A 230,686-nucleotide genomic window follows, 5' to 3' on the forward strand; every position below is an offset into this window, starting at 1 on the left:
CAAGTGGAATCGGATGGAACGATTCGTGTTGGACTTGCAAATAATGTGGATCTTGGTGCCAACGGAAGTGTGCAAGTTGGAACTACGAACGTAAGTAATGGTTCGGTAACAGGACTGTCGAATACCACTTGGACGGGAACCAATGTTCAAGCCGATCGAGCGGCAACTGAAGGTCAATTACAAAGTGCCATCAATCAAGTTAATAATGAAATTAATCAACTGACAGATGGCGTGGTTCAATATGATCGTAATCCAGATGGTAGTGTCAATAAAAATAGTATTACGCTTGGGAATGGTACAGATGCAACTACGATTACCAATGTCGCTCAGGGGAATGTGACTGAAACATCTAAAGATGCGGTTAATGGCAGTCAGCTTTGGGGTGTCCAGCAGCAAGTAAATCAAAACCGAACCGACATTGACAATATCCAACAAAGTATCAATAACGGCAGTATTGGTTTAGTGAATCAGGTGAATTCGACTTCAGATATTACAGTTGCGAAAAATACTGCGGGTAAAGTGGTCAATATTACGGGAACTGATGGTGAACGTATAATTACCGGGCTCGACAAAGGTGCAGTTAATGAAAGCTCAACACAGGCAGTGAATGGTTCACAATTAAATACAACCAATCAGGCGCTGGTTCAGTATTTGGGTGGAGGAGCATCTTATAGCAATGAAACCTTTGAAGCACCAAGCTATTATGTTGGTGGAAATGCTGATGCTTATCGTAATGTTGGTGATGCAATTAACGCACTTGATCAAGCTAATCAGAATACAAATAGTCGGATTGATAATATTGTCACCAATATTGAACAGTCCTTCTATAACACCAATAAACGCATTAATGATATTGAAAAGCGTGCAAATGCGGGGATTGCAGCGGCAATGGCAATGGAGTCTGCTCCTTATGTTGCAGGTAAATTAAGCTATTCTGCTGCTGGGGCATACCATGGTGGTGAAAATGCTGTAGGGGTGACTTTACGTAAGACTGCAGACAATGGACGTTGGTCAATGACAGGCGGTATTGCAGCTGCATCACAGGGTGATCCAAGTTTCCGAATTGGTATTAGTGGTGTCATTGATTAAGGTTTAAATTTAGGAGGATCTGTTGAGATCTTCCTTTCCTTTTTTAGTTTTCTGGGGATAAAAATGAAAATAACTAAAAATTTACTAAGAGTGATTTTACTTCCTAGCTTACTTATATCTATCTGTTCTATTGTAAATGCAACAGATGAAGACAAGAATATTATTTTCCCAAATCCACAAAAAAGTTATTTAAAACAGGTTCAGCGTTATCAATTGGATCAAGTACAACTTTTGGATTTAGGTTTAAATAAAGATCAAATCCGTTTTATTTTAGGAAATCCACATTTTTCAGAAGGATTATTTAATGTAAAAATTTGGAATTATGTATTAGATATTTGGCAACCTAGTCAACAAACTTATAAAAGATGTCAGCTAAGAATAGATTTCGATAATCGTTACTTAAGTAAACGTTTATCTTGGAAAGGAGAGTACTGTCAGGGACTTATTGATAGGATAGCAAACACTGCATCTTTATTTTTTTATTTTGATCAATCAGATCTAGAGAGTATTAAAAATTTTGAACAAATTAAAAAAATTGCTGAGAAAATCAATTCTAACAATAACATTGAAGCTGTAAATGTATCGGTATATTCAGATCCATTAGGTTCACACAGTTACAATCAGAAATTACTAAAAAAACGGGCTGAGACCGTAAAGACTGCATTAATTCAGCATGGTGTAAAGGAAAATCGAATTCAGTTGAATTCAATGGTGCAAACAGACCAATTTAGTCAGTGTAAATCTAATTATAAAAAACATGAACAAATTGAATGTTTTGCTCCCAATCGTAGAGTATATATCCAATGGTAATGAAAATTTTGAAGCAGATAAAAAGAATGATGCAACCTAAAAAAGTTTGGATTTATTTTCCATTTCTTTTGTTCTCAACGATAACTGTTGCAGAAACTTTAAGTATTGAAAAAAATTTATCGAGTACTCAGAAGTGGGGACTTGTTCAATCGGGGACAGCATGCATTGAACATTACAGATTTAAACCTACTACAAATGAAGTTTTTATTTCGAGTAATCAGGAAATAGTGACAGGCACATATCATTTTATTGAAGCAGGTAATCATTTTGAGTTACCTGCAATAGTAATTAGTTTTGAAACGGATAATCAAAAAGCTGATTGTGCTAATAATGCAACAAATCAGGCGGGTACATCCACAACAAATTTTTTGAAAAGAGTATCAGACAAAAAAATCTTTTTTTGTAATGATAGTTTGGGTAAGCAATGTTCAGTGTATTTAGTACCTGAAAAATAAAAGGAATGGGGTATATTATGTTTAAGCAAGTTGTATTAACTGGATTTATTTTAGGGTTAACATCAAATGTAATGGCATTAGATAAATCTAAAATAAGCTTAGATCAAGTATTTTGGGGAAATTGGTCAGTTTATAATGCGCAATCAAAATGCACAGAAACTTATACTTTTACTAAGCCAGGTAAATTTACTTATACAACTAAACAGAAAAGTATGAGTGGTGAGTTCGCTGTTTTACGTTCTAAGACAGCAACGGATTTAGATGTACTTGCAATGAAAGTAGTGAATGACAATAAAAAAGCAGGTTGTGGTGGTCAAGTGAATGACTATACAAATGCCGATATTCGTCTTTCTTTAAAATGGATTTCTCCTCGATCTGCTGAATTATGCACCGATATCGAAGGAAAAAAATGCACTGGATTATTCTTTAATAAAATGTAATACGGTTAAAAATAATGATTTAAATAATAAAGGACTCCAGATGAAGCCATTTTTAGTTTTGTATAATTTTTTTTTATGCAAAATTTAAAAAATATTCATGAAAGTTTTGTATTTAATTCATTTAGATCGGTTTATATTAGTCGCATAAGCAGTAGCCAAGATTCATAAAATAGGAATGAGCAAACATTTAGGTTTCTAATGCTCAGTGATGCAATGTTCATGACTGAGCTGTAGTAATATATGCCTAAATTTAAAATCATTTAAACCTATATTAGATTAGTACTATTTAGCCAGAATGGATGATAAAACATTCATTTCAAGCTCAACTTGTTGGAAATACACATGCCTGACTATCGTTCAAAAACATCGACACACGGAAGAAATATGGCTGGCGCACGCGGTTTATGGCGTGCTACAGGGATGAAAGATGAAGACTTTGGTAAGCCAATTATTGCTGTCGTCAACTCATTCACGCAGTTTGTACCGGGTCATGTGCATCTGAAAGATTTAGGTCAATTGGTAGCGCGTCAAATTGAACAAGCAGGTGGTGTAGCCAAAGAATTTAATACCATTGCTGTGGATGATGGTATTGCGATGGGTCATGATGGAATGCTGTATTCACTGCCTTCACGTGACTTGATTGCTGACTCAGTTGAATACATGGTCAATGCACATTGTGCAGATGCAATGGTGTGTATCTCAAACTGTGACAAAATCACCCCAGGGATGTTGATGGCATCTATGCGCTTGAACATTCCTGTAGTGTTTGTATCAGGCGGTCCAATGGAAGCGGGCAAAGTGAAAATCCGTGGCAATGAACACGCGATTGACCTTGTAGATGCGATGGTTGTTGCTGCAGATGATAACTTCACAGATGAAGAAGTGGCGGCTTATGAACGTTCTGCATGCCCAACATGTGGTTCATGTTCAGGGATGTTCACAGCGAATTCAATGAACTGTTTAACTGAAGCTTTAGGTTTATCTTTACCGGGTAATGGTTCTACGCTTGCGACACATGCAAACCGTAAAAAATTATTTGAGCGTGCAGGTCAACTTATTGTTGAAATTACCAAACGTCATTATGAGCAAAATGATTACAGCTTGTTGCCACGTTCAATTGCAACAAAAGCTGCTTTTGAAAATGCGATGACCCTTGATATTTCAATGGGTGGATCAACCAATACAGTCCTTCACTTGTTGGCAGCAGCACACGAAGCGGAAGTTGACTTCACCATGACAGACATCGATCGTTTGTCACGTAAAGTGCCTGTTCTTTGTAAAGTTGCACCTGCAAAACAAGATGTGCATATGGAAGACGTTCACCGTGCAGGCGGTATCATGTCAATCCTTGGCGAATTAGACCGTGCTGGTCTGCTTGATACTTCAGTGCCAACCGTTCATGAAAAAACATTAAAAGATGCTTTAGATAAATGGGACATTATCCGTACTGAAGATGAAGAAGTTTATCAATTCTTCCGTTCAGCACCAGGCGGTGTACCAACTCAAACAGCATTCTCTCAAGATCGTTATTATTCACGTCTAGATGGTGACCGTGACAATGGTGTGATCCGTAACGTGGCAAACGCTTTCTCTCAAGATGGTGGTTTGGCCGTGCTTTACGGCAATATCGCATTGGATGGTTGTATCGTTAAAACGGCAGGTGTTGATGATTCAATCCTAAAATTCAACGGTACAGCACGCGTATTTGAAAGCCAAGATGCCGCTGTAGAAGCAATTTTAGGTGGCAAAATTAGCGCAGGTGATGTGGTAGTGATTCGCTACGAAGGTCCACGCGGTGGTCCGGGTATGCAAGAAATGCTTTATCCAACCAGTTACCTTAAATCGAAAGGTTTAGGTAAAGAATGTGCGTTGTTAACCGATGGTCGTTTCTCTGGTGGTTCATCAGGTTTATCGATTGGTCACGTGTCTCCAGAAGCAGCTGAAGGTGGTGCAATTGGTTTGGTTGAAGATGGCGACCGTATCGAAATTGATATTCCAAACCGCAGCATTCACTTGGCTGTTGATGAAGCAACCATGGCAGCACGTCGTGAAGCACAAGAAGCCAAAGGTTGGAAGCCTGCTGAAGAGCGTCCTCGTAAAGTTTCAAAAGCATTAAAAGCTTATGCGATGCATACAACGAGTGCCTCAAAAGGTGCGGTACGTGAAATCTAAGGTATAAATTTAAAAAAGATTTAAAAAAACACTCCAAATGGGGTGTTTTTTTATATGTGAATGATTTGTTATGGGAATGTTATGAAAAAAATCACATTACATTTTAAAACCAGTGAATTTCACTTATAGCATTGTCGATGTTATGGATTTCTATACAATAAAATGAATAAAAATAGCGACGACAAAACACATTAATATTTGTCTTAGCCATGGAGAGCATCACAATGAGTAAAAGTAATATTCGCGAACATTCTGCTCCCGTTTACGAAGGCATAGAAAATGCACCTGCACGGTCAATGATGCGTGCAACAGGCTTTCAAGATGCAGATTTCGAACGTCCTTTCATTGGTATTGCATCGACATGGGCGAACGTTACACCATGCAATATGCATATTGATGGCTTAGCACGTGAAACTGAAAAAGGCGTCAATGCTGCAGGTGGCAAAGGTATTATTTTCAATACCATTACCATTTCAGATGGGATTTCAAACGGCACAGAAGGGATGAAATATTCCTTGGTTTCACGTGAAATCATTGCAGATTCAATTGAAGCTGTGGTCGGCTGTCAGGCCTATGATGGTGTGATTGCCATAGGTGGATGTGACAAAAATATGCCTGGTTGTGTCATGGGCTTGGCACGGTTAAATCGACCAGGGCTGTTTGTCTATGGTGGAACCATTCAACCGGGTGAAGGTCATACCGATATGATTTCAGTCTTTGAAGCCGTTGGTCAGCATGCTAAGGGTGAAATTAATGCCATTCAAGTTAAACATATTGAGGAAGTAGCACTTCCAGGCCCTGGCTCTTGTGGTGGCATGTATACCGCAAACTCGATGGCATCGGCAATTGAAGCTTTAGGTATGAGTTTACCAGGGTCTTCTGCACAAGAAGCAGTGTCACAAGACAAGATTTTGGACTGTCAACGTGCAGGTGAGGCAGTCATGAACTTACTGCGCTTAGACATCAAACCACGTGACATTATGACCAAGGCAGCTTTTGAAAATGCGGTTAAGGTTTTGATTGCTTTAGGGGGATCAACCAACGGTGTTTTACACATGTTAGCGATGGCACATACTGCTGGTGTGGATTTAACTTTGGATGATTTTGTGCGCATAGGTAAAGACATACCTGTGGTGGCAGATGTTCGTCCTTCGGGCAAATATTTAATGTCAGAACTGATTGCCATTGGTGGCATTCAACCTTTGATGAAACGTATGCTCAATGCAGGCATGCTCGATGGTTCTTGTTTAACAGTGACAGGTAAAACATTGGCAGAAAACTTAGCTGAAGTTGACGATTACCCTGAAGGTCAGCAAATTATTTTACCGTTCGATGCCCCGATAAAAAAAGATTCGCATTTGGTGATCCTCAAAGGCAATTTAGCACCAACAGGTGCGGTGGCTAAAATTACAGGAAAAGAAGGGCTGTATTTTGAAGGACCTGCACGTGTCTTTGAGGGTGAAATTGGTGCGATGCGTGGCATCTTAGATGGTGAAGTTCAAGAAGGCGAAGTGGTGGTGATTCGTGGTGAAGGTCCAAAAGGCGGACCAGGGATGCCGGAAATGCTGAAACCAACTTCAGCCATTATTGGTAAAGGCTTAGGGAAATCTGTTGCACTGTTGACTGATGGACGTTTTTCAGGTGGCAGTCATGGTTTTGTGATTGGGCATGTGACCCCAGAAGCCTATGAAGGTGGTCCAATTGGATTGGTCAAAAATGGTGATAAAATTTCAATCAATGCTGAAACGCAAGAAATCACCTTACATATCTCAGACCAAGAACTGGCAACACGAAAAGATCAATGGACTAAACCGCAGCCAAACTATCGCTATGGTGCTTTAGCCAAGTTTGCAAAATTGACTACAGGTGCAGAAAAAGGTGCAGTAACCGATTTAAATTTAGATGTTTAATTGATCATTGCGCAACAAATTGTTATAACCCTTGTAGTGCGATCGTGCACCGCAAGGGTATATTTTTCTTAGAGGCTTTATTCATGTCACTGTTACGCCGTTGGTTCGATCCTATTCGATCGAGTTGGTTTTATCAAAAACCAGTTCGCCAAGAGCTATTGTCGACAGAACACGGACTCAGTATTTATTTACGTTTAGATGATGTGTATAGCTATTTAGCGGTACAACAGCTGATTCAATTGAACGATATTTTAAATGATGAATTGAAACCTTTAAAAGTCATTATTTCAGATACTGCTGCCGAACCTCCCAATGAGATGACCGCCGAAGAATGGCGTGATTATAGTTTGAGAGATGCGCAAATTTTAGCGCATCAACATCGGTTTGGTTTTGACAATGAACAGCCTGAAATTCCAAATCCAGAAGCGATCTTACAAGCGCAAACCATTTTAAAAAACACCCCATTAAAAGATCAAAATTTTTTATATTTACTTGAAGATGTGTTTCATATGTTGTGGCAACAACAGTATGGAAAGCTGCGTACTTTATATGTGATGGCCAGTAAACACCAAAAAGAACAACATCTGCCTGAGCGCCAATTTGACCACACACCTGTTTTAGCCAGCTATTTTGAAATTGGTGGACGTAAGTATCACGCCGTGGATGATTTACTGCGTTTAACTCGTCGTTTGAAACAGCAAAAATTACTCACGGGTAATCCTATTTTTCTGATTAATCATATTGAGTGGCGTGAACACTTGATGAATGATGCAGAAGAACTCAGTGAAATTCAGGCCATGAGTCCTGAACTTGATTTGTATATTGCACTAGAAGATCCACTTAGCTGGTTGTTATTGGCTTATATTAAAGAAGAACTTGCCGATTATTATGATATTGATTTGACGATTTATCCGTTGAACTACCAAGGTCGAGATTTATTTGATTGGAGTCTTGCGACAAGGTTGTCTAAACGTGCAGGCGTGAAATTTACGCCGTTTTGTCGACCCACTGAAGAAAGCACCATCAATATGGCAAAACTCTTTTATAGCGTTCCAGAAGAGCAACGTATTGATGCGATATATGAGATTTTAGAAGCAGTATGGTCGAAAGGTAAAGACCTGTCATTTCCAACACATTTCAACCGTATTCGACGTGAATTGAACATCGATCATTTAACAAATTTGGATGTTGAAGAAAAATTAAAAGAAAATGAATTGTTATGCGAAATGAAGTTGCAACCCGATTTTCCTGTTTTGGAACTGCGTTTGGATGGGAAAAGTTATGTATTTAATAGTTTGTATCGTGTATGGATGATTGAAAGTATTTTCAGTAATGTGTTAGAACAGAAGTATAAAAGCGATAACGAACTAGAACAGAATCAGGAGGAAAAACTCGAAGATGAATAAAGAAAAATGTAGTTCATTGGAAGAAGTCAGAAATCACATTGATCGCATTGATCAATCCCTTATAGAGCTACTCGCTACGCGTCAATATTATGTCGATCAAGCGGTCCGTTTTAAACATAGTGTTCAAGATGTTCAGTCCCCACAACGAGTCGAGCAGGTGATCGCTAAAGTACGAGCACAAGCAACTGAAGCCCGAATCGATCCAGATCTCATTGAAAAGTTATATCGGGATATGCTCCAGCATTTTATTCAAAGAGAGCTGAAAGAAATTCGTCCATAAGATTCTAAATTTGACAACAGGCTATAACAATTTGGGAATCACAAAAGCATGTTGCCATGATTCAATTTTTATATTTCTAATTAAAAAAAACTATAAAATTATGATTTATAAGACAACTTTATAAGGTTCAAAGCCTTCACCCAATGGAAAACCTGCCTGTTGTCCTCTCAAAAGTGCGATTGATTTGATCAGATGTGGCGACATGTAGTGTTTATGAATTTGACTTGCATGATGTTGTAAGGAATCAATTTTTTTATTTAAATAAGCTTCATCTACATCTTCAAATACTTTGGGACTAAAATAAGCACCTGAACTTGGCGTCTCATAACAAAGAATTTGTTTTACATGTCTAAAGGCAACGATAGATGCTTCATAGGTCGCTCTATGATCTTGATGGCGATCATCTTTAAACATCGTATAAATACGCTCAATATTAGATTGAGTAGACAAATCTTCTAGAATTTTTTCTAAAGCTAAAATAATCTCATGTAAGTTCAAAGACAGTTTAGTGTCGGCAAAATTTAAGAAAAATGTCTTCGTCACACCAAGTAAATTTAACGCATCGCTGGTTTCTTGAATACGGTTTTGTTTTAGAGGATTTCCTTCAGAACCGTTCGATAAAACGATAGCAAAAATATCGCGACCTTGATTTGCCAATTTTGCTAAACTTGCACCACACCCCAATTCTATATCGTCGGGGTGTGCACCTATAGCAATGATTCCTGATTTCATAATTCTAAATCTTTCATTACTGTTAGAATATTTTTGTGAATCTTTTAATTCGACTTTTATAAATGACATCTCTTTGCTACTGAATAATTGTATTATTTAGAAAAACTTAAATTGGTGAATCTGATTTTATAATTAGGTTCATAACCTGTAAGAGTCATTCTAATAATTAAAAAACATAATGATAGAAACAAAATGTTATTATTGTTATCAGAGTTTTGATAAAAATATTCTACATTTCATTGATTTAATCGGCATATTTTTTGGAATTTATTTTATATTAATTAATCATATATAGAATTATTTTCTAGACTAAAATCTACAATATTTCGCTTAAAGCCAATACATAAATACGCATTGTTTAACAACAAATGAGTATATTTTTAGCAAAAATTAACAATATGCGACGTATGTCACACTATTAAAAAATGATTACTCTCTGAATTTATTTGTTATACATCTATGATAAATAGTATTTTTTATGTATATAGCCATTTAGGCATGATATTTTTAAACGATTAAACTTAAATTTTTTTATGCTGTATGAGATGGCTTATGAACGAGGCTCAAGAGAAAATAATTAAAACTGCAACAAAATTAGTCGATTTTTTTAGCTCAAGTTGGTTTTTTCAATTAAGTTTAACTTAAGTGAAGCGATTCAAAATTATCAGTAGAACTCGCATATTTATGAATCATCGAATTAATCAACATCTTTATGAATCATCGAATTGATCAACATCAGAGTAATTCACAGCAAAATTCTGTATAGATCAATAGATCTCTTTCATAAGTCAAAAAATGATCATTAATTTGTATTAGAATTAACAATGAAAGTTACTTTTCTTTCGCCATATATGGCTCAGGGAGAGGTTACGATTAAGGATTTTAAGCTAAAAATAACCTCTCCCTAGCCCTCTCCTACAAGGAGAGGGAACTTTATTATAAATTTTAATTGGTTGAAAAATGATTTATGAAAGAGGTTTAATAAATCCTACTCATATTTAATTTAGCCTCAATTTTTAATTGAGGCTTCCTTCTAAAAACAATGATATTCCCCCTCAAATAAAACAATTAGCATGAGCCAGTATTTTTATCTGAGGGATTGTTCATGCTTGCGATTGTTGTCGCTGTATTTTCTATTGCAGGTATGATCAAAGGCACGATTGGCTTAGGGCTTCCAGCGGTATCTATGGGATTACTTTCATTGGTTATGACACCTTTCCAAGCGGCAACACTTTTAATCATTCCTTCAATGATTACCAATTTTTGGCAACTTTTTGCTGAAGGACAGGTATTCAAACTGATTAAACGCTTTTGGCCTTTGCTCATCGGTATTATAGTCGGTTCAATTTGGAGTGTTTTTCCAACCTTGGGTCACGGCTCTTTTAAAAGTGAAGCACTATTAGGGGGAATGCTCGCCCTATATGGCGTATATGGTTTATGCGCCAAAAATATGCCAAATTTAGCTCCACAGGAAAAATGGCTTTCTCCATTCATGGGATATTTGGGTGGGGCTTTGACAGTGGCAACAGGCGTCGTCGTGATTCCAGTCGTTCCTTATTTACAGTCTTTGCATTTAAAACGTGATGATCTGGTTCAATCTTTAGGTTTAGCATTTACCGTTTCAACGATTTGCCTTGCTATATATTTGCATTTAAATCCTGTAAAAGACATTCCTATCGACTACAAACTATCTTTGATTGCGCTTATTCCATCACTCATTGGAATGTGGCTAGGGACCAAAATTCGTTATCGCATTCCTGAGCAAAAATTTCGTAAAGTCTTTTTCGCAGGATTGGTTATTTTTGGAGGCTATATGGTCAGTCATCAATTAGGATGGATTTAATCCTACACTCAAATTTTGAGAAAGTAAGAACTGACTAAAATGCTGATAGGAAATAGGCAAGGCATCAAAACTTTTCGCAGCCAACAATAACTTCCGATTTGCCCAATCACCGATGATTGGAATTTGATGAAATTGATAATGTTGACTAAGACGCTGTGCCGCACGTTGAGGAATAATCGCAATGCCAACGCCATTGGCAACTACTTGTGCGATGGCGGCGAAATTAGGTAAGCGAAGGCGATATTGTATGGCATAACCTAACTTTTTGGCTTGAGTTTCAATTGACTGTTGTAGTGAATGATATTGCATTAGTCCTACATATGGATAATGCAAAGTCTGCTTGAGATCTAAGGTTTTGTAAGTGTTAAGCTCATGTTGTAGTGGAGAAATTATCACGAGTGGATCTTCGGAAAATTCTAAGGTTTGTAATGTACTTGAGTCAAAAAAACTCGAAATCAGTCCTAATTTCGCCGTACCATTTTCTAATGCGACAATAATGTCATTGGTTTCTGCTTCTTTTAGATCAATTTGGATATTCGAGTTTTCAACTAAATATTTGGGAAGCAGAAAGGGAAGATATTCACTTTGCGCAGAGGAGTTGCACCATAAAGTCATTGAAGATTGAAGATCTTGAGAAAAAGGCAACATGGCTTGTTCTAAGTGATGGCTTTGTTGAATCAAGAGCTGAGCTTGTTCAGCAAACGTTTGACCTGCAAGGGTTAACTTGACCCCAGTTGCATGTCGGGTAAATAAGTTGGTTGCAAACTGTTGTTCAATTTTTTTTACACGCTCACTGGCAGCTTGCAATGAAATGGATGAACGGTGAGCACCTTTGGTCAGGCTACCTGTGTCGACGATATTTAAAAATAATTGTAGATCAAAAAAATCAAGGCGCATCCACTCAGCCCATCCGATTAATGAATGTTCATCATACTCAAATTTGCACAAAATAAGACAATAAAAAAGCAGCCAATTGGCTGCTTTAGTAAAATGCAAGGATTAGCTTTTATCTTTAAGACTAAAAAACCAGTTCAAAATAAGCGCTGCAAAAGTTGCAGTACCAATACCGCCTAAGTTGAAACTACCGAATTGAAGGGCAAAGTCACCTGTTCCCAAAATCACAGTAACAGCAGCAACCATGAGGTTTTTGTTCTTGGAAAAATCGACTTTATTTTCAATCCAGATTTTAGCACCGGCAATGGTAATCAAACCAAAAACGACAATAGATGCACCCGTTAAAATCGCGGTTGGAATGGTATGAATGATCGCACCAAATTTAGGCGAAAATCCGAGCAACACTGCAAATACACCTGCAATTGCAAATACGATAGTCGAGTACACACGAGTGACTGCCATCACACCAATATTTTCACCATATGTCGTCATTCCAGGCGCACCTACACCACCAGAGAGTGTTGTCGCGATTCCATCGGCAACAAACGCTTTACCAATGTGTGGATCTAGATTTTCACCTGTCATCGCACCAACAGCTTTAATATGACCTAAGTTTTCAGCCAGCAGAATCAATGCAACAGGTGCAATAATCAGCATTGCATTAAAGTCAAAAACAGGGGAGTGGAATTTAGGTAAACCAAACCATGCTGCTTGTTGAATAGGCGCAAAATCAATCGGTTTACCATAGCCCATGACATTGCTCACCAGGTAATAGAGCAAATAAGCAAACAATAAACCGACCAATAACAATAAGCGTTGTAATAAACCTTTAGCAAAAACTGATACACAGCCCATGCTCAGCACAGTCACCAATGACATCCACATATTGAAGTTGTCGCCAGTCACATTCCTTACGGTAGCCGGAGCGAGGTTTAGACCAATGATCATCACTACTGCACCAGTCACAACAGGTGGCATGAGTTTTTCAATCCAGCGCGTACCTGTCGCCATGACTAAAAAACCAAACAGTGCATAAATCACACCGCAGGCAATAATACCGCCTGCAGCAACTGGAAGGTTGAGGTTAGGTGCGCCAGAACCAGAGGCAGCATAGCCTGTGGCAGCGATCACGACTCCAATAAAGGCAAAGCTTGAACCTAAATAACTTGGAACTCGACCACCCGTGATTAGGAAAAATAGAATGGTACAAATACCAGACATGAAAATCGCAAGATTCGGATCAAAGCCCATGAGGAAGGGCGCAAGTACTGTCGCACCAAACATTGCAAACACATGCTGAATGCCAAGAACAGCACTTTGTGCAGCAGGTAAATACTCATTTGTACCGATTGGGCGTATATCAGCGCTGCCTTTGTAAGGGAGCCATTCTGGGAACCAATTGGACATAAAATGAGCACTCGATAGTTAAATTGTGCACATGATACGCCTGTTTTTGCCAGAAATATGCCCCTTATTTTAAAAATGTTAAAACTAATACTATGACTTTTATTATATTTTTTACCATGCGGTAAAAAATTAATCTTTAAAAACAACGTTAAAACAGTGAAATGACTGATTAGCTTATCATTAAATTTAATATTTACTAAAGTTCGTACAGTGATGGAAAATCATAATGTATTTGATTGATTGTTTAGATCATCGACATCATGGGCCGTTTTAAACCATACAAATGCAATTGCGTCCCGTACGTTTAGCTTCATATAAAGCATTGTCTGCATGTTTTAGCACACTCTGATAGTCTTGCTGATCTTGTGCCATACTTAAGCCGAAGCTGGCAGTAAACTGAATTTTTTTCTCTTCATATTCTAAAATATAAGTTTCAATCGAATTTCGGCAACGTTCTAAAATCTGATAGGCCAAATCGATTGGCGTTTCTTCAAAAATAATCAAAAACTCTTCTCCGCCCATACGGGCAATATAGTCTTTTTTGCGAATGTTGAGTTTTAAGATTTCTGTTAGACGGATAATGACTTGGTCGCCACAGTCATGGCCATATTCATCATTAATTTTCTTAAAATAATCGATATCCAATAAAGCTAGGCAGTATGTAGAGGGATGGCTGGAGGCCATCTGTTGAAAATAATGCTCAACGCCACGGCGATTAAAGGTCTGTGTTAAAGGATCCAAAAAAATCTGTCTTTTTTGGGTTTGCTCACGTGCTGTCCAACGTTGTAAAAAGGCTGAAAATAAGCTGACCAGAGCGACTCCAATTAGGGTAGTGAGGACTAAATTAAATAAAACAACGAATCCTTCCATATGCTGACTGACAAAGGTATATGGCTGATACGCTGCTGCATAAGGAATGATCTTCAACACAGTGAGAATACTGGTCAGATAAAACACGATCAAACAGGGAATGGAGCCATACCACATAATGCGTGGACTAAATAACAACATACCTGTGAAGATCGAACCAATGGTAAAAACGCCCGTTACAATCGTCATCATGCCAGCGAAATAGCCATTGATCATCAGTGAAGCGCTATAAAATCCTAAGCTGATGATCGGCATATAAAATTCTGTTTTACTGTTCACAGGCAGTTTAAGACAAATGTAAAACAGTACCAGAGAGATCAAGATGAAACTGATTAATAAGCCAATCATCAAAGGAATCCATGGCCTATTTAGCAGTTCGAAATCATGATGAATGGTTAAGAGCAATAAAAAGAATGCGTGGAAAAACATTAAAACAAGGCAAACCACTCCAGATTTTTTGACATTATTCAAATCGAGCAATCTTAAGTATTCGGTGTTAATTTTATCAATAAGTTGTTGGCATTTTCTTTTCAGGGACTCAATCAAGATCATGAGCTAAATCTAAGTTTTAATGTGCTGTTTTTAGCTTACTTTAAATAAATCAATAAGAAAACAGGATTTCATACGGTAGAAAAAAATAAAGCCAACAGGCACGTTGACTTTATTTATTCAAAATGAATGTTTTAACCCGTATTACGCAGACCAGCTGCAATCCCTGCAATACTCACCATCAATGCATGGTCAACAGCCGTCTGTTCTACATTACCTTGGCTCAGGTATTCACGACGACGTTTCATCAACTCTGCTTGCAATAAGTGGAGAGGCAGTAAATAAGGTTTACGTACTTTCATAGATTGATCAAGGACATCGTTAGAGCTTAAAAGTTTTGATTCGCCTTTCATTGCAAGTAATGTTTGCACAGCATCATGTAGACGCTGACGAAGTTCAGCACCCAGAACTTTTAAATCTTCATCATCAGTTAAATGCGATTCATAGTACAAAGCAATATTGCTGTCCGATTTCGAGAGCACCATTTCCAACATATCAATCAACGTTTGGAAATATGGCCATTGTTGTAGCATTTCATCTAACTGCGCTTTGTAACCTTCACCAATCACTTGATTGATCGCAGCACCGGTCCCTAACCATGCTGGCAACATTAAGCGGATTTGTGTCCATGCAAAAACCCAAGGAATGGCACGAAGGGACTCAATACCACCACTGACTTTACGTTTAGCAGGTCGTGAACCCAGCGGTAACATTTGTAATTCTAACTCTGGTGTGACCGTGCGTAGATATTTCACAAAGTGCGGATTTTCACGCACCGTTTTGCGATACACCTGAACCGATGAATCGGTCATCTTATGCATCAGATCACGCCATTCTTGTTTCGGTTCTGGTGGTGGAAGTAAGGTCGCTTCTAAAGTTGCAGCGGTATAGATCTCTAAATTTTGTAAGGCGATTTCTTCCAAACCGAACTTAAAGCGAATCATTTCACCTTGTTCAGTGACACGAATTGCACCTGAGATTGAACCGGGGGGTTGTGAAAACAGCGCTTGTTGGGTTGGCGCACCCCCACGACTGATGGAACCACCACGACCATGGAAAAGGGTCAGTTGGACAGCATGACGTTTGGCAACAGCGGTGAGTTCTTCCTGCGCACGATATTGCGCCCAGTTTGCAGACATAAATCCAGCATCTTTTGCCGAGTCTGAATAGCCAATCATCACTTCATGTTTGCCCTGAATATGCTGTTTGTACCAATGCATATTGAACAGGGTATTCATGGTGTCGGCAGCACCATCTAGGTCTTTCAGTGTTTCAAAGAGGGGAACGACACGCAAGGGATGTTGAATGCCTGCTTCTTTTTGTAAAAGTAGAACAGCCAACACATCACTTGGATATTCCGCCATCGAAATAATATAAGCGCCTAAACTTTCTTTGGGTTGTTCAGCCAACGTTCGCATGGTGGCAAAGACTTCTTGCACATCTGGGTGCTCAATCAGACTGCCAGTTGGTTCATGAAAATGCTTCGGTAGTAATGGGCGCTTACTTTGTAATTCTTGAATTAAGAAATTTTGACGAGCTTGCTCAGTCCACGTTTCAAAATTACCTAAACCTAAATATTCCGTAATCGCTGAAATTGCTTGACGATGGCGACCTGATTCTTGGCGAATATCCAGTTTCAGCAACTCAATGCCGAAGCAGTTAATACGGTAAATAAAATCGAGCAATTTACCATTGGCAATTTCAGGTAAATTCGAGTCAATCAGAGATCGATAACACAACAATAAAGGCTGTAATAATTCATCTTTATGATGAATGATCAGGCTACGATCGACATCGGAATGTTGACCTTGTAATTTTGCAGACAACCAAGCACGTGTGATTTTTAAACGTTCACGTGTTGTTCTTAAATATTCACGGTATGGTTCTGGGTGATCATAACCAATCGCTTCACTCAATTCTGGACTACAATGTTGGATTGAAAGCTCCCAACGCAGGTCTTCAATATCTCTTAAATACAGATCAGCGGCTTTCCAACGCGATAACCAAAGCACTTCTTGAGTGACATTGTGAGTGACATTTGGATTGCCATCACGGTCACCTCCCATCCATGACGCAAAGCGAATGGGCGCAATATTCAATGGTAAGGCTTTATCGCACTGACTTTCCACCAATTCACTCAATTCACGAATAAATTTAGGAATGGCATTCCACAAGGTTTGCTCGATGGTGGTAAAACCCCATTTTGCTTCATCAATAGGGGTTGGGCGATTATGTCGAATTTCGTCGGTTTGCCATGCTGAGCAAATCAATTCTTTTAAATGCGCTAAATTGTGTTCACGTTGTTTTGGTGTGAGTTTTTGCTGATCAAATTTTGACAAACAGTCATTGATGCCATCATATTTTTGGATCAGGGTACGGCGACTGACTTCGGTTGGATGCGCCGTAAGAACCAGTTCAATGCTGAGTTCACAAATTTGCTGATACAAGGTTTCAGCAGAAATATCGCGATCTTTAAATTTTTCAAATAAATGATCGAGAACATTGGGCGATGGTGCATCTAAGTCAAACTCGTTTTGGCGGCGACTACGAACCACATGGTATTGTTCAGCAATATTGGCAAAATTTAAAAAATGAGAAAAAGCACGGGTCAGGGGTAAAATTTCATTGTCTTCTAAACTTAAAAAAAGTTGCTCAAGTTCTTTTTCTGCTTCAACTTTTCCATCTCTAGCGCCTTTGGCTAAAGCACGAATTTGTTCTACTTGATTAAACAAATCTTGTCCAGCTTGTTCTTTTAGGGTGTCACCTAATAAATTACCCAGTAAGCGTACGTCTTCACGTAATGGAGCATCAATTTGTTGAATCATGGGTTTCTCCTGTTGTTCTTAATTTGAATATACGCCGTTTTTGTGACAAGCCAAGGGACTCCCTACAAAAGTTGATATCCAATTGGAGTAAAAAAAGGCAAATACCAATAAAATCACGGGCTATTTGCCAAAACATCGAGCTCATTCAGATTTTTGGTATTTCAAAAGAAATAATTCAATACTGTCTTGAATGATCTGTTTTCGTTCAGTTTGATCTGGGACTGCTCTGACGCCTAACAAAACTTCATGATGTCGATGTCCAAGCAGCAATGACAGCAACAACTGAGTTTGTTTGTCGACATCATCAGCCACAATGAAATTAAACTGGATGGCTTGTTGTAAAAATCCAGTCCATACAGCGCATAATCTTTCATGTGATGCTTCATAAAAAGGTTTTGCCAACGGATTTTGTTCCGCAGCCAATTCCAGCAATAAATGTTCCAATTTAATGGCTTCAGGCAAATTAACAATAGAAAGCGCCAATTCACACACTTGCCATAAAGCGGCCTTAAAGTCGGAATTTTGAGTCAGCACAATTGGCCATGCGTGAATTGATTCTTCACAAGCTTCTGCAATCGCGCAGCTAAAGAGGGTGACTTTATCTTGAAAATGATTATATACCGTCAGCTTGGTTACACCTGCCTCAGCGGCAATTTGATTCATGCTTGAACCATGGAAACCATGCTTTAAAAACAATGATTTCGCAGCCTTTAATATTTGTTTTTGTTTTTGTAAATCTTTAGGACGTCCAATATTCATTTGCAAAAAAATCCAATAAAAAAATCAAACAGGTCATTTACTTAGAATTATGTTTGTAATTAATGTACCACACAGTATATTAATTAAACATGTACAAAACGTAATCGCTTTATTTTGCCCAACAAAAATTGAAAAAGAGCATTGAGCATGAGCAGTTCTAAAATATTTATGACCAGTATCGTGATTGTACTGATAAGCACGTTATCAGCTTGTCATCAAAAACCAGCGACTGAAGAACAAGTTCCTTTTGTGATGGTCACTCAACCTCAAAGCAAGCAAAACCAGCTAAAAAGTTATGCAGGTGAAGTACAAGCCCGACAGCAAGCTACACTTGCTTTTCGCGTGACAGGACACATTACCAAACGTTATGTTGAGGTTGGAGATCGTGTTACAGAAGGACAACTATTGGCAGAACTGGATGTCAAAGATGCTCAGCTGCAACTCAATGTGTCAAAAGCGCAATTGGAAAATGCGCGTTCGGCCGCAAAAAATGCTGAACAAGAACTCAATCGTTATAAAGATTTATTGCCGATCAATGCCGTTAGCCGATCTCAATACGATGTGGTGGATAATCAATACAAAGCGGCAATTTCAGCACTCAAACAAGCTCAAGCCAACTATAACGTCAGTTTAAATCAAACACATTATAACCAGTTGCGTGCGACAAAAAATGGTGTGATTACCCAACGTGATATCGAAATTGGACAAGTGGTGGCTGCAGGGCAAGCAGCCTACCAATTGGCAATCGATGGTGATCGTGAAGTGGTGATTGGTGTACCTGAGCAAGCGGTTTCCAAGATGCAAGTAGGTCAAGCGGCATGGGTGACATTATGGTCAGCACCAGAACAACGTTTCGCAGCAACAGTACGAGAAATTTCACCTGCTACAGATCAGTCTCGTACTTTTCGTGTCAAAGTGGCTTTGAAAGAAGGGCAATCGCAAATTCAATTGGGGCAAAGTGCACGTGTCTATTTTTCAGAAAATCAAGACAATGTCATCAGCGTACCTTTAGCCAGTATTTCTGCAAAACAGAATCAGGCCTATGCATGGGTGGTTAAACCTGATCACACTTTACATAAAGTTGATGTAAAGCTCGGCGCATATGGGCGTGATTCGGTATCTGTCATCTCTGGATTAAATGCCTCGAATTGGGTCGTCGTGGGGGGCGTGCACTTACTTCGAGAAGGGCAGAAGATCAATCCTATTGATCGTGATAACCGTGCTGTGAATATTCAATCAGGAGCAAAATAATGGGCTCTAGAATGAATTTCAATTTGTCAGAATGGGCATTGAACAATAAAGGTCTAATCCTTTACTTCATGATTCTGATGGGCATCGTTGGGCTATATTCATACGCTAAACTTTCTCAAAGCGAAGACCCGCCATTTAGCTTTAAAGTGATGGTGGTACAAACCTACTGGCCGGGAGCAACGGCTGAAGAGGTCTCTCTACAAGTCACCGATCGCATCGAAAAAGAGCTCATGAGTACTGGCCTGTACGAGCGTGTAGTTGCTTATTCAAGACCTGGCGAATCGATGGTGACTTTTATTGCTAAAGATTCTTTAAAGTCGCATGACCTTCCCAATGTCTGGTATCAGGTTCGTAAAAAGGTCAATGATATCAAGCATAAATTACCCAGCGGTGTACAAGGTCCTTTTTTCAATGATGAGTTTGGCGACACCTTCGGTAATATTTATGTCCTCACGGGACAAGACTTTGACTATGGTATTTTAAAAGAATATGCAGATCGTTTGCAGTTACAACTGCAACGGGTCAAAGATGTCGGTAAGGTCGATTTAGTTGGACTGCAAGATCAAAAAATTTGGATTGAACTTTCAAATACCAAAGCTGCACAACTGGGTATTCCAATTTCATCTATACAAGACGCATTACACAAGCAAAATGCCATTGCCAGTGCGGGTTTTTTTGAAACACCGTCGGATCGAATTCAGATCCGTGTCAGTGGTGCGTTAAGCGATGTTGATGAACTAAAAAAAATGCCACTTTTGGTGGGCAATAAAACCATCCAATTGGGCGATGTGGCTGAAGTCTATCGTGGTTTTAGTGAACCTGCACAGCCGCGTATGCGCTTCATGGGTGAAAATGGCATTGGTATAGCAGTATCTATGCGTAAAGGCGGAGACATCATAGCTTTAGGGAAAAATCTAGAAACAGAATTTACACGGCTACAAAAAAGCTTGCCCGTTGGTATGTCGCTGAAAAAAGTATCTGATCAACCTGTTGCGGTACAACGCAGTATTCATGAGTTTATTAAAGTTTTAGCAGAAGCGGTCATTATTGTTCTATTGGTGAGTTTCTTCTCTTTAGGTTTTCGTACAGGACTCGTGGTTGCTTTCTCCATTCCTTTGGTTTTAGCCATGACTTTTGCTGGCATGAATTTATTTGACGTTGGCTTACATAAAATTTCTTTGGGTGCACTGATTTTAGCGCTCGGTCTGCTGGTCGATGATGCGATTATTGCCGTTGAAATGATGGCCATTAAGATGGAACAAGGCTATAGCAGATTAAAAGCAGCAGGCTATGCATGGACATCTACCGCTTTTCCCATGCTGACTGGTACCTTAATTACCGCAGCAGGGTTTTTACCGATTGCGACGGCTGCGTCAAGTACTGGAGAATATACCCGCTCGATTTTCCAAGTTGTGACTATTGCACTGGTGGTATCATGGTTTGCTGCTGTACTTTTTGTGCCTTATCTGGGCGATAAATTACTGCCAGATTTTAATCAAACCTTACAAAAAGCACCGTGGTATCAGCGTTTATGGGCAAGGTTAAGGAAGCAACCCGAACCAACACCTGTGCTACATCATCAAGACGGACATCATGATCCCTATCAAACCAAGACTTATCAAAAATTTAGATCGGTGGTGAATACCTGTTTGACTTATCGTAAAACGGTCATTGCTGCTACGGTAGGCATTTTTGTACTGTCGATTTTAATGTTTAAACTGGTTCCTCAGCAATTTTTCCCACCCTCAAACCGAGCCGAAATTCTGGTTGATTTAAAGTTAGAGGAAGGCGCGTCATTGACTGCTACGGAACAAGCCGTAAAACAAGTTGAGAAGTTTTTGTCGACGCAAAAAGGGATTGATAACTATGTGGTTTATGTGGGCACAGGTTCTCCACGATTTTATTTGCCACTGGATCAACAGCTTCCACAAGCAAGTTTTGCTCAGTTTGTGGTGCTGGCATCGTCATTGGATGATCGGGATCAAATTCGTAAAGAATTAGGTGAAAAAATTAAGCAGCTGTTGCCACATGTACGTACACGGGTGTCATTATTGGAAAATGGCCCACCAGTGGGATATCCAATTCAGTTCCGTGTTTCAGGTGAAGACTTACATACAGTACGTCAACGTGCAGAAGTGGTCGCTAAAGCGGTGAGTGAAAATCCAAATACCACCAATGTGCACTTAGATTGGGGTGAACCAAGTAAGATTATTTCCTTAGAGATTGATCAAGACCGTGCTCGCCAAATGGGTGTGACCAGTCAGGACTTAGCAAACTTCTTAGACAGTTCAGTCAGTGGTGCAGTGATTAATCAGTATCGTGAAAAACGAGAACTGATTGATATTCGTTTAAGAGGGAATCAGGCTGAACGCATAGATGTTGCTTCATTAGAAAGTTTAGCCGTGCCAACTGCAAAAGGGACGACGGTACCTTTGGCACAAATTGCTCAGATTCAATATCGTTTTGAAGATGGTTTGATTTGGCATCGTAACCGTTTACCGACGATTACCGTGCGTGCTGATATTCGTACGCAGTTACAACCTGCGACTGTGGTGGGAGAGTTATCTGAAAAAATCGAAAAAATTCGCGCTGAATTACCAAGTGGTTATTTGGTTGAAGTTGGTGGCACAGTAGAAGAATCTGCCCGAGGGCAAAAATCGGTGAATGCAGGTATGCCACTATTCTTGGCAGTGGTGTTTACTTTATTGATGATTCAACTCAAAAGTATTTCACGTTCTGTTATCGTTTTTCTAACAGCACCCTTAGGTTTAATTGGTGTGGTGTTATTTTTGTTGATATTCAATAAACCATTCGGCTTTGTGGCAATGTTAGGTACGATTGCATTATCTGGCATGATTATGCGTAATTCACTCATACTGATTGATCAGATTGAACAAGATATTCGTGCTGGACAGGCAACATGGGATGCAATTTTGGATGCAACGGTACGCCGTGCACGTCCAATTATCCTCACTGCAATGGCTGCTGTACTGGCAATGATTCCATTATCAAGGAGTATTTTCTTTGGACCAATGGCAGTTGCGATCATGGGTGGATTGATTATTGCCACGCTATTGACCCTATTTTTCTTACCAGCGCTCTATGCGGCATGGTTTAAGGTGCAAAAAGAAACAAAAAGGACCTAGATTTTGTGGATATTAGGTGCGAAAAATTGAAAAATTCAATATAGTAGTCCTAGTTTTTACACAAAATAACATGAGTGACGTATTGCATAAAAGAAGATGACCATGCAATACGTTGAGGTCGAAAGTATCCATGGGGAAAGATAATCTTTCTAGACAGCGACGTAATATTTCACTGTCCTATTTTTTCATGTTTTTGGGTTTGTTGACCATCGTGAGTGTGCTGATTTCTTATTGGTTAGCACGCAAAGTTGCGAAAATTGACAATTCTGAAGTATGGATTAAAACGCATAGTCTATGGATTATGCGTAATGTTGTTATTTTCCTAATTTTAGCTGTATTTGCTTCATTGTGGTTTATTCCAGCGCATTTTATATACTGGGATAGTGTGATTTGGGTAAAAAGCTGTACAGTCATTGGTGTATTTTTTAGTGGCATTGCATGGTTATATTTAATTAATCAGTGGTTGAAAGGCCTAATTAAATATATGCAAAAGAAAGCTGTTTTTTAACAGCAAAATTTGAGGAAAACGCAGCGCATTTAAAATAATTATGTACAGCGACTTGTAAAATTAAAATAATACCCCAACATACTTCGCAGTGAAGTAAAATCAAATTCTGTGGAGCATCGCCAGACATGGCTAAACGTGATTATTATGAGGTTTTAGGGGTATCTAAATCCGCTAGTGATGATGAAATTAAAAAAGCCTACCGTAAGTTGGCGATGAAATATCATCCAGATCGTAACCCTGACAACGCCGAAGCTGAAGAAAAATTCAAAGAGGCTTCTGAAGCTTATGAAGTACTTTCTGATGGCGAAAAACGCAGCATGTACGACCGTATGGGACATAGCGCTTTTGAAGGTGGTATGGGCGGTGGTGGTGGCTTCGGTGGTGGTTTTAGCGCAGAGGACATCTTTAGCCAGTTTGGTGATATTTTTGGTGGCGCATTTGGCGGTGGCGGTCGTAGCCAACAACGTCAAAGACGTGGCTCAGACTTACGCTATGTCATGGAATTGACCTTAGAAGAAGCAGTTAAAGGCGTTAAAAAAACCATTACCTTTACTGCACCAGCACCTTGCGAAACGTGTAATGGTAAAGGTTCTAAAAATCCAAATGATGTTGAAACCTGTAAAACCTGTCACGGTGCGGGTCAAGTCCGTATGCAACAAGGTTTCTTCTCAGTTCAACAAACCTGTAGCACTTGTCGTGGTCAAGGTAAAATCATTAAAAACCCTTGTAACACCTGTCATGGTACAGGTGTAAAAGATCGTCAACAAACGCTTGAAGTAACGATTCCTGCAGGTGTAGATAATGGCGATCGCGTGCGCTTAACAGGCAAAGGTGAAGCAATTCGTGATGGTCAATCTGGTGATTTATACGTTGAAGTGAATGTTCGCGAACATGAAATCTTCCAACGTGATGGTGCAGACTTGTATATGGATGTGCCAATCAGCATTGCTGATGCAGCTTTGGGTAAAGAGATTGAAATTCCAACACTGGATGGTCGTGTAAGCCTAAAAGTGCCAGAAGGTACTCAAACAGGCAAAATGTTCCGTTTACGTGGTAAGGGTGTAAAACCTGTACGTACCAGCATGCAAGGTGATTTACTTTGCCGTGTTGTTGTTGAAACACCAGTTCATTTAACTTCACGTCAGCGTGAGTTGTTGAAAGAATTACAAGACAGTCTTGATGGTGAAGACAGCAAATCTTCTCCAAAGAAAAAATCATTCTTTGATCGTTTATTTGACTGATTTTAAGACATTTGAAAAAGCCCGACCTTGAGTCGGGTTTTTTTATACTTAACTTTTATATTTCATTAAAAATCATAATCTCAACGATCAATATACAAATCCTGATCAATCTCTTTTAAGCCTTAACATGCTTTCAGCAAGATTTTTTTATCTCTGTTCTGCAGATTTTTGACGACAGAATCAAAATCTTTCTGCTCTCTATTTTGGCTTAGTTTTGACTGAGCTTGAATTTTGGAAATATTAATTTCGAAAACAATCAAGTGATTTAATTGCTCCATTAAATATTCTCTAGGGGCATCAGACATTTTCCATCCAGAATCGCCATTTACTTGTTGTTCACTTATTTTCGTTAACATGCCAATAGCGGCTAACTTACTTTTGGTATCTGTAAAATATGAAATATTTCCATATATGTGAACCACTTGATAATTCCAAGTAGGTACTTTTTTGTGATCCTCAAATTTACTTGGATAGTCATTTGCTGAAATATATGCATCTTCTCCTTTGAATATACAGAGAACTTCTTCAGCATCAGAAACAAGCGTTTTCATGTCATTAACCATTGCGATATGCCCGACTAGGACATGATTACTTTTCATTATTAAGGGCACATGTGTGGCGATAAGACCCTTTGCAGTATTTGCGACGATACAAGCTAAAGGGTAATTTTTAATTAGATTTGCTATTTCTTCTGTTCGTACTTCTTGGAAATCATGTGGAATATACATTTATGTTCAGGGCTCACCGTTTAATCAAAAGTAGAATTTTTGTGGGTTGGAATATCACTGGATTGTTTTGAATTTCATGCAATGAATATAATCAAAATTCTACGAAAAGTTCTATTTATTATAGATGGTGTTATAGATGAGGACTGCACAATAAAAAGGAGATCATTTCGATCTCCTTTTTGTATTAGGTTAAATGATTAACCTTGTGCATCAATGCTTTGACCATTCAGACCAATACTGTCTTCACCCATCAAATACAAATATGCAGGCATAATTTGTTCAGGAGTTGCCAAGGTTTTCGGATCTTCTTCAGGATAAGCCTTAGCACGCATGGCAGTACGGGTTGCACCAGGGTTAATACAGTTAAAGCGAATATTGGGATGTACATTTTCTTTGGCAAAAATCTGACTGACCGCTTCAATGGCAATTTTAGACACCGAATAAGCACCCCATTTCGCACGTGCTTCACGACCTACACCAGAGCTTGCAAATACCACCGAGGCATTATCAGATTTTTGCAATAACGGTAGAAGTTCTTGAGTTAAAACAAAGGGTGCACGAAGGTTGACTGCCATCACATCATCCCATTCTTCGATAGGATAGTGAGCAAGTTCAGTACGTTCACCTAAAATACCTGCATTATGCAAAATACCATCTAGACGACCAAATTGCTGTGCAAGGGTATCAAACAACAATTCATAGTCATGAGAAGTCGCTGTAGACAGTTGTAAGGGCAGGATAGCAGGTTGCGGTGCACCTAAACTTTCAATTTCATCATAAATGACTTCAAGTTTATTGATGGTGCGTCCATGAAGTACCACGGTTGCACCGTGTAAGGCATAGCTCATCGCTGCTGCACGACCAATACCATCACCAGCGCCTGTAATAAGAATGATCTTATCTTTCAGTAGGTCTGGGCGGGGTTGATATTCTGAATAATTCATGGCGCCTCCTATCATTATTTTTGAAAGTGAAAAATTTATTGTTTAAGTGATATTCACCAATTGCGAAACGACTTTATGTAATTCTTGTACAGTATTCACTATACAATCTGCATGCCAAGCTGTTAAGTCATCTTTGTGTTCTAATGGTAAATAACCATAGGCTGCAAGGATGGTATACATGTTGGCATTGCGTCCCGCATCGATATCACGTGGGTGATCACCCACATAAATACAGTCTTTCGCATTGACATGAATCTGTTGAGCGGCAAGGTACATTGGCTCAGGATCAGGTTTAGTTTTGCTGACATCTTCAGGGCAAACCAAAACAGCACAACGTTCTGTCAGATTCAATGCTTTAAGCAATGCTTCACTCAGCCAACGGGGTTTATTGGTAACAATTCCCCAAGGAATCTGATGAGACTCAAGCGCTTCAAGCAATGGATACATGCCGTCAAACAGATCTGTATCTACAGCAATATTTGCACCATAAATATCTAAAAAACGCTGACGATGAGCCAAAAACACAGGGTCATTGACATCCAATTCAGGATACACCAATTTGACCATTGCACGTGCGCCTTCAGACACTTGCGTGCGAATCAGAGCGGCATCGACCACGTCACGATTTTCTTCACGGCACATATTTTGAATGATGCGAATAAAATCTTGAGCGGTGTCGATTAAAGTGCCATCTAAGTCGAAGAGAACTGCTTTCATTCAGCAGTCTCTGGAGTTTCATTTTGAGTGTAAACCATATAGTTTACATCGACATTTGGCGCTAACCAGTAGTGTTTAGTCAGTGGGTTATAGTGTAGACCAGTCATGTCTTTGAGTTTTAAACCTGCACTGCGAATATCATGTGCCAATTCTGATGGCTTAATAAATTTGTGGTAATCGTGTGTGCCTTTTTTCAATAAACGAAGCACATATTCGGCACCAATAATCGCAAATAAATATGATTTTGGATTACGGTTAATGGTCGAGAAAAACACATGACCGTTCGGTTTAACCAATTTTTGGCAAGCTTGAATAATCGATGCAGGATCTGGCACGTGTTCAAGCATTTCCATACACGTCACGATGTCATACTGACCTGCTTGTTCTTCGGCAAGTTGTTCAACAGGAACTTGGCGATATTCAATATTGGTGACATTTTCTTGTTCTGCATGTAAACGTGCGACATTTAAAGGTGCTGCACCCATGTCAATGCCGAGTACTTCCGCGCCACGGCGTGCCATGCTTTCAGCTAAAATACCACCACCACAGCCCACATCTAGAATCTTTTTGCCTGTTAAGCCACCAGAATGCTCATCAATCCAGTTTAAACGTAAAGGATTGATTTGATGTAATGGTCGGAACTCAGAGTGCTGATCCCACCATATTGCAGCAAGCGCTTCAAATTTAGCAATTTCTTGTGGATCAACATTGAGTTGTGACATTAGAGTGACCTCAGAAAAATGTACGATGATGTACTGTGTTATAAATTAAAGATAAAGTATATCGCTCTTAGTGTAGCGTTTCTTCGAAAAAAAGCGATAAATCGTGTAAAAAAGTTCACAGAAGGAAAACGAATTTCTCATAATTGATTTATAGTGAACTCATAAGCTAAACAAAATGATTTAGAGGAAAAACAACTCAATGAAAAAATTGATATTAGGCAGTGTTGCCGCAGCGGTTATGGCATTTTCTGCAACGACAATGGCGGCAAATTTTACTGCAGGTAAAGACTATACAGTGGTGGAAAAACCAATCAAAGTGTCTAAACCAGGTAAAATTGAAGTCCGTGAGTTCTTCTGGTATGGCTGTCCGCACTGCTTTACATTAGAACCCCATATGCAGGCTTGGCTGAAGAAGATTCCGAAAGATGTGAATTTTCTTCGTACACCTGCTGCCATGAATCCTGTTTGGGAGCAGGGTGCTCGTGGTTATTATACCGCTGAAGCACTAGGAGTACGAGTCAAAACACATTTGCCATTATTCCATGCAATACATGATGGTAATCAGCAAATTTTTGACCAAAAATCTCAGGCAAAATTCTTTGCGAAGTATGGTATATCTGAAGCTAAGTTTAACACCACATTTAACTCTTTCCCGATTACTGCCAAAGTTGCCGAATCTAATAAACTTGCAGCACAGCTACAGTTAACGGGTGTGCCAGCAATTGTGGTCAATGGTAAATATATTGTTCAAGGTGAAGATGCTAAAGTGACGCAAGTGGTTGATTACTTAATTCAAAAAGAACGTAAAGCGAAATAAAAATATCTTGTAAAAAACCCGCTGATTTAGCGGGTTTTTTTATGTTTTAAATTTTAGTGTTGATCACAGCTTATGAGGCCTCATGTATAGAAGTTTTCCAATGCATAATGCCGCGAAGAATTAAATAAACTTGATTGACGGTTTGCTTTTTTAGCACCAGTTTTTGTAGCTCAAGTTCCATGCCTTCGTATTGGCGAGCCAAATTGATCCATGACATTGCCCAAGTAAAACACAAATTAATGATAATACTGGAGAGCATTTTTAAATCATTGTGTTCTTCAAAATTTTGCACGATTTCCAATTTTTTCAGTTCATCTGCAAAGTCGATATTTAGGCAATCAATTTCACGAGCAATGGAGCGTCTCACCATTTCTGATCCACCCCAACGTTCTGCAATCATAAACATCCATTGTTTTGGGTTTTGATCGATGGCATTGAAAAATGAATCAATACTATTTTCAGCTTTGATTTCAGGTTGAGCTAAACCTTGTGCCAATTGATGTAGGACTGCTTTTAAATAAAGTGCAACTTGGTCGACCAACTCTTTGCCTAATTCTTCCATGTCTTGGAAATGACGATAAAACGCCGTAGGGACTAATCCTACTTCTCTTGCAACTTCACGCAGGCTAATGCTACTGAAAGAACGGCCAGACGTGCTTAAATCGAGCGCAGCATCAAGTAAAGCCTGACGACTTTGTTGTTTACGTTCATCTCGAAGAGACATGGCGCTACCTATTTTTCATAATCTTAATGAGTCTATCAAAATTTTAAACATTAAACGACGAAAATCAGTGAACAGGTGTTGACTCAAATTGAAAATAGATATAGTGTACAACTGTTCACTATTAGAACATATGTTCACTCAAACAAAATGAAGCACAAAGAGGAACGATATGAGCAGTTATACAAGTTACAAACCTGAATGGATCAGAGAAGATTTTGTTGATTTTATTGCTGAAAAAATCAATCCGACTTGGGCATGGAAGAAAGTCAAAGCGTCTGTTGTTGAAGTAAAGGCATTGAGTGAAGATTTCTTTTACATTCGACTTAGACCAAATAGCAACTTTAAACATGATCAGCTTGAAGCAGGTCAGAATATTTTAGTGACCGTTTTGGTTGCAGGTGTGCATGAGCAAAGAGCCTATTCTATTTTAGAGTATTTGGAAAATGGTGATATCACCATTGCAGTGAAAGTGCAGGGTATTGTTTCAAAAGCATTATCTCAAATGCAAATGGGAGAAGTCCTAGAAATCTCTCAGCCGCAAGGAGACTTTACACTTGAGCCTGTAGATCAAGATCATCCATCCATTTTGTTGATTGCCTCTGGTAGTGGTATTACAGCTATTTATTCATTACTCAGGGCGGCTTTGCTCAAAGATTTTAAAAGTATTGATTTGATTTATTTTACCCGAGACGATGCGTTTCACGTGGAGCTTGAGCAGTTAGCACAGCAATATCCGCATTTAAACTACCATCATGTCAATACGGTTAAAACGCAACGACATTTTGATTTATCACTGCTGGAGCGATTTGTTCCAGAGTTTCAAAGCTACATGACTTATGCATGTGGTTCGGTCTCAATGATGAACAGCATTCAAGAGATTTACCAACAACGTGATTTATTGCCACGTTTGAAACAAGAATATTTTCAAATAATAGTGGATGAAAACTTAGCAAGCCAACCCGTCGAATTTGTACGGGCACAGCAATCCTTTCAAGCACATGGGAGCTTATTGGACAGTGCCGAACAAGCGGGTCTAAAACCTGCATCAGGTTGTCGTATGGGCGTATGTAATACCTGTACATGTACCAAAGTCAGTGGATCAACCAAAAACATGCTGACCGGTGAAATCAATCATGATGCCAATACTCAAATTAAGCTGTGTATTAGCCAAGCCATCAGTCCTGTCGTGATTAATTTATAAAACCGACACAGATCATTCGCAGCCAATACACATCGCTAAAATAGTCGAGAATAAAAAATGAACATGATCGTAAATTTTGCCAAAACCAGTAAGTCGAAAACATTAAGTCCTGAACAAATTGAAGCATTTGGTCGCCGTGTCGAAGAAATTCGCCGTGAAGTGATGGAAGATCTTGGTGAAAAGGATGCGAAATATATTTACAAGATTCGAAATTTTGTTCGCTATAGTGAAATTTCCTCACGAGCATTATTGATGTTTGGTGGTTGGTTGCCTCCTGTTTGGCTTGTAGGAACTGGCTTATTGGGGCTGTCTAAAATCGTCGAAAATATGGAACTTGGACACAATGTCATGCATGGTCAATTCGATTGGCTGAATGACCCAAGTTTAAATGGTGCAAACTACGATTGGGATACCATTTCAACGGGAGATGATTGGAAACATACCCATAATTATGTGCATCATACTTATACCAATATCGTCGGCAAAGACCATGATGTCGGTTATGGTTTGCTCCGTGTCAGTCCAGACCAAAAATGGGAACCACGGTTCTTGATGAATATCCCATTGGCGATTCAGTTGATGGTATTTTTTGAATGGTATGTGGGTGTACAAAATCTGCATTTGGAAGATGTGCTGGTGTATAAAACCAAAACTTGGAAACAAGTATGGAAAGATGCTGAGAAGTTTCGTAAAAAAGCCCGTCGTCAAGTGTTAAAGGACTATGTATTTTTTCCTTTAATTGCTGGTCCAAATGCTTTACCAGTATTTGCGGGTAATGTAGTGGCCAATATTATTCGTAATTTGTGGTCATCTGCAGTAATTTTTAATGGTCATTTCACAGAAGATGCAGAAACTTTTGAAGCGGACAATACGGAAAATGAAACGCGAGCTGAGTGGTATTTACGCCAAATTCGAGGTTCAAGTAATTTTACCGGTACAACAGGTTTGCATATTCTAAGTGGTAATTTGAGCCATCAAATTGAGCATCATTTATTTCCAGATATGCCTGCCAATCGTTATGCAGAAGTTGCCCCGAAAATTAAAGCCTTGTGTGAGGAATATGGTATTCATTACAACGAAGCGAGTTTTATGAAGCAATTTGGAACAGTTTGGGTGCGTTTAGCGAAATGCTCTTTGCCAAATAAGTGGACTGCGCGTATTGAACAGTCTGTGCAAAAAGTGAAGGGAATTTTTGCATAAATATGGATGTGGAACTAATTTAGTTTTCTTATTGAAGTGAATGAAAACTTATCCCAATAAGTTTCTGTTTAAATAAGCGTAAAAGAGTCTAGAAATGTCTAGACTCTTTTACTTTAAAGTATAACGATATTGTATATACAGTTGATGACGGGTGTTTTATTGCTATTACATAAGCATGAAATGTCAACAGAGCCTAGATAATTTTAAAAATCTTACCTGTCAATGTGCTTTGAAAAAGCATCTCAAAACTAGGTCGAATATCTTCGCCATCTACAGTGATGTGATTTACATTTGAACAAGATTGAGTGTTTGCAAAATTCACGTCCACTGTTGCATGAATGACGTGTTTAATTCCAAATTGGTCTTTAACATTAAGACTTTGTGTAAGCATGGTTATATCCCTAAAGTAAAAAAGTACATATGAATTGACATTTTTTAGGCAATTTCATTTTTATCAAATAACTTTTTGATTTAATTTAAATAAATGATTTAAAGAAGTGTAAAAAGTACGATTGTCTAAATTTAGTTGAACTTCGAGTCCTGAGGCAAGTAACACCTTTTTCCCTACCTCTACCGTTTTAAAGCCTTGGCGAGTTCTTTGCATTTTAGTTAGTGGGATCAAAGAAACGAGAATTTCAGTACCATTTTTTGATTTTGCAATTAAATCTTGTGTTTTTAACAAGTTACATCCTATTTCTATATTTTGAATGATAAAAAAGCACATGATTGTGCTTTTCTATAGATTTTTATTGTGACTTATACAGCAATAATGTTGATAGCATTCGGACCTTTTTGACCCTGAGCAATACTGAATTCAACCATTTGGCCTTCCATCAGTGTTTTAAAGCCTGAGCTTGAAATTTCGCTAAAATGAGCAAAAACATCTGGACCCGCTTCTTGTTGAATAAAACCAAAACCTTTAGTCTCGTTGAACCACTTTACAGTACCTTTAACAACATTTGAGTTTGACATCATATATCCTAATAATTGTAATAATTTCAGCCACTAAATGGACTGTTTTTAACTTGAAAAACAATGAAGAATGAAACTTAAAATTTAAAAAACGAAGGATTATGACTAAAACTGCGAGACTTAAAGAGGGTTTAAGAAAACAAAACTTTTTCTAGTTGACCTGATTGTAACTGAAAAAATAAAATAATCAAGTTTTCTTATATATATATTAAATTTATTTATAAATAATAAGGTGAATATTCTCAAATTTAATTCCTATTTTTTCGTATAGAATTTTATTTTAAGGATTTTATTCAGCATGGATAGCATCGTATAGTTACATTGGTTGTACAACTTTATTTCTATCAGATTGTTCAAAAACACTGACTTGTAACAAAACCATATCCCTTGGATCTGCTATAATCATTTGCAATATTTTTTATACCAGATAGGGCAAAACATGCGTATCGACCAACGAGCATTAGATCAATTACGTGAAGTCAAAATTACCCGCAACTACACACGTTATGCGGAAGGTTCAGTATTGGTTGAATTTGGTCATACAAAAGTGCTGTGTACTGCAAGTATCGACAACTCGGTGCCACGTTTTCTCAAAGGTAAAGGACAAGGTTGGGTAACAGCTGAATACGGCATGCTTCCACGTTCAACGCATACACGCAGTGATCGTGAAGCAGCACGTGGTAAACAAAGTGGTCGTACTCAAGAAATTCAACGTCTGATTGGTCGTACCTTACGTGCCATGGTTGATCTTAAAAAGCTCGGTGAAAACACCATTACCATTGACTGTGATGTGATCCAAGCTGATGGCGGTACACGTACAGCATCTATTACTGGTGCAGCTGTAGCACTCATTGATGCAATGAATGTTTTGCTTGAAACTAAAAAAATTAAACAAGATCCGCTTAAAGGTTTAGTTGCGGCAATTTCTGTCGGTATTTTCAATGACGAAGTGCTTTTAGACCTTTGTTATGAAGAAGATTCAAACTGCCAAACCGACTTAAACGTGGTGATGACACAAGCAGGTGAATTTATTGAAATTCAGGGTACTGCTGAAGAAAAACCATTTACCCGTGCTCAGTCGAATGCCATGTTAGAAATGGCAGAAAAAGGCATAAAAGAGCTAGTGAAGAAACAACAAGAAGTTTTAGGTTGGTAATTTAATCTTTTTGATTAAACGCATTTAAACGAAAAAACGCATCTTTGGATGCGTTTTTTATTGGCTACAGTTTCATAAAATTGCCATCAAAGCATCATTTTTCTGTCATCAGAGTTCGTTTGACTAATGGCAACACTCATAAGGACTGAATCATGCGATCACTTGTGCATATTTTATTGCTCAGTACGAGCTTGCTTTTAATGGCATGTAATGATGATGACGGTGAAAATAACAATACTGCTCAGCCACCAGCATCTAAATGCAATATTCATTGTGCCCCATAATAAAAATAAAGGATTTATTAAAGATGAACCGTCGTGATTTTTTACTCAATACAACAAAAACGTTTTTTGGAACAGCAGCATTGGCTAGCTTCCCAGCCAGCATTCAAAAAGCGCTCGCAATTGATGCCAAAGTAGAAAAAGGCACGATTGAGGATGTAAAGTATGTGGTTATTTTGACCCAAGAAAATCGTTCATTTGACAATTATTTTGGCACGCTCAAAGGTGTTCGAGGGTTTGGAGATCGTTTTACCATTCCATTATCAGATGGGCGGAAAATTTGGGAACAGTATGATGCGAAGAAAAATAAAGTCTTACCTTATCATTTAGACAGTACATTAGGTAATGCTCAGCGTGTAAGTGGAACCCCGCACTCATGGACGGATGGTCAATATGCATGGAACCATGGACGAATGGGAAATTGGGTGCAATTTAAACAACCTCAATCAATGGGATATTACAAAAAACAAGAAGTTGAATTTCAATTCGCTTTAGCCAATGCTTTTACGCTCTGTGATGCTTACCACTGTGCAATGCATACAGGAACTAACTCAAATCGAATGTTCATTTGGACAGGTTCTAATGGTCCTAAAGCAGCAGGAGTTGCCAGTGTCGTAAATGATTTAGATGCAATAGGACCTTCGACGCAAGGGTATGAATGGACGACCTATCCAGAACGATTACAACAAGCAGGTATCACGTGGAAGGTATACCAAAATCTACCAGATAATTTTACTGACAATCCTTTGGCTGGTTTTAAACAATATCGACTTGCCAATGAGCGCTCAGGTCAACCAGTAAAAAGTAGTGGTGAAAGTCCAGCCTATGATCCTAAGATTGATGCTTTAGAACCCTTATATAAGGGCATTGCCAATACGATGCCTGATGGTGGTTTTTTAGGTACATTGAAAGAGGATATTGCCCAAGGTACATTGCCTCAAGTGAGTTGGTTGGTTGCACCTGCAACCTATAGTGAGCATCCAGGACCGTCGAGTCCTATTCAAGGCGCTTGGTATATTCAAGAAGTTCTCAATGCTTTAACTGCAAATCCAGACGTATGGAGCCAGACGGTTTTATTGGTCAATTTTGATGAAAATGATGGTTTCTTTGATCATGTACCGTCACCAAGTGCACCTTCAAAAGACAGTAGTGGAAAAGTATATGGGAAATCGACTTTGTCGGATCAAGATATGTCTTATGAATATGCTACACATGCAAAAGCTTCTTTAGGACAACCAAATTTTACTGATCCAAAAGTCAGTAATGGGATTGGTGTATATGGGCCAGGCATTCGTGTGCCCATGTATATTATTTCTCCTTGGAGCCGTGGAGGTTGGGTCAATTCACAGGTATTTGATCATTCATCAATTATTCAGTTTTTAGAAAAGCGCTTCGGAGTTGAAGAGCCAAATATTAGCCCTTATCGTCGAGCAGTGTGTGGTGATTTAATATCTGCTTTTGATTTCGCCAAACCGAATAAACTTCCTTTAGATCCATTAGCAGGACAGCGTTCAAAATCAGAAGCAGATACAATCCGTTTAGCTCAATCGTTATTGCCACAAATCTCGCCACTGGAAAATCGTCAATTTCCAGTACAGGAGCAGGGTATTAGGCCATCTCGTGCCTTACCTTATATTTTGCATACAAGTGCCAAAGTTCAACCATCCATGCAACAAGTACAATTACTATTTTCTAATACGGGCACACAAGCTGCTGTTTTCCATGTTTATGACAAATTGAATTTAGAGGCGATCCCACGTCGTTATGTCATCGAAGCAGGTCAACAATTAGATGATGTGTGGGAGATGCAACAGGGGAAATACGATTTATGGGTACTAGGACCGAATGGATTTCATCGTGGTTTTGTAGGCAATCTCAATCAAATGGATCAACAAGCATTACCTGAAATACGAGTATGTGTTGAAGATTGTGATGGAAAACTCTACTTGAAATTAAGGCATGACGGAAATCGTTCAGTTAAATTAAATATCAAAGCCAATGCATATTTGCCTAATCAGATTTGGACCATGGAGACATTGTCCAATGAAAAAGAGTTGATCTGGGATATGAACGAATTTGGTGGATGGTATGATTTTACAGTCAGTATTGAAAGTGATCGCAGTTATCAACGACGTTTCGCAGGTCGAATAGAAACAGGAAAAGATTCAATTTCTGATCCCTACATGGGATTTATCGAATCTAAATAAAACACAAAGCAGATTTTGATCTGCTTTTTTTCCTTATTTTCAAATGGGAATTAAGCCATTGGCTTAGCTTTTAAAAGTTCATAGCTAAAGTTCTTACCATTTAAGATATCAATATTAAGCTGCTTATAAGACTCAAGAATGCTATTTGACTTCGAGTCACATTTTGGATTTGTTTCAATACCTGTTTTATGAATTTTTTTGTAGCACTGACTCAAGTCGGACATGAACTGATAATAAGGGGATAAGGGTAATTTCGCAGCTTTAAGCGTATCCACTGCAAGGAAATGCGCAGTCGTATCCTTCGTCTTAAACTGTTTACGATCAATATCAAAATTACTCCAGACGGCCAGTGGTGTTTGATAAAACTTCACATCATTTTTAGTCGACTTTTGTTCAGCATTGGCATAGAAATGATAGTCATCAAACACATCTCCTAGATTTGGCAAATGGTCACCAAAGAAAATGATCATGGTTGGACGTTCAATGTGTTTGGCATCTTCAATGAGTTTTTTAAAGTGCTGATCGGCACGCTGCAAACCAGAAAGATAAGTATTTAAACGACGTTTATTTAGATCACTCAGACCGTCTTTTGTGATATTGAAATTGTTTTTACCGAAACGGTCATCGTTATAGTTGAAATGATTTTCTACCGTAATGGCATAAATAAACTGAGCTTGGTCTTTTGATTTTTGCAATTGAGCGACGATGTTCTGATAAAGCAAGTCATCGGTTGCCCAACCTGCGGTATTGGTAAATTTCTTTCGCTCGCTGGCACTGACCATATTTTCAATCGAAGTAAAACGATTGAACCCAAAATTTTGATATACCGTATTACGGTTATAGAAAAACTTACCATTGTTGTGCATGGCAGTCGTGTCATAACCTAGATCATTCATATAACTTGCGAGCGAATAGGTCGGACGTTTCAGTTTCGCCACATAAGCCAATTCATCATGATTTAAAAATACATTTAAACCTGTTAACACTTCAAACTCGACATTGGCTGTCCCGCCACCAAAGGTTGGCGATAGCATATGACCAACCTTGTATTTATCAATGGTTGGAGTGATGTTTTTGGGAATACTTTTATCTAGTTTTGATGCATCCCAATGTGCTTCGCTCATGACAAAGACAATATTCGGCAATTGTGATGTATCAGGCTCAGTCGATTTTTGTGATTGCTTCGATACATCCGCTTTTGCCACAGATTCTGGTGATTTTGGCAATAAAATCTTCTGAATTTGATCTTCAGGAATGACCTGTGTCTGAAACACTTTCTGATTAATGCTATCCAGAGATTTCGACACGAAAAATGTAGTAATTCCACTATTTCGTATAATTAAACTGTCGCCAATCCAATCTCCCCGCGTATTAGGCAAAGCTTGAGTTAAGGTACAGGTGCCTGATTTACTTGCTCCTGAACAATATTTCTGGAAGTTATTACTAAAATTGGCAGCAACAAAAAAGCCAAAAAAGGTGATGGTAATGAGTGCATTAGATGCAATCAGAGTATTAGGCTCTTTGGCTTCTTTACGGTAAATAAAAATCGCAAAAACCAGAAAAAGCGCGAGACCAACTAAAGCTGCTATTTTTAAAAACCACGGTGCTGCAATGAGTGTTTCTTTGACCAGTAAAAAATCACTGGGAACTAAACTAGCCGATAAATATTGTTCTTTTTTGATATTAATAAAATTGAGTGCAAAAAACAGAAATTGACTAAAAAATAGCGTGACCCATGTTTTTCTGAGCATTAAATAGATCAATGAAATCAATGCATAATTGACCAGCACTGCAAACCCGTACTTATACAATCGAGTCATCATATAAGCATGAGGAAGCTTGAAGAAATTCGTTATGTTTTCTTGATAGAGAAAAAAAATGAACATCGATAAAAGCGCGACAAAAAAGAATAATGCCTGCTGTTTGGTTGTATGCATTTTATCCAAGAAGATCACGAAGGGGTGAATAATTATAGACCTATCATATTTTTAATCAATGTTGGGGATGAAAAGGATGTGAGTGTTGGAGTATAAAAAATAAGCAAAATTGTTTTTTATGTAAATGTATTTTACTGAAAAAATGAATCGTTACGGGACGTATAAGTAAATGCTCACTCGTACGCCCATGCAGATTTTCGAAATTGTATTTCAGCAAAAGGTAAAATTAAGCAGGGTTAAAGCGCATTGATAAATCAATTGCTTTCACATCTTTGGTCAAGACACCCATAGAAATATAGTCTACGCCCGTAGTTGCAACTTCACGTAAATTTTCAATGGTGATATTGCCAGAAGCTTCGAGTTTACAACGACCAGCGACATGATTAACTGCATCAATCATTTGCTGTTGGCTAAAATTGTCCAGCATGACAATATCTGCTTTGGCATCAATGGCTTGGTTGAGTTCATCCCAAGTTTCCACTTCCACTTCAACGGGTTTATTGGGCGCAATCTGATGTGCCTGAGCAATGGCTTGTACAATGCCACCTGCAGCCATAATATGATTTTCTTTAATTAAAAATGCATCAAATAAACCCAAGCGATGGTTTTTACCACCACCTACAGCCACGGCATATTTTTGAGCAATACGTAGACCAGGCAGTGTCTTACGGGTATCTAAAAGCGCAGTATTGAGACCCTCGAGTTGTTTGACATACTCGGCCGTTTTGGTGGCTACTGCAGATAGCGTTTGAATAAAGTTTAAGGCTGGACGTTCCACCGTTAAAAGGCTACGCGCTGAACCTTTAAGTTTTAAAAAAGCATTATTGGCTTTTACTCGATCACCATCTTGGAATAACCATTCCACTTCAACTGAAGCATCAAAAGTTTGAATGAGAGCATTGACCCAAGGTTGACCTGCAAGCACCATATCTTCACGTGTAATAATGGTCGCCGTCGCTTGTTCATCTTCAGGTGTCAGCATTGCAGTAATGTCACCATCACCAATGTCTTCACTTAAGGCGTGTTGGATATTGATTTGAATTGCGTGTTCAAGTAAAGATTGGGGTATGCTCATCATTTCCCTACGGTTAATACCTAAAATTTAGGCGTTATCTTAACATTAGCCTCTTCAAAAATAATGTATTTTTATTTGCGATGAGAGCAGTTGCTTTGTAAATCAAAAATACATGATTCTGTCATTATGATTTTCTTTTCTCTTTCAATCTACTTGCGCCGATTTTATTCACTTATTCATCACGACGTTGATTCATATTTGAGGAGGAAAGGTCAAAATATAAAGCGATCATTCCATATTTTGTGATGTGCTGAAGATCTGGTAGTTGTAGATTTACTCGAACAAAACCATAATAAGCAAAATGCTGAATCTTAAAGGAGCTTACATGTCGCACACTTCAACATTTGAAGTCCTAGATGGACAGTTACAAGGTGCACGACAAATTGCTACTCCCAATTTTAATCAGCGACCAGAACACACCGATATTCAATTGGTTGTGATTCATAATATTAGTTTGCCGCCATCTCAATTTGGCGGGGGCTATATTGAACAATTTTTTCAAAATCAATTGGATTGGTCAGCACATCCTTATTTTCAAACCATTGAAGGCATGCAAGTCTCAGCGCATTTACTGATCTTGCGTACAGGTGAAGTGCTCCAATTTGTGAACTTCAATGATCGTGCATGGCATGCTGGTCGCTCAAGTTATTTGGCGCATAAAGAATGTAATGATTATTCGATTGGTATTGAACTCGAAGGCAGTGATGATACTGATTTTGAAGAGATTCAATATCAAGTGCTTGCCAATGTGGTCGCAACCCTGCAAGCCGTATATCCAAAAATTGGACCTCATATTGCAGGGCATTCAGATATTGCTTCGGGACGCAAAACCGATCCAGGCCCACATTTTCAATGGGTACATTTTAGAGAATTATTATCTAAGGCGAAGCAGCATAAAAAAACAGCATAACTTTTATCATTAAACAACGAAATTTGATCGAAGTTTCATTACAATAGCTTCATTCTTTTAGTTTGGTGAATAACGATGGCGCTTTGGCGATCCACCTTTATTGTCAGTGCAATGACGATGTTATCGCGATTTTTAGGGCTTGCGCGTGATGTTGTTTTGATGAATGTTTTTGGTGCTGGAAAAGAGTTAGATACTTTTTTAGTGGCCTTTCGTATTCCCAATTTTTTCCGAAGGTTATTTGCCGAAGGGGCTTTTTCTCAAGCTTTTATTCCAGTTTTAACTGAATATAAAACCACAAAATTACATGCTGAAGTGCAGATTCTCATTAGTCGAGTTTTTGGCTGTCTATTGACGGTTATGAGCTTGCTTACTTTGGTCTGTATGGTCATCGCCCCCGTGATTTTATATATGTATGCACCAGGTTTTCATGGTGATCCTGTTAAATTTGATTTGGCTGTAGATTTATTTCGGTTAACCATTCCTTATCTTTTATTTATGTCACTGACGGCTTTTGCCAGCAGTATCTTAAATAGTTATGGGTCATTCACCACACCTGCATTTGCACCTGTTTTACTCAATATCGCGATGATCGCAGGGGCGTGGTGGCTGACTCCGTATATGGCAGAACCGATTATGGCTCTCGGTTGGGCTGTGGTGGTTGCAGGGATATTGCAATTGGCACTGCAAATTCCTGAGCTATGGAAGAAAAAATTACTGATACCACCAAAGGTCGATTTTAAACATGAGGGTGTTGATCGAATCTTAAAATTGATGCTACCAGCATTATTTGGTGTCTCAGTGACACAGATTAATTTATTGCTTAACACCATTTGGGCTTCATTTATGCAGACGGGCTCGGTGTCATGGCTGTATACCGCTGAACGGATGACTGAACTGCCTTTAGGGCTGATTGGCGTGGCAATTGGTACGGTGATTTTACCAGCCTTGTCTTCGCGTCAAGCAGAGCAAGATGTGAATAAATTTAAGCAAATGCTCGACTGGGCAGCTCGTGTGATTGTCTTTGCTGGTGTGCCTGCCAGTATTGCGCTGTTTATGTTGTCGACCCCTATTATTCAAGCATTGTTTCAACATGGTGAATTTGACCTGCGTGATACTCAAATGACGGCATTGGCTTTGCAATGTATGAGTGGCGGTGTCTTGGCCTTTATGTTGATTAAGGTTTTTGCCCCAGGTTTTTATGCGATTCAAGATACCAAAACCCCAGTTCGTGTTGGGTTGATGGCGGTCGCAGCCAATGCCATGATTAATGTGGCGTTATTGGGTGTTTTTCATCTAATTGGATGGCAAGAAAAGCACATGGCTTTGGCGATTGCATCCTCTGGTTCTGCATTGGTCAATGCAGGCATGTTGTATTATTACTTACATACACGCGATATCTTTAAGTTTGGCGCACATTGGAAAAAGTTAGCACTTCAATATGCGGTGGGTAATGTCGTGATGATCCTCGCATTGTGGTATGGCTTAACTTGGTACGATGGCACTGTTGCACCATGGATGCGAATTATTGAAGTGGTGGTTTTATGTGTTGTTGGTGTGATTGCTTATGCAATCGGTCTATTAGGCTCTGGATTTAGACCTCGACATCTTAAACATTGAATTGTTTATGAATAAATTTCTGCATAAAAAAACCGCATCATGGATGCGGTTTTTTCTTGAAATGGATTATTGAACTTTTAATAATTCAACATCAAAAATCAGCGTGCTGTTCGGTGCAATTGAGTCACCAGAACCCATTTCGCCATATGCCAATTTGGCAGGAATAAACAAACGATATTTTGAGCCTTCCTTCATGAGTTGTAAGCCTTCAGTCCAACCAGGAATCACTTGGCTGACTTGAAACTCTACAGGTTGGTTACGTGCAATTGAACTGTCAAAAACTGTACCGTCAAGTAAACGACCTTCATAATCTACTTTGACTTTTGATTTTGCAGATGGAGTTTTGCCATTACCTGCTTTCAACACTTGATACTGTAATCCACTTGGACGAGTCACGATGCCAGCTTGTTTAGCATTTTTCTCTAAGAATACTCGACCAGCTTCTAAATTTTCAGCAGCAACTTTTTTGAAGGCTTCAAGTTGTTTTGCATCATTTTGTTTTTTGTACTGAGACAGAGCTTTGGCCATGTCTTCATCACTTAAGTCGGATTTTTGGCCTGTGTAGCCTTGTTTCAATCCATTGATAAATGCATCTAAATTAATTTCTTTTAATGTTTCTGCATTTGTACGCCCCATCACATAGCCATAGCTATAGCCTAGCTGATCTTTTTGAGGGCTTTTGTTGCTTACTGTTGCTGCGAAACTGGTTGATGTTAAAGCAGCGATCGTTGTTGCGATTAATATTTTTTTCATCATCAGGATCCAAAAAGGAGAGCTAAAGCTCTCCTTATTTTATTTATTTCACTACTTTAATCAGTTCAACATCAAAAATTAAAGTACTGTTTGGTGGAATTGTGCCAGGAACACCTTGTTCACCATATGCTAAATTGGCAGGGATATAAAGCGTCGCTTTACCACCTTCCTTCATCAGCTGAAGACCTTCAGTCCAACCAGGAATCACCTGATTGAGTGGGAATTCGATAGGTTCACCACGTTCAACAGAGCTATCAAACACTTTGCCATCTAAAAGCTTTCCTGTGTAGTGAACTTTTACTACAGAATCTGCTTTAGGTTGTTGTCCCGTACCTGCTTGAGTCACTTTGTACTGTAAGCCAGATTTAGTCGTGGTAACACCAGCTTTTTTGGCATTTTCAGTTAAGAAAGTGTCGCTTGATGCTGTAATCGCTTTTGCATCAGTTTCTTGTTTTTTCTGCATTTCTTTTTGGAATTCTAGATATGCTGCTTGTAGCTCTTCATCAGTATAGGCACGTGGTTTCTTCGCATGTGCTTGACGAATACCAGTAATAAAAGCATTAACATCCACTTCTGGTGGTGTTTGGCTTGCAACTTCATAACCTAATGCATAACTAATTTTTTCAACAGGCTTTGCATCTTTTTTTAATTCGCTTTTGGATGCATCAGCAGGGTGTTGCGTCGCATAATAAATAGGTACAAGTGCAGCTCCGCCTAAAATAACGGCAATAGCGATGGGTAAGGCTTTACTCATGAGGATTCCCAATTTCTTAATCTAAAATAGAGCTAATTTTTTGTTTATAGCTTGACACCCTTAGCATATAACGTCTTCTTCAGAAACGATATAGCAATTAAATCAAATCAACGAAAAATAGACATCTGGAAAAAAAGCCAGACGATTGTCTGACTTTTTTTTGATTTTAAAAAATTAAATTTTAAGTCTAATCATCTTGTTTTGATGATTTGTAGGCATAACTGTATCCATAGCCATATCCACGATTTACACGTTGGATATCGTTGAGGATAAAGCCGTTGACTTTAACACTGGCTTGCTCAAAACGATTCAACACAAGCTCTAACTCTTTCATATGTGTTTTAGCATAACGAGCGATAACCAAATTTACTCCGGCGTGTTGCGCGATAATCACACCATCAGTCACAGCAAGGACAGGTGGAGTATCTATCAGGATGTGATCGTATATCTCAGAAAGTTTAGCTAACATATCTGTGAATTTTTGAGTACCCAGTAACTCTGATGGATTCGCAGGACTCTTACCACGTGTAATCACAGAAAGATTAGGGACTTCCGTCGATTGAATGATCGAGGTCAATTCTAATTGTCCATTTAAGTAATTCGATAAACCTTTTTGGTTATCTTTATTGAAATACTTATGTAGATAACCACGACGTAAGTCGGCATCGATCACCAAGACTTTTTTATCACTTTGAGACAGGATCACCGCAAGGTTGGTCGAGATAAATGATTTCCCTACCTCAGGTGCTGGGCCTGACACCATAATGATATTGTTTTTTGCTGTAGTGAGCGCAAATTGAATTGCGGTACGCATACTGCGCAAGCTCTCAATGGCAACATCATCTGAATTTTGTAGCGCTAAAATAGGAATATGTTTTTTCTTCTTAAAGGCTTTAATTCGACTTTCTTGCACAAGTGAACGCGGTACTGTTGAGTAAACAGGCAATGCAAATGTATTTTCAATTTGGCTAACGTCTTTAATCCCAGAACGTAAGATGTTACGCAGTAGTGCTGCAAGCACACCAATGAAACCGCCAATAAAGATCGAAAGCAATAGGATCATCAATTTTTGCGGTTTAATCGCATTTACAGGTTCAACAGCATTATCCACAATACGAACGTTACCAATCTCACCCGCTTTAGCAATACGAAGCTGTTGGTAAGAGTTAAGTAAGGCAGTATAAAGTTGTTGTTTCACTTCGACTTCACGAAACAGTTGTAAGTAACGACGTTGTAAATCAGGCAAACCTTTAAGAGTATCGTTCAAAGCAGCAATTTTGCCATTGATGACCGCCAATTGAGCCACCATTTGTTTCATAACAGGATGTTCATTGGTATATTTTTCTGACATCTCCGCAAGTTTTTGCTCAATTTCTACTTTTGAGGTTTCAAGCGTAATACTTTGCGATAAATACAGTTCGGATTCTTTGGTGACATCGACGGTATTAAATTCTTGACGGAACTTGTTAAATTCACGTTCTGCCAGATCCAGCTGTTGCTTGAGTTCTGGGAGTTGCTCATCAAGGAATTTTAAAGTTTGTGCCGTTTCAGCTGAACGACGTTCAATGTTTTGTTGACTATAAGCAATCAAAATCGCATTCAGTACTTTGGTGATATGTTCTTTATCTGTACCTTGATAAGTTAAACCTAAAACACCAGTCAATTTTCCTCGTTCAATCACTGAATAATTCATCAGCACAGATTTGATCGCTTCAGGCATGGATTGACTGGTAATTTGATATTCACCGTTTAATGGATTTGAGCTGAAAATGGCCATTTTCCAAGTGCCATATTCATTTACAGTTTGGAATTTATGGTTCAATTTACCCGAAACAATAACTTTATCAGTTTCTGGGTCAATTAAATTAAATTCAGTATCATTGAATTGTAAGGTTAAGGTTTGATCTAAATATTTTGAAGGTATTTCGAATTCGCGAATATCAAATGATTTTTGATCATCTGTAAAGACTACTGATTTAAACTGATATTCAGTTTCATATGGGTTTTTATCGATGAGACGATTAAAAAAAGAATTTTTATCACCAGTAATCACAATATTCAGATTGAGTGCTTTAATCACTTGGCCAAGGACTAAGCGAGATTTAAGAATCTCAATCTCGGCTTGAGACGGTTGTTTTTGCTCGATGACCGTAGACAGCTCGCCTAAAAGCGCAGCAGATGCCCCTTTATTTTCTTCAACCTGAACAAGTGCATCAACAGCGTAAATATTAGGTGTAGTTTTTAAATACAACAATGCGCAGATCATACTTAAAATGATGCACAAGGAAATCAGTTTCCATTGAGCAATTAATGAAAATAGTAGCTCTTTCAGGTCAACTGCATCTTCAGCATGAGTTTCGGTATTTTGGTTCATAATCGTTATATCTAAAGGTTAAATATAGGGTTGCCAATCTGCAATACAGCTTTGAATTAACGTACACGCTTCATCAAAGACCAATTGTTCATGTTGAAAAGGATCAGCGACATTTTTATTTTGCCAGTGGCCCAATCTAAAGGTTTTACCGGTAGAAAAAGACCATTTTTGTTCTATATGTTTTAGTTGATTTTGGCTCATGACTAAAACTAAATCTGCCTGACGTATTAAGTCAGCAGTTAGTTGCTTCGCCACGTGATTTTTTAGCTCAATGTTATAACGTGACATGGCTGTTATTGCTTTTTGGTCTGCTGGATGCCCCACTAAAGCGGATATACCCGCAGATTCAATATGCAAATGTGGGTATTTTTGCCTAAGAAAATATTCAGCCATAGGACTACGGCAAATATTTCCGACACATACCACTAAAATATTCCCAATCTTCATTACTGACCTAAACGATCAAAGTTGTAAAGGAAACTTGAGAATGGAATAACTTGGTTGACGACACGCTGCCAACGCGTTAAGCCTGTTGCATCCACATACACAATATCGTTACTTCGCATATTGAATTGGTTTGCAAGCCCAAAATCACCAATACTCTTCAGATTTAAGTGATAGATCTGGGTTGTCCGATCTACTGGATTGGTGCGTACGACATAGATTTTACTTTTGTTTGCTGAGTTAGGGTTGAGACCTAAGCTTTCACCCAAAACATCGCTCAAGGACATGCCTTGGTCACGTAGAGGGAAGGATTGGTTTTTGGTCGCTTCACCCATCACATAAATTTTCTGATTTTCACGATTATTGACGTAAATCGTGTCATTCGGTTGTATCAGTAAATTATGTAACGAGAAACCAAGCTTCTCCAACTCAATGTTATTCAGTTCATAAGATCTGCCTTGGCGAACAAGGGTAATGGAAGCACTATTTCCTAATTGGGTATTTACACCCCCTGCAAGACCTAAAGCGGTATAAACACTTGTCGGTTGATCGTTTAAAGTGTACTGACCGCCCTTCATCACATTACCTTGTACTGAGTAACGTTGCCCTTGGTATGAAAGCACACGAACAATCACATCAGGCGTTTTTAAATAACGTGCAAGTTGACTTTTTATATCTCGGTTTACTTGATGAACGGTTTTTCCTGAAACTTTAACTCGACCGATAATTGGAAAGTCGATATACCCATTTTGATCAATTTGATAACCGACCGATTGGGCTGTTTCAACATTATTAATCCCAATCGTATTGGTTGGTGGAGTGATTTCAGGGTATGCCCATAAGTATATTGATAAAATATCACCTGGCGTAAGTGTGTAGCTTTTATGCTTACTTTGGAAAAGGTGAGCGAAATCCTGCCGAGAATTCATATCAGCAACTTGAATAGAAGGCATAGTCTCTTGTGTCAGCTTGATTACACTAGCATTTGTACCTAGATCGGTTTGAAAATTACCTTCTTTAGGTAAATCATAAGTTTGTAACCCCGATGTAATAGCACAAGAAGAATTGAGTAAACTTATAATGATAAGTAATTGAAATTTATGCGATCTCACTAAAATTCCTATTTTTAATAATTCCAATATTTTAAATATGTTAAATCATAATTATTTAACAAGTATATAATAGTTTCAAAATAAAATATATAACGCTAAAATGTATTACATACAGTCAAGGGAAATAAACTAAACACATTACTTATAAAATAAATATGGGTGTTTGGTGATTTTAATATTAATTTTGTATAAAACTTGTAAATAAATATTGGTGTAACATTTATGCAATTTATATCTTTTTAAATAAGTGCTTTTATATTAAACCTACATAATTGGTCTGATTTTATTGGTTTAATTAAATTGTGAGTTCTGTGTAAAATTATTATATTCAAAGTAAAAAGTGTAGTTTTTGTGATTATGATTAAATAATTATTAATCAAAATATTAATACACTATTATGAAATATTGAACTGTTTTTTTGAAATAAAATTAATGAATTTTAAATATAAAATAAGATTTTCTGCTATATTATTAAATTGCTGACTTATTAGATCGCATTTATAAACTGTATAAGATAAGGCTTAGGTACGAATGTTACAGCTTAGTGAATTAAAAATTGGAATTATCGGGTTGGGTTACGTTGGATTACCTTTAGCAGTTGAGTTTGGAAAAAAATATCCAGTCATCGGCTTTGATATTCATCAAAGCCGTGTGGAAGAATTAAAGTCAGGACAAGATCGCACACTTGAGGTCTCTCCAGAAGAGTTAAAAAAAGCAATAAATTTACATTATTCATCAGATTTACAAGAATTAAAAAACTGTAATTTTTTTATTGTGACGGTTCCAACCCCTATTGATGAGGCAAACAGACCTGATTTAACACCACTTCGTAAAGCCAGTGAAACCATTGGTCAGGTTATTTCGCGAGGTGATGTTGTTGTTTATGAATCAACTGTTTATCCAGGCGCAACAGAAGAAGTTTGTATTCCGATCATCGAACAAAAATCGGGATTAACATTTAATACTGATTTTTTTGCAGGGTATAGTCCTGAGCGTATTAACCCAGGTGACAAGGTCAATACCTTGACAAAAATCAAAAAAATCACCAGTGGTAGTACACCTGAAATTGCTGATTTGGTCGATCAAGTCTATGGAAGCATCATTACTGCGGGTACGCATAAAGCGACAAGCATTAAAGTTGCTGAGGCAGCGAAAGTGATTGAAAACACGCAGCGTGATTTGAACATTGCTTTAGTGAACGAGCTTTCGGTGATTTTTGATCGCTTGGGTGTCGATACGCTTGATGTTTTAGAAGCTGCTGGAAGTAAATGGAACTTTTTACCATTCCGTCCTGGTTTAGTCGGTGGACACTGTATTGGTGTCGATCCGTATTACTTGACTCATAAAGCTGAAGAAGTGGGTTACAACCCACAAGTGATTTTGGCTGGACGACGTATCAATGACAATATGGCTCAATATGTAGCACAATCTACGATTAAACATATGGTCAAAAATGGTATTGATGTCACAACAGCAACAGTTGGTGTCTTGGGTGTGACCTTTAAAGAAAACTGTCCAGATATTCGTAACAGTAAAATTGCTGATGTCATTGCTGAGTTTAAGCAATGGGGCGTCAAGGTAGTGGTTTACGATCCTTGGGCAGACAAAGATGAAGTCAAACATGAATATGGCATTGAGCTAGGTTTAATTGATGCTTCAAATCAAGTAGACAGTATTGTCGTTGCAGTTGGTCACAATGAATTTCGTCGTCTTTCCGCAGCCGAATTGCGTGGTCTAGTGCGTGGTAATAAACCTGTACTTGCTGATGTGAAAAGTTTGTTTGATCGTCAAGAAATGATGGACAACGGATTCACAGTTTTTAGACTCTAATTAAATATTTGAAAGAAGTTTATAGAATGAAAAAATTTGCACTGATTGGCGCTGCTGGTTATATCGCACCTCGTCATCTAAAAGCGATCAAAGAAACAGGCAATACACTTGCTGTTGCAATGGATGTGAATGACTCAGTTGGGATTATGGATAGCCATTTCCCTGAAGCTGAGTTTTTCACTGAGTTTGAAGAGTTTGAAGCTTATGTCGAAGACCAAAAATTAAAAGGTGAAAAACTCGATTACGTAGCCATTTGTTCACCAAATTATTTGCATGCGCCACACATGAAATATGCGTTAAAAAATGGCATTGATGTGATTTGTGAAAAGCCATTGGTTTTAAGTTCAAAAGATTTAAATCTTTTGTCTGAGTATGAAAAGCAATATGGTGCAAAAGTAAACTCGATTCTTCAATTGCGTTTACATCCATCGATTATTGCATTGCGCGATAAAGTTCAAGCCGCACCTGCAGATAAAATTTTTGATGTGGATTTAACGTATCTAACGTCACGTGGTAAGTGGTACTTAAAATCATGGAAGGGTGTAGATAACAAATCTGGTGGTGTCGCAACCAATATTGGTGTGCATTTCTACGACATGCTGCATTTTATTTTCGGTAAAATTGTTAAAAATGAAGTGCATTACCGTGATGAAAAAACAGCTTCAGGCTATTTGGAATATGAGCGTGCACGTGTACGTTGGTTCTTGTCCATAGATGCAAATAATTTGCCATCGAATGCAGTAAAAGGTGAAAAACTGACTTACCGTAGCATTACCATTGAAAATGAAGAACTTGAATTTTCAGGTGGCTTTACCGATCTTCACACCCAAAGTTATCAACGTATTCTAGCGGGTAATGGTTATGGTGTAGAAGAAAACCGCGCGGCTATTGAAACGGTTGAAGTGATTCGTGTAGCTCCTTTAGTTGAGAATCCGACAAATCCGCATCCTTTATTGTCTAAAGTAAAATAATAAGGAAGTGCATGATGGGTTTTTATCAACATGAAAGTGCAATTGTCGATGAGGGTGCTCAAATTGGTGAGAACTCTCGTGTCTGGCATTTTGTCCACGTCTGTGGTGGAGCTAAGATTGGTCAGGGAGTCTCTTTAGGTCAAAACGTTTTTGTGGGTAATAAAGTTTTGATTGGAGACCATTGCAAGATCCAAAACAACGTCTCTGTCTATGACAATGTGACCTTGGAAGAGGGGGTATTTTGTGGACCAAGTATGGTGTTCACAAATGTATATAACCCTCGTTCTTTGATTGAGCGTAAAGATCAGTATCGCAACACTTTAGTCAAAAAAGGCGCAACGTTAGGTGCAAACTGTACCATTGTGTGTGGTGTGACGATTGGTGAATATGCCTTTGTGGGTGCGGGTGCTGTCATTAATAAAGATGTACCTGCGTATGCACTCATGGTGGGTGTGCCAGCAAAACAGATTGGTTGGATGAGTGATTTTGGCGAGCAATTGGATTTGCCACTTGTAGGTGATGCGGAAGCTGTATGTATTCATACGGGCGCCGTCTATCGATTGAATGGCAAACTTTTGACAAAGCAGGACTCATAATGATTGATTTTATTGATTTAAAGGCTCAACAAGCACGTCTTAAAGATAGAATTGATGCGGGCATACAAAAGGTGCTTACGCACGGGCAGTATATTCTTGGGCCTGAGGTACAAGAACTAGAAGAAAAACTTGCAGCTTATGTGGGTGCAAAATACTGTGTTACCTGTGCAAACGGTACAGATGCATTGCAAATTGCTCAAATGGCTTTCGGCATCGGTCCTGGTGATGAGGTGATTACCCCAGGTTTTACCTATATTGCGACTGCTGAAACTGTGGCGATTTTGGGTGCTAAACCTATTTATGTAGATGTTGATCCAAAAACCTATAATTTAGATGTTCAGCAATTGGAAGCCGCAATTACACCACGTACTAAGGCCATTATTCCTGTGAGTCTATATGGTCAATGTGCTGATTTTGATGCGATTAATGCCATTGCTGCAAAATATAATATTCCAGTGATTGAAGATGCTGCACAAAGTTTTGGGGCAACATATAAAGGTCGTAAAAGTTGTAATTTAACCACGGTTGCATGTACCAGCTTTTTTCCAAGCAAACCTTTAGGTTGTTATGGGGATGGCGGGGCAATTTTTACCAATGATGATGAGCTTGCAAAAGTAATTCGTCAAATTGCACGTCATGGACAAGACCGTCGCTATCATCATATTCGTGTGGGAATGAACAGCCGTTTAGATACGCTACAAGCGGCAATTTTATTGCCTAAACTTGAAATTCTTGATGAAGAAATTCAAGCACGTCAACGTGTTGCTGAAATCTACACATCATTATTTAATGATGCTGGAATTATAACTACACCGTTTATAGAACAATATAATCAAAGTGCTTGGGCACAGTACACGATTCAAGTTGACGGTCGTACTGAACTGCAGGAAAAGTTGAAAGCAGCAGGTATACCGACAGCAGTGCATTATCCAATTCCATTGAATAAACAGCCTGCTGTTGCAGATGTGAATGCAGTTTTACCAATCGGGGATGTGATTGCTGAACGTGTCATGAGTTTGCCAATGCATCCGTATTTAACTGAACAACAACAACAAGAAATTGTGGCTAATATTCGTAGATGAAAAATCTCGTCATATTAACGTATTGCTTTCCTTATTTGGGAGGAGAGCAATTTATTGAATCTGAAGAACGGTTTTGGGCTGAAACTGGGTTTGATCGTGTTTATATCATTCCAGAAATCAAGACCGAAGAAATTAGACATTATCCTGAACAAGTTCAACTTATTCAGCGACCACCTATTCCTTCCTCGGCAAAACAATACATGCTGTTTTTTGTGTTCTTTTATGCATTGTTTTGGCGTGAACTGGCTTATTTAATTAAAAACAAGAAGTTTAACCGCGAAAATCTGACTAATATGGTGAAGGCGGTCATCTATACGACACTTCGCATTAAACAATTAAAGAAGACCTTTAAACAAATTGATGGTGAGTTGTTCGTTTATACCTATTGGAATGACATCGATTTCTATGCATCTTGCGAGTTAAAACAGCAAGGCATTGTTCATCAGGTAATTTCGAGAACGCATGGTTTTGACTGCTATGAAGAGCGTCGGCCACAGTGTTATATGCCTTTAAAACGACAATATCATGCACATGCTAATCAGATCTTTGTCTTGTCCGAATCTGCACGTCAGTATTTTCATGAACGCTATCGTTATAGCATCGACAAGCTTGCGATTTCGAGGCTTGGTGTTCAAATTCCAGAACAGCAAAAATCATATCAACGTGACGACAATGTCATCCGTGTTTTGTCAATTTCTAGTTGCATTTTCGGTAAACGTATTGACCGGATTGTCGATGCTTTGCATCGTTATTCATTAAAACATCAAAAAAATATTGCGTGGACGCATGTTGGTAGTGGTGTATTATTGGATGAATTAAAAGCTAGATCTAAAAAGTATATGCTTGAAAATCCTTACTTTAAGGCGGATTTTTTAGGATTGCTTCCTAATGCCGAAGTCAAGCAGCATATGGCTGAACACGACTACGATCTGTTTATCAATTCCAGTTTGTCCGAAGGCGTTCCAGTGTCTATTATGGAAGCCATGAGTTTCGGCATTCCAGCGATTGCACCTGCAGTGGGTGGTATTCCAGATCTTGTGAAAACGAACGAAACAGGATTTTTACTGAGTGCAAGCCCGAATATTGACGATTTTGTATCGGCAATTGATGTCGTTTATAACGCTCCAAATTATGAGCAATATCGCTCGAATAGTTATGATTTAGTGTATCAACAATATAATTGTGTTCACAATTATCGAGGTTTTATCAAGCAATTAAACGAGATTGCTGATGAATAAAAGGATTATACTGAATTATGCCATTGGACCTGTAGGTTCAGGCTTATTAAGCTTAATCTCTTTACCCTTAATTACTTGGTTTTATTCGGCTGAAGATATTGGGCGTATCTCAATTTTTCAGATCTATATTAATTTTTGTATTTTGTTGTTTTGCATGGGGCTCGATCAAGCCTATGTTCGTGATTATCATGAAAGTCAAAATAAAGCAGAATTATTAAAAAACTTAAGCTTCCCGATTATTGTTTTGACCATCATCGTACTGTTGGGTGTATTGCTTATTTTCCCAAATTTTATTTCGTCACATTTATACGACATCAATAGCATCTATTTGTCTTCAATTACTGTTTTAGCATTTATTGCAGCTGTCATTTCAAGATATTTATCCTTGATTTTACGTATGCAAGAAAAAGCGTTGCAGTTTTCGATGAGCCAAATTTTGCCTAAAATTCTGTTTCTGATCTTTATTGTCAATGTTGTGGTGTTTCAAATTGCCAGAGACACCAATAGTTTGGTGACCGCTAACGCGCTTTCAGTGATTGCTGCATGTTTGGTTTATATTTGGAATACACGACATGAATTAAAAAGTGCATTGCAATCGCGTATCAATACTGAAGTGCTCCGTAAAGGCTTTATTTTTGGATTCCCTTTGTTATTTAGCTCTTTAGCAGGGTGGGGACTAGGTGTTGCGGATCGACTATTTTTAAAAAATTATTCTACATTGTCTGAACTCGGAATATATTCGGTCACCATGAGTGTGGCGACGGTCGCAACCTTATTTGCGGGGATCTTTAATACGATTTGGGCACCCTTAGTTTATAAATGGCAAAGTACCCAAGGTATTGAGTTTGATAAGCTCAATAGCATCGCAATCAACGTGGTGGCAATTGTTTACTTTATTGTGGTGTTGTCAGGGCTGTTTTCTTGGATTGTGACATTCTTTTTTCCGGCACAATATTCCAATATTCAATATCTGTTGCCTGCCTGTTTATTGGCACCGTTGCTATATACCGTTTCTGAAGTCACAGGCATTGGAATATCACTGAGTAGAAGAACCGTATTTACGATGTTTTCGTCATTAATCGCCATGACGGTCAGCATTGCCGTATGTTATTTCATGGTTCCGCTATTTGGCGCGAAAGGTGCAGCCTGTGCAACAGTTCTGGCATTTTTTGTTTTCTATATAGCACGATCAGAGTTTTCTAAACTGCTCATTCCTGAATTCAATTTTAGATCCATTTATATGGCGACATTACTCATTTTGATCGTGAGCATTGCCAATTTATTTTTAACAGATATTTTACGTTATGCCCTATGGATCATATTGTTGTTCATAGGCCTGGTTATTTTTAAAACACCGTTATCTCAAGTCCAAGACTATTGTTCAAATTATTTGAAGAGAAAATCATGAAATTTCTACATACGGCTATGATGAAATCAGAATCATCAGGCATCTTAAATCAAATGTATGGGGAATCTATTTCAGCGCGTGATATCGGTGCAGATTATAAAGTGAAGATCTTTACCGAAGATACTTCAATTGCATCTAAATATTCTGAAATTTTAGAAGTTTATCGCCCGAAGAAGAAAAACAAAATTTTGCGCTGGATTGAATTTCGCAAAGCCTATTTTAACTGGTTAGAGTCGCAGCAAGATGAAATAGACTGTTTCGTTTTAAGACATAGTCTTTACGATCCACTTCAACTTAGCTTTCTTAAAAGAATAAAGAAACCTGTTTATTTAGTGCATCACACCAAAGAGATTGAAGAACTCAGAACTTACGGTTTAAAAGGTAAAATACTGAGTATTGTTGAAACCGTAGCAGGTAATCAGTCACTTCAACATTGTACAGGTATAGTTGCAGTGACCAATGAGCTGATTGAATATGAAAAGCAACGCATTAATGATCCAGACAAGAAATCAATACTATATTCAAACGGTATTTTTTTCGAAAAAAAGGAAATAATAGATCATCGAAAGCCTGAAACATTAGAAATGCTTTTTGTTGCCAGTTATTTTTATGATTGGCACGGTTTAGATTTATTGATTGAGTCTGTACAAAAGAGTAGCCATCAAAATATCTTGGTACATTTGGTGGGAAAAATTACAGACACAGATCAACTTGCAATACAGAATGATCCACGATTTATTTGCCACGGTCATTTAAGTTCAGACGCGATTGCTCAAATTGGACAATCTTGTGTTATCGCACTGGGTTCTTTTGCATTGTACCGTAAGAATTTAAAAGAGGGTTCGACCTTAAAAGTGCGAGAATATTTGTCCCTTGGACTCCCTGTTTATTCGGGACATCTAGATATGTTTCCAGATGATTTTAAGTTTTATAAATTTGGAGAATTACGTATAGATGATATCATTGATTATGCGAATGAAATGATGTCATATCCTAAAGCGGTTATTCGGGATAGTTCAGAAAATTATATTTCAAAATTAATTTTACTTGAAAAATTTATTAAAGAACTAGAATATTTAAATGAATCAATAGATAAAAACACATAATTTCAATTTTAAGGTGTTTAACTCACCAGTAAATAGAAGTTTAACGAATACAAATATTGGTAAAAATTAGAGCTTTCTTATGTTTAAACCTGTTTTAATTTTTAAAAGTTATTTCATTTTTTTAATGTTATCACTTTTCTTAACGTATTTTACGAGTTCAGGAATTATTTCATATAGTCTCCCTATTTTATCATGTGTAATGGTTTTTCTATATTTTATTGTGAATAAATTTTATCTTAAAGATAATGAATGGTTAATTATTTTTGTTTATTTTAGTTTTACAGTTTTAGGGTTAATTTATTATTATATCAATCCTTATAAAGGTTATTTAATCTCACAGTATATGATCTTTATTTTAAGTTTTCCATTTTCTGTGGTTTGCTTAATTTGTTTGGAAAGATATCTGAATTATGAAGAATTTTGTGGTTTTATTAATAAATTGATTGCATTTTTTTCGATTGGTCAATTGTTAGTTACATTAGGTCAATTTGCGGCCTATTTATATGGTTTTAATTTTAAAGTCACTGAAGATTATGAAAATATTATGATGATCTCAGGGACCTTTTTTAATTCAAATGACCTCTCTGTGGTGGTCATTTTAATGGCATTTATTTATAAATTTACTTCAAAGTATCAACAAAAATGGATCAGTTATTCCATTTGGATCATTTTAGCTTATTTGCTTATCGTAACTGGTTCAAGGGTTTGCCTGTTTTTATTCGCATTAATACTATTGTCTATGGGACAATTTACCTATAAAAAAATCATAACGATTAGTTCCTTAGTTTTAAGTACATTTGTATTATTGGTATTTTTTGGAAATCTTGAAGTAGATGTAGATCATCCATTATATCGAATTGTTTATCGTATTAATTCAATTAATTCAATGATTGTCAATGGTATGAATTCTGATGAATCAGTTTCAGATCGAAGTTCATTTTATTTATATTTTATTCAACATATTGAAGATATTGGAATTGGAAGTGTTTCAATAGGAAATTATTTTAAGTTTGCGAATCATAGTTTTAATTTTTCGCCATTATTTTTTATCAATCCGCATTCATTTATTGTAGAAATTGCTTATTGGATGGGTTGGATTGGACTTATTATTTATCTTGTGCTGTATTCAATAATGGTGATGAAGTCTAGAGTTAATTTATTATTTATATTGGTGAGCTTTTCAACATTATTTGTGTCTTCATCACTGATGGGAAATATGGTTTACTTTTTATTGGTCGCTATGGCGAGTTGGATTTGTTATCTCAGTGTTAATCAGACTTCAAAGTTGGATTCTAAAATATGATGAGTAAGTATGTATCGATTGGGATACCATTTTATAATGCTGAAAAGTTTTTTTCTGATGCGATTCAGTCGGTACTTTATCAGACTTATCAAAATTGGGAACTTATTTTAATCGATGATGGTTCTACTGATAAATCATTAGAAATTGCCAATCGTTTTGCGGAAAAAGATTCAAGAATTCGCGTTATTAGTGATGGTCAGAATCGAAAGCTTCCTGCACGTTTGAACCAATTGATTGAGTTATCTCAATATGATTATATTGCTCGAATGGATGCAGATGACCTGATGCATCCAGAGCGCTTAGAGCAACAAATACGTTATATGTCTGAACATGATATCGATGTACTTGGCACATCATATTATACAATTGACAAAAACAATCAGGTTGTAGATAAGCGCATCTTTGATATTCAGTCATTTACTAAAAAAGATTTCTTTAATGGCAATTACTACATCTGTCATCCCTCTATTTTGGCAAAGAAAGCGTGGTATTTGAAAAACAAATACAATGAAAATGCAGATCGCGCAGAGGATTATGAGTTGTGGTTGAGATCGGTATTAAACAATGACTTTAATACTCATATTTTGCCGACGCCGCTGATGTTTTATCGTGAAGATGGTAGTATTAGTAAAACTAAGTTAGTCAATTCTTATAAAACAACTTTAGCTATATTTCATTTACATAAGAAGAAATTTACTGCTAGCGAATACTTTTATGTCTACTTACGTAATATGACTAAAATTTTTTTAGTGAGTCATTTGTATAGTGATGCTTTTGAAAAATATTTATTAAAAAGAAGATCAACAACCAATTCTTTAGATCAATCTGATAAAGAAGATTTAAATCAAAAAATTTCTAAATGGCTCTCTCATTAGGATCAAACATTTAGAAATTTTGGAACTTATTTTATGAAAAAAATCGTGCTGATTGGCACTACCGGTTCGAGTTTTTATGGCTTCCGTGCTGACCTCATCAAGTTGTTGGTCGCCGAAGGTCATGAAGTTTATGCTTTTACTTCCGAGTATACCGATACTTGTTTAACTAAAATTAAACAAGTAGGTGCTATACCTGTGACTTATGAATTGAGTCGCGGTGGATTGAATCCTCTTGCAGACTTAAAATCTCTTTACCAATTGATAAATAAAATCAAACAGATTCAACCCAATATTGTGTTTTCATATTTTGCAAAACCAGTAATCTATGGATCGATTGCCGCTAAAATGGCAAAAGTACCGCGAATTATTGGGATGTTGGAAGGTTTGGGTTATACATTTACAGATCAACCTGAAGGTCAAAATTCCAAAACAAAATTGGTAAAAAGCATACAAACTTTCCTCTATAAAATTGCTTTTCCGTGCTTAGATGAAATGATTTTTCTCAATCCTGATGATGCAAAAGATTTAATCGATGCTCATCATATCAAGGTCAAAAAAGTGCAAATTTTGGGTGGGATTGGTTTGAATTTGAATGAATATACATATTCAGAAGCACAAACTGATCCTGTTAAATTTATTTTTATTGGTCGCTTATTGAAAGAAAAAGGTATTTTTGAATTTGTCGAAGCTATTCGCATTGTTAAATCGAAATATCCTGAAGCAAAGTTTATCGTTTTAGGTGAAATCGATCATCAAAATATGGGGGCACTCAAACAAGAAACATTGGATCAATTCATTCAAGAAAAACTTTTTGAATATCCTGGATACGTCACTGATGTGAAAGGTTGGATTTCTAATGCAAGTGTTTTTGTTTTACCTTCTTATCGAGAGGGGGTGCCACGCAGTACACAAGAAGCGATGGCAATTGGACGTCCAGTGATTACCACGGATGTACCGGGTTGCCGTGAAACAGTGATAGATGGTGAAAATGGCTTCCTTGTTCCAAGATGGAACGCAACGGCCTTGGCAGAGAAAATGTGTTATTTTATAGAACACCCTGAAGCGATCAACATCATGGGTTTAAGAAGCTTGAACATAGCTCAAGAAAAATTCGATGCGATCAAAGTAAATACACGTTTAATGAAAATCATAGGGTTAGGTAATAATGAAACGTTTGTGTGATATTGTTATTGCAACGATAGCTTTAATTTTACTTTCACCTATATTTATTATTGTTGCTTATAAAGTCCGTAAAAATTTAGGATCTCCGATCTTCTTTTTGCAAGAGCGGCCAGGTAAAGACGGCAAACTTTTTAAAATGATCAAATTTAGATCAATGAAAGATGCTTTCGATAAACATGGCAATCACCTCCCAGATGAAGATCGCATTACGCCTTTTGGTCAGAAACTCCGCTCGACCAGTTTAGATGAAATGCCACAGCTGATTAATGTCTTGAAAGGCGATATGAGCGTGGTAGGCCCAAGACCAATGTTGAAAGAATTCGTTGAACTCTACTCTCCTGAACAAGCACGTCGTTTAGAAGTGCGCCCAGGAATGACAGGTCTGGCTCAGATTAGTGGACGTAATGAACTTGATTATGAAGAACGCTTTAAATGTGACGTTTGGTATGTTGATAATCATTCAGTTTGGGTGGACTTTAAAATCATGTTTAAAACCATTTCCGTGATGACCAATAAAGAAGGCATTAATGCGCCTGGACATGTTGGACCTTCATTATTCAAAGGCAACGATGATAAAGATGCTGAGAGTAGTGATACTAAAGAAATCGAAGGAAATGATGAAAAGAAAAAGTCAGATACGTTACACTCTTAACTTTCATCCACAGCCTTAAACTCCAGATTAAGACATTCAAATTATGATCAAAAAAGCTATTCTTCCAGTCGCAGGGTTGGGTACTCGTTTTTTACCAGCCAGCAAATCGATTCCAAAAGAAATGGTCACTGTGGTTGACCGTCCAGCGATTGAGTATGTCGTCAAAGAAGCAGTTGCTGCAGGCATTGAACAAATTATTTTGGTGACACATGCTTCAAAAGCATCCATTGAAAATTATTTTGATCGTAATTTTGAACTTGAAACGACTTTAGAAAGCAAAAAGAAGTTTGATCTGTTAAAAGAAATTACTGAAATTTTACCTTCTCATATTAGTGTGGTGAGTGTGCGTCAGCCTCAACCGCTAGGTTTAGGTCATGCAGTTCTTTGCGCCAAGGATATTGTTGGCGATGACGCTTTTGCAGTGCTATTACCTGACGTACTGGTGAAAGATGCTTCTGAAGAAAATGATTTAGCACGTATGATCCACCGTTTTGAAGCTTCAAATGCTGCACAGATTATGGTTGAAGCTGTACCTGATCATTTGGTCGATCAATATGGTATTGTTGATGTTGAAGCATCCCCTGTTGAAGGCGAAAGTATTGTGATGCAAGGGATTGTTGAAAAACCAGCTGTTGGTACTGCGCCATCAAATTTATCGGTCGTAGGTCGCTATATTTTGCCAGCCAAAATTATGCAATTATTGGAAAAGACACCACGTGGTGCGGGAAATGAAATTCAATTGACTGATGCAATTGCGATGTTGCAACACGCTGAGGCAGTTGAAGCGTATCGTATGAAAGGTCAAACTTTCGATTGTGGTAGTAAAATTGGATATTTAAAAGCTGTGCTACATTATGGTCTTGAGCATCCTAAACTAGGTGTAGCGTTTAAAGACTTGATTAAAGAATTAAATATTTAACAAAACTTTGGTATGCCATGAACATAAATGTTTTCGGAACAACGCTGCAAGCCGCAGTCTTTGCAGGGTTGTTTGCTGAGTATGGACATCAGGTATATTGGTGCTTGAATGAGTTGGAAACTGAAACTCAGTGTACAACTCAATATCAAGACAACAATGTCAATCAGCTGATTCAAAAGCAAATTCAAAAAGGCTTTTTAAAACTACAAAAGTTTTCTGAGCTTAATTTCGATCATCAAGTCTGTTTCATGAGTTTGGCTTCTTCTGAATATGAACGAGCAAAAAGCATTATTCAGAAAATTGTTCAAAAGCCCTATCAACGACCAAAGCTATTTATTAACGGTTCGACTTTTGGTCTAAATGGAACCAAGCAATTGTCTGAATTGAGTGATTCGACTGATTGTTGGGCATATCTTCCTGATAATATTCAAGAAGGGAATGCTTTAAATAGTGTTACCCAAATGCAAAAAATCATTTTTGGTATTGATCAACAGCGCACAGCAAAATTGATCCAAGAGCTATTTAGACCTTTGTTTCCAGCTAAACACCAATACCTTTTTATGCCATTATTGGATGCTGAATTTACCAAGCTCAGTATTTCAGGCATGTTGGCGACACGTATTAGCTATATGAATGACTTGGCTTTGGTGTCTGAAAAGTTAGGGATTGATATTTCAAATGTTCAGCAGGGTTTGGCGGCAGATAGCCGAATTGGATCTTCTTATTTATTACCTGGTGCAGGCTTTGGTGGTGAAAACTTCTCACATGATATTTTAACGTTATCCAATACGGTCTCTGGGACTGGAGCGAAAAGTCGTTTATTGGAACAGGTTTGGAATATTAACGAGCAGCAGAAAGAAATTTTGTTCCGTAAATTATGGAATTATTTTGAGGGTGATCTTAAAGGCAAAAAAATTGCGATATGGGGTGCATCCTTTAAAGAAAATACCTCCAGTATCCAAAATGCCTCGATTCATGCCATGCTCAATGCACTTTGGGCACAAGGCGTAATTGTACAATTGCATGATCCTGAAGCCTTGGAACAGATTGCAAAGCAATATGGCGGTCGTCCAGATTTAATTTTATTTGAGGACCAGTATCAGGCAACAGAAAATGCAGATGCATTATGCTTGATGACAGCGTGGAAGCAGTATTGGAGCCCCGATTTTGGCCGTCTAAAGCAATATATGCATCACCCACTTATTTTGGATGGTCGTAATATATTTGATCCTGAGTTTGTGAAGGCGCAAGGATTTGCATATCAAGGAGTGGGTCGCTCATGAACAATACAAAATCAGCGATCACTCACGATCTTCGTGACTTAGCATCGATTAAAAAAGATCAGCATCTGAATCAGTTATTTGCAGATGATTCGGAACGTTTTCATCGTTATACCTTGAATTTCGATCAATTGGTTTTCGATTTTAGTAAGCATCGCATCGATCAAGATGTGATTGACGGGTTGGTGAAACTGGCTGAATCCAAAGACTTGAATCAATGGATTAACAGATTTTTTTCAACTGAAAAAATTAACTATACCGAACAACGTGCAGCCATGCATTGGGCACTTCGTTTGCCTGAAGATCATCAATCTCATCATGAAATTCATGAGCAAGTTCATGTTCAGCTTGAGCGTATGTTTAAACTCGTCAATCAAATACATGCAGGCCAGTATCGTGGTTGTACAGGGGAAGTCATTCAAGATGTGGTGAATATTGGTGTAGGTGGGTCAGACTTAGGTCCACTGATGGTGAGCCATGCTTTATCAGACTATAAAGTCAAAACCACCAAACCATTGAACGTACACTTTGTGTCGACCATGGATGGCAGTCAGTTATCCGATCTACTGCATCAATTACGTCCAGAAACGACACTCTTTATTATTTCATCTAAGTCTTTTGGCACGATTGATACGCTTTCAAATGCACAAACCGTTCGTCAGTGGTTGGAAAAATCATTGGGTGATCAAGGTCATGTGGTGAAACATCATTTTGTTGGGGTGTCGACTAAGCCTGAAAAGATGACAGAGTGGGGTATTGCTCCTGAAAACCAATTCTTACTTTGGGATTGGGTTGGTGGACGTTATTCACTTTGGTCGTGTATTGGTTTGCCCATTGCACTGAATATAGGTGTAGAAGGGTTTAAACAGTTATTGGCTGGCGCACATGCGATTGATCAGCATTTTCAAACTGCACCTTTGGCACAAAACATCCCAGTGATGATGGGGCTTTTAGGTATTTGGAATAATAATTTTCTGAATATTCAAACGCATGCTGTGTTGCCTTATGATGGTCGATTAAAATATTTTGCATCGTATTTGCAACAATTGGAAATGGAGTCCAATGGTAAATCGATTGAGCGTGACAATCAAAAAGTGAATTTTGATACCTGTCCCATTATTTGGGGTGAGGTCGGGCCAAATGCCCAACACGCTTTTTATCAATTGCTCCATCAAGGAACACATTCGGTCAGTTGTGACTTTATTGCACCAGTGCATCGTTATAATGCCAATCAATTCACCTACGCAGAAAATGCAGAGGCTTTGGTCGAGCAACATCACTTGGCATTGTCGAATTGTTTAGCTCAGTCAAGATTGTTAGCTTTTGGTAATCAAGCGCTGAATCAATCTGAACTCTCAGATTTACCTTTATATAAACAGTATCAAGGAAATCAGCCAAGTACGACCATCTTGCTTAATGAGCTCAGTCCATTTAGTCTAGGTATGTTGGTTGCATTATATGAACATAAAGTTTTTGTCCAATCGGTAATCTGGAATATAAACCCATTTGACCAATGGGGCGTAGAAAAAGGCAAAGAAATTGCCAATCAAATTCTCCCAATTCTGAATGGAACACAACAAGATTTAAGTCAGCTCGACGAATCTACGCGTGGTTTGATTCAGATTTTATTAAATAACAAAATGTGAGGGTTAGTCATTGGCTAAGATCTTAGTAACAGGTGGCGCGGGTTATATTGGTTCGCATACATGTGTGGAATTATTATCTGCCGGTCATGACGTTGTTGTATATGACAACCTATCGAATAGTTCACAAGAGTCCTTGGTTCGAGTACAAGCACTCACGGGTAAAACCTTAAGCTTTGTTGAGGGTGATATTCGTGATGCAGAAGCTTTAGATCAGGTCTTTTCTCAGCATAAAATTGATGCTGTGATTCATTTTGCTGGTCTAAAGGCAGTTGGAGAAAGTCAGCAAATTCCACTGGCTTATTTTGATAATAATATTGCAGGTTCAATTAGCTTGGCAAAAGCGATGGAGCGTGCAGGGGTGTTTACCTTGGTATTTAGTTCATCTGCGACGGTTTATGATGAAGCCAATGTATCGCCTTTAAGTGAAGATATGCCAACAGGTATGCCAAGTAATAATTATGGCTATACCAAGTTAATCGTTGAACAATTATTAGAAAAGTTGGCTGTTGCCGATGAGCGATGGTCCATTGCATTACTGCGTTATTTCAATCCAGTGGGTGCACATAAGAGTGGGCAAATTGGCGAAGACCCTCAAGGGATTCCAAATAACCTAATGCCATTTGTTACTCAAGTAGCAGTCGGACGTCGTGAAAAATTATCGATTTTTGGTGATGACTACGACACTGTTGATGGTACAGGCGTACGTGATTATATTCATGTGGTCGATTTGGCCAATGCACATTTATGCGCCTTGAATAATCGTCTGAAAAATACGGGATGTCGTGCTTGGAATATTGGTACAGGCAATGGTTCTTCAGTACTCCAAGTGAAGAATGCTTTCGAAAAGGTCAATGGTGTACCTGTGGCTTTTGAGATTGCACCACGTCGCTCTGGCGATGTTGCAACGTCGTTTGCGGACAATGCACGAGCTGTTGCCGAGCTTGGTTGGACACCGAAATACCAACTTGAAGACATGTTGGCAGACAGCTGGAATTGGCAAAAGCAAAATCCAAAGGGTTATCAAAAATAATCGATACGAATTTGGGACATAGAAAAGGAGCGTAAACGCTCCTTTTTTTATTGAATGATGATTAACCTTGAATCAGTTGGGTTAATTCATCGACATAAACTTGCATTGGTTGTGGGTTTTTGTCTAAACGACTTTCAATATTTAAACGCAATAATGGCTCAGTATTAGAAGCACGTACGTTTAAACGCCATGCTCCAAAATCTAAACTTACGCCATCGGTTTGATCAATTGCAGGGTTTTGATCTGCAAAATGATCAAAGATTTTTTGAATGGTCTTTTGAGTGTCTTCGACTTTAAAGTTGATTTCACCACTACATGGGAATTTAGTGATCATGCCCTCAACCAAGCTTGAGAGTGACTGTTTTGTCTCAGATAACACAACAACAGCCAATAACCATGGGATCATGCCGCTATCACAGTATGCAAAATCACGGAAGTAATGGTGCGCGCTCATTTCACCACCGTATACGGCATTGTGCTCGCGCATGACATCTTTAATAAAAGCATGCCCAGATTTAGATTGAACCGCAACACCATTAAATTGTTCAACAATGTCTAAAGTGTTCCAAATTAGACGTGGGTCATGAACAATTTTTTCGTCAGACTGTTTTAGTAAAAATGCTTGAGCAAGTAGACCAACGATATAATAGCCCTCAATGAATTGACCTTTTTCGTCAAAGAGGAAACAACGGTCAAAGTCACCATCCCATGCAATTCCCATATCAGCGCCATGGATTAAAACTGCATCACGTGTACTACCACGGTTTTCAACCAAGATTGGATTGGGGATACCATTTGGAAAATGTCCATTTGGTTCATTATGCACTTTAATGAATTCGATCGGGACATTCAGTTCTTTAAATTTTGCTTCTATCGCATCAATGACATGACCTGCAGCACCATTACCTGCATTCATCACCAATCTTAATGGGCGAATTTTTGCAGGGTCGATATAAGTCATCAGGTAGTCGATAAACTCAGGCAAAATATTATATTTTTGTGTTTTACCTTTAATCTTTACTTCAGAAAAATTTTCAGTTTCAGCAAGGGTTTGAATTTCTTTTAAACCTGTATCTGCACTAATTGGACGAGCATTTTCACGCACCAATTTCATACCGTTATAATCCATCGGATTGTGACTTGCGGTGATTTCAATGCCACCCTGAACATCTAAATGAAATGCACCGAAATACACTTCTTCTGTTCCTGTTAAGCCTAAATCTAATACATCAACACCTGCATCATTGAGACCGCGAATGGTGGCTTGCTTAAGTTCTTCACTGGTTAAGCGAACATCACAGCCAACTACAATGGTTTTAGGTTGATATATTTGTCCATATGCACGCCCGATTTTGTAGGCGATCTCATTATTTAACTCTGTGCCGAGTTTTCCGCGAATGTCATAAGCCTTAAAACAAGTGAGTTTATTCATAATGCAGTCTTTAGTCTGATGTCTTTAAATTTATTTAAATTATAGCCTAGGTCACCGGTGCTTTGATGGAGAGAAATATTAAAATATGTGGCTCTCGACTAAGTTTTTGTTGTAATGCCGATAAATCACTTACAAGCATTTGATCTTGTTCAGTTATGTTTAGGAGCACTGAAATATTTTTTGATTTTAGGTATTTGATTTGAAAATTTTTAAGTGAAAATTTTGTTAATTGATATAAGTTTTCTTTTATTTTTTAGAGTCTTATTGGATTATTATCGTTATATTTACAACAAAAAATTTAATAAAATTTCTTTAAATTAAAGTATATTTTTTAGTAAAACAGAAAGGTTTAAATGGATAAAAATATTGTTCATATGCTCTATCATTTTTTAAAATTTAATTTTGAAGAAATAAACCCGAGTGAATTTCGAAGATCGGCAATATGATAAAAAATGAAAAATAACTGACAAACTATTGTGACATAAGCCTCCATGCTTCAAAAATTTATATTTAAAATATTATGAATCAGTCTGAAAATATGTAATTAAAATAGAATTTTTATTCATAACAACCAAAAGAATATTATATTTTGAAATCGATTGTTTATTTTTTTTGCATTTAAAATTTAGATTATAAAATAAATCTATCTATTGTTTAATTTTACTAATACACTAAAAATATTAATTATTTTCTTTGTAAATATTAATGATGCCAGTATGATATCTGTTACTTATACCTGAATATGATTCACTATAAAGTCTAAATTTATGGAATTTTCGTCACTAAAAAAAATGCCTCGAATTAAACCTCGTAGCGGTTTAAAAGTCATGTATATGGCAATTCGTGCACTATTATTACGAGAATTACAAACCCGTTTTGGGCAATTTCGATTAGGTTATGTTTGGGTATTTTTAGAGCCATTATTTTCAATTGGTATTATGCTCTTTTTGTTTGGTGCAATAATGCAAAGAACATTACCTGGAATAGATTATGAGATTTTTCTGATCAATGGGATTCTTCCATTTTTTATGTTTCGTTCAGGTGTGACTCAGGCATTAAACGCAATACAGTCCAATAAGGGATTGTTTAGCTACCGTCCTGTAAAGCCTATAGATGCATTATTGGCAAGAAATTTTTTAGAATTTTTACTTAATTTCATGACCTATATATTGTTTTCTTCTGCATTTTTGTGGTTTGGCTACAGTATTAGTTTTGAGCATATTCCTGAATTGATTTTCTATTGGTCGCTACTATTTATTTTTATGGTCGCGTTTAGTTTGATTTTTATGGTTATTGGCGACTTTTCAAAAGAGATAGGGAAGTTTCTTTCAGTAGCATTTTTAATCCTTTATTTTCTGTCGGGGATTCTATATTCAATTCATATTATTCCTGTTCAGTATAGAGAATATCTACTCTGGAATCCTTTGATTCATATTATTGAATTGATGCGGCATGCTGTTGCGCCAACCTACGAATTGGTTAGTGGAATTCGCTTAAGTTATTTTGTGATTTGGATCATTGCCTCTTTATTTATTGGTTTACTCCTATATAAGCGTTTCGAACGACAAATGGTGAAATCAAAATGATCGAATTAAAGGGGTTAACAAAATCATTTGTCACGCCTAAAGGACGTCATTACGTTTTCAAAGATCTCAATGTCGTTTTGCCAGAAAATAAAAGCGTGGCATTACTTGGGAAAAATGGTGCTGGTAAAAGTACGTTATTAAGAATTATTGGTGGAATTGATTTTGCTGATGCAGGCCAAGTCATTACTAAAAAATCAATTTCATGGCCAGTTGCATTATCTGGTGGTTTTCAAGGCAGTTTAACTGCGCGTCAAAACGTACGCTTTGTTGCACGTCTATATGTCGATAATGAAGAACAAATAGACTACGTCGTGCGCTTCGTCGAAGAATTCGCGGAGATTGGAAAATATTACGATATGCCGATTAAAAGCTATTCAAATGGTATGCGCAGTCGAATTGGTTTTGGGCTAAGTATGGCATTTAACTTTGATTATTATTTACTTGATGAAGTCGGGGCAGTGGGTGACGCATCATTTCGTAAAAAAAGTCAAAATCTCCTCAATGATTTAAAAGAAAGCTCCAACATTATTATGGTTTCACATGATTTAAGAGATTTAACTCAAAATTGTGACGTTGCTTTATTGGTTCGTGATGGCAAAGCAGAATATTTTGAAGATGTACTCGAAGCAGTAGAGGTATATAAAGCTTATGCAAACTAAAATAAATAAACGACTATTCATTGCATATAGCTGTTTTGTCTTCCTTCCATTGCTCGTGATTATACTCTATTTGACTATAGTCGCTCAGGATCGTTATAAGTCATCCTCAATAATTTTGGTGAAACAAGTCAGTGATTCAGTCGTACCTGATACCACGGGTTTAACGGCTTTGCTCGGTGTGCCAAATACAAGTGCGGAAGATTCTCAGATTCTAAAAAAATATATTGTTTCGCGCGATATGGTAGAAAAACTCGATCATCAATTGAATATTCGCAAAGAATTTAATGGTGTAAAAGATCCAATATTTGCTCTAAAGAAAGATGCAACCATTGAAGAGTTGGTCGAGTATTTTAACAAGGTCGTCCAAATTGATCTGGACGAGAAAACCATGATGTTAGAAGTTTCATCTCAAGGTTTTAGTCCAGAATTTTCGTTAAAGCTTAACCAAGAAATTTTAAAACAGAGTGATGCATTCATTAATGATATTTCTCTAAATATTGCGCTTGAGCAACAAACGTTTGCGGAAAAGCAACTGGTAGAATCAACTCTACAATTGAAACAAGCACGTGATACATTATTGGATTATCAAAATAAAAATGAAATTTTTGATCCTGAATTACAAGCTAAAGCCGTTGCAACCTTAATTGCTGGTTTACAGGCAAATATAGCGCAATTAAGAACGGAAGAAAGGACTTTACTGAGTTACTTAACATCTGAAGCCCCTCAAGTGGTTGCTATAAAAAGTCAGATTGAATCTGTTGAAAAGCAAATCGAAGCTGAAAGTGCCAAATTGACCTCGCCAAATAATGCCAAACTGAATAAAAACGTTGCTGATTTTGAGGAGCTTAAAGCCCAAGTTACTTTTGCAACAGATCTTTATAAATTGTCTTTAACTTCTCTTGAAAAGGCGAGACTTGAAGCATCACGCAAATTAAAAAAATTGGTCGTTATTTCAAAACCCCGCTTAGCGCAAGATGCATTATATCCACGCAAAATTTACCTGAGTATTACTTCATTTATTTTACTCAATATTTTATTTGGTATTGGGCTTTTAATTCATTCGATTGTTCGTGAGCACAGGGAATAAATAGTGAAAAAATATCTATTACTTTCAATTATACCTATGATGAGTGCTACGGTAAGTCATTCATTTGATAGCAATAATATGTTACCTCAAGAGTTGCTGGTGAATAGTTTATCACCAACTCAAAATATGCCACAAAGTGCGGATCAATCGATATTGTCAAGTCAGTCAGTGGTAGATTTATCACCAACTAGTTCATTGAAATATCAAACGAATAATAAAATGTTTGGTTCGCAACTCTTCAAAGGTGCATTTGCAACATCAACAGGAACTACTTTTAACAGCAGTTATAAAATTAACCCTGGCGATAATATTAATTTAAGGTTGTGGGGCGCATATCAGTTTGCAGGAACTCAGGCTGTTGACCCTCAGGGAAATATTTTTATTCCCAATATTGGACCAGTGAAAGTTTCAGGTGTAAGTAACGGACAGTTGCAGTCTTTAATTGAATCACAGGTACGCCGAATATATGTGGCGAATGTTGGAGTATATGCATCATTAGAACAAGCCCAACCCGTTAAAGTTTTAGTTACTGGCTTTGTAAATCAGCCGGGCAATTATGGTGGTTTAGCAAATGATACTGCACTCGCATATTTGGATCGGGCGGGAGGCGTAGATCCTGAACGTGGTAGTTACATTAATATTCGAATTTTACGTAATGGACAATTCATACAAAATGTAGATCTATATGAGTTTCTAGTAAAGGGGAAAATTCAAAACTTTTCATTTCGTGATGGTGACGTGATTGTTGTCGGTGCTCGCACGCATACCTTTAATATTTCAGGTGAAGTTTATAATGCTTATGATTTTGAGTTTGACCAACCTGTAGTTTCAGTAGCACAAGCTTTATCTGTAGCAAAACTTAAGCCTGGGGCGACCAATGTCAGCATCATGCGTCGCCAAGGCACGGAATATAGAAGTGAATACTACTCTTTAGCAGAAGCTCAGCATGTCTATATTCAAGATGGAGATGTCTTAACAGTTACAGCAGATCGTTATGCTGGAACCATTCAAGTGCGTGTAGAAGGTGCACATAATGGCGCACATGCGGTGGTTTTACCGTATGGGGCAAAATTGTCTGATGTGCTGAATCAATTGAAACCGAATAGTCTTGCAGAATTAGATTCTTTGCAATTATTTCGTCCGTCAGTGGCTGAACGTCAAAAGGAAATGCTGAATGTTTCTTTGGATAAGTTAGAAGAAGCAACGCTGTCTGTTCGTTCGAGTACTCAAGAAGAAGCAAATCTGCGTGTTAAAGATGCAGAACTTGTTAAACAGTTCATTGCAAAAGCACGTCAAGTTGAACCTAAAGGTCAAGTCGTTTTAGATCCACAGAATTTTGATGAAGTTATTTTGGAACAAGGGGATATTTTAAAAATTCCTGAGCGTACCTCTGTGATTATGGTGCATGGCGAAGTGACTTTCCCGAATGGTGTTGCTTGGCAAAAAGGCATGAAGGCAGAAGATTATATTGGTGAAGTGGGTGGCTTTACTCAAAAATCGAACCGTTCGAAGTTGGTGGTGATTCATCAAAATGGAGCAGCTGAATTGGTTAAATCTTCGTATGTGATTCAGCAAGGTGATGAGATTTTAGTGTTGCCACGTATGCAAACTAAAGCTGTAGAACTTGCGCGCGGTTTAACTCAAATTCTTTATCAAATCGCAGTTGCTGGGAAAATAGCTCTTAATTGGTAATCAGTATTTATAAGTATTTAGTGGAAATTTTATGAAAATATTCATTTGTTCAGATTTTTTAATGACTAAAGAGAAAGAACAATTTAGTAACTTAAAATGGGTTTATGACTTATTTAGAAGACCAATAGAGCAATCTACTGGTATAGAGCCACAAAAAATGATTAGCTCTTTAGTAAATACTAAATATTTTAGTAGAAAAAAATTCTTTAAATTATCTGATATAGATTTGAATATTGAGCATACGCAATTTTATTATAATGATGAATTAATTAATGATGCATCTTTAAGTTATTTGAAAGAATTTATACCACAAGATAATCTTATTGTTGGATATGAATTGTCACTACAAACTAGAAATTTACTAACCAGAGCTAATATTAACTATATTGATATTTGGTTACACCCAATAAGATTTTTAGATGATATTCTTTTTGGATTTTCAAGTAATAATACGAAAATTTTTGAAAAATTAAAAAAATTTAATTTTGATGAAAAAATCTATGAACTTTATGCAGATAAAATTAAAATTCAAAGTTACAAAGGCTTTAAAAGATCTAATTTTGAAATAAGTCCTAATTCAGCTTTATTTGTGGGTCAAACTTTAGAAGACAAAGCCATCTGTAGAGATGGGAAGATGCTAACTGTTTTAGATTTTAAAGAAAAGTTTGAAGCTGCTACTGCCTATTATAATAAAGTTTATTATTCTAGACACCCTTATGTAAAGTCCGGGGATGAAGAAGTTTTAAAGTATGTTAAAAAATTTAAAAATGTTGAAGTTGTAGATTGGCCTGTATATGCAATGCTTTCATCAGAAAAGTTAAAATATGTCTTTTCTGTTTCCAGCTCAGTGGTTCATGAAGCAAAACCATTTGGGAAAAAAACCGAGTTTTTATATAGACCAATCTTTAACTTAAAAAATGACTACGCTATCGATAATTATATATCAATATATCAAGAATTCGTTTCACCACATTTTTGGGCAACGATTCTGACTCCTTTATTACCCACTAAGAAAGTACAAAGAGTAGTATACTTAAATGAAAAAGATAAGCTAAGAGATATGCTGGCATTTTATTGGAGTTATGGGACTATTGATAAAACAGAAATGTTAAGAAAGCAATTAAATGCAGTGGATAATATAGTCCAGAAATTTAAACAAAAGCCAAAAAGTATAAATAAAAGTAAGCTTGCTTTGGATGATAAGAAGGTAAGTTTAATTAATAAACAAAAAATTTATGATGAAATGGAAAAAAAATTGAAAGCAAACAAAGTCGTAAGCTTTGATATATTTGATACCCTACTAGTTCGTCCATTCGCAAAACCAGATGATTTATTTAATTATATGCAGGATGATGTAATTAAGATTTCAGAAAAACTGACAAATTTTAGAGAAATTAGATTAAATGTAAGAAAAGATGTGCCTTTAGATAAAGTTAAGGGCGAGGAAGTACCCTTATTTGAGCGATATAAAGTTATAGGTGAAAAATATGATTTAAATGAGGAGCAAGTCAATAAGTTATATAATTTAGAATTAGATTATGAATTTAAGTTAATCAGAGCAAGAGAAATAGGGGTTCATCTATTCAATCTAGCATTGAAGTTGAAGAAAAAAGTTATAATAATTTCTGATACCTTTTTTGATAAGGCATTTATATTAAAGCTTTTAAATAAAAATGGAATAAAAGGTTATAGTGAAATATACCTATCCTCAGAGATTGGTCTTTTAAAAGCTACATCAAATATTTATCCATACGTTATAGATAAACTTAATATTTCAGCTTCAGATATCCTTCATATTGGTGATAATCATGTTGTGGATATAGTGAATAGTAAAAAGCATGGAATTAATAGTCTTTATTTGCAATCGACTATGAATGTATTAGATAAGAATACACTATTAGGCCGTGAAATTAAAAATTCTGATAATGTTTTTAACTCTATTGTTAAAGGGCTTATAGCTAATAAGATTTGTGATAATTCATTGATTGTTAATAATAGTTATGTCAATGGAAGTTTAGATAATTTTGGATATTCGATCTTTGGTCCTATACTATTAGGTTTTACACAATGGATTTTAAAAGAAGCAAAAAATGATCAAATTGACAAGCTGTTTTTCTTGGCTAGAGATGGTGAGATTATATATAAGGCATCAAAAATAGTTGGTAAGTTTATAGATATTAATTCTGATATGTCTTATTTATATGGTTCGAGAAGAGGGCTTAATGTACCGGCATTAAAAAATAAAGATGATCTAGTTAGAATGTTGAGTGTTAATTTTAATCCTATTAATTTAAATAAATTGATGGAACAAAGATTTGGAGTGCATATTGAAAATACTCCGCTTGAAGTTATTCAAAGATGTGGTCTAACTTCAGTCAATCAAGTTGTTAATTATAAGGAACATAGAGAAAATTTAATTAAGTTCATTCATCATATATCTGATGACATTCTTTTAAATGCAAAGAAAGAAAGAGAGAATATTCTTAAATATTATAAAAATGAAGGTGTTTATAATACAGATAAAAGGAATGCTATAGTCGATATTGGTCATAATGGTACTATGCAAAAGTCGATTATGGATTTGAGAAAAAATTCAAAGATTAATGGATATTACTTTGTAACTTATGAGGGTATTAGTAATATTATCTCTGACAAAATTTTTGGAAAAGGTTGTTGGTTTGATGCTGTATCTCCTAAAGATAAAGAACATCCTTATGTTAAAAATATTTTGATGTTTGAAATGCTATTTTTAAATGAAAGTGGTTCTTTTGTTAAAATGGATGAAAAAAATGGCTCCTTTACACCAATTAAGCTCTCTACGATTGGAGAGGAAAAACGTATTAATGCCATTAAAGAAATTCATAAAGGGGCATTAAATTTTATTGAAGATTTCATGACGATTTATAATAAAAATTTTTATGATCTTAATATAGTAATGGATGAAATTGTAAATCCGTATTTAAATTTTCTTAAATCACCATGCTATACCGATGTAAAAATTTTCGAAGGCGTAAACTTCGAAAACTACTATAGTGGCAGAAATCATAGATCATTACTTGAGTCTATGAACAATCAATCGCCAATATGGCCTGAAGGTGCTGAACTTTATGAAATGTATAAAGTAGATGATGATAAATCATCTTCTTTAATTAGGAATCCAATAACTTCATTTATTTTAAAAACAGTTTCTGACAAAGGGCTTATTAGTGATAAAAAAATCCAAAAATTGAATAGAGATCCAAAATCTTTTTTTGAAGATAGTTCTCTTATTTCAATAAGATTTGTAGGAAAAAAATTGAGTAAATGGTTGTAATATGGATATTTTTTTAAAATTTTCTCAAGAAAATAAAGTGTTTTTCTCTGAAAAAAATTTCAATGGTGAAGGTTTTATCGAAGAATTTGGCGTAGTAAGAGGAAAGCTAGATGGACGATTCTATTTGGGTGCTTATAGTCTTATTGAGCATGGGGTGATTTGTAAGAATACCTTTGTAGGGCGCTTCAGTATTATTGAGCGTAATTGTTACATAGGTCGAAAAATAGACAGATCTGCATTTAGTAATCATAATTTTGTTTATGGGGAATCAATAACCTCTAATTTTACTGATTCCTACTATTCAAAAATTAAATCAAAAAGATTTTATTATGAAAAAGATCAGATTTGTTTTATTGGTAATGATGTTAGGGTTGGTCAAAACTCAGTAATTAATGAAGGTGTTGAAATAGGTGATGGTGCTTTAATTTATCCGAATAGTTATGTTTTAGATAATATTCCTCCTTATGCAATTGTTTCAGGAAGCCCTGCTAAAGTTATTGGCTATAGATTTGATGAAGATTTGATTGCAAAGCACTTAGCCAGTAAGTGGTGGAAATATGATATAAGTCAATTTTTTGATGATAGAACTGATTTAGTTAATGATTTTAAATTTATAAAAGATTTAGATTTTAAAAAAATTACTAAACTTAATCTAAAAAAATATTATTTAAATACTCATAAGAGTATTTATAAAATAAATGTATATGAGACTGCTGTAATAGGGCCATCTCATATTCAGATATGGCAAAAAAAATGGTTCGATGGGAAAATAGCAGATCCTAGTTTTTATTTACTGCCTATCCCTGCAATGGCTTTAACTAGCGATCAATCTAAAAGAATGATTGAATGGTGGTTGGAAAACTTTAAAAAAATTATTTTATTTGTTCCTGATTTTAGGATAGGTAATACTACCATTGATAATGAAAGAAAGGATTCGAGATTCATTAATCATAAATTTGTTGGTCATGATAATGATCTAAAATGTTATAGTGAAGGTGTTAAAAGATTAAATTTTTACTCTCAAAAGAAAGGAATTTATTTCTTATTCTGGTGTTTATATGGGCGAGAAAGTCTTAACAGGGTTCGAGGAAAATTTATTAATAATAATGGCTCTTATAATCATCCTATCTGGAATTATTATTATCTAATTAATAAATTTAAAGATAATTCTATAGATGTTTCTACCTATTTTGAAGATATTGAAAGCCATATAGTTGATGATAGTATACACCCTAATGATAAATGTTATGCAATTTTAGATAGGATTATGATTAGTTATTTGGACACAATTAATCAATGAGTTTAGAAAAAATTGCCAATATTCATAAGTTTTTTACTGAATTTTATTTTTCTAAAAAAATACTAGGTTGGGGGCGTAAACCAAGCTACTACAAAGCAGAGGCTTATGCTCAAAAGCATGGGCTTCAGTGCTTGTGTTCAGAAGATGGTTTTATTCGCTCACTCGGTTTAGGTAAAGAAGGTTATCAGCCCTTATCTATAGTTGTGGATCAAACAGGGATTTATTTTGACAGTACTGTGACTTCAGATTTAGAAAAACTTATTTTACAAGAGGAACATATTGAATTAAACCAACGTGCAAAAAAAGCAATTCAGTTTATATTGGCACATCAAATTACCAAATATAATCAAAGCTTCAACGATCTAAATCCTGCTGTAATAACAGCACTTAAAAACACTGAAAATATTTTACTAATTGACCAAACCTTTGGTGATGAATCAATCAAATTTGCAGGGGCAAATGCAGGCACGTTTAAGCAAATGCTTAAACAAGCCCACCAAAATCATCCCAATGCAACTATTTGGATTAAAACCCATCCAGATGTATTAGCAGGAAAATCACAAGGACACTTTGCAACTGAAGACTTTAGATTGCCCTATGTAAAAGCTATAACTGACCATGTCAATCCATTTGCTTTATTTAGCTCTTTTTCTGAAGTTTATGTGGTCAGTTCACAAATGGGTTTTGAAGCACTATTGGCTGGGAAAAGAGTCCATTGCTTCGGCATACCTTGGTATGCAGGTTGGGGCATCACAAATGATCGATATGCTCCAATACAAATACTTCAAAACAGACGTGGAATCAATCGATCATTAGAACACTTGTTTGCATGTGCTTATTTAAAATATGCACGCTATGTCTCGCCAATAACTCAAGAAAGCTGTGAATTAGAAGACATTTTAAAAATGTTAATTCCAAATATTGAGTTCCAAAAAAAGCTCCCAGGTTCGGTCATTGCTTATGGATTTAGTCCATGGAAAAAACAATTTATTTGCGATTTCTTAAATTTTCCTAAAACCACAATCCAATTCAAAAAATTCTTTAAACCTGCAAAAAAAGAGCATGTTTTGGCTTGGGGGCAAAAAGCAAAATTATTAAAAGATCTAGGTTATAAAAATGTCATCACGGTAGAGGATGGATTTATCCGTTCTATAGGATTGGGTGCGAATTTGATTCGACCATGTTCACTGGTATTTGATGATATTGGAATTTACTACGACGCAACGAGCCCTTCACGTATTGAACAATTGTTTAATAATATTCAAAGCTTGGATACTGAGCAGCAGCTTAGAGTAGATCGGTTACTTAAGAATCTGCGACGCTTAGAAATATCAAAATATAATGTGGGTGTGAATCAAGATATAGAAAGACCGAGTAAAGATAAAAAAATTATTCTAGTTGTTGGGCAAGTTGAAGATGATATGTCCATTCAGTTGGGTGGTGTAGATATAAAAACAAATCTAAAGTTACTACAACAAGTCAGGTTAGATCATCCCCAAGCATATGTAATCTATAAACCACATCCAGATGTGGAAGCAGGATTACGTCTAGGCAAAATCTCAACAGAAACAACTTACTTATATGCTGATCAAATAGAGAAAAGTATATCAATTCAACGATTATTTGATGTTGTGGATGAATTGCATACTATATCGTCACTCAGTGGTTTTGAGGCATTGATTAGAGGTGTGAAGGTGTATTGTTATGGTTTACCATTCTATGCGGGGTGGGGATTAACAACAGATAGACATAAATGTATACGTCGTAATAACACATTGGATTTGCAGCGTTTAGTATATGTCACTTTAATCGAATATCCGACTTACAATTTAGCACATACAGCTAAAATGGATATTCCTTTGGTTAACCCTGAAGATGTAATTGATTATATTGAAGCGCATCGATTAACAACGATATATCAATCAAATACTTTAAAAAATCTATTCGCAAAATTATTGCGAAGAGTAAGCTTTTGGAAAAAGTAATATGTCTATTCATATAGACCAATTGTTGTTATCAAAAAAAGTACTCCTGTTACAGGGGCCAATGGGGTACTTTTTTAGGAAGTTTGCATTGTGGTTACAAGGGTATGGAGTAGAAACCTATAAAATTAATTTTAATGGTGGGGATCGATTCTATTTTGGCAATCAACAAAATGTTTTTGATTTTAAAGAGCCATTTGAAAACTTTAAAAGTTGGATAAGTCAATTTGTGAATCAGCATGAAATTGAAGCAATTGTATGTTTTGGAGATTGCCGCCCTTTACATCGAGTTGCTAAAGAGGTTTCAACGCTCTTTAATATTGATTTTTTTGCATTTGAAGAGGGTTATATACGCCCAAATTATATTACTTTTGAGCAAGGTGGAGTAAATTTCTTCTCCAATTTCGTTGATACTTTATCAGATCAGCAAATGATTGAACCCGTAAATATTAAACCCATCGAGGAAACTCAGAATTCTTATTGGTTTATGGTTTGTTGTGCGATTTTTTATTACGCTGCGATTTGGTATTTTTCAAAATGTTTTCCACATTATCAACACCATCGGAATCTAACAACTTCACAAGAGTCCTGGAGTTGGATTCTATCGTTGCTCAGACGTGCGCGAAATTTTTGTATAGAGCCATTCAAATTTAAGCGTTTTATTCAGCAGTATTCTAAGCAATATTATATGTTTGCTTTACAAGTGCATAATGATTCACAGATTTTAATTCATAGTGAATTAAAAAGCATGGAAGAATATATTGAACATGTAATTAAAAGCTTTGCTAGATTTTCTGAACCTGAACATCATTTGGTGTTAAAGCACCATCCTATGGATCGGGGTTATCGTAATTATACAAGTTTAATTAACGACTTATCTATTCGATATGGTGTGGTTGGGCGTACGCATTATTTTTGTGATATTCATTTACCAACATTATTAAAACATAGTTTGGGAATGGTTGCTGTCAATAGCACTACGGTATTACAAGCTTTGTACCATCATATTCCGGTCAAGGTGATTGGTTATGCCATGTATAATTTACCACGCTTAACAAATCAGTATTCATTGGATGAGTTTTGGAAGAAGCCTGGTGTGGTGGATCAAAAATACTTTAAACATTACCGGGCTGCGTTAATTGAATATTCACAGCTCAATGGTTCTTACTATGGTCATTCACCGTGGATGCAACGTTCTTATTTAATAGAGGGTAATAAGAATACGCATCCCAAAGAATTGAATAATGTGATTAAAGAAAGAGTTTAATTTCTACTGATGATTTGCCCTGCATTGTGAAAAATGTTGGGCTTTTATTTGATGGATATATAAAAAAAGCCCCCATCTTTCGATGAAGGCTTTTTAGAATCTGGAGCGGGAAAGGAGACTCGAACTCCCGACCCCAACCTTGGCAAGGTTATGCTCTACCAACTGAGCTATTCCCGCGGAGTCTATATCGTTTTTTAAATGAAAAAACCATACTAAAAAATTTTGAGCGGGAAAGGAGACTCGAACTCCCGACCCCAACCTTGGCAAGGTTATGCTCTACCAACTGAGCTATTCCCGCATGCCGTGTATAATACATTAAGCAAAAAATGGGTCAATAACTTTATGAAAAATCTTGTATCAATTGCATAAAATAAAACCATTTTGGATTAAATAGCTTATTGAATAAGCATATTGAGTCTTTTCATCAGGTTGAATTTTCAAATTTATTTTCAAAACATAGTCAGTCATAAATCATTTTTGCAGAACAAGGTATACTCTTGACCCATAAAGATTGAAATTTTGGAGTATGTCTGTGAGCTTAGAACAAGAGTTGATTGAACGTTTACAGCAATTGAACCCAACTCACTTAGCTGTGGTCAATGAATCCGCAGGGCATGGTGGGTATTTCCCTGGCAAAGAATCTCATTTTAAAGTGAGTATTGTCAGTGAAGATTTTGCTGGTTTGCGTTTAGTGCAACGCCATCAAAAGGTTTATGCGGCGGCAGGTGATCTTTTAAGTGCAGGTAAGATTCATGCATTGGCGATTCATGCTTATATTCCAACGGAATGGACAGGTCAGGCACCAGAAAGCCCTGAATGTGCACATGCCCCTAAAACATAAGGACTCAAGTTATGGATGCTCATTTGCTGGTTAAAATTGTACATATGTCCAGTGCAAGTTTACTGATTCTTGCCATTGTGATTGGTGTATATGCTTTATTTGTGGGAACACAAGGGGATCAACCTAACCCTAAGACACGTAAGTTCTTTGTCGGATTACAACATTTTTCATATTTATTGATTATTTTGACAGGCATTACATTGCTGTTCATGAATCATTTTGAAGTAAAACCATGGTTCTATGCCAAAGTGGTGTTATTTCTTGTAGTGATATCTTCTTTATTAAAAGCTTTTAAGAAAGATACAAACATCTTGCTGACACAGCGCCGGGCAGGTATGGTGATTGGTATTGTTGCTTTAGCAGCGCTTTTGAGTCTGGTCATGATCAAGCCTGTATTTGGATAATTCACGGGTAATTGTTTTATCTAAAGCGTTGAATTGTATAATTGTTAGACAGAATGATTTCTCTTGTATGTGGTGTAGGTTAAACTGCATACAAGATATAAAAATAATTTTTGAGGGACTTATGCGTATACGTGTGGTGTTTAATCAAAAAGGTGGTGTGGGAAAATCCAGTATTACCGTGAATTTAGCAGCAATAAGTGCGCATCAAGGTTTAAGAACATTGGTGATTGACTTAGATCCTCAAGCGAACTCAAGCCAATATTTGTTGGGAGATGATGCCACTTATTCAGCGATGAAAACGGCATTAGAACCCAATATTGAAAACTTTTTCGATGATGTGCTGGGCAATGGGCAATCGAAAAGTTTAATTGGCAATGCCATCGACTCACTGCTTAAAACACGCAATAAGGGATTTGATGCTTATATTCATCAATCGCCATTTCCAAATTTAGATGTGATTCCAGCCAGTCCAAATTTGGGCAACTTAGAACATGCACTAGAAGCGAAACATAAAATTTATAAATTACGCGATGCGATCAAAAGTCTTTCTTCTAAATATGATCGTATTTATATTGATACACCGCCTGCATTTAATTTTTTTACATTGTCAGCACTGATTGCATCGGATCGTGTTCTGATTCCATTTGACTGTGATGTGTTCTCTAAACGTGCTTTACAGACATTGATTGAAAATGTGATTGAAACACAGGATGACCATAATGATGCCTTACAAATCGAAGGTATTGTGGTGAATCAGTTCCAAGCTCAGGCTAAATTGCCCAACCAAGTTGTGCAACAACTCAAAGATGAAGGTTTACCTGTATTTAACAGTATGTTACCGCCGTCGGTCATCATGAAAGAATCTCATCATAAAAATCAACCGTTAATTTATTTAGCTACAGATCATAAATTGACTCAAGCTTATCAATCGTTGTTCAATGAGATTGAAAATAAATAAGATGAGATGAATAAAATGAAAGCTATTCACATTAAAAAAGCTTCTTTGGGACTGCTCGTCACAACTGTGGCTTTACTTTCAGGTTGTGCGACAACGGTTAAACCCACTTATGTTTCTCCAACACAATATCAAGCGATGAACTGTGCTCAAATTAGTGCTGAGTTTGAACGCATTCAGCAATACATCAACAGCGGTGTGCAACCGCCTAAGAGTAAAGGTGTTGGCGTGGGGCTGGGTCTTGGCGGTGGTTGGGGCAGTCGTGGTGGCTGGGGTATCGGTCCTTCAATTTCAGTCAATATGGGGCAGTCTTCTGAAACCAAAAATAGCGAATTATCACGTTTATATGGTGAACAAGATGCATTAAGCCAAGCTGCGCAATTTAAAAATTGTGGTTATGTACCTAAACGTGTTGTAGAACAAAAGAAAAAATAAACATTTAATATTGTTTGGATCTAGCAGAGTGTCTATTTGACTGTGAATGGACTTCTGCTATTTTTTTAATCAAAATGTTTCAATATAATTTTTTATAAATCAAATAAATGAACATATCTAGCGTGATCTTTAAACGCGATATTCATATTTTGTTCATATTTATGACTTGTAAGGTTTTGATGTTTTCGTTTAAGGTGTCTTTCTCTTAAGATTCAGTTAGAAACGTCTATGGTCGAAAACTGGCTTTTTATTTTTGCAATATTTGCAGTTCTTCTTATCCCAGGTCCAACCAATGCTTTGTTGGCAAGTTCAGCACACCACCAAGGAATTTTTAAAACTTTTTCATTAATTCCAATTCAATTATTAGGCTATGTCTACGGCATTAGTATTTGGTCTTTGATCATGCATTTAACGATGCCTGTATGGCCAATGCTTACGTCAATTTTACATGCCATCAGTGCGTTATATGTGCTTTGGCTCGCATTTCATTTGTGGAAGACTGTACATTTAGAACAGCATAGTCGCAAAAATACAACCTTAAACCGTAGTCAGTTATTTATATCGACCTTAAAAAACCCGAAATCCTTATTGTTTGCAGCGGGTATTTTCCCTCAATGGACATGGGATTCTTTTCAAAATTATGGTTTTGTGATTGGCGTATTCTGTTTAATTTTGATCCCATGTGCTTTGGCTTGGATTTATTTTGGTCGCAAAGTGCTAACAGGGGATGTGAAAGGTATGACAGCCGACCGCTTATATAAGGGATCGGCCATGTTTCTTATGCTCAGTATGTTGCCTGTATTTGTCGGATTCTTCGATTTTTAAGCTCAATCTTTGTTAAAGAATTTATGTCGGATAAAACCAATCACACCAGGCAAAATACTTAAGATAATGATACCGAATACCAAATGGGTGAAGTTGTCTTTGACCAATGGATGACTACCAAATAAGTAACCGAGTAAGACAAATGAGCCGACCCAACTGATACCACCAATGGCATTATAAGTCAGGAAGTATTTGTAATTCATGCTTCCAGCACCCGCAACAAAAGGTGCAAAGGTACGTGCAAAAGGAATAAAGCGGGCAAAAATAATGGTTTTCCCACCATGTTTTTCAAAAAAGGCTTGCGTGTAATTGAGATGCTTTTTATTGATAAAACGTGAGTCAATTTCAAATACACGTGGACCGATGTATTTACCAATATGATAGTTCAGTGTGTCACCGAGTACTGCGGCAATAAAAAGCAAGAGCACCAGTAACCAAGGATTCAATTCACCTGTAGACGCTGCAAGTGCGCCCGCTGCAAAAAGTAAACTGTCTCCAGGTAAAAATGGCATCACCACTAAGCCAGTTTCCACAAAGATAATAAGAAATAGAATACCGTAGACCCATACACCATAATTTTTTATAAATTCAAAGAGATGTTCGTCTACATGCAAAATAAAATCGATTAAATACATAAAGTGAAAACTGAGCAAAAGTGTTCTCAAATCCTAGCAGTCTAGGCAAGGAATGTCAGTATGAAATCCAGATAAAAATAGCCATCATTGTTTTAAATTTGCAACGATAAGTCTGGTTTTTGGTGTTTAAGAAGTAATCGTATCTGCATAACATAGCCCTATCTTAAAAATACAGACAGAAAAGAAGGCGTTTATTATGTTTAATCCAAATGTTGTTGTTAAAAATATTGTGAATCAACCTGCTGTAAATGATTTTGTTGCTTTGGCAGGACGTTTACTGGTGGCTTATATTTTCATTGTGGCAGGTTGGGGTAAAGTGACTGCTTATACTGCGACAGCGGGCTATATGGAAAGTATGGGTGTGCCGGGTGCTTTATTGCCTTTGACCATTTTTGTTGAATTAGGCGGTGGTTTAGCTTTACTGTTTGGTTTGCAAGCTCGTTTGGCTGCATTTGGCTTGGCTATTTTTAGCTTAATCACAGCATTTATTTTTCATGATGGTGCAGAAGACAGTATCAACTTTATGAAAAATTTAGCCATGGTGGGTGGATTATTATTTTTAATGCTTCATGGCGCAGGTCGTATTAGTGTTGATCATCATTTAGAAAAATAAGTGAGTGAAAAGGTGGATTAATGTTGATACAGAGCATTGATCCGCCTTTTCTCTTTTAAAATTCAAATTATCTGAATAAAACTTTTTGATTCAATAGTTTAAAGTTTTGATTTTCACATTGTTCGAATCATGTGCGTAGCGTGTATAAAAATGCTAGAATAGCGCGCTTATATTCGTTGCCTGCATAGTTGTTTGCCATGACTACCAATACCCAAATTACTGAAGATCGTATCCTTATTCTGGATTTCGGTTCTCAATATAGTCAGCTTATTGCACGTCGTGTACGTGAAGCTGGTGTTTATTCAGAAATGTACGCATTTGATATGTCTGAAGAAGACATTCGTGCATTTAACCCAAACGGGATCATTCTTTCAGGTGGTCCAGAAAGTGTTCATGAAGAAGGTAGTCCACGTGCACCACAAGTTGTATTTGAACTTGGTGTACCTGTTCTTGGTATTTGCTATGGTTTACAAACCATGTCAGAACAACTTGGCGGTAAAGTAGAGCCAGGTACTGTTCACGAATTTGGTTATGCAGAAGTAAATATTCAAGTACGTGACAAATTAATTGGTGATCTTGAAGATAACAAAGACCAATTAAAAGTTTGGATGAGCCACGGCGATAAAGTTACTCAAATTCCTGAAGGCTTCCAAATTACAGCAAGCACACCAAGTTGCCCAGTGGCAATGGTGTCAGATGAAACTCGTCGTTTCTATGGTATCCAATTCCACCCAGAAGTAACACATACTGCAAAAGGTAAAGAGTTACTCGACAACTTTGTTCATGGAATTTGCGGTTGCCGTAATCTTTGGAACTCAGAAAACATCATTGATTTACGTGTTGAACAACTTCGCGCGCAAATTGGTGATCAAAAAGTTCTACTCGGTCTTTCAGGTGGTGTGGATTCATCTGTGGTTGCAGCATTGCTTCATAAAGCAATTGGCGATCAATTGACATGTGTGTTCGTAGACAATGGCTTACTTCGTTTGAACGAAGGCGAGCAAGTGATGGACATGTTTGCGAAAAACATGGGTATTCGCGTGATTCGTGCCGATGCTGAAGAGCGTTTCTTAACGGCACTTAAAGGCGAAGTTGATCCTGAGAAAAAACGTAAAATTATTGGTCGTGAGTTTATTGAAGTATTCGCTGAAGAAGCACGTAAGCTTGATGGCGTAAACTTCCTTGCTCAAGGGACAATTTACCCAGACGTGATCGAATCTGCTGCAAGTAAGCAAGGTAAAGCGCACGTGATTAAATCACACCACAACGTGGGTGGTTTACCAGAAGATTTAGCATTTGAATTGGTTGAGCCAATCCGTGATTTGTTTAAAGATGAAGTTCGCCGTTTAGGTACAACTTTAGGTCTTCCATTTGAAATGCTTTACCGTCATCCATTCCCAGGTCCAGGTTTGGGCGTGCGTATTTTGGGTGAAGTGAAAAAAGAATATGCAGATATTCTTCGTATTGCTGATGACATCTTTATGCAAGAGCTTCGTGCAAGTGGTTGGTATGACAAAACTGCTCAAGCGTTCGCTGTATTCCAACCTGTGAAATCTGTGGGTGTAGTCGGTGATGGTCGTCGTTATGCATGGGTGATTGCACTTCGTGCGGTTGAAACTGTTGACTTTATGACTGCTCGTTTTGCGCATCTTCCTTATGAACTTGTTGATAAGATTTCGACTCGTATCATGAATGAAATTGCTGAAGTTTCTCGTGTGGTGTATGACGTTTCTTCTAAACCACCAGCTACGATTGAATGGGAGTAATTCAGGGATTTCGGACAGCACTGCTGTCCGCCTGAATTACGCCAAGAGCTATGCTCGCGGCAGTGAGGGCTTTCAAGAAGTGAAACTTCTTGCCTAAATTACGCCAAGAGCTATGCTTGCGGCAGTGAGGGCTTTCAAGAAGTAACGCTTCTTGCCTGAATTACGCTGAAAGCTGTGCTTGAAGCAGTTAATAAAATTTTTTAAAAAAGAGCACTTAGGTGCTCTTTTTTTGTTTTACAATAAATAAATTTTTAAAAATTAATTGCTTACTATGCTTACTCATTATGATCTTATGTTGCCTTTGCTGAGAATGATGCAAAATGAAAATAAAATATATAGTTTAAGTGATGCATATAGTGAACTACTTAAAGTTTTAGATTGTTCAGAAGAAGAAAAAAATGCAACTATGGATGATGGACGAAATATAATTTTTTATCGTCTACAGTGGGCTAAAACCTATTTAAAAAAAGCTGGAATTATTGATTATCCTAGAAAGGCTCATTTTCAGTTATCGAAAGTCGGTGAGAGTTTAGATTTAAGCAACCTTAAAAGTCTTACACCAAAATATTTATCTCAGTTTGAATCCTTTAATGATTTTAGAAAGCTGAACCAAAAAACTGATAGAGAAATGAAACTGGCAGAGCAAAAAATAGCTGTAAATAATGAAGAATTAACACCGCCAGAAATTATATCTGATCAATCGAAATTGTTAAAAGACGATTTAAAAAGTGAATTACTTGATTTGATTAAGACTAAGTCTCCTCAGTTTTTTGAAAAATTGGTTGTCGATCTTCTTGTAACAATGGGCTACGGAGGTTCACATCAGGATGCTGCACAAGCAATTGGCAAAACGAATGATGGCGGAATTGATGGGGTGATAAGTGAAGATCGATTAGGATTAGATAAGATTTACATTCAGGCAAAACGTTGGGAAAATACAGTAGGTCGCCCTGAAATTCAACAATTTAAAGGGGCTCTAGCAGACCAAGTAGCTAAAAAAGGTGTGTTTATAACAACATCGGGTTTTAGTAAAGAAGCTATAGAATCGGCTAAAAAATCAGGGATTGTTCTAATTGATGGAGATAAGCTCACATCTCTAATGATCGAATTTGGTTTAGGTGTGCAAATTGAACGAAGTTTTCATATTTATAAAATAGACCAAGATCGATTTGATGAAGATAACTTTTAATTCACGTCGGATTATGATGCATCACCACCCGATTCCGCCCTTGTTGCTTCGCCACATATAAGGCCAAATCGGCACACTTAATTAAAGAACGCAGATTATGACAATGCGGTAAATAACGTGCAAAACCAATCGAACTGGTCACTTTAAGTTGAGTCAAATCATCGACATGAAATGGACTTTGACTAATGTCATAACAAATTCGATCTGCAATCATTTCCGCTTGTTTTAAATCCGTATTCGGCAACAAAATAATAAACTCTTCACCACCAAAACGTGCCAAAAGATCAGTTTGACGAATATTTTGTTTGGCGATTTCACCAATGAATTTCAAAACATCATCGCCCACATCATGTCCATAACCATCATTAATCTTTTTAAAATGATCAATGTCGAGCAGTAACAAAAACACAGGAAACTGCTGAACCTTACTTCGATTTAACAACTGTTCTGCCAAAACCTCAAAATAACGACGATTGTGCAAAGAGGTCAAAACATCAGTATGCGCCATTTGATCCAACGCTTGACGGTTGCTTTCATCCAACATGGCATTAAGGAAAAACTGACGATTTTTATAAGTCGAATTCCAGCTAATGTATAAACTGAACATCGCAATTGGAAAATAAGCAAAACTAAAAATAAAGAGATCGTTATGGTTATGCCCAGAAACAATATAAACGCCTGTACAGGTCACAAAGGCAATAATCATTGAAGGCAAGATAGACGGTAAAAATCGAACTTGAACCCCTAAATTTGCAAGCACAATAAAAATGACAGATGCGTATTGGAACGTGAGCGCATTGGGATTATGAGATTGTGATAACAGCGCAAACCAAATGACTGTTGCGACAATGGTACAATAAGGTAAATACAAATCGAGCCATTCAATTCGTTTGCAATACTTAAAAACCAAGTAAAGCACAAAAGCAAAAAAAACCACGGAAATAAAACGAATCTTTAAAGACAAGAGTCCAATGTCAGGTAAAACAAAATAATCAGCAACACCAAAAAACAGATAAGCAACAAGTGCGATTGCATTGATATGAATCAAAAATTTGTAATGTTTATGTTTTTGATACTCCAGATATTTAGTCCATAGTTTTTTTGGAATCAGGCATAGAAATGTTTTCAATGAACGATGGATGACTTCACGATCACGATCGATAGAATCATGCAATTCAGTACGTGAAATAGGAATAAATTGTTCTGGGAAAGACTCGTGTTTCATTCTTATAAATATTGATTTTTGGATGTTATCGTTAAATATTAAACATAAATATTCTTAGAGTGTTGTAATATTTAAATTTAATAAATGATATGAGTCACATAAGTAAAAAATAATTTGATATATTTAACTAAAACATGCGGATCAAATCGTAAGAAAGTATTTTAAACAAAATCAATATTGTCCTACGCATAGAATTCAGCATATTAATATAAGACTAGGATGTAAAACGTATAGCCACTAAGATAAATCGTATGTGTTATTGATCAAGCCATTGAAGGTCAAAAATAAGACCTCTAGCCCAATAAAATGAAAGGATATTTACATGACCAATACCAATTACACCGAAATATCACATTCGGATGACTGCGAGAAATACGTCAATCAATTTGTTCAAGATTTTCCCATTCGATCGGCAGAAATTGGTCGAGGTACGGTCATTAAACGTGCTTTACCCAGCCGTCAAAAACGCTTAATTGGTGCATGGTGTTTCCTTGATCATGCAGGGCCAGTGGTGTTTCCTCAAGGTGACGGTTTAGATGTTGGTCCACATCCACACATTGGTCTGCAAACCTTTACATGGATGATCGAAGGTACCATGATGCACAATGACAGCTTGGGTTCGAAGCAACTGATTCGCCCTAGACAAGTCAACTTGATGACGGCAGGTCGTGGCATCTCACATACTGAAGTTGCACCAGATACTGAAACCCATATGCATGCAGCACAGCTTTGGATTGCATTACCTGATGATAAACTCAATATCGCCCCACGTTTTGATCATTATCCAGAGCTTCCAGTCGTTGGAAAAGATGGCATTGAATATACCGTGCTGGTCGGCGAGTTTTTAGGAAAAACATCGCCTGTTGAAGTCTACACACCATTGCTTGGCGTTGACTTAACTGCAAAAGAAAATGTGACGACACGTATAGCGTTAAATCCAAAATTTGAATATGGATTTATGGCGCTAGAAGGAACGGCTGTCATCAACGGTCATGAATTGAATCAAGATAATCTGGTGGTGCTTGAACCTGGTCTTGAACATATTGAAATTGAAATTCATCAAAATAGTCGTGTTTTACTCTTGGGGGGTGAGCCTTTTGAAAGCCCGATTCTATTGTGGTGGAATTTTGTAGGTCGTACACATGAAGAGTTAAGTATTGCCCGTGAGCAATGGGTCAATGGCGATGAACGTTTTGGCTCTATTCCAGAATATGAAGGTCCTCGCTTAGAAGCACCTGCATTACCAGACAGTATGCGAGCATCAAAATAAGTCATATACAAATCAGTATTGATAAAGACAAAATGATAAACACAGATATAAATAAGGAATAAAAATATGGCCATTATTGCAAAAGCAAGTGTGCAAACACGTCCAGAACATTGGTTGGGTGAAGTGACGAGTGGTAAACATCAACTGCTAACAGATAAACCAGAATCCTTTGGTGGGCAAGATCTTGGTCTAGCACCTTATGATTTTATTTGTTCAGGACTGATTTCCTGCACCATGATTACTTTGCGTATGTATGCACAACATAAAGGCATTGAGTTGGGAGAATTTCGCGTTGAAGCTGATTTCAATGCCAATAAAGAAGGTAAAGAATGGATTGATCGTCGAGTGTCTTTTAGCAATACATTATCTGATGAGCTACAAAAAAAAGTTCTTGATATCTGTAGTAAAACCCCTGTGACCAAAACCCTGTTAAGAAGTTTAGAGATTCAGACGACATTGGTTTAATTTATTGCTTATGGGTTTAATTCAAAGCCTGCTAAAGCAATCACTGAAAATCGATTTAAATTTTTTAAATAACACTTTAAGTCATTTAAGGTGTTATTTTTTTTTGATGATAGGTTATATTTTACTCACAATAATTCAGGTCGAATCATAATGATTACATTGCACCATTTAGAAAATTCACGTTCACTTCGCATCATTTGGGCACTGGAAGAATTAGGTGCCAATTATGAAATTAAACATTATAAGCGTCTGCCGACGATGGCAGCGCCACCTGAACTGAAACACATTCATCCTTTGGGAAAATCACCTGTGCTCACAGATGATGACCAAACGATTGCTGAATCAGCCGTCATTTTAGATTATTTACAAACCAAGCTAGATTCTTCCAATCTGTTCAAACCGACAGATCCAGATCATTTATGGCAGTATCAATATTGGATGCATTATGCTGAAGGGTCACTTATGCCATATTTGGTGATGACGTTGGTGATGAACACTGTACCCAGTCATGTGCCATTTTTGATTCGACCAATTGCCAATAAAATCGTGGGTGGGGTAAAGGGAGCATTTATCAAACCACGTTTAACTGAACATATTGCTTATTTGGAACAGCATTTAGCAAAAAATGAATTCTTTGCGGGTGAGTTTTCATTTGCAGATATTCAAATGAGTTTTCCCATTTTTGCCTTACAAGAGCGTCTACAAGCCAAGCATCCATTGATCGATGCCTATGCAGAACGATTAAGACAACGACCTGCTTATATACGTGCAAAAGCGCTCAGCCATGATTCTCAACTGGGTTAAGATGGGCTTAAATTATGCTGAGTAGAAAACATTTTCCAAGTACAGAATTGGGGCAACTGGTATTTTTGCCCGGTGCTTCAGGTGATCTCAGCTTTTGGCAACCTGTTTTGCAACAGTTGGTTTTGAGTTTAAATTTAAAACAAGATCAGGCTCAAATCGTGCCATATCCGGAATTTGGTGGTCATCCTGCGCATCCAAATGTACATCGTTTTGAAGATTTACAGCAGCTTGTTTTAGATCAGATTGAGCAACCGAGTATTCTCATCGCACAGTCAATGGGTGGGATTTTTGCTGTGCAAGCTGCTTTACACAAACCTCAACATGTTCAAGCTTTGGTACTGGTTGCGACATCTGGCGGTATTGATTTAACGCCTTATCAGGTGAAGGATTGGCGTGAGGAGTATCAACAGAATTTTACTGTTCCAGATTGGTTTGTAAAACATCACTCTGCTTTAGATGATCAACTTGATCAGATTCAATGCCCAGTTTTGCTGATTTGGGGAGATGCTGATCCCATTAGTCCTGTTGACGTTGGGCAATATTTACAGCAAAAAATCATGGATGCTGAGTTAAAGCTCATTGCTGGTGGACAGCATGATCTGGCTTATAAGCATGCAACACAAGTTGCGACATGGATACATGATTTTATTCAACAGCGTTTATAAAACTGAGTTTATAAAACCGATATTTAGCCATTCATTTTTGATATTCAAACGTCGTTCTCATTATAAAAATGATCATATACAACAGATGCTTAAATCGTGTTCTAAGACCCATTTTAATTATTTTGATAAATGTTCAATACACCTCACCCAGTCAAAAACATGAAAAACAAATATAAAAAGAAAAATAAAAGCTCAAAAAATCTTGAAGATCACATGCAATGCAGCAAGCAGATTAGAGTGCTGAAAATACGCTGAAAATACGCTGAAAATATGCTGGAAAAACGAAGCTTAAAAATATGAAAATGGATGGATTGCACAAATATTGTGCACTTTTGCTGGTGGTTTATGCACTGATTTTAAGCATCTTTACAGAAGTCGTAGTTTAAGTTTTTTCACTTCAAAGCACCCTTGAATGTTCAATTATATGAGGATTTTTAAAGTTCGTAATACGCAAAATATAAAAATTTAATTCAATATAAGTTATTAATTTTAAATAATAAATAAAAATATTAAAAAGTTATTTTCAATAGGTCTCTCTATTGTTGGCACAAAAATTGAATAGCAAGGTTCAGATAATAAACAATCACGCATTTCAATGTGCACTTAAAGGGTTTGGAGAATTTCACGATGTTTCAACAAAAAATATTTTCAAAAACATTACTTGCAGCTGCAATGATGGGGAGCCTTGTTTTAACAGGGTGTTCAAAACCAGCTGAAAAAACTGAAGAAGCAAAACCTGAAACCAAAGCTGCTGCAACCAGTGGAGAAACGATTAAAGTCGGTATTTTGCATTCATTGTCTGGAACAATGGCTATCTCTGAAACATCGTTAAAAGATACAGCCTTAATGGCCATTAACGAAATTAATGCCAATGGTGGGGTATTGGGTAAAAAATTAGAACCTGTGGTGGTTGACCCTGCATCGGATTGGCCTTTGTTTGCTGAAAAAGCACGTCAGCTGATTACACAAGAAAAAGTGGCGGTTATTTTTGGGGCGTGGACGTCAGTTTCGCGTAAATCTGTACTTCCAGTGGTCGAAGAATTGAATGGTTTATTGTTCTATCCAGTACAGTATGAAGGTCAGGAACAATCCAAAAATATTTTCTATACAGGCGCTGCGCCAAACCAACAAGCAATTCCAGCTGTTGAATACTTAATGAGCGAAGAAGGTGGAAAGGCTGAACGTTTTGTTCTTCTTGGAACTGACTATGTTTACCCACGTACCACCAACAAGATTCTTCGTGCTTTCTTAAAATCCAAAGGTGTGGCAGATGCTGACATTATGGAAGAGTACACACCATTTAGTCATAGCAATTATCAAACCATTGTTAGCAACATCAAAAAATTCTCTGCGGGTAAAAAGACTGCGGTGATTTCAACAATTAATGGTGATTCTAACGTTCCTTTCTATCGTGAACTGGGTAACCAAGGTATTAAAGCGTCTGACATTCCAGTTATGGCGTTCTCTGTCGGTGAAGAGGAACTCCGTGGTATCGACACCAAACCATTGGTCGGTCACTTAGCGGCATGGAACTACTTCATGTCTGTGAAGAATCCAACCAATGCTAAATTCACTGAAAAATACAAACAGTTTGCTGTGGAATACAAACTGCCAAATGCGGATAAAGTCGTAACCAATGACCCAATGGAAGCAACGTATGTCGGCATCAACATGTGGAAGCAAGCGGTTGAAAAAGCAGGCTCAACCGATGTCGATAAAGTCCGTGAAGCAATGGCTGGTCAAACATTTGCTGCGCCATCGGGTTATACCTTAAAAATGGATGAATCGAATCATCACTTACATAAACCTGTAATGATTGGTGAAATTCGTAGTGATGGTCAATTTGATGTTGTCTACAAAACACCAAACCCGATCAAGGCGGAACCATGGAGTCCGTACATTCCTAAATAAGTTGTTCAAACCTGCCACGGTTGTGGCAGGTCTTTTTATTTTTTTCCCTGCATGGGATGTTGCCCTCAATAGGGAGATTTCAAATGTTATTTCGAAAAAATTACGCTATTTTTTTATTGCTGATTAGTCAAATATTCCTATTTCAACAGCTTCAAGCTGAACCACAACCTTCTCCATCTATAGATTCTGCATCAGTCTCTGCAACAACGGCTACGACTGGAGATGCTATACAACAATTTGTTCGCGGTGACTTTGCAAAACGTCGCGATATGCTGAATAACTGGCCTGCAAGTATCGAAGAGTTAGACAAACTTGTGGCGTATATTGATCAAAATGAACTGTATACCGACAGTTCAGGACACACCTATATTTTAAAAGGTGAAGATCAGTTATTGAGCTATCCCGATGAAAAAGTCATTGAGACTTGGCCAGCAGATTTAAATCAAGTCACTTTGGTGAATACCCTTCGAAAAGCCTTAAGCTATGGTCAAGCAAAAGCCAAACTTGAGTCTGAAGATGTCAGCCAACGTTTAGATGCCATTGATATTATGGAAAATAATATCGGTGAACTTGATCTTAAACAGATCAATACGTTGTATCTAAATGAAAACAACAACAAGGTCAAAGCACGTCTAGCACAACTCAAAGCACGTATGGATTTTGAAAGCACTGATCCTTTAGTGAAAATTCAAGCAGCGAAAGTGCTGAAAGATTCAAACCGTCCAGATGTATTGGCATTGCTAGAACAGAGTTTAGAACAACCCAATTTAAATCCTGAGCTTAAAGCGACATTGCTAGATGCCAAAGGCAGTATCAAAACCCGTATTCAAGCCAGTGAATGGTCTGGGCATGTCTTTTCAGGTTTAAGTACAGCCAGCATTTTACTGCTCGCTGCTTTAGGTCTTGCCATTACTTATGGTTTGCTTGGTGTCATTAATATGGCACATGGTGAGCTGATCATGATTGGTGCTTACACCACTTATGTCATTCAAAGTTTATTCAAAACGCATTTGGCGGGCTATGTCGATTGGTACCTCATTGCAGCGATTCCAGCGGCATTTATTGTCAGTGCGCTTATTGGCATGCTGATCGAACGTACTGTGATTCGCCCGCTGTATGGCCGTCAACTCGAAACGTTGCTGGCAACTTTCGGGGTGAGTTTGATTCTGATGCAATTGGTACGAATGATTTTTGGCGCACAAAATGTCGAAGTGTCGAATATCTCTTGGCTATCTGGAGGTATCTCAGTCACACCAAGTTTAATCCTGCCGTATAACCGTATCGCGATTATTGCATTCACCATTGTGGTGCTGTTGCTACTCGTGTATCTCATCAATAAAACACGTTTTGGTTTATTTGTTCGTGCAGTCACGCAGAACCGCCAAATGGCACGTGCAGTCGGTATTCGCTCTAGCCGAATTGACATGATGGCATTTGGACTGGGTTCAGGTTTGGCAGGACTTGCGGGATGTGCTTTGGCACAAGTCGGCAACGTCGGACCAGATTTGGGTCAAAACTATATTATTGATGCCTTCTTGGTCGTGGTTGTAGGTGGTGTAGGGCAAGTTTGGGGTGCTGTACTGGCTGCATTGGGTCTGGGTATCAGTGGTACGGTGCTCGAAATAGGCATCGGTGCCGTGCTTGCCAAAATTGTACTGTTGGTTCTTGTGATTTTGTTTATTCAAAAACGTCCACAAGGTTTATTCGCCATTAAAGGTCGATTTGTGGAGTAATAACAATGAAAATCACATCATTACTATCCGATAAACCATGGAGCGCTGTTGCAATAGCTGTGTGTTTTGCTATCTTGCTCATATTGCCTTGGTTGCATTTACTTCCAGCAGAATCAGCATTTCATCTATCAGCCTATTGGATCACTTTGATTGGCAAAATCATGTGTATGGCTTTGGTGGCATTGGCACTGGATTTGGTTTGGGGTTATGCCGGCATTTTAAGTTTAGGCCATGGTTTATATTTCGCGCTTGGTGGTTATGCTTTTGGTATGTACTTAATGCGAGAGTCAGCAGGCGATGGGCTCCCTGATTTTATGCGCTTCCTGAGTTGGACGGAGTTACCGTGGTATTGGATCGGTACTCAGCATATTTGGTGGGCTTTAGCATTAGTGATTTTAGTTCCTGGAATTATTGCTTTTATCTTCGGCTTTTTTGCCTTCCGTTCCAAAATTAAAGGCGTGTATTTCTCCATTATTACTCAAGCGATGACCTTCGCTGCAGCACTGTTATTTTTCCGTAATGAAACAGGCTTTGGCGGTAACAACGGATTCACAGGTTTTAAAACCATTTTAGGCATGGATATTACTTCTGCATCTATGCGGGCAACGTTGTGCTTCGTTACAGCACTCACACTATTACTGTGTTTCATTGGTTTGCGTCATCTCATGAATAAGCCTTATGGGCGAGTGCTTGGGGCAATTCGTGATAGTGAAAACCGTTTGCAATATTTGGGTTATCGCACGCTTTGGTACAAGCTTTCTGCTTGGGTGCTGTCAGCGGTGATTGCAGGGATTGCAGGTGCGCTATATGTGCCACAGGCGGGGATTATTAACCCAAGTGAAATGAATCCTGTGAACTCGATTGAAATGGCGGTTTGGGTCGCGGCAGGCGGGCGAGGCACACTTATTGGACCAATTCTAGGTGCAGGGCTTATCAATGGCGTGAAGACCTATTTCACGGTGGCTTATCCAGAAGCTTGGTTACTGATTTTGGGTGCATTGTTTATTGTGGTGACCATTTTCCTTCCAAAAGGGGTGATTGGCTTATTCGACCGCTTTAAAAAGGAGAAAAACTAAATGTCAGATTTAGGCTTAAATGCACAACAACATGGCGGTCAACTGGGTGAAGGTTATGGTCGCTTAAAAGAAGCGGGTCCTGACTTTAGCCATGGTATTGCACTGTATTTAGAAAAAGTCAGTGTTTGGTTTGATTCTTTCCGTGCCTTAAATGATTTGTCGCTTTACATCAAAGAAGGTGAATTACGATGCATCATTGGACCCAATGGTGCAGGCAAAACCACCTTGATGGATGTGATTACAGGCAAGACACGTCCAACCGAAGGTACGGCATTTTTTGGTCAAAACTATGATCTTGCCAAAATGAGCACCGAAGAAATTGCCGAAGCAGGTATAGGCCGTAAATTCCAAAAACCGACCGTATTTGAAAACTTCACAGTGATGGAAAATCTACTGCTGGCAGCACCGAAAAATAAACAGGTACGTAAAAGCTTTTTTAGCAAACTCGATCCTGATGCGCAAAATGCACTGGATGAATCTTTGACGCAAATCCGTTTGCAGGAATTCGTCAATAAACCAGCAGGTTTGTTATCACACGGTCAAAAGCAGTGGCTAGAAATTGGCATGTTACTGATGCAACGTCCCAAGCTCATTCTGCTAGATGAACCCGTGGCAGGTATGACCGATGCTGAAACTGAACGTACCGCAGAATTGTGTTTAGAACTGAAGAAAAACCATACCTTGGTGGTGGTGGAGCATGACATGAGTTTTATTGACACCATTAGTGAAAAAGTCACGGTTTTGGCTCAGGGCGCAATTTTAGCTGAAGGTACATTGGCAGAAGTACAAGCCAATGAAGACGTGATTGAAAAATATTTAGGGCGTTAAGGAGTAAACCATGTTAGAAGTCAAAGACGTCAATCAGTTTTATGGTGGCAGTCATATTTTAAGAGATGTGTCTTTATCTGCGCCTGTGGGTGAATGCTCTGTTGTGCTTGGGCGCAATGGCGTGGGTAAAACCACCTTGTTAAAATGTCTGATGGGGATTTTACCGATTAAATCTGGACAAATTTTGCTCGATGGCAAAGACATTTCGAAAATGAGTCCTGAGCAACGTGTGCGTGCAGGTTTGGCTTATGTGCCACAAGGTCGCGATATTTTTTCGACTTTAACCGTTGAAGAAAATATTCTGATTGGCATGGCGAAATTTAAAGGCGCAAAAACCAAAAAAGTGCCTGAGCATTTGTATGAAATTTTTCCTGTGCTGGATGAAATGAAGCATCGCCGTGGGGGAGATTTGTCGGGTGGTCAGCAACAGCAACTGGCAATTGCAAGAGCTTTGGCATCGGAGCCTCGTGTACTGATTTTAGATGAACCGACAGAAGGCATTCAGCCGTCGATTATTAAAGACATTGGTAAAGTGATTCGTAAACTTGCCGATGGTGGGGAAATGGCGATTGTTCTGGTGGAGCAGTTTTATGACTTTGCCGAAGAACTTGCCGATGGTTATACGGTCATGGCACGTGGGCAGGTGATTGCACAAGGTGTTGGCAGTGAAATGCCAGAGAAGGGCATTAAGGATTTAGTGGCGATTTAGGTTTTAAAGCCTCCCTGAGCGAGATACAAGCACTGCTTTATATCAATGCGCAAGAAGGGAGGTTTGGAGGGATTAATTTTACCTCTCCTGAAAGGAGAGGGTTTTAAATTCTAAATTTCAGTGTTTTCATCCCAAAGGAAATAACCACCATATTGACTTGATCTAAACTCACCGCCGACAGATTTACCTAAGTCTGTAATAAAGTGTTTGCCATTTTCACTGAGTGTTAGAAAACCTTTTTGTACAAATTTATCTAATAAATCATTGGTTTTTAATTTGTATTTAGCAGCAAGTTTTGAAGTGGTTAATTTTGAGAAATTATTCGATTCACTCTCTTCATTCTGTGATGCTTCAGCAAGTTCCTGTTCCACTTTTACTTCATCTAAAGTTATTCGAACTTCATCGCTAATTCGGATAATGCGTTGAGCCTCTTCATAGGCATCTTTGAAAACATCGTCATCTTCATATTTACGAACTGAAATTCCCATTTCATTGTTATTCACTTGGCTGAATTCATAAAGATTCAAACTTGAAATGATGCATTCAGCTTCATTCATATAGCATTTGGCATGCAAATTTTTACAGAAACTTAAGCGAACATAGTCCAATTTTTGCATCCACTTAATCTCGTCTGGATGTAAATCACTTTTTCCATAAACAATACGAATATCGATTTTTAGACGGTTTTTATCTTCTAGAAGTTCTTTAATCCGATCATTTAATCGTAGATAAGGACTAATTAATATAAGTCTTTCTTTTGCGTTTTTAATAAGCTCTTCTAAATAAAAGTTTGTCGCACTGGTGTTTAAAAATTTAGCCATTTATCCCCCTGATTATGTTTAATAATTTTAAATGTATTAAAGCATAAAAGAGGGAAAATTTAAGAGGCTAGCTGATGATAAATAAGCTATTTCTCAACTTTTAAATATTGACCACTCGCCCAAACATTGTGTCCAAATCCACAGCCACTTTGAGATTCATTTTGCTTGACTGTAATCACATGACCTTCAGCGGGCTTAAATTTGAAATCTAAAGTGATTTTGCAATCTTCATACTGATATGTCGCATGCTTTTGCTTTAAAGACATCGATGTATCAAATTCACCTAAATTTGGACCAGAAATGAGTCCATAAGGTGGAAAATAAAGACCCTCGAAAGAAAGGTCATAACTTATTTTCTTTTTTGAGACTTTAATGGTATTCCATTGACCAAAACCTGCAGAATTGACATAGGTGCCAGATAAATCAGTGGATAATTTTGGTTGAGGTAATTGGCTTAAATTAAATTGGCTCGATTTAGCCTCTTTGTCTTTCAAATACCAAGCTCTAGCCCATTGCGGTTTATTTAGTTTTGCATAAGTTAAACCGACATTATTATTGGCAATCACCACATCGTTTTCAGTGAGTTTAGTGCCACTGATATCTTGATTATATAAACAAAATGAACTCCACGCCGCTTGATCTTTAAACTGTTCTAAAGCTTTCGAATATTGTTTTTGATCATAGAATTTTTTGCCAAGTTGAGCATATTGCTTCACTTGGGCACATTTCTGTTTTATGTCTTGTTCAGTCGTATTTGCATAAACACTCTGTATAGAAAATAGAAAGAAAGGTATGGAGAGTAGTGTTGTTTTCATTATTTACATATTTAAAGTGATAGATATCTTCTAAGTTAATCAAATTTCATCATTTTGACTATACATCCTGATAGTGATTCTTTCCCGTTGATCGTATTAAGCTCGATTTCAATATAAATCTTATTAAAAAATTGGAGTTTATTATGACAAACGACGTATTAGAACACACAATAGTCGACACAATGTTTGAAGCCTTTAAAAGTCAAAACCTTGAACAGGCTGTAGCAACTGTATCTGATGATACCGTCTGGATTCACCATGGTTCACAAAAATTACCTTCATTACGTTTTGAAGGAAAATCAGGTGTAACCCAATTTTTTGCGACTAATTTCAATACCATGCATGTTGAATATTTCGATATTCTCAAAACCACGCAACAAGGCGATACCATTGTGGTACAAGGTAAAGAAAAATTTACCATTGATGGTGAGGAAGGCTTTTTCGCACAAAAATGGGTGCAAATTTATACCGTGAAAAATGGACTCATTACACGTATGGAAGAATTTGCAACGTCTGTGGCAGACGAAGAATATATGGTCGTGGCTTAATACAACATTCAGTATTAAAGGCATATCCATTGTCAAATTTTGGGTATGCCTTTATTCATTTTTCAGTTTGCTATTGTTGAATCATCACGGGTTCACCAAACTGAAACACCTCACAATTATGTCCAGTACCAATACGATCCACCACCGCAAAATCACTCGGACTCTCTAATGTTAAAAGTGGATGATGCCAAGTGCCAGCACGATAATTCACCCCTTGCGAACCATCCGTGATAAAAGCTTTTAACTGACTTAAATCAGGCTTTTCAGCATCCAAACTGGGTGCAACGACCACTAAAAATGCTTGTTCTTTCATAGGAATGAACGCTTGTGATCCGTTGGGATGACGTTCTAACATTGAAATTTCGAACGGTATGGTCGTACTTTTAATGTTGCGGAAAATACTGATGCCTGCCTTCGCCTCACCCACAATTTCTGTTTCGACAATGGCATGATAGCGTTCGGTATGCGCATCATTAATATGAAAAAAATCATGACCAGTACAGCAAATGACTTCACCGAATGGAGCAAAGTTTTCAATCGTTAAAGTTTCAATTTGAATCGTTCTTTTCATATTAAATGGGCCATTTTTTTGCATAGGCATTTTCAAATTGAGTATAAATTGGAAAATGCCTTTGATTTAATCGGTCTTAATTTTCAGTCCAGTATTGTCAATAAAGATCAGATTCAAGCAATTTTACCCCATAGGCGAATACGGCTAATGCCACCATCTGGAATCATATTCACGCGGATATGTGAAATTTTTTCGTGTTTTAAAATCTCGGTAATAAAGGTATGGATATGATCCATTTGCATGGCTTGGGCTTCAAGTAGGAATGGCCAGAACATACTTTGCGGAATCAATTGCGGATCTGTGGCATTTTCAATATAGGTTGCCTGAATGGATACTTCCGCAGGGTAGTTGCCTTTAAAATGTGCGGTATCAATTTCAATTTTTTCAATATTACCTGCTTTGCCCAATGCCAAAATACACCAGTCAAAACCAGGTGCACGACGACGTTTGGTTTCCCAACCATCACCCATATTGATGCCACGTCCAGGGTTAATTAAATTGCGTGGATGGCCAAAATGCGCATCACTGTAAGCAATCACACGACCGCCGTTTTGTAGTGCCAGCAAATCTAAAGTTTCCGATACATTGCTGACTTGAATTTGCACTTCACCATAAACACGCAAGCGAGCCACACCGCCATCGGGGAAAATATTTAAACGAATATGGGTAAAGGTTTGCTCAGATTGAACGTCAAACAGATGATGCTGACTTGGACCTAATATACTATTTGGTAAAATTTGATGCCACTCTACGGTGCTTAAGTCACCATTTGGTGCATAACACGCTTCAACCAAGGCAGAAGCAGGATAGTTGCCACTAAAGAAAGTCGTATCAATATCTAAAGCTTTAATTTTGCCTGCAACGCCAAATTGTACAATTGCCCAATCATAACCAGCATGACGTTTACGACGTGTTTCCCATCCGTCCATCCATTTGCCATGATCATCGAATTTATCTTCAACAAAAATAGGGGCTTCGAATTGCAACATACGCTTTGCTTCAGCGAAAAAATCATCTGAACATTCAATTATTTTTGCACCAATTCGATCATCGGCTAAGTTGGTGAGTTGCTGTAATTGTGCAGGGATTTCAAAAGTTGGTGCAAATAGTGTTGCCATTTAAGTCTTCCATCTTAATTTTTTAAATCATCATTCATTTGTGTTCTAAAACAGGCTTTTTCCTGTTGATGCATTCACAAAAACAATGCATTGGGCGTAATTAAAATGCATAGCTTGTGCCAACTTTTAATAAAGTTCAGGCAATTTTTCTTAAATGGCACGTTTTTCGCTTTTTAACAGGGAGTATTTATTTAAAACAAGGAGAAAGTAGATGGAAATCGCCATTATTGGTGCAGGCATGGGTGGCTTAACAACGGGTATTGCACTCAAAAAGTTTGGGCATCAAGTGACCATCTATGAACAAGCAGAACAAATTTTACCTGTTGGTGCCGCAATCTCCTTATGGTCAAATGGTGTGAAATGCCTGAATTATTTAGGATTGACTGAAAAAATTGCCAAGTTAGGTGGGCAAATGGACAACCTTGCTTATGTGGATGGCCTGACTGGCGATGTTATGACGCAATTCAGTTTATCTCCATTGATTGAAGAAGTGGGACAAAGACCGTATCCCGTCTCACGTGCAGAACTACAAAATATGCTGATGGATGAATTTGGACGTGAAGACATCCATTTGGGCAAACGTATGGTATCTCTGCATGATGATGGACAAAAAGTCACTGTCAAATTTGCGGATAATTCAGAAATTCAGGCAGATTTGCTGATCGGTGCAGATGGAACACATTCCATTACCCGTGCTTATGTGCTGGGTGAACAGGTGGAACGCCGTTATGCAGGTTATGTAAACTGGAATGGTTTGGTCGATATAGCAGACGATCTTGCCCCTGCAGATCAATGGACGACATTTGTAGGTGAAGGTAAACGTGCATCACTCATGCCTGTAGCAGGCAATCGTTTCTATTTCTTTTTTGATGTGCCATTACCTGTTGGATTAGAGAACAATCGCTCAGAATACAAAATCTTATTGAAGGGTTATTTTCAAGGCTGGTGTTCACAGGTCCAAAACTTGATTGATCGGATTGATGAGCAACGGACCAATCGTGTCGAAATTCATGATATCGAACCTTTTGCTGATTTCTATAAAGGCAATGTGGTGATCGTTGGTGATGCAGCACACAGCACAACCCCAGACATTGGACAAGGCGGTTGCCAAGCGATGGAAGATGCAATCTATCTGGCACGCTCTTTGCAAATCAATACATTAGGAATCAAAGATGCGTTAAAACGTTATCAAGATAAACGTAATGAACGTACCCGTGAAATGGTGTTACGTGCACGTAAACGTTGTGATGTCACCCATATGAAAGATGAGCAGGTGACTAAAGAATGGTATGACGACCTACGTAAGGAACAAGGACCACATATTATGAAAGGGATTATTGGCAATATTATTGGCAATCCATTGGATTAATGAAAACGTATTGAAATCATAAAAATACGTATTGGAAAAATTAAAATAATAATGAATGCAACATGCAGCTTTTCAGCAGGGGGCGTAAGTCCCTTTTTTTTTAATTTGTTTTTAGGTCATTCCAATTTTGATGAATCAGATAAACAAAGTTGCATCAGCACCAAATCACGCCATTTCCCAAATTTTTGCCCTACTTCAGGCATATATCCAGTCTGTTTAAAGCCTAACTTTTCATGCAAACGTATCGAACCGATATTTTCATGATCGATGGCTGCGACCATGATATGAAGACCTTGAGCTTTGGCGTGTGCAATCAGATGTTTTAAAAGTTTTGTGCCTACACCTAAACCTGCATATTGTGGTGCAATAAATACAGAATGTTCTACAGTATTGCTAAAACCTGTAATAGCTCGAAATGTTGAATAGTCTGCAAACCCAATGATTTCATGGCTTTGCTCAGTTTCTATGACAAATAGTGGAAAGTGATTTTGACGTAATTGCTGGAACCATGCATTGAAATGCGCAAGGTCTTTTGCCTCACTATTCCAAGTCGCCATACCATTGAGCACTTCATGGTTATATAGGGTTTGGATCGATTGCAGATCTTGAAACTCTGCAGGGCGTATACAATAGGACATAAACTTTAAATTCGTTTTTTATCATATTTTATTTTTTTGCATAAAAAAGCAAGACCAGAGTCTTGCTTTTTTAAGGTATCAATCAAATTTTTTAAACTTAGAAATGATATTTGACTAAGGCGCTGACATCATTTTGTCGCACGCCTGGTACACCAAATTTGTTGTTCCAAACGGAGTGTTCTACACCCACATATAATTTAGTTTTAGGTGAGATATGTTTACCGACGTTCCATTTGTATTGGCTGGTCCAGTTCAGTTCGCTGGCATGATCTGGTCCTTCACCTGTAGACCAATCTAGGAACGCATCAGCCAAGAATTCTTCATTGCCAATTTTAAATGGAATACCGTAGACAAATGTCATTTGATAGTCATCTTTACCCAGTTCATTATTGGCTTTATAGAAATTTAATTGTGCGTATTGGAATTTAGGAATGGCTAAATCAAATCCAATACCGTATAAGAAATTGTCAAAATTCACACCTGAGTTATTTGATTCCCATGTGGTGGCAACAAGTACGTCTTTAATTGGGCCAAACTCTAATTTTTTCCCCGAAATTGCACCTAAACTAAAGCGTGGTGAAAATTCAAAATAGTTGGTCTGAGTATCATCTTCCCACTGATGATCATTAAAGAAGAATAAATCTGCGTATTTAAATTTTGCTGTGTATTCGAATGTTACTGTAGTGCGATCTTCAGAGCCCAACTCATAGTTTGAGCCATAAAGAGCACTTACACTGAAGTCTTGCCAAATCGGCGCGGCTTGAGAGAGAGAAGCCGCTGATGCCAGAGCACATGTTGCGATGATTTGATTGAATTTCATTCAATATTACCCCTGAGAAAGCGTTGGAAAGAATACCAACATTGATGCAAAAATAAAGCCAATTTATGTAAAATATTCAAATTAAGTGCATAATTAACTTAAAAATTTTACCGTTTGTTAAATTTTGTGATGGGAGTCAATAATTTGCTCTTTATTCACTATTTGCTTAGGTTTAATAAAATCAAGATGATAGAAGATAAAATTCAACAGAATCGCCATTAAACAGGTAGAACTAATGCCTGAGTGAAACAGCACTTGTACCCATTTTGGAAAGTCTGCATAAAATGAATGATCAATAATTGGGATCATGCCTGCAGCGATTGACGTCGCCACAATAATCAGGTTTCTTTGGTCGTTATAATCAATTTTTGCCAATGTTCGAATACCACTTGCGGCAACGGTTCCAAACAGAACTAGACCTGCTCCACCTAGTACTGGAACAGGAATGGCAGCAATAAAACGCCCCATAATAGGCAACAGTCCAAGTACAACTAAAATCATGCCGCCCGCGGCCACTACAAAACGACTTTTAATACCTGTAATGGCAACCAAACCAACATTTTGTGCAAAAGCACTTTGCATGAAAGAGCCAAAGATAGGCGCAACAGCACTCGACAACATATCGGCACGTAAGCCATTGGAAATACGATTTGAGTCGACATCTGTTTCAACGATTTCACCAACAGCAATAATGTCTGCTGTGGTTTCTGTCATTATCACCAGTGTTACAATCAGCATAGAAATGATGGCTGTGACTTCAAAGGTTGGCATGCCAAAAGCAAAAAAGTGTGGGACTTGGAACCAATTGCCTTGAGCCACTTTACTAAAATCACCAAAACCAGCAACGAATGCCAATATCGTTCCAATCACGATGGCCAATAGAATGGATAAGCGACGGATCGCTGCATGACGAGAAAGATTCAGCGCAATTACAATTGCCAAAGTGACTAAAGCCAGCCCAATATTTTCAATACTTCCCCAATCTGGTGCAGTTTTATTGCCACCCATCATCCAGCGTACAGCAACGGGTAAAAGTGATAAACCAATGATAGTAATCACACTGCCTGTAACAACGGGTGGGAAAAAGCGAATGATTTTTGAAAAATAAGGTGCCAAGAAAAAACCGATAAGTGACGCGACAATCACAGCGCCATAAACTGCTTGTAAGCCACCGCCAGTGGTAACAATGGCGACCATGGTCGCAACTCCAGCAAAGGAGACACCTTGAACAAGGGGCAATTGAGCACCAATATATTTCACGCCAATTGTTTGTAAGATTGTTGCTAAGCCACCCACAAACAGGGCCGCCGCGATGAGTAATCCTATTTCTACAGCATTTAAGCCTGCTGCTGTGCCGACAATAAGAGGGGGCGCAATGATGCCACCATACATGGTCAGTACATGCTGTAATCCATAGGCTGCACTTTTGCCTGCACCTAAATATTCATGTTCGGGAGAGATTGTTTTTTCATGTTCAGTCATGGTTTATTCCCTCAATCTTTTGTTTTAATTACTCTTGTAAATAACTTATCTATAAAAATGCCTGATTTAGCGTTTGCATCAACTGCCTCTATAGGTCGAATAGGCATAAGGGCTGATCAATAAAGGAATGTGATAATGCTGTTGGGCATCCTTAACGCTAAAATGAATGACTGCTTTAGGGAAAAAGGTCTGGGTATTTAAACGATGAAAATATTCAGCAATTTCAAATTCAAGACTGTAATCACCGACTACAAATTTAGATAAACCAAAGTCACTGATACGACCATCATCATTGGTTTGTGAGGTCGCCAGACATTGACCTTGAGCGTTGTATAAGCGAATGGTGACATTGGCTGCAGGTTTGCCTAAATGGGTATCTAAAATATGTGTACTGATCATGCTTGGACCTCCTGTGATAATCGCAGTAAGGCAATTTCTAAAAGTTGTTGATGAACGATTCTTTTTTCAATTTCTGGATCATTGGCTAAGCGGTATTTCAACGCCGTTAAAATCTCTTCACTGCTTAAACCTGATGCTTTGATCAGAAAGATGTAGCCATATTTTTTTTCATACGCGACATTGCCTTCATAAATCGCAACTAAAGTTTCTTCGTCTTGGCTCAAGGCACTTTGTTCACGATCTGAAAAAACTTGTTCTTTTTCACTCAATGCTACTTTTGCTTTTTTCTCACCAATGCGAGGGTGGGTATTTAATGCAGCTAAAATTTCATCCCAAGTCCAAGACTTGGTTTGTTCTGAAGCATAGGCAAGCAATTCTTCTTTAGAATCAAAAGGTCGACGTTGATCAATCTCAGTCGCCCAGCGCTCTATATGAACACATTGTTTGAGTAAGCTTTTGATTTCACTTTCATTGTTTTGATTAAATTCGGACAGCAACAAGGTAAACATCTCAAAATTGAATTTATGAGATAAATTTGCAAGATCAGTGCCAATTCAGCTTTATTTGAATATTTAGATGAAAATGCACAAAAAAAGAGAACAGTAAAATGTTCTCTTTATTGAAGATTTAGAGCGTCGTTTTAAGGAGGAAAATGTTCATACCAATGCTGTGCAATATCGCCACGACGACAAATCCAAACTTTTTCATGCGATTGAACATAGTCTAAAAACTTTTGTAGGGCTTTAAAGCGAGCTGGACGCCCTAAAAGACGGCAATGCATGCCGATAGACAGCATTTTCGGACTCGTATCACCTTCTGCATACAGCACATCAAAGGCATCTTTTAGATACTGATAAAACTGATCTGCATGATTAAAACCACCTGGTGAGCTGAACTTCATATCATTCGTGTCTAAGGTATAAGGAATAATCAAATGTGGACGTGATTCACCTTGTGTATTGGTCAGCGTTGTCCAAAAAGGCAGGTCATCGCCATAGTAATCTGAGTCATATTGAATTTGAGGAAATTCCGCCAAAAGTTGTCGCGTGTTTGGACTATCTCGCCCTGTGTACCAACCAATTGGAGCATGACCAAAGAGGGTTTCTAATACACTGATGGCTTGATCCATATGTTGGCGTTCTGTTTCTATGTCCATGTGTTGATAATGAAGCCAGCGCTGACCATGCGAGACCACATCATAATTTGCTTCTTGTATAGCTTCGACCACGTACGGGTTACGCACCAAAGCCATCCCGACACCAAAAATAGTCATGGGTAACTGACGCGATTTAAATTCATTGTGAATGCGCCAAAAACCTGCACGTGACCCATATTCGTACATCGAATCCATCGACATATGTTTGTCATTAAAACTGGCTGCACCAATGATTTCTGATAAAAATTGTTCAGAACTTGCATCGCCATGTTCGATGTGATTTTCTCCACCTTCTTCATAGTTCAGTACAAATTGAACGGCAATACGTGCACCATTTGGCCACTTTGGATGCACAGGTTGACCATGATAGCCAATTAAATCGCGTGAATATGGTGCATTTTGGATCGCGTCTATCAGTTCCTGACCACGTAAGTAAGTACTTGTCACAATGGGTATCCTTTTGATCACTTTTTAAAAATACTACTTGCAAATTTTCGAGTTAAGTCCGATATTCAAAGTATAAGAACACCATTCTGAAGACTCAAAAATAGTGTTCATCATTCAAAACGGAGGAATAAATTCCAAAAGAAATTGAAGATGTTCGAACCGAGATAAAAGCAAGCGACAAACGTGCCAAGATAGAAGTTTTGCACAAAAATGATTCAAATATAGAAAAGAGGATGATATTTATGAACATTGAAATCCGTACAGATAAAAATATTCAAAATAGTGAGCGTTTAATCGAGTATGTACGTGCAGAACTAAGTGCAGAATTTCAACGCCATACAGAGAAAATCACCCATTTTTCTGTGCATTTGAGCGATGAAAATGGTGAAAAGGGTGGTGCCGATGATATTCGTTGTATGATCGAGGCAAGACCTGCAGGACTTAAGCCTGTGGTGGTCAATCATAGAGGTCATAACCTAGACACAGCGATTCATGGTGCAATTGACCGTTTGAAACGAAGTTTAAAACATGCTTTTGAGAAAAAAGATAACCCGCGTGGTGGGCCATTAGAGCTGGCTGATGCTGATGTAGATGAAGCATGATTTAAAAAAAGCCCCTTGAGGGGCTTTTTTGTTTTGTATAGCATCAAACTTTTATTTACTTTTTTAGATTGGACAATATCTGACGCTTTTATAAATTAAAATTTATGTTTATGATCAATACAATAAAAAAAACTGATGAATTTTAGGCATAATATCAATCTAATATTTAGTGAGACAAAGACATGCTAACAGCTCAACAACAAGTGTTTTTACAGGCCTTAGAAGAACTTGATATTGCTCAGGTTCAACGCCTGTTGGCAGATGGTCTTGATCCAAATTTTATCGATCCTGAAAAAGGACCTGCGGTATCGGTATGGTCGGATACTTTGTTTCAATGGTGGGAAAAGATTTGTGAAGCGCATGAAGCAGAGCAACCACTCAGTGAAGAACAGAAACAAAAAGACTTACAAATCCATTTAGATATTTTAGACGCTTTGATTCAAGCTAAAGCCAATTTCCATTTATGGGATGCAGAAGAATGTTATGGACCTCTTTGGGATGCTGCAAGTGCTGCATGTGCACCCGCTGTAAAGCGCTTGCTTGATGAAAATGTTGATCCAAATACCAAAGATGAAGAGGGTAAAACTATCCTTACGTCTATAAGTGATTTATTTTTCGACTGTGATTTTGATAAGATTGATTGGTCACAGGCATTACCTGAAGAAAAAGATACGTTAGAACTATTACGTAGTCGTGGTGCTAAAATGACCAAAGAAATAACTTAAATTTGAGTGTTCTCATGACAATATTGAAAAAAACAACATTAGTATTCGCTGTCACTGCAAGCATGCATAGCATGTACAGTATGGCAGCAGATTTTGAGTTTGACCGCCCTGGGGATGGTTTTAGTACCACAACTACCCCTGTTGGGCGATTGGCATGGGAACAAGCTTTACCAACTGCACAGTATCAAGAGTTCAGAACTTTGACTGGAGATAAGGGCAATCAAACCAGCTTAAAAGCGGATATGCTTTTACGTACAGGCTTAATGGACGGTCTAGAATTACGTCTTGGTTGGGATGGGCCCGCATGGAGTAAAACTCGCTTCCAAGGACAGCATTTTGAAGATGATGGTCTTGGTGATGTCACGATTGGTCTAAAAAAATCGATTGACTTAAAAGACGATAAATTGACCATGGCTGTTTTAGCACAAGCTTTAATTGCTACAGGCAATGATGGTTTTACTGCCCATGATGATATTTATATGCTCGCTTCATCTGTGAACTACAAGTACAGCGAAGGCCTGACCACAGGCATCACCATGAAATACGAAGTTCAGAACAGTGATTGGGCTGTGACCGCAGTGCCAACCTTGGGTTATAAAATCGCAGGTCCATTATCAGGCTATTCACAACTTGTGTATCGTAAAGCTGAAAGTCAAGATTATGAATATGGTCTAGGTTCAGGTTTAATTTATGCATTGAGTGACCGTGCCCAACTTGATGCAAGTATTGGGGTCGATTTACAAGGTTCAAATAAGAGCTATAACGGCGGTCTTGGAATCTCTTATTTATTCTAAGTGTATAGAAAAAATAAAAAAGCGGTCATTTGACCGCTTTTTTATTGGGAATTTGGGGCTGATCATCACTTAAGTAAATATTGCAGTTTGATCACGCAATTGATTATAACCACTCGATTTTGCTAAAAATAAGGCTTGATCTGCTTGTTGAAGCACTTTATCGCTAACCAAGTCTTGTGCCGAAACAGATACGCCACCACTGGCTTGTAACGGAATTGATTTTACATTGAAATGAACGATGTCATTTTGAATCAGATCTAAGCAACGTTTAGCCACTTGATTTGCATGTTCTAAATCAATGTTATAGAGAATTAGAATAAATTCATGTTCTCCAAAACGTCCCACCAGATCAGTGTCACGAATATTTTTTGTCAAAATGGACGCTGTTTTAATCAAAGATTTCTGCGCTGCTTTAATTCCGTATTTTGATTGCACTTCTACGTAATTATCCAAATTTAAAAGCACGATCGCATAGTGACAACTCATATTTGGGGTGAGTTCTTTTAAGTATCTATTGATCGCAAATTGATTGTATAGACCTGTTAGAGGATCCATTTCGAGCAAATCTGCTTTGGGTTTTTTAAACAGAAATGGCGATAAGAAACTATGATGGATAATGTCTTTAAAGAAGGAGTAAATCTTACGTTTTCTTTCGGAGTAGATTTTGGTTCTCATTCGTACAACCGCCTATTTGATTCTTTTTTGTATCATTGTTTTTTTCAATTAAAAGCATAGCAATAATAAGCTTTAGATTCAATTTATAAATTGTATAAAATATTGAAATATAAAAATATTTTAATGTGATGCGTGGCGCATAATTGCTACTTAAATTTGAAATTAATCAAATTTTATACAAGCGTATTGAAATTTTTTCTATGATTTATTCTAGGGGCGAGAATAAAAAAATGAGGCATGAAAGGAGAACACTGACGATTTCCTATGTCAGTGTTGTCTGGTATTCAATCTTAAAAATGGGAACAATTGAAAAAAATTTTAGCGGTCATTTAAAACGCTTAGAGTTTTAAGTGACATCTAATTTATGTGCAAATTCAGCAATATCGGAGAGAGCTTGTTTGGCTTCATCAAACCAAGCGCTAAACATTTGAAAGTTATGCCACATGCCAGTGTATAACTTATAAGTCACATCAACATCGGCATCTTTGGCTTTATCTGCAAAACGAGTGGCATCATCCAATAAGATTTCTTTAGAGCCGACCTGTACAAGTGTTGGGGGTAATCCTTTAAAGTCCCCAAAGATTGGAGATATTGCTGGAATTGAAACATCAACATTTTTAGGAACATAGTAGCCAATGCCTGTCTCTAAAGCCTCGATAGATAACAGTGCATCATGCTTTTGGTTATAGCGTAATGATTCACTGGTGAGGGTTAAATCTAAAAAAGGTGACATTAGAATTAAACCACTTGGTAATTGCTTAGGGTCTTCATCTTTTAATCTTAATGCCAAAGCCAGTGCTAAATTCGCGCCACAAGAATCACCTGACAGGATGATATCTTTAGGTTGAATGCCTTGATCTAAAAGCATTTGATAAACGTCATAGATCGCATCACTTGCATCAGGATAACGGCTCTCAGGTGAAAGCGGATATTCAATGTGTAGGACTTGCATTTGTGTACGTACAGCAATTTGCGTCATAAATGCACGATGTGTTTTCAGCGAACCTAAGAAAAAAGCACCACCATGAATATGAAAAATCATCTGTGTTGTTTCAGGTTGAGGCTTAATTTCTTCAGCACGAATACCCGCTATGCGTAATGGCCGAATTTGGACATTTTTTGCCAAAGGCAAAATTTTGGTGAGCTGTTCAAGTGCGATGCGTACAGCAGTAGGTGGAAGATTCAGACGACTGGGAAAACGAAGGCTAGTTTTTAACAATGATTCTGTAATATATTGTTTAAATAGTGGATTTATCTTCATGGTTTTTCCGTATTGGGTAGGTTTTTTTGATTTTTTAATCAACTTACTCACATTATTTATGAGCTTACACTAAATAGTCATACTCATAGATTGCATATTTGTTGTGTATTTTTAATACTATAAATGAATTTTTATAAGGGATTTGAAAACAATGAAAAAATTAGCGCTGGCTCTAGGATTAGCAGTGACATCAATTTTAGCCAATGCAGCTGATCCATTGAATGGAACAGTATGGAAAACAATTGATGATAAGACAAAGCAACCGAAAGCTTTGGTTAAATTTACTGAGCAAAAAGATGGATCATTGAATGCAAGTATCCAGTCAGTTTTAACATCTGGTGAAGAAAATGCTTGTACCAAATGTGAAGGTTTTTATCAAAATAAACCGCTGAAAGGTGTAACAATTGTTAAAGGTCTAAAAAGCTCTGGTAATGGGAGTTATGCGGGTGGAACAATCCTAGACCCTAAAAACAATAAAACATATAAGTTAAAAGGGGCGATCTCAGCGGATGGCAAAAAATTAGAATTACGTGGCTACATTGGTGTTGCTGCAATAGGCCGTAACCAAACTTGGGTACGTGCGAACTAATCGAATTTGATAAGCCGATAAAAAAGCCTAGTGATTTCACTAGGCTTTTTCAATGGGGTCGCTACTGATTTAAACCAATGCCTTATATGCATTTTCATCAAAACCAACGATCAGTCCTTTTCCTGTGTCTAAAACAGGACGTTTGATCATGCTGGTATGTTGGATGAGTGCCTCAACGAGTTGCTCTTCATTGGATGTGGCTTGCATCTGTTCTTCAGGACTGAGTTTTTTCCACGTTGTTCCTTTCTTATTCAGAATAACTTCAGCTCCTGCTTGGTCAAGCCAGTTTTTTACTGTTGTTGCATCAATCGCTTGCTTTTTATAATCGTGGAATTCGTATTTCAAGCCGAGTTGATCCAGTAAATCAAAAGCTTTTTTCATTGAATTGCAATTTTTAATACCATAAATTTTGAGCATTTGTATTCCAAATAAATATCTTCTTCGTTCAACAGAGATTAACAAAAATTAATCAAGGCTCGAAGTCTTAATTTAGATGTAATAATAAAATGATGATTCGATAAATACTTTTCTGAAAAAATGATTAAGTAATGAGTGTCTTATATCTTATAGTTATCATTAATTAAGCGAATTTGATTGTTTCAATGAAGAGAGCATTGAGCATCATTGGATGAGTGTGAGTGGTTTTATTTGGATCAAAACAAGGAATGGCAGCGTATTGAGTCATACTGGCTTTGACAAAATAAAGTCTATAAAAGAGAAAACCCGCATTATATCATCCTGATTATGCGGGTCTCTGTGCAACGTCCAATGTCTGTCATCCATGCGAAAATAAAATCACTTTATTTTCTTTTCATCCTACGGCTTCCTGTCCCTATGTTGTCATCCTGACAATGTCCCTGTGCCGTGCCACAATAATGCACGCTTGTCTGTTAAATAAAAATCAGTAAACTCGACAAGTGCTGTGAGTAATTAGCGCACATTCAGTATACAGTTGTACACTGATTGAGCAATTATTTGCTTATAATTTATAGTCAATAATCACTGGTGCATGATCACTGTACCAATTGTCTTTATACACCCAAGCATTGACGGTACGGTCTTTCCAGTCGGGAGAGCAGGCATGATAATCAATCCGCCAACCTACGTTCTTCGCACGTGCCTGTCCTCGATTTGACCACCAAGAATAAACTTCAGCTTCTTTACGCACTTCACGGAAGGTATCGACATAACCTAAGTCATCATAAATATGATCAAGCCATGCACGTTCATGAGGTAAACAACCCGAAGATTTTTGGTTACCTGACCAGTTTTTAATATCAATGCGTTTATGTACGATGTTGTAATCACCGCAGACAATGACCGATTTATCTTCATCACGCCATTGTTTTAAAATTTTTGTATATTCTTCTAAGAAGTGGTCTTTGCGAGCTTGCGCTTCATCACCCGATGAACCTGAAGGTAAATACAGTGAACAAATATGTGCAGATTTTCCTAAACCTAAATCGAATTCTGCTGAAATAAAACGACCTTGGCTGTCTGCAAGTTCAAAACCTAAACCATCAGTCACCGATATAAAAGGTAGACGGCTATAAATGGCCGTGCCTGCATAGCCTGCACGTTCAGCAGGGAATAAGTGTGTATACCAACCTTCAGGTTTGAATTTATCGGTCCATTGCTCATGAGTAATGCGACTTTCCTGCATGCACACGACATCGGCCTCTGATTGTTCTAACCATTCAAGTAAGCCTTTTGTTACCGATGAACGTAGACCATTTACGTTAATTGATACGACTCTTAGAATTTTTTGATCACTTGGATAGCTACTCTTTGGTATCATGCGCAAGTCTTACCTCTCTCATAATGAATTTTGGAGCACCTTATGACATCGCCAGCTCAATTTAACCCTCAAGATTTTATCGAACTTGCATTATCACGCGGTGTGCTTAAATTTGGTGAGTTTACTTTAAAATCGGGTCGTGTGAGTCCTTATTTTTTTAATGCAGGTTTACTCAATGACGGTGAAGCCTTATCACTCTTGGCTTCAGGTTATGCAGATAAACTAACACAATGTGAAAATGTTGATGTGATTTTTGGACCTGCTTATAAAGGTATTCCATTTGTGGCGGCAACCGCTGTTGCTTTATCGCAAAATCATGGCGTGAGTGTGCCTTGGGGTTTTAACCGTAAAGAAGCGAAAGATCACGGCGAAGGTGGTGTTTTAGTCGGTGCTTCGGTTGAAGGTAAAAAAGTCTGGATTATTGATGATGTGATTACCGCGGGCACAGCGATTCGTGAAGTAGTCACTATCTTGAAAAATGCCGGTGCAAAAATTGCGGGTGTGTTGGTAGCGCTAGATCGTCAGGAAAAAGGTCAGGGCGAGTTGTCTGCGATTCAGGAAGTGCAAAAAGAACTAGAGATTCCTGTGCATGCCTTAATTACCATGAAAGATTTGATGAACTATTTAGAGGCTAAAGGTGAGAAAGACGCTTTAGCGAAAATGGAAGATTATCGTGTGAAGTATGGTATCTAAGATTATTTAAAGATCTAAAGAAGGAAGCGGAAGCTTCCTTTTTTGTTTAAAGATTATTTTCAGGTTTTGTGGAACATTAGAAATCACTAGGTTAGCTCTATTGGTGCAAATGTCTATAAATTTGTTGATAAGTTTTTGATTTAAAATAATAATTTATTTTTTTAATAAACTTTATTCTATAGTTTTTAGAACAACTAAATTTTTAAATGCAAAATTGGATAGGGTTTACCCTGACCATCTAATTCAGATCTCTTTGCAACGTTAAACCCTAGTTTTTTGTAAAATCCAAGTGCTTGAAGATTTTGCTCATTAACATCTACATGCTTAATGTTTAATTCCTTAATTGCAAAATGAGTAAGAACCCGTCCAATTCCTTGAGACCGAAAGTCAGGATCAATGAGCAACATTTCTATGTTATTACTACTTGTTCCTATAAAACCTACGATTTGTCCATCCTGAATGTATTTATGAAGTAATACATGAAGAAAATATTCATGAAGAATTAAAGGTTTTAAGTTGTCAATTTCCTCTTCAGGTAAGAAGTCATGGGTAGCTCTGACGGTTCTTTCCCAAATATCAATAAGGATAGGAAAATCAATTTTAGACGCTTTTTGAAGCATAGGATATCCTTAAATAATGAGCAAATTCTATATGGTAAAATCGCCTGCATTTAGCTAAATGTAAATTAGGCAGACTAGGTAAACATCGTTTAATCAAGCATATTTTTATATAATTTACAGTTCACCATCATAGTAGTTTTTGGTTAAGCATATTATTTCTTAATAGTTATGTTCATATTAAATCAATAATTTGATGAATTATTGACTTTTTTCGTAAATCAAAAAATAATCTCTCCCTAGCCCTCACTTGTGCTTCATTTTAAAGAAATACTTTAATACGTGGTACGAAATAACATTTTAAAAGCACGATGATCGAAGCATCGTGCCTTTTTGCAGTTGAGCTATATAAACCACTTGAGTTTCAATTATTGATAAAAATGAACCGCCTTCAATTGGTGGTCTAACCAAGGCGCTAAGGTCTTCGCATATTCCACAGTCAAATGATCTGCATCACGATAAATCATAATATTATCTTTCACCGCAAAACAATATTTTTCATCACAATAGTGTGGAGTTGGATCAGCAATATATAACCAATCTTCTACCGCTTTTTTCTGCTGAATAAATGCTTGATCATCCAAATTATCCTCCCTTAATTGAATGCAATCACTTTCTTGATAATTCAGCTGATGGACACAATCTGGAATATTTCGGCTCATATCTGGGTTATCCCGAATTGCTAACACCTCAATACCATGGTTTTTTAAAATTTTAAAGTTGCTCAGATAAGCAGGAGGTATCATTTCAATGATGGTAGAGTTCGTTTTAACCGCTGTTGTTGATTGAGCATTGAAGTTCGAAGGAGTTTCAGCATTTTTAAATATGCGTGTGCCAATTGCGATGACCAAATTAGGCTTGGTTTTTAGAATATCAGCCATGACTTGATTATTCCATTCAATACACGATTCATTGAAATTTCTCTCAACTAAAAAACGCTCTTGTGTATTGGCAAAAGTACATGAACCTTTTGTTGATGTATAAATTTTAAAGTCTTTCTCTTGCATAATTTCCTGTAAAGCCGGTAACCAATGATCGGCATGAGAACCTCCCACTAAATAAATCGAACCGTTTTTACCATCTTCATTAAAAATACATGTTTTTATATCGGCTTCATCTTTGCCAATAAAACAACCAAGAACACTACTTTCAGGTCTATTTAAAGATTTTGATAAGGGTCCAGGAATAATATTACTTGTATAAAAATGACTCATAACCTTATCTGCAAAGGCAGGAAATTTTGAAATTGTTTTTTCAGAAATTAAGCTACATAATGCGATCGTAAATAAGCCAAATACTAAAATTTGAGATTTCTTTTGGATATTTTGAGAATGAATTGAAAAAAGTAACGTGATCTTTGAAGACAACCAAGCCAAAATGAAGGACAAACAGATAATGATTATCCCTGAAAGAATGTCAGGATTCTTGTTGGTTACTCGCAGATATAATATATAAAGAGGCCAGTGCCAGAGATAAACGCCAAAGCCCAAAAAACCACCTTTTACAATCCAAGGGTGACTTAAAATTGTGATTAAATTGGATTGAAGACCTCGCGCAAAAACCAAAACTAAAATTGCACCAGCAACAGGCCATAGTGCAGCAAAACCGGGAAATTTAAATGCTGATCCAACTACAAATCCACAAGAGACAATCAGGGCAAATCCAATTGAAACCAAAACAGTGCTAGATTTTGCAATTTTAGCTGTAGCCAAAGCAGCGATTGCGCCAACAGCAAACTGCCAGTAACGAGAAAAGAGATCAAAGTAGGCGGCTTCTGGTTGAGTAAATGTAAAATAAATTCCCCAGCAAAATGAACATAAAGACAATATTGATAATAAAGCGACCATACAGAAGGTCAGGTTAAGCTTAAATAAATTGGCACCAAATTTGGACAGTTTAACGATGATAATCCAGCTGACATAGACCTGAGCAATGATTGAAATCGCCCAGAAATGTTGGACTAAGCTTACACTTTCATTTCGTGCTAAATAATCACTCGATCGGATAATCAGCCAGTAATTTTCTAAATAAATCGCACTAGCAACGATATGGCTGAAATTATTTTTCCAACTTACTGGAGAGAGAATAAAGATCGTTGTAATAAAACAAAATAAAAGAACAAGTATAACTTCAGGAATTGTTCTTTGAATAAAGCGTTGAATATGATTATGCGCACTAAATTTTTCTGATTGACGGATGCGATTCAGTTTACTATAACCAAGAAAATAGCCAGATATCACAAAGAAAACATCAACACCACCAGAAACGCCATTTCCCCAGATATGAAAACATGCAACCAACAGTGCGCCTAGCAATCTTATTCCTTGTATTTCAGGTCTAAAATACTGTGTGTTAGAAGGCTTATTTTTTAGCGTTGATAATCCCATATTGTCATATAATTAAAATTTAAGTATTTGAATCATATTGTATTTATAGGCATGGGTAAAAAATTATTTTATTTAAAAATAATGAAATTAATATCGAATTTATTCAAAAGTTTGAGAAAGAACTCCTTTTAACATAATTTTTGCCTCATCTTTTAATACATCTCCGTGAGCGGCAACTAAACTTGTGAAATCCAAGGCTAATAATTTTTGAAAATCATCTTTTAAACTATTTTGATGTGAAGAAACTCTTTTGAGCCATGGTTTTCCAATAAAAAATCCTAAGCGAAATCCCATAACAAATAAAATGATTTTGCTTAGAAAACTGGTATGCCCCCAATGATTCCAATATTGAATACTATCTGTCGTAATCAACAATTTATATTCTTTTAAAAGCAAAACAGATTCGGGAAACTTGGCCGATTTGAAAATAAAAAATTGACTATTTTTGATCGGAGGCATTACATCCGTATCTATAATTTTATTTGGAACTAATTCAGGATATGTTTGATGCTGTTCCTGACTCCAAAAATTGGCGCTAAAAGTGTCAAGGTAATATTGATCATCTAAGCCATGGAAATCACCCAATCGTATCACATGCTTGACCACGCCTAACTGGTTTAAGTATTGCAAATTTTCATCATTTAATCGTACTGCGTTAATGATGATTAAATCCTGTCCATCACGTACAACGACCATGTTTCGATTCATTTGTAACAATGGACTTAACCGTATGCTTGTTTTGAGTAGGTAAACATTTGGAAAAATTTCTATAAATGTATCTTGCTTGCTGACCTTGGCATCATTGTTTATGGATTATTCTATTTTTTTGTACAGATTAATAATAAGCGTATATTTTGAATAGTGTAAGACTTGTGAGGATATTATTTTCAATTAAATGAGTATAAAGCCAATGATGAACTTAAAAATTAAATGGAAAAATCCGCTAAAGATGCATATGTATTGAATGAGAAATAAACCTGTTTTAAGTTGCATTTTATCGCGCTGCACTCAACCGCAAAATTATGGTGTAAAATAAGATACTGGGACATATTAAGTTTTTAATAATAGGGAGCTTTTATGCTCCTTATTTCATTTCTATGCTGTTGTTTGGGTTTAGATCGTAATGTATATATTGGTGTTAATGGTGATCATAGCAGTGATATGCATTGTTACGATCAAGAACGTAGATCAACGCCGTTGGCAACGTTATCAAATTGAACGCGATTTACATTTTCGTGACCATCCTTACGTGCTTAAATCTGAACCTGCATTTAATGTTCGCGTCATCATGTCGAAATCGGCACATTTTAAATTGATCAACACTTTAATGCTGAAGCAATCCACACAACAGGTCTTTAAAAAGGCCATGCTACAGCGTGAAAAAGCTTCTGAGCAGGATGCATATCAATTTGTGGTTAAAGTCCTGATTGAAGATATCCACATTGGCTATTTGGAACAGCATTATGCAGAGACCTTCTGTGAGGTTTTGAAGGAGTCAGATTTTTATATTGGTCGACCTATTTCAATTTTGTCGGAAGTGACCTTTTGTAAAAATAATTTTAGTGATGCTGGCTGTAAAGTTGTGCTCGGATTACCTTTAGATCCAAATGAGATCAAAGATTTAATTGAAGATAGATTTGAGATTGAAGTAGAACAAAAGCCTGATGCATAAGTCTTCTTAAACATCCATTTGATCTTTGGCTATAACAATAGAACCTGCATAAGGAAGAGTGCAACTCACTTAGAATCGGATGTCATAAAACTTTATAAATACTGAGATTAATCTGATCTAAATCAGAATGGGTGATCACGTATTTAATTTGATCTCTGAGCTCCACAGAAAAATGAATATTTTTTTCTAATATTTTGTTCTGAAAAGAAAATTGAGCAATGAGGACATCGTGTTTACGTCGCAAATTAATTTGAATGGGAAAATCGAATATATTCTTAAACTGCAAATCTTTATAAGCGTATACGATCGTGGCATCACTCCCTAAGGGCGTAAACCGTTCATGCTCTTGATAAATGTCTACAGAGTGGGCATGCCGTTCGATGATCTTTAAGCCAGCTTTTAACGCTGTGATATATAAAATGCACGACACTTGGCAGATCCCACCGCCAATTTCTTCCCCAATCGCTCCATTGATAATATTTCGACCTTGCTTAAAACCATTTTGAATGGATGGCTCTGGAACTAAATGCCAAAAAGAGAAAATATGGTTTGGGGGGACGATTAAACCATCAATATATTGAATACACAGATCAATGTTGGCTGTTTTATTTTCAAAGAATGAACTGGCTTTAATTTGTTGTTCGGTTGAAATTTGAAAGGGAAATATCACATTAGAATGTGTATGTTTGACATATTGCTTTGATGCAAAGAGGTGATGATTTTGAATATGTTCCCGCCAATAACGTTTATAAAGTTGGTATTTGAGTTTGGCTCGCTGCGGTATGTATTTTTTCATTGTTTCTCCAAAATCACGACTAAATAAGAGGCGTATTCTTTTAAGGGAGAACGACACAACAGGGTATCGATATTTAAAAACAATGGACGAAAACGAGTGGGAATACGATGAATCGGAAAAAATAGAAAACCTTGATAAAACTTAAGCTTCCATTGAGCCGTGAGCATTTTTTCAATATCAGAGATGCTGATTTGATTGGCTGCATGCCAGTTGTGTTGTTGGTGCTTAACCTGCTTTCTACGTTTTTGAGATGGAAAATCAAAAATTAACTTGCCACCTTGTTTGAGTTTTTGGTGGGCATGTTCTACAAATTTTTTCGTTGTTTCCATGTCTTGATGCATGATGACGTGAAAAGAAAAAATAACCTCAAATTTTGAATCTTCAAAAGGAATTTGGGTTAACTCGCCTTGGAGCAGTGTTTTATGTGGGTATTTTTGTTGAGCAACTTTGAGCATCTCTTCACTAAAATCGACACCATAATCGGCATAATCCAGTAAACGCCCCGTACCACAACCTAAATCTAAGCATTGAGTAGGGGAGACACTTTTTAAAGTGCGATCTAGAAAATCACGTTCTTGCCGATCAATATATTGACCATAGGCATTTTGAAAACGATTTTCATCGTAGTGTGCTGCAAGTTCGTCGTAGTATTCTTTGATCTGTTCCGTGCTCATATGTCACTCATCTTTATTTTTATTTCATTTGAATTTTATAGATTTTATCTTAATTTATTCTTTTTCCTTTATCTATCATTTTGAATAATCTAGCAAATTTTTAGCAAAAGTGAGACAAATTTTCTTACCAAATCTCACCATAATCTCAGCTATAATTAGTTTTATTTAAAAGATTGAGAAAGGCATATGCGCGTACTTGTTGTGATGGATCCCATCGAAAATGTAAATCTCAAAAAAGACTCAACTATGGCAATGCTATGGGCTGCTTCACGTCGTGGTCATGAACTTGGATATGCATTACAACAAGATCTGTATATCGATCAAGGCAAAGCGTTTGGTTTGATTTCTCCGCTAAAAGTGTTTGAAGATTACAACTATTATTTTGAGTTGGGGGAAAAACGTAAAGAATTTATTGCTGCATATGACGTCGTGTTAATGCGTAAAGACCCGCCTTTCGATATGAACTTTGTCTACACCACCTATATTTTGGAGCAGGCAGAACGTGAAGGGGCTTGGATTATTAACAAACCGCAAAGCCTTCGTGACTGCAATGAAAAACTCTTTGCAACCCAGTTCCCAGAACTTCAAGTACCGACTTTAGTGACTTCACAACAAAGTCTGATTCGCGAATTTTTAAAAGAACATGGTGATGTGATTGTGAAACCACTTGATGGTATGGGTGGAATGGGAATCTTCCGTTTATACCAAGATGGTGTAAATATCGGGTCAACCATTGAAATTTTGACCAATAATGGTACACAACCGATTATGGCGCAGCGTTATATCCCAGAAATTGTCGATGGTGATAAACGCATTCTGATGATCAATGGAGAGCCAGTGCCTTATTGTTTAGCGCGGATTCCACAAAATGGTGAAGTGCGTGGGAATTTGGCTGCAGGTGGTTTAGGTGAAGCACGACCACTGACTGAAAATGACAAAGCCATTGCTGCTAAAGTCGGTCCAATTTTAAAAGAGAAAGGTTTGGTCTTTGTCGGACTCGATGTGATTGGAGATTATGTCACTGAAATTAATGTCACCAGTCCAACCTGTATTCGTGAAATTGATACTCAATTTGGAACTTCAATTGCGGATGACTTATTTGATGTTTTAGAGCAAGGTCTAGCTCAAAAATAACGCCGAAAACATCTCATATATAATTTTTGTCAGATGGCTATTTTGAATCAGGGCGTATTTATAAAGCCTAGTATTTTAAAAAGGGTGTTTATGAAAATAAGCACTCTTTTTTATTTGAATGTCACTGTAAAAATATCGATTGTATTATGATATTTTGTGCATTATTTTCCCGATTAATAACAAAAGTAGTTTAAACTTAAAAATCAGTGGAAAAAAACAATGAAACGTTTGGTGAAAAAAAGTAAATAAACTTTTCCCAGTAGGTGTTTGTGATTACAATTGCTCTTTGGAAAATACGTTAATATCTATTTGAATTGAAGAATTAGACAGTGACTCATACCCCACAAAAAACACCTAAACATGTCATGATGATGGCCGCTGGAACCGGTGGGCATGTTTTCCCAGCGTTAGCTGTAGCCAAACAATTGCAACAAGAAGGTTGCCAAGTGTCTTGGTTAGCAACGCCTACAGGAATGGAAAATCGATTATTACAACAACATGATATTCCAATCTATCAAATTGATATTCAGGGTGTCCGTGGTAATGGTTTAATCCGTAAACTTGCAGCACCATTTAAAATTTTAAAAGCAACATGGATTGCAATGCGTTACATGAAAGCATTGAAAGTAGATGCCGTTGCTGGCTTTGGTGGTTATGTTGCAGGCCCAGGTGGTCTGGCTGCCCGTGTGCTTGGTATTCCTATTATTGTTCATGAGCAAAATGCAGTTGCAGGTTTTACCAATACTCAGCTTTCACGTATTGCTAAAATTGTTTGTCAGGCTTTCCCAAATACTTTCCCAGCCAGTGGTAAAATTATCACCACAGGTAATCCTGTACGTGCAGAAATCACCGAAATTTTTAACCCTTCATTTCGATATCAAGAGCGTCAAGCAACAAATGCAACGCTCAATATCTTAATTGTCGGTGGGTCTTTAGGTGCGCAGGCTTTGAATACATGCGTACCAGAAGCATTAAAAAAACTGAATGTTGCGATGAACGTGTATCACCAATGTGGTCAAAATCATCAGGAAAAAACGCAAGCTTTATATGCTGATGCACCTGCCAATATGCATGTGAATGTGCAACCGTTTATTGAAAATATGGCTGAAGCCTATAGCAACGCGGATCTGATTATTTGTCGTGCAGGGGCATTAACGGTGACCGAAGTTGCGACAGCTGGTGTTGCTGCAGTTTTTATTCCACTTCCAACTGCGGTGGATGACCATCAAACAGCGAATGCGAAGTTTTTAGCTAATATCAATGCTGCAAAAATTTGTCCGCAACCAGGTATGACACCAGATTCGCTGAGTCAAATATTAGTTCCATTAATGAACAGACAGTTGTTAATGGAAATGGCAGTTAAAGCTCGTCAACACGCTCAACCGAATGCAACAAAGCAAGTGGTTGAGTTAATTAAAGATTTGTAAGTTTTTTAGAGTAAATTATGTCTCCATCAAGCCCAGCTGATAAAGCAAAAAACCTGATTAAGATCCCAGAAATGCGCCGTATTAAGCATATCCATTTTGTGGGTATTGGTGGTGCAGGGATGTGTGGTATTGCTGAAGTGCTCAAAAACCAAGGCTACAAAGTTTCAGGTTCAGACATTAAAGCCTCTAAAACCACACAACAGCTTGAAGAGAATGGTATTCAGGTTTATATCGGTCATGCTGCTGAAAATATTGTCAATGCCAATGTACTTGTGGTTTCAACAGCCATCGATACTGAAAACCTAGAAATCAAAGCAGCGATTGAAAACCGTATTCCTGTTGTACGTCGTGCAGAAATGCTCGGTGAGTTGATGCGTTACCGTCACGGTATTGCTGTAGCAGGTACGCATGGTAAAACCACAACGACAAGTTTAGTGACCTGTATGTTGGCAGAAGAAAACCTCGATCCTACCTATGTGATTGGTGGTTTGTTGAATCGTTCTGGTGTCAATGCTGCATTGGGTGCGAGTCGCTTTATTGTAGCAGAGGCAGATGAGTCGGATGCTTCATTCTTATATTTAGAGCCAATGGCAGCGATTGTCACCAATATTGATGCCGATCATATGGATACCTATGGCGGTAGCTTCGATACCTTAAAAGATACCTTTGTTCAATTTTTGCAAAAATTACCATTTTACGGTTTGGCTGTAGTGTGTGGGGATGATGCGAACATTCGTGAAATCATGCCACGTATTGGTCGTCCAGTTTTAACCTATGGTTTTAATGAAGATAATGACATTCGTGCGGTCGATGTAAAGCAAGAAGGCATGCAATCACACTTTACGGTATTGCGTAAAGGTCGTGAGCCTTTATCACTGACCATTAATATGCCAGGTCTACACAATATCTTAAATGCTTTGGCAGCAATTGGTGTGGCAACGGATGAGGGTGTTTCAGATGCTGCAATTGCCCGCGCATTAGAAAGCTTCAGTGGCGTTGGTCGTCGTTTCCAAATTCAAGGTGAGTTTGAATTGGGCGAGGGTACAGTGAAATTGGTGGATGATTATGGTCACCATCCGAAAGAAGTTGAAGCAACAATTAAAGCGGCACGTGCCAGCCATCCGGATCGTCGTTTAGTGATGATGTTCCAACCGCATCGTTATAGCCGTACTCGTGATTGTTTCGATGATTTCGTTGATGTATTGTCTCAAGTAGACCAACTGTTGCTTTTAGAAGTGTATTCAGCAGGTGAAAAACCGATTGTTGGTGCGGACAGTCGAACATTAGCGCGTAGTTTGCGTTTACGTGGGGAAATTGAACCGATTTTGATTGATCCAGTCGAAGGTAATCTGGAAGCTACGCTCCAAAAAGTGTTACAAGCAAACGACTTGTTATTAACGCAAGGTGCAGGTAACGTGGGAGCAATTTCAGTAGAATTGGCTCAGAATAAACTGTATATAAAATAATTGCTGTGTGTGATTATTCGTTCAAGTGACTAACTTTTATAAGTTTAAGGATATAAACGTGTCAAATGCTTCTAAATTCGGCAAAGTTGCTGTATTGCTTGGTGGTAAATCTGCAGAGCGTGAGGTGTCATTAGATAGTGGTAACGCTGTACTTGAAGCATTATTACGTGCAGGGGTTAATGCCGAAGGTTTTGACCCACAACAACGTAGCGTGACTGAACTTATAAGCTATGATCGTGCATTTATTGTATTGCATGGTCGTGGTGGAGAAGATGGACAAATCCAAGGTGCGCTTGAGTGGATGAATATTCCATACACAGGTACGGGTGTTCAGGGCTCAGCCATTGGTATGGACAAAGTTAAAACCAAGCAAATTTGGCAAGGTTCTGATTTACCGACTGCACCTTATCGTATCGTAAGCCAAGAGACCAATTTGGATGAGGTGGTTGCAAGCTTAGGTTTGCCATTGATCATCAAACCTGTTCATGAAGGTTCAAGCGTTGGTATGAGTAAGGTTGAAAAGGCTGAAGACTTGGCTCAGGCCATTGCCAAAGCAACTGAACATGATGCAGTGGTGATGGCGGAAAAATGGATTACAGGACGTGAATTCACCATTTCATTTTTAAATGGTCAACCATTGCCGGTGATTCGTCTACAGCCTCCAGCAGATGTCGCATTTTATGATTACGAAGCCAAATACAATCGTAATGATGTCGAATATGGCATCCCTTGTGGTTTAGATGAGGCGGAAGAAAAAAATCTACAACAATTATGCTTACGTGCCTTCCAAGCCGTAGGTGCAAGTGGTTGGGGTCGTATTGATGCGATGCAAGATGAACAAGGTCGTTTCTGGTTGCTTGAGGTCAATACTGTACCAGGGATGACCAGTCACTCGCTGGTACCAAAAGCAGCCAAAGCAGTCGGATATAGCTTTGATGAGCTTTGTGTGGCGATTTTAGAACAAACTTTAGCGAAAGAAACACACTAATCTATGGCTCAACTTCCAGCTTCAATGCGCCGTAAACGTGCAGCCATCACATCGATACATGATAAGCCGCCTTCTCGTAAAGAGAAACTCATCAATACGGGTGGGTGGTTTCTGCTTATCGTGGCTTTTTGTGTACTATTTGCGGGGGTTTATGGCCTGTATAAGGTCATTACAGATGCAAAAGTTGCAACGCTGGAAGTGGTGGGCATAGATTCAAGTCAAGAACGTGAGCAGCTTCAACGTCATTTATCCAGTGTCGTCAAAGATAATTACTTCACTTCAGATCTGGAAATGATCCGTGATCGCACTTTGGAAGTTTCATGGGTCGATCACGTGGTGGTTTCGCGTGCGTGGCCAAATGGAATTCGTGTAAGAGTAATCCCAAGGCAACCGATTGCACGCTGGGGTTCTGGACGACTTCTGAGTGATGAAGGTGATATTTTTACTGAAGCGACCCCTAAGAATCATGCTAACTTACCAATGTTACATGGTCCTGTCGATCAGTCTAAAATCATGATGCGCCGTTACAATGAAATTAATCAATTGTTTCACCCAGTCAACTTGCGTTTGAAAGAATTGTATTTAACAGAACGTCGAACATGGTTCATGCAGTTTGATTCAGGATTGCGTATTATTGTCGATCAAGATCAAACAATGCATAAGTTGCAGCGCTTAAGTCATTTAGCTCAAACAGATTTAAAATCGGTTTGGCCGAATGTTTCTGGCGTAGATTTGCGTTATCGTAATGGACTTGCGATACAATGGAAAAATTCTGCACCTTTAAAGATAATAAATGGTCAGTTTGTTGTAACCAAGGATAATATAAACATTGCAGATAATGCAGTTACAAAGCCATAATACGTGGCTTGATAAAGAGGCATTACGCCACATACAAACAATGAAGAAAATGGTAGTGAATGATGAGTGAGGCTGTTCCTTCAGTTGTTGCAATAGACATTGGGACGCATAAAGTTTCAGTTCTTATTGGTAAAGTACATGCACCTGACAATATTCAGGTCATTGGCATGGCTACCGCACGCAATCGAGGCATGAATAAAGGCAAAATTGTCAGTCTTGAAAAAGTCATCACTGCAATTAAAAATGCCGTTCAAGAAGCAGAAGATATGGCTGAATGCCGTGTACATTCTGCCTGGGTCTCTATTCCGAGTACAGAACTACAAAGCTACTATGCAACCGGACGAACACCTATCTCTAATCCAGAGCGAACCATTACAACCACTGAAGTTGTTCGTGCATTAGAATTGGCCAAAGCCAGTCATATGACATCAGATCATTATTTGGCAAGTGCAGTCCCATTGGGATTTGAACTCGATGATGCAACGGAATGGGTACATAACCCCATCAATTTGTCTGCCAACAGTATGACCGCACATTATCAATTGATGATGCTACCCATTAGCACCATGCAAAACCTTGATCGTGCCATGAAAGGTGCAAATATTTTTGTCGAAAAAATGGTGGTGTCATGTTTGGCGACAGCTGAAGGTGCATTATTGAAAGACGAAAAAGAATATGGCGTATGTTTACTTGATATTGGTGCAGGTACAACCAATATCGCAGTATATATAGAAGGGCATCTTGTTTTGGCACATACCATCCAACGTGGTGGTGAAAATGTCACTCGAGATATTGCTGCTGTATTGCAAACCACAACGGAAGAAGCTGAGCGTTTAAAACTGCTTTATGGTTGTGTCGATTTACATCAAGTGAAACCAGATCATATTATAGAGTTTGAAGCGATTGATGGACCACAATCCATTAGCCGTATCGAGTTGTCAGAAATCATTATTGCGCGTTATGAAGAAATTCTAGGCATGGTGAGAGATGAGCTCGAACAACGTGGAGCACTTCAAAGTTTGTATCACGGGGTAGTTTTGAGTGGCGATGTGTGTCAAATTGAAGGCATGGTCACTTTTGCACGTCGTATATTGGGTGTATCCGCTCATTTGGGCAACCCGCCTTTAAAAGTCTATGCAGATGACAAATATTTACCTGCATTACGCCGTTCAATGTATGCAACTGCTTCAGGGCTTCTTTTATTCAGCCAAAGCGATTTACAAGAGTCGGTAGAAGAACCAGAAGAACAAGGTAAGCGCCCAGTCTTAGAGCGTGTAATGAATGGTTGGAATGCTTTAAATAACAAGTTGAAAGGCATTTTTTAGGTATATTTTTTTGGGAATATTGTTAGCAACTTGTCAAGTGTTCTGCGATGCGCTTGACAAGAACTGTAATGCAAAGCATCCTTAAAACAATTTGAAGATCAAGGCAGTATACGGGCTTAAGTGACTGCCATATTTATTAGGAAATTTTAAGGTCATGGCTTCATTTGAATTTTTAGAAGATGAACAAACCGATAACAACGGTCAAGCCCGTTTTACTGTGTTTGGTGTTGGTGGCGGTGGTGGTAATGCCGTACAGCACATGGTTCAGTCAGATATCCAAGGTGTAAAATTTGTCTGTGCCAATACAGATAAACAAGCCTTAGATCGCATGAATGCACCATTTAAAATCCAATTAGGTCAGCAAAGTACGCGTGGTTTGGGTGCTGGTGCAAACCCCGATGTTGGACAAATTGCTGCAGAAGAAAGTCGTGAGCTTATTCGTCAACACCTTGAAGGTGCGGACATGGTCTTTGTGACTGCTGGTATGGGTGGTGGTACAGGTACAGGTGCTGCGCCAGTTGTTGCAGAAATTGCTCAAGAAATGGGTATTTTAACTGTCGGTGTAGTGACAACTCCATTTAACTTCGAAGGTCGTCGTCGCCAACGTTCGGCTGAAAAAGGGATTGAAGCTTTAGAGCAACATGTTGATTCATTGATTATTATTCCAAATCAACGCTTACTCAGCGTGTATGGCGATATTTCAATGCAAGATGCTTATCGTAAAGCGGATGATGTATTACTCAGCGCAGTTCGTAGTATCTTTGATCTTGTTGTTCGTCCAGGGCACATTAACCTTGACTTCGCCGATTTGAAAACTGCCATGAGTACGCGTGGTTATGCAATGATGGGTGAAGGTAAGAGCAGTGGTTCTGACCGTGCTGAAGAAGCTGCACGTCTTGCAATCCGTAGTCCATTACTCGATAACGTAAATATTATGAATGCCAAAGGTGTGTTGATTAACATCACTGGTGGCGCTGATATTACTTTACGTGAAACTGAAATTATTACTGATGTTGTCAATCAAATTGTGGATCTGGATGAAGGTGAAGTCTTCTTCGGAACTGTATTTGATCAAGATGCACGTGATGAAATCCGTGTCACTGTTATTGCGACAGGTTTGACACGTAATGCCAATGACGCTGCAGAAGTGAAACGTCGTGCACCAGTAAGTTCATCTTCAAACAGTTATCAGCAACCAGCAAACAATGCTGTGGTTGATGAAGACGATGTTCCTGCGATCAGCAAGCGACAAAACGTTGATGCGCCAGCATCTGCGCCGTCTTCAACACCACGTTCAGCACCGATGAGCATTCAAGAATACTTAAAAAATCAGCAACGTAAATAAAGCTTAATGTGCTGTTTTTTCAACGTAAATCAAAAAAGGTAGTGCAAAAGCGCTACCTTTTTCTTTTTTATCAATGGCTAAATGTGCTAACGTATAGCGGATTTTAAGATGAAGACCGAGTTAGCATGTTGAAACAACGGACCCTGAAACGAGTCGTGAAAGCGAGTGGTATCGGATTACATAGTGGCCAAAAAGTAATGATTAATTTTGTCCCACATGTTGCTGATGGGGGTATTGTATTTCGACGTATTGACTTAAATCCGCCCGTAAATATTCCAGCCAATGCCATGCTGATTCAAGAAGCATTTATGTGTTCGAATTTGGTACAAGAAAATGCCAAAGTAGGTACAGTTGAACATGTGATGAGTGCGATTGCAGGTTTAGGTATTGATAATTTAATTATTGAAGTATCGGCCTCAGAAGTACCCATTATGGACGGAAGTGCTGGTCCTTTCATCTACTTACTTATGCAAGGTGAGCTTGTCGAACAAGATGCACCAAAAAAATTCATCAAAATTTTAAAACCTGTGCAAGCGCTTATTGATGATAAACGCGCGATTTTTTCTCCGCACAATGGTTTTCAACTTAATTTCACCATTGATTTTGATCATCCTGCTTTTGCAAAAGAATACCAATCTGCAACCATTGATTTCTCAACAGAAACATTTGTGTACGAAGTGAGTGAAGCACGTACCTTTGGATTTATGAAAGATCTGGACTACTTAAAATCTAATAATTTGGCTTTAGGTGCGAGTTTAGATAATGCCATTGGTGTAGATGATACTGGTGTAGTCAATGAAGAAGGTCTACGTTTTGCAGATGAATTTGTTCGCCACAAAATTTTAGATGCTGTTGGAGATCTATTTTTATTGGGTCACCAGATTATTGCAAAATTTGATGGTTACAAATCTGGTCATGCTTTGAACAATCAACTGTTACGCAATGTTAAAAGCGATCCAACCTCTTATGAAATTGTAACATTTGATGACCAAAAATCTTGCCCAATTCAGTTTGTTAGTGTGACATAAGTCATTGTCGGATAAGATGAATGTTATAATGTATCGTTTATAGGTGTGACAAAAGTCACATTTTGATGTTTGTTTAACCGATATTTTGATTTTGAGATTACTTTTTATCTCTTGCCAAACGTGCCAAAGCTTGGCTAAGCTTGGGGTCATTCACGAAAGCAGCTGCGCTTTGTAACATCTCTTGTGTTGCTGGTGATAATTGTTTCGGAATGTTTGCAGTCTTTGGTTTGTTTTGGGGCTTTGTTCTTAATCTAAGTTGAAGTTTTTGCAGATCTTTCAATTCGTGAATTTGAGATAATTGAGAAATATACTGTTTTTGAAGATAACCGAGTTGACTAATCAAGGCTTGATTTTCACCGGTGATCGTCAAAATACCGTATTGATAACATACAACTTGCCACTCACCATTTGGTGGTAATAATGGTTGAATTAATTTAGTAAGTTTCTGCCATTCAGTCACTTGCTTTGTTAGAAACGATAAGTTTCCTGTTTTTATGTGTTGTCTTGTTTGTTGAAATACCTTTTTAGGTTCTGACATACATTGTTCCTTCATGGTTATGTCTTAATCTTAAGCTGTGCTTTCAGTGAATATCAAGGATGAGATCACACAAGAGACTCGATTAAGAACAGTTTAAAGAGGTTTTTTATGCATTCGCGAAGAATTTTATTAGCTTTTTCTATGGCCACTTCAGCCGCATCTGTAACTTTTGCAGATTTAGTTCAATTAGAACCCATAACGACAAATAATGCAGTATCCCAAGATCGTATTACAGAACTCAAACCTTCAATAAAAACGAATGTTTTAACGTCTGATTCTATTGAGCAAGAATTATTAAATCTAAGCAAGACGACAATCAATATTGAACGTCATGCTACGCCAAAAACAAATGCCACGGCAACTAAACTGTCTACAACGACAGATCTTCGCGAAGTTAAAACATCTTTAAATGCTAATGTAAATACCAACAAGCCAACCAATGCGACACTGAGTTCAAGTGATCGTCTTGAAGAATTAACCAAAACCTTGGCGAAAGGGACGTATACACATCCTGATGATATGGATATCCCAGCAGATACACAGATGAATGTGCGCCTTCGTGAATCTACACCCATTGAATTAAACAATGCATCTCTAGATAAAAAATATTTGACCAAAAATACCAAAAAAGAGGTATCGAATGATTCCTTTAAGGGTAACGGTGTTTATTCTTGGTTAGTGACACATCCATTACCAGATATGAAGCGTGTGAGTTCAAATTTTGGTGGTCGTAGTATGGGTGGTCGTGCCGAGCATCATTCGGGTCTAGATCTTTCTGCTGCTTCTGGTACACCTATCTATGCGACAGGCCCAGGCGTAGTGACAAAGTCTGGTTGGGGGCGTGGTTATGGTCAATATGTTGAAATCAACCATGGCAATGGTTACATCACTCGTTATGCACATGCATCGCGTTTAGTTGCACGAGTGGGTGACAAAGTCAGTGCGGGTGAACATATTGCCAACGTAGGCTGTACTGGTCGTTGTACTGGTCCACATTTACACTATGAAGTGGTTAAAGATGGTCAACGTAAGAATCCATCTACTTATTTAGCAATGTTACCTTAATAGAAAACTTATAATGGTTGAGTTAAACGTTTAGGTGAATATCAGTTAAATATTTTAAAGGTTTAAGCCTAATCGATATGATCTTTTAATTTATCACGGGTTTTAATGCTTATTGTATAAAAAACCGCCATTATTGGCGGTTTTTTGTTTATTTGTGTGAAGAATGGTCAATCATCATTTCCTGTCGAAATATCCATAAAATCCATATTCAAATGTAACCATAACTTAACACCCCCAAAACATGATACATATAAGATATAGAAATTATGTTTATGGAGTAGGGAAGTCATGGCGTATTACGGTGATACAGACGCGCAAGAAACACAAGAATGGCAAGAAGCTTTTGATTCAGTTTTGAAGCATATGGGAACAGAGCGTGCGGCTTTTTTGTTAGAAAAGTTATATCAGCAAGCAATTGCTAAACATGTGCCTTTGCAGCGTTTGAATACACCTTATCTGAACACGATTTCTGTAGATGAACAACCAGCAATGCCAGGCGATCCCGATATGGAGCGTCGTATTCGTGCATTGATTCGTTGGAATGCGTTGGCGATGGTACTTCGTGCCAATAAAACAGGGGATGACCTAGGTGGTCACTTAGCAAGTTTTGCTTCATCTGCAACATTATACGATGTCGGATTCAACCATTTCTTCCGTGCCAATAGTGACAATTTCGGCGGTGACATGATCTATTACCAAGGTCATTGTGCACCGGGTATTTATGCACGTTCATTTCTCGAAGGTCGATTGACCGAAGAACAACTCAATAACTTCCGCCGTGAAGTGGGTGGCAATGGTTTGCCGAGTTACCCTCATCCTTATTTAATGCCTGATTATTGGCAGTTCCCAACAGTATCGATGGGTTTGGGGCCTATCATGTCGATCTACCAAGCACACATTCAAAAATATTTAATGAACCGTGGTTTGATTAAAGAAGAAGATCGTAAAGTTTGGGCGTATCTCGGTGATGGTGAAATGGATGAGCCTGAAAGTACAGGTGCGATTTCACTCGCTGGTCGTGAAAAGTTAGATAACTTGATATGGGTGGTGAACTGTAACTTACAGCGTCTTGATGGCCCAGTTCGGGGTAATGGTAAAATTATCCAAGAACTTGAATCACAGTTCCGTGGTGCAGGCTGGCGTGTAATTAAAGTGGTTTGGGGTCGACATTGGGATCCACTACTTGCAAAAGATGAATCTGGTGCTTTAAAAGCGATAATGGATGAAGCAGTGGATGGTGATTATCAACGTTATCAAGTGAAAGGTGGAGCATATACCCGTGCACACTTCTTTGGTAAATACCCTGAAGCTGAAGAGCTGGTGAAAAATTTAAGCGATGAAGATATTGATAATCTCAACCGTGGTGGTCATGACCCATACAAAGTGTATGCAGCTTATGCAGAAGCGATGAAGTCGACAGGTCAGCCTACAGTGATCTTGGCAAAAACAGTCAAAGGTTACGGTCTGTCTGAAGAAATTGAAGCAGTCAACAAAACGCACCAAATTAAAAAAATGCAACTTGAGTCGCTCAAATACGTACGTAATCGTTTTAACTTGCCATTTACTGACGAGCAACTTGAAGAAGTTCCATTCTATCGCCCAAGTGAAAATTCACCTGAATTGAAATATATGAAGGCTCGTCGTGAGGCACTCGGTGGGTATTTACCTGCACGCCGTAAAGAAAGCGAACAATTACAAATTCCTGAGCTTTCGGTATTTGATGCGGTATTAAAAGGTTCAAATGGAAAAGAACAATCGACGACCATGGTAATGGTACGTTTGATTTCAGCACTTTTAAAAGAAAAGGCCATTAAAGACCGTGTGGTTCCAATTGTTCCAGATGAAGCACGTACCTTTGGTTTAGAAGGCATGTTCCGTCAGTTGGGTATTTATGCGGCTCATGGTCAGCATTACACGCCTGAAGACCAAGAACAGCTGATGCATTACCGTGAAGCCAAAGATGGTCATATGTTGCAAGAGGGAATTAATGAAGCGGGTGCAATGAGCGCATGGGCTGCATTAGGCACAAGTTACTCAACCAATAACTTGCCAATGATTCCAATGTACATGTACTACTCAATGTTTGGTTTCCAACGTATTGGGGATATTGCATGGGCAGCAGGTGATGCTCAGGCGCAAGGTTTCTTATTGGGTGCAACAGCAGGTCGTACCACATTAAACGGTGAAGGTTTACAGCACCAAGATGGTCATTCACATATTCTTGCCAACACGATTCCAAACTGTGTGTCATATGATCCTTGTTTTGGCTATGAGCTTGCTGTAATCGTACATGATGGTTTAAAACGCATGTATGTTGATCAAGAGCGTGTGTTCTACTACTTAACGGTGATGAACGAAAACTACGAGCATCCTGCAATTCCAGAAAATGCTGAAGAAGGCATTAAACGTGGTCTGTATTTACTTGAGAAAGATGACAAAGCCACTGTTCAATTGTTGGGCTCTGGTGTGATTTTGCGTGAAGTGATTAAAGCGGCGCAAATTCTACGTGATGAGTACCAAATTCATTCGAATGTTTGGAGCGCAACAAGCTTTAATGAGCTCGCTCGTGATGGTATGGCGGTAGAAGAATATAACCGTCTACATCCAATGGCTGAAGCGAAAGAATCTTGGGTATCGAAACAGTTGCGTCCTACGCAAGGGATTGTGGTTTCAGCAACTGATCATATGCGTGCCTACAGTGAACAAATTCGTGCATATTTGCCCGATAGTCGCCCATTTGTAGCTTTGGGTACAGATGGTTATGGTCGCTCAGATACCCGTGGAAATTTGCGTAGTTACTTTGGTGTAGATGCTGCTCATATCGTGGTGGCAACCTTGAAGAAACTTTCCGACGAAGGTGAAGTCGATGCGCGCCTAGTGAAAGATGCGATTTCTTCATTTGAATTGGACACAGACCGTCCAGTAGCATGGGCACCACAACAACATCCAGAAATTCAAGCAGTCGCTGACTACAAAGAGGAGAAATAATCATGCAAATTAAAACTCCTGATATTGGTGTAGATAAAGCGACTGTTGCTGAGATCTTAGTGAAAGTTGGCGACACGGTCGCGGTTGAGGATAGTCTGGTTTTATTGGAATCGGACAAAGCATCTGTTGAAGTGCCAAGCACTTCAGCAGGCGTGGTCAAAAGTATTGCTGTTGCTGTCGGTGATAGCGTTTCAGAAGGTGCTGTGCTGATTGAATTAGAAAGTTCAGAAGCTGAATCAAATGCAACGCCAGCTGCTGAAGCACCTAAGGAACAGATTGAACCTCAACCTGCACCAAAAGCAGAGGCAAAACCTGAAGTAACTGCAACTAGTTCGTCTAACTCGCAAGCTTCAAGCTCATCTGTTGTTGATGTTCAAGTGCCAGATATTGGCGTTGAAAAAGCGCTTGTGGGTGAAGTGCTCGTGAAAGTGGGCGATGAGATTGATGTAGATCAAAGCATCGTTGTGGTTGAATCAGATAAAGCGACAGTGGAAGTGCCAAGTACCGTTTCTGGAACGGTTGAAAGTATTGAGATTAAAGAAGGTGATACCGTCAAAGAAGGTGTAGTCATTCTGAAAGTCAAAACATCTTCTGCAAATAATGCTGAGCTACCTGAAAAAACCGCGACTGAATCATCAGCAAACACTGAAGCATCTGTCACAGCTGAAGTGAAAGAACAAGTTGCTGAATCTTCTCAAAGCGGTGAGATTGAAATCGCTGTTCCAGATTTAGGTGTCGATAAAGCGACGGTTGCTGAAATTTTAGTGAAAGTCGGTGACACGGTAGAAGCAGATCAAAGCTTGATTGTGGTGGAATCTGATAAAGCCACTGTTGAAGTACCAAGTACGACTGCTGGCGTGATTAAAGCCATTCATGTTGAAATGGGGCAAAAGGTTAGCCAAGGGCTTGCTTTGGTGACGATTGAAGGTCAAGTGTCTTCGCCTAAACAAGTCACCAAATCACAAACTGCAGATGAAGCAAAATCGAATACCTCAACACCTGCACCAGCTGAATCGACTAAAGAAGTGGCTGCAACAGTGGTATCTACTGAGCAAGGTGTAGACAAGCTGTCCAAAGAACAAAGTGCTGCAAATGCCAAAGTGTATGCAGGACCTGCAGTACGTAAATTGGCACGTGAGTTAGGTGTGGTCTTGGCTGAAGTCAAAGCATCGGGTCCAAATGATCGCCTGCTAAAAGATGATGTCTTCGCTTATGTGAAAACACGTTTAACTGCAGCACCACAAGCAACCCAACAAGTGGCAGCACAAGTGGCTTCAGGTTTGCCCCCATTACCAGATTTCTCTGCATTTGGTGGTAGCGAAGTCAAAGCGATGACACGCTTACAGCAAGTCTCTGTACCGCAGTTGTCATTGAATAACTTCATTCCTCAAGTGACTCAGTTTGATTTGGCCGATATCACTGAGTTAGAAGCTTGGCGTGGTGATCTTAAAGCGAACTTCAAAAAAGAAGGCATTAGTTTGACCATTTTGGCGTTCATTGCCAAAGCGGTTGCCCATCTTTTAAAAGAAGAGCCATATTTTGCTTCGCATTTGGCAGATGATCAAAAGTCTGTGGTACTGCGCAATGAAATTCATATGGGGATTGCAGTGGCAACGCCAGATGGTTTGACCGTACCTGTACTGCGTAATCCAGATCAAAAGTCAATTAAGCAAATTGCGATTGAACTCGGTGAATTGAGTCAAAAAGCGCGTGATAAGAAGCTGTCACCTAAAGACTTACAAGGTGCGAACTTTACCATTACCAGTCTTGGCTCAATTGGTGGAACAGCATTCACGCCATTAGTGAACTGGCCACAAGTGGCGATTTTGGGTATTTCACCTGCAACGATGCAACCTGTTTGGAACGGTTCTAGCTTTGATCCGCGCTTGATGTTGCCATTGTCATTGTCTTATGACCATCGTGTCATCAATGGTGCAGATGCAGCCCGTTTCACCAATAAATTGACCAAACTGTTGGCCGATATTCGTAACATCTTGCTCTAAATTTTGTTTGAATAAATTCAAGCGAATTTAAACCTATCTTCAATAAAAAACCTGCTTCGGCAGGTTTTTTATATTTCATATTTTAAAGTTCGAGCAACTCTTCTAGAGATTTACTTTTGTCATATAAATTTAAAGCTGAGTCTGGGTTGGTATTCCAAACTTTAGGTAAAGCTAAGTGGGGGTGAACTTTGTGCCATTGTAGCTGTCGAAAATGTTCAAATTCCTCAAAATTTTTCAAAAAACCAGCCCAGAAAATTTGTAGTCGTTTTAAGTCTTCTGTAGGCATATTTTTATAACTATGGGTTTGATGATTTTCAATTTTAAAATCAAAGCCGAGTAAAATAATGTGTTTAGGCCGCATTAAATGCGCTAAAGATAAGGCTTGTAGGCCACAATTATTACCATAGATATATTCTGGTGTACGAAATAGTAAATCTTGATTATTGGCTTTAACCATCGTCAAAGTTTCTATGCCGTTATCAGGATACGGCAAATTTGTACCTAATCCTGCACCGGTTTTAATTGAGCCTTTGAAAACAAAATTGAGTTGATTTTGGTGTTCTTGCCACCACGAATAATCTGCATGATGGCTAATCATTGCGTTTGGGAAAAATGTAAAAGCTTCATTGCAAGTAATAATGAAATGTTGTTTTTCGTCCAGTAAATGGATCGGTTGTTGAAGTAATGAAGCACCCCCCCCAATGACAAATATTTTCTGGATGGGTGGTTTATTTAATACAAGTTCTGATAGTTTTTTTTGCATATTTATATAACAGTCATTATTTTTATACGATAGGTAGAAGTTTACTCCAGCTATTAAGCATAGTAGAATATTTATACTTCATTGGGGAGTAGCCGCCTTTTACGCAAAGTGAAAGGGTGATGGTCAACATAATTGTTCCACAGAACATGGTCATCATAGCAAAGAACCAAATGAGCTTTTCACAAGCTTTCTTTTTGTTGGCAAGACCTTTGATTTACCACTCTGCAATTGGGTGCATGGAAACATGTGTCTGATTTTTGGCTAGCAGGAGCGGTGAATCATTGGCAAAATTTGCTAGCCAGAGAAATCCTTCATGTTGCAAGCCTTTCTTATTTCTATGTTTGTTGTTGCTCTTTCTGAAATGGGCGACAAAACTCAACTTCTTGCCTTATTACTTGCTGCACGTTTTCGTAAACCTGTTCCTATTTTAATTGCAATTTTTGCTGCAACTGTCATCAACCACGGCGTTTCTGCCATTTTAGGCCAGTGGATTACCACCATTTTGAGCCCGACCGTTCTATTGTGGATTGTCTCATTGGGCTTTATTGGTATGGCGGTTTGGATGTTGATTCCAGATGAACTGGATGATGAATCTGAAAGTATCAATAAATGGCAAAAATACGGCGTATTTGGTGCGACTTTTGTTTTGTTCTTCTTGGCCGAAATTGGTGACAAAACGCAAATTGCAACGGTTGCTTTAGCGGCTCGTTTTGACAGTATTGGTTGGGTCACTTTAGGTACGACACTGGGTATTATGCTGGTCAATGCACCTGCTGTTTTTATTGGCAATAAACTCGCTGAAAAACTGCCCATCTCTTTAATTCATAAAATTGGTGCATTGGTGTTTTTGGTGATTGGTGTGGCTGCTTTAGTTCAGCATTATTTTTTCTCAATCTAATAAAATCATATGACCTGATTGAGTCATATGAAGTTTTAATTGAAAAATAGATTAAATCCCAGCAATTTAGTTGGGATTTTTTATGAATACGAAGTCACAATTATATGATTATTATGAAAAATTTTTAATATAACTTTGTTGTAAATTTAGCTTAATCCATATATTTTGTAGCTATAAAAATACCGATTAAAACATCATGTTTGGGGAATGAGAATGGCTTTAGATCGTACAACATCACAAGTATTATTTGATAATGGCACACATAAGTGCATTAGTTTTACGAGCTTAGTCAAAGGTGAGGGGGTTCAAGCGAATCAGTTTTTGATCTTAAACAATGGTCGAGCTGCGGTTTTAGACCCAGGTGGCGATTTGACCTATGTTCCTTTGACCATGGAACTCAATAAATACACGCGATTATCAAATCTTGATTATGTGATGGCCTCTCACCAAGACCCTGACATCATTACCTCTATGCCACGTTGGTTAGTCTATACAGATGCAATGGTGGTCGCATCTAAACTTTGGGCACGTTTTTTACCACACTTGAATTCGGCATTTATGAGTGATCGCATGAAGGGCAATTGGTTAGATCGGTTGGTTGAGCTTCCAGACCAAGGTGCTTCAATTCCTTTAGGTGAAACCAGTATTAAAGCGATTCCAGCTCATTTTCTGCATTCGGTTGGTAATTTCCAATTTTATGATCCGATTTCAAAGATTTTGTTCTCTGGAGATATGGGGGCTTCAATGGTGGAAGATGCCGCTGAACCATTAACAGATTTTAACGCTCATATTCAAAAAATGAAGGGCTTCCATCAGCGCTATATGTGTTCCAACCGTGTAATTCGATTATGGGTGAAAATGGTGAGAACCATGGATATTGAAATGATTGTGCCACAGCATGGAACGCCATTTATTGGGAAAGAGATGATCAACCAATTTTTAGATTGGATTGAAAATTTACAGTGTGGAATTGATTTAATGGATGAACAAGTTTTCACCTGTCCAGCATAGATAGAAGATGTAATTGTTCTGTGAGGGATTGTATTTAGAGACGTTTTTTTTTAGGATTCTTAAAAATCAAATATGTTTAGATGACGAGAATTTTAAAAATGTTGTCTCAAATCTCTGCACAGGATGCGTGCTTAAGTTGCGGTGCTTGTTGTGCTTTTTTTAGGGTCTCTTTTTACTGGGCTGAAGGTGAACCCATGCCTCAAGATTGGGTTGAACCACTCACGCCCGTCTATTCATGTATGAAAGGCACTAATCAAGCTCAACCGCGTTGTATTGCTTTGCAAGGTGAAATTGGCAAAAGCGTCAGTTGTAGCATGTACCAGCATCGCAGTTCTTCTTGTAAAGAAGTGCATGCAGGAGATGAACAATGTGAAAAAGCCAGAGCAGCCCACAAACTTATTCCTTTAATCGATGTTGAAATTATTCATCCAAGTAATGATGAGGATTTTGAACAAGTTGTATGAGTACGCTGTATTTTAAAGTGCCATAGATAGAATTTTTTTGACTCAATAAGATGATCAGTAATTTTGCTATCTCGTTAAAAATTCAAATTAAATGTTTAAGTTAATTGATAATCTTGGTCTAAATTCATCAATAAATTACAGTGAAAATCAGAAAATCCGTGTAATTAAAATGAAATTTAAATAGAAATTTGTATATAATGGCTCACGGAAATTACCAGTGAGACTGTTATGTTGACCATCGTTCAAGAAGCCCTAACCTTTGATGATGTCTTATTACTCCCTGCCTATTCAACTGTCCTTCCAAAAGATGTCTCTTTAAAGACACGTTTTACTCGCGGCATTCAACTGAACATTCCTCTTGTTTCAGCAGCAATGGATACAGTGACTGAATCACGTATGGCGATTGCAATGGCGCAAAATGGCGGTATTGGTATTCTGCATAAAAACATGGATATCTCAGCACAAGCTGCTGAAGTACGTCGTGTAAAAAAATTCGAAGCAGGTATGGTGAAAGACCCAATTACGGTTACACCTGAAACCACAGTTCGTGAATTGATTGCCTTAACTCAAGCCAACAACATTAGCGGCGTGCCTGTTGTTAAAGATGGCAAAGTTGTGGGTATTGTGACAGGACGTGATACACGTTTTGAAACCAACCTTGAGCAACCTGTAAGCAACATCATGACAGGCCAAGATCGCTTGGTGACTGTGCGTGAAAATGAATCTAAAGAAAATATCCAAGCTTTACTCCAACAACATCGCATTGAAAAAGTGTTGGTTGTGGGTGAAAACAATGAGCTTAAAGGCTTAATCACAGTCACAGATTTCAACAAAGCTGAGCTTTATCCAAATAGTTGTAAAGATGATTTAGGTCGTTTACGCGTGGGTGCTGCAGTGGGTACAGGTGCGGAAACACCAAGCCGTGTAGAAGCTTTGGTAGAAGCAGGTGTAGATGCGATTGTGGTCGATACTGCGCATGGTCACTCTGCTGGCGTAATTGAACGTGTACGTTGGGTAAAAGCAAACTACCCACAAGTTCAAGTGATTGGCGGTAACATTGCAACAGGTGATGCTGCACTGGCATTGCTTGATGCAGGTGCAGATGCAGTTAAAGTGGGTATCGGTCCTGGTTCAATTTGTACAACGCGTATTGTGGCGGGTATTGGTATGCCGCAAATCTCAGCAGTCGACAGCGTTGCCAATGCATTGAAAGATCAAATTCCATTGATCGCAGATGGTGGTATTCGCTTCTCTGGTGATATGGCCAAAGCCATTGGTGCAGGCGCAAGCACGATTATGGTCGGTTCACTTATGGCAGGTACTGAAGAAGCACCTGGCGAAGTTGAGTTCTTCCAAGGTCGTTACTACAAAGCTTACCGTGGTATGGGTTCATTGGGTGCAATGGCTGGTTCTACAGGTTCAGCAGACCGTTACTTCCAAGACTCTAAAGCGGGTGCTGAGAAACTTGTACCAGAAGGGATTGAAGGTCGTGTACCGTACAAAGGTCCAATGGGCAACATCGTACATCAAATGATGGGCGGTTTACGTTCTTCAATGGGTTATACCGGTTCAGCAACCATTGAAGACCTACGCCAAAATGCAAAATTTGTGAAAATTACTGCAGCGGGTATGCAAGAATCTCACGTGCATGATGTAACGATTACTAAAGAAGCACCGAACTATCGCGTTGGGTAATCTTTCGTAAATCTTTATAGTAAAAAGCCGTCAGTTTATGACGGCTTTTTTAATTTGGTGTAAAGTACAATGATTGAAAATGAACAGCTTTGAAACACGATAATAAGTGGGATAAAAATGAGTTATTTTGGTACAGACGGTATTCGTGGCAAATTTGGTGAACTCCCAATTACACCAGAATTTGCATTGAAACTCGGTTTCGCAGCAGGGAAGGTATTAAAACAACTCAGCCCTAAAAACAAACCGATTGTGGTTTTAGGCAAAGACACGCGTCTATCAGGTTATATTCTTGAAGCTGCATTACAGGCTGGTCTAAATGCTGCTGGTGTGTATGTGCATTTGCTGGGCCCATTACCAACTCCAGCAATTGCGCATTTAACTCGTGCTTTACACGCTGACTTAGGTATTGTGATTTCAGCATCTCATAACCCATTCTTTGACAATGGGATTAAATTCTTTTCGGGTGAAGGGAAAAAATTGCCTGATAGTATTCAAGATGCAATCAATCAAGAATTAGAAAAAGAGATTGTGATTGAAGACAACTCAAACTTGGGTAAAAGCGTTCGTGTAAGAGATGCCAATGGTCGTTATATCGAATTTTGTAAATCGACATTCCCCTACCATTTTGATCTGCGCAATTTAAAAATTGTGGTGGACTGTGCCAATGGTGCAGCATATAGCGTTGGTCCTGCAGTGTTCAAAGAATTGGGTGCAAAAGTGATTGCACTGAATAATGAACCAGATGGGTTGAACATTAACCAAGATTGTGGTTCTACACACCCTGAAGCATTGCAAAAAGCAGTTGTTCAACATCAAGCGGATGTCGGTATTGCCTTTGATGGTGATGCTGACCGTGTGATTATGGTGGACAAGAATGGTGAGCAAATCACGGGTGACCATATCTTGTATATTTTGGCGACCAAAGCCAGCCAAAAACCAGCAGGGATTGTCGGTACAGTCATGAGTAATATGGCACTGGAGCTTGCTTTAGAAAAAGCAGAAGTTCCATTTGTACGTGCTAAAGTCGGTGACCGTTATGTACTGCAAAATCTAGAAGATAATAACTGGGTTATTGGTGGTGAACCTTCAGGTCATATTTTGACTTTAGACAAGAGCACCACGGGTGATGCGATCATTGCTGCATTGCAAGTCCTTACCGTGATGGTAGAGCAAGAAAAAGCGCTACATGAGTTGGTCGAAGACTTTAAGCTTTTGCCGAATGTCTTGGTCAATGTGCGTTTAGAGGAAATGTTTGACCCATTTGCAATTCCTGCATTGGTTCAACGTTTTGATGAAGCTGAAGAACAATTGAAAGGTCGTGGTCGTATCTTGATTCGTAAATCAGGCACTGAACCGATTATTCGCGTGATGGTTGAAGGCGATAATCATGACGAAGTGACTGAACTAGCCAATGCTTTGGCTGATGCAGTTCGAGCAAATGCAGCTTGATGACAGTGCCAAGGCTGATGTTAATCAGCCATTCAGTAAAGTTATTGAAATTGAAATAATGGTGGGGATTCAATGAGTGACTTGATTAAAGACTTGAGCGAGCTTCGTTTAAGTTATCAGAAAGGGGAATTGCATGAAGCTGAAGTGCTTGCAAATCCGCACGAGCAATTTTTGCAATGGTTTAATCAAGCACTCAATGCTCAATTGCATGAACCGTATGCCATGTCATTGGCAACGGCAAATGCACAAGGTCGCCCTCACGTACGTACGGTATTGCTTCGTGGTGCAACAGAACTCGGTTATGACTTTTATACCAATTACGACAGTCAAAAAGGCTTAGATTTAGCACAAAATCCTTATGCAGAATTGTTGTTTTATTGGCCTGAGTTAGAACGTCAAATACGGGTCGGTGGTCAAGTTGTCAAAATTTCTGAACAAGAATCGACAGATTATTACCATAAACGTCCACGTGATAGTCAAATTGCAGCGCATATCAGTACCCCGCAAAGTGGGATAATTGAAAGCCGTGAATTGCTTCAATCACGTTTTCAAAAACTCCATGATGATGTTGCAAACCAACCTGAGTTAAGTAAGCCTGAGTTTTGGGGGGGCTACCGTTTACAGCCTGAGCATTATGAATTTTGGCAAGGTCGTCCGAATCGTTTACATGATCGCCTGACTTATGAAAAAATGGATGATGTATGGACACTCAAAAGATTGATGCCTTAAATGCCTAAAATCACCATTCAACAAAGACCACTGATGACACGCCCTGAAAACTTTCAGGGCGTGTCTCCCTTGATTGCCCATATTTTGGCAAGGCGAGGTGTACAGTCAGAACAAGAACTTGAATTAAAGCTGAAACATTTGCTTGCGCCGAAAATGAAAGGTTTGGATCAAGCGATTCAAATCATAGATGAGGCGATCGATCAAAGAAAAAAAATCGTAATTGTCGGTGACTATGATGCCGATGGGGCAACCAGTACAGCCCTGATGATTTTGGCTTTAAGAGCAATGGATGCAGATGTTGAATATTTGGTGCCAGATCGATTTAAGTATGGGTATGGTCTAACACCTGCAATTGCCGATTTAGCATTTGTCACCTATACGCCCGATTTACTGATTACTGTAGATAATGGTATTTCAAGCCATGAGGGGGTTGCTCAAGCTCAAGCACATGGCATGCAAGTGATTGTGACAGATCATCATTTAACAACCAAACCTACACCGAATGCAGAAGCCGTGGTGAATCCCAATCAATTGGGTTGTGAGTTTCCAAGTAAGGCTTTAGCTGGGGTCGGTGTCGCCTTTTATGTGTTGGCAAATTTATCGAGTCATCGGGCAAAATTAGGTAAATCTTCAGCCAAAATGACCCAATATCTAGATTTGGTGGCATTAGGTACCTATGCTGATGTTGCAAGTTTAGATTATAACAACCGCATATTGGTCGATACTGGCGTCAAACGGATTCAACAAAGCCAATGTCGGGCTGGAATTATTGCATTATTAGATATTGCAGGGCGTGATCCATCGCAGCTCAAAGCACAAGATTTAGGTTTTGTCATTGGACCTCGTATCAATGCAGCAGGGCGTATGGAAACCATGGACATTGGCATAGAATGTCTATTGGCAGAGGATATGCAAACTGCCTATACCTTGGCTCGTCAGCTGAACGATTTAAATCTAGAACGTCGTCATGTTGAATCAGAAATGAAACAAGATGCGCTTAAAGCCATGGAGCATTTGCAACTGGATCAAAATCAGTTGCCTCCCGCACTCATTTTGTTTGAAGATCATTGGCATCAGGGTGTGATTGGCATTGTCGCTGGACGTTTAAAAGAACAGTTTCATCGTCCAAGTATTGTGTTTGCACTGGATAAAGATGGTGAGCATATCAAAGGTTCTGCACGTTCTATTGAAGGTATTCATATTCGAGATGCGATTGAAAAAGTCGCAGAGCAACATCCGCATTTGGTGAGTTTTTTTGGTGGGCATGCAGCTGCGGCAGGGTTAACCATTAAGAAAGACAATTTCCAAGCATTTAAACAGGCTTTTCAAGCATTGATTTCTGACATGGATGATGAGCTCTTTCAAGCGACTTTATGGACAGATGGTGAACTAGATGCATCCGATTTTAAAGTTCAAACCGTAGATGTGCTTCAAGCACTCGGACCTTGGGGACAAAAGTTTCCAGCGCCTATTTTTGATGGTGTTTTTAAAATTTTAGAATACCGATGGCTCAAAGACGTTCATTTAAAGTTAAAACTGGCTTTGTCGAATGGTCAAATGGTTGAAGCGATTGCTTTTAATGCAGCAGATAAATTTAATTTTGATGAGTCTCAACATTCAGTTCGTTTGGTCTATGAGTTGGATAAAAATGAATATAAAGGCAATGTCAGTTTGCAACTTCGGGTGCTACATCTAGAGCAATAAAAAAACCGCTCTTTTGAGCGGTGTTTTATTTTTAAATTGAATTAGAATCGATAACCAACACGTAGATTATATTGTTGAATATAATCACCAAAATCAGCTTTAGCTTCTAAACTAATGCTTGGTGTGAAGAATTTTTTAGCACGTAGGGTAAAAACGTCTATATCATTGATATTGTAAGGAAGTTCACCGCCATCATGGTATGCAGCACCAATACTTAAAGTCTTGTCGAGATAGACATCAGCGCCAACATTGAAAGAAGTGTCTTCTCCGCCAGTTACTTTGGCTTCGAAATTTACATCGTATTCTCCAGCTTGAGTTACGTATTTGATACGAAATGTTGGATCAAGCTCGTTGTAGCCATAGTCGCCATCATAACCTGATGCACCAACCGCAAGTAATAAGCCAGGAGTAGCTAAGTAACCAAATTCTGCTGAATAACGGGTTTCTGAGTAGTCATCATCTTCTTTGCTATAGCCTAGGTTGGCATTTACGTAGAAATTTGAATTTGGTATGAAATATTCAATACCGAGACTATAATCATTTGAATGCCACTCATACCAACTTGCTTCATGGTCACTGTGACTAATTTTGGCATTTAGATTACTTGCACGGTTTAAAAAAGCAGCTTCATTTAGAGGAGAATTTTTAACTTCGACTGGATTAAAATAATAAACTCCATCAATTTGATAAGTTGTTCCCTCAGCGTCTTCATTATAGTAACTATTGTCATAGTCGAGATGGTTGTATGAACCACCAATTTCTGCTTGATATGCATGTACTGAACTTATACTTGCTGCAATAGCAGAAAATAGTGCTAATTTTTTTAACATGTTCTTCCCCTGAATATAAACGTTTGGTTTTGTATAAATTTTACTCATTGTAAGGTTTTATTTTAGTCAGTCAATGCAGTTGTATAATTTAAATTGTTAAATCTTTCAGATACTTATTATTAAGCGATCTTTGTTAAATGTGGCTAATTAATGCTGTTAGATTAGCCTTTAGTTGGCCAATATTGAACCTAGTCGAATTTCATAAAAATCAAGAATTATAGAAAATACCTACAGAATTCTTCATAAAAAAACCGCTGTCTAAAGCGGTTTTTGAATTTAATGTTGATTAAAAACGGTAGCCGACACTTGCGCCGTATCCATCAACTTTATCTCCAAATTTAGCATTTGCTTCTACACTAATTTGAGGAGTAAAGAATTTCTTAGCTCGAATAGTAAAAAAGTCTTCATCATCATTAGACATATCACTTCCTGAATAAGCTACACCTATACTCAATGTTTTGTCTAAATATAGATCCGCAGCTAAGTCATAGAAGGTATTGTGGGAAAAAAGTAGATTGCCTTCAAAGTTGACATCAAATTTACCTGCTGTAGTCACGTATTTAGCACGTAGTGTTGGGTCTATAGCATTTGTATCATTACCATAATTGCTTGAACCATTATATCCTTCTAGGCCCGCAGCAATCAGTAGTCCAGTTACGGGCAAATAACCTACTTCTGCTATAAACACTGAGCCTGTATAAAGATAATTGTCACTATCAGCTTTAAAGCGTTGATAACCTACTTTACCATTAAGATAGAAATTAGAGTTTGGTACAAAGTATTCAACACCAACATCATATTCGGTAGTCTCACCATAGCCCAAATCACTATGAAAAATAGCTGCATTGAAATTAGAAGCTCGATCTAAGAATGATGCTTCATTTAAAGGGCTATTTTTAATATCTACTGATTTTAAATAGTAAGTTCCATCAATTGCTATGGCTTTGTCAGCATACCAATCATTGACTTCAAACTTATCATACGTTGCTGTAACTTCAGCTTGATAAGCATGTGTTGTTCCCATTATTGTTGCTAATGCTGATAAAAGTACAAATTTTTTTAACATATCCATCCCCCTATAACTATCTAAATTAAGCTAATTTTTGTTTTAAAAATAAACGTTATTTTAACCCGAATCCTGCTTAAGCCGATGACTCCATAATTTGAATCGTTGGCTTATTTCGATGGGTTAATTGATATGCACATAACGAAGCATAAATTCCGCTGAGAAATCCATAAGTACTACGTGCTTTACTCGTCACTAAATGATATTGCCCTTTCAATAAGCTGAATAATGTTTCTATCTTATTGCGTTGCCTTAGGTGATATTCATCTGATGCACTGAGTTGAACAGATTCCATGTTCCTCCGATGATAAGTAATTAAATCAATACCTTGAACTTGCAGCCTGCGCTTTAATTCTTGGCTGATGTAGCCTCGATCCCCGTAAATTTTTCCTTTTAGGCCATCAACTAATTGCTCAACCATTTTTATGTCAGCAACATGTCCATTCGATAAAGCAGAACAGGTAATTTCACCAAATTGATTCATCGCAATATGTAATTTACAGCCATAGAACCAACCCATTGAGCTTCTACCGCGTGATGCAATTTGGACTAATGATTTATGGCGTTGAATACGTTGATTTTTACAAACTGGCAGAGTTGTTGAATCAATCCATAAATATTGTGTTTCTTGACCTTTCATCAGCGCCACATGCAAAGCGTGTAGAGCCAATTGGTGCATATTGATCAGATGAATCATCCTTTGATAGCAAGGCAAGTACTTAAATAAATAGCTTTTATCTTCTTTTAACCAAGTGAAAAAGGCTTTGAAATTAGTGAAATGAGAGGATTTATACCAAATAGCAATAAAGATAATTTCTGAAAGACTGAGTTGAGCAACTCGGATTCTTGAAAGTTTGCCATCTTGCTTGAGAAATTTCCAATAAGTTGCTTCAAATTGTAGAAAAAAGTCATCAATTAAGCAGAATAATTCGGTACTATTGAACATTAGGACTAGGGTTGTGAGTTTGGTGTGGTAACTCAACTGATGGCTCTAGTCCTTCTATTTTTCAAGTCAATTTCTTATCCGCGATTCGGGTTATTTTAAGTGTATTTATTAATCAGTCAATTCAATTTAAATGTTAAAGTGACAATTGCATTATTTATACGATTGGAAAAATTTTGACTGATTAATATGACTAGTCATTATTTGTGTAGATGAGTGAAAGAACCTAATGATTGAATGTGTATTTAAAATAGTAGATTAAAAGTAGTAATACAAAACTCTTTAGGAATCTTGAGATGGTTTATGAAACTTAGATATTAAAAAACCGCCCTATAGAGCGGTTTTTTATATTTAAGCTGAATTAGAATCGGTAAGCAGCACGTAAGCCGTAACCGTCTACATCGCCACTAATATTCGCCCTTGCTTCTACACTAATTTGAGGTGTGAAGAATTTTTTAGCACGAATAGAGAATGCATCATCCTCATCGTAGCTATTGTCACTCGCTGAGTACGCTAGACCTACGCTTAAGGTTTTGTCGATATAAAGATCTGCTCCAAAACCGTAGTAAGTGTCTTCACCAAAGCGAGCATTACCTTCAAAGTTTGCATCGAATTTGCCTACAGTCGTCACGTATTTAGCACGTAGTGTTGGGTCGATTACAGTATCGTCATAGTCTTCAGTGTAGCCAGCTAAACCCGCAGCAATGAGTAAACCATTGATAGGGGAATAACCAACTTCTGCTGAGTAGAATGAGCTAGTATCTTTATTAGACGAAACATAGTCTAGGTCGCCATCATAATATTCTTTATAAGAATATTCATTTTTTGCTTGGCCAATATTCGCATTCACATAAAACTTAGAATTTGGAACAAAGTATTCAAGACCTAATTGAAAAGTTGTTACTTTATTTTCATCCTTATATGTCCAGTAACCACGCTCTCCCCAAGAAATTTCATTTTTAACACGACCAATTTGGGCATTAAAATTAGAGGCGCGGCTTAAAAAAGCAGCTTCATTCAGTGGATAATTTTTAACGTCGACTGGATTTAGATAATAAGTTGCATCAAGTTCAAATGATTTATTGTCATAACCACTATTAAAATAATAGCCATCATTATAACCATCAGTATCATATTTGCTATAAGACACTCCAACTTCAGCTTTGTAAGCGTAAGCTGTCCCCATCATTGCTGCTAAAGCAGAAAAAAGTGCGATTTTTTTTAACATGTCCATCCCCTAGAATTATCTCAAAAAAGATAATTTTTGTTTAAAAATTGTTCTTAATTGTAAGTGTATTTTTCAAACAGTCAATGAAACTATATTATTCAAATAAATAGTATATTAATGATATTTAATGAATTATCTTTTTATTGAGTTATGCTTATGAGTTTTGAAATACTTAATAGGTCATTTTATTTTCGTAATGTTTATGAAATTGCTGTGTTTAAATATTATGCAAAGTATCATGCAAAAAATCATAAATTGTATGATGAAATGAATAAGTAATCATACTTAATAATCGGTATCTAAGTTTTATGAATATTATTTATATTTCCAGTTTAACTGCTAAATCAATAACTTGAATCAAGCACGTGACTCTGTTGGTTTTATAATCAAATTTTACGTCTCTAAAACATGTGTCACCCATAAAAAAACCGCTCATTTGAGCGGTTTTTGGGTGTTCATATTGTATTAGAAACGATAGCCTGCACGTAATGCATAGCCATCAAAGTCTCCACCAAAATTCACATTTGCTTCTACGCTAATTTGTGGCGTAAAGAATTTTTTAGCACGAACTGTGAAGTAATCAAGATCTGGGAAATCGAAAATAGTATAAGTGATATCATGATTTTGGTTTTGATAACCAAGACCCACACTTAAAGTCTTGTCTAAATATAGATCTGCACCTACACCATAAGCGGTTTTGTCAGCAAACAGTGCCTTGGCTTCGACGTTGACATCATATTTTCCAGCTGTTGTGACATATTTAGCACGCAATGTCGGATCATTTTTACTGAGGCGAGGTCCGTTATTGACATTAAAGTTGACACCAGCTAAACCTGCTGCAACCAGTAAACCATTGATTGGTTGGTAGCCGACTTCGACTGCGTAGTTGTTAAATTTTACTTTATCAGATACAACATCAAGTTGAGCATGACCAAGATTTGCATTGATATAAAAATTAGAATTTGGTGCAAAGTATTCTAGACCTAAATTGAAACTGTCCGTTTCTAATTCCCCAAATAAATCAGAATGGCTGATTTTGGCATTGAAGTTTGAAGCACGTTCTAAAAATGCTGCTTCATTGAGTGGACTGTTTTTGAGTTCAACAGATTTTAGGTAGTAAGTCCCGTCAACCGCAATGGACTTACTATCGACTTCATCAAAAATTTCATTTTTTTCATAAGATATTCCAACTTCAGCTTTATACGCGTATGTTGTCCCCATGATTGCTGCTAATGCAGAAAAAAGTGCGATTTTTTTTAACATGTTTTCCCCCAGAAAATTGTCTTATAAAGAACAATTTTGTTTAAAAATTATTTCGAATTTTAAGTGTATTTTTTGATCAGTCAATGATAATTTTATCATTAAAGTGATTTTTATATTTATGATTTTACTCGATAAAATTTTCTGTTGAGATAAACTTATGAATAGATCATTCAAAAGAGATTCTTATTTTTTGAGTATTCGATTATAGATACTCAGTTTAAAAGAATGTGCAAAAGATCGCTGATATAAATGGCAATAAATGAGCTTGGGCTAATGTGTAATTCTGATTAATAATCGATCTTCATCATTGCTATATTTAACTTCTGCTATCGAAAGAACATTTTTTAAATTATTGATATTTAATTAAATTGTGATTTTGTTTTAAATAATTGGATTTCTTAAGAACCAAATCATGTGCGATAAAACCACCCGACAGGGGCGTTTTATCACGATGAAAAGAATTAGAAACTAGAAACGATAGCCCAGGCGTGCGCCATAGCGTTCATAATATTCATAGAAATCTGCTTTAAGTTCTAAGCTGATATTCGGGCTAAAGAATTTTTTGACATTTAGTTTCAGTTGTTGGTCATCATTCAATGTTGAATTACTATTTTGGTACGCCACACCGACACTGAAGGTCTTATTTAAATAAAGATCAGTGGCGAGACCGTAATAAATATCTTCCTCACCAAATTTTGCATTTGCTTCTAAATTCAAGTCCATGTTTGCAATAGGCATGATATATTTGGTACGTAATGTTGCCGCATGATCTTCTACAAAATCCCCATGCGTTGAGGTAAAACCAGCTGCAACCAGTAAACCATCAGTAGGTAAATAACCAATTTCAGCTGTATAGACTTTTTCAGAAGATTCGACATCCCATAAATCATCATCTTCCTTATAGTATTCAAATTGAGTATTTAAATAAAAATTTGAATTCGGAATAAAATATTCAATGCCTACGTTATATTGATTTGTACGTAAGTTTGGGGCTTCAAGGTAAACTATTTTTCCTGTGATATTGCTAGCACGATTTAAAAAAGCTGCTTCATTGAGTGGGGAATCTTTTTCTTCTACCGCCTGAAGATAAAATTTTCCATCCAAAGCATAAGCACGTGCATACGTCATATCTACATATTCAGCGTCGTAATAACTAAATTCAGCACCCACTTCTGCCTGATAGGCATATGTTGACCCCATACACATGGCAAGTGTAGAAAGTAGTGCAATTTTCTTTAACATGTTTATTCCCTGTGAAATTTTTTACTTTTAATTAGATGTAGGATTTTAATGGTATTTATAGATCCGTCCATCGAAAAAAATAACATAAGATATTGATATTTAATTAATAAATTTAAATAAGTGTTCTAAGTAAATCTACAATTTCGAATGTTTGATAGGGGGGGTAATTTATTTATTGCATGAAGACACAAATGTATAAAACGTATTGAAGCTATTTTCTACGGCGTTAATATCGTAAAAACCGCTTATTTAAGCGGTTTTTACACCATCAAATTGGCTTAGAAACGGTAACCAAGACGTATGCCATATTGAGTTACGTCATCACCAAAATCAGCTTTAGCTTCTAGGCTTACATTTGGAGTAAAGAATTTTTTAGCACGGATCGTAAATATATCATTTAGGCCTATCAATTCATCAGAATTATCAGTATAGGCAAAACCAATACTTAAGGTTTTATTGAGGTATAGATCAGCACCTAAATTATAGATTGTGTCATCACCAAACTGAGCATTCGCTTCGAGGTTTAAATCATATGAACCTATTGGTGTAACATATTTCGCACGTAAAGTCGGGTCAATGTCATCACCATTATCGCCATCAAAACCTGTGAAACCAGCAGCGATCAGTAAATTTGAAATAGGTAGATAACCTATTTCAGCAGAATAGGTTATAACATTACTTTTGACTGAATGAATATGTGTGTAGATTGGCTCATCATTTTCATCTTCAGGATATTCAATAAAATCTATATGTTGTTTATTTCTTATATTACCAATATGCGCATTTACATAAAAATTTGAATTAGGGATAAAGTACTCAATACCTACTTGATAAAGAGTTGAGCCATTTTCTAAATTTAAATCAAGTGATGAGTCTGAAATTTTTATATCAGTATCATTATGAATAATTTTTGCATTGATATTGCTAGCACGGTTTAAAAATGCAGCTTCATTGAATGGATTGTTTTTTACTTCTACACGATTGAAATAGTAAGTTCCATCAATTCCAAAATATTGATCATCTATACTTTCGCTTGGATCAGTATCGTAATCCACATAATTGTATGAACCACCAACTTCAGCTTGATAAGCGAATGAAGACCCCATGCACATGGTAAGTGCAGAAAGAAGCGCAATTTTCTTTAGCATGTTTATTCCCTATGAAATTTATACTTTTAATCTGGCTATGGATTGTAATGTTATTTTTTGATCAGTCAAATAAAATATAAATTTAAGTTATTGATATATATTAAAAAGTTATTTTAATTTTGCTTATCTTTATGGTGACCATATTTGTTTTTATCAGACTAACATTTTGTCTTTTTAATAGATTGATCAATAGAGCGTTCTTCAACACAAAGTGCAGTAGTATATTTAGACATTTAAATCGGATAGAAAATATTCAATTTTTAATACATCCATCCGCATTTGGGTAAACTTTTTGAGATAAAGCTTTTAAGTATATTTTGTTCATTCTTGGAACATTAAAAAACCGCTCATATGAGCGGTTTTTTCTAATATCGAATCGAATTAGAAACGGTAGCCAAGACGTACGCCATATTGATTAATGTCATCACCAAAATCAGCTTTAGCTTCTAAGCTTACATTTTGAGTAAAGAATTTTTTAGCACGAATAGTGAATTGATCATCTGTACCAAATGCTTCATTAGATTTATCACCATAAGCGATACCAACGCTTAGTGTTTTATCTAAATACAAATCTGCACCAATGCCATAAACATCTGCATCACCAAACTGAGCATTGGCTTCTACATTTAAATCATATGAACCGACTGAAGTCACATATTTTGCACGTAAAGTTGGATCAATGTCATCACCAGTATCGCCATCAACACCAGCTAAACCAGCAGCGATTAATAAGCCAGTTACAGGTAGGTAGCCAACTTCAGCTGCGTATGTTGTTTGATCAACTGAACCTACTCCATCAACATCAATTTCATCACTACCAATATTCGCACTTACGTAGAAGTTTGAGTTTGGAACGAAATACTCAGCACCAACGCCATAAGTTGTGAATGAAGCAACATCAAGATCAACATAATTGAAATTTGCATTTACATTGCTTGCGCGGTTTAAAAATGCAGCCTCGTTTAATGGATTGTTTTTGACTTCTACGGGGTTGAAATAGTAAGTGCCATCAACACCAAAGCCAGTTTCAGTGCTAAGACCATCAATATCTAAAACATTGATAGCGCCACCAACTTCTGCTTGGTAAGCATATGTAGTTCCCATGCACGCTGCTAAAGCAGTGAAAAGCGCGATTTTTTTTAACATGTTCATACCCTTTGTTATGAAATAAAGTGTTTATAATTAAAAATTGTTTCCAATTGTAAGTTTTAATTTTGAACAGTCAATTTATTTTTTGAATGTTTATTATAATTATTTTATTGAAATATAAAGAATATTTGTTTTTGTTTAGTGTCTTTAAACAATTGCAATATAACAATTGAATGTACTAAGTTGCGATTAATTTACTCAAAGCTTTATGAGGTCTATTTCATGAGAAAATTGCAGTAATTTTTTCAAAAAATGATTTGTGCAAATATTGGTCAGAATGACTTAACTATCTGCAGAGGGCTGTTTGCTTTAAAAATGAGCGATTCCGATCCATTGTGGTTCGTTTTTTGAACTCTTAATAAATGTCAGTATAAAAAACCACTCAAAGGAGTGGTTTTTTTATGTATTTCTTTCAAAAATTAATTTTTAGAAGAAGTAGGCAAGTCGTGCGCCATAGACATTAAAGTACTCAGAAAAGTTCGCTGAACCTTCCACACTTAGGTTTGGTGTGACATATTTTTTAGCACGGAGCGTGAACGTATCTTCTGTATCATCAAAGCGATTGGTATCTTGATAAGCAACGCCAACACTTAAGGTTTTATTTAAATATAAATCTGCACCAAGGCCAAAATAAGTATCATCCCCAAAATGAGCTTTAGCTTCAAAATTCATATCGAAGTTACCGACAGGGGTCACGTATTTTGCTCTTAATGTTGGATCGATATCATCATCATAATCGCCGCTATAACCCGCTAAACCAGCTGCAAGCAATAAACCATCAATTGGTAAATAACCGACTTCTGCTTGATATGTGGTTTCGTTATATTTTTCATCCCAGTATTCATCTTTTTCAATGAAGTGACCTAGTCCAGCACTGACATAGAAGTTCGAGTTTGGAACAAAGTATTCAACACCCACGTTGAATTCATGCACATTGTAGTAATCTGCATCAAAGTAAGAATATTTACCATTGATATTACTTGAGCGACCTAAAAAAGCAGCTTCATTGAGTGGATTATTTTTAGCTTCTACTGGATTAAAATGGTATTTGCCATCTATAGAATAGTTTTGTGCGCTATCGCCATAATCTGGATCATAATAATCAAATCCTACGCCAACTTCTGCTTGGTAAGCATATGTTGTCCCCATGCACGCTGCTAAAGCAGAGAAGAGTGCGACTTTTTTTATCATGTTAATCACCTTTGTTATAAATAACTTATCAATTGTTGGTCTTTATTGTTTGTTTTGTAATCAATTGGTTTTTAATTGTAAGTATATTTAAACAGCAGTCAATCTTTATCTTTGGACTTTAAAATCCTAAAAGACAAAAAACCTATCAATAGATAGGTTTTTTGAGGTTTTATTAGGAGAAATTAGAAGCGATATTTGCCTGCAATTCCAAAGGTGTTGTAGTCATTGTCAAATTGTTCACCAAAGCCTACACGACCTTCCAAACTGATTTGAGGAGTAAAGAATTTGCTTGCGCTAATTCCAAACTCAGAGACATCAGTCAGGTCATTTTTGTAGTAATCAGCACCGACGCTCACTGTTTTATCAATATAATAATCAGCGGCTAGATTGTATTCATCTAGATCGCCAAATGCAGCGCCTGCTTCTAAGTTAAGATCACGGCCACCGACTTGAGTGATGAACTTCGCACGTAGTGTTGGGTCAACACCATCATCGTTATCATTGTCATAGCCTTTCACACCAGCAGCAATAAGCAGGCCAGGAGCTGGTAAATAACCCACTTCAGCGTTGTAGTAAGTGGTGTCCCAATCAAGTTTTACACCGTTACGACGCCATTTTTGTTCGTTTTGATCAATCCCTGCACCCACGTAGAAGTCAGAATTTGGCACGAAGAATTCAACAGAAGCACCATAAGTATTGTCATCTGTGTCGCCACGATCTGCAAAGTTTGCATGCACGTTCACATTGCTTGCACGATCTAAAAATGCAGCTTCAGCTAAAGGCGAATTACGTGTTTGAACAGGATTGAAGTAATACGTACCATATACACCAAAGTCACTTCCTGAACTTCCATTGTCTGGATCTACATAGCCTGCAGAAGCACCGACTTCAGCTTGGTATGCATGTGCTGTAGCGCTAAGAGCAAGAGCTGAAAGTAGTGCAGAGGCGATTGCTATTTTTTTCATGGATGGCTTCCCCTTGGTTGTTAATATTGATTCACTAAAATTAGTACATTTTTTGTTACATATTCGAGTCTAAAGGTATTTGATCAATCGTCAATCAGAACATTGTTATTGGGATGTAAGCAAAGTAATTTTGTGTAAATATACAATATCAACTTATTGAAATTTAATATTATATATTTAACTTAAAAATAAATTTAATTCATGCTAAATAGTTTTTTGAATGCAAAAATATGCATATGAATTTACATTTGAATGTGATTAAACTTGATTTTGAGATATCTGATCATGACATTTTGATGCTGTCCCTTTGCATTTTTCAAATCAAGTATCAAGCTGTTTAGTGAGTTCAACTGATTGTCTAGTTCATACCCAAAGTGGTTTGCTATAGAAAGGGTTTTACGGGTATTGCACAGCCAGTGAATTGGGTGAAATGCAATGCCTAAGTTCAAAGATAATCATTTAGATTTTTATGGGGCTACGCGCCACTTTCATTTGCAACGCATTTGTAGCTTAGTGTTTGTTGTTTAAATTTAGCCATCTTACATAAAATGAAATCAGATTCGAGTCTGTTAGAAAACAATGAATCTTTCGGAAAGCAATGAATCCTTCGGAAAACAATCAGCCTTTCAAAAAACAAGATGTTGTATAGAGCCAAAATTTAAGCTGTATTTTAATTCAGCAAAGTCTTTCAAAGTGTATGAAATGACTGTGATATAATATGCGGCTATTTGAGCCGTATACTTTGATTGAGAGTAATTCACGTGGAAATTAATCCTTATCTAACCCAAATAAAAGACTTAACCGACCGTGGTCAAACTTTACGGGGGTATCTTTGACTACGATCTGAAAAAAGAGCGTTTAGAAGAAGTCCTACGTGAATTAGAAGACCCTGCCATTTGGAATGACCAAAGCCGTGCGCAAGCTATGGCAAAAGAAAAGGGCGAGCTTGAGAATGTATTGAACGTTCTTGATGGTTTGGCGACGCAAATTGAAGATGCTCAAGCAATGCTTGATCTGGCTGTTGAAGCCGATGACGAAAGTTTATTGACAGATGTTCAGTCAGAACTGAGTACTGCGGAAGAAGAACTGGCAAAACTTGAATTTCGTCGCATGTTTAGTAATCCGATGGATCCAAATCCTTGCTATGTCGAAATTCAAGCGGGTTCTGGGGGTACAGAAGCGCAAGATTGGGCATCTATGTTACTCCGTATGTACATGCGTTGGATTGAACGTCATGGCTTCAAAGCTGAATTGATGGAAGAATCTGACGGTGATGTCGCAGGGATTAAATCTGCAACGATTCGTGTGGAAGGTGAGTATGCCTATGGCTGGTTACGTACTGAATCTGGCGTACACCGTTTAGTACGTAAGTCACCTTTTGACTCAGGTAACCGTCGTCATACGTCATTCTCAGCTGTATTTGTCTCACCAGAAATTGACGATAATATCGAAATTGATATTAATCCTTCTGATGTTCGTACAGACACATATCGTGCATCGGGTGCGGGTGGTCAGCACATTAACAAAACGGATTCTGCGGTACGTTTAACGCATGCACCAACAGGTATTGTGGTGGCGTGTCAGAACCAACGTTCACAGCATGCCAACCGTGATCATGCTTGGAAACAATTACGTGCAAAATTGTACGAATTGGAAATGAGCAAACGTAATGAAGCAGCGCAAGCCCTTGAAGATTCGAAGTCTGATATTGGTTGGGGCAGTCAAATCCGTTCATATGTTTTAGATGACTCACGTATTAAAGACTTACGTACAGGCGTTGAAAACTCAAATACGGGTGCAGTGCTTGACGGTGACCTCGATAAATTTATCGAAGCGAGCTTAAAACAAGGACTTTAATTTAAGTCTTTAGTTTGAGTATGTTGATGTATTGATTGAGGAAAAGCAGAGATTAATTCTCTGCTTTTTTTATGGATATCTGCCTTTAATCATGGTGCATGACATATTCAAATGACAGAGCAGAATAATGTTAGAATAATTACACTTGTACGGTCAGTGTTTATTTTTTAGTTGAAAAATGACGATAAATTTAAATATCGTAAATTTTCGATATTAATATCTAAAAAAATCGATATAATGATTTTGTACAGTGCATATCATGAACTTGAGCGAAATGAGATGGACACAGAAGCAATTTATAAAGCCTTATCAAACCCGATTAGACGTCAAATATTGCAATGTCTAAAAGATCCTGAGCACACCATTCCACAGGATGAATGTGTTTATGATTTTAGTCGTGGTGTATGTGCAGGGCAGATTGAAAAGATTGCTGATGTTTCTCAATCCACCATGTCCAATCATTTGTCTGTGTTGCAACAGGCGGGTTTAGTCACCGTCACCAAACATGGTCAATGGTGTTATTTCTCTCGTAATGAAGCACTGATTCAGGATTTTTTATCGCATATACAACAATCACTCTAAGACATTTATCTAGGCGCTTCGCCTGTCATGTGGGTGATAAGGAATAAGCAATGACTGATTTTTCAAGCCCAATTCAATTTGGCGAGCTAAAACTTAAAAATCGTGTCGTGATGGCACCTTTAACGCGTAGTCGTGCGACACCAGATCGTGTGCCGACTCCGATGATGGCTGAGTATTACGCTCAGCGTGCATCAGCAGGTTTAATTATTTCTGAAGCAACGGTCATCTCTGAACAAGCCAATGGTTATGAAAATACGCCGGGGTTATTTAACGATGCACACGTACAAGGCTGGAAAGTGGTTACAGATGCCGTGCATGCCAAAGATGGTTTGATTGTTGCGCAAATTTGGCATGTGGGCCGTGTCTCTCATCCTGATTTGCTCAACGGCGAAACACCTGTTTCGGCGAGTGCAGTAAAACAGGCAGGCTTTGTCAGTTTGCTTCGTCCAAAACGTGAATTTGTGATACCTCGTCCGCTTGAAATTGCTGAAATTCATGCAATTACGGAGCAATATAAGCAAGCAGCGATTCGAGCTAAAGAAGCAGGCTTTGATGGTGTTGAACTTCATGCAGCCAATGGTTACTTGATCGATCAATTTCTTCAAAGTAAAACCAACCAACGTGATGATATTTATGGTGGATCTGTTGAAAATAGAGCACGATTCTTATTGGAAGTGGTTGATGCATTGATTGAAGTATGGGGTGCAGGTCGTGTCGGTGTGCATTTAGCACCACGTGGTGATGAGCACGATATGGGCGATGAAGATCCACGTGAAACTTTTGGTTATGCCTTAGAAGAACTGGGTAAACGCAAAATTGCCTTTTTCTTTACCCGTGAATATCTTGCAGAAGACAGTATTTCCCAAGATATGAAACAGCGCTCTGGTGGTGTGCCATATATTGCCAATATGAAACTCAGTCGTGAAGATGCTTTGGATTTATTGCAAAGTGGTCAAGCTGATGCAGTGTCTTTTGGTAAAGCCTATATTTCAAATCCAGATTTGTATGAGCGTTTAGTCCAAGATGCGCCATTGAATGAAATAAAGTTTGAAACCATGATTGGAACCAATGTGGCAGAAGGGTATATTGATTATCCTTATTTATCAGAAAGTTTAGCGCACGCTGAATAACTGAGATTAAAATGATGTGTAGGGCATCAGGATCTTTAGATTTTGAAAAGGGTTGTTTCACATATTGGGCTGTGAATATGCCGTTTTCAATGTATTGATGATGCCTGACACCAAGATTGATGAATACGAGTTCGAGGTATTTCTTGACGACGCCATTGTGGTATAACGCAGCACTTGCACTTTTAAAACCTTTGTATAAATGGCGTATTAAAAAACGTGCTGTCGATGAACAACAATTTCAACAAGAATGCCTCGAGCGTTTTGGTCCATTTCAACCTGTAAAAAATGTACAGGCTATTTGGTTTCATGTGGTGTCAGTGGGCGAGACCAATGCTGCTCAACCTCTGATAGAGCATTATTTGAAGTTGGGACATCCTGTACTCGTCACCAATACCACCAAAACCGGGCAAGCAAGAGCGAAATCCTTATTTTTAAAAGCGCCTTATGAAACCTTGTTTCAGGCAGTATATTTGCCTGCGGATCAGAAAAAACTGATTGCAGATTTTTTTAAAAAGTATCAGCCGAAAATGTTGGTTTTGGTTGAAACGGAGCTATGGCCAAACTTGATAGCACAAGCCAATCAAAGCCAAGTGCCCTGTGTTTTAGTCAATGCTCGGTTATCTGAGAAATCAGCCAAAGGCTATGGCAAAGTACCAAGTTTAACTGTGCCAATGTTAAAAGGCTTACAGCAACTATTGGCGCAAGATCAAGCTTCTTTAACTCGGTTTATCGAACTCGGTGCGAAACAACAAAATAGCCATGTAGTGGGTAGTATCAAGTTCGATATTCATGCACCGCAAATCTTTATAGATAAAGCGACACAATTAAAACGAGATTGGCATTTAGCAACGAGAAAAATCATTACCCTTGCTAGTACGCATGCACCAGAAGAGCAGAAATTATTACAAGGATTAAAATCATATTTAGCGCAAGATCCATCGTTATTGGTGATTGTGGTGCCTCGTCATCCAGAACGTTTTGATGAAGTCTTTAAAGTAGCGCAAGGTTTAGGCCTAAATACACAGCGCCGTAGTTTAAATGAGTCTATACAAGCAGATACTCACGTGTATTTAGCTGACTCGATGGGTGAAATGTGGCTTTGGTATGCCTTAACCAATGTTTGTTTTGTCGGTGGGTCGTTGAATGAACCCGGCGGTGGCCATAATATTTTAGAGCCAATCGCTTTAGAGGTACCGACGGTGATTGGTCCAAATTATTTTAATTTCCAAACCATTGTCGATGAGTTTCTAAATGCCAATGCTGTTGCAGTGGGACAAGATTCTGAGCTAGTTGCTCAATTGTTGATGCAATACTTACAGCAACCTGAGTCCGCAGCAGTGATTGCCAAAAATGCAAAAGTCATTATGCAAAAAAATTCAGGTTCTTTAGCAAAACATATTCAAGCGCTAGATCAGTATTTGAACGTATAATTGCCACAGTACAGCCTCTAAGTAAGGAATTTAAATGAATTTGCGTAGGCTTGTACTCACTTTTGATACGCCACGGCATATCCAATATTGTTTAGAGTCTCATGGGCTGTTATGAATATCGTTTTATTGGATCCGCGACAAACTGAATCAGAAATTTGGTCGATTACATCAGCACGCCAATTGGAACATCTACATACGCATCTTGACGTTAAAGCTGGTGATACGTTGAAAGTTGGCATCAAAAATGGAAAACGCTATCTCACTAAAATCGTGGAAATATCAGAAACGGCAATTTGCGTAAAGCCAATTCAGGAAGAGTCTGTACCTGCAAAATTACCCGTGACTTTAATCGTCGCAATGCCACGTCCAAAAGTGTTACGTCGTCTAATTATGGACAGTGTCACCTTAGGCGTGGAAAAAATCATTTTACTGCACAGTTATCGTGTTGATAAAAGTTATTGGCAAACCCCCTTTTTACAGCAACTGGATCAATATGTGACATTGGGCTTAGAACAAGCTGGCGATACCATTGCACCACAAATTGAAATTTATAAGCGCTTTAAACCTTTTGTTGAAGATGTTTTGCCTACCATGATTTCAGACAATAAACCTGCTTTTGTTGCCCATCCCTATGCTGAAAAAGTCATGCCATTTGCCATTGATCATGCATGTACACTTTTGATTGGGCCGGAAGGTGGCTACATTCCTTATGAAATTGATTTGCTCAGGAAAAACGGCTGCCAAGCAGTGAGCTTAGGCAGCCGAATTATTCGAACAGAAACCGTAATTCCTTACGTATTGGGACGCTTATTTAGCGTTAGCACGACCTGATTCAGACAGATCATCACCCTCATTTCCACGGTACACTTTTACTTCTTGTACAGGGTAAGGAATGGAAATATTGTGTTCTGCAAATGCTTGAATCACTTGTTCTTGAACAGAACTGATTGATGCTGCAGTTGTTGTTTCTGTGGTATCAACCCACCAACGGACATTCAAATTAATCGAAAAGTCTGCTAAAGCATTAACGTTCACCATAAAGCCAGGTTGGCTTAAAATAGTCGGATCGTTGTCCATGATTTTTAAAATAATGGATTTTGCTTCTTGGACGTTATCTTCATAACCAATACCCACTACAAACTCACAACGACGACGTTGATAAGCGGTATTGACCGTAATTGGGCTGGTATAAACCGTCGCATTTGGAATCACTAAACGGCGACCATCAGGCGAACGTAAAAATGTCGCACGGATTTGAATGTCTTCAACCGTTCCTTCCATGCCTGAGACAATAATATCATCACCAATTTTAAAGGGTTCACCCAGTAAAATTAGAATACCTGAGAGTAGGTTTTGAAAAATATCTTTAAATGCGAAACCAATGGCCACCGAGCCAATACCTAAAGCACTCATTAGCTGACCTGGTGTAAAGCCTGGAATGGCAATGACCATGGCAATGAGAAAGCCAATAAACATAATGGCTGAGCTTCCCACACGGTTTAAAACCAGAACTAAGTTTTGTCGAGTATAACTACGGTCTGCCAAAGCTTTTCGGACGAAAAACTTAAATAATTTTGAAAAAAGATAAAACAGGGTAAAAACAATCAGCGCGATACAAATATAAGGTAAGCGCTCCCAAAATCCTTCAACAAATTTATCGATGGTTGTGTATGCATCATTATATTTTGAGGTATGTGCAATCACTGTTTTTGCAGTCTTTTCACCCGCTTCATGTATGAGCTGAGTCGTCCCTTGGGCGACATCACTCAAGGTATTTTGTTGCTGTTCTGCCACGATATTTCCGTAGATAGGATTTTTGCCCTATTTTGCCTGAAATTATCACAAAATAAAAACTTAAAACGTAGCTCTAAGCGGTGTGAAACGTAACGCATGTATTGTTATTTTTAATCATGTAAGAATGTCTAAATCGTGATTTTATGATTTTTAATTGTGGTTTTAGATTGATGATTGGCGAGTTTATATCTCGCTTGATCATCAACTTGGAGCAAATTGGTAAGAAAATGTTGTTTTTAGATAACGACAAAATGCTTCAATTTATCCATCTTAAGCCAGTATTTAAAAAAATTTTATTGAAAAACATCATGATAAATGAATGCATATTTTTACATGGAAAAATGCATGCAAACGCAGTTGAACAATGAAGATTTTGATTAAATATTCGACCAAAGCATGATTGTCGAATTGATTAAAGTATAATCATACTCCAGATATATGATAAAAAATGATCAGTTGGATTATCAAACAATCTCGCGATGAGATTGATATAAATCAAGGATGTAAAATATGAATGAAATCTATCCAGTTCCAGAGCTATTTAAAAAAACTGCCAGAACCAATGAGGCGCAATATTTTGAGCGTTATCAGCAATCGATTGATCATCCAGATGAGTTTTGGGCCGAAGCTGCGAAAAAATTGGACTGGATTAAACCATTCACGCAAGTCAAAAATACCAACTTTGATAAAGACAACTATAAAGTCGAATGGTTTGCTGATGGTCAATTGAATGTCAGTGAAAACTGTTTAGATCGTCATTTAAAAGAACACCCACATAAGCCAGCGATTATTTGGGAAGGGGATCATCCTTCTCGTCATAAAATTATTTCATTTGAAGAACTGCATGATGAAGTCTGTCGTTTTGCCAATGTGTTGAAGAAAAATGGCATTACCAAAGGGGATCGTGTGGTGCTATATATGCCAATGGTGCCAGAAGCAGCCATTGCGATGCTCGCATGTACACGGATTGGCGCTGTGCATTGTGTGGTCTTTGGTGGCTTCTCGCCAGACTCTTTGGCAAGTCGTATTGATGATAGCCAAGCCAAAATTATCATCACCGCTGATTCTGGTATGCGTGGCGGAAAACCTATTCCACTTAAAGAAAATGTAGATGCTGCTTTAGAGCTAGAAGGAACCAGTTCAGTCACCAATGTGATTACCGTGCATCGTACAGGCAACCCAATCACCATGAAAGACGGGCGTGATTTGTGGTATCACATGGAGATCATGACGGTCAATGATATTTGCCCGCCTGAGCCGATGAATGCAGAAGACCCACTGTTCATATTGTATACCTCAGGTTCAACAGGAAAACCAAAAGGTGTGCTACATACTACAGGCGGTTATTTAACTTTTGCGAACACAACTTTCCGTGAAGTATTTGACTTAAAACAAGATGATATTTTCTGGTGTACAGCAGATGTGGGGTGGATTACAGGGCACTCTTATGTCCTTTATGGACCACTATCCAATGGAACCACGACATTGATGTTTGAAGGTGTGCCTCAGTATCCAACTTGGGCACGTACAGGACATATTGTCGATAAGCATAACGTGACGATTCTCTATACTGCACCAACAGCGATCCGTGCCATGATGCGAGAGGGAGATGCTTTTATTCGTGAAAGCGACCGCAGTAGTCTACGTTTGCTAGGCTCTGTGGGTGAACCGATTAACCCTGAAGCATGGAACTGGTATTACACAGTAGTCGGTGAAAGCCGTTGTCCGATTGTTGACACATGGTGGCAAACAGAAACAGGTGGCTTCATGATTACTCCTTTACCGGGAGCGACTGCCCTAAAACCAGGTTCAGCAACACGTCCATTCTTTGGTATTCAACCAGCTCTTGTCGATGCTGATGGCAAAGAAATTGAAGGTGAGGCTGAAGGGAATCTGGTCATTAAAGATTCTTGGCCGGGGCAAATGCGCACGATTTGGGGCGATCCTGAGCGTTTTATCGAAGCATATTTCTCGACTTATCCAGGCACCTATTTTACTGGAGATGGCGCACGTCGTGACAAAGATGGCTATTACTGGATTACTGGTCGTGTCGATGATGTCTTGAACGTGTCAGGTCACCGCTTAGGTACAGCAGAAATCGAAAGTGCATTGGTTGCACATGAACATGTCGCTGAAGCGGCTGTTGTAGGCATGCCACATGATATTAAAGGTCAAGGGATTGCAGCCTATGTCACTTTGCAAGCAGACACACCAGAATCTGAAGAGTTACGTAAAGAATTGGTGGTTTGGGTGCGTAAGGTACTCGGTCCTGTCGCAACACCAGATGCAATCTATTGGGCGCCGTCTTTACCAAAAACACGTTCGGGTAAAATTATGCGTCGTATTTTAAGAAAGATTGCAGCCAATGAAATTGATACATTAGGCGATACTTCAACATTGGCAGATCCGCAAGTCGTGAATCAGTTGATTTGTGAAGTGCGCACGCAGCATATATAGGCTTCGATTTTTAAGCAAAAACGAATACTTATCTGGAATACCGCTATTGAACATAGCGGTATTTTTATTTTTGGAATAAGGACTGCAAGCATTGATATAAGTCAAAAGGCTTGAATCTGCTAAGCTTGAGGACAACTGCTATATGGATAACAACGATGAATGCTCCACAAAATCCGAATGTGCAATCTCCAATTGAAATCGCACAACAGCTGGCAAAAACTTTCGCAGAAACCGCAGCTGAACGAGATAAGCGTGGAGGGAATCCTAAGACTGAACGTGATCTGATCCGTCAAAGTGGTTTGTTGAGTCTCTCCATCCCCAAGGAGTTTGGTGGTCAAGGAGCTGACTGGAAAACCATTTTTAAAACAGTACAGACCATTGCACAAGTGGACAGTTCTCTTGCACATGTCTATGGTTTCCACCATCTTCTTATTGCGACTGTGCAACTTTTTTCACAAAAGCAGCAATATCAACCTTGGTTTGAACAATCAGCCAAAGACAATTTGTTCTGGGGGAATACCCTAAATCCACTGGATAAACGCACTACAGCCAAACAAGTTGCTGAAAACGAATTTGTTTTTCATGGCGATAAAAGCTTTTGTTCAGGCTCTATGGATTCAGATATTTTGTTGTGTTCTGGTTTTAATGATGAAGGTAAATTATTGATTGGCGTGATTCCAACAGCACGTGAAGGGGTGAGCTTCCTTGGCGATTGGAACAATATGGGACAACGTCAAACCGACAGTGGCACGAGCCATTTTGAACAAGTTAAAATCCACAAAGATGAGTTGTTGTTGAACCCAGGGCCTCTGAGTACGCCGTATTCTAGTTTACGTCCGCTGATTGCACAGCTGATTTTTGTGCATCTGTTTTTAGGCGTCGCAGAAGGTGCTTTTGAAGTTGCAAAAGAAACCGTGCAAACCCAAAAAGCATGGTCAAAGTCATTGGCTGAAAATGCAGTTAATGATCCATTTACCCAGAAACATTTTGCAGAATTTTATGTGCAGTTGGAGTCTGTACGCTTGTTGGCCAATAAAGCGATTGAAACCTTACAATGGGCTTGGGATATTGGCGCAGACTTAACTGCAGAACAGCGTGGTCAGGTGTCTATTGCAATTGCGACAGCGAAAATTGCAGCCACCAATACTTCTTTATATGTGACGCAAAATATTTTCCAAGTCATGGGTGCACGTGCGACAACGGCTAAACTCAATATAGATCGATTCTGGCGTAATGTGCGAACTCAAACCTTGCATGATCCAATTGATTATAAATTTCAAGAAGTAGGCGAATGGGTACTGACAGGAAAAGTGCCAGATCCAAGCTTTTATTCCTAATCACTGGATTGCTGAATTGAATCAAAAGGTCTCATTTAAGAGACCTTTTTGATTTAAAAATGGATTTACTTAGATGGTAACATCGTTGAAAATGTTGATGTTATTAGAGGATTTTTTAAGAATACATATTTTGTTAAACAAATCATGATTTAGCATTCAATAGAAAGTTGATTATTTTGGTATAATTAAAGCAATCCCTATGAATGATCATGTATGAAAGCTTCACCTCTAAAAAATCAAAAACAAAATACATTACTCTATGTACTTCTTTCTGTACTTGTTGTTTCAATTATGTTGACCAATGTTTTACACAATAATTTCATTGATACGTTTTTAACGCTATTGAATACAGCCCTTATTGTTAAAATTATTCTGATTTTATCAAAATCTGTATTTAAATCTGTGAATTCAATTTGTAATCCTTGATAGATTTATCCTTATTTTTTTAGATTATTTATGAAAGTGCGAATTGATTTTGCGCTTTTTTTATATAATAAATTTCTAATAATTCACTTACTTATATTTATATAGATTAAAAAACAACACTCCCTTCATTTTCACTTAATTTTTCACATATGTATTTCTCGTAGACTTCACTTTATCAAGTACACGTACTTAAAACTGAGTGAATAGGGAAATTACTGCATGCAAAAAATTGCTTTTACATCATTATTACTTATGAGCGTTTTGGCGTCAGCAACGTCATATGCAAATACGTATCACGCTGAAGTAGAAGCAGCTGCAGGTTTCGTTGATCCTGATCATGGTGGTTCAGGTAGTGAGTATGTTCTCCATGGCAAATACTTTTTTAATCCTGTCGATGCAGGGCATTCGCCACTCGCTGAAAGTGCCTTTTTAGATCGTGCCAGTAATGTCAGTGTGCAGGGGCATTTTTCTGATCAGGGTAATACCCAAGAAAATGCATATGGCGCTGCATTAGAAATGTATGTACCGAATACTAATGTCTATGTAAATGCATCCTTAAAGCATAATCATGAGACTGAAAAAACCAAGAACAAACATCATCATATTGATACCACGTATTATGCAACTCAATTGGGTTATCTACCCGTTTCAGGCTTGCTTGTCACAGCAGGCTTAGAGGGATTTCATAATGATCAAGAAAGTGGTGTATCTCCAACTTTAGCGGCTAAATATGTCACTCAAATTGCTGGAAAAGACGTCAATCTAGAAGCGGGCGTAGCGTTCGGTGATTTGGATGAATATCGCTTGGCGGCAGATTATTATTTAAATAAGGAATTCAGTGTGGGGGCTGATTATTATCGTAATAATGTGGATCATGTTGAAGAATATGGCGTTAAAGCACGCAAATTTATGACGCACCAATTCAGTGTAGAAGGGCGTGTGGGATTTGGTCGTGAATTTGACAATGACTATAATTCAGTTGATTTAAGCATTAGATATCATTTCTAGGGTTTTTCAAGCGCTTAGACGTTAGCATATTTGCTGTGGCTCAATTCCAAGTGTGTTGCGATAAATTGCTATAGCAAAACATGAAACCAAATATAAATGTTTGGATATTACAGATATTATAATAACCCGAATCCTGCTTAAGCCGATGACTCCATAATTTGAATCGTTGGCTTATTTCGATGGGTTAATTGATATGCACATAACGAAGCATAAATTCCGCTGAGAAATCCATAAGTACTACGTGCTTTACTCGTCACTAAATGATATTGCCCTTTCAATAAGCTGAATAATGTTTCTATCTTATTGCGTTGCCTTAGGTGATATTCATCTGATGCACTGAGTTGAACAGATTCCATGTTCCTCCGATGATAAGTAATTAAATCAATACCTTGAACTTGCAGCCTGCGCTTTAATTCTTGGCTGATGTAGCCTCGATCCCCGTAAATTTTTCCTTTTAGGCCATCAACTAATTGCTCAACCATTTTTATGTCAGCAACATGTCCATTCGATAAAGCAGAACAGGTAATTTCACCAAATTGATTCATCGCAATATGTAATTTACAGCCATAGAACCAACCCATTGAGCTTCTACCGCGTGATGCAATTTGGACTAATGATTTATGGCGTTGAATACGTTGATTTTTACAAACTGGCAGAGTTGTTGAATCAATCCATAAATATTGTGTTTCTTGACCTTTCATCAGCGCCACATGCAAAGCGTGTAGAGCCAATTGGTGCATATTGATCAGATGAATCATCCTTTGATAGCAAGGCAAGTATTTAAATAAATAGCTTTTATCTTCTTTTAACCAAGTGAAAAAGGCTTTGAAATTAGTGAAATGAGAGGATTTATACCAAATAGCAATAAAGATAATTTCTGAAAGACTGAGTTGAGCAACTCGGATTCTTGAAAGTTTGCCATCTTGCTTGAGAAATTTCCAATAAGTTGCTTCAAATTGTAGAAAAAAGTCATCAATTAAGCAGAATAATTCGGTACTATTGAACATTAGGACTAGGGTTGTGAGTTTGGTGTGGTAACTCAACTGATGGCTCTAGTCCTTCTATTTTTCAAGTCAATTTCTTATCCGCGATTCGGGTTATAATAGACTGAAATGATTGAAAAAATATATCATGAACAATGATCTGTTATATCAATTAAAAAAATCAATTTTAGAGAATTATATGAGTTTTATTGAGATACAATAAAGCATCACCAATCAAGTCAAGAGTACTTTTGCCATGATGAAGTATCTAAAAAAGAAAAATAAAGCCAGCTTTGTATTTTTCATTATCACGCTTTATTCATTCATTGGCTTTTTTATTGGCTATGTGATTTGGGAGTTTATTCTTAAATAAACGAATCAATATGCCATAAAAAAATCCCTTAAGCCGAGCCTTAAGGGAAATGTGTTACCTGATTTACTTTTTGTTTTTATTACGCTGATTTTGCCGTTATCTGACTGTTTTGGGCTTCTTCAAGTTCACGCACTAAAGGCAACACTTTTTCACCAAAGTATTCCACTTCTTCAATAAAGTGTAAGAAACCTGAAAGAACCAAATCTACACCAACCGATTTTAATTCAACGATACGTTCAGCAATCTGTTGTGGCGTACCAATCAAGTTGGTGCGGAAGCCATCGTTGTATTGCACTAGGTCTTCAAATGTTGATTTTGCCCAGTTTCCTTCACCTTCAGTTGTTGCTGCACCTGCTTCACGTGTCGCATCACCAAAAGCTTTAACAGCTTCAACATTGGCACCATCAATGATGTCTTGAAGCACTTTTTTCGCTTCTTCTTCAGTATCACGTGCTATGACAAAAGCATTGACACCAATTTTAACGTCATGATTATTGGCTTTGGCTTTTTCACGAATGTCATCGATTTGCTTTTTCAGTTCAGCAGGGGTGTTGCCATTGGTAAAGTACCAATCAGAAACACGGGAAGCCATGTCACGTGCAGCACGTGAACTCCCACCTTGGAAAATTTCGATATGCGGTTTTTGCACAGGTTTTGGGCTGAGCGTGTAATCTTTAAATTGGTAAAACTTACCATCAAAACTGAAGTTATTCTCAGTCCAAACACCTTTGAGTGAGCGAATAAATTCTTCAGAGCGTGCATAGCGTTGATCATGCTCTGGCCATTCTTCGCCAATGGCATCAAACTCACCGCGGAACCAGCCACTCACCACATTAATTGCGATTCGACCATTGGTTAAATGATCAATCGTTGCTAACTGTTTAGCTGCGATTGCAGGTTTCCATGGGCCAGGTAAAATAGCGGCAATGACTTTCAGCGTTTCAGTTTTGGCTAAAATACCATGACTGAAACTTACTGACTCGTGTTGATGTTCTGCGTTATAACCCGCAGTAAAACGAATTTGAGTCAGCGCATATTCAAAACCACTTTTTTCAGCAGCTTGTGCAAGGCGTACATTGTAGTCATAACTCCAATCTGTACGCTGCTCAATATTACTGACCACTAAACCGCCACTGACATTGGGTACCCAATAAGCAAATTTAATCGGTTGTTTTGAAATCTGTGTCATGGTCTTCTCTCCAATTCAGTTAAAATTGTTTACGCCACTTGTGACTTATTTGCTGAATTTTTTTGATGTAAACGAGATTCCGCTGCATCTAAGCTTGGAACAGCTGCAGAAGGAAGGACTTCTTCTTGCTCAATTTGTTTATTGATACCAAGGCTTTGATTGGCAAGTTGAGTTTTTTCTTTTACGACTTCTGCACGAAGACCTTTCGCAGGTGCCCACTCTAAAATTGGTAATGCACGTGCAACAGCAAGCGTAATACGTGCACGTAAGAATTCACTGTGAATCGTATATTCTGGTGTGAAGTCACGATCAGTTGCATAAACCCCAATTGGAAGTGTTTGTGCTTGGAAGAAACTAAATAATGGACGTAATTGATGTTCAAGTACGAGCGCATGACGGTCACTACCACCTGATGCTGCAAGTAATACAGGTACATCAACAAGTGCAGTTTGTTCAACAAAGTCGAAGAAATGCTTAAATAGACCTGTGAAAGATGCACGATAAACAGGTGTGCCTACGATAAGCGCATCAGCAGCTTCTACAGCAGCAAGATCATCTTGAACACGTTGAGGCAGTTGATTACGGTAAATTGCACCACCTAAAAGATGCCCAATTTCACTGAACTTAATGAAATGTACATTAATAGCCGTTGCATCACCTAGCTCATCTAAAATCGCTTGAACTAAAGCTTCTGTTTTAGATGGGTGGTTTAAACCACCTGATACAGCAACGATATTTAATGGTTTTTGTTGTTCAGTAGACATGATGAAACCTAAATTTAAATGTATCTCGGATAGGTCTTATTAATCTACATTTCCTATATTCTGTAAAATAAGCAAATTAAAATTAATTATCTGTTTTTCATATAAAAGATTAAAATTTAACTTTCTTTTATAATCTTTATGATAACCAGATGAATATTAAAGATATATTTTCAAAGAATATGCTAAGCATGTTTTGTTATAAATTTTATATTTAAAATAGATGTACTTATCATAAAATGCGGTAATCACACACATAAATGATGATTTAACAGAGAAACTGATAAAATCTGCTAAAATTAACCAATATTTATGTATCCTTAACAGCAATTGCGCAGTTAAAATGCAGATTGTGCTAGAGATCTCTCACCTCGCTTATGAATATTTTAATCGTTGATGATCATCCACTGTTTCGTCATGCTTTAATCCAAGCCGTACGTTACAGCTTACCGCAAGCTCAAATTCATGAAACTGCTGCTGTAAATGAGTTTTATGAACGACTTGAAAAAGGTCCAGAACCCGATTTAGTTCTTCTTGATTTGAACTTACCTGGAGCTTCTGGTTTCTCTGCTTTGGTTCATGTGCGTGCACAATATCCGTTGCTACCTATTATCGTGGTGTCAGCACATGAAGAAGTGTCCATCATCCAACGTTCAATTGCGCATGGTGCAATGGGATATATTCCAAAATCTGCACACCCAAGCCATATTGGTGAAGCCATTCGACAAGTTTTAGAAGGGGATATTTGGTTACCACCAAACTTACCTGCAAATCTTAACTTTGATCCGCGTGCTGCAGATGAAACAGCTTTGGCTGAACGTATTCAGTCTTTAACCCCACAGCAATTCCGTGTCTTAATGATGGTTGCTGAAGGTTTATTGAATAAGCAAATTGCTTATGAATTAGAAGTGTCTGAAGCCACCATTAAAGCGCATGTCACTGCAATTTTCCGTAAACTTGGTGTGCAGAATCGTACTCAAGCCGTTTTAGCGATTAATGCACTGAATATTGAAGAAAAGCGTGTATAAGATTTCCTGTAATGAATAAGTAAAAAAGACCTCTATTGAGGTCTTTTTATCATCTAAATATTTGAATAATTACGAAATACTTCTTAAGCCAAGCAATCCTGTTTAGCCATTAAATCGGGGCATCCCAAAGGATTGAGTGCACATTTTAAATCATCGATTTGTTCTTGAGTGACATAACCTTTGATTTTTAGATAGTCTTCCACACGGTCATCACGCAAGCTTAAATAAGCAGCGTCATAAACGCCTAGATCGACGAATAGCGCTGCCGTTTCTAAACTATTAAAACGGTCAAGGAAGACTTCATTGCCATACATGAGGAAAATGTGATCAAAATCAGCATTTGGGTCTACATTCAAGTGCTGAGCTAATTGTTTAGGTGCTGTTTTAATAAAGAGTAAATCAGAAATTTCATCGAATTGGGTCATATCGAGAGCATCTTTACCCGTTTTAACTTTGCCTAGCCATGCTTTAAAGACAAGCACTGCACCACCACGCAATAACATACTCCAAATTTGATGGCGAATATGTTCATTTAAATTTTCACTTTCAGACTGTAATGCTGCGATCAATTTTCCTTCTTGTTGCGCCAATTTATCAAATAAGCCTAAACCTTGAGGCTGATAGGCTGCAGGTGAAAATACATCAAATTTTAAACTATCGAAGACCTGTAGGGCCAAAGGCACAGCACTTTGATAAAGTGTATCGAGTGCTTGAAGTTGCTCTTCTTTCAGCTTGCTATTTGGAAATAATGTCTGCCAATGAATTTCTGGCAAAATGGCATTTGCACTATAAAGTTTGTGAAATTGTTGTGTGCGATCTAAACCGTGTGGAACAGTTTGTGAAATATTCATGACGACTCCTTTTTCGAATCTTCGTAATATATGGTGTGGGGTGAGGCACGCATGCCTTCGAAAGTAAAATCAAATGTTTTAAAATCTACTCGCTTATTTTATGAGATATAAAGAATGCAATATGAATAAGACTAAAGTTTAAAAAATCATCAAAACAGAATAAAATAATTAAAAATCAATTTGTTGTAAAAATTGTAACTGACTATTTGATATGTTTTCTTACGTCTTGGACAACTTTGCCATAGAAAAGAGTTAAATGAACATTTTGGTCATTTGAGCGGGATTGAGAAATGCATTTTTTGATTACTTTTGCATATTGGCATTAAAAAACAGCAAAGCACTGTGTAATTGGGTCACATTTTGTATAAAAATAGCCTGTGGTGCGTAAAGCATCACAGGCTATAAATATTTCAAAATTGAATAGAAAATTATTCTATTTTGAGATTTTTAAACCCGACAACCATGCTCTTAACGATGCTGGTTTTAATGGTTTTTTCAGTAAAACAATATTTAACTCTTTTAAGCGTTCAGGCAGTTCAGGGTCAGAATCTGCTGTAATCAACGCAATAGGAACATTGTCCATACGATGTTGCAAGATAAAGTCCAATCCCAGTTTATTGTGATTCAAATGCTGATCGACTAACCAAACTTGAATATTTTCACGTTGTACAATTTCTAACGCTTGATCAGGTTCAGTGGCCTTAAAGACTTGATAACCCCATTTGCTCAGTAGGGTTGTCATACCTTCTAAAATGGTTTCATCATTATCTAGACAAAGCACTTTATAAGCCTTGGTTTTAAGCGGAACAGCTTGCACAGGCGCTGCCACAACTTTAGGGGCTTCAACGATAGGAACTTCAATCATAAAACACGAACCATGTCCGAGTTCTGAATATACATGCACTGGATAATCTAAAAGACTGGTCATTCGTTGTACAATTGCGAGACCTAAACCTAAACCTTGCTCACCCCAAGGAGACGTGTGTCCACAACGTTCAAACTCTTGGAAAAGTTTCATGCGTTGTTCTTCCGCAATGCCTGGACCTGTATCCCATACCCCAATACGAATGTAGTTTGGGCGACTTGCGCTACGTAAAACACCCACCAAGATACGACCTTTAGCCGTGTATCGTAATGCATTACTAACAAAGTTTTGAATAATACGACGTATCCACTGAGGATCGGTATCTAACCAAAACTTCACATCATGCACTTTAAACTGAATACCACGTTGTGCAGCAATGGATTTAAACTGCAATTCTAAATCACTGAGTAAGTCATGAAGTGGGTACGATTGGCGTTTTGGCTGAATCGTACCGCCCTCTAAACGGGCAATATCCAATAGCGCAGACAACATACTTTCAGCCCCATGCAATGCACGGTCAAGCTGTTGCAAGGTCAAACGGTCTTCATCACTTTGAATGCTTTGTTCCAATGCAGTACTAAATAATCGTGCTGCATGCATAGGTTGCAATAGATCGTGACTGGCAGCGGCAATAAATCGACTTTTTGACATATTGGCTTTGTCGGCTTGTTCACGTGCCAATTGTTGTTCAGTTAATGCATTGGCCAACTGTTGAGTACGGTCTTTAACACGCCCTTCAAGAATCGCTTCATTTTCACGGAATGCAGTAATGTCTGCAAATGTTGTAACAAAGCCACCACCTTCAATTGGATTGCCACGCATTTGAATCACGCGACCATCCTTACGAATGCGTTCAAATTCATGTGAGCTTCCGACTTTCATCCAGTGAATACGTTTGCGAACATGTTCTTCAACTGAACCAGGACCACATTCACCGCGCTCAGCGTTATAACGAATCAGATCTGCAATTGGGCAACCGACATAGACCAAATCTTTTGGATAATCGAACAGCACTAAATATTGATTATTCCAAGCGACCAGACACATATTTTCATCGACTACACTGACCCCTTGGGTCATATGGTCGATCATGGTCATAATCAGATTTTGATTAAAACGTTGCCATTGAGACGCTTGGTCGAGAATATTCGCGACTTGTCCTAAAGCCAAACCATTATTGACCATGGCTGTGGTTAACAGTGTACGTGCTGAAGCTGAACCAATGGTGCCTGCCAAATATTGTTCTGTAAATCGCCACCACATGCCGTTGGCACTGCTATTTTCATTGAGTTCAACATTGTTCAATGTGCAGAATTGTTGAAATGCATGATTTGCAGGGCCTTCACCTGTGATGCGTTTTGCTAAAGCAATTAAATCACCAACTTTAAGACGTGCAACATCATGTTGTAAATATTGGATTTCATTACTTGCACTTTGTGCAGGCAGGGGTTTGGTTTCATAGTAGAAGAAGCTTTCTGCTTGAATTTGTTCCGCAATACTTGGTCGGTAAATTCTTGAAATCCAAATATATAAAATAATATTCAGCCCCAATGACCATGTTACTCCATGCGTAAGTGGAGCAAATGATTCAAATCCAAATAACGCTTCTGGACGTAACCAGCTGAAACCAAAAGGACCATTCATCAGGAAAGAATGGACAAGGTCGGTGTATTGGTGAGGGAAACTACGCAGTATAGTCGGTAGAAGAAGCGTATAACTCCACATGCCAAAACCGACTAAAAGGCCAGCATAGACCCCTTGACGACTGCCGCCACGCCAGTACAACCCGCCAATCAAAGCAGGTGAAAACTGAGCAACCGCACTAAATGCCAGTAAACCAAATACTGAGAGTTGGTCAATGTCATTAAAGAAAGTAAAGAACAAATAACCCAGTAACATCACCACCAAGATACAAATTCGGCGTGTAAATTTAAGCAATTGAGGAAGACGTTTATCATGTCTTGAAATTAAGCCAAACCTCCACATTGCAGGCATAATTAAGTCATTACTGAGCATGATGGACAGAGCCACAGAAGACACTAATAGCATACCTGTAGATGCTGAAAATCCGCCTAAAAATGCGAGCAATGTCAACCAATCTTGGTTATAGCTTAAAGGTAATGACAACACTGCGACATCTGGGATGCTGACATATTGCGGTGCAGCATGAAGCGTCCAACTGGCAATAGGAATGATCGCAAAAACAGTCAAAATTAAGTAAGTCGCAAACCATCTGCGTGCACCACGAATATGTTTTTCATCGCGCAGTTCAACGACCGCCACATGAAATTGACGAGGTAAACAAATAATGGCTAAGCCTGCCAATAAGGTCTGAACCCAAAACGTTTCTGGAACCCCAAACAATTGCACTTCTTTAAAAGTATGTGCCATGTCACGTGATATTTGTGTGATATTTTCAGGGGCATCAAACATAAAGAACAGGGCTACACTTAATAGTGCAAAGAGTTTGACGAAGGATTCAAAGGCAACAGCCAACATCAAACCGCCATGTTGTTCAGTATTGGCAATTTGTCTGGTGCCGAATGTCATGGCTAAAATCGCCAGTAAACCTGTTAGAAATAACACCCCATTTGTGGTGCTTTCGACCCCGGATTGTTGATCGAGGATCACGGATGCACTCAGTGCAATGGCACGTAGTTGCAGCGCTAAATAAGGAATAATGGCAATAACGGCAAGAATCGTGACCAATGATGCTAAGGTCCCGCTTTTGCCGTAACGGGCTGCGACAAAGTCAGCAATAGATGAAATGGCATGATGCTGTCTTACCCGTCCAAGTCGGCGCCAAATATCATATCCAAACCAGACAAACAGCAAAGGACCCAAATAAATAGGCATAAAAATGATGCCTTCACGAACTGCAGCACCTGTTGCACCGTAAAAAGTCCAAGAGGAACAGTAAACACCTAAAGTCAAACTGAACAATAGCATGCGGCCACGCGTACTCAGACGACTGGCATGCTTTTCCCCAAAAAAAGCACAAATAAAGAGAATCAAGATGTAAAGGGCAAGTACCCCAATGACCAACCAACTATTCATAATGACTACGGCTTAAGAATCTAGAAATATGATAACGCATCCATGGACGCTGTCGTTCAAATTGATCATTTTTTAACGACCAAAGTCTAAGTTACGTGAAGCTAAGAATATTGTTAGTTTGTTAGCTGAAATAAAAAGATTAAAAAACAACCATATTGACTATGGAAAGGGAGTTAAGAAATGGATGAGAAAAAAGTAGAACAGATTCTACAAAATCCGAAATTCAAGGAAATGGTTGCAAAAAAAAGCCGATTAAGCTGGACATTGACCATCATCATGTTAGTGGTTTATGTCGGCTTTATGTTGTTGGTTGGCTATAACAAAGAATTTTTGATGAGCTCGTTTAGTGGTGGTGTGACGACTTGGGGAATTCCGCTCGGTCTTAGTATTATTGTTTTATCGTTTTTGCTGTGTGGTGTGTATTCATATATTGCCAACAATACGCTTGATCCTTTAACGCAGGATGCGATGAAGGAAGTTGAAGCGATCGCGAATCAAAAGGAATTAAATTAAAATGAAATGGAATTCTATTAAAAACCAATGCTTAGCGGCAATGGTCATGCTTTTTTCGGGTGTGGCTGTTGCAGGTCCAGATTTGGGTGCGGCTGAACAACAAGCAACGAATTGGCATGCCATTATCATGTTTGTGATTTTTGTGGCACTGACCTTATTTATTACCAAATGGGCGGCCAAACAAACCACGAATACCAAAGATTTCTATACTGCTGGTGGCGGGATTTCAGGTTTCCAAAATGGTCTAGCCATTGCGGGTGACTATATGTCTGCGGCTTCATTCCTCGGCATTTCAGCGATGGTGTTTATGTCTGGGTTTGACGGTTTGCTTTATTCACTCGGGTTTATGGTGGGTTGGCCAATCGTATTATTCTTGATTGCTGAACGTTTACGCAACTTAGGTAAATACAATTTATCGGATGTAGTGTCTTTTCGTTTGGCAGAAAAACCAGTGCGTACTTTGGCGGCGATCAGCTCTTTAGTAGTTGTTGCTTTCTATTTAATCGCACAAATGGTTGGTGCAGGTCAGCTCATCAAGTTATTGTTTGGTTTGAACTATAACATTGCCGTTGTGATTGTTGGTTTACTGATGATGGCTTATGTGATGTTCGGTGGCATGCTTGCAACCACATGGGTACAAATTATTAAGGCTGTCATGTTGTTGTCTGGTGCGACTTTTATGGCATTTATGGTCATGAAAGGTGTGGGCTTTAGTTTTACCAATATGTTTGAACAAGCTATTCAAGTGTATTCAAAAGTTCATGATCTAAGTTTAACGGATGCAACCAAGATAATGGGTCCAGGTAGCTTGGCTTCAAATCCAGTCGATGCTATTTCTTTAGGTCTTGCACTGATGTTTGGTACGGCAGGTCTTCCGCATATTTTAATGCGTTTCTTTACGGTAAAAGATGCCAAAGAAGCACGTAAATCTGTGGTTGTTGCAACAGGCTTTATTGGTTACTTCTACTTGCTGACATTCATTATTGGATTTGGTGCAATTCTTTATGTATCGAACAATCCACAATTTATTGATGTTGCAAAAATGGCGATCACAGGTAAGTTAGAACTTGTGGGTGGCAATAACATGGCAGCAGTTCATTTGAGTGATGCCATGGGTGGTGATTTGTTCATGGGCTTCATTTCAGCTGTGGCATTCGCAACAATCCTTGCTGTGGTTGCAGGCTTAACCTTATCGGGTGCATCAGCGATTTCACATGATTTATATGCCAATGTATTTAGAAAAGGTCAAACAACACCTGAATCTGAATTACGCATGTCTAAAATCGCAACTTTAGGTTTAGCAATCTTTGCCATGATTTTAGGTATTTTGTTTGAAAAGCAAAACGTTGCATTCATGGTGGGCTTAGCCTTCTCTGTGGCATGTTGTGCGAATTTCCCAATTTTAGTGTTGTCGATGTTCTGGAAAGGGTTGACGACACGTGGTGCAGTCATTGGCGGTGTTGTGGGTCTAGTCACAGCTGTAACGTTGATTGTACTCTCTAAAGCGGTATGGGTAGATACGCTTAAAATCTCGGATACACCAATCAATCCATTTAATGGTCCAGCAATTTTTGCAATGCCATTGTCGTTCTTCTGCTGTTGGTTGTTCTCTGTCACTGATAAATCTGCGCGAGCTGAACAAGAACGCCGTGCATTTGATGCTCAGTTTGTTCGTTCTCAAACAGGTATTGGTATTTCAGGCGCTTCAGAGCACTAATCTCAACATACAAAAAAAGCTCCATATGGGGCTTTTTTTTATTAGATCCTTCAGATGAATTTAGTGTTTGGTATAAAGCTGACCGTTTAAAATCACGTGCCATTTGCCATCTTGTTTAAATGGAGCGCGGTCGATCTTAAATCGCTTCGATAATGTGCCATCACCTATTGTGAAATGCTGGGCATCAAACTGCGTAATAGGTGCTTTAATATCTGAAATTGAAGACGTTTTAATTTCTTGCTCAGCAGATTTATCTTCAGTTCTCAGCTGTTCCGAAAATTTGGCATTGCCATCTTTTTCAATGTTTAATGTGCTGTGGTCATTTTTCCATTCACCGATAAAGTCTTGTTGCTTCTCCAGCAGTGGACTGGTTTTACCACATCCAAAGAGTGCAAGTGTACACAGTGTTGCACACATAAAATTTTTATAATTCATATGAAAGATCCTTTTCATTCATGTTGTCATTTATGAGTATTGAATGAAATTATGTGAATGTATTTATTGTTTCGATCAATTTTATGTAATATTCAAACGTATAAAATGAACAATAAAAATATAGGAACAACTCATGCAAGGTATGATCGATTTTTGGAAGGGTTTTCGTGCATTACCTTCGGCATGGCTACTATTACTACAACTGTTGGTTTTAATCTTATCTGTGATTTCAGGTGATAGCCTAACTTACCGTACATTCACCTGGATTTTGGGTGCATTGATCTTATTGATTATTGCCAAAGTTATTCGACAAACCCCGACCTATACCATCTTGGGTTTAAGTTTTGTGGGTGGAGCACTCATATTTTCCTTACTGATTCTGATTGGTGTGCGAGATCCGATGGTGCAAGTGATTGCACATGCTTTTGAATCTGCTGCGTACTTTATGGCGGCTTATGGTTTGGTGCGCTACATGTTTGCGGATCGTTACTTGACTAAAGATGAGCTTTTTGCTGCAGCCGCGGTATTTACCTTAATGGCATGGGGCTTTGCATTTTTATTTAATGCTTGCCAATTGCTTGAGTTGAATAGTTTTTATAAAGCAAATCATGAAGGTTTACAGTCTTGGTTGGATCTATTGTTCCTAAGCTTTAGCTTGCAATCTGCGACGGGGTTGTCGGAAGTGTTACCCATGACGCCATTTGCAAAAACCTTGGCAATGTTACAAATGTTTAGTGGAGTGATGTATATCGCCTTAATCGTATCTCGTTTAATCGCTTTGCAATATATTGCGCATTTACCGAAACACAGTAATTCAAAAGACCAGGAATGATACTTCTAGCACTACATACCCTATGTATTGATTAAAGAAATTAAAAGATAAACGCAATAGAGAAATAAATGTTTAACCTGATAATAAAGTGCTTGAATCACATGATATTTCTATAATATATTCAGTGTGGTTGATAATTCATCGAGTTATTGCTCTAAATGAGAAATAGATAAATCAAATGATTAAAAATGTTATTTCAATCAATTCCGAGTGAATTAATCAGCTTTACATTATTTAGAATTTTTCACATAATAGCTTTATCAAGATTATGTTCTAATCTTAAAAATTTTTTAAACTTATATTAAGTTTATATGCCCAACTTTCCCCAAGGTTGGGTTTTTTTTTGCTTTAAAAAAAATGAAAGAACTTTTAAGAATTTATAACTATATGTTTTTATGTAAATAAAAATAATTTTTATTTAATGTTTTATCCACTGGCTGTAATTTGGTCGATTGATTACTCTAAGTGTGAACCACTTAATTTTAATTGGAAAAAATGCTCGATAATTCAATTCTGACTAAAATTCTCGGCTTTACATTGTTAAGTTAATTTTACATAATGAGTCTATCGACATCGTATGATGATCTGATCTAACTTCTCCATTTTAGAATTTAGTTTCTATGCCCAACTTTCCCCAAGGTTGGGTTTTTTTTTGCTTAATAATTCCCTAATGTATTTGTAAAAATTAAATGAATAATATCGCAGATGGAAAACAGCTATTTTTATAAAAATGCTTTATATTGGTGCATAAATTGGAAAATTATCTTTATTTTAGGCAAAAAAAAACCTAATCTTCTGCAAAATTAGGTTTTTTTAGCCAAAACTTGAGGGAAATATAGAAAATCTGCTGAGGAATTATACTTTATCGCCCTAATGTGGTGCATTATGCACTGAAATATTGCTCATGTAAACGATATTTTCTAAAAAATAGTCAAATTTGATTAAGCTTTATACAATTAGAATAGTCAACTCGCCAATATGAATAAATTTTATGGATTCTAAAAAAAGTGAAGATATTTAAGTTTAGAGTTATTTCATTAGTGAGCACTGTGCTTTTATTAACGAGTGCTTGTGCCCAAATTCAACCCACCAGAATGCAACATTCTCCGTTGATGAACGCACAAGATGTTTCAAAGTCATTGGATGACATTCAAGTTAAATCTAACATTCAGCAACTGCTCAATGAAACACAGTCTGAAGGGGTATTTGTCATATTTGATGGTAAAGACTATTCATCATATGGAAATGCTTTAGATCGAGCCGAAACTGAATTTATTCCAGCATCGACATTTAAGATACTCAATGCCTTAATTGGTTTAGCGCATGGGAAAGTGACAACTGACGAGGTTTTTAAATGGAATGGTGAAAAACGAGCGCTGGCTATTTGGGAAAAAGATTTTACGTTAGGTCAGGCAATGGCTGCCTCAGCAGTACCCGTATATCAGGAAGTTGCTCGTCGTATTGGATTAACAACGATGCAAAAAGAGCTGTCACGTATTGGTTATGGTAATGGGAAAGTCGGAAAACAGGTCGACCGCTTTTGGTTAGATGGTCCTTTGAAAATTACACCAAAACAAGAAGCCTACTTTGTGTATCAATTGGCTCAAGACCATTTAGCGTTTGATCGATCTGTGCAAAAGCAAGTTAAACAGATGCTCTTTATAGAAAAGCGTGGTGAGAAAAAACTTTATGCAAAAAGTGGATGGGGGAATCAAAACGATGATCAAGTGGGTTGGTATGTCGGTTGGGTCGAACAACCCAATGGTAAAATTACAGCGTTTGCATTAAATATGAATATGCGTGATGGAATGGATGTGAGTCAACGTAAGGAATTGACTTTAGATATTTTAGATAAACTTGGTCTGTACTCATATTTAAAATAAAAGGGTATTTTGATTTAAATGGATTTATCTACAAAAAAAAGCCCAGCCGATTGGGGATGGCTGGGCATAAAAAATGGATGTTTTAAATGTGGGAGAAACATCCGAGGAATATCTGGATCGTTGAGAATAGATTCAAACTCGGGTCGTGAATTTGTGTCATTCTTTCGATGAGGTAATTATGTGAAATTCTAAACAGAATGTGAAATGGAGAAAAATTATCTAAATTATCAAGTTTTTCGATCAGTATTTTTTATTTAAATTAAATGATTGGTTTTAAAAATTAATTTAAATTTTTGCTGGATTTAAAATGATTACAAGAAAATCATTATTTTTAATTTAAAATTTAATCAATGTGATGCTCATCACGGTATATTTATTGAATATTATTTAGAATAGAAAAATAATTGAATTGAAGCATCAATATTTCAATTTGCTGGGATATATGTATATAGAACTCAATGGATTACATATCATTATAGAATAAAATACAAGAATGAAGGTTTTGGTTGGGGGACTGGTGGATGCTAAGGGTACATTCTGAGCGAATAAGTAGACGCTTATTTTTCTTGATGTTGATTATTGTTTTATCTTTATGTTGTATCTCAATTCCTTTGATTATCAGTAGTTATAACAATTATGGTAAAGCGGAACTTGCATCTGTTGAAATTGATAACTTAGCTATTATTGCAGATCTCGCCAATAAAATTTCACGTGAGCGTGGCCCCTCAAACTTGGCGATGTCGAGCACACCTGAAGAATTAGATAAAAACTTAAATGAATTATATGAATATCGAAAAACAGTTGATCAACATATAGCGCTGAGTTTTACTGCGATTGAAAATGCGGGACTGAAAAACTTTGATTCACTCAAAATTGAACTAGAAAAAAAATTAAGTATCGGTCGAAAAAATGTTGATGATTATATTCAAACTCCATTCGAGCAACGTAGCTCTACTCAACTGACAAAGACCATATATTCGATGTTTGATGCATGGGACGCGACCTACAATGTCTTAAAAAAGATGGTGATGTTGAGTGAAAATAAAGACAGTGCTGTGTCTGATTATTATACTTTAATCTTGATTTTATCGGACTTAAGAGATCAGGCAGGTCGTGTAGCATCCAATGTTATGGCAGATGTCACCTTCGCTGTTCCTATGAGTAATGAAAGTGTGGCAAGGGCATTGCAGTCGCAAAAGCAGGTCATTTATTTATGGGATTTGGTCAACACCATTCAGCCTGAAACTGATAAAACTTCAGAATTTATCGAAAGGCATAAAAAGGTTAAAACCGAATTTATTGATCAGGGGCTTCCTCTTGTTTTACGTTTAATTGATGAGAGTAATCAAGGTCAAGCTTATTCTTTAAAAGGCACAGAACTGACCCAAGAAATCTCAGGTAAATTTGCGACTGTTATTGATTTTCAAAAATATTTATTGGATTACAGCATTGAAATTGCACAAAAAGATAAACAGAAAGCACTTCGACAGCTGATGCTCAATGCCACTGTTACGCTTATTTCATTATTGGCTGCCATATTTACCATGATCTATGCACAGCGAAAGGTGTTTGCACCACTGATTGAAGCGCGCGACATGATTGTGGAACTCTCGTACGCATACTCCAGAGCAGGCAGTGATGTGGTCGAGCACGAGCATCTGAAAGTGTATTCACTTTATGATGCTTTGCAAAAACTTCAGCAAATGTTGAAACAACGTGATGCCTTTGAATTTGAACTCAAAAGTATTGCCAATACCGATAAACTCACGGGTGTATCCAATCGTTTGGCTTTGGAAGAATATATTAAGTTTAGCGACATGATTCCCAATCATTTTGACGATGTGGGATTGATCGTGATCGATATCGACAATTTTAAACACGTCAATGATCATCTTGGACATATCTTTGGTGATGAGGTGATTACAGCGGTAGCGAGTTGTCTAAAACGGTGTGTCAGAAGTACAGATTTGGTGGTGCGTTTTGGTGGCGATGAGTTTCTAATTGTTTTAGAAAGTATAGAAATGGATCGTGCTTTAACTACCGCTGAAAAGATTCGAAATGCGGTGAACAGTGTTGATCTATATGATCCAGATCGGAATGAGAATCTACATGTCTCTGTCAGTATAGGTGTGGCGGTCGGTGCGGAAGATTGGAAAACGCTACTCGATAAAGCCGATAAATCGTTGTTGCAAGCCAAAGCCAATGGTAAAAATACAGTCTCTGGAGCAAGTTGATTTCATTACTCCAGAACTGTATATAGCACCATCAATTTACTTTATTCTTCATCTTTATAGCTCGATAAACACTGCGCTTGGGTCTTGGCTTTTCCAGATTCATACCAGCACTGTGCTTCAGTGATTTTACCCATGTTGTATTGTAGAACAGCTTCGGGTTCACCATCGTTATACCAAACTTTGTAAGTACCATGACGCACACCATCTCGGTACTGTCCTAGGCGTTCGAGTTTGCCGTTTTTGTACCATTGTTTGAGTTCACCGACCATACGGTCATTTTCAAAACGGACATAAGTCCACGGTTCGCCTGTTTCGTACCATCGCTGACGCATGCCTTGTTGCACACCATTTTGATATTTCATGGAAAGGGCGAGTTGTCCGTTGGGATGCCAGATTTTGTAATCGCCATGACTTTGTCCATTTTCAAACCGACTTTCTTGTTGTTTTAGACCATTGGGAAACCAAAACTGGAGTTTGCCTTCATATTCACCATCTTGATATTCTATGCGACTGCGTTGTTTGCCATTTGGATAGTAGCTTTCAAATGTGCCTGAACCTTGAATTCCATCTGGAAAATGAATCAGAGATTCGCATTCACCTTTTTTGATTTTGTTGTTGCTTAAGAATACTGAGGTGAGGGGATTGCCATTCTGAAACATGTATTGGTTTTCATATAAGCCTTTGTCAATGCTTTTACTCACGGCTAAACATTGGGGATTGTTTTTCCAAGGACTGTCGTCTGGATCTTCTTCGGAAATAAACACCACCATGTTTTCGTTGAGGTAGCCTTCGGCGTAGGTATGGAATGACGTCATTAAAAGCAAAGAGCTGAGTATTATTTTATTCATTTTTTATAGTTCGAGCTTAGAATTATTTTTAGATTGTAATGCAGAATTAAATTTCTAACATCCTTATTTTAAATTGTTTTTATCTTTGTTTTAGCTTGAATTAGCTTTACTTTTGACTGGGCAAAAGTAACAAAACCCCTTAGTTTGACTGAGGGCACATCCGTGCTGCCCCAGTCAAACGTGCGACATCCATGTCGCTGGTCATACTATTGAATTTCAGATTTGATCTTTTGTTTTATCAATTAAATAATTAATAAAGTTGGTGCAGGCAACGAGCATAAATTTCGCATCGATATAAGTGAGATTAGATTCTTCTAACATAGCGTGTCGGATACCATCTGCATCAGAAGTATAGCCATAGAGTTGGCTTAAACTTTTCTTTAGTGCTTCGTGTAATCCATATTTAGTTTCAATAATTTTAAGTGCTTGCCCTAAGCTAGCTTTATCATCATTGGTCACAATTTTGCAAATAGATTCAACAGCACTAATCGAATCTTTAATTGAGTTTCTATAGTCAGGATTTTGACGATCTGACATCAATTGTAAAGCTTGATTTAGATGTTGTTGAACACCTGAATATGGATTTGAGTTTTGCAGTGCTTCTTCGATGGATTGGACTTCTTGTTCAGAAGTAATTTCTACTATTTCTTCATTAATTATTCTATATGCTGAATTTTCCGATTCTAAGGCTAAGTTTATTACTTTAGTAAATTGAGTTTGGCTATAGACTGTTTTTCCTCCAAAAGAGATATAACCTGATTTATTTTGGATAATGAATTCAATTAAGTCATAAAATGCGTACCATTCATTTTTATATAAGTAATCTTTGATAAAAGCAGTTAGTTTGTGGGGCGCAGGTTTTTCATCTAGGGGGAGTTTTAAATAGTCGCACCATATTTTTGAAATTAAAGGAGTGATTAATTTTCTAAAGCTTTCAAATCTTGAGTAATTATCAAAAATTTGTGAATAAAGGATAGACCATAGTTTATTCTTTAAGATGTCATCCATACTTTCTTTTTGAATAATTTCCCGAACAGCTTTATATCCATATCTTTCTGAAAAGCGCATTATTTCCCCAAACAAAAAACGGTGAATGAATCACCGTTTTAGCATATAAATTCTGTGTTTTAAATCTCCCCTAACCCCTCTTTGGAAAAGAGGGGAACACCTTCTATTTAATAATGGCATGCTCCCTCCTTTGATAAAGGAGGGCTGGGGAGGATTATCTTATTTAAGCATCGCTTTCAAGAACTTCGCTGTATGCGAAACTTTAGATTTAGCAACTTCTTCAGGCGTACCTTCAGCAATAATTTCACCGCCACCAGCACCGCCTTCAGGACCTAAATCAATAATCCAATCGGCTGTTTTAATCACATCCAAATTATGCTCAATCACCACAATAGTATTACCCTTATTACGAAGCTCATGCAGGATGTCGAGTAACTTCGCAATATCATGGAAATGTAGACCCGTGGTCGGTTCATCCAGTACATATAAGGTTTTACCAGTATCACGCTTCGCCAACTCACGTGCCAATTTCACACGCTGTGCTTCACCGCCTGAAAGTGTCGTTGCAGATTGGCCTAAACGGATATACCCCAAACCCACCTGATGCAAGGTTTCTAAACGACGATGAATCACAGGAATCGCATCAAAGAAATGCATGGCATCTTCAACTGTCATTTCTAAGACATCAGAAATGTTTTTGCCTTTATAGCCGACTTCTAAGGTTTCACGGTTATAACGCTTGCCATGACATGAATCGCAAGGCACATACATATCAGGTAAGAAATGCATAGCGACCTTGATCATACCGTCGCCTTCACAAGCCTCACAGCGACCACCTTTTACGTTAAACGAAAAACGACCTGCGGCATAACCACGTGCTTTCGCTTCAGGAGTCTGCGCAAAGAGTTCACGAATAGGCGTAAACAAACCTGTATAGGTTGCAGGGTTAGAACGAGGTGTACGACCAATTGGGCTTTGGTCAATGTCCACAACTTTATCGAGGAACTGTAAACCATCAATCGAATCAAATTTCTCAGCCGTGAGGGTGGTTGCACCATTCAACTGCGTTGCAGCAAGGGGCAACAAGGTACGGTTAATGAGGGTTGATTTACCAGAACCAGAAACGCCTGTTACGCACGTCATCACACCCAAAGGAATGGTTAAGTCGACATTCTTTAAGTTATGACCTGCTGCGCCCATGAGCTTAATTTGCTCTTCAGGTTTAGGTGGTTTTATCCGTTCCTTTGGCACTTCAATTTTCAACTTGCCTGATAAATATTGACCTGTTAGCGAATCTTTATTTGCCAAGATTTCATCATACGTACCTTCAGCAATCACATGGCCGCCATGCACACCTGCACCTGGACCAATATCAATAATATGATCCGCTGCACGAATCGCATCTTCATCATGCTCAACCACGAGTACAGTATTACCCAAGTCACGTAAACGAACTAAGGTTTCAAGTAAGCGGTCGTTATCACGCTGATGCAAACCAATAGAAGGTTCATCGAGAACGTACATCACACCCATTAAGCCTGCACCAATTTGTGAAGCCAAACGAATACGCTGCGCTTCACCACCAGACAAAGTTTCAGCAGAACGAGACAGACTTAAATAATTCAAACCGACCGATACCAAGAAGTGCAGACGCTCACGAATTTCTTTAAAAATCTTATCGGCAATTTCGCCTTTCGCACCTTCAAGATTCAAATCTTGATAGTAGTTTTCAGCATCACCAATCGACATCTTGGTAATTTGTGCGATGGTTTTATCTAAGATTTTCACGTTGCGTGAAATTTCATTGAGACGTGAACCGCCACAGGCATCACATGCCGCATTCGATAAATATTGCGCTAAATCATCACGCACATAGTTTGATTCAGTCTCACGATAACGACGTTCTAAATGGGGTAAAACACCTTCAAAGGGTTGTACTCGGTTATGACGACGACCACGTTCATCGATATAACTTAAATCAATTTTTTCTTTACCAGTACCGTATAAGAATTTCTTTTTAGTATCGGCATCTAACTCATTCCACGGTGTATCTAAAGAAAAGCCAAAATGCGCAGCCACTTTTTCAATCATGCTGTAGTAGTAAGGACGTTGTCTGTCCCAACCACGTATAGCCCCTTGGCTAACGCTGACTTCTGGGTTCGGAATCAATTTTTCCGCACTAAAATGACTGCGTGTACCTAAACCATCACAAACAGGGCAGGCACCAAAAGGGTTGTTAAACGAGAATAAACGGGGTTCAAGCTCCGCCACAGCACGGTCACATTCAGGACAAGAATGTTTTGCTGAAAATACACGGTCAGGCTGTTCGCCTTTCATCCATGACAAAATGGCAATATCGCCACCCAAACGCAGTGCGGTTTCAAAAGATTCTGCAATACGGTTGCCCAAGTCATCACGGACTTTAAAGCGATCGACCACCACTTCAATGGTATGTTTTTTCTTTTTATCCAGTTCAGGTGGGACATCAATTTCAACAATTTCACCATCTACACGAGCACGTACAAAACCTTGGCTTTGTAGCTGTTCAAATAGATTGGTGTACTCACCCTTACGCTCACGTACGACAGGGGCAAGCAACATGAGTGCTGTGCCTTCTTCAAGTGCATTAACCGCATCGACCATTTCTGAGACAGTTTGTGCCACCATAGGCAGGTCATGTTCAGGGCAGTATGGCGTACCGACACGTGCATAGAGCAGACGCAAGTAGTCGTAAATTTCAGTAATCGTCCCTACAGTTGAACGAGGGTTATGGCTTGTCGATTTTTGTTCAATAGCAATGGCTGGACTTAAACCCTCAATCGAGTCGACTTCTGGTTTTTCCATTTGCGATAAAAACTGTCGTGCATATGCAGATAGTGATTCAACATAACGACGTTGACCTTCGGCATATAAGGTATCAAAGGCTAGGGATGATTTACCTGAGCCTGAAAGTCCCGTAATGACCACGAATTTGTCACGTGGAATATCGAGTGACACATTCTTTAAGTTATGGGTTCGTGCGCCTCGAATACGGATGTGACTTTGACTCATAAAAACATCTCGATGTTGTGCTGTTGGAAAGGTGTATATGATAGCGCATGAAAATTGTTCAAGTGCAAAGAAAATAGATTTCTACGTCATTTTGTGTCGGGCAACTGAACAAATGAGGTCAAATATAAGAAAACACGAGCGCTGACTCGTGTTTAGGACGGATGTTTATGCTTTTATCATGATGTTCAGAACGGTATTTTTATGATTTTAAAAGTGAATCTATTTTCAAATCTTTTGATGTGTTGTTGTTCTTTTATTTTTCAATCTCATTTGATGTTTGAATCCGATGTTTTGTATTAACACGCCACGGCAAATGCACGTTCAAAAATCGACTCTACTTCTTCAAAACGTAAACTCAGTGGCGTCTGTGTTTGGCTAAAACTATAGTGAATGACTTTCTTCTCAAGTTGCGACAAAAAATGCTCATAGTGCTGATCAAAACCATCTATGTCTAAGTAATCAAAGTGATAGCGACTTTGACACGGATACTGTGCAATAAAATCCAGCATCAAATCTTGAATTTTTCGATCTGTGAAATAAATCAAATAGGTCGCTGCCGATCCACAATATAAACAACCTTGGTTCAGATAAATGTCTTCGTGTTGGAACCAACACTGTCGCAGTGTGATCATTGCTCGAATGGCTTCTGTGCCTTGAGTTTCATGGTTCATGAGGCATCTCTCTAGAGGTATAAGAAAAGGGTGAACGGATTATTTCAATAATTAATAATGAGAATCAATATCAATTAGAATAGCGAATTAAGCATAAAAATCAAGTTTTTTATCTGCTTGAAAATACTGATTTTGATTTATTTATTTGTTTATATCTTTGCTTTTTAAATGATTTTTTACTTATCTATGTTAAATTGCATGCTTATTGGAAAATTATATCAACAACATAATCAAAAAATTAGAGAATAAAAATGAAATTAAAAGCACTGACTTCTTATTCTGGCTTTGTTCGGGTTTGATAAAACGCCATCTTCTCCCAAATTTGATCGTGTATAAGATGCAGCGAAAGCCATAGAAAATGAAAATATAAATGCCTTACTCAATACCCTACAACAGAAAAACTTAAGTGCTGATGATAAAAAAGACATTATCTGCGCTTAAATTCAAGAATATTATGATCAAGTCGAACGTATCATAAATGCCAATAAGCACCTAGCCACTGAATCTGATCGATGTATTGAAGCTGACGTGAGGGCTTTGATGGCAAAATAACGCGATCAATTTAGAAACCATCCACGTTGTCAGTCACCCATATTCATACTCTAAATGCATTCGTAAATAATTTCTGGCGTTAGATGCTTATATCATGCATCTAGGGTTAACCACTGCTGTTGATGATAGGCACTTTCCCAAAATAACCATTCGAGTTCTGCACCACGGGTATAAGCTTGATGCATTTTAGCAATTGTGTCTGCATCACAGCGCTCAGCAACTTGATCTATGGTGGTAATTACACGATTCACTGCTAAATGAAATTCTTCACCTGCATAGGTATCAATCCAAGCTTGATAAGGATTATTTGGTTGGCTTAGATGGACAATATTTTTCCCCACCTCAGCATATATCCAGAAACAAGGCAGAAGTGCGGCTAACACTACAGGGTAACTTTCAGACCACGCTGTTGCTGTCAGAAATGAAGTGTAATGATGACAGGCTAGGCTGAGTGGCGTATTTTCAAATTGTGTTTTGCTGATGTGAAAATCATGCATGAAATCTTGATGTAAACTGCGCTCTACCACAATAGCCACTTTGGCTGCCTCTGAAAATTGGATGACATCATCTGCCGCAAAGGCCTTGGCAGCACACACAGCCAGTGCACGTCCATAGGCGAGTAAATAATGTGCATCTTGAATGACGTAATGACAAAAAGCAGCTCGATTTAACGTACCTTGTGCAAGCTGTTGATTAAAAGGATGCGTTAAGGTTTTTTGGTAAAGTTTGAAATTATGTTGCCATACATCTTTTGAAAAGCTCATCGTTTATCTCTTTGAGAGTGATCAGGTCAAATATTCAACACATACATTAGCGGCATTAAATTGGTTTGTATGTCCAATTCAAAAAAATCATACGAAGAACTTTGGATAAATGCTTAAAAGTCGTCATAATTGACGCACAAATTTTAATTCTTTTGTTTTACAGAATTCTCTATATCAATAATTGTTCATAGGTCGATTCGTTATGATGAAACATTTTGGTTTCTCAATCATCTTTACGATCGTGTGTCTAGGTATTTCTGCGTATTGGGGCTTTCATCATGGCCCAGAAGCAGGTTTAAAGACCATGTTTACAGCGCTCACCATTACTGCAATTCTGGCAGTCATGGAAGTGTCGCTTTCGTTTGATAATGCTGTGGTGAATGCATCCGTGCTTCGTGGTTGGGATCATTTTTGGAAAATGATTTTCTTAACCGTGGGCATCTTGGTTGCTGTATTTGGTATGCGTCTTGTTTTCCCAATCGTGATCGTTGCTGTAACCGCAGACATGGGCATGATGGAAGTGGTAAATATGGCATTGAATGATCCGAAAAATTATTCAGCACGTCTAATTGCCCATCATGCTGAAATTGCGGCTTTTGGTGGCTCATTCTTACTGCTTGTATTCCTCAATTTCTTTTTGGATGAAGGTAAGGATACGCACTGGTTTAAATGGTTGGAACGTCGTCTAGCGAATCTTGCCAATGTGCCTGCAATGTCTGTGTTCTTGGCATTGATTGCACTGTTAATTATGGCAGCCAATATTGATGAAGCTTCTCGTTTAGCGGTGACCATGGCAGGTATTTGGGGTATCGTGATTTATATTGGGGTTCAAGTGCTGAGTCATATGCTCGGTGGTGAACCTGAAGTAGATGAACAGGGTAATGCCATTGGTCATGATGCAAGCGGTGCGCCAACTGGTGCAATCAAAGCAGGTCTGGGCGGGTTTATCTATTTAGAAGTTTTAGATGCCTCATTTAGCTTTGATGGGGTGATTGGTGCCTTCGCTATTACTTCAGATGTAGTGATTATCATGCTCGGTCTGGCGATTGGTGCGATGTTTGTTCGTTCCATGACCATTTACTTGGTCGATAAAGGTACGCTTGATGCTTATATCTACCTTGAACATGGCGCGCATTATGCCATTGGCGCTCTAGCATTCATCATGCTTGCAAGTGGTACAGGTGTGCATGTTCCTGAAGTTGTTACAGGTTTGATTGGTGTAGCATTTATTGTTTGGGCGGTGATTGCATCCATCCAATACCGTAAACGACAAGAACGCCTCGGTTGATTGTTTTTATTAAAAAATAGATATAATAGAGGACGCATGAATTGCGTCCTTTTTTATACGCCGTATTTTCCACAAGCTGATCCTGATATGAGATGATGTGCATATCTCCAGATCGCCATTTTTGATAAAGCCATTGATATGATGAATGCCTTAGAACGTCGCTCAACTTTTGCGTTAAGCAGTATTTTTGCACTGCGAATGTTGGGACTGTTCATGATTGTGCCTGTATTTTCAGTTGCGGGACAATCGTATCAATATGCAACGCCTGCACTCATTGGTTTAGCTGTCGGGGTGTATGGTTTAAGCCAAGCCATTTTACAAATTCCATTTAGCTTGATCGCAGATCGTTTTAGTCGTAAACCCCTTATTGTACTTGGGTTGTTATTGTTCGCTTTAGGGGGTGCAGTGGCGGCCATGTCAGACAGTATTTATGGTGTGATTATCGGGCGGGCAATCGCAGGTGGTGGTGCTGTTTCTGCGGTGGTGATGGCGTTGCTTGCCGATGTCACTCGTGAAGAAAACCGAACCAAAGCCATGGCGATCATGGGCATGAGTATTGGTTTGTCTTTTGTGGTGGCATTTAGTTTAGGACCTTGGCTGACTAGCCTTGTCGGAATTTCAGGATTATTCTGGGTAACGACATGTATGGGGCTATTGGCAATCCTCATGTTGTTTTTAGTGCCATCCACTACACGTCATCATAAAAACTTCCAACAAGGCTATCTCACGCAGCTTAAACAAGTGCTGAAAATGCGTGATTTAAATCGTCTACACGTATCGGTATTTGCATTACATTTGCTACTGACTGCGATGTTTATTTATGTGCCATCTCAGTTGATTGACTTTGCCAAAATTCCACTGTCACAACATGGTTTAGTGTATTTGCCTTTGTTGGTAATTAGCTTATTTTTTGCTTTCCCAAGTATTATATTGGCTGAGAAATATCGCAAAATGCGTGGCATTTTCTTAACGGCCATTGGCGGAATCATTGCAGGTTTATTGATTTTAATTTTTGGTTACCAGTCCAAATATATTTTGCTACTGGGACTAGGATTATTTTTTATTGCTTTTAATGTGATGGAAGCACTTTTACCTTCTTGGTTGTCTAAGGCAGCACCAATTCAATCCAAAGCAACCGCAATGGGTGTCAATGCCAGTGGGCAATTTTTAGGGGCATTTTGTGGCGGTATTTTAGGTGGGCAGCTGATCATGCTCAACAATACTGCACTCGGGTGGGGAATTTTAACGGCAATTGCTATTGTTTGGTTATTGATAAGTTTTGGTCTATCTCAACCACGCTATTTATCGTCTTTAGTTTTCAAATTACCTGAATTAAAAGAAACAGATGAATGGACTTCTCAGTTGCTATCAATTCGTGGTATTGAAGAAGTCGTGGTGATGTCTGATCAACAAGTCGCCTATGTTAAGGTCGATAAGCAACAAATTGATGATGCAGCGCGACAACATTTATCGCACTTGTTAGGTAAAGAGGTAGCCATTTAATCATAACTCTTATAAAGTAAAACATAGATTGAATAGGAAGATTAAAGCACATGCGTGGCGTAAATAAAGTTATTTTAGTTGGTACTTTAGGTAAAGATCCGGAAACTAAAACATTTCCGAATGGTGGTTCTCTCACACAATTTTCTATTGCAACTAGTGAATCTTGGACTGATAAAAATTCGGGTGAACGAAAAGAACAAACAGAATGGCACCGAATTGTATTGCACAACCGTTTAGGCGAAATTGCTCAGCAATATTTGCGTAAAGGCTCTAAAGTTTATATTGAAGGTTCATTGCGTACGCGTCAATGGACAGATCAAAATGGTCAAGAGCGTTACACCACAGAAATCCGTGGTGAACAAATGCAAATGCTAGACTCAAACCGTCAGCAAAATGATGGTGCGGGTGAAGGTGGTTTCCAACAACCTCGTTTCAACAATAACAACCAAAATGGTGGTTATGGTCAACAAGGTGGTTATAACAACCAAGCAGCACCAGGTGGTTATGGCAACAACAATGTGAATCAAGGTTTCCAATCTCCTAAACCTCAGCAACAACCTGCTAAGCCTATGGCAACAGCACCTGCTGATTTGGATGATGATTTACCGTTCTAGATCATATATAAATATGATTTGTTAAGTTATTAATGATTCTTTGAGTTGAAAATAATTTCAATTCAAAGACTTAAGGTGTAAAAATAGCTTCTTTTATTTTGTTAATAAGAGAAGCTATTTTTTCAACTATAGAAAATGTTAAATTAAAAGTGCATATATAATTTATTTTGTTAAGATAGTGTGCTAAAAAGAATGTATCAAGGTTGGAAGTTTATGAGATGGGTGTAGAGGTAATCTTGCATGATTCTGGAGAATTGTTGCCTATACTTCTTGATGATGATGGTATGCCAATACCTTTACCAAATGAGTTTATTCTTTCCAAAAGGAAAGCAAGTGCTAATACATTGATCAGGAACTTAAGAGAAATAAAATTATTATATGAATGGTTCTACATTCAAAATATTGACTTATATGAAAGACTGATTCAGAAGAAACCTTTTACTGAAGCTGAAATTACAGGAAGTCTTGCAGAATTTCTAAGAAAGGATCATGAAAAAAGACATAAGAAGATCAAGATTGCAGTCAAACCAGATACGTTTAATCAAAGACTCATCACGATTAAACAATTTTTAAATTGGTATATTGAACTATATATTGGGACTCTACCTTTTACATCAAATAATTATCAATATTACATCACATATAAGACAAGGCTTAACTACTTGCTTGATAACTGCTTTATAAACTCCTCACCAACTAATAAAAGCCTTAGTAAAGGATTAAGTAGTAGTGAGCAATCTAATCTTATTAAGTTGGTTAAGCCCCAAAAGGAAAGTCAAAATCCCATTGAGTATAGAAATTATATTATGGTGATGTTGATGCTTTCTTTTGGATTGCGTCCAGGAGAGCTTTTAAGCTTAAGAGTGGAAGATATACAGCTTGGAGGAATATCTTCTATAAGAGTGCATCGTCGTCCACCAGATGCTAATGATAAGAGAAAGCAGAGACCTCAAATTAAGAGAAATGGACGAACATTATCAATTAATGATAAAGCTCTTGCGAAAGAGTTAGATATCTATATTACAAAGTGGAGAGAGATGTTAGATCAGAGAAATCAAACTTCTATTGAGTGGGATTACTTAATTCTTAATCAAGATGGACAACCTCTTTCACTAGCCTCAATTACTCAATACTTTCAAATTTTGAAAGGAAAATATGTTGAACTAGTGCCTCCTAATTTCAGTCCAAAGACTTTAAGGCATACTTTTTCATCTTCAATGGAGCGTTTACTAAGAGATGCTGGTGTTGAAGAAGACAATAGAAAAAAAGCATTAGCATATTTGAGGGGGGATAGTTCGTTGTCCTCACAAGATGTTTATACATTCAAAGAAACAGAATTAGAAGCTAATAAATATTTAGGACAATATCAGCGTGAGATTTTTGGAATCTAAAACTATGCAGCAGGCTTTATTTTCTAATGAGAATGGTTGGAGAGATATTCCTGATTTTATTATTAGTCGTGAAGGAAAAAAGGTAAATACAGTAAGTGACTTGTGGAACTTACCATATGCTATTGATATCTCTAGTTCTAAATTAGATTTTTCTAAAATTCCAAATGAAAATTTTAAGTGGGTATTAAAATCTTTCGTCATAGAAAAAATTGAAAAAGTATCTACTCATGCCGGTTTACAGCATTTTCAGGATATTTGGGCAAAATTTTTCCGAAACAATATTGAAGTTATAAATTCTGCTCAAGATATTGAAGAAACTCTAATTTCAGTAGTTGAAAGTGCGATTAATTTAGGTCGTGCAGAGCACAAACTCTGGACGTTATATAGACCGATACAATGGTATTTGTATGGAGCTGAGCATTATCCTGAGTTAGGTTTTTCAACAGCTTATGCCAGTATTTTAGAAACGATGTCTATTCCTGGGAATCCGAAAGGAGAAGCTGTAAGGATGGAGGATCCAGACTCAGGACCTTTAAATCATAGTTTGGAACTTCCTTTGCTAATTCAGGCCTTAAAAAAAGATCAGAGTCAAGAACTTATACATTTACAACAGAAAGCTGCTGTTGCTCTTTCAATTGCTTATGGTCGAAATCCAGCTAATCTAACTTATTTAAGACATTCTGATGTTGTTAATTTAACACCAGAATCAGATGATCCTGTTTATGTCTTAAAAATCCCTCGCATTAAAAAGAGGTTAGTAAATCCGCGCGATGATTACAAAGAAGAGTTTCTTGATCCAGCTTTCGCACAGCATGTTCATGATTTGATTAGAGCGAATAATGAGAAGAACTATGCTGTTCTTTATCATGGGGGTAAAAAGCTCCAAAATCCTCAGCCGCTCTTTTTTAATATAAATGGAAACGAGGCAGCGATATTATCTGGCGATTATGAGAATGCTTATAACTTTTCCTCTTCGATGATTACCTCTTTAATTAAAGGGTTTGTAAGAAGGCATAATATTATTTCTCCTCTGACAAAGGAGTTAATGTATGTTACAGCTAGAAGGCTTCGATATACCCTTGCAACAGGTTTAGCGGCTGAGGGCATTAGTAAGGCAGCTTTAGCTAGAATCTTGGACCATACAGATACTCAGCATGTTCACGTATATTTTGAGCTAGCAGGTAAAATTGTTATTCAGCTAGATAAAGCAATTGCAAAAGCCTTTTCTCAATATCTTAGCTATTTCTCTGGTCATATAATTGACTCTTTAGAAAATGCTATTAATGGTGATAATCCTGAAAAGCATTTGGTTTTTAAGGGGGATATGATTGAGGATGGCATTAAAGATATTGGAGTATGTGGTGAATCAAATATATGTCATCTAGATCCTCCCTTTTCATGTTACTTATGCCCAAAATTCCAGCCTTATATACATGCTGACCATGAATACGTACTTGAGAGTCTACTGAACAGTAGAAATGAGCGTTTAGAAAAATATGAAAATGCTCGTTTAGGAATCCAGTTAGATGAAGTTATTTTTGCTGTAGCACAGGTAGCAGAAGCTTGTAAGAAGGAATATGTATGAGAACTGGAAAAGTTTTAAGAAAATCAAAAGTTATTCCCTTCTTAACAAGCCTACAAATCGATAGACAAGTGAATTTTAATAATCTTGTTGCCAAAGCAAAATTATTAAAATTAGATGGTGTTGAGATTATTCAATGGGAGGAAGAGGTTTGGGAAATAACAAGTGGACGTTTATTACAACAAAGTGGAAGAAACAACTTTTTAATTAAAATGAGCTTTATTTATCCCCCGAAATTAGGTGGGGAACGCATTGGAGGAGATTGGGAGCAATTAGCAAAAGCATTATTTTTGTTAAGACTACATTCCAAGCAACAGAACTTATCAAATCAACGAGGTTTTATAGGAGTTGTAGGTTATATCGCTTATTTTGTTAATCAGCGTAAGGCCTCTATTTACAATCTTACGAGAGAGGATTTGGATCATGCTTGTGATGAAATTTCAAAAGATTATTCAGAAACATCAGCCTACAATTTTCACAAGTTAGTTGCGGAATTTGCAGGCCACCTTGATGCCAATGGTTTGTGTAAAAACTTACTTAATTACAAATATTCCAAACAAAAAAGACCAAAGTCAGTAAATGCTGTTGGTACTAAACGACTAGATGATCCAGCTACTTTAGTAACCAATGAAAAAGTATTAGCTCCAGTGGTGTTTAAAGTGCTAGGACAGCTATATCAAAATGTACCAAAAGATCATAAATATCGTTTTTATATACTGTTATTAACTTTCTTTGCTTGTACGGGGCGGAGATTTTCAGAGCTTTCTTTATTGCCAAATCAAGAAATTCAATTTGATGAAGATGGTGTACCCTATTTAGAGTATTTCCCTAGAAAAGCATCTAAAGGTAATACTTTTACTCCGAAAAGAAAATTGTGGCTTCCTTCGAAAACTTTAGAGTTACTAAGTGGCGTTATTTCAGAAATTCAAACTCTTACTGAAAAATGCAGAGAAAGTGCTCTTGAGATGCATAAATCTCAAACTGTAGATCTTAGATTTTTAAAAAATTGCCCAGATAAACTTTATAAGTCGGACTTAATAGAATTGGATATTAATCCAAAAATTTTAGATTGTACGAGTAGGTTGACTAAAGAAAGTTTGGTATTCCCTGATCATGAAAAGTTAACTACTGCGGGGCGCAAACCTACTTATCCAATATGCTATACAACTCGTGCAGGACTAAAAAAATATTGTGAATACAATTTTAATTCAAAGAGTCTTTCTCCATTCCATATTGATCAATTCGGTAAAGAGTATTTTTTGCACGATCTAATGTTTTTACGCTATTACACAATGTCTGGTGGCAAAAGTGAAGCTTACTGGTTAACAGTAGAGTGTTCTCATTCTATGCTTACGAATTTCTTAAGGTATATAGATGATTTAGTAGCTCAATATGTAGGTTTAGAAAATATTCCTGAATTCACTACCCATGATTTTAGGCATACTCTAAATACTATATTGGATGAAGGTGGTTTATCTGATCTTATACAAACTGAATGGTTTGGTCGCTCAGATCCTCAAGATACAAAAGCTTATCAACATACTAGTCCTGAAAAGAAAGCTCTCATCATAAGAGAACAATTAAAAAATGGTGAAGCTGGAGGCAGGTTAGCTGAGCAGATTTTTAATCTTCCAATCAATATCCAAGATGCTGTATTAGCGGCTAGGGTTCAAGCGGTACACGATGTTGGGACTGGATTATGTATTCATAATTTCTCACAATTGCCCTGTGAGCGCCATTTACAGTGTTCTGCTGACTGTAAGGATTATGTATGGGTTAAAGATGATAAGCGTCGTTTAGAGGAACAAAAGCGTATTCTTGCTATTACTGTACATGCTCAAGAAGCAGTCCAGCAACAAAAGCAATCCAATCGGGTGAAGAAAAGTCTAGATTGGGAGTTGCACAACAATAAAAAAATTAATGTTTTGTCAAAGCAGCTAGAAGATAATGGTGTAATTGAATTTGACCCAAAAGCTTATTTAGAGGAACTTTCAAATGTCTAGTAAGTTTCAGCGTATGACAGAAGTTGATGAGCAAAGAATTATTCGTGAGTTAAACAAATGGGCGTTGGGTCATTTTGGATCTAAATTAACTTGGGCTATTTTAGAGGATAGATTCAAATTCTCTCGTCAGTCCATGCAAGCTAAGCCTCAAATAAAAGCAGCTTACGATGTAGCTAAACAATCTTTATCAAATGGCGGAGTTACTTCAAAAGAAGATTTGGGTAAAACTGTCGAGGAATTAAAAACAGAAATAGAATCGTTAAAGATACAACTCAATTCTTTCCAAGAAAAAGAAATTAAATGGAAAAAGAGATGGCAACAAATAGCCTATCATATTCGTCAAAAAGGTATTCAAGTGAGTGATGTTGATAAGCCTGTTCATCCTAAAACAGCCTTACCAAGTCACACAACTACCGAAAAGACTCTGAAAGAATTTGATAAAGAAATCCCCTTGTCGGGACGGATTTGATCTTTATCTAAGATGCGATAACGCTCTGAAGAGCAGAGCGATACGCTTTTAACTCAAGAAGTTGGGATGAGCATACCGTTTTCGCATCATATATCTTGTTTGAGATATTCGGAAAACTTAGTTCTAGTTTTCTATATTTTTCAACTTGTTTTTCTAAAAAAATAATTTCAGAACTGACTTTTGCTTCCTCTAACTTGATTTTAGAAACATCAGATTCTTCTTTATTTAAGAATCTGATTTCATTGATTTTAGGTGTTTCTTTAAAAAGAGAAAATCTAGGATGGTGCTGGTTTAACTCTTTCTCTAAAAAACCTAATTCAACAAGTTTGCGTAATATCCGGTACATACGTTGACGATTAAAGCGATGACGTTCTTTTTTAGACAATTTCATTTGCTTCCAAAAATCATTAGCAGTCCAGTCATGAATTGAATTTGATTCGATGACAGGGAGAAGTACCTCGAATAAAGGCATTTTAAGAAGTTGCATGGTTAAATACGCTTCAAATTTACAATAAAAGAGGATTATAAGCCGTGGATATATAGTCCTCAAATAGTGATAGTTCTGTTTTTTGAGCAGTTGATTCAAAATATGTCAGAACTTACAGTTTCTTTTGGTTTGAAGGTTCGCGAACAAAGAAAACTAAAAAATCTATCTCAAGAAAGGCTTGCTTTGCTCTGTAATATAGATCGTAGTTATATGGGACGTATAGAGCGTGGTGAAGTAAATATTACTTTAGAGAAACTTTATGAATTGGCAAAAGTTTTAGAAACTTCACCTAAAAATTTACTTCCATAAACCATTGAAAAAATGATAAAAATCACAATATAAAATAGCTTATAAATTTATAATTGAGGGAAATCTAATGGAGCCATTTTCAATTACTGCAACTGTTTTATCAGGAGTGGTGTATGACATTATTAAAACATCTGCAAAACTGACATTAGATAACTTTAAGACAAAAGTTAAAGGATGGTTAATTGATGATGTTACTGCACAGAAAGTAGTAGATGAAATTAATCAAATCTCTGATCTTGAAGATTATAGTGAGAAAGGTCTCACCAAAAAGCTTGAACAGAATGAAAAATTAATAGAGATGCTAAAGACAATTAAACTTGATCAATCGGTGAGACAGGTCACACAGATCCATTCAGGATCAGGTGATAATGTAGCGGGCGATAAAAATGTGACATATAAATCAGATCTTTAAACTTTGGAAAGCACTATGACAGAATCGGTCAAGCAGGAACATTTTGGAACGGGTGATAATGTAGCTGGTGATAAGATTGTCCAATCAATACAGGCAATTGATTTTGTCAAAGTTGCTTATAATTTATATTATTTGATTAATATTGGATCATTTGATAAGGCAAAAAGCCAGCTAGAATCAAATATTCATATACCTTCGAAATCGGCACAAGTTGTTGAGCTTTTGGACGTATTTACTATATACCTAAATTCCAAAAGAAGTCTAAAAGTTGACGGTGATTTAAATACTATAAAAAGAGCAATACGTTTAGGTTCGCCAGAATTCTTAGATCTTTATAAATCGATTTTGGTAGAAATGACTTATTTAACTTCTGAGAGTGAAGCATTAGAGGTATATAATAATTTTTCAGAAGATCGATCTGATTATTTAGAGAACATTAAGCTTCGTTATTTCGCTGATGAAAATGAGTTAAACGAAACCTTTTCTAAAAAAATACTGGTTTTAGATGAACTAGGGTTATTATTTTTGGCTAGAGGATTAGCTAGAGTAGAAAAGAGAGAAGAGGCTCTAGTCGTATTAGAAAAAATTAAAGATGATGATAAAAATTTAAAAATTCTTAAGTTGGTAATTTCATATGACAAGCTATTGAATAAGCTGGATAGACCATTAGAGTATTTAGAAGAAAACATTGTTGAAGAATTTTTTTTAATAGCTTCTTCGTTTCTTGAATTAATTAAGGATGAGAGTGAGATTAGTCAGAATGCTCTGAGACTATTGATTAACCTTGTTATTAAATCAAATTTTTCAATCTGTAATATTTTGGATGTGGCTGTAAAATTCATTAATGTTATTAGACCAATAAGTAGTGAAGTTGCTGATGCTCTAGAAAACTACTCAGAAAAAAATGTAGAAATTAATCAGGATATATTGAGTAAAATAAATGATTTAAAACCCTTAAATTTGGAAGAAGCTACTCTTTGTCTAAATGCACTAACTTTAAATAAAATTAATTTTAGGGTCTTAATAAAATGGATTTCTCAATGTGGGGAAGTTGAAGATGAGAATAAATTTGATAAAGATTTATTAACTTTAGTTTTAAAATCTTTTGTTTTTAAAGATAAAAAAAATGTTAATGAGTTTGAAGAAGAATTTTCTAAGTTTTTAGATTATAAAGAAAGGAAATTTAGAAGCATACACCCATTCTATATAATTACCCTTTGTGATAATTTATTCGTATTTAAAAAACAGCAATTTTTGAATACGAATAAATTATTGGAAAAAATTATTTCCAAGAAACCTTCTCAATCAAGGATTTATTTATATTATCTTTATTCTTTAATGAATTTAGAAAAATATGACACTTTAAATTCTCATATAGAAAATATTGATTCTGATGGTATTAATCCTGACTTCTTAATATTGAGAGCGAGATATTATGATGTTGTAGGGGATTATGTAAATTCAAAAAAAGATTATATTAGAATTATTGATTATTATAAGGATAGTTTGAATATTTGGTTGGATTATTTACTTTTAAGCTTGAAACATGAAAGTGTTGATCAAACAAGAAAAATACTAGATGATATTCCTGAAAAGATTTTAACACCAAGAGCTAAAAATATTTTTAGATTTATCTATTTGGTTTACACAGAAATTGATTCTGTTTATGCAGAAAAGTTAATAACGAAATTGTTTTTGATGGAGCCTAATTTTGTTGCTCCTTATTTGTGTAATATGCATTTTTCCCTAATTGCTAATAAAAAAGAGCTTGTAAGTGATTTAGTATATGAAAATATTCATGCGGGTATAATTTATGAAGATGAAGGTGAACGAAAGCAAAAACTGATTGTTTCCGATGACTTTTTTGATTGCTCACATTTTGTTAATGCCAATTGTAATTTAGGTATTTCTTTGCTTGAAATGGATATTGATGAGGAACGTATTGTAAATTATCAAAAGATAAAATTAATTGAGAAACAACCAATTTATTTAACTATTTTCCAGATAGCATTACAAATAACGAATGATAATAGACATAATTCTTCAGATTTTACTTTTTATCCATTTAAGGTTAGGGATAGTTTTGTCGTAGAGGATATGAAAGAAATTTTAAAACGCTTTTCTGTAGATGATACTACAGAAGAGTTGATTTCTAATCCTGATCTATCAATGTATATAAAAGGTAGCTTATTTAAAAACAATGATGAGTTTGAGACTGTTTTAAAAATATTGCAGAATAAGAAAGCAAATTTCTGTTTATCTAATCCTATTGGTAATACGGTAGCTTGTGATGCACTTGTATTAGATGCCTATTCGTTCACTTATTTATGTTTCAATGATAACCATAAGGCACTAATCAAAGCAGGAATTAAAGTTTTTCTTACCAAGGAAACTTTTGATGTTATTTCTTCATGGATAAATAAGGTTACTGATGAGCAATTTTTATCTATAGCTTTTTCAGAAGGATCCTTAATAAAAACAGATGCGAATACTATTTCAACTAGTTACGCATCTTTTATTGATCAACTAAACGATCTACTTAGTCATTCTAGAGTAATTTCTCCAAATATTATTGATTTACCTGATTTTGCCAATGAAATAAGAGATATTTTGAGTCCTTCAGTTTTATCTACTTTAAGACTTTCAATTGCAAATGATATTCCTTGGTTATGCTTGGATTCAGCACTGAGGACAATATTTGTTAAGCAGGATGATGTTAAGGTTGTAAAATTACATGATTTCTTGAGCTTTATTGGAAATTATATGGACTTTGAGAGTCGTAAAATATCCATGATTCAATGGTCGAACTTTGGGCTTTTTACTGTTTATGGCTATCAAGACTTAATACAACTAGCAAAATCAACAGATTCAAATGATTGGATATTATTAACGAAGTTATTGAATGAAACCCCTTTGGGCTTTAATAATTACGAGCAAGCTTTGTTTGTGTTATCGGCTATTCTAAAACTAACACTTTGCAAATATTTGAAAAAAAATAACTTGATAGAAATAACGTCATTAGAAAACCTAATTTTTGCCTGTATCAATAAATGTATGCAAAGCATTTCAGGGACATCTAGAGAAGATCGTCTAGCGACAGTGATTATTGAAGTGATTGATTCGATAAGATTTTCAGAATATTTATTCAAAATATTCTGTAATTTTCTTGGTCAGTATGCTGTAGGGAACTTTTTAAATATAGCTTATATTAATGAAAGAATTGAGATTTTAATGAATGATGTATGAAAGTGAGTTGATCCAACTGGTAATCAATTACTTCTACAAAGCCGATGGCTGTTCACTTCGTTAAATAGAGAGTGTTTTTTAGATTGGAAATATCTTAAATTATCTTAACTCTATCACTTGTTTATAGTTACTTTTCACTTATATTTAACTTATTGATTAAATTAGATTCGGTTGTCACAATGAGTGAACAATTACAGCAAAAACCTAAAGCTCCTCGTAAAAAGTTCAAACTGACAAAGCAATTAATCAGAATTGCTTTGGATAATGGTCATACTCAAATCAGCATACAAAAGATGTGTAGATTGAGTAGCCAATCACAAGTAAGTGACTGGAAGAATGGGGTAAAATTAGCTTATGAAGATCAAATAAAGCCTCTTCTAGATTTATATGGTCATAAACTTAGGAAAGTTACCTCACAACTCTATCAGGTGCATAAGTCTGAAGAAGAAATTCAGTTGGAAGAAGAAAATGGTACTGAAGAGTCTTTTCCAATAAAGTTTATTTTGGTTGAAGGTAAAGTGATTTTACGTGAAAAATTTATAAATCCCCAACGAGACTATCAAGGACGTATAAAACGAAAAGATGCACAAGCTATCTTATCTATTCATGATCAAGGTGATAACAAATTTAGATGTGTAATTCAGAAATTAATCACATTTAAGCCTAATAACAATCATCCAGCCCATCATGAGGTGAGTGCAAATTTTTTAGCTGAGATTACAGAGCCTTTAGATATTAATGAGTTAATTCAATTTGTACGTAACTATCGTGAAGAGTCTTTAGTAAATGAAGAATACTTGATTAATTATTTTACTATCGATTACCTATTATTAAATTCGTTAGTCATGAATGGTTATCAAGTAAAAGAAGTTGAAGTGCTTCCTGCAACTTGGTAATTTAAAGTAAACCTCAAGGTCGTAGGCACCTAAAGCCTCACAATGAGTCGTAATCGACTTACTTGATTTTACCGCCTGAGCCTTACAGATCAGCCAATTCGCTCCTGTAACGCGAGGGTAAAATCCATTCTGGCATAGATTTAGATTCTGGAAACAGAATAGGAAACGAAAGTCCCGAAAACTAAGTCTATGAATTAAGGGTTAGGGGTGGGTAAGAAAGGGCAGTCAACGAAAGTTTTGCTGCCCTTTCGTCTATTAATAATTTAAAAAAAGAGAGTATTAACTCCCTTTTTTAAGCTTCTGAGTTTTATGTAACAGCTTATCCAAGAATGGATCATCACAGTATTGCTTCATAATTTACGATTCCTAGTTCTCTTAGAATGCGCTTAACAGTATTTTTAAATTCAATATAACTTCTCTGTTTACTCGGAGTGGAAGGTATCGCTAACTTACGCTGTCCGAATATACAAAGTTGATCGTGTTTTTTACCGCTAATAATACGAAAGCTCTTATGTTTCACTAGTCGCTTTACGTATGCATTGATGTCCTTATCTTTTGAGTAATACATTGCTGTCCCTAAAACAAATAGGAGATCGAAATCTCCTATTTGCATAATACTTTACCCTTGGTAGCGATCATTGTTTGGATTTAATTGATCTGAATGGTTATCAAGAGAATCCCAATAGGCATCATTATTAGGATTGATGCTATCAGAGCGATCATCGTTAGGTGTTCTAGACATTCTATTTCTCCTATCAAAGTGATTATCTAGTGATAAGAATCATAGAAGTTATAAAGAAAACATTTCTGGATATAAAAAAGATAAAGTTAGATAATTTTAGATATTTTTATTTAAGTTACTTTTGTAAAGATAGAAATTAGAAGACGCCAAGAAACTGGAATCAAGATTAATTAAATAGCGATTAACTTTACAAAAACATAAAAATAAATTATAAGTAATTGAATTTTATTGCTTATATTTAATTGTATATGCATTTCCATTTTAATTCAACGGTCATTCATATAAAAAAGCCTCCATACGGAGGCTTTTTTATGGCTTTTGATTAAAGCTCTTACTTAATTTCAGTAATAAACTCTTCACGAGGGCGACGAACTTTTTTCAAGTTCACCAACCAATCTTCATCGACTTTTCGACGACCCAATGCCATTAAGGCCACGGATTTCAAACCCTTCGACTTCAGTTGTAAGAATTCGTCCAAAGCATCTTTATCAAAACCTTCCATTGGCGTTGCATCAACACCCAGTTCAGCTGCCGCTGCTATCGCCATGGCAAAACCAATATGCGCTTGTTTTGCCGCATGATGATGTTGCTGTTCCTCAGTAAAGGTTGAAAAAAGCTGTTTTAGTCCATTCACGACATCTACTGTGGTATCCAAAGGAAGTTGACGTTGAGTATTGGTATAGTCGTAAATTTGCTGGATGCGCTCATCATCCATTTTGTCCCATGCAGTAAACACCAACAGATGTGAGGATTCAGTAATTTGAGGCTGATTCAGTGCTATTGGCGCAATTTTTTCTTTAATACTTGGGCTGGAAATGGCGAAAATATGAAAAGGCTGAATGCCTGCTGATGTCGGCGCCAAGCGAGCAGCTTCTAAAATTTGATCGACCAGATGTTGTTCTAGTTTTTCACCTGTCATACGTTTGGTGGCATAACGCCACTGTAATGCATCTAATAAAATCATGTATTTACCTGTAAATGTGAATGTGATCAATAAAGGAATTCAATTTTTAATTTTTTAATTTTTAAGGGTTAGATGGGGTAGAGCACTTTGAGCATGCCATGCAAATCTTTGGTTTTTCTGCCCAGTATTGTTTCTAAATCTTGGCTTTGAATTTCATACTGGTGATGCTTAATGTCGTATAAAGTGCCTTTGGTTAAATAGACTAAAAACTCAGGCATATTGATATCATTGAGAAGTTTTTCGAAAGTGTCATCTTCAATGTTTTGATAGTGCATATTTGCTTGAGTGAGTTCACTGAGTTCTCGTGCAATATCCTGATAAGAATAGGCTTTACTCCCTGTGAAATGATAGATCTTATTGTTGTGACCTTCTTGTACGAGTAAACGAGCCAATCCTTCACCCATTTCTTCACGAAGCGCATAAGGGACTTTGCCATCGCCACCAGGGAGTAAAATGCCATCTTTAAAAATGCTTTGTCCTAAAATCACGGGAATCGCATCGGCATACATGCTGTTACGTACAAGCGTGTAATCTAAGCCACTTTTTTGTAAGTAAGCTTCAGTCTGGAAGTGGCTGATCATTAAATCTTTTACTCCAGAACGTTCGATATCCTGAATTGCGAGTCCAGTATAGACCACATGTTTTACACCAGCGATTTTTGCAGCATCAATGACATTTTGATGCTGTTCAAAACGGTTCATTTCCATAGTCGAAATAAGTAATAACTTCTCAACGCCTTTAAATGCCTGAATAAGCGTTTCAATGTCATTAAAATCTCCCATTCTGACTTCGATACCTTGATCTATCAGCGATTGGGCTTTTTCTGGATTTCTAGCAAGGACACTAAACTCGTTTTTTTGCACTAAATGATGTAAATGGTGCACTACGCTCGATCCTAAATGACCTGTAGCACCTGTAACTAAAATCATGATGTTCTTCTCTATGTTCACTAGATCACGTGTTGTTTGGTATAACATTCAACAATCCAAACAAATGAATGACTTGATATATAAATATTGATTGTGATTTGATCTGTTATGGAATTCATAAAATCCTCATTTCAGATCAAGCTTTTATTTGTGATGTGAGTCTATGTTAATGCTAAATTTAGAGAGGGCAATCTTGATTTAGCTATACATTTTGATAGTTAAATACGGCTATACATGAGTATAGTAGTGTTCTTTTCTAGGGATTTTTAAAGCATGATCACTGAAGAACAAATAATAAATTTTGAGAAAGATGAATTTGAAAAAGACGCTTGTAGCATTGCTTTTGTAATGGCGCTGAAAGATGCGTTAAATGTGATTAATGGCAAATGGAAGCTCGCAATCGTCTGTACGCTTTTGGCTGAACAACGCCGTTTTAATGATATCGAACGTTTGATTAAAGGCATTACACCTCGAATGATTTCTAAGGAATTAAAAGAGTTAGAAATTAATGGTGTGGTTCGCAAGATTCAACTGACTGAAAATAACTTAAGTGTCACCAAATATGATTTGACTGAATCTGGGAAAAATTTATATGAAGTGATTGTAAAGATGGTGGAATGGGGTAAACAGCATCGGGTTTTAAGCTTAGAACAACATCAAGTAAATGAATAAAATAATAAATTCAAAAAATCGATTATTTTTATAAAAACATACTGTTTTACCGATTTTAAATTTTTTCGTATTCTAACTGCATAGACAAGCAATCCTATGAATGACACGAAGGAATTTAAAATGAGCTTAATCAACACTCAAGTCAAACCATTTACAGCAACAGCATACAAAAATGGTGAATTCATTGAAGTATCTGATCAAGATATGATGGGTAAATGGTCAGTGGTGTTCTTCTATCCTGCAGACTTTACCTTTGTATGTCCAACAGAATTAGGCGATCTTGCTGATAACTATGCTGAATTCCAAAAAATGGGTGTAGAAATTTATTCAGTTTCAACCGACACGCATTTCACACACAAAGCTTGGCACGATTCTTCTGAAGAAATTAAGAAAATCGAATATCCAATGGTTGGCGATCCAACTTGGACTTTAGCGAAAAACTTCGAAGTCTTGATTGAAGCAGATGGTCTTGCAGACCGTGGTACTTTCGTGATTGACCCTGAAGGTAAAATTCAGATCGTAGAAATCAATGCGGGTGGTATTGGTCGTGATGCTTCTGAATTACTTCGTAAATTAAAAGCAGCACAATACGTTCATGCTCACCCAGGTGAAGTATGCCCGGCTAAATGGAAAGAAGGTGATGCAACATTAGCACCATCTATTGATCTAGTAGGTAAGATCTAAGATCTGTAATGATCTGATGATATGAACAGTTAAAGATTGTTCCAGCTAGCCACGACCTAGCCAGCAAGATTGATCTTTAAATCCAAAAAATCCAGAACGATCTCGTTCTGGATTTTTTATATGGATTCAATTTGAAAATAATGACTGTTTTATATGAGATAACCCAGACTTTGCGGTGCATTGCTGCGTATGCCTTCGACCAGATGATCAACCAGTTTTTCCATCACCAAACGTTGTCCTTTACGGGATGCATAAACCAATTGCACCGTACCGATATTGGAGCACCAGTCAGGTAATAAGTGAATCAGACGACCTTCAGCAATATCTTTTTCAACCGTCAAATACGGTAAATCTGCAATGCCTAAACCATCGAGCACAGCATAATAAGCCCCTGCAATATCATTACTCTTCACACGGGGTTGTAAGTGAATATCAATTTCTTCTTGGCGCTCTAAATTATGCAAATGCCAGTGATATTGTTGTTTTTGCGTGCCCAAGACAATACTTGGAAATTCTGTAAGCTCAGTGACCAATTCAATTTGACGACCTTGCAGTAGTTCTGGGCTGGCAACCAGACAGTGCGTGGTTTTAATCACATCTCTGACAATAATGCTCGAGTCTTCATTGGCTTCAAAATTGGTACGAATAGCCAAATCAATATCATCATGTAACACATCTACGCGGCGACTGGTGAGTTCCATTTCAACGTCAACCTTGGGATGATCTTTTAAAAATTGCATCAATAAAGGACGAATTTGATATTCCATCATCACAGGTGGACAACTTAGCTTAATTAAACCTTGAGGCAGTACTTTTTGCTTCATCAGTACATTTTGCGCGGCATCGGCCTGTTCAATCACTTTTTGGCATTCTTCAAAAAATTCTTGACCCAAAGGCGTTACTTTAAAATGACGCGTAGAGCGTTGTATAAGCGTGACATTGAATTTTGCTTCTAAGTCTAAAATACGACGACTGAGTTTCGATTTGGTGATGTTGCTGACTTCACTTGCAGCACTAAAGCCACCATATTTCACAACAAGATAAAAATAATAGTAGTCGTCAAATGAATGCATTGATCACCTCTGGATTTAAATTTGTGCAAGCTGCTCATCCAAATTGTAAAAATTATTTATTTTAATCATGATTATTTTGGGGCGGAGATTGCTTCAAAATGTGAAGGTAGCATAATTTTCATCGATATGCTGTTTTTATGAAACAAGCGATCCTAAGATCGCTCATTCACATATAGCTAAGAACTGAAAAACATTAGCTCAAAGCATTATTTTTTTGTCGACGTGTTTTGCACATAGCTGTTGATCAAGTTGCTATAGTCAGGAATATGACTACCAAATAACGCACCTAGACCTTCAATATCGTTACGCCAGTCACGGTGTAATTCACATGAAGCGCCGAACCAAGTCAACAGTTGAGCACCTGCACTTGACATACGATCCCATGCGGAGTCACGTGTCAATGCATTGAACGTTCCTGAAGCATCAGTAATCACAAACACTTCAAAATCTTCTGCAAGTGCAGAAAGTGTCGGAAATGCGACACAGACTTCAGTCACAACACCTGCAATAATCAGTTGTTTTTTACCTGTTGCTTTGACTGCTTTGACAAAGTCTTCATTGTCCCATGCATTAATTTGACCTGGACGGGCAATATAAGGTGCATCTGGGAACATCTCTTTCAATTCTGGAACCAAAGGGCCATTTGGACCATCTTCAAAGCTGGTGGTCAAAATCGTTGGAAGGTTGAAATATTTTGCTGCAGCAGCTAAAGCCAACACATTATTTTTAAATTTATCAGGATCAATATCACGAACTAAAGAAAGCAAGCCGGTTTGATGATCGACCAATAAAACGGCTGCATTATTTTTATCTAACCGTACATAAGGTTTACCCATGATTGAATTCCTCTACTCTAAATTTGGGGAGTTTTATTTTTCAATTCAAATACATTTTATATTTGAGTGTTTCATCCTAGAAGGTTATGACTAAAGGGTTAAGCCCTAAACACGAGAAAGATAATCATATAAATAAGATAATTTTAAAAAGCCTTGAAATATAAAAGAATGCTTGAAAAAGACACTGAAAATATGATGATTGTCCTAGTGATGAGATGCAGTATGTCGGTTTAGCGCTAGGTACGAGTCTTTAAAAAAATTAAAATGAGCACATGTTAAGCCCTAGAGATAGGAGATGAAAATGAAAAGAATTATTGGCGTTTATCGTAATCAACATATGCATTGGGTCGGTGATGGATTCCCTGTTAAAAATCTATTTTCGTATGATCGTTTAGGTCAAGCCATTAGCCCATTTTTATTGTTGGATTATGCTGCACCCTATCATTTTGAGCCGACTACAGCCCAACATGGTGTCGGTTCTCATCCGCATCGTGGCTTTGAAACTGTTACCGTGGCTTACCAAGGTGAAGTTGAACATAAAGACTCAAGCGGTGGAGGTGGTGTGATCCGTTCGGGTGATGTGCAATGGATGACTGCGGGTGCAGGCTTGGTGCATGAAGAATTCCACGCCAAAAAATTTGCTGAACAAGGCGGATTTTTTGAAATGGTGCAATTGTGGGTCAACTTACCAGCTGCTGATAAAATGACACAGCCTAAATATCAAGCGATTGAGTCTCAAGATATTCCAAAAATTGATTTGGATGGAACAGGGCATATCCGCGTGATTGCAGGTTCATATCACGATCAGACTGGACCCGCATCTACTTTTAGCCCAATCAATGTATGGGATGGAGAATTACAGGTTGGTCATCGTCATACCATTCATGTGCCCGTCGATCACAATGCACTTGTGGTCGTATTGAAAGGTGAAATGCTGTTGAATGATAGTCAAAAAGTTCAAGATCATTCTATTGTGATGTTTGCCAATGATGGTGAAGCTGAAATCAGCATTGAAGCAACTCAAGATGCAAAATTTTTGGTACTTACAGGTAAACCGCTCAATGAACCGATTCAAGGTTATGGTCCATTTGTCATGAATACCAAAGACGAAATTATTCAAGCTTTTAATGATTTCAATTCGGGTAAATTTGGTGAAATACCTGTTTCAGCTTAGAGCATGAATTTTAGATTTGTATTCATGTATTGCAGGTTTCAATTTACAGTTCAATCTCATCACGAAAATGGCAGTTTAGACTGCCATTTTTATTGGTTTTTGAGTGTCTATATACTGCTTAAATGTGTATGAATTTGACCATTTGTTAAAAAATTTAAAAAACAAAACAATGATCGAATTTTAAATTCTGTTAACAACATCATTAAATTTTTAAGTTCAAACTATTTCTTACAAATCATTGGAAGGGCATCGAATATATCAATAAAAAAATAAATCCATTTGAAGTTTTATTTTGAAATATTTAGTCAGTCTTAATAATGCATGTGTGTTTTTAAAATTGGATGAAATGTGAGCTTATTTTCTACCGATTTTCTAGAGACAAAAAAAAAGAGCCTCTATCCCACACAACAGAGACTCTTTTACGCTGTAATTTCTATTTATATTTTTCCTCAATCACGTTAATTATCATTGTTTTATGTGATCTAGTTCTCGTTTTGTGCGGTTATAGTAATGCAAAATAATTGACTTGTAAATACTCATTTCAAATAAATGGTGAAAATATCTAGCTTGTTTTTAAAGATATTTTTAAAAAATTCAAAAATATCAATACCTTTAACTGGTTGGTACGTGTGCAATTGTTGGTTGTTTATCGGACAATTGAATTTTTGGTTAAAATTTGATCTGATAAAGTTGGAAATCTGGCAGTTTTTAATAACCGTTTTTTTAAGATTTTCGAGCATAATAAAAAAAATGGTTAACTCTTGGATAATAATTTTGAAAATTGCAGTGATTGGTAGTGGCATGGCTGGGCTTGCTACTGCAAGAATTCTTAAAGATGCAGGACATCAGATCACTATTTTTGAAGCGCTCCCTGGGCGAGGTATGGATAGCTATAGCCTAGAATATGAAGGCGGTATTATCGACTCGCCATTGCGTGTTATGAATCCGATGTTATGGAGCAATACGCTGAGTTTAGCGACTTATTTAGGTTTGAATACATTTCCTGTTCGTACCTATATGTCATGTAGTTGGTTATTTGAAGACAAAATAGAAACGTGGCTGACGACTTCTCGTACGCGTATTGGTAACTTCCCGATTATTAACAATCGCAAGGGGATTAAACAGTATGGATGGCGATTGGTGAAAGGTTTATTACAACTCAAAACTGCTTTAAATCAATTTTTTAAATCTAAACATCAAGATATTACTTTAGGTGAATTTGCGCAGAAAAATCAGATTGAAGAAGTGTTTTGGCATGGCGCAGTTATGCCAGTGCTTTATACCATTTGTACCTGTGAACCTGAAACGATAGCGCAGTGGCCTGCAAAGCCATTATTGGTATTTTTACGTCAATTGACTGATGGTGACGCATTATTGCGTATTCAAGGTGGGACACCTGCTTTGGTCAATAAATTGATCGATGGGATTGAAATTCATAGTGGTTCGCCTATCACCAAGGTTGAAGAACAGGGTGAGCAGGTCTATGTTGAAAATGATCAAGGTTTTAAAGATCTTTTCGACCGTGTTGTCGTAGCAACACCAACCACCAAAATTGAAGAGTTTTTAAACCAAGAACAATTTGCTGAAGATATTGAATTACTCAAACAATTTAGATTTGAACAAGGTGAGTTGGTGATTCACACCGATCCAATTGTGATGCCTGCCAAACGTAAAGACTGGTGCGTACTCAGTTATATGATGGATCGTAAATTTACCCATCAGCATTTTTCAGTATGGTTGAACTCCATTGAACCAAGTCTTGTGGGTAAATCACCTGTGTTCCAAACTTGGAAACCTGTTGTCGATATCGATCCGAAGAAAATTATCTCAAAAGTGAAATTGACACGTGCAGTGGTGGATTCCAATACGTTGAGTTTGCATGCTGAATTGAAAAAGCGCCATTTGGAAAATAACCGTAAAGTGTTCTTCTGTGGTTCATGGTCATGTGAAGGTTTACCCATCTTAGAATCTGCGGTGACTTCTGCAATGGATGTGGCTCGTATTTTTGGTGCGCCAATCCCATTTGTGGGTTTAAAACCGAAAGTTGAAGTTGCGCCTCAACTGGGGTATTAATGCCATTTGAAATCAAATTGCATTAGGCAACTGAAATGAAATGGCTCCAAGCATTTAAGTTCGTAACACCCAAGCATAAATATGCGATTGATGCGAAAGCATTAGGGGATGATGCTGAATGTGCTTGGAGCAATTTGGGATATTGGAATCATGCTGATGACTCCTATCCCGAAGCCTGTCGCCAATTGGCAGATCATTTAGCTGACATTATTCACTTAACATCAAATGATAAGCTACTGGATTTGGGGTGTGGGCAGGGTGCAAGTGTTTTGCACTGGAAAAATTATTATAAAATACAAAATATTACAGCAGTAGAGTTGCAAGTAGCGTGTGTCGCAAAAATTCAGCAAAAGCAAATAGATCACTTTAACATTTACTGTGGTTCATTTTTAAATCTTAAGCAAATCCAGCTAAATTCTCAGTTTGATGTAATTTTATGTATTGATGCTGCATATCATAGCCCTTTGCATTTATTTCTTGAATCAGTCAGCTTCGTTTTAAAGCCAGAAGGACGATTGGCATTTCACACTTTGATGCTCTCGGAAAAATTTAGCCAACTGAATGTGTTACAACAAGCCAAATATCGATTTTTACTGAAATGTGCAGATGTTCAACTTGCAGACTTAATGTCAAAACCAAAGTTAGCGCAGTGTTTGAGTCATCATGCTTATGATCATATTCAGATTGAAGATTTGAGTGAGCCTGTATTGAACGGATTTTCAAAATACATTCAGGCAAGAAAGCAACATACTGCTTTTAAAGGTTTGGATGGTGTGAAGATTGAGATGACAGCAAAACTCTGCAAAACCTTATATGAGGAAGGTATTGTGCGCTATGTGCAGGTGAGTGCTAAAAAACAGCTTTAAAATATGGGGCACTTACGTTGAGAAAAATAGAGCGATAAAAACAACAAAGCCTCACTAAAAAAGCGAGGCTAAGTAAAATGGTGCCGGCACACGGATTCGAACTGTGGACCTACTGATTACAAGTCAGTTGCTCTACCAACTGAGCTATGCCGGCAACGTGGAGAGAATAATAGCGAATTTTGATAAAAACGCAAGCCAAAAAACGTACAAACGATATAACTGTATGCTTTGAGGCTAAACCGAATGAATAAAATGAATCTCAGACAAGGGGTAAAACAAGTGTCACATCCATGTGATCGTTGATCTACACTATGTCGATCAATAACTCAAAATCATTATTGATCTTCTAACGCTGATTGTTCCTCTGTTATTCTTTTCTATTTTCTTTAAGTTATTATTATTAAGTTTTAAAATACATTTATTTTTATTATGACGTTGTTTTTATTATTATACGAAATCACTTCAATTAATCGTTTAAATTAAATAATAAAAACTTATTCTTTTCTATTTATACAGTCAAAAATGACTGAATAAATAAATTATGGTTCATTATAGATGCAACATCAAAATCATGAATGATTTTATCATTTGCATTTCAAAAACCATGACGTCAAATAAGTCTTTATTGCTAACTGGTTCGCATTATTAATAGCAAATTTGATTTGGTTTGTAAACAAAAAATGAACAAAAATATGTAATTTTTTAAAAAATAATAAATAAGTATTTATTTTTTAATGAAATATTTTTTTTACGCATCGTAAGTGTTGGTAAACCTTGATTTTTTATCAATTTATCATGATTAATATATTTTTCTTATCGTTGTTTTTAATTCATTTTTAAGAAAATGTTATTAATTCTTCTGCTTATATAATTTTAAAATAAATAATCTCATTTATTTATGTGTAATACAGAGTGTTTAAGTCAGATTTTATTTTGCTGAAACATATACGGTTTTATTATAGGACATTTGTATATTATTTTTATATGAGATTTTACATGTATTCAGTTGGTGCTTGAATCAAAGAATTATGTGAAAAACGATGTGCTAGGTCGAGAACGAGCTTGGGGGAGAGTAGAATTTGAGGAAAGATAAGATGGAGCTGAACAGAAAATTCACAAGATGAAAAATTATTTTTGAACCAAAAAAAAGCCTAAACCGATTAAGTATAGACTTTTTTGACGACAGATTTTTGTCGTGGAATTTGGCGGTGAGAGAGTCCGTCAGGTTTAGTATCTAAATACATGAAATAGTTAAATATAAAATTTCATGTAAGTAAATGTACCGACATTTATACCGACATGTTTAATTTAAGACCTCCGTTTCCTCTAAAGATCTTTTTTTAAAGTCTTTTATCCATTGGGCTAATTTTTGAGTATCTTCTTTGATTACTTCAAAATCTGGTGATTGAGAATGTAATTCAAAAGGCTGTGAGTGTTCAAAGACAGAATAACGAGTCATGAGATCATCAATTAGATCACAGTCTTCGATTCGAATTTTTGCAAGAGTTGGTAGTCTACCTTGTGTTTGTAGAGAACGTCTAAAACGCAAGACAACTTCATTTAGAAGTATATATTCTACACATTTTTCAACTTGAGCCCTGAATTCACTACAATAGTTATATGCTTCTCTCTCAAAGTTTTCCACGTCGCCTGCTTTCACATAATTTTCTAATTTAGGTATTAAAGTAGATAACATCTTATTAAGAGCTGTCGTGGGTTTTTCATTTCTAATCGAGGAATTTGAAACAATACCTGTTTCATGCCTAAAGCGAGTAATGTTTTCTATATGAATATTTACAGTTGGATTCGTATTTAGGCACTTAGCTTTCTCTGTGGCTTTTCTTCCCGCATCTTGTACTAATGCTATTAAAGATAATCGATGAGTAAAAATGATGACTTGTCGTTCTTTTGATAATTCAATTAGTCTCTCAACAACTCTTTCCTCAAATACATGATCTAATGAACAAATAGGATCATCAAAGATAAAAGGTGTATTTTGTCCTGAACCAGTGATATCAGCTAAAAAAGCAGCTAATGCAACCACTCGGGTTTCACCTTCACTTAGAACTTGATGAGTCTGAACATCTTTAACTTTGCCTTGAATAGCCAGGTCGAATAGAATTTTACCTTTCCCTTTGGCTACGCTTATAGGCTTAATTGGTATTCTAGTACCACCTAATTTTTTCAGTTCTTCTTCAAATCTTTGGATATATTTTAATTCGAGCTCATCCACTGCTAGTTCGGTTTTCTTTCGAGTTAAAGCAGTAGTACTGCAAAGTTTGAGTGCTTTATCAAATTCTGCAATAGTAATTAAACGGCTTCTTTCAGCTACTAAAGCACTTTTATTCTGGTATAACCATTGAGAGCTTTTAAGTTCTTTTAGTTTTTGTTCTAAAGCTTTTCTAGAATCATCTTCATTTACAGCAATTAAAGATTGTTCTTCTACTTCTATTGTACTTAATTTTCTTTCGTAAGCCTCAGAAATAACATCCCAGTTAAATACTGTTAATTCATTAATGGAATCTGTCTGAAGCACTGTTTCAATCAATACATTTAATTGTTCAAATAGTTCATCAACTAATTCTTTATTAAGTTTTAATTTTTCTAAATGTAATGTCCATTCACCTTGCGTCAAACATGTTTTTAAAGGTGCTAAGAGTTGATCTTTTGCTCGTTCTGCTAAGTTAGCATCATTTTCCAAACTACTTCGAATAAAATCTTCAAAACCATTAAGGCGAGCTTTGGCTATATCTGTTAAGGGTTGATGACAAAGTACACAATTTGCATGTTCACCTGTGAATGGGAAGTTATGATTAGGGTAGGCGATATGTTCCGAGTATTCTTTTGCTTTATTCCATAAAGAAATCCAAACTTCCTGACCTACTCCTTCTAACTCACTATTAGAAAACACACGGTTTGCTTCTACTACAGCTAATTTTCGCTTATATGTAGCCTGATGCTTAGCTTTCACTATGAATTCTAGCGACTTTATAGAAGTTAATTCCTTGAGCTTATCAATATATTGACCAGTTACTTTTAAGCTACTTTTAGTGGCTTCTATCTCCTTTAAAAGAGAGGGAATATCTTGCTTAGCTAGAGTTGCTTCAATCTGAACCCGTTCTTGGTCATCTGTATCAGTGTAAGTACACTTTGAGTCAATAAATTCAATTGTGGTCTTTGCACTCAGTGAATTGATTAAATCTGATGCACTAGAAGAATAAAGATGTACAGGGAGTTGAGGTAGATGTGAAGTTAAAAGATCTTTTTTACTTTGTAAAATTGAATATACTTTGTCGCATACTTTTATAAGCAAAGATATAAACCTCATTCTCATCGGCTCATAAGTTGCTTCACTCTTGTTCATATAAATTTGAGCAGTTTTATTATCAAAAATATGAACATGTTTTAGATTTTGATCTTCTGAACCGTTAGGAAGCCATGAATAGGTATAAGGGGGTTGATTATTCAGGCACACTTCAACATCTGCTGATATAGGGTGCTGGTTATCTGTAAAAATATTACCTAAAATTTCTTCTTGTGCTTTTGAACCACAAATTTTTTTCAATAATCGGGAATAACTAGATTTTCCTGAACCGTTTGAACCAAAAATTACAGTTAAATTACCTCCACCAAAATCTAATGTAGATCCCATTCTTATAGCATTAACACCTGATATATTGGTGATTTTATTGATTCGGGTTTGTGGTTTAATAGCAGCATTATTTAGTGAGCCCGCACTAATAGTTGTAAATTTTCCAGTTAACTCTTTTGCCTCTTGTTCACAAAGAGCGACGAAAGATTCTAATTCTGAATCATTAGGCATTCTTTTATTGGAAATTAAAAATTCAGCGACACTTTGTAACCATTCTGGTCTTTCACAAATCCATTGTTCAAAACTATCTAACTCTACAGTTGGTTGCCCCATCATGTTCATCTAGTTTCCCCTTCTAAAAATATTTGAATTAAAATAATTTTCATAAATATAGTTGATTTTAAATGTTTTTTATTAAAATTAAGAAGTTGTATTTTCGAAATTTTCATATTCTTTTCACTAGATAAGAATATGAAAAGAATAAAAATGGGGTCTGCTAAAGTTAATATTTTGATGCTAACTTAATTGTATTAATGAGCTGTATAAGTGACATAATAAAATCAAATGCAAAAAAAAGACCTAGAAGTTTAATCTAAGTCTTTTTTTGAATCTTGGCGGTGAGAGAGGGATTCGAACCCTCGATACGCGCAAACGTATACACACTTTCCAGGCGTGCTCCTTAAGCCACTCGGACACCTCACCATATAGGCGGTGGATGATAACGAAAAAACACCACTCTGCCAAGTTGAAACAATTGATTTAAAGAAAAAGTTTTTACTGAGTGCTATGATGGTCGAAAAATACTGTCGAAATTATTGAAGATGACCATATGCAAAGTCATGCAAAAAAAGCCGCCTTACCAGCGATCACTTTAGCGGCCCTAGGGGTTGTGTTTGGAGATATTGGAACAAGCCCTTTATATGCATTACGACAATGTTTTCTCACTGCACACATCGCAATTACAGAATCCACAGTATTGGGTATTTTATCCCTAATATTTTGGTGCATGATGCTCACCATTAGTTTTAAGTACGTTACCGTGATTATGCGTGCCGATAACAATGGCGAAGGCGGCATCATGTCGTTATTGGCACTCAACTTACGTTCAACACGGTTTGCCGATAACAAAAAGATTTACCTCATTGCCCTAGGGTTTATTGGTGCTTCACTCTTTTTTGGTGACGGCATTATTACACCTGCCATTTCTATTCTGTCTGCAATTGAAGGCTTGAGCGTTGCCACGCCCATGTTTAACCAATGGTTACTGCCACTAGCCATTGTGATTTTGACAGGGCTGTTTATCGTACAGCGGCATGGTACAGGGATAATGGGTAAATTCTTTGGTCCATTAACCCTCATTTGGTTTTTATCTATTGGTTTGCTCGGACTATGGAGTGTCATGCAAACGCCATTCGTTTTGGCGATGGTGAGTCCACACTGGGCAATCAGTTTCATCATCCATCAGCCTTATGTGGCGTTTTTAACCATGGGTGCCGTGATCCTGACCATTACAGGTGGTGAAGCGCTCTACGCAGACATGGGGCACTTTGGACGCTTACCGATTAAACTGGCATGGTTTACTGTGGTATTGCCGTGTTTATTACTGAATTATGCAGGGCAAGGTGCACTGTTACTTCGGGATCCAAACGCCTTAGAAAATCCATTTTATCTCCTTATCCCGGAATGGGCGCTTTACCCCATGATTGGATTGGCGACAGCTGCAGCGGTGATTGCATCTCAAGCGGTAATCACTGGGGTATTCTCCATGGTGAATCAAGCGATTCAATTGCGCTATTTGCCTCGATTAACTGTGTTGCACACTTCAGATGTGGAACAAGGTCAGATTTATGTACCGTTTATCAACTGGGTACTTTTTATCTCTGTCGTCATTCTCATCTTGCTGTTCGAAAATAGTGCCAACTTAGCCAGTGCTTATGGTGTCGCTGTGACCATGACCATGCTCTGCGGTACGATTCTTATCTCGATATTGGCTTATGGTGTTTGGCGCTGGCCAATGTGGAAGGTGGCGTTATTTGCCATACCATTACTGCTCATCGACCTTGTCTTTGTTGGTTCAACTTCACTCAAAATTATGGGGGGAGGATGGGTACCAATTCTCATTGGTGCAATGGTATACACCATTTTGATGACGTGGAAAGATGGACGTCAAATCGTACTCAATCGTATGAGTTCCGATGCACTTCCTATGGATTTGTTCATTAAAAGCATCAGTATGGGCGATGAAACTCTCATTGTTCCAGGCAATGCGGTCTTTTTAACAGGGACACCTGATTTAGTACCTCATGCGATGCTACATAATATCAAGCATAACAAGGTCTTACATGAGCGTAATATCATGATTACGGTGATTACCCGTGATGTGCCTTATGTGCCTGATATTGAACGTATTCGTGTGGAACAGTTGGATGAACGATTCTTCCGTATCTTTATGTATTATGGTTTTAAAGATCAGCCGAATGTCCCTGAAGCATTGAAACAAGCTTATGATCAGGCCAATGTAGAATTTGACATGATGCAGATCAGCTTCTTTATTTCTCGGGATCGCTTGGTTCATACCGTTGGCGATGGTATGGCGCCGTGGCGTGAAAAACTATTTATTTCCATGCAACGAAATACCAGCCCTGTGAGTGATTTTTATCAGATACCACCAAACCGTGTGGTGGAGATGGGAAGTCAAATCGAAATTTAGCTTAATTTAAGCGTTCAACATGCTCTAAGTTTACATTTTAAATGATTGATACTAGGGGCTGTTGTCATTTGACAGATGACTACAATGTCCACAGACCCTAGACCCTAAAAAGCCAAGTTATATAACTTGGCTTTTTTATGCATCATATTTTTAAATCAGGCACTTATTGCGCAGGAATTTGACCTGCATCAGGTGCTTCTGACTGAGCATTAGGCTGTTCAACAGGGCTCGAGTTTACATCAGCATTGGCAGCAGGAGCACTCGATGCTGGAGCATTGGTTTGCGGATCAATTGCAGTAGCATCAGCAGGTGCTGTAGTAGATGGTGCTGATGTCGCAACTTGTCCCTGATCAGAAATGACTTTGACCTTGCCGCTTTCAACAAGTTCTTTGATTGAACCCGGTTGACCATTTACGGTAGTGGTAATTTTAGCTTTAGATAGGCTTTCTAAAGTTTCCCCTGGTTGAATAGCAGGCTCTGCAAAAGCAAATACACTCGCTAAAGACAAACTCGTCATAAGCCCCATTTTTAAAATCTGAATATTCATAACAAACTCCTCTTGTTTTTTAAAAGCAAATATTCCAAAGAAAATTCGCAATGAGCAATGAATTGTTTTATACCTTGTCATAATTATTGTTTCAAATTCAATTAAATATACGTAATTTTACAAATTTCCTTTATAAACATTCGTATAAGAACAACAAATTGTTACTTATATTGTAGATAAAATAAGCAGTAATTGTAGAAGCTTTATTCACTTGAAAATTCACCAGATATACTTGCTATGGATAGCTTGTTAAGCTGTGCAAAAATCGGCTGTTCGTGGCTCTTCCGGCACCCCAACATAGTCGAATAAGCTTTAAAATCAGGTGTTATATAATTGAAAAATGTAGTCCTTAAAAGTGTATTGGGTGTGGTTGCTGCAGGTAGTTTTGCTTTTGCATTTGGTGAAGAAAAAATAACCCAATATATTCCTTTTACCAACACAACGATTGATACGACATGTTTAAAGCAATTTTATCGTGACGAACCTCCTGTTATTGTCAAAGAAAGCCTGAAAAAAAATACCTATCCGCTGTGTTTCAATGGTTTTAATGTCATGTATTCTGGCGTGTCCAAAACACCACTTTGGACTGCCGAATATTTGTCCGTGAGTCGGTTAAGCCAAAAAATTAAGCGTGAAGATAGTTTCCATGAGGAACTGCGTGTAGATGCAAGTGATCGAGCAACATTAGCTGACTATAAAGCATCAGGTTATGACCGAGGGCATATGTCCCCAAATGCTGACATGCCAACCAAAGAGTCACAGTTTGATAGTTTCTCTTTAGCCAATATGGTGCCGCAAGCGCCTAAAAATAATCAGCAGGTTTGGCGTGAATTAGAAGAAGCAGTAAGAGCCATCGTCACCAAGCAAAAACAAGACGTTTATGTGGTGACTGGTCCTATTTTTAGTGGAAAAAAACTAAAAACCATTGGTAAAGGAGTGATTGTTCCTACGGCAGTTTTTAAGGCCATCTATTTACCAAGTAAGGGAATTATTGGCGCATATTATGCGCCGAATGACAACTCACTACAGGTCAAAGTAATCAGTGTGTGCCAATTGGAAGAAGAAATTGGCATGAATATTTTTCCTCAGCTGACGACCGATCAAAAGCGAAATACCTATAAATTGCCGCTTAGTTCGACTCAAGTCAAAGCCAATAAAATGATTGAATATGCGCATTGGGATGGGGAAAGTCAGTGTGCTGTAGATGTGTCGGATGAGCAAATTCAAGTTTTACAAAAGCAATTCTCTCAATCAGGGGGAAGTCTGACAAAGGCGACTACAACCAAGACATCGATATCTAAAACCACAGAAAATACAGCGCAAAAGGACCCGCAATCCGATACAGCAGAGCAAATGGCGCAGGACATCCTAGAGAAAATCTTGTCAGCAATTTGGCAGTATTTTGTACAAATGTTGAAATAATGAAATGCTGATAGATGTGCAGTCACATCAAAAATATTATATGTTGTGGGAACAATAAGCAGAATGAATGAGAAATAAGCGATGTTTAAACCTTTTCAAGTGGGTACTGAATCCCATGCTATTCATGATCTGACCATTGAAAATGGCTTAGATCGTATTAATATTTATGGCAATTTACAAATCGGTAAAGATCAGCAAGGGCTCAATGCAGCAAAGACATTGCAAGCATTGCTTAATCAGGTGGTCAGTGCTTTAGAGCATGAGCAGAATTTACCTGAAAAAGTTCAAGTCCAAAATGAGAAAGAGATTGAAAATCCTTTTTTGTAAATTTTAGAGTATTCAGTTAAATGTTAAAAAAGCCTGCTTAAGCAGGCTTTTTTAAACGTTAATTTTTAAGATTTAATGCGGATCGCGTTCGCCTGCAAATCCTTTATAAATAAGTGCCCCAATAACACCACCAATAATTGGTGCAACCCAGAATACCCAAAGTTGGCTTAATGCTTGAGTTTCAGCAAAGAACGCCACCCCAGTACTACGAGCAGGGTTAACTGAAGTATTGGTCACAGGAATACTGATTAAATGAATAAGTGTTAATGCAAGACCAATTGCAATCGGAGCAAAACCAGCAGGCGCACGACGATCAGTCGCACCCATAATAATGATTAAGAAGAATGCGGTTAATACAATTTCAATCAGAATCACCGAGCTTAAGGCATATTTCCCTGGTGATAAATCACCATATCCATTGGTTGCAAAACCACCCGTTCCTGGGAAACCTGCTTGTCCTTGAACAATTAAATAAAGTACGAAAGCTGCAGCAACTGCACCGACAACTTGAGCAACAATATAAGGAATGAGGTCTTTGGCATCAAAACGTCCACCGACCCATAAACCGACACTCACGGCAGGGTTAAAGTGACCACCTGAAATATGACCTAATGCATAAGCAGCTGTTAAAACGGTAAGACCGAATGCCAATGCGACACCAGCAAAGCCGATACCGAGTTCTGGAAATGCTGCAGCCAACACTGCGCTACCACATCCACCAAAAACGAGCCAAAACGTTCCTAAAAATTCTGCTAAATATTTATTCATTGATTTTTTCCTGTTTTGTTTTTCTAAATAGACGACGAGAAAACCCAAGATCGTCACGGTCAGATATTAATTCATTTTTCCTATTTGTGTTTAAAAAATGATGATTGACCTTAGTGTTTTTGTTTCATTGAACGCCATTGTTGTGGCGTTACCCCCATCCACTGTTTAAATGCGCGTTGAAAAGCGCTTTGTTCTGAATAACTTAACAGCAAAGAAATTTCTTGTAAACTAAGATATGGATCTTGTAAATATTCGAGTGCAAGAACCTTTCTGACATTTTGCAGTGTCTGTTGGTAGGTGGTGTTTTGCTGACTTAAGTAACGTTGTAGTTGACGTACAGATAAGTTTAATTGTGATGCAATATATTCAATTTGAAAGTTATTTTTTTGCAGTCCCTTAGAGATACTCTTTCGTAGACGCTCACTCATTTCAAATTGTGAAGGCAATTCATCCAACAAGGTCTGTGCCTGTTGGGTTAACAGATGTTGTAAAATATGATCTGATTGTTTGGTTGCCATATCTAAGGTCTTTATGGGCAATATAATTTGCATACGAGGTTGCGAGCACTTGACCTTACAATCAAAAAAACTTTCATAAATTTTAATATTTTGTGGGTTGTGTCTTAGGTGTACTTCATTGATTGGTATCTCATCAATGGCTAGATGCGTCCGTAAAAAATGAATAAACGTTGCTAATGAAACCTCATCAGACACTGAATTTCCAGAAAATGGCGAGATGTTTGGCCATGTGATACACAGATGAGATGCTGTCGTATTAAATTGAATGGGTTTTCCATCGTATATAAGTCTATGAAAAGATTTGTATTTAATAAAAAATTCAGTCAGGTTTTCACAAGTTAGACTGATGTATCCAATTACGCCTAAATGTTTAGGTTGTACCCATTTTGCGATATCTAGACCTAATCCATCAATGGGGTATTGTTTGTGTATCTCTTTGAGTAATTGATACCAAATCTTTAAATCAAATCTTTCAAGATTTTGAATTTCAATTAATTTTTCTGATACAGACAAGCCTTTTTTCTGACAATATGTATAGAGCAGATGTCCAAATCCGCCATAAATTGAGCCTGTATAACTCTTTAGTTCTTCCATGATGTTTACTTGTTATATTTAGGTTTAAAGATGTAAATAATTAATTTACTTTTACCATAATGTTAAAGTCGCTATCAATAAGATTGTTAAGTTTTTCTAAATTATTTACACATCAAATTAACGGTTTATTACGAGTCATTGGCATGAAAATAATTTTTTTGTCGTAAATAGTCAATAAAATGCTGACGAATTGTCAATATTTTTTAAATCCGTGGCGCTATAGTCATTGTACGGTAATCAAATGTTTGATCTTCCAGGTTTGTTTTATCTTTTGTTGGTTATCGTATTTTCACCAAATACCACGCGCTGTAGGTTTTCTTGGTTTGCGGAGTCTTAGGACTCCGTTTTTTTATTCATTTTTTATTCATAATGCTTAACGATAAAAAAAGAGGCAAAATGCCTCTTTCTTTCTATGCGCTGAATGTTATAGGCGCATTTCAATACCTTGGTCTGCAAGATATTGTTTTGCTTCAGGAATTGTATGCTGTCCAAAATGGAAAATTGATGCAGCGAGCACAGCATCAGCACCACCATGTAAAATACCATCTGCTAAATGTTGTAAACAGCCTACGCCACCAGAGGCAATGGTTGGAATAGTTACACGATCATTAATTTGACGCATTAATGCCAAGTCATAACCCGCTTTGGTACCGTCGGCATCCATTGAAGTTACGAGTAATTCACCTGCACCATACTCAGCCATTTTGACAGACCATTCAATCGCATCAATCCCAGTCGGTTTACGACCACCGTGAGTAAAGATTTCCCATTTATTGTCACCTGTTTTTTTCGCATCAATCGCGACCACAATGCATTGTGCACCGAAACGTTGAGATGCTTCTTGAACAAATTCTGGGTTAAATACCGCAGCAGAGTTGATGCTGACTTTATCTGCACCAGCATTGAGTAATAAACGAATATCCTCAACTTTACGAACACCGCCACCGACAGTTAGTGGAACAAACACACTTTCAGCCATGCGTTCTACGGTTCGATAAGTGGTGTCACGTCCATTTGAGGTCGCTGTGATGTCAAGGAAAGTAATTTCGTCTGCACCTTGTTCGTTATAACGACGTGCAACTTCAACGGGATCACCTGCATCACGAATATCGAGGAACTGAACACCTTTCACCACTCGACCATTATCTACGTCTAGGCAAGGAATAATACGTTTAGCGAGCATAATTTTTTCCAAAAATAACAGCCGATTATGAAACTAAGTGACTCAGGTGCTACACCTACATAGTCGAAGCGGGTATTCTATCAAAATTATGTAAGTTTTTTTGCAGGTTTTATATGTCGGTTTATACCACTTTGACTTTAAAGGAAGTTCAGGATTTTGCAGCACCTTATGGATTAGAGGTGATTGACCTGATTCCCATTCAAGGAGGTATTCAAAATACAAACTATTTTTTAGTGGCTCAAGATGGTTCACAGTTTGTACTTACTATATTTGAAGAAATGGATGAGCAAGGTGCAGGGGAATTGGTGCCTGTTCTTGAACATTTGGGGCAACAAGGTTTAGCTGTTCCTGTTCCATTGAATCATGCAGGTAAAGCCATTCATACGCTAAAGGATAAACCTGCACAAATTGCACCGCGTCTCATGGGGCAACATCCCATGCCATCCAACATTGAACAAGTGAAAGCCATCGCAGTGGCACAAGCCAAAATTCATGTGGCTTTAAAGGATTTTCCACTTGAGCGTGCGGAATATCGTAATCATGATTATTGGTTAAATGTAGCAAAAGGGATTAAACCGACTTTAAATCCTGCCGATACCGTTCTGTTAAATAGTTTGTTGGGCTTATACGATGCATTAACAGTGATGTATCCAAACCGACCTAAAGGTTTTATTCATTCCGATTTGTTCCGTGATAATACGTTGTTTGATGGTGATCAGCTTAACGGTATTTTGGACTTTTATGAGCTGAATAAAGATGAATTGTTGTTTGATATTGCTATTACCATCAATGATTTCTGTACAGAATATCCTGATGTGCATTTGAATGAGGCCAAAGCAACGGCATTTTTAGAATCCTATGAAACAGTTCGTCCGCTGACTTCTGACGAAAAAGCCTGTTTAGAATTATATTTAGCCATGGCAGCAGGGCGTTTCTGGATGATGCGTTTACAAGTGGCGCAAAAAAATGCTGAGCAGGGGCGTACAGGAGATGACATTTTGCAAAAAAATCCTTTAGAAATGCGCAACATGTTGGTTGAACGGTTAAAATTCGTGACTGCTTAAATCTTTAAATTTGATAAAAAAGGACTGAAAATGCGTGATCAGGGGCGATTGGTTGATTGGAATGATGAAAAAGGTTTTGGATTTATACAGCCCAATGATTCCAGTAAAGATCGCGTGTTTTTACATATTAAAAGTTTTGCACGTCCAGGACCACGCCCCATCATCGGTTGTGCTTTAGAATATGTGGTGCAACTCGATGCGCAGGGGCGTTATCGTGCGGTTCAGGTGACCTATTTAAAAGCTTCGCAAGCTAAAGCGAAGCCTTATAAAACTAAGAAAACATCGAATACTCAGCAGAACACGCAAAAATTGCAACCGATTCAAATTGCAGCTGTTATCTATATTTTATTTTTGGCTGTTTTCGTGATCTCAGGTTTGCTCAGCGGATTGGTGGTCTTATTGATCAGCATCATCAATCTCATGACCTATTGGTTCTATGCTCAAGATAAGGAGGCTGCACAAAATGATCAAAGACGCATTCCTGAAAACACATTGCATCTTTTGTCATTCTTGGGTGGTTGGCCAGCAGCAAATTTAGCGCAGCAGAAATTACGACACAAAACACAAAAACAACCGTTCAGAAAAATTTATTTCTGTACCATTGTGTGCAACATCATCCTGATTTTATGGCTGATTTCACCGCTTAATATTTTGAAAGTATGACTTTAAGACAATAAATTTAAAATGAAATGAGACACATATGAACTATTCAATTGACCGTGATCCAAATCGAACATTAACACTCATATTATATGTGCTTTATATCGTTGCTATTTTTTCAGCAGGTATCTTGGCGATCGTAGCGCTATTTATCAACTATCTTAAACGTAATGAGGTACGTGGTTCTATTTTTGAAAGTCACTTCACTTGGCAGATTCGTAGCTTTTGGTGGTATTTGATTTGGAACATCATTGCTTTTGTTCCGTTCTTATTTTTATTTTTCACTGGCGATAACGTCAATGCTTTTGCAGGTGTTGCTTTTGCTGCAACTTTATTCTGTGTAGCGGTGGTGGGTTTATCGTGGGTTTGGATTGTTTACCGTGCCATTAAGGGCATTATTAAGCTGAATGATAACCAGCCGATGTATCACTAAACGTGGTTTTTAGGTCTGATTTTGGGATGCATGATGATCATTGAACATGTGTACTTGAACATAAAACCTGAACAAAGTGCTGCATTTGAAACTGCATTTAAACACGCCAAAGAGGTGATATACCCGATGGAAGGTTTAAATGCAGTTCAACTGATTAAAAAAGTAGATGATCCGCATCGTTATATTTTGATGATTTTCTGGGATTCGATCGAAGATCATCAAATTGGCTTTAGGCAATCTAAAGCTTATCCAGTCTGGAAATCACTCCTGCATCATTTTTATGATCCGATGCCTGAAGTGGAATATTTTGAACCATGTATGCTGTTGGCGAAAAAACCACGTCCAGATTGAGTCATTTTTTCTTTAAAAACTTCGGCCGCCATTCACTCGTCATCACACCCAATACAACCAAGCAGCCACCTAAAATAGCCAATAAAGGCAAACGTTCACCCGCAATTCGACCAAATAAAGCCGCCCACACAGGTTCTCCAGAATAAATAATGGCAGCTTGGGCAGGGTCGACCACTCTTTGCGCCCAATTCATCACCAGTTGGATGACTGCGCTAGCGATGCCTAATCCTATTAGGACAAGTATTAAAGACCAGTGAAATTGTGGAAGCTGATTTTCACCA

At 37.5% G+C, this 230,686-nt stretch carries 203 protein-coding genes, 4 tRNA genes, 1 pseudogene and 1 riboswitch (1 of these 209 running past the window's edge); of the genes and pseudogenes, 125 read left to right on the forward strand and 83 right to left on the reverse strand.

Features of this window, described 5'->3' with window-relative positions; genetic code table 11:
* Nucleotides 1–39: 39 nt before the first annotated feature.
* The 8 genes and pseudogenes from G8E00_RS16510 to G8E00_RS00330 form a co-directional block, all read left to right on the forward strand.
* Nucleotides 40–1,089 (forward strand): annotated as a pseudogene (locus G8E00_RS16510) (YadA-like family protein); the annotation flags it as partial.
* Nucleotides 1,090–1,152: 63 nt separating this feature from the next.
* Nucleotides 1,153–1,899 (forward strand): OmpA family protein, encoded by a 747-nt coding sequence (locus G8E00_RS00300; RefSeq protein WP_166221233.1) that lies wholly within the window; start codon nt 1,153–1,155, stop codon nt 1,897–1,899.
* Between the two features lie 26 nt (nt 1,900–1,925).
* A complete protein-coding gene (locus tag G8E00_RS00305) occupies nt 1,926–2,354 on the forward strand; it encodes a hypothetical protein (protein ID WP_166221235.1) in 429 nt (142 codons plus the stop codon).
* A 17-nt stretch (nt 2,355–2,371) separates the two neighbouring features.
* Nucleotides 2,372–2,794, forward strand: coding sequence for a hypothetical protein (locus tag G8E00_RS00310; protein ID WP_166012922.1), 423 nt, complete (start codon nt 2,372–2,374; stop codon nt 2,792–2,794).
* Between the two features lie 342 nt (nt 2,795–3,136).
* The gene (gene ilvD, locus G8E00_RS00315; RefSeq protein ID WP_166012921.1) at nt 3,137–4,966 is read left to right on the forward strand and encodes a dihydroxy-acid dehydratase; all 1,830 of its coding nucleotides are present in this window, start codon (nt 3,137–3,139) and stop codon (nt 4,964–4,966) included.
* Between the two features lie 224 nt (nt 4,967–5,190).
* Complete coding sequence (gene ilvD, locus G8E00_RS00320) at nt 5,191–6,876, forward strand: dihydroxy-acid dehydratase (RefSeq protein WP_166221237.1); 1,686 nt, start codon at nt 5,191–5,193, stop codon at nt 6,874–6,876.
* An 83-nt stretch (nt 6,877–6,959) separates the two neighbouring features.
* Nucleotides 6,960–8,282, forward strand: a complete 1,323-nt coding sequence (locus G8E00_RS00325) for a hypothetical protein (RefSeq protein ID WP_166221239.1) — start codon at nt 6,960–6,962, stop codon at nt 8,280–8,282.
* Entirely contained in the window at nt 8,275–8,562 is a 288-nt protein-coding gene (locus G8E00_RS00330) for a chorismate mutase (protein WP_166012918.1), read from the forward strand. Before G8E00_RS00325 ends, G8E00_RS00330 begins: the two co-directional genes overlap by 8 nt.
* Nucleotides 8,563–8,667: 105 nt before the next feature.
* Here the strand turns inward: G8E00_RS00330 and G8E00_RS00335 are convergent, their stop codons facing one another.
* Complete coding sequence (locus tag G8E00_RS00335) at nt 8,668–9,294, reverse strand: PIG-L deacetylase family protein (protein ID WP_166221241.1); 627 nt, start codon at nt 9,292–9,294, stop codon at nt 8,668–8,670.
* Between the two features lie 1,105 nt (nt 9,295–10,399).
* Here G8E00_RS00335 and G8E00_RS00340 point away from each other — a divergent pair.
* On the forward strand, nt 10,400–11,137 hold the full coding sequence (locus G8E00_RS00340; RefSeq protein ID WP_166012916.1) for a sulfite exporter TauE/SafE family protein: 738 nt from the start codon (nt 10,400–10,402) through the stop codon (nt 11,135–11,137).
* Here the strand turns inward: G8E00_RS00340 and G8E00_RS00345 are convergent.
* From G8E00_RS00345 to G8E00_RS00365, 5 genes are all read right to left on the reverse strand, one after another.
* The gene (locus G8E00_RS00345; protein WP_166221243.1) at nt 11,123–12,034 is read right to left on the reverse strand and encodes a LysR family transcriptional regulator; all 912 of its coding nucleotides are present in this window, start codon (nt 12,032–12,034) and stop codon (nt 11,123–11,125) included. The two genes, G8E00_RS00340 and G8E00_RS00345, sit on opposite strands and share 15 nt — an antisense overlap.
* Nucleotides 12,035–12,136: 102 nt before the next feature.
* Entirely contained in the window at nt 12,137–13,438 is a 1,302-nt protein-coding gene (locus G8E00_RS00350) for a solute carrier family 23 protein (protein WP_166012914.1), read from the reverse strand.
* 270 nt (nt 13,439–13,708) lie between these two features.
* Nucleotides 13,709–14,656 (reverse strand): GGDEF domain-containing protein, encoded by a 948-nt coding sequence (locus tag G8E00_RS00355; protein WP_166221245.1) that lies wholly within the window; start codon nt 14,654–14,656, stop codon nt 13,709–13,711.
* A 335-nt stretch (nt 14,657–14,991) separates the two neighbouring features.
* A complete protein-coding gene (gene ppc, locus G8E00_RS00360) occupies nt 14,992–17,682 on the reverse strand; it encodes a phosphoenolpyruvate carboxylase (protein ID WP_166012912.1) in 2,691 nt (896 codons plus the stop codon).
* 141 nt (nt 17,683–17,823) lie between these two features.
* Nucleotides 17,824–18,447 (reverse strand): TetR/AcrR family transcriptional regulator, encoded by a 624-nt coding sequence (locus G8E00_RS00365; protein ID WP_166012911.1) that lies wholly within the window; start codon nt 18,445–18,447, stop codon nt 17,824–17,826.
* A gap of 141 nt (nt 18,448–18,588) precedes the next feature.
* Here G8E00_RS00365 and G8E00_RS00370 point away from each other — a divergent pair, with 141 nt between their 5' ends.
* The 4 genes from G8E00_RS00370 to dnaJ all read left to right on the forward strand — a co-directional run bounded on the left by G8E00_RS00370 (nt 18,589) and on the right by dnaJ (nt 24,587).
* Nucleotides 18,589–19,692 (forward strand): efflux RND transporter periplasmic adaptor subunit, encoded by a 1,104-nt coding sequence (locus G8E00_RS00370; protein ID WP_166221247.1) that lies wholly within the window; start codon nt 18,589–18,591, stop codon nt 19,690–19,692.
* A gap of 11 nt (nt 19,693–19,703) precedes the next feature.
* Complete coding sequence (locus G8E00_RS00375; RefSeq protein ID WP_166221249.1) at nt 19,704–22,838, forward strand: efflux RND transporter permease subunit; 3,135 nt, start codon at nt 19,704–19,706, stop codon at nt 22,836–22,838.
* 130 nt (nt 22,839–22,968) lie between these two features.
* Nucleotides 22,969–23,346, forward strand: a complete 378-nt coding sequence (locus G8E00_RS00380) for a hypothetical protein (protein WP_166012908.1) — start codon at nt 22,969–22,971, stop codon at nt 23,344–23,346.
* Between the two features lie 125 nt (nt 23,347–23,471).
* Entirely contained in the window at nt 23,472–24,587 is a 1,116-nt protein-coding gene (gene dnaJ, locus G8E00_RS00385) for a molecular chaperone DnaJ (RefSeq protein WP_166012907.1), read from the forward strand.
* A 122-nt stretch (nt 24,588–24,709) separates the two neighbouring features.
* On the opposite strand, the gene G8E00_RS00390 is transcribed toward dnaJ, so the two are convergent.
* The 4 genes from G8E00_RS00390 to ubiG form a co-directional block, all read right to left on the reverse strand.
* Nucleotides 24,710–25,315, reverse strand: coding sequence for an FMN-binding negative transcriptional regulator (locus G8E00_RS00390; RefSeq protein ID WP_166221251.1), 606 nt, complete (start codon nt 25,313–25,315; stop codon nt 24,710–24,712).
* Nucleotides 25,316–25,512: 197 nt separating this feature from the next.
* Nucleotides 25,513–26,259, reverse strand: a complete 747-nt coding sequence (locus tag G8E00_RS00395) for a YciK family oxidoreductase (protein ID WP_166221253.1) — start codon at nt 26,257–26,259, stop codon at nt 25,513–25,515.
* 42 nt (nt 26,260–26,301) lie between these two features.
* Complete coding sequence (locus tag G8E00_RS00400; protein ID WP_166008969.1) at nt 26,302–26,976, reverse strand: HAD family hydrolase; 675 nt, start codon at nt 26,974–26,976, stop codon at nt 26,302–26,304.
* Entirely contained in the window at nt 26,973–27,698 is a 726-nt protein-coding gene (ubiG, locus tag G8E00_RS00405) for a bifunctional 2-polyprenyl-6-hydroxyphenol methylase/3-demethylubiquinol 3-O-methyltransferase UbiG (RefSeq protein WP_166008967.1), read from the reverse strand. The genes G8E00_RS00400 and ubiG overlap by 4 nt, the downstream gene beginning before the upstream one ends.
* 199 nt (nt 27,699–27,897) lie before the next feature.
* On the opposite strand from ubiG, the gene G8E00_RS00410 reads away from it, so the two are divergent.
* Nucleotides 27,898–28,515, forward strand: coding sequence for a thiol:disulfide interchange protein DsbA/DsbL (locus tag G8E00_RS00410; RefSeq protein ID WP_166221255.1), 618 nt, complete (start codon nt 27,898–27,900; stop codon nt 28,513–28,515).
* A 70-nt stretch (nt 28,516–28,585) separates the two neighbouring features.
* Here G8E00_RS00410 and G8E00_RS00415 read toward each other — a convergent pair whose 3' ends face one another.
* Nucleotides 28,586–29,239, reverse strand: coding sequence for a TetR family transcriptional regulator (locus G8E00_RS00415; RefSeq protein ID WP_166008963.1), 654 nt, complete (start codon nt 29,237–29,239; stop codon nt 28,586–28,588).
* A 169-nt stretch (nt 29,240–29,408) separates the two neighbouring features.
* Here G8E00_RS00415 and G8E00_RS00420 point away from each other — a divergent pair, with 169 nt between their 5' ends.
* Together G8E00_RS00420 and G8E00_RS00425 are read left to right on the forward strand one after the other, a co-directional pair.
* The gene (locus G8E00_RS00420) at nt 29,409–30,440 is read left to right on the forward strand and encodes a flavin reductase family protein (protein WP_166221257.1); all 1,032 of its coding nucleotides are present in this window, start codon (nt 29,409–29,411) and stop codon (nt 30,438–30,440) included.
* 57 nt (nt 30,441–30,497) lie between these two features.
* On the forward strand, nt 30,498–31,640 hold the full coding sequence (locus G8E00_RS00425; protein WP_166008959.1) for a fatty acid desaturase family protein: 1,143 nt from the start codon (nt 30,498–30,500) through the stop codon (nt 31,638–31,640).
* A gap of 193 nt (nt 31,641–31,833) precedes the next feature.
* Here the strand turns inward: G8E00_RS00425 and G8E00_RS00430 are convergent, their stop codons facing one another.
* The 3 genes from G8E00_RS00430 to G8E00_RS00440 all read right to left on the reverse strand — a co-directional run bounded on the left by G8E00_RS00430 (nt 31,834) and on the right by G8E00_RS00440 (nt 32,612).
* The gene (locus G8E00_RS00430; protein WP_166008957.1) at nt 31,834–32,031 is read right to left on the reverse strand and encodes a hypothetical protein; all 198 of its coding nucleotides are present in this window, start codon (nt 32,029–32,031) and stop codon (nt 31,834–31,836) included.
* A 63-nt stretch (nt 32,032–32,094) separates the two neighbouring features.
* Nucleotides 32,095–32,322, reverse strand: coding sequence for a hypothetical protein (locus G8E00_RS00435; RefSeq protein WP_166008955.1), 228 nt, complete (start codon nt 32,320–32,322; stop codon nt 32,095–32,097).
* Nucleotides 32,323–32,396: 74 nt separating this feature from the next.
* Entirely contained in the window at nt 32,397–32,612 is a 216-nt protein-coding gene (locus G8E00_RS00440) for a cold-shock protein (protein WP_166008953.1), read from the reverse strand.
* A gap of 439 nt (nt 32,613–33,051) precedes the next feature.
* Here G8E00_RS00440 and rph point away from each other — a divergent pair, with 439 nt between their 5' ends.
* From rph to G8E00_RS00450, 3 genes are all read left to right on the forward strand, one after another.
* Nucleotides 33,052–33,768 (forward strand): ribonuclease PH, encoded by a 717-nt coding sequence (gene rph / locus G8E00_RS00445; protein WP_166221259.1) that lies wholly within the window; start codon nt 33,052–33,054, stop codon nt 33,766–33,768.
* Between the two features lie 152 nt (nt 33,769–33,920).
* On the forward strand, nt 33,921–34,052 hold the full coding sequence (locus tag G8E00_RS16455) for a hypothetical protein (protein ID WP_264821274.1): 132 nt from the start codon (nt 33,921–33,923) through the stop codon (nt 34,050–34,052).
* Between the two features lie 23 nt (nt 34,053–34,075).
* Nucleotides 34,076–36,256: a phosphocholine-specific phospholipase C gene (locus tag G8E00_RS00450; RefSeq protein WP_166221261.1), complete on the forward strand. Its 2,181-nt coding sequence runs from the start codon at nt 34,076–34,078 to the stop codon at nt 36,254–36,256.
* A gap of 50 nt (nt 36,257–36,306) precedes the next feature.
* Here G8E00_RS00450 and G8E00_RS00455 read toward each other — a convergent pair whose 3' ends face one another.
* Together G8E00_RS00455 and nadC are read right to left on the reverse strand one after the other, a co-directional pair.
* Nucleotides 36,307–38,076, reverse strand: a complete 1,770-nt coding sequence (locus G8E00_RS00455) for an LTA synthase family protein (RefSeq protein WP_320077574.1) — start codon at nt 38,074–38,076, stop codon at nt 36,307–36,309.
* Nucleotides 38,077–38,419: 343 nt separating this feature from the next.
* Nucleotides 38,420–39,268 (reverse strand): carboxylating nicotinate-nucleotide diphosphorylase, encoded by an 849-nt coding sequence (gene nadC / locus G8E00_RS00460; RefSeq protein WP_166221266.1) that lies wholly within the window; start codon nt 39,266–39,268, stop codon nt 38,420–38,422.
* A 325-nt stretch (nt 39,269–39,593) separates the two neighbouring features.
* Between nadC and ampD the strand changes: the two genes are divergently transcribed.
* Both ampD and murJ read left to right on the forward strand, forming a co-directional pair.
* Nucleotides 39,594–40,178: a 1,6-anhydro-N-acetylmuramyl-L-alanine amidase AmpD gene (ampD, locus tag G8E00_RS00465; protein WP_166221268.1), complete on the forward strand. Its 585-nt coding sequence runs from the start codon at nt 39,594–39,596 to the stop codon at nt 40,176–40,178.
* Between the two features lie 75 nt (nt 40,179–40,253).
* The gene (murJ, locus tag G8E00_RS00470) at nt 40,254–41,795 is read left to right on the forward strand and encodes a murein biosynthesis integral membrane protein MurJ (RefSeq protein ID WP_166221270.1); all 1,542 of its coding nucleotides are present in this window, start codon (nt 40,254–40,256) and stop codon (nt 41,793–41,795) included.
* 66 nt (nt 41,796–41,861) lie between these two features.
* Here the strand turns inward: murJ and G8E00_RS00475 are convergent, their stop codons facing one another.
* From G8E00_RS00475 to G8E00_RS00495, 5 genes are all read right to left on the reverse strand, one after another.
* The gene (locus G8E00_RS00475) at nt 41,862–42,548 is read right to left on the reverse strand and encodes an FKBP-type peptidyl-prolyl cis-trans isomerase (protein ID WP_166008939.1); all 687 of its coding nucleotides are present in this window, start codon (nt 42,546–42,548) and stop codon (nt 41,862–41,864) included.
* Between the two features lie 43 nt (nt 42,549–42,591).
* Nucleotides 42,592–43,302, reverse strand: coding sequence for an FKBP-type peptidyl-prolyl cis-trans isomerase (locus G8E00_RS00480; protein WP_166008937.1), 711 nt, complete (start codon nt 43,300–43,302; stop codon nt 42,592–42,594).
* A gap of 187 nt (nt 43,303–43,489) precedes the next feature.
* On the reverse strand, nt 43,490–45,676 hold the full coding sequence (locus tag G8E00_RS00485; RefSeq protein WP_166221272.1) for a polysaccharide biosynthesis tyrosine autokinase: 2,187 nt from the start codon (nt 45,674–45,676) through the stop codon (nt 43,490–43,492).
* Between the two features lie 18 nt (nt 45,677–45,694).
* A complete protein-coding gene (locus tag G8E00_RS00490) occupies nt 45,695–46,123 on the reverse strand; it encodes a low molecular weight protein-tyrosine-phosphatase (RefSeq protein ID WP_166008933.1) in 429 nt (142 codons plus the stop codon).
* Entirely contained in the window at nt 46,123–47,232 is a 1,110-nt protein-coding gene (locus tag G8E00_RS00495) for a polysaccharide biosynthesis/export family protein (protein ID WP_166008931.1), read from the reverse strand. Before G8E00_RS00495 ends, G8E00_RS00490 begins: the two co-directional genes overlap by 1 nt.
* A gap of 531 nt (nt 47,233–47,763) precedes the next feature.
* Between G8E00_RS00495 and tviB the strand changes: the two genes are divergently transcribed.
* The 15 genes from tviB (at nt 47,764) to galE (ending at nt 64,350) form a co-directional block, all read left to right on the forward strand.
* On the forward strand, nt 47,764–49,062 hold the full coding sequence (gene tviB, locus G8E00_RS00500) for a Vi polysaccharide biosynthesis UDP-N-acetylglucosamine C-6 dehydrogenase TviB (protein ID WP_166008929.1): 1,299 nt from the start codon (nt 47,764–47,766) through the stop codon (nt 49,060–49,062).
* Between the two features lie 26 nt (nt 49,063–49,088).
* The gene (locus G8E00_RS00505) at nt 49,089–50,033 is read left to right on the forward strand and encodes a Gfo/Idh/MocA family protein (protein ID WP_166221274.1); all 945 of its coding nucleotides are present in this window, start codon (nt 49,089–49,091) and stop codon (nt 50,031–50,033) included.
* Nucleotides 50,034–50,047: 14 nt separating this feature from the next.
* Nucleotides 50,048–50,629 (forward strand): UDP-2-acetamido-3-amino-2,3-dideoxy-D-glucuronate N-acetyltransferase, encoded by a 582-nt coding sequence (gene wbpD / locus G8E00_RS00510; RefSeq protein ID WP_166226338.1) that lies wholly within the window; start codon nt 50,048–50,050, stop codon nt 50,627–50,629.
* Nucleotides 50,629–51,711 (forward strand): DegT/DnrJ/EryC1/StrS family aminotransferase, encoded by a 1,083-nt coding sequence (locus G8E00_RS00515; protein WP_166221276.1) that lies wholly within the window; start codon nt 50,629–50,631, stop codon nt 51,709–51,711. Before wbpD ends, G8E00_RS00515 begins: the two co-directional genes overlap by 1 nt.
* Complete coding sequence (locus G8E00_RS00520) at nt 51,708–52,949, forward strand: glycosyltransferase (protein WP_166221278.1); 1,242 nt, start codon at nt 51,708–51,710, stop codon at nt 52,947–52,949. The genes G8E00_RS00515 and G8E00_RS00520 overlap by 4 nt, the downstream gene beginning before the upstream one ends.
* Nucleotides 52,942–54,357 carry an oligosaccharide flippase family protein gene (locus G8E00_RS00525; RefSeq protein WP_166221280.1) on the forward strand — a complete coding sequence of 472 codons (1,416 nt, stop codon included), beginning with the start codon at nt 52,942–52,944 and terminating at the stop codon, nt 54,355–54,357. Before G8E00_RS00520 ends, G8E00_RS00525 begins: the two co-directional genes overlap by 8 nt.
* On the forward strand, nt 54,354–55,463 hold the full coding sequence (locus G8E00_RS00530; protein ID WP_166221282.1) for a glycosyltransferase family 4 protein: 1,110 nt from the start codon (nt 54,354–54,356) through the stop codon (nt 55,461–55,463). The genes G8E00_RS00525 and G8E00_RS00530 overlap by 4 nt, the downstream gene beginning before the upstream one ends.
* Nucleotides 55,464–55,542: 79 nt before the next feature.
* The gene (locus G8E00_RS00535; protein WP_166221284.1) at nt 55,543–56,766 is read left to right on the forward strand and encodes an O-antigen ligase family protein; all 1,224 of its coding nucleotides are present in this window, start codon (nt 55,543–55,545) and stop codon (nt 56,764–56,766) included.
* Entirely contained in the window at nt 56,763–57,641 is an 879-nt protein-coding gene (locus tag G8E00_RS00540; RefSeq protein WP_166221286.1) for a glycosyltransferase family 2 protein, read from the forward strand. The genes G8E00_RS00535 and G8E00_RS00540 overlap by 4 nt, the downstream gene beginning before the upstream one ends.
* A gap of 33 nt (nt 57,642–57,674) precedes the next feature.
* Nucleotides 57,675–58,823: a glycosyltransferase family 4 protein gene (locus G8E00_RS00545; protein WP_166008900.1), complete on the forward strand. Its 1,149-nt coding sequence runs from the start codon at nt 57,675–57,677 to the stop codon at nt 58,821–58,823.
* Entirely contained in the window at nt 58,807–59,475 is a 669-nt protein-coding gene (locus tag G8E00_RS00550; RefSeq protein WP_196781995.1) for a sugar transferase, read from the forward strand. Before G8E00_RS00545 ends, G8E00_RS00550 begins: the two co-directional genes overlap by 17 nt.
* A gap of 43 nt (nt 59,476–59,518) precedes the next feature.
* A complete protein-coding gene (gene galU, locus G8E00_RS00555) occupies nt 59,519–60,394 on the forward strand; it encodes a UTP--glucose-1-phosphate uridylyltransferase GalU (RefSeq protein WP_166221288.1) in 876 nt (291 codons plus the stop codon).
* 17 nt (nt 60,395–60,411) lie between these two features.
* Nucleotides 60,412–61,677, forward strand: coding sequence for a nucleotide sugar dehydrogenase (locus tag G8E00_RS00560; RefSeq protein WP_166008895.1), 1,266 nt, complete (start codon nt 60,412–60,414; stop codon nt 61,675–61,677).
* Nucleotides 61,674–63,320, forward strand: a complete 1,647-nt coding sequence (gene pgi, locus G8E00_RS00565) for a glucose-6-phosphate isomerase (RefSeq protein ID WP_166221290.1) — start codon at nt 61,674–61,676, stop codon at nt 63,318–63,320. Before G8E00_RS00560 ends, pgi begins: the two co-directional genes overlap by 4 nt.
* A 10-nt stretch (nt 63,321–63,330) precedes the next feature.
* Nucleotides 63,331–64,350 (forward strand): UDP-glucose 4-epimerase GalE, encoded by a 1,020-nt coding sequence (gene galE / locus G8E00_RS00570; RefSeq protein WP_166221292.1) that lies wholly within the window; start codon nt 63,331–63,333, stop codon nt 64,348–64,350.
* Nucleotides 64,351–64,411: 61 nt separating this feature from the next.
* On the opposite strand, the gene G8E00_RS00575 is transcribed toward galE, so the two are convergent.
* Complete coding sequence (locus tag G8E00_RS00575; protein WP_166221294.1) at nt 64,412–65,782, reverse strand: phosphohexomutase domain-containing protein; 1,371 nt, start codon at nt 65,780–65,782, stop codon at nt 64,412–64,414.
* Nucleotides 65,783–66,609: 827 nt separating this feature from the next.
* Here G8E00_RS00575 and G8E00_RS00580 point away from each other — a divergent pair.
* Genes G8E00_RS00580 through G8E00_RS00615 form a run of 8 tightly spaced genes read left to right on the forward strand, consistent with a single transcriptional unit; the run spans nt 66,610 to nt 78,668 of the window.
* Nucleotides 66,610–67,368, forward strand: a complete 759-nt coding sequence (locus G8E00_RS00580; RefSeq protein ID WP_166221296.1) for an ABC transporter permease — start codon at nt 66,610–66,612, stop codon at nt 67,366–67,368.
* Entirely contained in the window at nt 67,365–68,027 is a 663-nt protein-coding gene (locus G8E00_RS00585) for an ABC transporter ATP-binding protein (RefSeq protein WP_166221298.1), read from the forward strand. The genes G8E00_RS00580 and G8E00_RS00585 overlap by 4 nt, the downstream gene beginning before the upstream one ends.
* Nucleotides 68,017–69,114, forward strand: coding sequence for a capsule biosynthesis protein (locus G8E00_RS00590; RefSeq protein ID WP_166221300.1), 1,098 nt, complete (start codon nt 68,017–68,019; stop codon nt 69,112–69,114). Before G8E00_RS00585 ends, G8E00_RS00590 begins: the two co-directional genes overlap by 11 nt.
* 36 nt (nt 69,115–69,150) lie before the next feature.
* Entirely contained in the window at nt 69,151–70,806 is a 1,656-nt protein-coding gene (locus G8E00_RS00595; RefSeq protein WP_406741457.1) for a polysaccharide biosynthesis/export family protein, read from the forward strand.
* A gap of 31 nt (nt 70,807–70,837) precedes the next feature.
* Nucleotides 70,838–74,119 (forward strand): HAD-IA family hydrolase, encoded by a 3,282-nt coding sequence (locus G8E00_RS00600; protein WP_166221304.1) that lies wholly within the window; start codon nt 70,838–70,840, stop codon nt 74,117–74,119.
* 1 nt (nt 74,120) lies between these two features.
* Nucleotides 74,121–75,419 (forward strand): LbetaH domain-containing protein, encoded by a 1,299-nt coding sequence (locus G8E00_RS00605; protein WP_166221306.1) that lies wholly within the window; start codon nt 74,121–74,123, stop codon nt 75,417–75,419.
* Nucleotides 75,416–77,404 (forward strand): capsular polysaccharide biosynthesis protein, encoded by a 1,989-nt coding sequence (locus G8E00_RS00610; protein WP_166221308.1) that lies wholly within the window; start codon nt 75,416–75,418, stop codon nt 77,402–77,404. Before G8E00_RS00605 ends, G8E00_RS00610 begins: the two co-directional genes overlap by 4 nt.
* A 1-nt stretch (nt 77,405) precedes the next feature.
* Complete coding sequence (locus tag G8E00_RS00615; RefSeq protein ID WP_166221310.1) at nt 77,406–78,668, forward strand: capsular biosynthesis protein; 1,263 nt, start codon at nt 77,406–77,408, stop codon at nt 78,666–78,668.
* Between the two features lie 101 nt (nt 78,669–78,769).
* Here the strand turns inward: G8E00_RS00615 and G8E00_RS00620 are convergent.
* Together G8E00_RS00620 and G8E00_RS00625 are read right to left on the reverse strand one after the other, a co-directional pair.
* Nucleotides 78,770–78,845, reverse strand: a tRNA-Gly gene (locus G8E00_RS00620).
* A 48-nt stretch (nt 78,846–78,893) separates the two neighbouring features.
* Nucleotides 78,894–78,966 (reverse strand) — tRNA-Gly (locus G8E00_RS00625).
* Between the two features lie 234 nt (nt 78,967–79,200).
* Between G8E00_RS00625 and G8E00_RS00630 the strand changes: the two genes are divergently transcribed.
* The 5 genes from G8E00_RS00630 to G8E00_RS00650 all read left to right on the forward strand — a co-directional run bounded on the left by G8E00_RS00630 (nt 79,201) and on the right by G8E00_RS00650 (nt 82,128).
* Nucleotides 79,201–79,509: a BolA family protein gene (locus tag G8E00_RS00630; RefSeq protein WP_166221312.1), complete on the forward strand. Its 309-nt coding sequence runs from the start codon at nt 79,201–79,203 to the stop codon at nt 79,507–79,509.
* An 11-nt stretch (nt 79,510–79,520) separates the two neighbouring features.
* Complete coding sequence (locus G8E00_RS00635; protein ID WP_166221314.1) at nt 79,521–79,913, forward strand: SirB2 family protein; 393 nt, start codon at nt 79,521–79,523, stop codon at nt 79,911–79,913.
* Between the two features lie 121 nt (nt 79,914–80,034).
* Nucleotides 80,035–80,871 (forward strand): ParA family protein, encoded by an 837-nt coding sequence (locus tag G8E00_RS00640; RefSeq protein ID WP_166008883.1) that lies wholly within the window; start codon nt 80,035–80,037, stop codon nt 80,869–80,871.
* Nucleotides 80,872–80,901: 30 nt separating this feature from the next.
* Nucleotides 80,902–81,303: a hypothetical protein gene (locus tag G8E00_RS00645; protein WP_406741381.1), complete on the forward strand. Its 402-nt coding sequence runs from the start codon at nt 80,902–80,904 to the stop codon at nt 81,301–81,303.
* A 228-nt stretch (nt 81,304–81,531) separates the two neighbouring features.
* Nucleotides 81,532–82,128, forward strand: coding sequence for a LysE family translocator (locus tag G8E00_RS00650; protein WP_166008879.1), 597 nt, complete (start codon nt 81,532–81,534; stop codon nt 82,126–82,128).
* 2 nt (nt 82,129–82,130) lie between these two features.
* On the opposite strand, the gene G8E00_RS00655 is transcribed toward G8E00_RS00650, so the two are convergent.
* A complete protein-coding gene (locus G8E00_RS00655) occupies nt 82,131–82,763 on the reverse strand; it encodes a DedA family protein (protein WP_166221316.1) in 633 nt (210 codons plus the stop codon).
* 196 nt (nt 82,764–82,959) lie between these two features.
* Between G8E00_RS00655 and G8E00_RS00660 the strand changes: the two genes are divergently transcribed.
* The 3 genes from G8E00_RS00660 (at nt 82,960) to G8E00_RS00670 (ending at nt 86,331) form a co-directional block, all read left to right on the forward strand.
* Nucleotides 82,960–83,376, forward strand: a complete 417-nt coding sequence (locus tag G8E00_RS00660; protein ID WP_166221318.1) for a DoxX family protein — start codon at nt 82,960–82,962, stop codon at nt 83,374–83,376.
* A 197-nt stretch (nt 83,377–83,573) separates the two neighbouring features.
* Complete coding sequence (gene guaA, locus G8E00_RS00665) at nt 83,574–85,142, forward strand: glutamine-hydrolyzing GMP synthase (RefSeq protein ID WP_166008875.1); 1,569 nt, start codon at nt 83,574–83,576, stop codon at nt 85,140–85,142.
* Between the two features lie 271 nt (nt 85,143–85,413).
* Entirely contained in the window at nt 85,414–86,331 is a 918-nt protein-coding gene (locus tag G8E00_RS00670) for a restriction endonuclease (RefSeq protein ID WP_166008873.1), read from the forward strand.
* A gap of 1 nt (nt 86,332) precedes the next feature.
* On the opposite strand, the gene G8E00_RS00675 is transcribed toward G8E00_RS00670, so the two are convergent.
* A complete protein-coding gene (locus G8E00_RS00675) occupies nt 86,333–87,556 on the reverse strand; it encodes a GGDEF domain-containing protein (RefSeq protein WP_166008871.1) in 1,224 nt (407 codons plus the stop codon).
* A 322-nt stretch (nt 87,557–87,878) separates the two neighbouring features.
* On the opposite strand from G8E00_RS00675, the gene G8E00_RS00680 reads away from it, so the two are divergent.
* The 9 genes from G8E00_RS00680 to urtE all read left to right on the forward strand — a co-directional run bounded on the left by G8E00_RS00680 (nt 87,879) and on the right by urtE (nt 97,017).
* The gene (locus tag G8E00_RS00680; RefSeq protein WP_166221320.1) at nt 87,879–88,826 is read left to right on the forward strand and encodes a pirin family protein; all 948 of its coding nucleotides are present in this window, start codon (nt 87,879–87,881) and stop codon (nt 88,824–88,826) included.
* 66 nt (nt 88,827–88,892) lie between these two features.
* Nucleotides 88,893–89,291, forward strand: a complete 399-nt coding sequence (locus tag G8E00_RS00685) for an OsmC family protein (RefSeq protein ID WP_166008868.1) — start codon at nt 88,893–88,895, stop codon at nt 89,289–89,291.
* Nucleotides 89,292–89,441: 150 nt separating this feature from the next.
* Nucleotides 89,442–90,095, forward strand: a complete 654-nt coding sequence (locus G8E00_RS00690; RefSeq protein ID WP_166008867.1) for a glutathione S-transferase family protein — start codon at nt 89,442–89,444, stop codon at nt 90,093–90,095.
* A gap of 14 nt (nt 90,096–90,109) precedes the next feature.
* Nucleotides 90,110–90,760 carry an alpha/beta fold hydrolase gene (locus G8E00_RS00695; protein ID WP_166221322.1) on the forward strand — a complete coding sequence of 217 codons (651 nt, stop codon included), beginning with the start codon at nt 90,110–90,112 and terminating at the stop codon, nt 90,758–90,760.
* 627 nt (nt 90,761–91,387) lie between these two features.
* Nucleotides 91,388–92,671, forward strand: a complete 1,284-nt coding sequence (urtA, locus tag G8E00_RS00700) for an urea ABC transporter substrate-binding protein (RefSeq protein WP_166008865.1) — start codon at nt 91,388–91,390, stop codon at nt 92,669–92,671.
* A 56-nt stretch (nt 92,672–92,727) separates the two neighbouring features.
* A complete protein-coding gene (urtB, locus tag G8E00_RS00705; RefSeq protein ID WP_406741445.1) occupies nt 92,728–94,404 on the forward strand; it encodes an urea ABC transporter permease subunit UrtB in 1,677 nt (558 codons plus the stop codon).
* 5 nt (nt 94,405–94,409) lie between these two features.
* The gene (urtC, locus tag G8E00_RS00710) at nt 94,410–95,480 is read left to right on the forward strand and encodes an urea ABC transporter permease subunit UrtC (protein ID WP_166221326.1); all 1,071 of its coding nucleotides are present in this window, start codon (nt 94,410–94,412) and stop codon (nt 95,478–95,480) included.
* Nucleotides 95,481–96,308: an urea ABC transporter ATP-binding protein UrtD gene (gene urtD, locus G8E00_RS00715; protein ID WP_166008862.1), complete on the forward strand. Its 828-nt coding sequence runs from the start codon at nt 95,481–95,483 to the stop codon at nt 96,306–96,308.
* Nucleotides 96,309–96,318: 10 nt separating this feature from the next.
* A complete protein-coding gene (gene urtE / locus G8E00_RS00720; protein WP_166008861.1) occupies nt 96,319–97,017 on the forward strand; it encodes an urea ABC transporter ATP-binding subunit UrtE in 699 nt (232 codons plus the stop codon).
* A 110-nt stretch (nt 97,018–97,127) separates the two neighbouring features.
* On the opposite strand, the gene G8E00_RS00725 is transcribed toward urtE, so the two are convergent.
* Nucleotides 97,128–97,838, reverse strand: coding sequence for a phospholipase D family protein (locus G8E00_RS00725; protein WP_166008860.1), 711 nt, complete (start codon nt 97,836–97,838; stop codon nt 97,128–97,130).
* A gap of 86 nt (nt 97,839–97,924) precedes the next feature.
* A complete protein-coding gene (locus G8E00_RS00730; RefSeq protein ID WP_406741458.1) occupies nt 97,925–98,656 on the reverse strand; it encodes a hypothetical protein in 732 nt (243 codons plus the stop codon).
* 140 nt (nt 98,657–98,796) lie between these two features.
* Between G8E00_RS00730 and G8E00_RS00735 the strand changes: the two genes are divergently transcribed.
* Nucleotides 98,797–99,201 (forward strand): nuclear transport factor 2 family protein, encoded by a 405-nt coding sequence (locus G8E00_RS00735; protein ID WP_166221330.1) that lies wholly within the window; start codon nt 98,797–98,799, stop codon nt 99,199–99,201.
* A gap of 70 nt (nt 99,202–99,271) precedes the next feature.
* Here the strand turns inward: G8E00_RS00735 and G8E00_RS00740 are convergent, their stop codons facing one another.
* Nucleotides 99,272–99,772 (reverse strand): ureidoglycolate lyase, encoded by a 501-nt coding sequence (locus G8E00_RS00740; RefSeq protein ID WP_166226340.1) that lies wholly within the window; start codon nt 99,770–99,772, stop codon nt 99,272–99,274.
* A 113-nt stretch (nt 99,773–99,885) separates the two neighbouring features.
* On the reverse strand, nt 99,886–100,890 hold the full coding sequence (gene alc, locus G8E00_RS00745) for an allantoicase (RefSeq protein WP_166221332.1): 1,005 nt from the start codon (nt 100,888–100,890) through the stop codon (nt 99,886–99,888).
* Between the two features lie 211 nt (nt 100,891–101,101).
* Here alc and hpxO point away from each other — a divergent pair, with 211 nt between their 5' ends.
* The gene (gene hpxO / locus G8E00_RS00750; protein ID WP_166221334.1) at nt 101,102–102,259 is read left to right on the forward strand and encodes an FAD-dependent urate hydroxylase HpxO; all 1,158 of its coding nucleotides are present in this window, start codon (nt 101,102–101,104) and stop codon (nt 102,257–102,259) included.
* A 116-nt stretch (nt 102,260–102,375) separates the two neighbouring features.
* On the opposite strand, the gene G8E00_RS00755 is transcribed toward hpxO, so the two are convergent.
* From G8E00_RS00755 to puuE, 6 genes are all read right to left on the reverse strand, one after another.
* Entirely contained in the window at nt 102,376–102,897 is a 522-nt protein-coding gene (locus G8E00_RS00755; RefSeq protein WP_166221336.1) for a GNAT family N-acetyltransferase, read from the reverse strand.
* Between the two features lie 97 nt (nt 102,898–102,994).
* Nucleotides 102,995–103,717 carry an outer membrane protein OmpK gene (locus tag G8E00_RS00760; RefSeq protein WP_166008855.1) on the reverse strand — a complete coding sequence of 241 codons (723 nt, stop codon included), beginning with the start codon at nt 103,715–103,717 and terminating at the stop codon, nt 102,995–102,997.
* Nucleotides 103,718–103,834: 117 nt separating this feature from the next.
* A complete protein-coding gene (locus tag G8E00_RS00765; protein WP_166221338.1) occupies nt 103,835–105,199 on the reverse strand; it encodes a nucleobase:cation symporter-2 family protein in 1,365 nt (454 codons plus the stop codon).
* Between the two features lie 78 nt (nt 105,200–105,277).
* Nucleotides 105,278–105,598 (reverse strand): hydroxyisourate hydrolase, encoded by a 321-nt coding sequence (uraH, locus tag G8E00_RS00770; RefSeq protein ID WP_166221340.1) that lies wholly within the window; start codon nt 105,596–105,598, stop codon nt 105,278–105,280.
* Nucleotides 105,595–106,098: a 2-oxo-4-hydroxy-4-carboxy-5-ureidoimidazoline decarboxylase gene (uraD, locus tag G8E00_RS00775; protein ID WP_166226343.1), complete on the reverse strand. Its 504-nt coding sequence runs from the start codon at nt 106,096–106,098 to the stop codon at nt 105,595–105,597. The genes uraH and uraD overlap by 4 nt, the downstream gene beginning before the upstream one ends.
* A gap of 140 nt (nt 106,099–106,238) precedes the next feature.
* Nucleotides 106,239–107,201, reverse strand: coding sequence for an allantoinase PuuE (gene puuE / locus G8E00_RS00780; RefSeq protein ID WP_166221342.1), 963 nt, complete (start codon nt 107,199–107,201; stop codon nt 106,239–106,241).
* Between the two features lie 242 nt (nt 107,202–107,443).
* Between puuE and G8E00_RS00785 the strand changes: the two genes are divergently transcribed.
* From G8E00_RS00785 to G8E00_RS00795, 3 genes are all read left to right on the forward strand, one after another.
* Nucleotides 107,444–107,803, forward strand: coding sequence for an HPF/RaiA family ribosome-associated protein (locus G8E00_RS00785; protein ID WP_166008850.1), 360 nt, complete (start codon nt 107,444–107,446; stop codon nt 107,801–107,803).
* A gap of 182 nt (nt 107,804–107,985) precedes the next feature.
* A complete protein-coding gene (locus G8E00_RS00790; protein WP_166221344.1) occupies nt 107,986–108,528 on the forward strand; it encodes an ankyrin repeat domain-containing protein in 543 nt (180 codons plus the stop codon).
* Nucleotides 108,529–108,542: 14 nt separating this feature from the next.
* The gene (locus G8E00_RS00795; RefSeq protein WP_166008848.1) at nt 108,543–109,322 is read left to right on the forward strand and encodes a transporter; all 780 of its coding nucleotides are present in this window, start codon (nt 108,543–108,545) and stop codon (nt 109,320–109,322) included.
* Nucleotides 109,323–109,391: 69 nt separating this feature from the next.
* Here G8E00_RS00795 and G8E00_RS00800 read toward each other — a convergent pair whose 3' ends face one another.
* Both G8E00_RS00800 and G8E00_RS00805 read right to left on the reverse strand, forming a co-directional pair.
* On the reverse strand, nt 109,392–109,997 hold the full coding sequence (locus tag G8E00_RS00800) for a GGDEF domain-containing protein (protein WP_166221346.1): 606 nt from the start codon (nt 109,995–109,997) through the stop codon (nt 109,392–109,394).
* A 346-nt stretch (nt 109,998–110,343) separates the two neighbouring features.
* Nucleotides 110,344–111,258 (reverse strand): alpha/beta hydrolase, encoded by a 915-nt coding sequence (locus G8E00_RS00805; protein ID WP_166008846.1) that lies wholly within the window; start codon nt 111,256–111,258, stop codon nt 110,344–110,346.
* A 151-nt stretch (nt 111,259–111,409) separates the two neighbouring features.
* On the opposite strand from G8E00_RS00805, the gene G8E00_RS00810 reads away from it, so the two are divergent.
* Nucleotides 111,410–111,847, forward strand: coding sequence for a DUF2147 domain-containing protein (locus tag G8E00_RS00810; RefSeq protein ID WP_166221348.1), 438 nt, complete (start codon nt 111,410–111,412; stop codon nt 111,845–111,847).
* A gap of 69 nt (nt 111,848–111,916) precedes the next feature.
* Here the strand turns inward: G8E00_RS00810 and G8E00_RS00815 are convergent, their stop codons facing one another.
* Nucleotides 111,917–112,264 carry a Spx/MgsR family RNA polymerase-binding regulatory protein gene (locus tag G8E00_RS00815; protein WP_166221350.1) on the reverse strand — a complete coding sequence of 116 codons (348 nt, stop codon included), beginning with the start codon at nt 112,262–112,264 and terminating at the stop codon, nt 111,917–111,919.
* A gap of 562 nt (nt 112,265–112,826) precedes the next feature.
* Nucleotides 112,827–113,645 (reverse strand): exodeoxyribonuclease III, encoded by an 819-nt coding sequence (locus G8E00_RS00820; protein WP_166226346.1) that lies wholly within the window; start codon nt 113,643–113,645, stop codon nt 112,827–112,829.
* A gap of 42 nt (nt 113,646–113,687) precedes the next feature.
* On the opposite strand from G8E00_RS00820, the gene pyrE reads away from it, so the two are divergent.
* Nucleotides 113,688–114,338, forward strand: coding sequence for an orotate phosphoribosyltransferase (pyrE, locus tag G8E00_RS00825; protein ID WP_166008843.1), 651 nt, complete (start codon nt 113,688–113,690; stop codon nt 114,336–114,338).
* A 194-nt stretch (nt 114,339–114,532) separates the two neighbouring features.
* Here pyrE and G8E00_RS00830 read toward each other — a convergent pair whose 3' ends face one another.
* From G8E00_RS00830 to G8E00_RS00840, 3 genes are all read right to left on the reverse strand, one after another.
* Nucleotides 114,533–114,958, reverse strand: a complete 426-nt coding sequence (locus G8E00_RS00830; RefSeq protein ID WP_166221352.1) for a GNAT family N-acetyltransferase — start codon at nt 114,956–114,958, stop codon at nt 114,533–114,535.
* A gap of 365 nt (nt 114,959–115,323) precedes the next feature.
* Nucleotides 115,324–117,342 (reverse strand): acyltransferase family protein, encoded by a 2,019-nt coding sequence (locus G8E00_RS00835; RefSeq protein ID WP_166221354.1) that lies wholly within the window; start codon nt 117,340–117,342, stop codon nt 115,324–115,326.
* Nucleotides 117,343–117,441: 99 nt separating this feature from the next.
* A complete protein-coding gene (locus tag G8E00_RS00840) occupies nt 117,442–118,038 on the reverse strand; it encodes a hypothetical protein (protein ID WP_227591169.1) in 597 nt (198 codons plus the stop codon).
* 460 nt (nt 118,039–118,498) lie between these two features.
* Between G8E00_RS00840 and G8E00_RS00845 the strand changes: the two genes are divergently transcribed.
* A complete protein-coding gene (locus G8E00_RS00845) occupies nt 118,499–119,014 on the forward strand; it encodes a hypothetical protein (protein ID WP_166221356.1) in 516 nt (171 codons plus the stop codon).
* 82 nt (nt 119,015–119,096) lie between these two features.
* Here G8E00_RS00845 and G8E00_RS00850 read toward each other — a convergent pair whose 3' ends face one another.
* On the reverse strand, nt 119,097–119,810 hold the full coding sequence (locus G8E00_RS00850; protein WP_166221358.1) for a VanW family protein: 714 nt from the start codon (nt 119,808–119,810) through the stop codon (nt 119,097–119,099).
* Nucleotides 119,807–120,484: a class I SAM-dependent methyltransferase gene (locus G8E00_RS00855; RefSeq protein ID WP_166221360.1), complete on the reverse strand. Its 678-nt coding sequence runs from the start codon at nt 120,482–120,484 to the stop codon at nt 119,807–119,809. Before G8E00_RS00855 ends, G8E00_RS00850 begins: the two co-directional genes overlap by 4 nt.
* 186 nt (nt 120,485–120,670) lie before the next feature.
* Here G8E00_RS00855 and gshB point away from each other — a divergent pair, with 186 nt between their 5' ends.
* The 8 genes from gshB (at nt 120,671) to lpxC (ending at nt 130,055) form a co-directional block, all read left to right on the forward strand.
* The gene (gshB, locus tag G8E00_RS00860; RefSeq protein WP_166221362.1) at nt 120,671–121,618 is read left to right on the forward strand and encodes a glutathione synthase; all 948 of its coding nucleotides are present in this window, start codon (nt 120,671–120,673) and stop codon (nt 121,616–121,618) included.
* 329 nt (nt 121,619–121,947) lie between these two features.
* Entirely contained in the window at nt 121,948–123,045 is a 1,098-nt protein-coding gene (murG, locus tag G8E00_RS00865; protein ID WP_166221364.1) for an undecaprenyldiphospho-muramoylpentapeptide beta-N-acetylglucosaminyltransferase, read from the forward strand.
* Nucleotides 123,046–123,062: 17 nt separating this feature from the next.
* The gene (gene murC, locus G8E00_RS00870) at nt 123,063–124,511 is read left to right on the forward strand and encodes a UDP-N-acetylmuramate--L-alanine ligase (protein ID WP_166008835.1); all 1,449 of its coding nucleotides are present in this window, start codon (nt 123,063–123,065) and stop codon (nt 124,509–124,511) included.
* Between the two features lie 58 nt (nt 124,512–124,569).
* Complete coding sequence (locus G8E00_RS00875) at nt 124,570–125,499, forward strand: D-alanine--D-alanine ligase (RefSeq protein WP_166221366.1); 930 nt, start codon at nt 124,570–124,572, stop codon at nt 125,497–125,499.
* 3 nt (nt 125,500–125,502) lie between these two features.
* Nucleotides 125,503–126,357 (forward strand): cell division protein FtsQ/DivIB, encoded by an 855-nt coding sequence (locus G8E00_RS00880; protein ID WP_166221368.1) that lies wholly within the window; start codon nt 125,503–125,505, stop codon nt 126,355–126,357.
* A gap of 59 nt (nt 126,358–126,416) precedes the next feature.
* Nucleotides 126,417–127,682, forward strand: coding sequence for a cell division protein FtsA (ftsA, locus tag G8E00_RS00885; RefSeq protein ID WP_171522180.1), 1,266 nt, complete (start codon nt 126,417–126,419; stop codon nt 127,680–127,682).
* A gap of 154 nt (nt 127,683–127,836) precedes the next feature.
* Nucleotides 127,837–129,027 carry a cell division protein FtsZ gene (gene ftsZ, locus G8E00_RS00890; protein ID WP_166008831.1) on the forward strand — a complete coding sequence of 397 codons (1,191 nt, stop codon included), beginning with the start codon at nt 127,837–127,839 and terminating at the stop codon, nt 129,025–129,027.
* Nucleotides 129,028–129,152: 125 nt separating this feature from the next.
* Nucleotides 129,153–130,055, forward strand: a complete 903-nt coding sequence (lpxC, locus tag G8E00_RS00895) for a UDP-3-O-acyl-N-acetylglucosamine deacetylase (RefSeq protein ID WP_166221370.1) — start codon at nt 129,153–129,155, stop codon at nt 130,053–130,055.
* 97 nt (nt 130,056–130,152) lie between these two features.
* On the opposite strand, the gene G8E00_RS00900 is transcribed toward lpxC, so the two are convergent.
* On the reverse strand, nt 130,153–130,593 hold the full coding sequence (locus tag G8E00_RS00900) for a DUF721 domain-containing protein (RefSeq protein ID WP_166008829.1): 441 nt from the start codon (nt 130,591–130,593) through the stop codon (nt 130,153–130,155).
* 447 nt (nt 130,594–131,040) lie between these two features.
* Between G8E00_RS00900 and G8E00_RS00910 the strand changes: the two genes are divergently transcribed.
* The 3 genes from G8E00_RS00910 to G8E00_RS00920 all read left to right on the forward strand — a co-directional run bounded on the left by G8E00_RS00910 (nt 131,041) and on the right by G8E00_RS00920 (nt 136,649).
* Nucleotides 131,041–131,658: a M23 family metallopeptidase gene (locus G8E00_RS00910; RefSeq protein WP_406741379.1), complete on the forward strand. Its 618-nt coding sequence runs from the start codon at nt 131,041–131,043 to the stop codon at nt 131,656–131,658.
* A gap of 288 nt (nt 131,659–131,946) precedes the next feature.
* Nucleotides 131,947–134,646 carry a pyruvate dehydrogenase (acetyl-transferring), homodimeric type gene (gene aceE, locus G8E00_RS00915; RefSeq protein WP_166008828.1) on the forward strand — a complete coding sequence of 900 codons (2,700 nt, stop codon included), beginning with the start codon at nt 131,947–131,949 and terminating at the stop codon, nt 134,644–134,646.
* Nucleotides 134,647–134,648: 2 nt separating this feature from the next.
* Nucleotides 134,649–136,649, forward strand: a complete 2,001-nt coding sequence (locus G8E00_RS00920) for a 2-oxo acid dehydrogenase subunit E2 (RefSeq protein ID WP_166221372.1) — start codon at nt 134,649–134,651, stop codon at nt 136,647–136,649.
* 82 nt (nt 136,650–136,731) lie between these two features.
* Here G8E00_RS00920 and G8E00_RS00925 read toward each other — a convergent pair whose 3' ends face one another.
* Complete coding sequence (locus G8E00_RS00925; RefSeq protein WP_166221375.1) at nt 136,732–137,412, reverse strand: methyltransferase type 11; 681 nt, start codon at nt 137,410–137,412, stop codon at nt 136,732–136,734.
* A 71-nt stretch (nt 137,413–137,483) separates the two neighbouring features.
* Nucleotides 137,484–137,627, forward strand: a riboswitch (yybP-ykoY riboswitch).
* Nucleotides 137,628–137,728: 101 nt separating this feature from the next.
* On the opposite strand from G8E00_RS00925, the gene G8E00_RS00930 reads away from it, so the two are divergent.
* From G8E00_RS00930 to recJ, 7 genes are all read left to right on the forward strand, one after another.
* Entirely contained in the window at nt 137,729–138,310 is a 582-nt protein-coding gene (locus G8E00_RS00930) for a TMEM165/GDT1 family protein (RefSeq protein ID WP_171522200.1), read from the forward strand.
* Between the two features lie 213 nt (nt 138,311–138,523).
* Nucleotides 138,524–139,321: an oxygen-binding di-iron domain-containing protein gene (locus G8E00_RS00935; protein ID WP_166008824.1), complete on the forward strand. Its 798-nt coding sequence runs from the start codon at nt 138,524–138,526 to the stop codon at nt 139,319–139,321.
* Nucleotides 139,322–139,419: 98 nt separating this feature from the next.
* Nucleotides 139,420–139,785, forward strand: a complete 366-nt coding sequence (locus G8E00_RS00940; protein ID WP_166221377.1) for a YkgJ family cysteine cluster protein — start codon at nt 139,420–139,422, stop codon at nt 139,783–139,785.
* Nucleotides 139,786–140,013: 228 nt separating this feature from the next.
* The gene (gene guaB, locus G8E00_RS00945) at nt 140,014–141,480 is read left to right on the forward strand and encodes an IMP dehydrogenase (RefSeq protein WP_166008822.1); all 1,467 of its coding nucleotides are present in this window, start codon (nt 140,014–140,016) and stop codon (nt 141,478–141,480) included.
* Between the two features lie 117 nt (nt 141,481–141,597).
* Nucleotides 141,598–142,929: a phosphoglucosamine mutase gene (gene glmM, locus G8E00_RS00950; RefSeq protein ID WP_166008821.1), complete on the forward strand. Its 1,332-nt coding sequence runs from the start codon at nt 141,598–141,600 to the stop codon at nt 142,927–142,929.
* 72 nt (nt 142,930–143,001) lie between these two features.
* Nucleotides 143,002–143,658, forward strand: coding sequence for a pyridoxamine 5'-phosphate oxidase (gene pdxH / locus G8E00_RS00955; RefSeq protein ID WP_166221379.1), 657 nt, complete (start codon nt 143,002–143,004; stop codon nt 143,656–143,658).
* Nucleotides 143,659–145,362, forward strand: a complete 1,704-nt coding sequence (gene recJ, locus G8E00_RS00960) for a single-stranded-DNA-specific exonuclease RecJ (protein WP_166221381.1) — start codon at nt 143,659–143,661, stop codon at nt 145,360–145,362.
* Between the two features lie 41 nt (nt 145,363–145,403).
* On the opposite strand, the gene G8E00_RS00965 is transcribed toward recJ, so the two are convergent.
* From G8E00_RS00965 to G8E00_RS01010, 10 genes are all read right to left on the reverse strand, one after another.
* On the reverse strand, nt 145,404–146,192 hold the full coding sequence (locus tag G8E00_RS00965) for a putative porin (RefSeq protein WP_166221383.1): 789 nt from the start codon (nt 146,190–146,192) through the stop codon (nt 145,404–145,406).
* A gap of 286 nt (nt 146,193–146,478) precedes the next feature.
* A complete protein-coding gene (locus G8E00_RS00970) occupies nt 146,479–147,258 on the reverse strand; it encodes a putative porin (protein WP_166221387.1) in 780 nt (259 codons plus the stop codon).
* 76 nt (nt 147,259–147,334) lie between these two features.
* On the reverse strand, nt 147,335–148,204 hold the full coding sequence (locus G8E00_RS00975) for an IS982 family transposase (RefSeq protein ID WP_166221390.1): 870 nt from the start codon (nt 148,202–148,204) through the stop codon (nt 147,335–147,337).
* Between the two features lie 358 nt (nt 148,205–148,562).
* On the reverse strand, nt 148,563–149,429 hold the full coding sequence (locus tag G8E00_RS00980; RefSeq protein ID WP_166221394.1) for a putative porin: 867 nt from the start codon (nt 149,427–149,429) through the stop codon (nt 148,563–148,565).
* Between the two features lie 465 nt (nt 149,430–149,894).
* Nucleotides 149,895–150,692: a putative porin gene (locus G8E00_RS00985; protein ID WP_166221397.1), complete on the reverse strand. Its 798-nt coding sequence runs from the start codon at nt 150,690–150,692 to the stop codon at nt 149,895–149,897.
* A 468-nt stretch (nt 150,693–151,160) separates the two neighbouring features.
* Nucleotides 151,161–151,934, reverse strand: a complete 774-nt coding sequence (locus G8E00_RS00990) for a putative porin (RefSeq protein ID WP_166221400.1) — start codon at nt 151,932–151,934, stop codon at nt 151,161–151,163.
* Nucleotides 151,935–152,212: 278 nt separating this feature from the next.
* Nucleotides 152,213–153,082, reverse strand: a complete 870-nt coding sequence (locus G8E00_RS00995; RefSeq protein WP_166221403.1) for a putative porin — start codon at nt 153,080–153,082, stop codon at nt 152,213–152,215.
* 381 nt (nt 153,083–153,463) lie between these two features.
* Nucleotides 153,464–154,228, reverse strand: coding sequence for a putative porin (locus tag G8E00_RS01000; RefSeq protein ID WP_166221405.1), 765 nt, complete (start codon nt 154,226–154,228; stop codon nt 153,464–153,466).
* A 429-nt stretch (nt 154,229–154,657) separates the two neighbouring features.
* A complete protein-coding gene (locus tag G8E00_RS01005; RefSeq protein WP_166221408.1) occupies nt 154,658–155,422 on the reverse strand; it encodes a putative porin in 765 nt (254 codons plus the stop codon).
* A 182-nt stretch (nt 155,423–155,604) separates the two neighbouring features.
* Nucleotides 155,605–156,387, reverse strand: a complete 783-nt coding sequence (locus G8E00_RS01010; RefSeq protein ID WP_166008809.1) for a putative porin — start codon at nt 156,385–156,387, stop codon at nt 155,605–155,607.
* Nucleotides 156,388–157,148: 761 nt separating this feature from the next.
* Here G8E00_RS01010 and prfB point away from each other — a divergent pair.
* The 5 genes from prfB (at nt 157,149) to G8E00_RS01035 (ending at nt 162,217) form a co-directional block, all read left to right on the forward strand.
* Nucleotides 157,149–158,244, forward strand: a protein-coding gene (gene prfB / locus G8E00_RS01015) for a peptide chain release factor 2 (RefSeq protein WP_166008808.1) whose coding sequence is annotated in 2 segments (ribosomal slippage) — nt 157,149–157,220 and nt 157,222–158,244 — 1,095 coding nt in all. Because the reading frame shifts where the segments join, the coding sequence is not laid out codon by codon here.
* Nucleotides 158,245–158,523: 279 nt separating this feature from the next.
* Nucleotides 158,524–158,826 carry an ArsR/SmtB family transcription factor gene (locus G8E00_RS01020; RefSeq protein WP_166008807.1) on the forward strand — a complete coding sequence of 101 codons (303 nt, stop codon included), beginning with the start codon at nt 158,524–158,526 and terminating at the stop codon, nt 158,824–158,826.
* Nucleotides 158,827–158,876: 50 nt separating this feature from the next.
* Nucleotides 158,877–159,956 (forward strand): alkene reductase, encoded by a 1,080-nt coding sequence (locus G8E00_RS01025; protein ID WP_166221410.1) that lies wholly within the window; start codon nt 158,877–158,879, stop codon nt 159,954–159,956.
* A 143-nt stretch (nt 159,957–160,099) separates the two neighbouring features.
* A complete protein-coding gene (locus G8E00_RS01030) occupies nt 160,100–161,386 on the forward strand; it encodes a 3-deoxy-D-manno-octulosonic acid transferase (protein ID WP_166221412.1) in 1,287 nt (428 codons plus the stop codon).
* A gap of 111 nt (nt 161,387–161,497) precedes the next feature.
* A complete protein-coding gene (locus tag G8E00_RS01035; RefSeq protein ID WP_166221415.1) occupies nt 161,498–162,217 on the forward strand; it encodes a 16S rRNA (uracil(1498)-N(3))-methyltransferase in 720 nt (239 codons plus the stop codon).
* Here the strand turns inward: G8E00_RS01035 and G8E00_RS01040 are convergent.
* Nucleotides 162,194–163,180: a mechanosensitive ion channel family protein gene (locus G8E00_RS01040; protein WP_166221417.1), complete on the reverse strand. Its 987-nt coding sequence runs from the start codon at nt 163,178–163,180 to the stop codon at nt 162,194–162,196. The two genes, G8E00_RS01035 and G8E00_RS01040, sit on opposite strands and share 24 nt — an antisense overlap.
* A gap of 510 nt (nt 163,181–163,690) precedes the next feature.
* Between G8E00_RS01040 and acs the strand changes: the two genes are divergently transcribed.
* The 3 genes from acs (at nt 163,691) to G8E00_RS01055 (ending at nt 168,408) form a co-directional block, all read left to right on the forward strand.
* Nucleotides 163,691–165,637 carry an acetate--CoA ligase gene (gene acs / locus G8E00_RS01045; RefSeq protein ID WP_166008802.1) on the forward strand — a complete coding sequence of 649 codons (1,947 nt, stop codon included), beginning with the start codon at nt 163,691–163,693 and terminating at the stop codon, nt 165,635–165,637.
* Between the two features lie 155 nt (nt 165,638–165,792).
* Nucleotides 165,793–166,974, forward strand: a complete 1,182-nt coding sequence (locus G8E00_RS01050) for an acyl-CoA dehydrogenase family protein (protein WP_166008801.1) — start codon at nt 165,793–165,795, stop codon at nt 166,972–166,974.
* 645 nt (nt 166,975–167,619) lie between these two features.
* Nucleotides 167,620–168,408: a putative porin gene (locus tag G8E00_RS01055; RefSeq protein ID WP_166221419.1), complete on the forward strand. Its 789-nt coding sequence runs from the start codon at nt 167,620–167,622 to the stop codon at nt 168,406–168,408.
* Nucleotides 168,409–168,545: 137 nt separating this feature from the next.
* On the opposite strand, the gene G8E00_RS01060 is transcribed toward G8E00_RS01055, so the two are convergent.
* Complete coding sequence (locus G8E00_RS01060) at nt 168,546–169,415, reverse strand: IS982 family transposase (protein WP_166221390.1); 870 nt, start codon at nt 169,413–169,415, stop codon at nt 168,546–168,548.
* 235 nt (nt 169,416–169,650) lie between these two features.
* On the opposite strand from G8E00_RS01060, the gene G8E00_RS01065 reads away from it, so the two are divergent.
* On the forward strand, nt 169,651–169,764 hold the full coding sequence (locus G8E00_RS01065; protein WP_166009012.1) for a hypothetical protein: 114 nt from the start codon (nt 169,651–169,653) through the stop codon (nt 169,762–169,764).
* Nucleotides 169,765–169,843: 79 nt separating this feature from the next.
* Here G8E00_RS01065 and sfnG read toward each other — a convergent pair whose 3' ends face one another.
* Nucleotides 169,844–170,953: a dimethylsulfone monooxygenase SfnG gene (sfnG, locus tag G8E00_RS01070; protein WP_166008799.1), complete on the reverse strand. Its 1,110-nt coding sequence runs from the start codon at nt 170,951–170,953 to the stop codon at nt 169,844–169,846.
* A gap of 29 nt (nt 170,954–170,982) precedes the next feature.
* Complete coding sequence (gene msuE / locus G8E00_RS01075) at nt 170,983–171,717, reverse strand: FMN reductase (protein WP_166008798.1); 735 nt, start codon at nt 171,715–171,717, stop codon at nt 170,983–170,985.
* Between the two features lie 374 nt (nt 171,718–172,091).
* On the opposite strand from msuE, the gene G8E00_RS01080 reads away from it, so the two are divergent.
* On the forward strand, nt 172,092–172,742 hold the full coding sequence (locus G8E00_RS01080) for a response regulator (RefSeq protein ID WP_166008797.1): 651 nt from the start codon (nt 172,092–172,094) through the stop codon (nt 172,740–172,742).
* A gap of 83 nt (nt 172,743–172,825) precedes the next feature.
* Here G8E00_RS01080 and G8E00_RS01085 read toward each other — a convergent pair whose 3' ends face one another.
* Together G8E00_RS01085 and G8E00_RS01090 are read right to left on the reverse strand one after the other, a co-directional pair.
* Nucleotides 172,826–173,593, reverse strand: coding sequence for a hypothetical protein (locus tag G8E00_RS01085; RefSeq protein ID WP_166008796.1), 768 nt, complete (start codon nt 173,591–173,593; stop codon nt 172,826–172,828).
* Nucleotides 173,594–174,026: 433 nt separating this feature from the next.
* On the reverse strand, nt 174,027–177,515 hold the full coding sequence (locus tag G8E00_RS01090; RefSeq protein WP_166008795.1) for a hybrid sensor histidine kinase/response regulator: 3,489 nt from the start codon (nt 177,513–177,515) through the stop codon (nt 174,027–174,029).
* Nucleotides 177,516–177,695: 180 nt separating this feature from the next.
* Between G8E00_RS01090 and G8E00_RS01095 the strand changes: the two genes are divergently transcribed.
* Complete coding sequence (locus G8E00_RS01095; RefSeq protein ID WP_166008794.1) at nt 177,696–178,028, forward strand: DUF485 domain-containing protein; 333 nt, start codon at nt 177,696–177,698, stop codon at nt 178,026–178,028.
* A gap of 1 nt (nt 178,029) precedes the next feature.
* Nucleotides 178,030–179,745, forward strand: a complete 1,716-nt coding sequence (locus tag G8E00_RS01100) for a cation acetate symporter (RefSeq protein WP_166221421.1) — start codon at nt 178,030–178,032, stop codon at nt 179,743–179,745.
* Nucleotides 179,746–179,805: 60 nt separating this feature from the next.
* Here the strand turns inward: G8E00_RS01100 and G8E00_RS01105 are convergent, their stop codons facing one another.
* Nucleotides 179,806–180,180: a hypothetical protein gene (locus G8E00_RS01105; protein WP_166221423.1), complete on the reverse strand. Its 375-nt coding sequence runs from the start codon at nt 180,178–180,180 to the stop codon at nt 179,806–179,808.
* A 133-nt stretch (nt 180,181–180,313) separates the two neighbouring features.
* On the opposite strand from G8E00_RS01105, the gene G8E00_RS01110 reads away from it, so the two are divergent.
* The 3 genes from G8E00_RS01110 to G8E00_RS01120 all read left to right on the forward strand — a co-directional run bounded on the left by G8E00_RS01110 (nt 180,314) and on the right by G8E00_RS01120 (nt 185,129).
* Nucleotides 180,314–181,012 carry an ion channel gene (locus G8E00_RS01110; protein ID WP_166221425.1) on the forward strand — a complete coding sequence of 233 codons (699 nt, stop codon included), beginning with the start codon at nt 180,314–180,316 and terminating at the stop codon, nt 181,010–181,012.
* Between the two features lie 1,094 nt (nt 181,013–182,106).
* Nucleotides 182,107–182,895, forward strand: coding sequence for a class D beta-lactamase (blaOXA, locus tag G8E00_RS01115; protein ID WP_166226349.1), 789 nt, complete (start codon nt 182,107–182,109; stop codon nt 182,893–182,895).
* A 521-nt stretch (nt 182,896–183,416) separates the two neighbouring features.
* Nucleotides 183,417–185,129, forward strand: coding sequence for a GGDEF domain-containing protein (locus G8E00_RS01120; protein ID WP_166221428.1), 1,713 nt, complete (start codon nt 183,417–183,419; stop codon nt 185,127–185,129).
* Between the two features lie 41 nt (nt 185,130–185,170).
* Here the strand turns inward: G8E00_RS01120 and G8E00_RS01125 are convergent, their stop codons facing one another.
* From G8E00_RS01125 to tenA, 5 genes are all read right to left on the reverse strand, one after another.
* Nucleotides 185,171–185,977, reverse strand: a complete 807-nt coding sequence (locus G8E00_RS01125; protein ID WP_166221430.1) for a toxin-antitoxin system YwqK family antitoxin — start codon at nt 185,975–185,977, stop codon at nt 185,171–185,173.
* Nucleotides 185,978–186,193: 216 nt separating this feature from the next.
* Nucleotides 186,194–187,045, reverse strand: a complete 852-nt coding sequence (locus tag G8E00_RS01130; RefSeq protein WP_166221432.1) for an AbiJ-NTD4 domain-containing protein — start codon at nt 187,043–187,045, stop codon at nt 186,194–186,196.
* Nucleotides 187,046–187,204: 159 nt separating this feature from the next.
* The gene (gene uvrA, locus G8E00_RS01135; protein ID WP_166221434.1) at nt 187,205–190,036 is read right to left on the reverse strand and encodes an excinuclease ABC subunit UvrA; all 2,832 of its coding nucleotides are present in this window, start codon (nt 190,034–190,036) and stop codon (nt 187,205–187,207) included.
* Nucleotides 190,037–190,332: 296 nt separating this feature from the next.
* Nucleotides 190,333–190,707, reverse strand: coding sequence for a hypothetical protein (locus tag G8E00_RS01140; RefSeq protein ID WP_166008785.1), 375 nt, complete (start codon nt 190,705–190,707; stop codon nt 190,333–190,335).
* Between the two features lie 644 nt (nt 190,708–191,351).
* Complete coding sequence (gene tenA, locus G8E00_RS01145; protein ID WP_166221436.1) at nt 191,352–192,023, reverse strand: thiaminase II; 672 nt, start codon at nt 192,021–192,023, stop codon at nt 191,352–191,354.
* 202 nt (nt 192,024–192,225) lie between these two features.
* Between tenA and G8E00_RS01150 the strand changes: the two genes are divergently transcribed.
* The 7 genes from G8E00_RS01150 to G8E00_RS01180 all read left to right on the forward strand — a co-directional run bounded on the left by G8E00_RS01150 (nt 192,226) and on the right by G8E00_RS01180 (nt 200,873).
* On the forward strand, nt 192,226–193,311 hold the full coding sequence (locus tag G8E00_RS01150) for a DUF475 domain-containing protein (RefSeq protein WP_166221438.1): 1,086 nt from the start codon (nt 192,226–192,228) through the stop codon (nt 193,309–193,311).
* 138 nt (nt 193,312–193,449) lie between these two features.
* Nucleotides 193,450–194,814 carry an MFS transporter gene (locus G8E00_RS01155; protein ID WP_166221440.1) on the forward strand — a complete coding sequence of 455 codons (1,365 nt, stop codon included), beginning with the start codon at nt 193,450–193,452 and terminating at the stop codon, nt 194,812–194,814.
* 50 nt (nt 194,815–194,864) lie between these two features.
* Nucleotides 194,865–195,428, forward strand: coding sequence for a single-stranded DNA-binding protein (ssb, locus tag G8E00_RS01160; RefSeq protein ID WP_166221442.1), 564 nt, complete (start codon nt 194,865–194,867; stop codon nt 195,426–195,428).
* Between the two features lie 218 nt (nt 195,429–195,646).
* Entirely contained in the window at nt 195,647–196,819 is a 1,173-nt protein-coding gene (locus tag G8E00_RS01165) for a tyrosine-type recombinase/integrase (RefSeq protein ID WP_166221444.1), read from the forward strand.
* A 4-nt stretch (nt 196,820–196,823) separates the two neighbouring features.
* Nucleotides 196,824–198,404 (forward strand): site-specific integrase, encoded by a 1,581-nt coding sequence (locus tag G8E00_RS01170; RefSeq protein WP_166221446.1) that lies wholly within the window; start codon nt 196,824–196,826, stop codon nt 198,402–198,404.
* Nucleotides 198,401–200,404 carry an integrase gene (locus G8E00_RS01175; RefSeq protein WP_166221448.1) on the forward strand — a complete coding sequence of 668 codons (2,004 nt, stop codon included), beginning with the start codon at nt 198,401–198,403 and terminating at the stop codon, nt 200,402–200,404. The genes G8E00_RS01170 and G8E00_RS01175 overlap by 4 nt, the downstream gene beginning before the upstream one ends.
* Nucleotides 200,397–200,873, forward strand: a complete 477-nt coding sequence (locus G8E00_RS01180; RefSeq protein ID WP_166221450.1) for a protein kinase — start codon at nt 200,397–200,399, stop codon at nt 200,871–200,873. The genes G8E00_RS01175 and G8E00_RS01180 overlap by 8 nt, the downstream gene beginning before the upstream one ends.
* 7 nt (nt 200,874–200,880) lie before the next feature.
* Here the strand turns inward: G8E00_RS01180 and G8E00_RS01185 are convergent, their stop codons facing one another.
* Entirely contained in the window at nt 200,881–201,360 is a 480-nt protein-coding gene (locus tag G8E00_RS01185) for a hypothetical protein (RefSeq protein ID WP_166221452.1), read from the reverse strand.
* A gap of 102 nt (nt 201,361–201,462) precedes the next feature.
* Between G8E00_RS01185 and G8E00_RS01190 the strand changes: the two genes are divergently transcribed.
* From G8E00_RS01190 to G8E00_RS01205, 4 genes are all read left to right on the forward strand, one after another.
* Nucleotides 201,463–201,669 carry a helix-turn-helix domain-containing protein gene (locus G8E00_RS01190; protein WP_166221454.1) on the forward strand — a complete coding sequence of 69 codons (207 nt, stop codon included), beginning with the start codon at nt 201,463–201,465 and terminating at the stop codon, nt 201,667–201,669.
* 67 nt (nt 201,670–201,736) lie between these two features.
* Nucleotides 201,737–202,081 (forward strand): GapS6a family protein, encoded by a 345-nt coding sequence (gene gapS6a / locus G8E00_RS01195; protein WP_166221456.1) that lies wholly within the window; start codon nt 201,737–201,739, stop codon nt 202,079–202,081.
* Between the two features lie 15 nt (nt 202,082–202,096).
* Nucleotides 202,097–205,327: a GapS6b family protein gene (gene gapS6b, locus G8E00_RS01200; RefSeq protein ID WP_166221458.1), complete on the forward strand. Its 3,231-nt coding sequence runs from the start codon at nt 202,097–202,099 to the stop codon at nt 205,325–205,327.
* Between the two features lie 179 nt (nt 205,328–205,506).
* Nucleotides 205,507–206,223 (forward strand): XRE family transcriptional regulator, encoded by a 717-nt coding sequence (locus G8E00_RS01205; RefSeq protein WP_166221460.1) that lies wholly within the window; start codon nt 205,507–205,509, stop codon nt 206,221–206,223.
* 619 nt (nt 206,224–206,842) lie between these two features.
* Here G8E00_RS01205 and G8E00_RS16460 read toward each other — a convergent pair.
* From G8E00_RS16460 to G8E00_RS01215, 3 genes are all read right to left on the reverse strand, one after another.
* Nucleotides 206,843–206,965, reverse strand: coding sequence for a hypothetical protein (locus tag G8E00_RS16460; RefSeq protein WP_264821286.1), 123 nt, complete (start codon nt 206,963–206,965; stop codon nt 206,843–206,845).
* A 331-nt stretch (nt 206,966–207,296) separates the two neighbouring features.
* Complete coding sequence (locus G8E00_RS01210; protein WP_166221462.1) at nt 207,297–207,929, reverse strand: nitroreductase family protein; 633 nt, start codon at nt 207,927–207,929, stop codon at nt 207,297–207,299.
* 68 nt (nt 207,930–207,997) lie between these two features.
* Nucleotides 207,998–208,906, reverse strand: a complete 909-nt coding sequence (locus G8E00_RS01215) for an SDR family oxidoreductase (protein WP_196781996.1) — start codon at nt 208,904–208,906, stop codon at nt 207,998–208,000.
* 225 nt (nt 208,907–209,131) lie between these two features.
* Between G8E00_RS01215 and G8E00_RS01220 the strand changes: the two genes are divergently transcribed.
* Both G8E00_RS01220 and ahpC read left to right on the forward strand, forming a co-directional pair.
* A complete protein-coding gene (locus G8E00_RS01220; protein WP_166221464.1) occupies nt 209,132–209,530 on the forward strand; it encodes a winged helix-turn-helix transcriptional regulator in 399 nt (132 codons plus the stop codon).
* Nucleotides 209,531–209,650: 120 nt separating this feature from the next.
* The gene (gene ahpC, locus G8E00_RS01225) at nt 209,651–210,214 is read left to right on the forward strand and encodes an alkyl hydroperoxide reductase subunit C (RefSeq protein ID WP_166221466.1); all 564 of its coding nucleotides are present in this window, start codon (nt 209,651–209,653) and stop codon (nt 210,212–210,214) included.
* 149 nt (nt 210,215–210,363) lie between these two features.
* Here ahpC and G8E00_RS01230 read toward each other — a convergent pair whose 3' ends face one another.
* Both G8E00_RS01230 and ycaC read right to left on the reverse strand, forming a co-directional pair.
* A complete protein-coding gene (locus tag G8E00_RS01230) occupies nt 210,364–211,287 on the reverse strand; it encodes a LysR substrate-binding domain-containing protein (protein ID WP_166221468.1) in 924 nt (307 codons plus the stop codon).
* 206 nt (nt 211,288–211,493) lie between these two features.
* Entirely contained in the window at nt 211,494–212,123 is a 630-nt protein-coding gene (gene ycaC, locus G8E00_RS01235) for an isochorismate family cysteine hydrolase YcaC (protein WP_166221470.1), read from the reverse strand.
* A gap of 301 nt (nt 212,124–212,424) precedes the next feature.
* Between ycaC and G8E00_RS01240 the strand changes: the two genes are divergently transcribed.
* The 3 genes from G8E00_RS01240 (at nt 212,425) to G8E00_RS01250 (ending at nt 216,236) form a co-directional block, all read left to right on the forward strand.
* Complete coding sequence (locus G8E00_RS01240) at nt 212,425–213,297, forward strand: pirin family protein (protein WP_166221472.1); 873 nt, start codon at nt 212,425–212,427, stop codon at nt 213,295–213,297.
* Nucleotides 213,298–214,071: 774 nt separating this feature from the next.
* Complete coding sequence (locus G8E00_RS01245; RefSeq protein ID WP_196781997.1) at nt 214,072–215,370, forward strand: FAD-dependent oxidoreductase; 1,299 nt, start codon at nt 214,072–214,074, stop codon at nt 215,368–215,370.
* Between the two features lie 35 nt (nt 215,371–215,405).
* Nucleotides 215,406–216,236 carry an SAM-dependent methyltransferase gene (locus G8E00_RS01250; RefSeq protein WP_166221476.1) on the forward strand — a complete coding sequence of 277 codons (831 nt, stop codon included), beginning with the start codon at nt 215,406–215,408 and terminating at the stop codon, nt 216,234–216,236.
* A 78-nt stretch (nt 216,237–216,314) separates the two neighbouring features.
* Here the strand turns inward: G8E00_RS01250 and G8E00_RS01255 are convergent.
* The 3 genes from G8E00_RS01255 to G8E00_RS01265 form a co-directional block, all read right to left on the reverse strand.
* Nucleotides 216,315–216,390: transfer RNA gene (locus G8E00_RS01255), tRNA-Thr, on the reverse strand.
* Nucleotides 216,391–217,539: 1,149 nt separating this feature from the next.
* Entirely contained in the window at nt 217,540–220,170 is a 2,631-nt protein-coding gene (locus G8E00_RS01260) for an AAA family ATPase (protein WP_166221478.1), read from the reverse strand.
* A gap of 270 nt (nt 220,171–220,440) precedes the next feature.
* Nucleotides 220,441–220,530 (reverse strand) — tRNA-Ser (locus tag G8E00_RS01265).
* A gap of 127 nt (nt 220,531–220,657) precedes the next feature.
* Here G8E00_RS01265 and G8E00_RS01270 point away from each other — a divergent pair.
* Entirely contained in the window at nt 220,658–222,538 is a 1,881-nt protein-coding gene (locus G8E00_RS01270; RefSeq protein ID WP_166221480.1) for a potassium transporter Kup, read from the forward strand.
* Nucleotides 222,539–222,701: 163 nt separating this feature from the next.
* Here the strand turns inward: G8E00_RS01270 and G8E00_RS16360 are convergent, their stop codons facing one another.
* On the reverse strand, nt 222,702–223,064 hold the full coding sequence (locus G8E00_RS16360; protein WP_406741378.1) for a hypothetical protein: 363 nt from the start codon (nt 223,062–223,064) through the stop codon (nt 222,702–222,704).
* A 354-nt stretch (nt 223,065–223,418) separates the two neighbouring features.
* On the opposite strand from G8E00_RS16360, the gene G8E00_RS01280 reads away from it, so the two are divergent.
* Nucleotides 223,419–224,507, forward strand: a complete 1,089-nt coding sequence (locus G8E00_RS01280; RefSeq protein ID WP_166008771.1) for a DNA/RNA non-specific endonuclease — start codon at nt 223,419–223,421, stop codon at nt 224,505–224,507.
* 81 nt (nt 224,508–224,588) lie between these two features.
* Nucleotides 224,589–224,834, forward strand: a complete 246-nt coding sequence (locus G8E00_RS01285) for a hypothetical protein (protein WP_166008770.1) — start codon at nt 224,589–224,591, stop codon at nt 224,832–224,834.
* A gap of 72 nt (nt 224,835–224,906) precedes the next feature.
* Here G8E00_RS01285 and aqpZ read toward each other — a convergent pair whose 3' ends face one another.
* The 3 genes from aqpZ to hisF form a co-directional block, all read right to left on the reverse strand.
* A complete protein-coding gene (gene aqpZ, locus G8E00_RS01290; RefSeq protein ID WP_166008769.1) occupies nt 224,907–225,602 on the reverse strand; it encodes an aquaporin Z in 696 nt (231 codons plus the stop codon).
* Nucleotides 225,603–225,712: 110 nt separating this feature from the next.
* Nucleotides 225,713–226,714, reverse strand: a complete 1,002-nt coding sequence (locus G8E00_RS01295) for a helix-turn-helix domain-containing protein (protein ID WP_166221482.1) — start codon at nt 226,712–226,714, stop codon at nt 225,713–225,715.
* Nucleotides 226,715–227,138: 424 nt separating this feature from the next.
* Nucleotides 227,139–227,897, reverse strand: coding sequence for an imidazole glycerol phosphate synthase subunit HisF (gene hisF, locus G8E00_RS01300; RefSeq protein ID WP_166008767.1), 759 nt, complete (start codon nt 227,895–227,897; stop codon nt 227,139–227,141).
* 113 nt (nt 227,898–228,010) lie between these two features.
* Here hisF and G8E00_RS01305 point away from each other — a divergent pair, with 113 nt between their 5' ends.
* The 4 genes from G8E00_RS01305 to G8E00_RS01320 are packed head-to-tail and all read left to right on the forward strand — an operon-like array spanning nt 228,011 to nt 230,405.
* Nucleotides 228,011–228,961 carry a homoserine kinase gene (locus G8E00_RS01305; RefSeq protein WP_166221484.1) on the forward strand — a complete coding sequence of 317 codons (951 nt, stop codon included), beginning with the start codon at nt 228,011–228,013 and terminating at the stop codon, nt 228,959–228,961.
* Between the two features lie 30 nt (nt 228,962–228,991).
* On the forward strand, nt 228,992–229,624 hold the full coding sequence (locus G8E00_RS01310) for a DUF1294 domain-containing protein (protein ID WP_166221486.1): 633 nt from the start codon (nt 228,992–228,994) through the stop codon (nt 229,622–229,624).
* 37 nt (nt 229,625–229,661) lie between these two features.
* Entirely contained in the window at nt 229,662–230,054 is a 393-nt protein-coding gene (locus G8E00_RS01315; RefSeq protein ID WP_166008764.1) for a DUF4870 family protein, read from the forward strand.
* 33 nt (nt 230,055–230,087) lie between these two features.
* Entirely contained in the window at nt 230,088–230,405 is a 318-nt protein-coding gene (locus G8E00_RS01320) for an antibiotic biosynthesis monooxygenase family protein (RefSeq protein WP_166008763.1), read from the forward strand.
* Between the two features lies 1 nt (nt 230,406).
* On the opposite strand, the gene G8E00_RS01325 is transcribed toward G8E00_RS01320, so the two are convergent.
* Nucleotides 230,407–230,686: the end of a DMT family transporter gene (locus tag G8E00_RS01325; protein WP_166008762.1), read on the reverse strand. The gene runs 608 nt beyond the window's last position; 280 of the gene's 888 nt are visible here — the last part of the coding sequence; its start codon lies off the right edge, out of view; it ends in the stop codon at nt 230,407–230,409.

Source organism: Acinetobacter shaoyimingii, from assembly GCF_011578045.1.
GTDB classification, from domain to species: domain Bacteria; phylum Pseudomonadota; class Gammaproteobacteria; order Pseudomonadales; family Moraxellaceae; genus Acinetobacter; species Acinetobacter shaoyimingii.

Excerpts from the sequence above, each read along its gene's own strand:
- G8E00_RS00300 (WP_166221233.1), top strand. The coding sequence starts at position 1,153 with ATGAAAATAACTAAAAATTTACTAAGAGTGATTTTACTTCCTAGCTTA.
- G8E00_RS00305 (WP_166221235.1), top strand. The coding sequence starts at position 1,926 with ATGATGCAACCTAAAAAAGTTTGGATTTATTTTCCATTTCTTTTGTTC.
- G8E00_RS00310 (WP_166012922.1), top strand. The coding sequence starts at position 2,372 with ATGTTTAAGCAAGTTGTATTAACTGGATTTATTTTAGGGTTAACATCA.
- ilvD (WP_166012921.1), top strand. The coding sequence starts at position 3,137 with ATGCCTGACTATCGTTCAAAAACATCGACACACGGAAGAAATATGGCT.
- ilvD (WP_166221237.1), top strand. The coding sequence starts at position 5,191 with ATGAGTAAAAGTAATATTCGCGAACATTCTGCTCCCGTTTACGAAGGC.
- G8E00_RS00325 (WP_166221239.1), top strand. The coding sequence starts at position 6,960 with ATGTCACTGTTACGCCGTTGGTTCGATCCTATTCGATCGAGTTGGTTT.
- G8E00_RS00330 (WP_166012918.1), top strand. The coding sequence starts at position 8,275 with ATGAATAAAGAAAAATGTAGTTCATTGGAAGAAGTCAGAAATCACATT.
- G8E00_RS00335 (WP_166221241.1), bottom strand. The coding sequence starts at position 9,294 with ATGAAATCAGGAATCATTGCTATAGGTGCACACCCCGACGATATAGAA.
- G8E00_RS00340 (WP_166012916.1), top strand. The coding sequence starts at position 10,400 with ATGCTTGCGATTGTTGTCGCTGTATTTTCTATTGCAGGTATGATCAAA.
- G8E00_RS00345 (WP_166221243.1), bottom strand. The coding sequence starts at position 12,034 with ATGCGCCTTGATTTTTTTGATCTACAATTATTTTTAAATATCGTCGAC.
- G8E00_RS00350 (WP_166012914.1), bottom strand. The coding sequence starts at position 13,438 with ATGTCCAATTGGTTCCCAGAATGGCTCCCTTACAAAGGCAGCGCTGAT.
- G8E00_RS00355 (WP_166221245.1), bottom strand. The coding sequence starts at position 14,656 with ATGATTGGCTTATTAATCAGTTTCATCTTGATCTCTCTGGTACTGTTT.
- ppc (WP_166012912.1), bottom strand. The coding sequence starts at position 17,682 with ATGATTCAACAAATTGATGCTCCATTACGTGAAGACGTACGCTTACTG.
- G8E00_RS00370 (WP_166221247.1), top strand. The coding sequence starts at position 18,589 with ATGAGCAGTTCTAAAATATTTATGACCAGTATCGTGATTGTACTGATA.
- G8E00_RS00375 (WP_166221249.1), top strand. The coding sequence starts at position 19,704 with ATGAATTTCAATTTGTCAGAATGGGCATTGAACAATAAAGGTCTAATC.
- G8E00_RS00380 (WP_166012908.1), top strand. The coding sequence starts at position 22,969 with ATGGGGAAAGATAATCTTTCTAGACAGCGACGTAATATTTCACTGTCC.
- dnaJ (WP_166012907.1), top strand. The coding sequence starts at position 23,472 with ATGGCTAAACGTGATTATTATGAGGTTTTAGGGGTATCTAAATCCGCT.
- G8E00_RS00390 (WP_166221251.1), bottom strand. The coding sequence starts at position 25,315 with ATGTATATTCCACATGATTTCCAAGAAGTACGAACAGAAGAAATAGCA.
- G8E00_RS00395 (WP_166221253.1), bottom strand. The coding sequence starts at position 26,259 with ATGAATTATTCAGAATATCAACCCCGCCCAGACCTACTGAAAGATAAG.
- G8E00_RS00400 (WP_166008969.1), bottom strand. The coding sequence starts at position 26,976 with ATGAAAGCAGTTCTCTTCGACTTAGATGGCACTTTAATCGACACCGCT.
- ubiG (WP_166008967.1), bottom strand. The coding sequence starts at position 27,698 with ATGTCACAACTCAATGTTGATCCACAAGAAATTGCTAAATTTGAAGCG.
- G8E00_RS00410 (WP_166221255.1), top strand. The coding sequence starts at position 27,898 with ATGAAAAAATTGATATTAGGCAGTGTTGCCGCAGCGGTTATGGCATTT.
- G8E00_RS00415 (WP_166008963.1), bottom strand. The coding sequence starts at position 29,239 with ATGTCTCTTCGAGATGAACGTAAACAACAAAGTCGTCAGGCTTTACTT.
- G8E00_RS00420 (WP_166221257.1), top strand. The coding sequence starts at position 29,409 with ATGAGCAGTTATACAAGTTACAAACCTGAATGGATCAGAGAAGATTTT.
- G8E00_RS00425 (WP_166008959.1), top strand. The coding sequence starts at position 30,498 with ATGAACATGATCGTAAATTTTGCCAAAACCAGTAAGTCGAAAACATTA.
- G8E00_RS00430 (WP_166008957.1), bottom strand. The coding sequence starts at position 32,031 with ATGCTTACACAAAGTCTTAATGTTAAAGACCAATTTGGAATTAAACAC.
- G8E00_RS00440 (WP_166008953.1), bottom strand. The coding sequence starts at position 32,612 with ATGTCAAACTCAAATGTTGTTAAAGGTACTGTAAAGTGGTTCAACGAG.
- rph (WP_166221259.1), top strand. The coding sequence starts at position 33,052 with ATGCGTATCGACCAACGAGCATTAGATCAATTACGTGAAGTCAAAATT.
- G8E00_RS16455 (WP_264821274.1), top strand. The coding sequence starts at position 33,921 with ATGCGATCACTTGTGCATATTTTATTGCTCAGTACGAGCTTGCTTTTA.
- G8E00_RS00450 (WP_166221261.1), top strand. The coding sequence starts at position 34,076 with ATGAACCGTCGTGATTTTTTACTCAATACAACAAAAACGTTTTTTGGA.
- G8E00_RS00455 (WP_320077574.1), bottom strand. The coding sequence starts at position 38,076 with ATGACTCGATTGTATAAGTACGGGTTTGCAGTGCTGGTCAATTATGCA.
- nadC (WP_166221266.1), bottom strand. The coding sequence starts at position 39,268 with ATGAGCATACCCCAATCTTTACTTGAACACGCAATTCAAATCAATATC.
- ampD (WP_166221268.1), top strand. The coding sequence starts at position 39,594 with ATGTCGCACACTTCAACATTTGAAGTCCTAGATGGACAGTTACAAGGT.
- murJ (WP_166221270.1), top strand. The coding sequence starts at position 40,254 with ATGGCGCTTTGGCGATCCACCTTTATTGTCAGTGCAATGACGATGTTA.
- G8E00_RS00475 (WP_166008939.1), bottom strand. The coding sequence starts at position 42,548 with ATGAAAAAAATATTAATCGCAACAACGATCGCTGCTTTAACATCAACC.
- G8E00_RS00480 (WP_166008937.1), bottom strand. The coding sequence starts at position 43,302 with ATGAGTAAAGCCTTACCCATCGCTATTGCCGTTATTTTAGGCGGAGCT.
- G8E00_RS00485 (WP_166221272.1), bottom strand. The coding sequence starts at position 45,676 with ATGAACCAAAATACCGAAACTCATGCTGAAGATGCAGTTGACCTGAAA.
- G8E00_RS00490 (WP_166008933.1), bottom strand. The coding sequence starts at position 46,123 with ATGAAGATTGGGAATATTTTAGTGGTATGTGTCGGAAATATTTGCCGT.
- tviB (WP_166008929.1), top strand. The coding sequence starts at position 47,764 with ATGTTACAGCTTAGTGAATTAAAAATTGGAATTATCGGGTTGGGTTAC.
- G8E00_RS00505 (WP_166221274.1), top strand. The coding sequence starts at position 49,089 with ATGAAAAAATTTGCACTGATTGGCGCTGCTGGTTATATCGCACCTCGT.
- wbpD (WP_166226338.1), top strand. The coding sequence starts at position 50,048 with ATGGGTTTTTATCAACATGAAAGTGCAATTGTCGATGAGGGTGCTCAA.
- G8E00_RS00515 (WP_166221276.1), top strand. The coding sequence starts at position 50,629 with ATGATTGATTTTATTGATTTAAAGGCTCAACAAGCACGTCTTAAAGAT.
- G8E00_RS00520 (WP_166221278.1), top strand. The coding sequence starts at position 51,708 with ATGAAAAATCTCGTCATATTAACGTATTGCTTTCCTTATTTGGGAGGA.
- G8E00_RS00525 (WP_166221280.1), top strand. The coding sequence starts at position 52,942 with ATGAATAAAAGGATTATACTGAATTATGCCATTGGACCTGTAGGTTCA.
- G8E00_RS00530 (WP_166221282.1), top strand. The coding sequence starts at position 54,354 with ATGAAATTTCTACATACGGCTATGATGAAATCAGAATCATCAGGCATC.
- G8E00_RS00535 (WP_166221284.1), top strand. The coding sequence starts at position 55,543 with ATGTTTAAACCTGTTTTAATTTTTAAAAGTTATTTCATTTTTTTAATG.
- G8E00_RS00540 (WP_166221286.1), top strand. The coding sequence starts at position 56,763 with ATGATGAGTAAGTATGTATCGATTGGGATACCATTTTATAATGCTGAA.
- G8E00_RS00545 (WP_166008900.1), top strand. The coding sequence starts at position 57,675 with ATGAAAAAAATCGTGCTGATTGGCACTACCGGTTCGAGTTTTTATGGC.
- G8E00_RS00550 (WP_196781995.1), top strand. The coding sequence starts at position 58,807 with ATGAAACGTTTGTGTGATATTGTTATTGCAACGATAGCTTTAATTTTA.
- galU (WP_166221288.1), top strand. The coding sequence starts at position 59,519 with ATGATCAAAAAAGCTATTCTTCCAGTCGCAGGGTTGGGTACTCGTTTT.
- G8E00_RS00560 (WP_166008895.1), top strand. The coding sequence starts at position 60,412 with ATGAACATAAATGTTTTCGGAACAACGCTGCAAGCCGCAGTCTTTGCA.
- pgi (WP_166221290.1), top strand. The coding sequence starts at position 61,674 with ATGAACAATACAAAATCAGCGATCACTCACGATCTTCGTGACTTAGCA.
- G8E00_RS00575 (WP_166221294.1), bottom strand. The coding sequence starts at position 65,782 with ATGAATAAACTCACTTGTTTTAAGGCTTATGACATTCGCGGAAAACTC.
- G8E00_RS00580 (WP_166221296.1), top strand. The coding sequence starts at position 66,610 with ATGTATATGGCAATTCGTGCACTATTATTACGAGAATTACAAACCCGT.
- G8E00_RS00585 (WP_166221298.1), top strand. The coding sequence starts at position 67,365 with ATGATCGAATTAAAGGGGTTAACAAAATCATTTGTCACGCCTAAAGGA.
- G8E00_RS00590 (WP_166221300.1), top strand. The coding sequence starts at position 68,017 with ATGCAAACTAAAATAAATAAACGACTATTCATTGCATATAGCTGTTTT.
- G8E00_RS00595 (WP_406741457.1), top strand. The coding sequence starts at position 69,151 with ATGATGAGTGCTACGGTAAGTCATTCATTTGATAGCAATAATATGTTA.
- G8E00_RS00600 (WP_166221304.1), top strand. The coding sequence starts at position 70,838 with ATGAAAATATTCATTTGTTCAGATTTTTTAATGACTAAAGAGAAAGAA.
- G8E00_RS00605 (WP_166221306.1), top strand. The coding sequence starts at position 74,121 with ATGGATATTTTTTTAAAATTTTCTCAAGAAAATAAAGTGTTTTTCTCT.
- G8E00_RS00610 (WP_166221308.1), top strand. The coding sequence starts at position 75,416 with ATGAGTTTAGAAAAAATTGCCAATATTCATAAGTTTTTTACTGAATTT.
- G8E00_RS00615 (WP_166221310.1), top strand. The coding sequence starts at position 77,406 with ATGTCTATTCATATAGACCAATTGTTGTTATCAAAAAAAGTACTCCTG.
- G8E00_RS00635 (WP_166221314.1), top strand. The coding sequence starts at position 79,521 with ATGGATGCTCATTTGCTGGTTAAAATTGTACATATGTCCAGTGCAAGT.
- G8E00_RS00640 (WP_166008883.1), top strand. The coding sequence starts at position 80,035 with ATGCGTATACGTGTGGTGTTTAATCAAAAAGGTGGTGTGGGAAAATCC.
- G8E00_RS00650 (WP_166008879.1), top strand. The coding sequence starts at position 81,532 with ATGGTCGAAAACTGGCTTTTTATTTTTGCAATATTTGCAGTTCTTCTT.
- G8E00_RS00655 (WP_166221316.1), bottom strand. The coding sequence starts at position 82,763 with ATGTATTTAATCGATTTTATTTTGCATGTAGACGAACATCTCTTTGAA.
- G8E00_RS00660 (WP_166221318.1), top strand. The coding sequence starts at position 82,960 with ATGTTTAATCCAAATGTTGTTGTTAAAAATATTGTGAATCAACCTGCT.
- guaA (WP_166008875.1), top strand. The coding sequence starts at position 83,574 with ATGACTACCAATACCCAAATTACTGAAGATCGTATCCTTATTCTGGAT.
- G8E00_RS00670 (WP_166008873.1), top strand. The coding sequence starts at position 85,414 with ATGCTTACTCATTATGATCTTATGTTGCCTTTGCTGAGAATGATGCAA.
- G8E00_RS00675 (WP_166008871.1), bottom strand. The coding sequence starts at position 87,556 with ATGAAACACGAGTCTTTCCCAGAACAATTTATTCCTATTTCACGTACT.
- G8E00_RS00680 (WP_166221320.1), top strand. The coding sequence starts at position 87,879 with ATGACCAATACCAATTACACCGAAATATCACATTCGGATGACTGCGAG.
- G8E00_RS00685 (WP_166008868.1), top strand. The coding sequence starts at position 88,893 with ATGGCCATTATTGCAAAAGCAAGTGTGCAAACACGTCCAGAACATTGG.
- G8E00_RS00690 (WP_166008867.1), top strand. The coding sequence starts at position 89,442 with ATGATTACATTGCACCATTTAGAAAATTCACGTTCACTTCGCATCATT.
- G8E00_RS00695 (WP_166221322.1), top strand. The coding sequence starts at position 90,110 with ATGCTGAGTAGAAAACATTTTCCAAGTACAGAATTGGGGCAACTGGTA.
- urtA (WP_166008865.1), top strand. The coding sequence starts at position 91,388 with ATGTTTCAACAAAAAATATTTTCAAAAACATTACTTGCAGCTGCAATG.
- urtB (WP_406741445.1), top strand. The coding sequence starts at position 92,728 with ATGTTGCCCTCAATAGGGAGATTTCAAATGTTATTTCGAAAAAATTAC.
- urtC (WP_166221326.1), top strand. The coding sequence starts at position 94,410 with ATGAAAATCACATCATTACTATCCGATAAACCATGGAGCGCTGTTGCA.
- urtD (WP_166008862.1), top strand. The coding sequence starts at position 95,481 with ATGTCAGATTTAGGCTTAAATGCACAACAACATGGCGGTCAACTGGGT.
- urtE (WP_166008861.1), top strand. The coding sequence starts at position 96,319 with ATGTTAGAAGTCAAAGACGTCAATCAGTTTTATGGTGGCAGTCATATT.
- G8E00_RS00725 (WP_166008860.1), bottom strand. The coding sequence starts at position 97,838 with ATGGCTAAATTTTTAAACACCAGTGCGACAAACTTTTATTTAGAAGAG.
- G8E00_RS00735 (WP_166221330.1), top strand. The coding sequence starts at position 98,797 with ATGACAAACGACGTATTAGAACACACAATAGTCGACACAATGTTTGAA.
- G8E00_RS00740 (WP_166226340.1), bottom strand. The coding sequence starts at position 99,772 with ATGAAAAGAACGATTCAAATTGAAACTTTAACGATTGAAAACTTTGCT.
- alc (WP_166221332.1), bottom strand. The coding sequence starts at position 100,890 with ATGGCAACACTATTTGCACCAACTTTTGAAATCCCTGCACAATTACAG.
- hpxO (WP_166221334.1), top strand. The coding sequence starts at position 101,102 with ATGGAAATCGCCATTATTGGTGCAGGCATGGGTGGCTTAACAACGGGT.
- G8E00_RS00755 (WP_166221336.1), bottom strand. The coding sequence starts at position 102,897 with ATGTCCTATTGTATACGCCCTGCAGAGTTTCAAGATCTGCAATCGATC.
- G8E00_RS00760 (WP_166008855.1), bottom strand. The coding sequence starts at position 103,717 with ATGAAATTCAATCAAATCATCGCAACATGTGCTCTGGCATCAGCGGCT.
- G8E00_RS00765 (WP_166221338.1), bottom strand. The coding sequence starts at position 105,199 with ATGACTGAACATGAAAAAACAATCTCTCCCGAACATGAATATTTAGGT.
- uraH (WP_166221340.1), bottom strand. The coding sequence starts at position 105,598 with ATGATCAGTACACATATTTTAGATACCCATTTAGGCAAACCTGCAGCC.
- G8E00_RS00785 (WP_166008850.1), top strand. The coding sequence starts at position 107,444 with ATGAACATTGAAATCCGTACAGATAAAAATATTCAAAATAGTGAGCGT.
- G8E00_RS00790 (WP_166221344.1), top strand. The coding sequence starts at position 107,986 with ATGCTAACAGCTCAACAACAAGTGTTTTTACAGGCCTTAGAAGAACTT.
- G8E00_RS00795 (WP_166008848.1), top strand. The coding sequence starts at position 108,543 with ATGACAATATTGAAAAAAACAACATTAGTATTCGCTGTCACTGCAAGC.
- G8E00_RS00800 (WP_166221346.1), bottom strand. The coding sequence starts at position 109,997 with ATGAGAACCAAAATCTACTCCGAAAGAAAACGTAAGATTTACTCCTTC.
- G8E00_RS00805 (WP_166008846.1), bottom strand. The coding sequence starts at position 111,258 with ATGAAGATAAATCCACTATTTAAACAATATATTACAGAATCATTGTTA.
- G8E00_RS00810 (WP_166221348.1), top strand. The coding sequence starts at position 111,410 with ATGAAAAAATTAGCGCTGGCTCTAGGATTAGCAGTGACATCAATTTTA.
- G8E00_RS00815 (WP_166221350.1), bottom strand. The coding sequence starts at position 112,264 with ATGCTCAAAATTTATGGTATTAAAAATTGCAATTCAATGAAAAAAGCT.
- G8E00_RS00820 (WP_166226346.1), bottom strand. The coding sequence starts at position 113,645 with ATGATACCAAAGAGTAGCTATCCAAGTGATCAAAAAATTCTAAGAGTC.
- pyrE (WP_166008843.1), top strand. The coding sequence starts at position 113,688 with ATGACATCGCCAGCTCAATTTAACCCTCAAGATTTTATCGAACTTGCA.
- G8E00_RS00830 (WP_166221352.1), bottom strand. The coding sequence starts at position 114,958 with ATGCTTCAAAAAGCGTCTAAAATTGATTTTCCTATCCTTATTGATATT.
- G8E00_RS00835 (WP_166221354.1), bottom strand. The coding sequence starts at position 117,342 with ATGGGATTATCAACGCTAAAAAATAAGCCTTCTAACACACAGTATTTT.
- G8E00_RS00840 (WP_227591169.1), bottom strand. The coding sequence starts at position 118,038 with ATGGTCGTTGTACGTGATGGACAGGATTTAATCATCATTAACGCAGTA.
- G8E00_RS00850 (WP_166221358.1), bottom strand. The coding sequence starts at position 119,810 with ATGAAAAAATACATACCGCAGCGAGCCAAACTCAAATACCAACTTTAT.
- G8E00_RS00855 (WP_166221360.1), bottom strand. The coding sequence starts at position 120,484 with ATGAGCACGGAACAGATCAAAGAATACTACGACGAACTTGCAGCACAC.
- gshB (WP_166221362.1), top strand. The coding sequence starts at position 120,671 with ATGCGCGTACTTGTTGTGATGGATCCCATCGAAAATGTAAATCTCAAA.
- murC (WP_166008835.1), top strand. The coding sequence starts at position 123,063 with ATGTCTCCATCAAGCCCAGCTGATAAAGCAAAAAACCTGATTAAGATC.
- G8E00_RS00880 (WP_166221368.1), top strand. The coding sequence starts at position 125,503 with ATGGCTCAACTTCCAGCTTCAATGCGCCGTAAACGTGCAGCCATCACA.
- ftsA (WP_171522180.1), top strand. The coding sequence starts at position 126,417 with ATGATGAGTGAGGCTGTTCCTTCAGTTGTTGCAATAGACATTGGGACG.
- ftsZ (WP_166008831.1), top strand. The coding sequence starts at position 127,837 with ATGGCTTCATTTGAATTTTTAGAAGATGAACAAACCGATAACAACGGT.
- lpxC (WP_166221370.1), top strand. The coding sequence starts at position 129,153 with ATGTTGAAACAACGGACCCTGAAACGAGTCGTGAAAGCGAGTGGTATC.
- G8E00_RS00900 (WP_166008829.1), bottom strand. The coding sequence starts at position 130,593 with ATGTCAGAACCTAAAAAGGTATTTCAACAAACAAGACAACACATAAAA.
- aceE (WP_166008828.1), top strand. The coding sequence starts at position 131,947 with ATGGCGTATTACGGTGATACAGACGCGCAAGAAACACAAGAATGGCAA.
- G8E00_RS00920 (WP_166221372.1), top strand. The coding sequence starts at position 134,649 with ATGCAAATTAAAACTCCTGATATTGGTGTAGATAAAGCGACTGTTGCT.
- G8E00_RS00925 (WP_166221375.1), bottom strand. The coding sequence starts at position 137,412 with ATGCAAAAAAAACTATCAGAACTTGTATTAAATAAACCACCCATCCAG.
- G8E00_RS00935 (WP_166008824.1), top strand. The coding sequence starts at position 138,524 with ATGGCTTTAGATCGTACAACATCACAAGTATTATTTGATAATGGCACA.
- G8E00_RS00940 (WP_166221377.1), top strand. The coding sequence starts at position 139,420 with ATGTTGTCTCAAATCTCTGCACAGGATGCGTGCTTAAGTTGCGGTGCT.
- guaB (WP_166008822.1), top strand. The coding sequence starts at position 140,014 with ATGTTGACCATCGTTCAAGAAGCCCTAACCTTTGATGATGTCTTATTA.
- glmM (WP_166008821.1), top strand. The coding sequence starts at position 141,598 with ATGAGTTATTTTGGTACAGACGGTATTCGTGGCAAATTTGGTGAACTC.
- pdxH (WP_166221379.1), top strand. The coding sequence starts at position 143,002 with ATGAGTGACTTGATTAAAGACTTGAGCGAGCTTCGTTTAAGTTATCAG.
- recJ (WP_166221381.1), top strand. The coding sequence starts at position 143,659 with ATGCCTAAAATCACCATTCAACAAAGACCACTGATGACACGCCCTGAA.
- G8E00_RS00965 (WP_166221383.1), bottom strand. The coding sequence starts at position 146,192 with ATGTTAAAAAAATTAGCACTATTTTCTGCTATTGCAGCAAGTATAAGT.
- G8E00_RS00970 (WP_166221387.1), bottom strand. The coding sequence starts at position 147,258 with ATGTTAAAAAAATTTGTACTTTTATCAGCATTAGCAACAATAATGGGA.
- G8E00_RS00975 (WP_166221390.1), bottom strand. The coding sequence starts at position 148,204 with ATGTTCAATAGTACCGAATTATTCTGCTTAATTGATGACTTTTTTCTA.
- G8E00_RS00980 (WP_166221394.1), bottom strand. The coding sequence starts at position 149,429 with ATGTTAAAAAAAATCGCACTTTTTTCTGCTTTAGCAGCAATGATGGGG.
- G8E00_RS00985 (WP_166221397.1), bottom strand. The coding sequence starts at position 150,692 with ATGTTAAAAAAAATCGCACTTTTTTCTGCATTAGCAGCAATCATGGGG.
- G8E00_RS00990 (WP_166221400.1), bottom strand. The coding sequence starts at position 151,934 with ATGTTAAAGAAAATTGCACTACTTTCTACACTTGCCATGTGTATGGGG.
- G8E00_RS00995 (WP_166221403.1), bottom strand. The coding sequence starts at position 153,082 with ATGCTAAAGAAAATTGCGCTTCTTTCTGCACTTACCATGTGCATGGGG.
- G8E00_RS01000 (WP_166221405.1), bottom strand. The coding sequence starts at position 154,228 with ATGTTAAAAAAAATCGCGCTTTTCACTGCTTTAGCAGCGTGCATGGGA.
- G8E00_RS01005 (WP_166221408.1), bottom strand. The coding sequence starts at position 155,422 with ATGATAAAAAAAGTCGCACTCTTCTCTGCTTTAGCAGCGTGCATGGGG.
- G8E00_RS01010 (WP_166008809.1), bottom strand. The coding sequence starts at position 156,387 with ATGAAAAAAATAGCAATCGCCTCTGCACTACTTTCAGCTCTTGCTCTT.
- G8E00_RS01020 (WP_166008807.1), top strand. The coding sequence starts at position 158,524 with ATGGACACAGAAGCAATTTATAAAGCCTTATCAAACCCGATTAGACGT.
- G8E00_RS01025 (WP_166221410.1), top strand. The coding sequence starts at position 158,877 with ATGACTGATTTTTCAAGCCCAATTCAATTTGGCGAGCTAAAACTTAAA.
- G8E00_RS01035 (WP_166221415.1), top strand. The coding sequence starts at position 161,498 with ATGAATATCGTTTTATTGGATCCGCGACAAACTGAATCAGAAATTTGG.
- acs (WP_166008802.1), top strand. The coding sequence starts at position 163,691 with ATGAATGAAATCTATCCAGTTCCAGAGCTATTTAAAAAAACTGCCAGA.
- G8E00_RS01050 (WP_166008801.1), top strand. The coding sequence starts at position 165,793 with ATGAATGCTCCACAAAATCCGAATGTGCAATCTCCAATTGAAATCGCA.
- G8E00_RS01055 (WP_166221419.1), top strand. The coding sequence starts at position 167,620 with ATGCAAAAAATTGCTTTTACATCATTATTACTTATGAGCGTTTTGGCG.
- G8E00_RS01060 (WP_166221390.1), bottom strand. The coding sequence starts at position 169,415 with ATGTTCAATAGTACCGAATTATTCTGCTTAATTGATGACTTTTTTCTA.
- G8E00_RS01065 (WP_166009012.1), top strand. The coding sequence starts at position 169,651 with ATGAAGTATCTAAAAAAGAAAAATAAAGCCAGCTTTGTATTTTTCATT.
- sfnG (WP_166008799.1), bottom strand. The coding sequence starts at position 170,953 with ATGACACAGATTTCAAAACAACCGATTAAATTTGCTTATTGGGTACCC.
- msuE (WP_166008798.1), bottom strand. The coding sequence starts at position 171,717 with ATGTCTACTGAACAACAAAAACCATTAAATATCGTTGCTGTATCAGGT.
- G8E00_RS01080 (WP_166008797.1), top strand. The coding sequence starts at position 172,092 with ATGAATATTTTAATCGTTGATGATCATCCACTGTTTCGTCATGCTTTA.
- G8E00_RS01085 (WP_166008796.1), bottom strand. The coding sequence starts at position 173,593 with ATGAATATTTCACAAACTGTTCCACACGGTTTAGATCGCACACAACAA.
- G8E00_RS01090 (WP_166008795.1), bottom strand. The coding sequence starts at position 177,515 with ATGAATAGTTGGTTGGTCATTGGGGTACTTGCCCTTTACATCTTGATT.
- G8E00_RS01095 (WP_166008794.1), top strand. The coding sequence starts at position 177,696 with ATGGATGAGAAAAAAGTAGAACAGATTCTACAAAATCCGAAATTCAAG.
- G8E00_RS01100 (WP_166221421.1), top strand. The coding sequence starts at position 178,030 with ATGAAATGGAATTCTATTAAAAACCAATGCTTAGCGGCAATGGTCATG.
- G8E00_RS01105 (WP_166221423.1), bottom strand. The coding sequence starts at position 180,180 with ATGAATTATAAAAATTTTATGTGTGCAACACTGTGTACACTTGCACTC.
- G8E00_RS01110 (WP_166221425.1), top strand. The coding sequence starts at position 180,314 with ATGCAAGGTATGATCGATTTTTGGAAGGGTTTTCGTGCATTACCTTCG.
- blaOXA (WP_166226349.1), top strand. The coding sequence starts at position 182,107 with ATGCAACATTCTCCGTTGATGAACGCACAAGATGTTTCAAAGTCATTG.
- G8E00_RS01120 (WP_166221428.1), top strand. The coding sequence starts at position 183,417 with ATGCTAAGGGTACATTCTGAGCGAATAAGTAGACGCTTATTTTTCTTG.
- G8E00_RS01125 (WP_166221430.1), bottom strand. The coding sequence starts at position 185,977 with ATGAATAAAATAATACTCAGCTCTTTGCTTTTAATGACGTCATTCCAT.
- G8E00_RS01130 (WP_166221432.1), bottom strand. The coding sequence starts at position 187,045 with ATGCGCTTTTCAGAAAGATATGGATATAAAGCTGTTCGGGAAATTATT.
- uvrA (WP_166221434.1), bottom strand. The coding sequence starts at position 190,036 with ATGAGTCAAAGTCACATCCGTATTCGAGGCGCACGAACCCATAACTTA.
- G8E00_RS01140 (WP_166008785.1), bottom strand. The coding sequence starts at position 190,707 with ATGAACCATGAAACTCAAGGCACAGAAGCCATTCGAGCAATGATCACA.
- tenA (WP_166221436.1), bottom strand. The coding sequence starts at position 192,023 with ATGAGCTTTTCAAAAGATGTATGGCAACATAATTTCAAACTTTACCAA.
- G8E00_RS01150 (WP_166221438.1), top strand. The coding sequence starts at position 192,226 with ATGATGAAACATTTTGGTTTCTCAATCATCTTTACGATCGTGTGTCTA.
- G8E00_RS01155 (WP_166221440.1), top strand. The coding sequence starts at position 193,450 with ATGATGAATGCCTTAGAACGTCGCTCAACTTTTGCGTTAAGCAGTATT.
- ssb (WP_166221442.1), top strand. The coding sequence starts at position 194,865 with ATGCGTGGCGTAAATAAAGTTATTTTAGTTGGTACTTTAGGTAAAGAT.
- G8E00_RS01165 (WP_166221444.1), top strand. The coding sequence starts at position 195,647 with ATGGGTGTAGAGGTAATCTTGCATGATTCTGGAGAATTGTTGCCTATA.
- G8E00_RS01170 (WP_166221446.1), top strand. The coding sequence starts at position 196,824 with ATGCAGCAGGCTTTATTTTCTAATGAGAATGGTTGGAGAGATATTCCT.
- G8E00_RS01175 (WP_166221448.1), top strand. The coding sequence starts at position 198,401 with ATGAGAACTGGAAAAGTTTTAAGAAAATCAAAAGTTATTCCCTTCTTA.
- G8E00_RS01180 (WP_166221450.1), top strand. The coding sequence starts at position 200,397 with ATGTCTAGTAAGTTTCAGCGTATGACAGAAGTTGATGAGCAAAGAATT.
- G8E00_RS01185 (WP_166221452.1), bottom strand. The coding sequence starts at position 201,360 with ATGCAACTTCTTAAAATGCCTTTATTCGAGGTACTTCTCCCTGTCATC.
- G8E00_RS01190 (WP_166221454.1), top strand. The coding sequence starts at position 201,463 with ATGTCAGAACTTACAGTTTCTTTTGGTTTGAAGGTTCGCGAACAAAGA.
- gapS6a (WP_166221456.1), top strand. The coding sequence starts at position 201,737 with ATGGAGCCATTTTCAATTACTGCAACTGTTTTATCAGGAGTGGTGTAT.
- gapS6b (WP_166221458.1), top strand. The coding sequence starts at position 202,097 with ATGACAGAATCGGTCAAGCAGGAACATTTTGGAACGGGTGATAATGTA.
- G8E00_RS01205 (WP_166221460.1), top strand. The coding sequence starts at position 205,507 with ATGAGTGAACAATTACAGCAAAAACCTAAAGCTCCTCGTAAAAAGTTC.
- G8E00_RS16460 (WP_264821286.1), bottom strand. The coding sequence starts at position 206,965 with ATGTCTAGAACACCTAACGATGATCGCTCTGATAGCATCAATCCTAAT.
- G8E00_RS01210 (WP_166221462.1), bottom strand. The coding sequence starts at position 207,929 with ATGATTTTATTAGATGCATTACAGTGGCGTTATGCCACCAAACGTATG.
- G8E00_RS01215 (WP_196781996.1), bottom strand. The coding sequence starts at position 208,906 with ATGTTATACCAAACAACACGTGATCTAGTGAACATAGAGAAGAACATC.
- G8E00_RS01220 (WP_166221464.1), top strand. The coding sequence starts at position 209,132 with ATGATCACTGAAGAACAAATAATAAATTTTGAGAAAGATGAATTTGAA.
- ahpC (WP_166221466.1), top strand. The coding sequence starts at position 209,651 with ATGAGCTTAATCAACACTCAAGTCAAACCATTTACAGCAACAGCATAC.
- G8E00_RS01230 (WP_166221468.1), bottom strand. The coding sequence starts at position 211,287 with ATGCATTCATTTGACGACTACTATTATTTTTATCTTGTTGTGAAATAT.
- ycaC (WP_166221470.1), bottom strand. The coding sequence starts at position 212,123 with ATGGGTAAACCTTATGTACGGTTAGATAAAAATAATGCAGCCGTTTTA.
- G8E00_RS01240 (WP_166221472.1), top strand. The coding sequence starts at position 212,425 with ATGAAAAGAATTATTGGCGTTTATCGTAATCAACATATGCATTGGGTC.
- G8E00_RS01250 (WP_166221476.1), top strand. The coding sequence starts at position 215,406 with ATGAAATGGCTCCAAGCATTTAAGTTCGTAACACCCAAGCATAAATAT.
- G8E00_RS01260 (WP_166221478.1), bottom strand. The coding sequence starts at position 220,170 with ATGAACATGATGGGGCAACCAACTGTAGAGTTAGATAGTTTTGAACAA.
- G8E00_RS01270 (WP_166221480.1), top strand. The coding sequence starts at position 220,658 with ATGCAAAGTCATGCAAAAAAAGCCGCCTTACCAGCGATCACTTTAGCG.
- G8E00_RS16360 (WP_406741378.1), bottom strand. The coding sequence starts at position 223,064 with ATGGGGCTTATGACGAGTTTGTCTTTAGCGAGTGTATTTGCTTTTGCA.
- G8E00_RS01285 (WP_166008770.1), top strand. The coding sequence starts at position 224,589 with ATGTTTAAACCTTTTCAAGTGGGTACTGAATCCCATGCTATTCATGAT.
- aqpZ (WP_166008769.1), bottom strand. The coding sequence starts at position 225,602 with ATGAATAAATATTTAGCAGAATTTTTAGGAACGTTTTGGCTCGTTTTT.
- G8E00_RS01295 (WP_166221482.1), bottom strand. The coding sequence starts at position 226,714 with ATGGAAGAACTAAAGAGTTATACAGGCTCAATTTATGGCGGATTTGGA.
- hisF (WP_166008767.1), bottom strand. The coding sequence starts at position 227,897 with ATGCTCGCTAAACGTATTATTCCTTGCCTAGACGTAGATAATGGTCGA.
- G8E00_RS01305 (WP_166221484.1), top strand. The coding sequence starts at position 228,011 with ATGTCGGTTTATACCACTTTGACTTTAAAGGAAGTTCAGGATTTTGCA.
- G8E00_RS01310 (WP_166221486.1), top strand. The coding sequence starts at position 228,992 with ATGCGTGATCAGGGGCGATTGGTTGATTGGAATGATGAAAAAGGTTTT.
- G8E00_RS01315 (WP_166008764.1), top strand. The coding sequence starts at position 229,662 with ATGAACTATTCAATTGACCGTGATCCAAATCGAACATTAACACTCATA.
- G8E00_RS01320 (WP_166008763.1), top strand. The coding sequence starts at position 230,088 with ATGATCATTGAACATGTGTACTTGAACATAAAACCTGAACAAAGTGCT.